Origin of the sequence: Jejubacter calystegiae, assembly GCF_005671395.1 — a bacterium.
GTDB lineage: Bacteria > Pseudomonadota > Gammaproteobacteria > Enterobacterales > Enterobacteriaceae > Jejubacter > Jejubacter calystegiae.
The window spans coordinates 2,347,124-2,577,809 of record NZ_CP040428.1; the positions used below are offsets into that span (position 1 = coordinate 2,347,124).

Consider the following 230,686-nt stretch of genomic DNA (forward strand, 5'->3'; position numbering starts at 1 on the left):
CGCCTGTTTGGCCGCAAGGCCAGCGGTGGGCGGATCGAGGTGCTGGTCGAACGGATGCTGGATGAGCACCGAGTGCTGGCCCATATCCGCGCCTCCAAAGCGCCGAAGCCGGGTGCCGAACTGCTGCTTGGCGAAGATGAGAGCATTCAGGCCACCATGGTGGCGCGCCATGACGCGCTATTCGAAGTTCAGTTTAACGACCCGTGCCCGGTACTGGAAATTTTAAACGCGATTGGTCATATGCCGCTGCCGCCCTATATCGACAGACCAGATGAAGAAGCGGATCGTGAACTCTATCAGACGGTCTACAGTGAGAAGCCCGGCGCCGTGGCCGCGCCGACGGCGGGTCTGCACTTCGATGAACCGCTGCTGGAGGCCCTGCGCCGTAAAGGGGTAGAGATGGCCTTTGTGACTCTGCACGTGGGGGCGGGCACCTTTCAGCCGGTGCGGGTGGAAAGCATTGAAGATCACGTGATGCACTCGGAATACGCGGAAGTGCCTCAGGAGGTCGTGGACGCGGTACTGGCCTGTAAGGCTCGAGGTAATCGGGTTATCGCGGTGGGCACCACCTCGGTGCGTTCGCTGGAAAGCGCAGCCCAGGCGGCGCAGCAGGATATCATCGAGCCGTTTTTCGACGATACGCAGATCTTTATCTATCCCGGTTACCAGTATCGGATTATCGATGCGCTGGTCACCAACTTCCATCTGCCGGAATCCACGCTGATTATGCTGGTTTCCGCTTTTGCGGGATATCAACACACCATGCACGCCTATCAGGAGGCGGTGAAAGCGGAATACCGATTTTTCAGCTATGGCGATGCGATGTTTATCACGTACAATCCGCAGGCCATTAATGACCCCCTCACCCTGACCCTCTCCCCGCAGGGGAGAGGGGATTAAAAAATCGGGTTTTGACGTTCCCCTCACCATAAGGGGGATGGGATTAACAACCCCTGGTCTTGACGTTCCCCTCTGGTGAGGGGGGATGGGATTAACAACCCCTGGTCTTGACGTTCCCTCTGGTGAGGGGGGATGGGATTAACAACCCCTGGTTTTGACGTTCCCTTCTGGTGAGGGGAGAGGGGATTAACAATCCCTGTTTTTGACGTTCCCCCTCTCCCTCAGGGAGAGGGCCGGGGTGAGGGTTGTGTTTTAACCGTCAGACTGTGTATCTGATTGGAGGATAAGTGAAATTTGAACTTCAGACCACCGAGGGTCGCGCACGCCGTGGCCGTCTGGTGTTTGAACGCGGCACGGTAGAAACCCCCGCGTTTATGCCGGTGGGTACCTACGGCACCGTAAAAGGGATGACGCCGGAAGAGGTGGAAGCCACCGGCGCGCAGATAATCCTGGGCAATACTTTCCATCTGTGGCTACGCCCCGGCCAGGAGATCATGAAGCTGCACGGCTCCCTGCACGACTTTATGCAGTGGAAAGGTCCGATTCTGACCGACTCTGGCGGCTTCCAGGTCTTCAGCCTGGGGGATATCCGCAAGATCACCGAAGAGGGGGTGCATTTTCGCAACCCGATCAACGGTGATTCCATCTTCCTGAGCCCGGAAAAGTCGATGGAGATTCAGTACGATCTCGGTTCCGATATCGTGATGATCTTCGACGAATGTACGCCGTACCCGGCGGACTGGGATTACGCTAAGCGTTCGATGGAGATGTCTCTGCGTTGGGCGAAACGCAGTCGCGACCGCTTCGACCAGTTGAATAACCCGAATGCGCTGTTTGGTATCATTCAGGGTAGCGTTTACGAAGATTTACGAGATATCTCGGTTAAAGGGCTGGTAGAGATAGGCTTTGATGGCTACGCTGTCGGCGGCCTGGCTGTTGGTGAGCCGAAAGCGGATATGCACCGCATTCTTGAGCATGTCTGCCCGCAGATTCCGGCAGACAAGCCGCGTTACCTTATGGGCGTGGGGAAACCGGAAGACCTGGTGGAAGGGGTGCGCCGCGGTATCGATATGTTCGACTGCGTGATGCCGACCCGTAATGCGCGCAACGGTCACCTGTTTGTGACCGATGGCGTGGTGAAAATTCGCAATGCGAAGCATAAGAGCGATACGTCGCCGCTGGATCCAGAGTGTGATTGCTACACGTGTCGCCATTACTCGCGCGCTTATCTGCATCATCTTGATCGCTGTAATGAAATTCTGGGCGCGCGGCTCAATACCATTCATAATCTGCGTTACTACCAGCGTTTGATGGCCGGTTTACGCCAGGCTATCGAAGAGGGTAAATTAGAGCACTTCGTCGCGGACTTTTACACACGTCAGGGTAAACCGGTCCCAGCGTTATCTGTTGATTAATTTAAAAATGAGGGAAATTTAATGAGTTTTTTCATTTCTGATGCTGTTGCCGCTACCGGCGCTCCGGCTCAGGGTAGCCCAATGTCGCTGATTCTGATGCTGGTGGTTTTCGGCCTGATTTTCTACTTTATGATCCTGCGTCCGCAGCAAAAGCGTACCAAAGAGCATAAAAAACTGATGGACTCCATCGCCAAGGGTGATGAAGTGCTGACCAACGGCGGTCTGGTTGGGCGCGTTTCTAAAGTGGCGGAAAATGGCTACATCGTTATGGCGCTGAACGACACCACCGAAGTGGTCATCAAACGTGACTTCGTCGCAGCTGTCCTGCCGAAAGGCACCATGAAGGCGCTGTAATTTTCCGTTTTCCCGAAGGGAACTGCCGTGTTAAACCGTTATCCTTTGTGGAAGTACATCATGCTGATCGTCGTCATTATCGTCGGTCTGCTGTATGCGCTCCCCAACCTGTATGGTGAGGATCCGGCCGTTCAGATCACTGGCGCGCGCGGCGTCGCCGCCAGTGAGCAAACGCTGAACCAGGTCCAGAACACCTTAAAAAAAGAACAAATTTCCGCGAAGTCGATAGCGCTGGAGGATGGTTCTATCCTCGCTCGCTTTGACTCGTCCGATACACAGCTGCGCGCCCGTGAATCCCTGATGGAGGTGCTGGGTGACCAGTACGTCGTGGCGCTCAACCTTGCCCCCGCTACCCCACGCTGGCTGTCGACCATTGCCGCCGAGCCGATGAAGCTGGGTCTTGATCTGCGCGGCGGCGTTCACTTCCTGATGGAAGTGGATATGGAAACCGCTCTGGGTAAACTCCAGGAGCAGAATATCGACAGTCTGCGTAGCGACCTGCGCGACAAGGGCATTGCCTGGACCAACGTACGCAAGACCAACAACTATGGCGTGGATATCTCTTTCCGCAACGGCTCCACGCGTGACGACGCCGTCTCTTATCTGCAGGGGCGCCACCGCGATCTGGTGATTAGCGGCCAGGGCAGCAATGGTCTGCGTGCCGTAATGTCTGACGATCGTCTGCGCGAAGCGCGTGAATATGCGGTGCAGCAGAACATCAACATCCTGCGTAACCGTGTTAACCAACTGGGCGTTGCCGAACCGCTGGTACAGCGCCAGGGTGCCGACCGTATTGTGGTTGAGCTGCCGGGGATTCAGGATACCGCTCGCGCCAAAGAAATTCTGGGCGCCACGGCGACCCTGGAGTTCCGTCTGGTGAACACCAGCGTCGATCAGTCCGCTGCCGCTTCTGGCCGCGTACCGGGCGATTCTGAAGTGAAGATGACCCGTGAAGGGCAGCCGGTGGTGCTGTACAAGCGCGTGATTCTGACCGGTGACCATATCACCGACTCTACCTCCAGCCAGGACGAATACAACCAGCCGCAGGTGAATATCTCTCTGGATAGCGCTGGCGGTAACATCATGTCCAACTTCACCAAGGACAACATTGGTAAGCCGATGGCGACCCTGTTTGTGGAGTATAAGGACAGCGGTAAGAAAGACGCCAATGGCCGTGCGATTCTGGCGAAGCAGGAAGAAGTGATCAACGTGGCGAACATTCAGTCGCGTCTGGGCAACAGCTTCCGCATTACCGGTATCAGCAACGCCAACGAAGCGCGCCAGCTCTCTCTGCTGCTGCGTGCCGGTGCGCTGATTGCGCCGATCCAGATCGTGGAAGAGCGTACCATTGGGCCGACTCTGGGGATGCAGAACATCAAACAGGGTCTGGAAGCCTGTCTGTGGGGGCTGGTGGCGTCCATCGTCTTTATGGTCTTCTTCTATAAGAAGTTTGGCATTATCGCCACTTCTGCGCTTATCGCTAACCTGGTGTTAATTGTTGGGGTAATGTCGCTGCTGCCGGGGGCCACGCTAACCATGCCGGGGATTGCCGGTATCGTGCTCACGCTGGCGGTGGCGGTGGATGCCAACGTACTGATTAACGAACGTATTAAGGAAGAACTTAAGAACGGGCGTTCGGTACAGCAGGCTATTCACGAAGGGTATAAAGGGGCGTTTAGTTCAATCATTGACGCCAACGTTACCACGCTGATTACCGCCATCATTCTTTACGCCGTCGGTACCGGCTCCATCAAGGGTTTTGCCATCACCACCGCTATCGGTGTGGCAACCTCGATGTTCACCGCCATCGTCGGCACGCGCGCCATCGTCAACCTGTTGTACGGCGGCAAGCGTATTAACAAGCTGTCTATCTGAGGAGTGAGTTGTGGCACAGGAATATAGCGTTGAACAACTCAACCACGGTCGTAAAGTCTATGACTTTATGCGCTGGGACAATGTCGCCTTTGCTATCTCCGGGCTGTTGTTGATCGCCTCGTTGGCTATTATCGGCGTGAAAGGCTTCAACTGGGGACTGGACTTTACCGGCGGTACGGTCATTGAGATCAACCTGGAACAACCGGCGCAGATGGATGTCATGCGTGATGCGCTGGAAAAAGCAGGCTTTGACGAACCGCAGCTGCAGAACTTTGGCAGCAGCCGCGACGTGATGGTCCGTATGCCGCCAGCGGAAGGTGAAGCTGGCGGTCAGGCGTTGGGTAACAAGGTCGTTAGCGTGATTAACGAAGCGACCAGCCAGAATGCGACCGTCAAGCGTATCGAGTTTGTCGGACCCAGCGTGGGGGCCGATCTGGCTCAGGCCGGGGCCATGGCACTGCTGGTGGCGCTGATCAGTATCCTTATCTACGTGGGCTTCCGCTTTGAGTGGCGCCTGGCGTTAGGGGCTGTTATCGCGCTGGCGCACGATGTGGTGATTACCTTAGGTATTCTGTCGCTGTTCCATATCGAGATCGACCTGACCATCATCGCTTCACTGATGTCGGTTATCGGCTACTCGCTGAACGACAGTATTGTGGTCTCCGACCGTATTCGTGAGAACTTCCGCAGAATTCGTCGCGGAACCTCTTACGAAATCTTTAACGTGTCGCTGACCCAGACTCTGAGCCGAACCCTGATGACCTCAGGGACCACTCTGGTGGTGGTTCTGATGCTCTATATCTTCGGTGGCGCGATGCTGGAAGGCTTCTCGCTGGCGATGCTGATCGGGGTTTCCATCGGGACCGTCTCTTCCATCTATGTAGCGTCTGCACTGGCGCTGAAGTTGGGGATGAAGCGCGAGCACATCCAGCAGCAGAAGGTGGAGAAAGAAGGGGCGGATCAGCCGTCAATTCTGCCGTAATCCCGGCGTTTGCCTGAACAAAAACCGCGACCCTTTGGCGTCGCGGTTTTTTTTCGCCTGTCGAGAGTCTCCTGACAGGACGCTGTCAGTAGGAGGGGGGCAAACTGTCTCCTGTTATCAGAAAACAACAGGAGAAGATGAGATGAACAACATTATGAGCTGGTTTGAAATTCCGGTACGGGACATGGCGCGGGCTACTGCATTCTATGAGGGCATGCTGGGTATTACGCTGCGCCCTGAAGAGAAGCCGGACGCCGGTCTGGCGGTTTTTCCCTACCAGGAACCGGCGCCTGGCGGTGCACTGACGCAGGGGCAGGATTTCACGCCCGGTACTGATGGCCCGGTGATCTATCTGGTTACCGACGATGTTGAAGGCGCTGTTGCGTGGGCGTGCAGGCAAGGAGGGCGCCGTTGCTTTGGCCCGTTGGCGCTGGAGGGTATCGGCACTATCGCCCGGATTATTGATAGCGAAGGTAACCGGATGATTTTCTGCGGCAACAGCGTCGGAAGTGGGAGGGAAGTCAGCCCCTCCCTGATGTGGAAGCAGAAGATTAGATGTTGTAACTCAGGGCCCTGGTGCTATTTATTCTGATTCTCATGGGCCAGAATCAGGTATCCTGCGGTCCATCGAATATCTGAGCCGTTGTAATTTTTTACGCCGGTAATCTTTTTATCACCCAGTTTCAGGTAGTCATATAGCAGATTATAAACAAAAGTCCCATTGGCGCATTTATTTTCTGGTTGATAACTGTCCTTGGTAGGATTGTTTTTTATCTGGTTGTTAATGTCGCTAAAACTGGTACAACTGGTGGTAATGTTTTCTTTCAGTTGCCCCTTTTCCGCTGTAGGCGTGTCGAAGAAGCCAAGAGTATAATTGAGAGCGCTTAACCCAACAAACTGAGTTGTTTTAAGAGCCGGGATCCCGGCGGTAGCTTTCAGTATGCTAAGTGCCTCTGGATTCTCTGCTAATGCGTTGTCATAACCTTGATCACACTGGTTAAAATCAAACCCTTTGGAATTTTGATATCCTTGCGGGTAACAGGCTTTCTTCCCCTCTTTTTTATCTACTTCATCGCGTATTGAGTTAGCGCCGAATCCCAGTAAACTTCGGCTCCATAAATAATATGTTTTTCCTTTCAGTTTTAGCGGGTGCGTGCCCGACAGTGAGGCATTTTTGCTGTCAAAAGTTATCTGGGTTGAGGCGCCGCCCACCTCAATAATTCCCTGAGTGTTATCTGTGCCTGTCAGCCCTGCCAACTGGTTAAGATGAACCCATGCGAAGGCGCCTTCCTCCCAGCCATCGATAGTTCCTATCCTACCCTGTCGATAGCCCTCATCTTTGACGGTTTGTTGAATACTACGATAGATCTTTTCTTGCATATCTGCCGTTAACTGACGCATTCCTGCTGTGCCTAATACGTTGATGTCGATCGTCTGTGGCTTATTATTATATGAGTTTAATACCTTTTTCAGCAGCGGAGCTATTAACTCTTTGCCTGCATTTTCAGGAGATTGAGAGAAACTGGCTAGCGGCGTTTTTTGGGTTTCTGATGCGACTTCCTTAACTGAATCACTGTCCGACACTTGATAAAGTATGGCTCTGGTCTTACTACTTCCTGCATCTACTACCACTGAATATTCAGGTGTGGCTGCATATACGTTATTTTTAACGGTAATGAATAACATTAACATCAGCAGGGGAACGTATTTTATACAGGATTTATGCATAGATTGTTATCCTCAGGTTCATGGGCGTGAGTTTACAGTCTGGTTATCATTTGTAATTGGTGGTTCGCTAATGCCAGTATAGACAGAAATATTGCTTTATTACTTCTTTGAGAAAATACGCATTATGGGGGCTGTCAGGGGGAACTTTGAGGAATAAGCTTTAAGACGCTGTTTTTTAATTCGGGGAGAGCGTTGCCCTCATCCCCGAATATTTTTCTGGAATTAGAAGTTGTAACCCGCTACCAGGTAGTAACCCCAGCCAGTGGAGCGAACCCGGAAATCGCCCTTGCCGAAGTTCATCTCCGGGCCGTCCTGCCACTGACCGCCGTTATGGAAGTAACGGGCGACAAACGAGTAGTGCCAGTGGTCATAGTTCAGCGCCAGAATGTGGCTGGAGGCGATAGAGTTGCTGGTGCGGTTCGGTTCATCGCCCAGATCGGAACCCCAGTCGAAGTTGGTAAAACCGATGTAGCTCAGCTTGCCGCCCCACAGATCGGTGATAGGCACAAAGTATTTAATTTTGAAGCGGTAGCCGTCCCAGCTGTCTTCGTTAGCCGCGCCGTAGTTTTCCCACTGATATTTGGCGTAGACGTTAAGCGACAGACTCATCGGCAGACCGGTTTCAACATCGGTCCCCAGGCCCATATACCAGGTATTCTGGCGATTGTCGCTGTTACGGCCCATATCATAGATATAGTTGTTGGCGAAGTACCACTCTTTAAACGGTCCTACGCTCAGATCCAGACCGCTCAGTTTGTCGATGGAAAAGCGCGGTTCGATCTCCATAAACAGCGGAGAGCCGTGGTTCCAGATGCCGGTAGAACTGCCGTCGCCGCCGAAGAAGCGCGGGGCGTCGATGTAGCCATAGAAATCGAACCAGTCTTTTTTCGCGAAAGCTTCGTATTCCAGGTAGGTGTCATTGCGCAGTTGAGGTCCAAAGCGGGTGTGATAGCTGCCCACCACGTTGACGCTCTGGTGCCACCAGTCCGAGAGGTATTCGCTATTGCTATCCGCTGCGCTTGCGGAAAAAGAGCAGGAGAGCGCCACTGCGGCGCCAGCCGCTAACATCATTTTTTTCATCATTTCGCCACTGTTTTTCGGTTGTCCGGGAAAGTTACCGGGAAGCCGGCGCATCTCAGCGCGCCGTAGCAAGGTGGGCTATTATAAATAAGCCTTTCTCACAAAAATGCGTCTTTTTTCACGTCGTTATCATTCAGGTAATCGATTGCCTTCACAATTAAACGATAAAGACGTCGGAATTCTACTCATTTCGTCAGATTTATCCAGTCCGGGGCGCGTTGGGATGAAAGGAATTTTGTATGGCGGGGAAGGCGCCCGTTCATCCGCCAGATGAACGGGCGAAAGCTTAGCTGGCGAAAGGGGATTTGGCCGGCGGCTGATAGCTGGGGTCCGACGGCACAATATCGTGTACCCGGATAAAGCCCAGTTGATCCGGCGTGATACCGGGCATATCGAGCGGGATATCGACATCACTCGGCACCAGCACGCTTTTCGGCACATTAATCGGATAGGTCTGCACGTTAACTTCCTGGTAGTTTTCCAGGGTGCCCTGTAACTGACCCCATTCTACCTTGCCGCTAAAGGCGGGCAGCGGTGCGCTGTTACCGCCGCGAATGGTGAGCGTGGCGCGGGTACCATTATTGGTAGCGACCACCTTGCTTAAGGTCATGGTCAGGGTGCCTATCTGGCTATCCAGTTGGGCGGCGGTTTTCGAGTCCGGCAGCAGATATGCGCCGCTGGTTGAGTTGGCGTTCAGGGCGTTCTGCTGGGTCAGCTTCACCGACTGCTGGCTCAGCTTGTTCATCTGTTGATTCATCGCCTGCACTTCATTACTGACCTGACGCACCTCTTTCTGGGCGGCACAGGCGGTAAGCGTGAAGAGACTTCCTGCCAGAATCAGCTTCAGGCAACGCGTTGTCATCATAAAAAGGTTCCTTTTGTTCAGCGAGTTACTGTAATGGTAGAAGCAGTGTGACAGAAAACATAGATCCTTTGTCTCAAAGCGTCGGTCTCTTTGTTGTCCCGGGCGTTACAGGGTAAACTGTAAAGCAGTCACCATTTCCGGATACAGGTAGCCCTATGCATTGCCCATTTTGTTTCGCTGTGGACACCAAAGTGATTGATTCCCGCCTGGTGGGAGAGGGATCGTCAGTGCGCCGCCGCCGTCAGTGTCTGGTGTGTCACGAGCGTTTTACCACTTTCGAAGTGGCGGAGCTGGTTATGCCGCGGGTGATAAAGAGTAACGATGTCCGCGAGCCCTTTAATGAAGATAAGCTGCGTAGCGGTATGCAGAAAGCGCTGGAAAAGCGCCCGGTCAGCTCCGACGACGTCGAAATGGCGTTAAATCACATTAAATCCCAGCTGCGCGCTACCGGCGAGCGCGAGATTCCCAGTAAAGAGATTGGCAATCTGGTGATGGAACAGCTTAAAAAACTGGATAAAGTGGCCTACATTCGTTTTGCCTCGGTTTACCGCAGTTTTGAAGATATTCGCGAATTTGGCGAAGAGATTGCCCGCTTACAGGACTGATGCTCATGCAGGACCAACTCTATATGGCGCGCGCGTTAGAGCTTGCGCGCCGTGGGCGTTTTACCACTCATCCTAATCCCCGGGTCGGCTGCGTTATCGCACGCGACGGCGCCATTGTCGGTGAAGGCTTTCACTACCGCGCCGGTGAACCACACGCCGAAGTTCATGCCCTGCGTATGGCGGGCGAGCAGGCGCGCGGCGCCACCGCTTACGTAACCCTGGAGCCTTGCAGTCATCACGGACGCACGCCACCGTGCTGCCAGGCGCTGATCGCCGCCGGGGTCGCCCGGGTGGTGGTGGCGATGCAGGATCCTAATCCGCAGGTGGCCGGGCGCGGCATGCATCGTCTGCGTGAAGCCGGTATCGAGGTCAGCCACGGCCTGATGATGAACGAGGCCGAAGTATTGAACCGCGGCTTTTTGAAGCGGATGCGCACCGGTTTCCCCTGGGTGCAGCTTAAGCTGGGGGCATCGCTGGATGGCGGTACTGCCATGGCCAGCGGCGAAAGCCAGTGGATAACCTCCCCCCAGGCGCGACGCGATGTGCAGCGTCTGCGAGCGCAGAGCGCCGCGATTCTGACCAGTAGCGCTACGGTGTTGGCGGACGATCCGTCGCTCACGGTGCGCTGGAATGAACTGGATGAAGCCACCCGGGCGCGCTACCCGAAGGCCAATGTGCGTCAACCCGTCAGGGTGGTGGTAGACAGCCGCAACCGGGTGACGCCGCAGCATCGCCTGGTGCAACAGCCCGGCGAAACCTGGCTGGCGCGCCTGGCGCGCGACGAGGTAGACTGGCCGGAGGCGGTTGATCACCTGCTGCTGCCTGAACGTCAGGGGCATATCGATCTGGTGGCGCTGATGATGCAGCTTGGCCGGCGCCAGATTAATTCGGTATGGGTTGAAGCTGGGGCGACTCTGGCCGGTGCGCTGTTGCAGGCCGGGGTGGTGGATGAGCTTATCGTCTATCTGGCGCCGAAACTGCTGGGCGACGGAGCCCGGGGTTTATGTCGCCTGCCAGGGCTCGACCGACTGGCCGATGCGCCGACCTTTGCATTCAGCGAAGTACGGGCGATAGGGCCCGATCTGCGCGTAACGCTGACCCCTGCTGGCGCATAATATACCCGTTATAATTCAGGGGCCGTGCTAAAGCACGTTCGCCTGGGGCAGAGATGTCCCGCAACTCGAATTATTTAGGGTATACAAAGCCTGAGCAGAGCGTTGAACTTTATGATAGAATCCGCCCCCCTATATCGGGGGATAACTGAACCCGTTAAGGACAAGTATGAACATTATTGAAGCTAATGTCGCAGCGCCGGACGCCCGCGTTGCTATCACCATCGCGCGTTTTAACAACTTCATCAACGATAACCTGCTGGAAGGCGCGATCGATGCCATGAAGCGCATTGGTCAGGTCAAAGATGAAAACATTACCGTGGTGTGGGTTCCGGGTGCTTATGAACTGCCGCTGACGGCGGGTGCGCTTGCCAAAACCGGCAAATATGACGCGGTTATCGCGCTGGGTACGGTTATTCGCGGCGGCACTGCACATTTCGAGTACGTTGCAGGGGGCGCCAGCAACGGTCTGGCCCACGTGGCGCAGGAAAGCGAAATCCCGGTCGCCTTTGGCGTACTCACCACCGAAAGTATCGAGCAGGCTATTGAGCGTGCTGGAACCAAAGCCGGTAATAAAGGCGCCGAAGCGGCGCTGACCGCGCTGGAAATGATTAATGTGTTAAAAGCCATTAAGGCTTGATTTTAGTAAGGGGAATTCCGTGAAACCTGCTGCTCGTCGTCGTGCCCGTGAGTGTGCCGTTCAGGCGCTGTACTCCTGGCAGTTGTCCCAGAACGACATCGCCGATGTTGAATACCAGTTCCTGGCGGAACAGGACGTCAAGGATGTTGACGTAACGTACTTCCGTGAACTGCTCTCCGGGGTGGCGACCAACAGCGCGTATCTCGATAATCTGATGGCGCCTTATCTTTCCCGTCAGCTCGATGAGCTGGGTCAGGTGGAAAAGGCGATACTGCGCCTTGCGCTGTATGAGCTGTCCAAACGTGATGATGTGCCGTACAAAGTGGCGATCAACGAAGCGATTGAACTGGCGAAAACCTTCGGCGCTGAAGACAGCCACAAATTCGTCAATGGCGTGCTGGATAAAGCCGCTCCTCATATTCGTCCCCGTAAGAAGTAGCCTTAAAGGCCGGCGTTGCCGGCCTTTGTTCTTTATCCCCTGAGTTGAGGCATTCCCTATGGCAAGCGGCGAATTCTCTCTGATTGCCCGTTATTTTGATCGCGCCCGCACTCTGCGACGCGATGTGGAAACCGGCATTGGCGACGACTGTGCGCTGCTGGCGGTGCCGGAAAAACAGTGGCTGGCTATCAGCACCGATACCCTGGTGGGGGGCACCCACTTTTTGTCGGATATCGATCCCGCCGATCTGGCCTGTAAGGCGCTGGCGGTGAATTTAAGCGATCTGGCCGCCATGGGGGCCGATCCTGCCTGGCTGACCCTGGCGTTGACGCTACCGTCGGTAGATGAAGCGTGGTTACAGGCTTTTAGCGACAGTCTGTTCGAACAGCTTAACTACTACGATATGCAACTGATTGGCGGCGATACCACGCGTGGTCCGCTGGCGATGACCCTGGGTATTCATGGTTACGTACCTGCCGGGCGGGCGCTGAAGCGCAGCGGTGCGAAGGCGGGCGACTGGATTTATGTGACCGGAACCCTGGGGGATAGCGCTGCCGGACTGGCGATTTTGCAGGGTGAGTTATCACCGGAGAAACCGCAGGATGCCCGCTATCTGGTACAGCGCCATCTGCGGCCGACGCCCCGTATTTTGCAGGGCAAGGCGCTACGAGACCTGGCTTCCAGCGCTATAGACATCTCTGATGGTCTGATTGCCGATCTCGGGCATATCCTTAAAGCGAGTGACTGCGGCGCCCGCCTGGAACTGGAAAAGTTGCCGCTGTCTCATGAACTGCAGCAGAGCGTGACGCCGGACCAGGCGCTGCGCTGGGCGCTTTCCGGCGGTGAAGACTATGAACTGTGCTTTACCGCGCCGGAGCGCAACCGCGGCGCGCTGGAAGTGGCTTTAGGCCAGACCGGCACGCCATGGGCCTGTATCGGACAGATGACTGCCGCAGCGGATGGGCTGCGCCTTATCCGGGAAGGGCAGGCCGTTACGCTGGAATGGAAGGGCTATGACCACTTTGCGAGAGAGTAATGCGGCCGCGAAGCGCCGTCTGAATTTACGTAACCCTTGTCACCTGCTGGCGACGGGTTTTGGCAGCGGGCTGAGTCCGGTGGTGCCGGGTACCATGGGCTCGCTGGCTGCGATCCCTTTCTGGTGGTTGTTTCACCGCCTGCCGCCGGATCTCTATGCGCTGTTGCTGCTGCTGGGGATCTGTATCGGCGTCTGGCTGTGCCATCGCACCGCCCGGGATATGGGGGTCCACGATCACGGCAGCATTGTCTGGGATGAATTTATTGGAATGTGGATCACCCTGATGGCGATTCCGGTAGCCGACTGGCGCTGGATTGCGGCGGGTTTTGTGCTGTTCCGGATTCTGGATATGTGGAAACCCTGGCCGATCCGCTGGTTTGATCGCAACGTGCACGGCGGAATGGGGATTATGGTGGACGATATCGTGGCCGGGGTGATCGCCGCAGCGATCCTCTGGTTTGCAGGCTACTACTGGCCGCTGCTGTAATTTATCGGCGGCGCCCCTGGCATTTGTCAGGGGCGCCTTCTGCTATTTAAATCCCACCACGTGATGCGGTTGGTAGAGCATCTCCAGTTCGGCAATCTCTTCTTCCGTCAGTTTTACCTCTACCGATTTCACCAGCTCATCCAGTTGATCGGGACGCGAAGCGCCGATGATCGGGGCGGCGACACCCGGTTTACTCATCAGCCAGGCCAGCGCCACCTGCGCCAGACTGGCGTTTTTATCCTGGGCGATGCGGGCCAGTCGTCTGGCTACCTGTTCATCGTTCTCTTCGCTGTTGTTATAGAGCGTCTTGCCAACTTCGTCTGAGGCCTGGCGGGCGGTGGTTTCGCCCCAGGGGCGCGCCAGACGGCCGCGAGCCAGTGGGCTCCAGGGGATGACCGCCACCTTTTCCGCCGTGCACAGCGGCAGCATTTCCCGCTCTTCTTCACGCTGAATCAGGTTGTACTGATCCTGCATGGTGACAAAGCGCGCCCAGCCCCGGTGCTGCTGGGTATAGAGCGCTTTGGCGAACTGCCAGGCATACATCGATGAAGCGCCGATATAGCGGGCTTTTCCCGCCTTCACCACCTCATCCAGCGCTTCCAGGGTCTCTTCCAGCGGGGTCCAGGGATCCCAGCGATGAATTTGATACAGGTCGACATAGTCCATACCCAGCCGTCGCAGGCTGTCATCAATGGCCCGACGAATTTGGGCGCGGGAGAGTCCGGCGCCCTGATCGCTCACCGGGAAGTAGACCTTGGTGGCAACCACTACCTCGTCACGGCGTGCGAAGTCCCGTAACGCCCGGCCGACAATCTCTTCGCTGCTGCCGTCGGAATAGCTGTTGGCGGTGTCGAAAAAATTGATGCCCTGCTCCAGGGCGGCTGCTCTCTTCCGGCAGCGTCCAGGGATGGTTGCCGCGATTAGGCTCGCCAAAGGTCATACAACCCAGGCAGAGTGAGGATACCTTAAGGTCGGTGGTTCCCAGGGTCTGGTAGTGCATGCTGTGCTCCCGCTGTTATCTCTGGTGAATTAAGGATAGCAGCGGGAGGGAACGGAGGGATTAAAGAGTCAGCCAGTCGCGGATACGTGCTTCCATACCTTCGGCATTTAGCCCGATATCTGCCCGAGCCTCGTCCTGGGTGCCCTGAGGAATAAAGTGGTCGGGCAGGCCCAGATTCAGTACCGGAATCGCTTTACGGTGGGCCATTAGTGTTTCGTTTACGCCGCTGCCGGCGCCGCCCATAATGGCATTCTCTTCCACGGTAATGAGCGCTTCATGGCGTTGCGCCATATCGAGAATCAGCGCTTCATCCAGCGGCTTTACAAAGCGCATATCCACAAGCGTAGCGTTCAGGCTTTCGGCGACCTTTTCCGCTTCCGGCAGCAGGGTGCCAAAGTTCAGGATCGCCAGTTTTTCCCCTTCGCGCTTCACGACGCCTTTACCGATGGGCAATGGCGCCAGAGGCGTCTGCTCCACGCCGCGTACGCTGCCGCGCGGGTAGCGCACCGCGCTGGGGCCGTCGCTGTAGTGGTAGCCGGTATGCAGCATCAGACGGCATTCGTTCTCGTCGCTGGGGGTCATAATCACCATGCCGGGAATACAGCGCAGGAAGCTGAGATCGAAGGCGCCCTGGTGCGTCTGACCGTCGGCACCGACAATACCGGCGCGATCGATGGCGAACAGTACCGGCAGCTGCTGAATCGCCACATCGTGGATCAACTGGTCATAGGCGCGTTGCAGGAAGGTGGAGTAAATAGCCACTACCGGCTTATAGCCGCCAATGGCCAGTCCGGCGGCGAAAGTTACCGCGTGCTGTTCGGCGATGGCGACGTCAAAATATTGATCCGGGAAGCGGCGGGAAAACTCCACCATGCCGGAACCTTCACGCATGGCCGGGGTAACCGCCATCAGCTTTTCGTCCTCTGCTGCGGTTTCACACAGCCAGTCGCCGAAAATCTGGGAGTAGCCCGGCAGGCCGCCGCCCGATTTGGGCAGTTTGCCGCTGCTTGGATCGAATTTCGGTACCGCGTGCCAGGCGATAGGGTCTTTTTCCGCCGGCTCGTAGCCGCGACCCTTTTTGGTCATGATATGCAGAAACTGTGGCCCCTTCAGGTCGCGCATATTCTTCAGGGTGCTGACCAGCCCCTGCACGTCGTGACCGTCTACCGGACCAATGTAGTTAAAGCCCAGCTCTTCAAACAGCGTGCCCGGCACTACCATGCCTTTAATGTGCTCTTCGGTGCGCTTGAGCAGCTCTTTGATGGGCGGTACGCCAGAGAAAACCCGCTTACCGCCTTCACGCAGCGAGGAGTACAGCTTGCCGGAAAGTAACTGAGCAAGGTGATTATTCAGGGCACCGACGTTTTCCGAAATCGACATTTCGTTGTCGTTCAGCACCACCAGCATATCGGGGCGAATGTCCCCTGCGTGGTTCATGGCTTCGAAGGCCATTCCGGCGGTAATAGCGCCATCGCCGATCACGCAGACCGTGCGACGATTTTTTTCCTCTTTGGCTGCCGCCACCGCGACGCCGATACCGGCGCTGATGGAGGTGGAAGAGTGGCCTACGCTCAGAACGTCATACTCACTTTCGCCGCGCCACGGGAAAGGATGTAGCCCACCTTTCTGGCGGATAGTGCCGATCCTGTCCCGACGCCCGGTCAGAATTTTGTGCGGATAGGCCTGGTGGCCCACGTCCCAGATCAGGCGATCAAACGGCGTGTTGTAGACGTAATGCAGGGCGACAGTCAGTTCAATCGTGCCAAGCCCGGAGGCGAAATGCCCGCTGGAGCGGCTTACGCTGTCGAGCAGGTAGCGACGCAGTTCGTCGCACAGCTGCGGCAGGGTCTCTTTCGGCAACAGGCGCAACTCCTGGGTGGATTCCACCAGCGCCAGTGTCGGGTATTTGGCTGTATCAAAACTCATCTGGGACTCATCATGATGTCGGTTATTTATCGCGCTGAATGACATAGCGCGCCAGCGCTTCCAGCGCAGAGGTGTCCAGCGATGCGGCTTTCAGTTCCGCCAGCGCGTCCAGCGCCCGATCGCAGAGATCCCGGGCTTTGGCCTGGGCCTGTTCCAGCCCCAACAGGGCGGGATAGGTGCTCTTTCCGAGCTGTGGATCGCGCCCCTGGCGCTTACCGATGGTGGCGGTATCGCCGATGATATCCAGAATATCATCCTGCACCTGGAAGGCGAGGCCAATGGCGGCGCTGTAGCGATCGAGAACTGGCAATGCCTGGCGACCTTCTTCACCGGCACAAAGTGCGCCAAGACGCACCGCAGCGCGAATCAGGGCGCCGGTCTTCAGCGCATGGATCTGTTCAAGGGTAGCCAGACTGACCTGATGGCCTTCGGCTTCCATATCCTTTGACTGCCCTGCGCACATGCCAGCGGCGCCGCTGGCCTGGGCCAGCTCTGACACCATCGCGATGCGTTGGCCGGGTTCGACTCCGCTCATCGGCGCATCACTTAGTATAGAAAATGCCAGCGTTTGCAGCGCGTCGCCGGCCAGAATGGCGCCTGCTTCGCCATATTTAATATGGCAGGTGGGCTGGCCGCGACGCAGGTCGTCGTCGTCCATCGCTGGCAGGTCGTCATGGATCAGCGAATAGGCGTGAATGCACTCAATGGCCGCCGCTGGCGCATCCAGGGTCTGCGGGGCGACGTTAAACATCTCGCCGGTGGCATAGACCAGGAACGGGCGCAGCCGCTTGCCGCCCAGCAGTGTGCCATAGCGCATGGCATCCACCAGAGGAGTGTTCTGAAAGGGCAGCGGCGTTAAAAAACGCAGCAGTGCCTGATTGGCCTGCTCGACGCGGGCCTGAATCTGTTGAGAGAAATCCATTATCCGGCATCCGGAGTGAAGGGGGCGAGCGGCGCCTCTTCGCTTTCGCTAAGTAAGATCTGTACTCGCTGTTCGGCCTGCTGCAGTTTGCTCTGGCCCTGGCGCGCCAGCTGTACGCCGCGCTCAAATTCGTTCAGCGCCTCTTCCAGCGGGAGATCGCCGCTCTCCAGACGAGTCACGATCTGCTCCAGCTCCGCCAGAGCGGTTTCAAAGCTGGCGGTTTCAGGTTTCTTTTTAGGCATGGTGCGTCTGGCCCTGTTTAGTCATTTTTCGCGAATCCGTTATGGTAACGGAGGCCTGCGGAGAATCAAATAAGTCATAAGGGTTGGTGAGCAGTTTCACAATCCTGGTGGTATACTTGCGCGTCCTGGTCGCAGGGGCTCTGGTCGCCTGCGGTACTGATTCTTTCTCAGCCCGCGGTATCACTCAGGCGGCGCTGACCAACTAACCTTTGTCGCCATGAAGTTTATCATTAAATTGTTTCCGGAAATCACCATTAAAAGCCAATCGGTTCGTTTGCGCTTTATCAAAATGTTAGCCGGAAACATTCGTAACGTCCTCAAAACCTATGATGAGAGCCTGGCGGTAGTCAGACACTGGGATCACATCATTGTACGCGCAAAGGATGAGAGCCAGCGTCCCGCCATTCGTGATGCGCTGACCCGGATTCCCGGCATTCACCATATTCTGGAGGTTGAAGAGTCTACCTTCACCTCAATGCACGACATTTTCGAGCGTGCGCTTGACCACTATCGCGTTGAGCTGGAAGGGAAGACCTTCTGCGTGCGCGTTAAGCGTCGTGGTAAGCACGAATTTACCTCTATTGAGGTGGAACGCTATGTGGGTGGCGGTCTGAACCAGAATATCGAAAGCGCGCGGGTGAAGCTGACCAACCCGGATGTCACCGTTAATCTGGAGATCGAAGACGACAGGCTGCTGCTGGTGACCGGTCGCTCCGAAGGGATCGGCGGTTTTCCGATCGGTACTCAGGAAGATGTGATGTCGCTGATTTCCGGCGGCTTCGATTCCGGGGTTTCCAGCTATATGTTGATCCGCCGCGGTTGCCGTGTGCACTACTGCTTCTTTAATCTTGGTGGCGCAGCTCATGAGATCGGCGTTCGTCAGGTGGCGCACTATCTGTGGAATCGCTTTGGCAGCTCGCACCGGGTGCGCTTTGTCGCCATTAACTTTGAACCCGTGGTAGGCGAGATCCTTGAAAAGGTAGACGATGGCCAGATGGGGGTGGTGCTGAAACGCATGATGATTCGCGCCGCTTCGAAAATTGCCGAACGCTATGGCGTACAGGCGCTGGTTACCGGTGAGGCGCTGGGGCAGGTTTCCAGCCAGACCCTGACCAACCTGCGGTTGATCGACAATGTTTCTGATACCCTGGTGCTGCGTCCGCTGATTGCTCACGATAAAGAGCACATCATTAATCTGGCGCGCCAGATTGGCACTGAAGACTTTGCCCGCACCATGCCAGAATACTGCGGCGTGATTTCGAAAAGCCCAACTGTGAAAGCGGTGAAAGCGAAAATCGAAGCCGAAGAGGCGAATTTCGACTTCGCTATCCTCGATCATGTTGTGGAAACAGCGACCAATATGGATATCCGCGATATCGCCGAGCAGGCTCAGCAGGAGGTGGTTGAAGTCGAGACCGTTACCAGCTTCGGCCCGAACGACGCGGTACTGGATATTCGCTCTATCGATGAGCAGGACGATAAGCCGCTGAGCCTGGAAGGGGTTGAGGTGGTTTCACTGCCGTTCTACAAGCTGAGCACCAAATTCGGCGACCTCGATCAGAGCAAAAATTACCTGCTGTGGTGCGAGCGCGGCGTAATGAGTCGCCTGCAGGCGCTGTATCTGCGCGAACAGGGCTTTAGTAATGTGAAGGTGTGGCGTCCCTGAGACCTTTTTACAGGCTCCCACGCTAAGTTTCGGTGGGAGCCTGTTTTTCATCCCTGAATAAATCACGAGCCTGTACACTTTGCCGGGCCTCTCTGGTGTGAGAAGTCTGCTTTTCTGAATCTCTCTTCCTGTTCTGTTTTCTCCTCTTCGCCACCCTCTATCGGCTTCTGTTATAAATCGATTTGTGCATTTTTTGATCGAGCGGGCTTTTTTTATAACCAAAAAAGTTTATATTGAGACGTCCGCATGGAGGCGCGATGAAGCAGAGGGAATTCCGGCGTTTCCTGGCCCGCCAGGGAGCCACCTTCGTTGAAGGGAGAAGCCATGTGAAGATCTATCTTAATGGCCGGCAGTGTGTGATGCCTCGCCATCCGGGCAGGGAGCTGAATGAGAGTCTGCGCAGGGCGATTTTGCGGCAGCTCGATATCATTTAACAGGAGGTCACAGGATGCGTTATAAGGTTAATCTTGAAGTGGCACAGGAGGGGGGATGGTTTGTCTCTTTCCCCGATATTCCTGAGGCTCTTACCCAGGGCGACAGTCGTGAGGAAGCACTGGCGATGGCTCAGGACGCCCTGGTGACTGCGTTTGATTTCTACTTCGAAGATGGTCGCCAGATTCCGGCTCCGGCGAGCATTCAACGCGATGATAACTGGGTCGATGTGCCCGCCAGCGTTGCAGCGAAGGTGATATTGCTTAATGCGCTGCTGGAAGCGGAGATCTCTCAGGCCGATTTGGCGCGCCGTTTACGTACCCGTCCCCAGGAGGTGTCCCGTATTGTAAACCTGGCGCATCCGACCAAAATCGATACTATTGAGCGGGCGCTGGCGGCATTGGGGCTGCGCCTGGAACTGTCCGCGACTCCGGGTTGATCACTCCTGGTAGTAGTTATAGATCCCCGCCGCCATCACCAGTTGGCCTGCGACTTCATGGGCCTTTTCGGTGCTGACCAGCAGATCGATAATCTTCAGCGCGAAATCGATGGCGGTGCCTGGCCCCTGGCTGGTTAACAGGTTAAAGCGGGGATCCCAGACTACACGGCGTTCCTTCCATTGCTCCGTTGGAATGGTCTCTTTCAGGCCGGGAAAGCCGGTCATATTGGCGCCGGGAAACAGATTGTGAGGGACCAGCACTGTGCCTGCGGCAGCGCAGATGGCGGCCACAATGCGCCCCGAAAGATGAAACTGGCGGACGGTTTCTACTAACAGCGGGCTATCGCGAAAGCATTGCGCGCCGCCAAGTCCGCCAGGCAGAATAATCACATCGAATTCGCCATCGGCGACTTTAACCAGCGGCGCATCGGTCAGTAGTCGAACACCGCGTGAGCAGGTGATGGTTAAATCGCCGTCGCTGGCTACGCTGGCGGTCGTGACTTTAATCCCCGCCCGTACCAGCAGATCGATAGTGGTGACGGCTTCCGTCTCTTCACTACCAGGCGCCAGGCAAACCAGTGCTGATGCGCTCATAGTCATTCTCCTTACGTTTTATCTGTTCGAACAGGCGGCTATTGTGCGGCGCTTCCAGTCCATGAGCTCGGGCGCGTTTCAGCAGATAGCCGGTGATGTAGTCGATTTCGGTGTGACGTCGGGCGCGCACGTCCTGTAGCATGGAGGAGGCATTCCCTGCGGTGGCGCCAATCACCTGCCATACGTAGTCGAGTAATCCTTCCCGTGAGGTGTGGTGCCCTTCGCGTGCCATCACCAGCGCCACTTCGTTGCAGATAAGCTCCACCTCACCAGGCCGGGCGCGCAGAGCGCCATTGTTACAGTCGTGCAGGGCCGTCAGGGGGTTAATAGCGCAGTTGACCGCCAGTTTTTTCCAGGCAATGGCGCTGATGTTATCGTGCCAGGCGACATCGGGCAGGGCGTGCTGTAGCGCTACCGCCAGTCCACTATGCCGTTGCCCAGCCTCGTTACCCGGCCCAATATGCGTCAGGCCACTGGCGACGTGGATGACCTTATTACCTTCGCGCTTTGCCGCCTGTGTAGTCACGCCCACCAGTAGCGGCTGGCGTACGCCCTTGAGCTCCTCCAGGGTCCCCATTCCATTGTGCAGCAACAGTATTGGACTGTTTTCCGGTAATTCTGCGACCAGGTGGCGCACCGCGTCGGAAACCTGCCAGGCTTTCAGTGTCACCAGTAGCAGGTCGCTGTGAGCCAGAAAATCGCGATTATTGGCGGTGAACGTTAGATTAATGTGAGTGCCGTCTGTCTCTGTGACATCGGCTGTGCACGAGGTCTGGGGGACGCGCAACCAGCCCTGCAATTGATGGTGCTGTTTGTACAGGGCTGTGAGCCACAACTGGCCCAGCGCGCCGCAACCCAGTACGGTAATCTTCATTATTCCTCCCCACCGGCCGTGGTCCGGTGTTATGCATTGATGACACGAAGCCGGGGGCGATCCCCGTCTGCGTGTTGTTTTGTGCAGCTTAGTGGGTATTATGCAATGCGACAAAACAGGAGGGAGATAAAAACATGCCATCTTTTGACATTGTATCCGAAGTCGATATGCAGGAAGTGCGTAACGCGGTGGATAACGCCAGCCGCGAACTGGAGACCCGCTTCGACTTCCGTAACGTAACCGCAAGCTTTGATCTTAATGATAAAAATCAGACGATTAAGGTCGTTAGCGAGTCTGATTTTCAGGTTAACCAACTGCTGGATATCCTGCGCAGCAAGCTCCTGAAGCGTAATATCGAAGGCAGCGCTATCGAAGTGCCGGACGAGTTTGAGCACAGCGGTAAGACCTGGAGCGTGGACGCCAAACTGAAGCAGGGGATCGAGACTGCGCAGGCGAAGAAGATTGTGAAACTGATTAAAGACAGTAAGCTGAAAGTGCAGGCTCAGATCCAGGGGGAGCAGGTGCGGGTAACCGGCAAGTCACGCGACGATCTGCAGTCAGTGATGGCGCTGGTGCGCGGTGGTAATCTGGGACAGCCTTTCCAGTTCACCAACTTCCGCGACTAATGCGGATGATGGGGGGAGGGACGCCTCCCCCCATGCTGTCAGGCAGCAGTGCCGTTGATGATTTGTTCGATATCGAAACGGTTGGTCACTTTGCTGTCAATTTTCACGTAGGCGCTGCCCTCGCCCGGGACGATAATCGCCTCGCTTACGCCGGGTGCAGCCAGCAGACGGCGCTGTAGATCGGGATCCCGGGCCGCTGCCTCATTCAGTTCCACGCGCAGGCTGCTTACATAGGGCGGCTCACTCATGGTCATGCTTACCAGCAGCCAGAGGGTTGCCAGCAGCGCGCCGCACAGAAAAACGGTCTGGGAATCGAGCAGACCGTCCAGCCAGCCTCCCAGTGAACCGCCGATGGCAACGCCGATAAACTGGCTGGTGGAATAAACGCCCATCGCCGTTCCTTTATAGCCAGCCGGGGACTCTTTACTGATAAGCGACGGTAGCAGCGCTTCCATCAGGTTAAAGGCCAGGAAGAACAGTTGAACGCCCAGCGCCAGGGTCCAGAAGCCGGTACCGGCGCCCCAGAGTACAATCTCCGCAATAATAATCAGTGCCACGCAGCCGACGAAGACGCGCTTCATCCGGCGTTTGACTTCGGCATAAATAATCAGCGGCAGCACCGATGCGAATGCGATTAGCATGGTGCACAGATAAACCTTCCAGTGCTGTTCGGCAGGGAGTCCTGCCCGCTCCAGCTCGCCAGGCAGCGCCACAAAGGTGGACATCAGCAGGATATGCAGACACATAATGCCGAAGTTCAGCTTCAGCAACTTCGGGTTGCTCATCACTTTACTAAAACAGCCACGTACCATGCCGGAGTCGCGATTCAGCACATGGTTTTCACTGGAGGGGACAACCAGCAGCGTAATGACGATGCCCAGGGTCGCCAGTAGAGCGATCATCCAGAACAGCCCGTGCAGTCCGGCGGCATGCGTTACTATGGGGCCCAGCACCATCGCGATAGCGAAGGTGACCCCGAAGCTGATGCCGATAAACGCCATGGCCTTGGTGCGGTTCTGTTCCCGGGTGAGGTCTGAAAGCAGCGCCATGACTGCGGCGGCAATCGCGCCTGAGCCCTGCAGGGCGCGGCCGAGGATGACGCCCCAGATGGAGTGGGAGAGGGCGGCAATAACGCTACCCAGCACGAATATCAACAGGCCGCCGATAATCAGCGGTTTACGGCCAATGCGATCGGAAAGCAGGCCGAAAGGAATCTGGAAGATAGCCTGAGCCAGGCCGTAGATGCCGATCGCCAGACCGATGAGCGCTTCGCTGGCGCCCTGTAGCGCCATGCCCCATGTGGTCAGAACCGGCAGCACCATAAACATGCCCAGCATGCGTAGTGAAAAGACCGTCCCTAACCCCCAGGTGGCGCGCCGCTCCAGGGGCGTCATTTTATAGTCGTTCATTAGTACCTCGGAATAAAAGCCGGACATAGTGTAGTGTGCGGCCAGGGAGGGGTAAATATTAGCTTGTTTAGCAAATATTACAGGAAGTTACCTGCAAGATGCCGATAAAAAAGGCCGCTTACGCGGCCTTTTCGTCATGCAGTGAGTTATCTGACCCAGGTCAACAGGTTACCGGATTCCGGCACCATAAAGTCGACCGACATCATCACGCTCAGCGAAGTGATAGCGACGATAGAGAAGACGAAAAGCTTACGGGCCCAGACGCGATCGTTCTCGGTCTTATAGCCAGAAAGCGCCATCCCCAGCCACCATACGCTAACCGCCGCGGCAACAATCAGATACTTGTAACCGGCGTAGCCGCTCAGCGACAGCATCAGCGTGGCCACTGCAAAAGCGATGATGTAGAGCGTAATGTGGTTCTTTGCCACAGGCACGCCTTTCACTACCGGCAGAACCGGAATGTTGGCGGCCTGATAATCCTTAAAGCGGAAGATGGCAATCGCATAGGAGTGCGGCATCTGCCACAGGCTAAAGATAGCCAGCAGGATCAGGGCACCAGCGTCGAACTCGTTGGTGACAGCACAGTAGCCGATCACCGGCGGCGCCGCGCCGGAGAGACTGCCGATCAACGTACCGTAGACGGACTTGCGCTTCATATACAGGCTGTAGACGCCTACATAAACCACGAAGCCCATCACCGCCAGCCACATGGCTAGCGGGTTGGCACCAAACCACAGCATCATGAAGCCAGCAATACCCAACAAGGTGGCGTACACCAGCGATACTTTCGGTGAGATCAGGCCTTTTACCAGCACCCGATTCTTCGTTCTCTCCATTTTCTGGTCGATGTCGCGGTCGATCACGTTGTTATAAACGCAACCAGACGCCACCACCAGCGATACGCCCATCAGGGTGTAAAGGAAGAGGGGATAGTCAATACTGCCCTGTGAGGCCAGTAAAAATCCCCCTATGACAGAAATTAAATTCCCGAAAATAATTCCTGGTTTCGTGACTTGCAGGTATTGCTTAATCATTTTGCCGCTCTTAGTGAAGCATCATGTTGTGGTTAAGATTCCACATAATCCAAATCGAGCCCACCACCACGATGGCGATGATTAGCACGGTAAAGACAAAGGCAATCATGTTCCAGCCGCCCTCCGAAGAGGTGTTCAGGTGCAGGAAGCACGACAGATGGACCAGAAGCTGAATCACTGCGGTCACCACAATCACCCAGAGCAGGGTAGAGGGGGACGCGCTGCCATTCATTACCATCCAGAAGGGGATCACCGTCAGGATGATAGAGAGAATGAACCCGGTCATGTAGGTCTTAACGCTGCCGTGATGTGCGCCGGCGTGTTCGTTGGAATGACTCATTACATCGCCCCCATCAGGTAGACTACAGAGAAGACACAGATCCAGACCACATCCAGGAAGTGCCAGAACATGCTCAGGCACATTACGCGGGTGCGGTTAGTGCTGGTCAGGCCACGACGGCTAATCTGAACCATCAGCACCAGCATCCAGATAAGACCCGAGGTCACGTGCAGACCGTGGGTACCGACCAGTGCAAAGAAGGCTGACAGGAAGCCGCTGCGATCCGGACCGAACCCTTCGGCAATCAGGTGATGGAATTCATAGATTTCCATCCCGATAAATCCGGCCCCGAACAGGAAGGTCAGGGCGAGCCAGGTCATGACCTGGCCCCGGTTCTGTTTGTTCATGGCGATAACCGCCATGCCGTAGGTGATGGAGCTGAACAGCAGCAGGAACGTCTCTACCAGCACGAAAGGCAGTTCGAAGATGTCCTTGCCGGTCGGGCCGCCAGCAGTGCCGTTCACCAGAACGGCATAGGTTGCGAACAGCGTTGCAAAGATAATGCAATCGCTCATCAGGTAGATCCAGAAGCCAAAGACCTTATTGGCGCCTGCATCGTGGTGCCCATGATCGTGGGCGTTCGCGTGAGACAGAGTATCAGTTGACATTTTTCAGCCCCGCCTTGCTAATTTCGTCAAAATGCTGGTTTTCCAGTTTTTCGATCTCTTTGACCGGCACGTAGTAATCCACGTCCTCGTCAAAGCTTTTCACAATCCAGGTGACGATCATGCCGGCGAAACCGACGATGGCCAGCCACCAGATGTGCCAGATCATGGCAAAACCGAAGACCGTAGCGAATGCAGCGATGACGATACCCGCGCCGCTGTTTTTCGGCATATGAATCTCTTCATACTGGGCAGGTTGCTTATACGCTTCGCCTTTCTCTTTCATTTCCCAGAACGCATCACGCTCGTGGATCTGAGGAACTTTTGCGAAGTTGTAGAACGGCGGCGGAGAAGAAGTCGCCCACTCCAGAGTACGGCCACCCCACGGGTCACCGGTCAGGTCACGGTTCTGATCGCGGTCACGAATAGAGACGTAGAACATGATCAGCTGGCACAGGATACCCAGAGCAATAAGTACAGCACCGCCAGCGGCAACCATCAGCATCGGATGGAACTGCGGGTCGATATCCTGGCTCAGACGACGGGTCATCCCCATGAAGCCCAGCACGTACAGCGGCATAAAGGCAACGAAGAAACCGATGATCCACAGCCAGAAGGCGCGCTTGCCCCATTTCTCGTTCAGAGTGAAGCCAAAGGCTTTTGGCCACCAGTAAGCCAGACCTGCAAAGCAGCCGAAGACCACGCCGCCGATGATGACGTTATGGAAGTGGGCAATCAGGAACAGACTGTTGTGCAGCACGAAGTTGGCGCCCGGTACGGCCAGCAGAACCCCGGTCATACCACCAATGGTGAAGGTAACGATAAAGCCCACGGTCCACAGCATGGAAGAGTGGAAGGTGATGCGACCCTGATACATGGTAAACAGCCAGTTGAAGATCTTCACCCCGGTCGGGATGGCGATAATCATGGTGGTGATACCGAAGAAGGCGTTAACGTTAGCTCCTGAACCCATCGTGAAGAAGTGGTGCAGCCACACGATGAAGGAGAGGATGGTGATACATACGGTCGCCCATACCAGCGAGGTGTAACCGAACAGACGTTTCTTAGAGAAGGTCGCGGTAATTTCAGAGAAGACCCCGAATACCGGCAGAACCAGGATGTACACTTCCGGATGGCCCCAGGCCCAGATCAGGTTGATGTACATCATCATGTTGCCGCCCATATCGTTGGTAAAGAAATGGGTACCCAGATAGCGGTCCAGGGTCAGCAACGCGATAGTCACCGTCAGAATCGGGAACGAAGCGATAATCAGGATGTTGGCGCACAGTGATGCCCAGGTAAATACCGGCATCTTGAACATGGTCATACCCGGTGCGCGCATCTTCATGATGGTCACGAAGAAGTTAATACCGGTCAGCGTGGTACCAATACCCGATAGCTGTAGACTCCATATCCAGTAATCGACCCCGACCGTTGGACTGTACTCTATGCCTGAAAGCGGCGGATAGGCCAGCCAACCGGTCTGGGCGAATTCACCCACCCCGAGAGAGAGGTTAACCAGAATAACGCCGACAACCGTGAACCAGAAGCTCAGGTTGTTCAGGAAGGGATATGCCACGTCGCGCGCGCCGATCTGCAGCGGAACCACCAGGTTCATCAGACCGATAACGAACGGCATCGCCACGAAGAAGATCATGATAACGCCGTGGGCGGTAAAGATCTGATCGTAGTGATGGGGGGGCAGATAGCCGGCTTCGCCGGCCGAGGCCAACGCCTGCTGGCTACGCATCATGATGGCATCGGAGAAACCACGAATCAGCATGACAATCGCCACGATGATATACATGATCCCTAAGCGTTTGTGGTCCACCGAAGTGAGCCACTCTTTCCACAGGTATGACCACTTACCGAAGTAAGTGATGGCCGCTAATAGCGCCAGCCCCCCGATAATAATTGCCGATATGGTAACCATGATAATAGGTTCATGGTACGGGACGGCATCCAGTGTCAATTTTCCAAACATCGTATTATTCCTCGGCGCCCTGATGAGAGGTTTCCGCATTGCTCATGGTCATGCCCTCAACGCCAGAAGCGTGGCTTGCGTGCCCGCCTTCAGCGTGGTCCATATCCATGTCCTGGCCGTGCGCCATGAATTTGTTAACGACTGCTCGGAACAATTCAGGCTTCACGCTGGAGAAGTACTCGACCTTGTTGTTTTCACTGGGGGCTGCGATTTTCTCGTAGGCCGCCATATCGTTGATCGCGTTAGGAGACTGTTTAACTTTGTCTACCCACTGATCGAAAGACGCACGGTCGGGTGTTGCAATGGCTTTGAATTTCATACCGGAGAAACCAGGGCCGCTGTAGCTGGAGGAGATACCGTTGTATGTCCCTGCTTCGTTGGCGATCAGGTGCAGTTTGGTCTGCATACCTGCCATGGCGTAGATCTGGCTACCCAGACGCGGAATAAAGAAGGAGTTCATCACCGAGTTGGAGGTAATCTTAAACTCTACCGGTGTATTGGCCGGGAAGGCGATCTCATTCACCGTAGCGATACCCTGCTCCGGATAGATGAAGAACCACTTCCAGTCCATAGAAACAACTTCAATGGTGACGGGTTTTTCGTCTTTCTGGGCTGCCAGCGGCTTATATGGATCCAGCGAGTGGCTGGTTTTCCAGGTTAGCACGGCAAGGAAGACGATGATAAGGATGGGGACAATCCAGACGACAGCTTCGACTTTGTTGGAGTGCGACCAGTTAGGCGTGTACTTCGCATCCTTGTTGCTCGCACGGTATTTCCAGGCAAAGGCGACTGCCATCAGAACGGCCGGAATCACGACAATCAACATCAGGCCAAATGCCGTCAGTATCAGTGAACGTTGCTCCAGGCCGACTTGCCCTTTGGGGTCTAACAATGCCGCATCACAGCCGCTGAGTAATACAGTGCCTGCGATTAACGACAGCAGTCCCAAACTTTTATTGTATTTCCTGAGTCTCATTTAACGACCTCAATTCCACGGGGATCTGGTGGCGTTTAAAGTGTGCGGGCATTTTACGGGATGGTTACATTACTGTAAACATGGGGGGTGATGTGTCAGAGAGCTGTTACCGGGTTCTGTTGGTAGTGTCACATGAGATGCAACAAAATGTAAAACAACAGAGGCGACGGGCACATGACGGGAATTATAACCAAATTAAATGTAAAGAAACGTCAATCAGGCACATTGGTATAACCATTCGGATAAAACCAACAAATAATTAACAAAACAACATCAAACAATAAACAAAAAAGGCGGGAAAATAATTCCGCACCGTGCTGAACCGTTTAATTCCATGCGCACGTAATGACAACCAGAATTATTTTTCACCGCCCTTTTTGTTAACCATAAATATTCAAATTGACGTTTGTTTGACCATAAATTAGCCACTTTGGTTTTATGTCGCGGCACGTTTCTCGTCGCGGCGTAGCGCCAGCCAGTCCAGCACGCTGCCAAACAGAATACCCATTGCCGCCAGTAGTGCTCCCCACTCCAGCAGGATGGTGCCAAAACTGAAGGCCGTGATATCCAGCGCATTCAGGATCAATACTAAAAGCCAGGCGCCCAGCAGCAGGCAGCCTGTGCCCAACAGGCGTAACGCAAAGCGATAACCGCCAGCGAAAGCACTACGGGTCATAAAGTCGCCGGTGCGTTGGGTGTACTCCAGAGTACTGCGGCATAACAGCAACAGCAGAATGCCGGGAACCGCGGCGGCGACGGAAAAGAGATAGAACTCGGACCAGCCATGGGTTTCAACAAACCAGCCTGCGATGGGGCCAACATAGACCCTCCCCACTGCCGACAGCGCTGAAAGCAGGGCGAACTGGGTGGCGGAAAAGGACTTATTACACAGCGTCATCAGTAGTGCGACAAAGGCTGAGGTCCCCATACCGCCGCACAGGTTTTCGAAGAAGACGGCGCCAGCCATGCTGAACATATGTTTATCGGTAATGGAAAGCAGCCAGTAACCTGCGTTGGAAACCCCCTGTAGAATGCCGAAGATCAGCAGGGCCCGGAACAGGCTCATCCGCTGCATCAGAGCGCCGCCATACAGTGCCCCAACGATGGTCGCGAGCAGCCCCAGGGTTTTATTCACCACGCCCACTTCACCGGCATCGAAGCCGACGCCGCGGATCAGAAAGGTCGTGGTCAGGCTCATGGCGAAGGCGTCGCCAAGCTTATACATCACGATCAATAACAGAATCAGCCAGGCGTTGTTGCGGCCGAAAAAGTCGCGTAGCGGCGCCACCACGGCCTCTTCCAGACTTTTAGGCACCGGAATGGCGTCTGTCGGCTCAGGGGCCAGCCAGGTCGCTATCAGGCAGGGAATCAGCAGTGCGGCCATCAGCCAGTAGGTGGCATTCCAGCCCAGATATTTATCCGCCAGCCATAGCGCCAGACCGCCAGATACCAGCATTGCCAGACGGTAGCCCAGCACGCTGATAGCAGCGCCGCCGCCGCGCTCTTCCGGCGGCAGCACGTCGGTCTTCCAGGCATCGAAGGCGATGTCCTGAGACGCAGAGCAGAAGGCGGTCAGTACTGCCAGTGCCGCCATCCAGCGCAGGTTGCTGGCGGGATCCAGAAAGCCCATTCCGGCAATGGCCACTAGCAGCAGAAGCTGGGTAATCAGCAGCCAGCCGCGACGTCGGCCAAACAGCGGCGGACAGTAGCGGTCCATTGCGGGCGACCACAGGAATTTAAAGACGTAAGCCTGACCCACCAGAGAGAAAAAGCCGATGGTCTTAAGATCGATATTTTCTACCGTCATCCAGGCCTGGAGCGTGCCGGAAGTCAGGGCGAGAGGGAGGCCGGATGCGAAGCCCAGAATCAGCAAAACCGCTGATTTAGGTTGCTGGAAGAGGCGAAGGTAGTGACTACTCATGAGAAACCCGGTGACGGGCCCGGCATGGCTGCCGGGCCGTAAGTGCGGCGATTAACGGGCGTTCTTTTTAATAAAGTCGTGAACGCTGGTGTCCTGCGCCATTTCGGCAATGGTGTCAGTCAGTACGGTGTTAACCGCGTTAGTGATATTTTTGTTGGTGGCCTGGAAGGCACCTTCCACGGTATAAGTGGAACGGTACTGTTTGGTCATGGTGTTGCCATTCTGAGCCGTGGCAACGATAGAGATATCGGCCTTAGTCGCGATGTTGTAACGCACGTTCCCCTGGGAAACGTCGGCGAACAGCTGGTTAACGATAATCTGCAGATCGACCGGCGCGCTCGGACCAACCATATATCCGCGGGCGGTCATCTGTTTTTCCAGCACTTCCTGAAGCAGGAAACGCAGATCGCGGGAAGGCGTCAGGGTCACCAGTTGGTTATTACGGTTGACCTTAGCCAGCGCCTGATCGGTACGTTTGTCTGCCCCGTTAATGCTGACAGTCACGCCCATCAGGCTGGGATCCTGCTGGGGCAGGGCTATTTTGGGGGAGACTTCAATCGTGTTGGACTGCGAAGCACAACCAGCCAGCATAGCCAGCGCCATCAGCGGTAAGAGTATTTTCTTGAACATGTTCACTTGTCTCGAATGTCACAAAGGCAGCAAAATTCCGGCCATCATATCATTGCTGCCGGTAAGGGGAAGTGCCAAACGCAGGTATTCCCCCCAGATTCCTCCTTTTTAAGAGTCGAAGTAAGGAAATGCCCATTTTTGCACAGGTGACTGATGTATCAGCTATGTTAGGATTCTTTCCCCTGAAGGGCCGGGTTTTTTATTGTTAAATGCATTGGAAGCGGTAAAAGCGGCTAACATTGAAAGGGATGGGTGACATCCCCTGCGTTGTCGAGGTAAGCATTATGATGGTACGCGAGCGAATAGAAGCAAAATTAAGAGCAGCCTTTGACCCCGTGTTCCTGGAAGTCGTTGATGAGAGCTATCGTCACAATGTCCCTGCGGGTTCTGAAAGCCATTTTAAAGTCGTTCTGGTAAGCGATCGCTTTGCCGGAGAACGTTTTTTAAACCGTCATCGTCTGATTTATGGGGTATTAACCGAAGAACTGGCCGGTAGCGTTCACGCACTGGCGCTGCATACCTACACCCACAAAGAGTGGGAAGGATTGCAGGATACCGTGGTGGCTTCGCCGCCCTGCCGGGGAGCCGGTAGCAGCATCGCCTGACGTTAAAGTCGGCGGCGACAGGAGCCGCCGCATTCTCACGTTGTAAAACAGCGCCAGCCACATCAGTGACTGGCGCTGTTTTATTGCCTGCCCGGGTATCGAAGCCAGAATCGGTATCGGGAACTGTGAAAGAGGTCCCGGCCGCAAACTTGCGCCGTCCTCGACTCACTACAGTGATGCCGCTATAATGCTGCGTCTTAATTTTCGGAACGTCTTCGGGATGATTCTGGCGACAGGGAGTGTGACTCTGGCTTCAGAGGGGCATCCCGGTATGGAGAAGCGTGTAGTAGAACGGGCTTCCAGAGTTGACCGAGTACTGTGATTTTTTGAGGTATAAAGATGCAAGTTTCAGTTGAAACCACTCAGGGCCTTGGGCGCCGTATCACGATTACTATCGCTGCTGACAGCATCGAGAACGCTGTGAAGAGCGAGCTGGTCAACGTGGCAAAGAAAGTCCGCATTGACGGCTTCCGCAAGGGTAAAGTACCGATGAACATCGTTGCTCAGCGTTATGGCGCCTCTGTTCGCCAGGACGTTCTGGGCGACCTGATGAGCCGCAACTTCATTGATGCTATCGTTCAGGAGAAGATCAATCCGGCTGGCGCACCGCAATACGTGCCGGGCGAATACAAGCTGGGCGAAGACTACACCTACTCCGTAGAGTTTGAAGTCTACCCGGAAGTAGAGCTGCAGGGCCTGGAAGAGATCGAAGTTGAGAAGCCGGTTGTTGATGTTACCGACGCCGATCTCGACACCATGCTGGACACTCTGCGTAAGCAGCAGGCCACCTGGAAAGATAAAGAAGGCGCTGCTGAAGCAGACGACCGCGCTACCATCGACTTCACCGGCACCGTTGACGGCGAAGAGTTTGAAGGCGGTAAAGCGACTGACTTCGTACTGGCCATGGGCCAGGGCCGTATGATTCCGGGCTTTGAAGAAGGCATCGTGGGTCACAAGGCTGGCGAAGAGTTCACCATCGACGTGACCTTCCCGGAAGAGTACCACGCGGAAAACCTGAAGGGTAAAGCGGCACAGTTCGCCATCACCCTGAAGAAAGTTGAAGAGAGTGAGCTGCCGGAACTGACCGAAGAATTCATCAAGCGCTTTGGCGTGGAAGATGGTTCCATCGACGGTCTGCGCGCAGAAGTGCGTAAAAACATGGAGCGCGAGCTGAAAGGCGCGGTACGTAACCGTATCAAGTCTCAGGCGATCGACGGTCTGGTGAAAGCCAATGATATCGATGTTCCGTCTGCGCTGATCGACAGCGAAATCGACGTTCTGCGTCAGCAGGCTGCACAGCGCTTCGGCGGTAATACGCAGCAGGCGATGGAACTGCCGCGCGAACTGTTCGAAGAGCAGGCTAAGCGCCGCGTTGTTGTTGGTCTGCTGCTGGGCGAAGTGATTCGCACCAACGAGCTGAAAGCTGACGACGAACGCGTTAAGGGCCTGATCGAAGAGATGGCTTCTGCTTACGAAGATCCACAGGAAGTGATCGAGTTCTACAGCAAAAACAAAGAGCTGATGGACAATATGCGCAATGTCGCGCTGGAAGAGCAGGCGGTTGAAGCCGTGCTGAACAAAGCGAAAGTGACTGAAAAAGCCACTTCCTTCAGCGACCTGATGAACCAGCAGGCGTAATTTCGTCTTACGCTGAAGGGCCCGTCACCTGTTGGGTGACGGGCTTTTTTTATCTTACGCAAATGGTTCAGAAACGGGCTAAAAAGCGTAACGGTGGGTTAGCGGACGGCCAAAAGGTTGTTATGCTTGAAACAGGGTACGATCGTCCCCACCTCTACGGGACGGTTGCCGGTAACGACCCTGGCTGATTATCCGTCGATGCGTGAGCCGGGCGCGCGCCGTAGTCAAGGCGCTGACGTCCTGGTAAAATCAGAACCAAAGGTCAGTAAGATCGAGAATTCAAGGAGACGGAAATGTCATACAGTGGCGAACAAGATCAATTTGCACCTCATATGGCGCTGGTGCCGATGGTGGTCGAACAGACCTCCCGCGGCGAGCGCTCTTACGATATTTTCTCCCGTCTGCTCAAAGAGCGCGTCATCTTCCTGACCGGTCAGGTGGAAGACCACATGGCCAATCTGATTGTGGCGCAGATGCTGTTTCTGGAAGCGGAAAACCCTGAGAAAGATATCTACCTGTACATTAACTCGCCGGGTGGGGTGATTACCGCAGGGATGTCTATTTATGACACCATGCAGTTTATTAAGCCGGACGTTAGCACTTTCTGTATGGGACAGGCGTGCTCTATGGGCGCATTTCTGCTGACCGCAGGCGCGAAAGGCAAGCGTTTCTGCATGCCGAACTCCCGCGTCATGATCCATCAGCCGCTGGGTGGTTTCCAGGGCCAGGCGACGGATATCGAGATCCACGCGCGTGAGATCCTGAAAGTGAAGTCGCGTATGAACGAACTGATGGCGCAACATTCGGGTCAGCCTCTTGAGAAAATAGAGCAGGACACCGAGCGCGATCGTTTCCTCTCCGCCGAGGAGGCGGTAGAGTACGGTCTGGTCGATTCTGTCCTGACCCACCGTAATTGATGTCCGCACGAGGGGGTGTCGCTATACTATAGGGAAAACGCGGCACACCAGCGTGTTTTGGTATCGGCTGCGCCAGCAATATTTGGGCACTTGCGTCGTCGCGTGCGGCACAAAGCAACAGAGAAGAGGTTTTGACTCATGACAGATAAGCGCAAAGACGGTTCAGGAAAACTGCTGTACTGCTCTTTTTGCGGCAAAAGCCAGCATGAAGTGCGCAAGCTGATCGCAGGGCCGTCAGTGTATATCTGCGACGAATGTGTCGATCTGTGTAACGACATCATTCGCGAAGAGATAAAAGAGGTGGCTCCGCATCGCGAACGTAGCGCATTGCCGACGCCCCACGAAATTCGTCACCACCTGGATGATTATGTCATCGGTCAGGAACAGGCTAAGAAAGTGCTGGCGGTGGCGGTGTACAACCACTACAAACGTCTGCGCAACGGCGATACCTCTAATGGGGTTGAACTGGGCAAAAGTAATATTCTGCTGATCGGTCCGACCGGTAGCGGTAAAACGCTGCTGGCAGAGACCCTGGCGCGCCTGCTGGATGTGCCCTTCACGATGGCGGATGCCACCACCCTGACCGAAGCCGGTTACGTGGGTGAGGATGTGGAGAACATCATCCAGAAGCTGCTGCAGAAATGCGATTACGACGTGCAGAAAGCGCAGCGCGGTATCGTCTATATCGATGAAATTGACAAGATCTCCCGTAAGTCGGATAACCCGTCGATCACTCGCGACGTTTCTGGCGAAGGGGTTCAGCAGGCACTGCTGAAACTCATCGAAGGCACCGTGGCTGCCGTACCGCCTCAGGGTGGTCGTAAGCATCCCCAGCAGGAGTTCCTGCAGGTTGATACTTCCAAGATCCTGTTTATCTGCGGCGGCGCATTCGCCGGGCTGGATAAGGTGATCGCTAACCGCGTTGAAACTGGCTCCGGCATTGGTTTTGGCGCGACGGTGAAAGGTAAATCCCAGAAGGCGACCGAAGGCGAGCTGTTAGGCCAGGTAGAGCCGGAAGATCTGATCAAATTTGGTCTGATTCCGGAATTTATCGGCCGTCTGCCGGTGGTTGCGACCCTGAGCGAGCTGAGCGAAGATGCGCTGATTCAGATCCTGAAAGAGCCAAAAAATGCGCTGACCAAGCAGTATCAGGCGCTGTTCAATCTGGAAGGGGTCGAGCTGGAATTCCGCGACGAAGCGTTGGAAGCTATTGCCAAAAAAGCGATGGCGCGCAAAACCGGCGCCCGTGGCCTGCGTTCCATCGTGGAAGGCGCGCTGCTGGAAACCATGTATGACCTTCCTTCCATGGAAGATGTGGACAAAGTGGTTATTGATGATTCGGTCATCGATGGTCAGTCTGAGCCGCTGCTGATCTACGGAAAATCTGAAGCTACCCAGCAGGCATCTGGTGAATAATTAACCAGAAGCGACAGTGAGTTAGCATCAAAATGGGGGATTTTATCCCCCATTTTTTTTTCCTGCATTCTCGCCGTTGAATGTCCGGGAAACATCCCCATATACTGACTTAACTAGCTTTGGAGATGCCGTGAAGAGCGTTCACGTGCGCCCCATTCCCTGGCGGAAACTAAACTAAGAGAGAGCTCTATGAATCCTGAGCGTTCTGAACGCATTGAAATCCCCGTATTGCCTCTGCGCGATGTGGTGGTTTATCCGCACATGGTCATTCCGTTATTTGTTGGGCGGGAGAAATCCATTCGCTGCCTGGAAGCGGCTATGGACCATGATAAAAAAATCATGCTGGTGGCGCAGAAAGAGGCTTCGACGGATGAGCCGGGTGTTAATGACCTTTTCTCCGTGGGGACCGTAGCCTCTATCCTGCAAATGCTCAAACTGCCGGATGGTACGGTAAAGGTACTGGTAGAAGGCCTGCAGCGTGCGAAGATCACCACGCTTGCCGACAATGGCGACTACTTTTCTGCCCAGGCGGAATATCTTGACTCTCCGGACATTGAAGAGCGAGAGCAGGAGGTGCTGGTACGCACCGCGGTCAGCCAGTTCGAAGGCTACATTAAGCTCAATAAAAAAATTCCCCCCGAGGTGCTGACGTCGCTCAATAGTATCGACGATCCGGCGCGCCTTGCGGATACCATCGCTGCTCATATGCCGCTCAAGCTGGCGGATAAGCAGTCGGTGCTCGAAATGTCCGACGTCAACGAACGCCTTGAATATCTGATGGCGATGATGGAGTCGGAAATCGATCTGCTGCAGGTTGAGAAACGCATTCGTAACCGCGTGAAAAAGCAGATGGAAAAGAGTCAGCGCGAGTACTACCTGAATGAGCAGATGAAGGCCATTCAGAAGGAACTCGGTGAAATGGACGATGCGCCGGACGAAAACGAAGCGCTGAAGCGCAAGATCGAAGCGGCCAAAATGCCGAAAGAGGCGCGCGAAAAGACCGAAGCTGAACTCCAGAAGCTGAAAATGATGTCGCCGATGTCGGCGGAAGCTACCGTGGTGCGCGGCTACATCGACTGGATGGTGCAGGTGCCGTGGAATACCCGCAGCAAGGTGAAGAAGAACCTGCGTCAGGCTCAGGAAGTGCTGGATACTGACCACTATGGTCTGGAGCGCGTGAAAGATCGCATTCTGGAATATCTGGCGGTGCAGAGCCGTGTGAATAAGCTGAAAGGCCCGATTCTGTGTCTGGTGGGGCCGCCGGGGGTGGGGAAAACCTCTCTGGGGCAGTCCATCGCTAAAGCCACTGGTCGTAAATATGTGCGCATGGCGCTGGGCGGGGTGCGCGACGAAGCGGAAATCCGCGGTCACCGCCGTACCTATATCGGCTCTATGCCAGGCAAACTGATCCAGAAAATGGCGAAAGTGGGCGTTAAAAACCCGCTCTTCCTGCTGGATGAGATCGATAAGATGTCTTCCGACATGCGCGGCGATCCCTCTTCCGCGCTGCTTGAGGTGCTGGATCCCGAACAGAACGTGGCCTTCAACGACCACTACCTGGAAGTGGATTACGACCTCAGCGATGTAATGTTCGTGGCGACCTCTAACTCCATGAACATTCCGGCGCCGCTGCTGGACCGTATGGAAGTGATTCGTCTGTCCGGCTACACCGAAGACGAAAAGCTGAACATTGCCAAACGTCACCTGCTGCCGAAGCAGATTGAGCGTAACGCCCTGAAAAAAGGCGAACTGGTGGTGGAAGACAGCGCTATTGTCGGCATTATCCGTTACTACACCCGCGAAGCCGGGGTACGTAGCCTGGAGCGTGAAATCTCGAAACTGTGTCGTAAGGCGGTAAAACAGCTGCTGCTGGATAAGAGCCTGAAGCATATCGAAATTAACGGCGACAATCTGAAAGAGTTCCTGGGCGTTCAGCGCTTCGACTATGGCCGTGCCGACAGCGAAAACCGCATCGGCCAGGTGACCGGTCTGGCCTGGACTGAGGTTGGCGGCGATCTGCTGACTATTGAGACGGCCTGCGTGCCTGGTAAGGGCAAACTGACCTATACCGGTTCGCTGGGCGAGGTCATGCAGGAATCGATTCAGGCGGCACTGACGGTAGTGCGCGCGCGTGCGGATAAACTGGGAATTAACCCAGATTTCCACGAAAAACGCGACATACACGTGCATGTTCCTGAAGGCGCCACGCCGAAGGACGGCCCGAGCGCGGGTATCGCCATGTGTACTGCGCTGGTCTCCTGCCTTACCGGTAACCCGGTACGCGCCGATGTGGCGATGACCGGTGAGATTACGCTGCGTGGTCAGGTACTGCCCATCGGCGGTCTGAAAGAGAAGCTGCTGGCGGCACACCGCGGCGGGATTAAAACCGTGCTGATTCCGGATGAAAATAAACGCGATCTGGAAGAGATTCCTGACAACGTGATTGCCGATCTGCAGATTCATCCGGTAAAAACCATTGAAGAAGTATTGTCTCTGGCGCTGCAGGATGCTCCTTCCGGAATGCGTGTGGTAACCGAAAAATAGTGACCTGACGCAAAGAGAAGCGATAAAAAGCGGGCTGGCGGGTGAATTGTCACTTGCCAGCTTTTTTTTGACTGGCTACTTTAGATACGGTCTGGCTTATTTTTCAGACAAAGGCATGCTACAACGGGTGTTGTAAGGGCATGACATGCCTGATATAACTGCTGCGCGGTCGTACCGTGAAGGACCAGGGTGCGATATAAAAAAGAAAGAGAGGAAGAAAATAGTGAATAAATCCCAACTGATCGACAAGATTGCCGCAGGTGCTGATATTTCCAAAGCCTCGGCTGGACGTGCGTTAGATGCGTTACTGGCATCGGTTACCGAGTCTCTGAAAAGTGGAGATGACGTAGCGCTGGTTGGCTTCGGCACCTTCGCTGTTAAAGAGCGTGCTGCCCGTACCGGTCGTAATCCGCAGACCGGTAAAGAGATCAAGATCGCAGCCGCTAAAGTACCGGGCTTCCGCGCCGGTAAAGCGTTAAAAGACGCTGTGAACTGATCGCAGTGCTCGTTCGGGCATCGCGATTTTAAATGTATACAGAGAGGCACATCGTCAGATGTGCCTTTTTTATTGGCTGAAAACGTCTTTAATGCGCGATTCGGGCTGACAATGACCCTGATTTCTTGTCAAAATAGCCCTTTGCGTGCGCCGCCTCTGGCTTTGGCTGCGCAGGGTAAACCAGAGTCCCTTAAACGGGATAGATTACAGCGGAGTGCTGCGACACCATGATGGAAAATTTACGCACGGCAGCCAACAGCGTCGTGCTCAAGATCGTACTGGGTCTGATTATTGTCTCATTCGTACTGACTGGCGTGGGTAACTACCTGATTGGCGGGAACGGTAACTACGCGGCGAAGGTCAACGATCAGGAGATTAGCCGGGGCCAGTTTGAGAACGCGGTGATGGGCGAGCGCAACAAGCTACAGCAGCAGCTGGGTGAGCGCTATTCCGAACTGGCGGGCAACGAAGGCTACATGAAGGCGATGCGCCATCAGGTACTGCAGCGCATGATTGATGAAGCCCTGCTGGACCAGTATGCGAAACACCTGGGACTCGGTATCAGCGACGATCAGGTGAAGCAGGCCATCTTCAATGAACAGGCTTTCCAGAGCGATGGCAAATTCGATAATGCACGCTATAACGCCCTGATCGCTAACATGGGCATGAGCGCAGATCAGTATGCTAACGCGCTGCGTCGTCAGCTGACCACCCAGCAGCTGATCAACGCCATCATCGGCAGCGACTTTATGCTGCCAGGCGAAACCGATTCGCTGGCCGCGCTGGCAGCACAGCAGCGCGTGGTGCGTGAAGCGACTATCGACACCCGCGCGCTGGTGGCGAAGCAGCAGGCGACTGATGCGGAAATCTCCAGCTACTACGAGCAGCATAAAAATAACTTTATGCTGCCGGAACAGTTCCGCGTCAGCTACATCAAGATGGATGCGGCGCAGATGCCATCTGAGGTGAACGATGCCGATATCCAGTCCTGGTACGATCAGAATCGCGACCAGTACACTCAACCGGCCCGCTATCGCTACAGCATCATTCAGACCAAAACCGAAGCCGATGCGCAGGCGGTGCTGGATGAGCTGAAAAAAGGCGCGGACTTCGCGACCCTGGCGAAAGAAAAATCCAGCGACATTATCTCTGCCCGTAAAGGCGGTGATATGGGCTGGCTGGAACCGGCCACCACGCCAGACGAGCTGAAAAACGCCGACCTGAAAGAAAAGGGCCAGCTTTCCGGCGTCATCAAGTCCAGCGTGGGCTTCCTGGTCGCGCGCCTGGACGACCTCCAGCCGGCTAAAGTGAAGCCGCTGGCCGAGGTGCACGATGCTATCGCACAGAAACTGAAGCAGGAGAAGGGCCTGGATGCCTTCTACGCCCAGCAGCAGAAAGTGGGCGATGCGGCGATGAACGATACCGAATCGCTGGTCGGTGCCGAGCAGGCCGCGGGTGTTAAAGCGGTAGAAAGCGGCTGGTTCGATCGCAACAACCTTCCGAAAGAGCTGGACTTTAAACCGGTGGCCGATGTTATCTTTGGCGGCTCCCTGCTGGGGGAAAACGGCACGCCGGGCAGCAACTCTGACATTATCACCGTCGATGGCGATCGCGCTTTTGTGCTGCGTATTGCTGAACATAAGCCGGAAACCGTGAAGCCGCTGGATGATGTGCGCGACCAGGTGGTAGCCGCTGTGAAACAGCAGAAGGCTGAACAGCAGGCGAAGCAGCAGGCAGACAAGCTGCTGGCAGCGCTGAAAAAGGGTGAAGGCGATGCCGCCCTGAAAGAGGCGGGCGTCAGTTTTGGCGCAGCGCAAACCCTGAGCCGTAGTCAGGATCCGCTTTCCATGAAAGCTTTCGATATGCCGCTGCCGGAGAAAGGCAAACCTTCTTACGGTGTCAGTAACGACGCGAAAGGCAATATGGTGCTGCTGGCGCTGGACGAAGTTCAGGCCGGTAAAATGCCGGAAGAGCAGAAGAAAGTGATGGTCAGCCGCATGACAGAAAACAATGCCGAGCTGGCTTTCGAAGCGCTGATGAGTAATCTGCGCAAAGAAGCGAAAATTAAATTGGGTGACGCGGCGGAACAACAGCAATAATTCGGGCTCTCTTCCGCTTTTTTTGCACCCAGATGCAACAAACAAAGGCCGCTTACGCGGCCTTTTCCATATCTGAAATCCGGGGTTTGTCCGTATGGCATGGAGCTGGGTAGGGTGTCTCTACTGTTAACCAAAAGGAGAAGGAAACAGCATGAAGACTTTACTATCCCCCCTGTGGCTTACCCTGGCGCTGCTCGTCAACGGTAGCGTCGCTCACGCGGCATCTGAGGAGGTAACCCCCCAGTCGCCGGTACCGGCCCTTATTACCGCCTCTGAATCCCAGATCAGTATCAATACGGCTTCGGCAGAGGAGCTGGCAGAGGCGCTTAACGGCATTGGTCTGAAGAAGGCACAATCCATCGTGCGTTATCGGGAAGAGAACGGCCAGTTCGCCAGCATTGACGATCTGCGTTCGGTGCCGGGCGTTGGCAATGCGCTGGTGGAGCGGAATTTGTCCCGCCTTAAGCTTTAACGCCCTGAAGGCGGTCTGGTAGTGAATTTCTGCTACGCTTGTAGAGGTCATACCAGTAGGTATGACCTTATTACAACCTGTGCCCTGGGCCGGAGGGGGAAACCGTGGAAAAGAGACAGGAAACCGTTCCCCACGCAAGCGGGGATATACCGCAAACGCGGATAAAAGTGCGGGGATACCATCTTGATGTCTACCAGCACGTGAATAACGCCCGCTATCTGGAATTTCTGGAAGAGGCACGCTGGGAAGTGTTGGAAACCCAGTCGGGATTCCGCTGGATGGTGGAGCAGGGGCTGGCCTTTGTGGTGGTCAACATCAATATCAACTACCGACGCCCGGCGCTGCTGGGTGACCGTCTGACGGTCACCAGCAGGATGCAGACGCTTAACGGTAAAAGCGGCGTACTGAGCCAGGTCATTACCCGCGACAGCGAGAGTGATGTGGTTGCCGATGCGTTAATCACCTTTGCTTGTGTCGATCTACAGAGCCAGAAGGCGCAACCGTTGGAAGGAGAATTGCGCCGCCATCTGGAAATGATGATGGACTGAAATGGCGTCAAATACCGAAAACGGCGCGAACTTTCAGGCCGTGATATGGGGGGAATACAGTACTTTTCCCTATTATTTATATTGTTTATCAATATGTTATTAGCCTGGCGACTTAGCGAAGCGGCATCTACACTTTGGAAACCTTAAGGCTGTGATGACCGGATAATTGTGCTTTTTCGTAAAGAGGTCAGTGACTACCAGCAGGCATTTCGCTCAGGGCAGGTTCTTCTGCTACGCGGCTGGCCTGTCTGGGCAACGGTGAGTGGCACCGTATTAATTGTGTTGAGTCTGTTGTTGCTGCTTATTTTTGGCAGCTATACCCGCCGTATTAATGTGAGTGGCGAAATTATCACGCTCCCGCATACGGTGAATTTATTTGCGCCGGAGCAGGGAATGATTGCCCGCCTGTTGGTCCACAACGGGCAGGAGGTCAATGCTGGTACGCCGCTGTATCAGTTGGATATCGGCCGGGTGACCCGTAACGGTAGCCTTAGCGCGACCACGCTTGCCGTGCTGGAAAAACAGCGCCAGCGTACGGAGTCCATCATTCGGGAGATCGAAAACAACAGGAAGGCCACTCTGGAAGGGCTACAGCTTCAGCTTGAACGCTATACCGAGGCCAGAGATAGCACTCGTCAGATGGTGGACTCAGCCTCTGTTGGCCTGCGCGCCATGCGGGAAAGCATGAAGGATTATGGCGAATATCGGCGCCGCGGGCTGGTGACCACAGACCAGCAGAATAACCAGCGTTATCTCTTCTACCAACAGCAGACCGGCTGGCAGAGCCTGAATGCTCAGCTTATCCAACAGGATCTGCAAATTTCGAGCCTGCGCAGCGAACTAATTGTTCGCAAGGCCGAATTCGACAGCCAGATCGATCAATACCATATCCATATCGATGACCTGCGACGCCAGATGGCGGAAGCCGATGCCAGCGGAATGCGGCTGGTGACCGCGCCGGTGGCGGGGCGTGTCTCTTCCCTGGGGGTCACCGAAGGGGAGATGGTTGGCGCAGGTGACAGCCTGGCACAGCTGGTGCCGGTCAACAAAGATGCCTGGCGGCTGGTGGTCTGGATCCCCGGTGAAAGCATTCCATGGGTGCATCCTGGCGATGGCATCAATCTGCGCTATACCGCCTTCCCGTTTCAGAAGTATGGCCAGTTCCCCGGGCGCATAGAGTCTATTTCTAAAGCGCCGGTTCCAGCCCGGGAGATTGAACGCTATGCCAGCGCGCCGAGAACGCCTGCGGGCAGCGTGAGCGATGGCTGGTTTAAGGCGGTGGTGAAGCCGGATCTTTCCGGCCTGACTCCGCAGGGCAAGTCACCGCCAGTAAGCAGCGGAATGCAGGCGGAAGCCACGCTATTCCTGGAAACGCGATCGCTCTGGCGCTGGATATTGTCGCCGTATTACTCATTAAAAAGCAGCATAACAGGGGAAGTACATGACCGCTGAAGGACTCAAGACGCTGGTGGGGCGTCTGGGATTAACGCTACGCCGTCGGATACCGGTCATCCTGCAGACTGAGGCCGCTGAATGCGGTCTGGCCTGCCTGGCGATGGTTTCGGCGGCACATGGGCAATCTACCGATCTGCTCAGCCTGAGAAGGCGGGTGGGGCTTTCTTCCCGGGGGAGTACCCTGCGTCAGATTATGGAGATAGCCAACGCCAGCGGCCTGAAAACGCGTGCGCTACGGCTCGATCTGGAAAATCTCAGCGCCCTGAAAACCCCCTGTATTCTGCACTGGGATCTGAACCATTTTGTGGTACTGGTTGCGGTTCGGCGTGGTCAGGCGATTATCCACGATCCTGCCGCAGGGCGGCGGGTGATGGCGATGAGCGAGGTCTCCCACCATTTTACCGGCGTGGCACTGGAGCTCTGGCCCACGGAGCGCTTTAACGAAGGCGAGGAAGCGCCGCGTAACGTGCTAAAGATTCGCACCCTGACCAAAACCATCAGTGGGCTATGGGGTGCGTTAACTAAGCTATTTTGCTTTTCCCTGCTGATTGAGTCAGTCAACCTGCTGCTGCCAGTAGGGATGCAATTGGTGATGGACCATGTGATACCCGCCAGCGACACCGGGCTGCTGACGCTGATTTGCCTTGGATTGCTGTTTTTTGTGCTGTTCCGAACCGCGGTCAGTATGACTCGCGGCTGGACATCGCTGGTCATTGGTACGCTCATTGATATTCAATGGAAATCCCGACTGTTTGATCACCTTCTGGCGCTGCCTCTGGACTACTTTGAGCGGCGTCGGCTCGGTGATATCCAGTCCCGCTTCGCCTCACTGGATACTCTGCGCACAACGCTCACTACCAACGTGGTAAACAGTATTATCGACGGCATCATGTTCGTTGGGCTGCTGGTGATGATGGCGCTCTACGGCGGCTGGCTGGTGTGGGTAGTACTGGCATTCACTATGGGCTGGGTTATCTTCCGCATGATGACCTACAGCGCCTGGCGTAGGGTATCTGAAGAGCAGATCGTCAGAACGGCCCGCTCGTCTTCTCATTTTATGGAAAGCCTGTACGGGATGGGAACGCTCAAGGCGCTTGGGCTGTCCGGGCAGCGTGCCCAGTCGTGGATGAACCTGAATGTCGAAAGCGCCAACGCCACGGTACGCAAGACCCGTTATGAAATGCTGTTTTCAGGCGGAAATGTACTGATCTCCACGCTGGAGCAGATAACTCTGCTGTGGCTGGCCGCAGAGCAGGTTATTCAGGGGCATATCACGCTGGGGATGTTTGTGGCGTTCAACACCTATCGCGGTCAGTTTTCCGAACGGGCGGCCAGCCTGCTGGATATGGCGTTACAGTTGCGTATGCTGTCGCTGCATACCGACAGGGTGGCGGATATTGCCATGACGAGTGTCGAATCCGGCAGTGAGCATGTTTCCGGTCAGGATTCGCCGCTGGTGCCTCTGGGGCAGCCCGCCTCGCTCACTATCCATAATATGAGTTTTCAGTTCGATGCCCTTTCGCCGCCGCTGTTTCAGGAGCTGGAACTGTCCGTGGCGCCTGGTGAGAGTCTGGCGATTACCGGCCCTTCCGGGCAGGGGAAAACCTCTCTGATGAAGATTATGGCGGGGCTGGTACAGCCAGCCGGAGGTGAAATCAGGATCAACGGCATTAATATCCATCAGGCGGGATTTGCGCGTTATCGGGCCTGTATCGCGACGGTATTACAGGACGACACGCTGTTTGCCGGTTCGGTACGTGAGAACATTACGGGATTCGACAACGAACCGGACGAACGGTGGGTACAGGAGTGCGCTATCCGTAGCAATCTCCATGAAGAGATACAGCGCATGCCGATGGGCTATGAAACCTTAATCAGCGAACTGGGTAGTAGCCTGTCGGGCGGTCAGAAACAGCGTTTGCTGATTGCCAGAGCGCTATACCGGCGACCGGCGATTCTGTTCCTGGATGAGGCGACCAGCCACCTGGATCAGGACAATGAGGCGCAAATCAACACGGCAATCAAAGAGATGAACATCACCCGCATCATGATTGCTCACCGTCCGTCCACCGTGGCATCGGCAGACCGGGTGGTGAATATTCTGGCATTGAAGCAAAAGCAGGAAGTTATCGGGCCAGAAAATTGAATCTGTCACAGTGATAACGGAGTGTGATAACCGTCAGCTTCTGCTTGCTCGTTTTTTAGTAAGCCTTTATAACAATGGCTGCCTGAATACTGTCGGATTTTTCGACAGGCAGGCAGAGGCGTTTGGCATTGACTATGAAACCCGCGCCAAAGCAGGGGATTCGGCGGCGCAGCACTATCTGCGGTGGGCGTCGGCCTTGTCGCGTACGGGCTATGCGGAATACTGGGCTGGAGTCCATTTTCTTAACGGTATCAAAGGCTTTATGGCGCCGGACAAAACCCGGGCGAGCGGATGGCTTAAGGAGAGCTGCGCCCAGGGATTTGATTCCGCCTGCGATGAGCTGGACAGCCCCGTGCTGGCAGGCGGAGGATAAGCCCGGCTCAGGCCAGACCGATTTTTTCCTTCATCGCGGCCAGGATTACCGCCTTATCGTTCAGGTAGCCGCTCAGACCGTTAGCACGAAGATGGCAGGCGGCGCATTCGCCGCAGCCGTCGCCGCGAATGCCGTTATAGCAGGTCAGGGTGTGCTCCCGTACCAAATCCAGTCGGCCCCAGTAGTCGGCCAGCGCCCAGGTTTCCGCTTTGTTGAGCCACATCAGCGGCGTTTCAAAGCGTACATCCCGGGCCATCCCCAGCGTAACGGCGTGGTTTAGCGCCTTCACGAACTCGTCGCGGCAGTCTGGGTAGCCGGAAAAATCGGTTTCGCATACTCCGGTAATCACCGCTTCGGCCTTGACCTGATAAGCGTAAATGGCCGCCAGGGTCAGAAACAGAATATTGCGTCCTGGCACGAAGGTATTGGGAATGCCGTCGGCTTCCGGTTCGTAATCCGGCACCGGGATGCTGTCGCGGGTCAGGCTGCTAATCGCCAGTTCATTCAGAAGCGTCACGTCCAGCACTTTGTGTGCGGCGGCGCCCAGTTCCAGCGCCAGTTCGCGGGCGACATCGATCTCCGCATGGTGACGTTGACCATAATCGAAAGTGACGCAGTGGACTTCGTCATACTGCGCCAGGGCCTGGATCAGGCAGGTGGTGGAGTCCTGGCCACCGCTGAAAACGACAACTGCGCGTTTCATGATTCACCTGGTAGTGGTTAGTTATGTCGGGGCGTCATGGTACGCCATCGGCCGTCCTGCGTCACGTACCCGGCGGCGGCAGCCAGGCCCGGGAAAAGTCAAACCAGCCCCAGGCGTTCAGTTGAATCCCCTGTACCCCCGGGGGAGCGCTGATCTGATAGCGATAGTTAAACAGCGGCGTGACTATGGCCTGCTCTACCAGACGACTGAACAGCCTGCGCAGGGCGTCGTTGCGATCCCGGGTTTCTGGTGAACGCTGTAGCGCATCCAGCGTCGCCTGGATATGGGCCTGTTGCGGCCCGCTCAGGATAAAGGACCACAGTGGATCGCAGCGTAGCCACTGCTCCAGGGTATATTCCGCCGCTTCACCGATCAGCCGGTCGCCCATAACCAGATCGGCTTCCTCGACCGCCAGGCCGTCGTCCCAGTTTTTCACATTGCGGAACACCAGTTCCAGCTCGCAGCCCAGCTCCGCCAGGCGGCGACGCAACTGCTGCGCCATGGCGTGGAGTTCGACCGGTAGTCGGTAAAGAAGCCGCAGCCGCGGCGGCAGCTGAACAGGGGCGACATCGGTAAAATTGGGCAACTGTTGGCCGGGCAGCAGGGTGTGGCTTGGCGTGATCAGTTCGGGATCCAGCGGTAGCGCATCGAGCATGCCTTGCTGGTGGATCAAAGCCATCAGATAACGGGCCTGGGGCGCTGACAGCCGCCCTTGCTGGCGGATCGCCAGCCAGCTGAATCCCAGACTCACGCTGCGACTGACCGGACGTAGATCGGGAAACTGTGCCTGCTGGCCGATGGCGATCTGCACCGGATGACGACAGCTGGTGCCGAGCTGTTCGTCAAACAGACCCGGCGTTATCCAGAACTCAATGGCCCGCAACAGCGGATGCGCCAGGTGATAACCGTCGTGGCTCTCAAGTCGCACCAGACTATTGTCGAAGTGGCTCAGGCGGAAGGGGCCGCAGCCCAGCCTGTCTTCATCGGGATGGGCAATTCGGCTGCCGAAGCTGGCGAGCCGCCAGGGGAGCCAGTAGTCGGGCTGATGAAGCCGGAAACGCAGGCACCAGGCGTGCGGCGCATCGATTTGCGCTACGCTTGCAAACAGGCGGCTGAACATGGGCTGAGTCATCAGCGTCTGCAGGCGCGCCAGAATCTGTTCGGCACTGACCGATTCGCCATCGTGCCAGCGCAGGGTGGGGCGCAGGAAAAAGTGCCAGCAGGTGCCGCTATTGTCCGTCTGCCAGCGGTGCGCCATATCGGGTTGCGGTTGGGAGCTGTCATCGCTGAAACGGGCCAGACCGGCGAAGATCTGGCTGGTCAGGTGCTGTTCGGCTCGACCGGGTAAAAAACCTGGCGTGAGCGATTCAAGGGGACGATAGTAAGGAATACGCAGAGTAGGAATATCGTTCTGCCACTGCCCGCCGAGCAGGGGTTGTAGCACATGGCGCAACTGTTCCGGCGCCAGCTGGGCCAGTGCCAGGGCGCTTTGCTGTTGCCCCTTATCCAGCGCCTGCTGCATCAGCAAGGCCCGGACTTCGTCGGGGCTTACCAGGAAACTGAGTTCACCGCGGCGTCCGCGACCGGCGCTGGCGCGCCAGCGCAGCCAGCCAGCGTTCTCCAGTTGGCCCAGCAGGGTGCGGATATGGCGTTCGCTACAGAAACAGTGGGCCGCCAGTTCGGCGACGGTCGCCTGTTGGGGAGCGCCTTCGGAAGGCTGCCACAGGCGCTGAAACTGATTGAGTCGGTTGAGTTGGCGCATGGCTAAATACGGAACAATTTTTTGGCAAGTATTCACTATTTGTTCCGGATAATCCAGGCAATACTGCCGGTTATCAGTAACAGACTGAATGAGGGCTTTATGGCGCGACTAGCGGCTTTTGATATGGACGGCACACTGCTGATGCCGGACCACCGAATGGGGGAAGTGACCCGGCGCACGCTTGAGCGTTTGCGCGAGCGGGATGTGATCCTGACCTTCGCCACCGGACGCCATCTGCTGGAGATGCGCCATATTGCCAGTGAACTGCTGAACGGCGCGTTTTTGATTACCGGCAACGGTACCCGGGTGCATGATATTCGCGGCGAACGCCTGTGGGGCAACGATCTTGCCCCGGATGTCGCAGAACGGGTGTTGCACGGCCACTGGGAAACCCGCGCCAGCATGCACGTGTTTAACGACAGCGGCTGGATGACCCAGAGTGATATCCCGGAGCTACTGAAGGCCCATGTTTACAGCGGTTTTCGCTATCGGCTGGTGGACCTGAAACGGCTTCCGGCCCATGAGGTGACCAAAATCTCCTTCTGTGGCGATCGCGACGATCTGGTGCAGTTGCGGATTCAGCTTAACGATGCGCTGGGAGAGCGGGCGCACCTCTGCTTCTCCTCCGTGGACTGTCTGGAAATTTTGCCCCATGGCTGTAACAAGGGCGCGGCGCTGGCGGTGCTTGGCGCGCATCTGGATGTGCCCCTTGCCGAATGTATGGCCTTTGGCGATGCGATGAACGATCGCGAGATGCTGGGTGCCGTAGGGCACGGCGTGATTATGGGCAATGCCATGCCCCAGCTCCGGCAGGCGCTGCCTCACCTGCCAGTGATCGGCCACTGCGCCAGAGAAGGGGTGGCCCACTATTTAACCCATTGGCTGGATACGCCCCATCTTTCATATTCCCCCGAAAGGTGAGTGGCACTACGGCAGGCCCGCTTCAGGCGGGCCTTTTTTATGGTTCATCGCGGATTAGCGTGAAACTGGAGTTATGGTGGTTAGCCCATTTGTCTTGATGAATATGCAATGGTGGAGAAGGTTCCGTTCACCTTAAGGTGATTTTGCCTATGCCAGTTCCGGAACCGGTGAACGGGTCAGGAGGCTCAAACGCCGCCTCCTGACAACCTGGCTTTCCGGCGTAAAAATCGCCCTTCGGGATTACTCGGCCCGTCCCTGGGCCTCGCCCCTCCGGGGCCAACGCCTGCGGCGTTGTTCAAAATTGCTCCCGGCAATTTTGTCCTCCGCTTTTCCCGTCCGCCGGACGGGTCGGGCATAACGGCACGTCCGTGTGCCGTATGCCCTCAGCCCGACGTCCTGTCGGGCTGACCCTGGCGCCCGTGAACGCTTCGGCGATTTTCAGGCCGGAGAGTGTCACCACCTTTAATCTTCAGCCTGATTTATCAGGAAAGGATATTGCTGGTGTCATTCCGGTAAACAGACTGAAGCGACGAGGGGGTTATGTCCCGGCTTAAAAAACGCCGGAGCGTTCACGGAGGGCCGGAGGAGCGACACGGATGTTGCGACAGGGCGAGGCCGCCAGGGATGGCGGCTCTCGCCCGGTCCGGTAAGCCCGGAGTGATAAGCGCAGGGGACCGCGCAAGCGGCGTTTTTTACCGCCGGGAAGCCCGGGTTGTCAGGGTGGTGGCGACTGAGCCACCCTGACCCGTTCACCGGCGGTGAATTAACAGAGCAGCAGTCACGAAAAGTGAACGGAACAGCCACCGCATCATCATATTCTGCCGGTTTTTAGCTTCCGCTTTCGAATACTCCACGCTAATTCGCGATGAACCTTTTTTATTTCATCATCTGCTCAATCTGCGCCCGCCACGGACGCGGATCGCCAATATGCTCCGCCACCCACTGCGGATTGTAGTATGTCTCCAGATAGCGATCGCCGCTGTCGCACAGCAGCGTGACGATGGCGCCCTGGCGACCTTCGTCACGCATTCTGGCCGCCAGCTGTAGCACACCCCACATATTGGTACCGGTAGAAGCGCCAGGCCGACGACCCAACTGGCTTTCCAGCCACTGCATGGCGGCGATGCTGGCGGCATCGGGTACTCGCATCATTTCGTCGATGGCGTCCGGAATAAACGACGGCTCAACTCTTGGGCGACCGATCCCTTCAATCCGGCTGCCGGTTGCGCTGGAGAGCGACGGGCAGCGCTGTTGCCAGTAGTCCAGGAACACCGAGTTATCGGGATCCACCACCGCCAGCCGGGTAGGGTAGCCTTTACAGCGAAGATAGCGGCCGATGGTGGCGGAAGTGCCGCCAGTACCGGCGCTCATCACGATATATTCCGGCACCGGAAAGGGTTCGCTTTCCATCTGGCGGAAGATGCTGTCGGCAATATTATTGTTGCCGCGCCAGTCGGTGGCCCGCTCGGCAAAAGTGAACTGATCCATATAGTGGCCGTTCAGTTCCCGGGCCAGCTCTTCGGCGGCGGCGTATATCTCGCAGGGGCTGTCGACGAAGTGGCAGCGACCGCCGTAAAAGGCGATTTGTTCTATCTTACGGCGGGCCGTATAGCCGGGCATCACGGCGATAAACGGCAGGCCGAGCAGCCGGGCGAAGTAAGCTTCGGAAACTGCGGTGGAGCCGGATGAAGCTTCAATAATCGGCATGCCTTCCCGGATCCAGCCATTGCACAGGCCATACAGAAACAGCGAACGCGCCAGGCGATGCTTCAGACTACCGGTTGGGTGGGTGCTCTCATCTTTCAGATAAAGATAAATCCCGGGAAAGGCGGGCAGCGTCAGCCGAATCAAATGGGTATCGGCAGAGCGTTGGTAGTCGGCGTTAATCTCATTAATGGCCTGAGTGGCCCATTGTCTGGTCATGGCAGCGTGTCCGTTTGTCTGTTTGTGCAGCGCTACTTTACCCCGGACTTCGGAAAAAGGGATTGCCATTTAGCCCCCCGAAGACCACCATGATAGAAAATATTTCTCTGTTATGGTGAAAATATGGATAAAACTGACCGCAGGCTGCTGGCGCTTCTTCAGCAGGACTGTTCGCTCTCTTTGCAGGAGCTGGCGGATGCCGTTAATCTGACTACAACTCCCTGCTGGAAACGCCTTAAGCGGCTGGAAGAGGCGGGAATTATTCAGGGCCGTGTAGCGTTGCTGGACCCGGAAAAACTGGGCCTGGGGCTAACGGCCTTTGTGCTGATTAAAACCCAGCAGCACAGCAGCCAGTGGTACAGCCAGTTCGTGGCAGCGGTGGACGCAATGCCGGAGGTGCTGGGTTTCTGGCGCATGGCGGGGGAGTATGACTATCTGATGCGGGTGCAGGTGGCGGATATGAAGCGCTATGACGATTTCTACAAACGCCTGGTTAACAGCGTGCCGGGCCTGAGCGATGTGACTTCGAGTTTCGCCATGGAACAGATAAAATATACTACTGCGTTGCCGCTGGAAAATTAGGGCAACCCTCTTTGTTCTGTTGCGCCCAGCCGCGGGCGGGCGATATCAGGAATTTTGTCGCGTGCGATTATTTGCTCAATTAAGCTGGTTTTTTCTCCGTGAATGGCGGCGCTATCTTAGCGCAGTATCTCTGCTGATATTGGTGTCCATTCTGCAACTTATCCCTCCCAGACTGGTGGGAGTCATTGTCGATGGCGTGACCGAAAGCCATTTCAGTACCGGGCAGATCCTTAAATGGGTTGGCCTGATGGCGCTGATTGCGGTCATGGTCTATCTGCTGCGCTATTTCTGGCGCGTTCTGCTATTTGGCGCGTCGTATCGCCTGGCGGTGGAGCTGCGTGAATCCTACTATCGCCAGTTGTGTCGCCAGAATCCTACCTTTTATTTGCGTCACCGCACTGGCGATCTGATGGCACGGGCCACTAACGATGTGGATCGGGTGGTGTTTGCCGCCGGGGAAGGGGTGCTGACCCTGGTGGATTCACTGGTGATGGGCTGTGCGGTGCTGATTGTGATGAGCACCCAAATTAGTTGGCAGTTAACGCTGCTGGCGCTACTCCCCATGCCGGTAATGGCGGTGGTGATTAAGCGCTATGGCGATATGCTGCACCAGCGCTTTAAGCGAGCTCAGGCGGCATTCTCCACCCTGAACGATCGCACCCAGGAGAGTATGACCAGTATCCGCATGATCAAAGCCTTTGGGCTGGAGGACAGACAGTCGGCGCTGTTTGCCGATGAAGCGCGTGATACCGGCGAGCGCAATCTGCAGGTGGCGCGCATTGACGCCCGCTTCGATCCTACTATTTATATCGCTATTGGCATGGCGAACCTGCTGGCGGTGGCTGGCGGAAGCTGGATGGTGGTTCAGGGCACGCTGACCCTGGGGCAACTGACGAGTTTCACCATGTATCTTGGTCTGATGATTTGGCCGATGCTGGCGCTGGCGTGGATGTTTAACATCGTCGAACGCGGCAGTGCCGCTTACAGCCGTATCCGGGCGCTACTGGCGGAAGCGCCGGCCATTGCCGATGGCGACCAGCCGCTGCCTGCCGGGCGTGGGACGCTACAGATGGATGTGAAAGCGTTTCACTATCCTGAAACCGCCGAACCCACGCTGGAAAATATCGCGTTCACCCTGGCTCCGGGCCGGATGCTGGGGCTGTGCGGCCCCACCGGCTCCGGTAAGAGCAGCATACTGGCGCTAATTCAGCGTCACTTCGACCCCGATAGCGGCGAGATCCGCTTCCACGATATGGCGCTGCCAACGCTGCGTATCGACGACTGGCGCGCCAGGCTGGCGGTGGTGAACCAGGGGCCGTTCCTGTTTTCCGACACGGTGGCCGCCAATATCGCGCTGGGTCGCCCGGGCGCCACGCAGCAGCAGATAGAAGAAGCGGCGCGGCTGGCCTGCGTACATGACGATATCCTGCGCCTTGCCAATGGTTATGAGACCGAAGTGGGGGAGCGCGGCGTGATGCTCTCCGGCGGCCAGAAGCAGCGTATCGCCATTGCCCGGGCTCTGTTGCTCGATGCCGAAATATTGATCCTCGACGATGCGCTGTCGGCGGTAGACGGGCGCACCGAGCACCAGATCCTCCATAACCTGAAAACCTGGGGTAAAGAGCGCACCCTGATAGTTAGCGCTCACCGTCTGTCGGCCCTGACGGCTGCCAGCGAGATACTGGTGCTGCAACGCGGTCAGGTGGCGCAGCGCGGTCGCCATGACCGGCTGGTGGAGCAGCCAGGCTGGTATCGCGATATGTACCGCTATCAGCAACTGGAAGCCGCGCTGGATGAAGCGCCGGTCGACGAGGAGGCAACGGATGCGTAATTTGCGTCAGTTGTGGCCGACGCTGAAGCGGTTGCTGGCTTATGGCTCGCCCTGGCGACGCCCGCTGATGATGGCGGTGGCAATGCTGTGGGTTGCGGCTGCGGCGGAAGTCAGCGGACCGGCGTTGATCAGTTACTTCATCGACAATATGGTGGCTCAGCACCGGCTGCCGGTGAAGCTGGTGGCGGGCCTGGCCGTACTCTATATTCTGCTGCAAATTCTGGCGGCGTCGCTGCACTACGCCCAGGCGCTGTTGTTTAACCGCGCTGCGGTAGGCGTGGTGCAACAGTTGCGTACCGATGTCATGGATGCGGCGCTACGCCAGCCAATTAGCGCTTTCGATACCCAGCCGGTAGGAGAATTGATCTCCCGGGTAACCAACGATACCGAAGTGATTCGCGATCTTTACGTCACCGTGGTAGCCACGGTGCTGCGTAGCGCGGCGCTGATTGGCGCTATGCTGGTGGCGATGTTCAGCCTGGACTGGAGAATGGCGCTGGTGGCGATTGCCATCTTCCCGGCGGTGCTGGTGGTGATGCTGATTTACCAGCGTTACAGCACCCCCATCGTGCGTCGGGTGCGCAGCTGGCTGGCGGATATTAACGACGGCTTTAATGAAGTGATTAACGGCATGAGCGTGATCCAGCAGTTCCGCCAGCAGGCGCGTTTCGGCGAGCGGATGGGGCGGGCCAGCCGTAATCACTATCTGGCGCGTATGCAGACCCTGCGCCTGGACGGCTTTTTACTGCGCCCGCTGCTGAGCCTGTTTTCGGCGTTGATCCTGTGTGGCCTGCTGATTCTGTTCGGCTTTAGCCCGCAGGGCACTATCGAAGTGGGGGTGCTGTATGCCTTTATCAGTTACCTCGGGCGTCTTAACGAGCCGCTGATTGAGCTGACCACCCAGCAGTCGATGTTACAGCAGGCGGTAGTCGCCGGGGAGCGAGTCTTCGAACTGATGGACCGCCCTCGCCAGCGCTATGGCGACGATACCCGACCGCTGGCTGGCGGTAGTATTACCATTCGCTCTCTCTCCTTTGCCTATCGCGAAGACAGGATGGTACTGAAAGATATCGATCTGGAGGTGCCGTCGCGTGGTTTTGTGGCGCTGGTGGGCCATACCGGTAGCGGTAAGAGCACCCTGGCCAATCTGCTGATGGGCTACTATCCTCTGACCCGCGGCGAGATTCTGCTGGATGGCCGCAATCTGGAAAGCCTGAGTCACGAAGCGCTGCGTCAGGGCGTGGCGATGGTGCAGCAGGATCCGGTAGTGCTGGCGGATACGTTTTTTGCTAACGTCACTCTGGGGCGCGATATCAGCGAACAGCGGGTCTGGCAGGCGCTGGAAACGGTACAACTGGATGCCCTGGCCCGCACAATGCGCGACGGGATCCAGACCCGGCTGGGCGAGCAGGGCAATAATCTGTCGGTGGGTCAGAAGCAGCTACTGGCCCTTGCTCGGGTACTGGTGGCGCCGCCGGAGATTTTAATCCTCGATGAAGCCACCGCCAGTATTGATTCCGGTACTGAACAGGCTATTCAACGGGCGCTGGCGGTGGTACGCCAACACACCACATTGGTGGTTATCGCCCACCGCCTTTCTACCATCGTCGAGGCGGATACCATAATGGTGCTGCATCGCGGCCGGGCGGTGGAGCGCGGCACCCATGAGCAGTTACTGGCGGCCCGTGGTCGTTACTGGCAGATGTATCAGTTGCAACTGGCAGGCGATGAACTTCAGGCCGCCGGGCGCGAGGAGACGCCGATCGTCTGATGCACCACGCCGGGGCGCGCTATTAACCGGGCGCCCCGTTCATCAATTTTCTGCACCATAATGGTGCGCCAGCGCGCACCAGCGAACCCGCAGGCTGCACGCCGGTAAAGCATTTCTTCTCTTCTCCTCCCCTCCGGGCGCGACTGGCGCCGGATAATGCGTTTTGGCATGCCCCTTGCTTTATCCCTTTGTATGCGGATTTCGCCTGGACGGAGGGGAATTATGAAGTTGGTTACGGTGGTCATTAAGCCATTCAAGCTGGAAGAGGTGCGTGAGGCGCTTTCCGCCATTGGCATTCAGGGGCTGACGGTGACGGAAGTTAAGGGCTTCGGGCGCCAGAAAGGCCATGCGGAGCTGTATCGCGGCGCGGAGTACAGCGTCAATTTCCTGCCTAAGGTCAAAATCGATATTGCCATTGCCGACGATCAGGTGGATGAGGTGGTGGAAGTCATCAAGAACGCCGCCTGGACCGGCAAGATCGGCGACGGCAAGATTTTCGTCGCCGAACTGCAGCGCGTTATTCGTATTCGTACCGGCGAAGCCGATGAAGCCGCACTGTAACAGGCCTTGAATGGGGATAATTAAGATGAAAAAACTGACCTCAAAAATCGGCTGTGGCGCGCTGGCACTGGCGCCAGGTCTGGCGCTGGCAGCGCCCGCCGCAGCCGATAAGGCGGATAACGCCTTTATGATGATTTGCACCGCGCTGGTGCTGTTTATGACTATACCAGGACTGGCTCTGTTTTACGGGGGGCTGCTGCGCGGGCGAAACGTACTTTCAATGTTGACTCAGGTGAGCGTCAGCTTCGCGATGGTCTGCGTGCTGTGGGTGCTTTATGGCTACACCCTGGCCTTTGGCGAAGGAGGCTCCTTCTTCGGTAATTTCGACCAGATTATGTTGAAGGGCATTGAGCTGACGGCGCTGACCGGCTCCTTCTATCAGTATATCCACGTGGCTTTCCAGGGCTCTTTCGCCTGCATTACCGTGGCGCTGATCGTCGGCGCTCTGGCGGAGCGTATCCGCTTTTCGGCGGTGCTGATCTTCGTGGTGGTGTGGCTGACTCTCTCCTATATTCCCATTGCCCATATGGTATGGGGCGGCGGTCTGCTCGGCACCCACGGGGCGCTGGACTTCGCGGGAGGCACGGTGGTGCATATTAACGCCGCGGTTGCCGGTCTGGTGGGGGCTTACCTGCTGGGTAAGCGCGTGGGCTATGGCAAAGAGGCTTTTAAGCCCCACAATCTGCCGATGGTCTTTATGGGTACCGCGATTCTCTACATCGGCTGGTTTGGCTTTAATGCCGGTTCAGCCAGCGCGGCGAATGAGGTTGCGGCTCTGGCCTTTGTGAATACCGTGGTGGCGACGGCGGCTGCGATTCTGGGCTGGATCTTTGGCGAATGGGCGCTGCGCGGCAAGCCATCGCTGCTCGGCGCCTGCTCTGGCGCCATTGCCGGACTGGTGGGGATTACCCCTGCCTGCGGAACCGTGGGCGTCGGCGGCGCGCTGATTATTGGTCTGGTTGCCGGTCTGGCCGGGCTGTGGGGCGTGACGGCCCTCAAGCGCTGGCTGCGGGTGGACGATCCCTGCGATGTCTTCGGGGTACACGGCGTATGCGGCATCATTGGTTGCGTGCTGACCGGCGTGTTCACTGCTACCTCTCTGGGCGGTACCGGCTTTGCCGATGGCGTGACGATGGGGCATCAGGTACTGGTACAGCTGGAAAGCATTGGCATTACCGTAGTCTGGTCCGGCGTGGTCGCCTTTATTGGCTATAAGCTGGCAGATATCGCGGTTGGGCTACGGGTCCCGGAAGATCAGGAGCGCGAAGGGCTGGACGTCAACAGCCACGGCGAAAATGCCTACAACCACTGATTTCTACCCCAAAGAATTAAAAGCCCGAACCCAGGTTCGGGCTTTTTGCATTATTCACCGTGGCGGCGAATGACCCCTTCCTGTACCGACGACGCGACCAGTTCGCCGTCGCGATTGTAGAATTCGCCGCGCACAAAGCCGCGGGCGCTGGAGGCGGAGGTACTCTCTACGTCATAGAGCAACCAGTCGTTGATGTCGAACGGGCGGTGGAACCACATCGAATGGTCGATGGTGGCGACCTGCATACCCGGCTCCAGGAAGCCCACGCCGTGGGGCTGAAGCGAAACCGGCAGGAAGTTAAAGTCTGAAGCGTAGCCCAGCAGGTACTGATGTATGTTCAGATTGTCGGGCACGGCGCCGTTAGCCCGTAACCACACCTGACGTTTGGGGCCGTCGACGTGGCCTTTGAGCGGGTTATGGAAGGTGACGGGGCGCATCTCCAGCGGCTTTTCGCCCAGGAACTTATTGCGGGCCTTTTCCGGCAGCAGGTGAGCCAGCGAGCGGGCGATATCGGTTTCCGATTTCAGCGATTCGGGCGGCGGCGCGTCCGGCATAGCTTTCTGATGCTCAAACCCCGGCTCCGGCGCCTGGAAGGAGGCGGTCATATAGAAGATGGGCTTACCGTTCTGAATGGCGGCCACCCGACGGGCGCTAAAGCTGTTGCCGTCACGCAGCACCTCGACATCGTAAACGATCGGTTTCTGGGTATCGCCGGGGCGGAGGAAGTAGCTGTGAAAGGAGTGCGCCAGTCTGGCCTCCGGCACCGTCTGTTTGGCGGCAGAGAGCGCCTGGCCTACCACCTGGCCGCCGAACACACGCTTTAGCCCAAGGTCTTCGCTCTGGCCGCGAAACAGCCCCTCTTCGATCTTTTCCAACCGTAGCAGCGTCAGCAAACTATCAAGCGCCTGACTCATCGTCTCTCCTGTTATTGGCAAATCACAATGTTTCTCAGTATACCGCACAACCCGCCGGGGGCAGGTAAGTACAATTGTCTGATTCCCCGCCCTTTAAGAGGAAAAAAATGGCATGATGTGCCACACTTAAGGGCATATCTGGTGTAGACCACCCGGTCTGGGATGCATTGATACTAAGGAGAAGTCAATGAAACTGGTGCATATGTTAAGTGGTTTAGCGGTTGCCGTAGCGCTGGCTGGCTGCGCACAGGACAAGTCTGAACAGGTTCCCGCGCCGACGACCCAGGGGGCGACGATAGCCGGAAGCACCGCGCAGAACGATCTGCGCCTGCCCAATGTATCGGGCTCTGTCTGGCTGAAACAGAATGTGGTGCTGCCGCCGCACGCCGTACTGACGGTTACCCTGTCTGACGCTTCGCTGGCGGATGCGCCATCGAAGGTATTGACCCAGAGAGCGGTACGGACCGAAGGGAAACAGGCGCCGTTTACCTTTATCCTGCCGTTTAACCCGTCGGACGTGAAACCGAACGCTCGAATTCTGCTGAGCGCGGCTGTTACGGTGGATGATAAGCTGATGTTTATTACCGATACTATCCAGCCGGTGGTGAACAACGGCGTAACCAAAGCGGACATTACGCTGGTTCCGGTGCAACAAACGGCGGTGCCGGTGAAGCCGGGCCCCAATCCCGTGAACCAGGGCGGAATGATGTCGGGTTCGCAGCAGCAGGGGGCGGCTTCATCAACGCCGGCCCTGTACTGATTGCCGTTCACTGCTCTGCTAAGGCGCCTTCCAGGCGTCTTTTTTATGACACACGATCGGTGAATGGCAGATGGCCTGTGGCGACGAGGTAATGAATCTTTAATAATCAATGGGTTATTTTTTCTGTGCCACCATGATTTATGATGAAAATGGTGGTAGATTTTATCTGCTATAAAAAGCTCTTTAATAACAGATGGATACGTTTAGAGTGTTCCCCGCGCCAGCGGGGATAAACCGCTCTTTGTCCCCCTGAATGCGCCGCAGCTTTTGTGTTCCCCGCGCCAGCGGGGATAAACCGCCACCAGGACTGTTCGCCCCCACCATGGTCAGGTGTTCCCCGCGCCAGCGGGGATAAACCGGCCGCTGGTGTTAACTCGCTGGCTGGTAATATGTGTTCCCCGCGCCAGCGGGGATAAACCGGAATGCGCTTTCATGTTGTGTGCCGGTTACGGGTGTTCCCCGCGCCAGCGGGGATAAACCGGTTGCGACCAACATACCCCGCAGCGGAGCCAGGTGTTCCCCGCGCCAGCGGGGATAAACCGCGCAGCCCACATAAAATCCCATTCGTTACTTCGTGTTCCCCGCGCCAGCGGGGATAAACCGCAACCACTCTTAACAGATTAAACGGCCTTTTGGTGTTCCCCGCGCCAGCGGGGATAAACCGCAAGTTGGCGTACCTGGTGCCTCGCGATGGCTGTGTTCCCCGCGCCAGCGGGGATAAACCGGCTAGTGCTTCTTTTTCGTTATCCTTGTAGTTGTGTTCCCCGCGCCAGCGGGGATAAACCGCACTCACCGATTTCCTTTAACGGGGTCATGATGTGTTCCCCGCGCCAGCGGGGATAAACCGATTCTGACCTTTTTTTCACGTAAGTTGTTGTTGTGTTCCCCGCGCCAGCGGGGATAAACCGAACGCGTCCTCATCCTGCGTAAATAACCTGCTGTGTTCCCCGCGCCAGCGGGGATAAACCGCGGGGCTCCCAACGCGAATGGGTCGCTATCTAGTGTTCCCCGCGCCAGCGGGGATAAACCGAGATCGACGAAATATGCGCTGTTGATAACCTGGTGTTCCCCGCGCCAGCGGGGATAAACCGTAGTGCTCGATGCCCAGGAACTGGAAATGCTGGTGTTCCCCGCGCCAGCGGGGATAAACCGCGAAATTTTTAAAACGCTGCAGATGGTCCGCCGTGTTCCCCGCGCCAGCGGGGATAAACCGCTTCAGCCCACGAAGGGAGCCAGCCTGTTTGAGTGTTCCCCGCGCCAGCGGGGATAAACCGCTACAGCAAAACATACAGGCCGTTTACGCTGAGTGTTCCCCGCGCCAGCGGGGATAAACCGGGAGGCCCTGATTAGTTCAATTTTCCGTTTGGGTGTTCCCCGCGCCAGCGGGGATAAACCGCGTCTACGTGCTCAGGAATTCCAAAAACGTAGGTGTTCCCCGCGCCAGCGGGGATAAACCCGAATAGCGCCGCGACTGCGCCATCCTGCGCCAGGTGTTCCCCGCGCCAGCGGGGATAAACCGTTGAAAATGGAACTCGGCGCTCATCGCCAGGAGTGTTCCCCGCGCCAGCGGGGATAAACCGCGTCCACTGGCGGAGAATACGCTGAAACGAATGTGTTCCCCGCGCCAGCGGGGATAAACCGGGCATTAGGCTGATAACTCGTTATGGTTCATGGTGTTCCCCGCGCCAGCGGGGATAAACCGGAAACTGGCGATGGCGAATAACACTGCAATGAGTGTTCCCCGCGCCAGCGGGGATAAACCGATCGCTATAACCCGCTTTCTTGGCCTGTTCAGGTGTTCCCCGCGCCAGCGGGGATAAACCGTTGCTGCAGCCATCAAGGCAGATTCCAGCTTAGTGTTCCCCGCGCCAGCGGGGATAAACCGGGTGGGTGGGAGATCACCCCGGGGAAACGGCGGTGTTCCCCGCGCCAGCGGGGATAAAGAAGTTCAATAGCGCCAGCGGTAACGCTGAAGATCGATCTCGCCGCGTCCGGAAACTTGCACCCCTTCGGCCAGCAGCGCCTGACGCTGACGCTGGAGATCGGGACCGGTCAGTGAAATCACGCCATGGCGATTCACCACCCGGTGCCAGGGCAGGCGGCTACCTTCGGGTAGTCTTTTTAGCACGCCACCCACCTGGCGTGCCGCTCGTGGGGAACCGGCCAGCTGCGCGACCTCGCCATAGGTGGTGACGCAACCTTCGGGAATAGCGGCGATAATCTGGTAGACCCGGCTGGCGAAGGTATCCTGAATCTCTTCCATTGCGTTGCTCCTGTCGTGGGGCCACCAGAATAAACAGCCAATGGGGGAGTGTGAAGAGCGGGTTGTGCAAGAATCAGGCATCCGGGCTGAGTCGGCTTGCAATTGCTCCAGCGTATGGGGATAATGCCCCGGCGCTTGTGGGGCTGGCCCCGCAAGTCCTCAATGGGGGCCCTGTTGGTTCTCCCGCAATACTAACCTGTGAACCCGGTCAGGTCCGGAAGGAAGCAGCCGCAGCAGGTGACGTGTGTGCCGGGATGTCGCTGGCAGGGCCCCCACCCAATTCAGGGCCCTTACGATACTCATCTGTTTTACCCCCGAACCGCCACTGGGGCACCGCTTTCCATACCGCACAGGTAACTGTAAACCCGGGCATCTTTATCGCAGATAACGTATCTGTCTTTCATAAAGCGCACATCATTAACGGACTTATACTCAGAGAGCAATCCCAGCTCACACAGCACGCGGATCCACCCCAGCGGGCCATAGGATTTTTGTTCGTAGATTTTACGTCTGACCTTTTTCACATCTGCACGCAGCAGAGTGGTCTGCAGTTCCTGATAATCCAGATTAATTTTGGGGGCGCTAACTTTTTCAAACAGAAAGTTTTTGACGTAAAAATCAGCGGCTTTTTCCTTAACCTGAATAAAGACGTCATCGACCTTTTCAACGAAAATAGCGTAGATCAGCACCTTCATATAGAGTTTGAAGACTATACCGTCTGAGATAGCGGATTTTTTTACTGATAGCGTGCCGACTTCTACACAGGAACGTCCATAAAACTCAGGGGAATTGATTTCGTCATTAAACAGTTTCATACAGGGCAGAGTATGATGTTTAATGATGCTGATGGTGCCAACGACTTCTCCCAGGTATCTGGCCAGGAACAGTTTACTCTCCGGATTTAATAAACCCTCATTATATAAGAATGATTTGTTTTTGTTGCTAATGATTCCGTTACTGACATATTCGTTATAAACCACCTCCATGCCTTTCAGAAAGTCAACGAATTCCCTTGCAGGTTCAATGGTAATTTCTGGTGGTAATTTATTGATAATGCTGCATATTCTTATTGTTCTTGTATTTAATATACCATCATTTATTGCCTTCCTGGATACATTTGTTTTAGCCATCCCACTCCACCTGACTGAAAAGTTGTGAATTAAACACATTAAATATAATTAACTATTTCAGCTGTGCGCATGAGGATTATCTGATCTCTGAACTGGTCGGTCCGCCAGCGCTAAAACAAAAAAGGCCGGAGCGATGGGCTCCGGCCTGAATTAACAACGGAACATGCCGTTATGGGGTGACGATATTGAACCAGAATTCGAATTTATCCATATAGCTCAGTAGCTCATCCAGTTTCGCTGCATCACCGTCGATCTTCATATCGCCATTGTCGCGAGCCTGCTTAATGCTCTCCTGTTTAAGGATAATCTTGTTCAGGGTGTCGCGGGACAGCGTAATGGTGGCGTCTGCGTTTTTATCCTGGGCATTGGCGGTATGGTTTAGCACGCCATTTTCCAGTTCCAGTTTATATTTACCGCCGTCGTTACCCAGATCGATATTGAGAACCGATTTCGCACCAGCCGCTTTCTGGCCGTTAAGGTGTACCGCCAGGTAGTCGAAGAACATCTCCGGCGTCATGGCGCGTACGGTATCCGGACTGGCGGTGTTCGGCGTTGGCAGTTTCTGTACCCCGTTACGCAGCTCCTGGGCGCCGGTCAGGTAGAAGTTACGCCACGGGCCCGATTCCGCCTGGTAGCCCAGTTGCTCCAGGGCATCCGCTTCCAGATTACGCGCTGCCTGGTTTGACGGATCGGCAAAGACGACTTTGCTGACCACCTGCGCCACCCAACGATAGTTGCCCTTATCGTAATCCTGCTTCGCTTTGTTAAGGATGCTGTCGGCACCGCCCATATACTCGACGAATTTCTTCGCGGCCTGTTCCGGTGGCAGCTCGTCCAGGGTAGCCGGGTTGCCATCGAACCAGCCAAGATAGAGCACATAGGTGGCTTTCACGTCATGGCTCACCGAGCCGTAGTAGCCACGGCTGGACCAGGCTTTCTCCAGGGTTGGCGGCAGGGTAAAGTTATTGGCGATCTCGTCGCGGGTCAGGCCCTTATTGGCCAGGCGCAGCGTCTGGTCGTTGATATAACGATACATATCACGCTGGTTTTTCATCAGTTTAACGACGTTGTCATTACCCCAGGTTGGCCAGTGGTGCTGGGCCATAATGATTTCGGCTTCGCCGCCCCAGCGGTCGATGGCGTCGTTAATGTATTTCGACCAGGCCAGCGGATCGCGGATTTTAGCACCGCGCAGTGAATAGGTGTTATGCAGGGTATGAGTCACATCTTCTGCGGCCTCGATCATTTTCTTCTCTTTGACATACCACAGCATTTCGGACGGCGCTTCTGAGCCTGGCGCCATCATAAAATCGTAGGTCAGGCCGTCGATCTTCTCTTCCTGGCCGGTTTTGGTAATGTAGTTGGTTGGGGCGATCAGCGTCACGGTACCGGCAGAGGTGGTGGTACCCAGACCGGCGCCCACCTGGCCTTTGGCATCCGGCTTCAACAGGTTACCGTACATGTAACTGGCGCGGCGGCTCATGACGTTACCGGCCATCATGTTTTCAGAGACCGCTTCTTCCATAAAGCCTGCCGGGGCATAGACTTTCACCTTACCGGACTTCACATCGGCTTCATCGATCACGCCGCGTACGCCGCCGTAGTGGTCCACGTGGCTGTGGGTGTAGATCACCGCCACTACCGGTTTTTTGCCGCGGTTTTTATAGTAGAGGTCCATACCGACTTTCGCCGTTTCTGCCGAAACCAGCGGATCGACCACGGTAATACCTTTTTCCCCTTCGATAATCGTCATATTCGACAGGTCGAGGTTGCGGATCTGATAAACACCCTCGGTGACTTCGAACAGGCCGCTGATATTAATTAACTGAGACTGTCGCCACAGGCTGGGGTTAACGCTATCCGGCGCTTTTTCACCTTCTTTAATAAAGGCGTATTTCTGCGGATCCCAGACCACATTCCCCTTTTCACCCTTTATGACTTCCTGGGGAATGGCAGCGATAAATCCTTTATGAGCGTTGGTAAAGTCGGTGTTATCAGAGAACGGCAGCTTGTTGTAGAGCGCGTTGTTGGCCTGCTTCGTGGCTTCAGTCGCCTCCTGGGGGGCAGCCTGTGCGAAAACGGGGACGGTAATGGTGGTCAGCAGACCGGCGAGCGCCAGATTCCTGATAATAGGCTTCAGTTGCATTGAAAAAACCTCGTGTGGTTATCATCGCGATAAATCCATTTTCACGACAGGTTGTAAATAATATGGGTAACGTGGCATCACCCTTCTGGAATAAGACAAAGCATAGCCAGGATAAGTAAACCTGTAGACTTAATAGCGCCTTTAGCCTGGCTTAATAAAGGGAAAATCCCCGCCGCAGCGGGGAATGAGAGGGATATTTTATTTTTTACGATGAGTCAGTAAATAGAACGCCGGGATCACCAACATCGAGAGCAGTGGGGCGCTGATCATTCCGCCAATCATCGGTGCGGCGATACGCTGCATCACCTCTGAACCGGTACCGCTGCCCCACATAATCGGCAGCAGACCCGCCATAATGGTGGCGACGGTCATCGCTTTCGGGCGCACGCGCAGTACCGCGCCTTCGTGGATCGCCGCATTCAGCGCCTGGGATGTTTCACCGCCGTGTTTATCCAGGGCGTGATTCAGATAGAGCACCATAATCACGCCGAATTCTGCGGCCACCCCGGCAAGAGCGATAAAGCCCACCGCCGCCGCCACCGACAGGTTGTAGTCCAGCAGCCACAGCAGCCAGACTCCGCCAATCAGCGCAAAGGGCAGGGTGCCCATAATCAGCAGAGCGTCCCGCACCCGATTAAAGGTAAGGTAGAGCAGAACAAAGATAATCGCCAGGGTAAGGGGCAGCACCAGCGTAAGTTTTGCGGTAGCCCGTTCCAGATATTCGTACTGCCCGGACCAGCTCAGGGAGACTCCCTCAGGCAGTTTGACCTCACGGCCGACGACCTGCCGCATCTCCCGTACCGCCGAGGCCAGATCGCGATCGCGGATGTCCACATAGATCCAGTTAGTCAGGCGGGCATTTTCGCTTTTCAGCATCGGCGGACCGCTGGTGACGCTGATATCCGCCAGTTCGGCCAGGGCTATCTGTTCTCCTCCGGCGGTCACTACCGGCAGCTCGCGCAGTTTCTGCAACGAATCGCGCATTTCGCGCGGATAGCGCACGTTTATCGGGTAACGTTCGCGCCCTTCAAGGGTGGTGCCGATATTATCGCCGCCCACCAGGCTTGCCACCAGCGACTGTAGTTCCTTCACTGATACGCCATAGCGCGCCGCCTTGCGCCGGTCGATATCGATATTGATATAACGCCCGCCGTCCAGGCGCTCCGCCAGCGCGGAGGTGACGCCCGGCACCCTACGCACCACCCGCTCGATCTGCTCAGCGGTCTGTTCGATCTGCGCGATGTTATTGCCGTTTACCTTGATTCCCACCGGGCTTTTGATGCCAGTAGCCAGCATATCCAGGCGGTTACGGATCGGCGGCACCCAGACGTTGGCGATGCCCGGAACCTGCACCCGGCTGTCCAGTTCCTCGATCAGTTTGTCCATGGTCATCCCCGGGCGCCACCGATCTTTTGGTTTAAAGCGGATCGTGGTTTCCAGCATGGTCAGCGGCGCCGGATCGGTAGCGGTATCGGCTCGTCCTGCCTTACCAAAAACGGTATCCACCTCCGGTACCGTTTTGATCAAACGGTCGGTCAGTTGCAGCAGGCGCGCCGCCTCGCGGCTGGAGATCCCCGGCAGGGTAGAGGGCATATACAGCAGATCCCCTTCGTCGATCTGCGGCAGAAATTCGCTGCCCAGCTGTGACAGCGGCCAGAGCGTGGCGATAAGCAATGCCGTTGCCACGCCCAGCGTCGCCTTCGGCCAGCGCAGAACTCTATCCAGCAGCGGTTCATACAGGCGGATCAGGGCGCGGTTCAGCGGATTGCTGTGCTCGTCCGGGATCTTCCCGCGAATGAAAAAGCCCATCAGAATCGGCACCAGGGTAATGCCCAGACCGGCCGCCACGGCCATCGACCAGGTTTTGGTAAAGGCCAGGGGGGAAAACATTTTCCCTTCCTGGGCTTCCAGGGTGAAGACCGGAATAAAAGAGAGAGTAATGATCAGCAGGCTACAGAACAGAGCGGGGCCGACTTCGGAAGAGGCCTGCTGGGTTATCCGCCAGTAGTCCGCCGAACGCGGCGTTTGTTGGGGATTGTCGTGGCGCCACTGTTCCAGCACCTTGTGCATGTTTTCGATCATCACGATGGCGGCATCCACCATGGCGCCAATGGCGATGGCGATCCCCCCCAGCGACATCATATTGGCGCTGATGCCCTGATAGTGCATTACGATAAAGGCGCCGAGGATCCCCAGCGGCAGACTGATCATCGCCACCAGGGCGCTGCGAAAATGGAACAGAAACAGGGTGCAGACCACCGCCACCACAATAAACTCTTCAATCAGTTTTTGGGTCAGGGTTTTGACTGAATTTTCAATCAGCTGTGATCGATCGTAGACCGGTACTATCTCCACCCCCTGGGGCAAACTCCTTTTGATCTCCTCCAGCCTGGCCTTTACCGCGTTGATGGTGGTCATGGCGTTTTTACCGGAGCGCATGATGATGATACCGCCCGCCACTTCGCCTTCGCCGTTAAGTTCCGCCACGCCGCGGCGTATCTCCGGACCGCGTCTGACGGTGGCGATATCGCCCAGCAGCACCGGCACGCCGCCACGGCTGGCGATGACCACATTGCGAAACGCCTCCAGATTTTGCAGGTAGCCGGAGGTACGTACCATATACTCCGCTTCACCCATCTCCAGTACCGAGCCGCCTCCTTCCTGGTTGGCGCTCTTAATGGCGTCGATGGCCTGGGTGTGGCTGACGTTAAGGGCCCGCATCCGGTCCGGGTTGAGCACCACCTGGTACTGCTTCACCATGCCGCCGACGCTGGCGACTTCCGAGACGTTGGGCACGGTTTTCAGCTCGTATTTCAGAATCCAGTCCTGGATCGCCCGAAGATCCCCCAGACTGTGGTTGCCGCTGCGGTCGACCAGCGCATACTCGTACACCCAGCCGACGCCGGTGGCATCCGGCCCCAGCGAGGCCTTTGCTTCCGGAGGCAGGCTGTTTTGTACCTGGCTTAAATACTCCAGTACCCGGGAACGCGCCCAGTACAGATCGGTGCCGTCATCAAACAAAATGTAGATATAAGCATCACCGAACATGGAAAAGCCGCGCACCGTTCTGGCTCCGGGCACCGACAGCATGGTGGTGGTGAGCGGATACGTCACTTGATCTTCCACGATCTGCGGGGCCTTACCCGGATAGTTCACCCGGACGATCACCTGGGTATCGGAGAGATCCGGCAGGGCATCAAGGGGCGCCTGCTGCACAGACCAGACTCCCCAGGCTGCCATGATTAGCGTCGCGAGCAGCACCAACAGCCGGTTGCGCAACGAGGCGCGAATAATGGCGGCGATCATGGCTGCTCCTTGTGGTCGTGCCCGGCTTCGTCGCTCATGGGCATTATCGAGGCGATATGTACGCCGTCATCGTCCATCGTAAAGCTGAACATCACCCGCTCACCGGTTTTAAGTCCGGCTTTTTGCTGCGATGTAATGGTGAAGTCCATGGTCATGGCTGACCATTTCAGTGCCGGTACCGGGTCGTGTGCGATGGTGACGGAGTCCGGATTGAGGGCCATGATAACGCCATGGGTACTCCAGCTTTGCGGCGTGGATTCCGCTGGCGAATCACCCATCTGCGGCAGGGCGCTGCGCAGACTGGCTTCAGAATCGATCAGGAACTGGCCGGAGGTGACGACCTGCTGACCTTCTTGCAGGCCGCTGCGGACCTCCAGCATACCGTCACCGCTCTGGCCAGTGGTGACCGCCACCGGTCGGAACAGACCGTCGCCTTCTTTGATCAGTACCCGTCCGCCGTCGCGGGTGGCAATTAGCGCCTCTTCGGGGATGGTCAGTACCGGCGCGTTTTGGGAAGTGTCAGCCAGTTGGACGTTGAGGATCATGCCCGGTTTTAGTCGCCGGCACGGATTATCCAGCACTACGCGGGCCTTCAGGGTACGAGTGGTGGCTTCCAGGTCCGGCAGCAGTTCGGCTATGGCGCCGTGAAAGGTGTCGCCGGGCCAGGAAGCGGTGGTGGCCTTGACTTTCATGCCCTGGCGAAGCTGGCTGGCCTGGCTTTCCGGGTAGTCGATCACCATCCATACCGGATCCAGCGCCGCCACTTCAAACAGTCCCTGATTCGCTGCGACCTGGCTACCGGTTCTGACATCCAGCTTGCTGATATAGCCATCGCGCGGGGCGTATAGCGTGATGCGCGGCTGAGGAGCGCCGCTGCGTTCGACGGCGCGAATGACCGATTCCGGCATAAACTGCAGTCGCAGACGTGCGCGGGCGGCGCGGGTTAGCGCGCTATCGCCCATCTGACGTACCGCCAGATACTCCTGCTGGGCCGCAGTCCATTGGGGGATCCACAGTCGGGCCAGCGGTGCATTGCGTTTCACCAACTGCTGGGGGGCGCTAACCAACAACTTTTCTACCTGACCCGCAGCGGGGGCGGAAACAGTGGTGATACTGCGTTGGTCGGTGGCGACGGTGCCGAAAGCGGCAAGCTGGCTTCCGAACGTGCGAAGCGTGACTGGTGCGGTACGCACGCCCAGATTCTGTTGCTGGCGTGCGCTAATCTGTACGCCGTTATCGTCCCGGGTTTCATCCGCATAGCGCGGAACCAGCTCCATATCCATAAAAGGGGACTTCCCCGGCTTATCGAAGCGGGTGCCGGGAACCATAGGATCGTACCAGTAGAGGACTTTGCGATCCTGCTGCGGGTTTTGCGGTTCGGCGCCGGCAGGCGCACGGTGGCTGAGACTGCCCAGCCAGTAGCCGCCAGCCAGCAGCGCGATGGCGGCGGTGACCAGCGGCAGAGCGGTTTTCAGTTTCATGATTGGGACTCCTGCGGCGTCAGGTAGCGGATGGCGGCCCAGGCATCGGCAAGCGCTTTTTCGGCATTATTGCGGGCGACTTCACCATTCAGCAGATCGCGGCGGGCGGAAAGAAGTTCTGACAGCCCCGATCCGCCCGACTGATACTGGGCTTTGACCAGGCGGACTTTTGAACGCAGTAGCGGCAGGACTTCATTAACCTGGCGGTCGTAAATGGCTTTCGCCGCGTTGTACTGAGAAATCAGCTGATTTAGCACGGCCTGATGTTCGCGCATTAACAGCGTTAACTGATCGGTGGCCTGGTAAGTGCGGGAGACATCCGCCGCGTGGTCTTTATCCTGGCGTTTGCCCTGGAACAGGGGAAGATCGACAGTGAACATCACTCCGGCCATATCGTCCATGCCGTCGGCGCGTTTGGCGTAATAGACCTCTACCCCGACATCCGGGATGGCAGCGACCTCCGACTGACGGGATTTAGCTCTGGCGGTTGCCGCCTCCCGGCTGGCCTGAACGATCTCCGGATGCAGCTTAATGGCGGCGATAAGCGTGGCTTCATCGGCGGGCAGGCGTTCAATACGCGGCAGTGGGCCGGATACGGCGGTGATGTTTTGCCCCGTGAGCTGCATCAGCCTTGCCTGGGCAATCTGCAGGTCCCGGCGGGCGTTATCCGCCTCATTTTCCATCGTGCTCAGGGCCAGGCGCAGATCCAGTACGCTACTGGCGCTGGCGGTTCCGCTGGCAACACCGGCGGTCTGAACGCTGCCCTGGCGTCGGGTTTCCGCAATCAGGGTTTCGATCGCCTTCAGCGTTTTTTGCGAAGCCGCCAGATTCAACCATGCCTGGGCGGTGTCGCGCTGTAGTCGGGCGCGAATAACACCGGCATTGGCCGCCGCCTTGCTGGCCTCGGATCGAATAGCCTCGGATCGACGCTCGCGTTTGGTGCTGCTAACGTACTGCTGCATCACGCCAACCCGCTGCATGGTCATCCCTTCACGGGTCAGACGATGGCCGTTTCCCCCCTGTACCGGAACGTTTTCGATACCAAATTTCAGTTTGGGATCCGGTAACTGCATGGCGGAGTCCGCCATATTATTCAGGGCGTTGACCTGATGATCGTTGGCGGAAAGCTCCGCCGAGTAGTCTTCCGCTGCGCTAAGTGCCTGTGCCAGGCTGGTGGCACCTGCAGCGGTAGAAAACAGGCACAGCGTAAGGGGCAGCCCGCAGGCCACCCTGTTGATATTGTGGAACATGTTCGCCTCCGGCAATTATTGCGCGCTGGCGGAGACCAGGGCGTAACCGGATTCCGTCTGACGGAAGGTGAAGCGAACCTGCTGGCCTGGGGCGAACGGTTCTCCCTGATAGCCGTCGAGCTCAAAGCTCATGATCATGGCGGGCCAGTTCAGCTGTGCGACGGGGCGGTGAGCGATAGAAACCGAGGTTGGGGACCAGGATTTGATCACGCCGGTGGTATTCCAGGTTTGTGCATTTTGGGATGAGCTTTCCATTCCCGCCATTGAGCTGTGATCCATCGCGCTAAATACGTTACCGGAAAGGCTAAGTAAGGCGGTAGTCAGAATAAAGTAAACAATACGCATTATAGAAATCTCCATATTCCCGAGATATTTCAGACGGTGCAGATAAACCGCCTGAATGATTCAGGAGTTAAAAACAGTGACTGGGAGCCATAAAGGCCGCGATCTGTGTTTCTAACGGAGTTCTATTCTCTGAAGCGGCAAAAACGTATTTCGGCAGGTGGGCCAGTAACGGGCGGCTGATGCCACAGGGCCTGCTCAATGCAGGGCGTCTGGTGGCTGGCGACAGGCAGCAGGGTGGCATCCACGGGCAGGGCGGTCAGCTGCAACGAAGGCGAACTGGTCTGGGCGCTGTCCGGGTTGCAGTGCTTCTCGCACAGCGCCTTTTGGGGCGCAGCGTGCTGCATGCCTGGCATCTGCGTATGTGTGACGCTTTGCGGTTCGTTGATTTCAGATGGTGGTGTTGGCGTATGGTGGGCGGCCAGCGCCAGTTGCATATTCAGCAGTAGCCAGCAGGCAACCACGAACCCCGCGCGGATACGAAACCGGCGCCGGATTAATGGCTGAAAGAGCGACTGAATATGCTGTAGCATGGCTACCTTGCCGATAATAGAAGTGAATAAATTAAACCATATTTTTTAGAACGATGGCCACAGAAAAAGAAGAATAATGCAAAGTGAGCCGTAATTAAAAAAATCGCCTATATTTATTCACAAATAAATAACGAATAAAGCGGCCATGATTTATTGCCCACGGCTGTAAGGGATTATCCCCCCGTTTCGCTATCAACCACGCGCCGCATATGTTCAACCAGAATCTGGGCGGTCATTTCCGGCAGTTCGAGGGCGATAAGACCATCCATGCCGCACAGCAGGGCGATAAGCCGCCAGGCGATGGCTTCCGGACGATCTTTCAACTGAAATGCGTTCTGCTCGGCGCCATGGCGCAGAATTTTGGCGGTCTCTTCATGCCACAGGGTTGTGGCGGTGGCCAGCGCCTGGCGAAGGATTGGATCCTGTTCCGCCAGCACCTGCGCTTCGCGCCACAGGCGCAGGTAAGGATCATTAAGGGCGGTATCGGCTCCCAGCATAATCCATAGCCGCTCGCGCCATGTGCCATCAATAGTTGCATCGTCCAGGGAGTTGCGTACCAGAGTCAGAAAGGCCTCGGCTTTTAACGCTGAGGAGGAGGAAAAGTGATGGTGTACCTGGCCGGCGGCAATGCCCGCTTCGCCAGCGATACGCCTTACCGTCATTGCCCCAAAGCCTTCGACCAGGGCCAGATTCATCGCTGCCGTCAGAATAGTTTCACGCCGCGCTTCGCGTTTCAGGTAGGACATTATGCTGCTCTTTTATCACGAACCAGAGGGCAGTTTAACAAAAAACTGGACAAGTGTTCAGTTTTCAGTGAGGATCGAAAATGGACGCGTGTCCAGTTTTTGAAAGTGCTTTAAAGTGAGTGAGTTATGCAACGTCAGTGGTTAGTGCTGGGCATTATTATTCTGGCTTATGTGCCGGTGGCGATCGACGCCACCGTGCTGCACGTAGCGGCGCCGTCGCTCAGCGTGGCGCTACAGGCGACGGGCAGCGAGCTGTTATGGATTATCGATATCTATTCACTGGTGATGGCGGGTATGGTGCTGCCGATGGGGGCGCTGGGGGATCGCATCGGTTTCCGGCGTTTGATGCTGTCAGGTGCTGTTATCTTCGGACTGGGGTCGCTGGCGGCCGCTTATGCGCCGGATGCCGGGCTGTTGATCGCTGCCCGGGCGCTGCTGGCGGTCGGCGCGGCGATGATTCTGCCGGCGACCCTGGCCGGTATTCGCACCACCTTTAATGATGCCGGGCAGCGAAACGTCGCGCTGGGTATCTGGGCGGCGATCGGCTCCGGCGGCGCCGCGTTTGGGCCGCTGGTGGGCGGCGTGGTTATGACGCATTTCTCCTGGGGCGCGGTCTTTTTGATTAACATCCCCATTGTGGCCCTGGTGCTTCTGCTGACCTGGCGCTGGGTGCCACGCCAGGCCTTTCGTTCCCAACAGAAGTTGAATCTGCCCCAGGCTATTATGCTGGTGGTGGCGATCCTGGGGCTGGTCTGGGCAGTGAAGAGCGCGATGAAGCCCGATATCAAAGCGATGCAAACGCTGGCCGCGCTTGTGCCTGCGCTATTGCTGCTGGTTTGGTTTGTTCGCATCCAACTGCGTTCGCCATCGCCGATGATCGATATCGCGCTGTTTCGCCATCGGGTGATCCTCACCGGCGTGGTGATGGCGGTGACCTCAATGGTGGCGCTGGTGGGATTTGAGCTGCTGATGGCGCAGGAGTTGCAGTTCGTCCATGGCCGGACACCGCTTCAGGCTGCGCTGTTTATGCTGCCGGTCATGCTTGCCAGCAGCTGTAGCGGTCCGCTGGCGGGGATGCTGGTTTCCCGTCTGGGGCTGCGCCGGGTCGCCACGGCTGGCATGGCGCTGAGTGGACTGAGTTTCCTGGGGCTGGCTAATGCCGATTTTCAGCATCAGCAGTGGCTGGTATGGAGCTGGATGGTGCTGTTGGGCATCAGTGCGACCGTGGCGTTGCTTTCTGCGACTTCGGCCATTATGTCGGCCACGCCGAAAGAGAAAGCGGCAGCGGCAGGGGCGATTGAAACTATGGCCTATGAACTGGGGGCCGGGTTGGGGATAGCGCTGTTTGGTCTGGTGCTGGCCCGTAGCTACAGCGCCGTTATCGCGCTGCCATTGGGGCTGACGGCAGACGAACAGCTCCGTGCCGCGTCCTCTATTGGCGAGGCGGTACAGGTGGCTGCCGGGCTGGAATCCGGACGCGGTCTGGCGGTGATGGAAGCCGCTTCGCAGGCCTTTACCCATTCCCACAGCGTGGTGCTGTTTTCCGCCTGCGTGATTTTACTGGCGCTGGCGGCAGTCGTCTGGTTTGCGCTAAGCGCCCAGCGATGCGAAAGCAACTAGTCAGGAAACTTTAGTAAACCAGCGGCTCAGATCGTGCAGGGGGCCGTCGCCGCGAAACTGTCCGCCGCCCGCGTAGTGCAGGGTGGCAGGCCAGGAAGGTTCCCGACATACCCGGGCCTCAACCACTTCAAAGATAAAAAAGTTGTAGTCACTCACCAGGCTGTCGTCATAAAGACGGCATTCGAAGCTGGCATAGCATTCGGCAATGGTCGGGGCTCTGACCTTCACGCCCGGCTCTGGGGTTAAGCCGAAATAATCAAATTTATCCACCTGCGCGCCGCTGCAATTGCCGATTTGGGCAACGGTATCGGCTAACGCTTCGGTCGGCAGATTCAGTACGCACTCTTCACTGTGCAGCACCATATCGAAGCTGTGATTACCGGCGGAAAGCATACAGCCTACCAGCGATGGCGAGAATTCCATTATGGTGTGCCAGCCCAGGGCCATAATGTTATTTTTCCCCTGCCAGTGGGAGCTGACCAGTAATACCGGGCCGGGCTCCAGCCAGCGTCGCACGTCGCTGACTGGCCAGGTTGCTTTGTTCATCATCCGCCTCTCTGTGTCAGAAAACCTGTCAGAGGAAGCGTAGAAGAAAAATGGCCTTAGCGCCCGGTGGGTGAGCGCTGGCGTAGCGCTTCCAGCGTCTGGCGCTGTCCGCCCTGCCCGTCGAAATTGGCGGGCGACAACCAGCGCTGAAACGCGGTATTAAGATGCGGCCATTCACTGTCGATAATGGAATACCATGCGGTGTCCCGGTTGCGTCCTTTGTAGACCAGCGCCTGACGGAAAACACCTTCGTACTGAAAGCCCAGGCGCTGTGCGGCGCGGCGCGAAGGCGCATTCAGGCTGTCACACTTCCACTCATAGCGACGATAGCCCAGTTCGTTGAAGGCATATTGCATCAACAGCCAGTGGGCTTCGGTAGAGAGCGGGCTGCGTTGCATGAGCGCAGAGAAGTGAACGTGGCCAACTTCCATAACGCCGTGCTGCGGCACAATACGCATCAGGGCCAGCGTACCGACCGGGCGCTGGCTGGCGTTATCCATCACCGTAAAATGGAGCGGGTCATCGGTGGCAGCGGCTTGCGCCAACTGGCGGGTGAAGGCATCGACATCGCGCGGTGGCTCCATAGGGAGCCATGTCCAGTGGCTGTCATCGCTGGCCTGTGAAAAGGCATGGTAGAGGCCGGGGGCCTGTTCCTGCTGTAGGGGGATCAGTCGGCACCAGTTTCCTTCCAGCGTCCGGCGCTGTGGTGTGGGGCGGGGTTGCCAGTCAGGCAGGCTATCGCCCACCGGCTGGCCCCAGATATTTAGCGGCATGGCTCTCTCCTGGAGTCGCATGCCGCAAGGCGTTATGCAGGCGCGACAGCGACGTTTTTGATTGCGCTGGCGTGTTCCAGCGACCAGATATCATAAAAAGAGATTTCACCCTTGGTGGCAACCATTTTGCGCAATTGCGCTTTTTGTTGTGCAGTGATCCGGGGGGAGTTCAGGATGCTATCGATTAACGAAGTCGGGGCGAAACGGGTGTTGTACCACTCGCCGTTATAGCAGACACGCAGATCCAGCACGTCAATGTCGCTGTAATGGTAGCGGGGATTCACATCAAAAAAGAAAAAACCATTCAGCAGAATAAAAAGGACGACCAGCAGCCAGACGGAATCGGCCAGGGTAGGGGAGAGCATCATCACCGCCAGCGTGGCGAACCAGCCGAGGTACATGGTGATAAACAGCCAGGGGTGATTGCGGATAAAACTAATACTGAGCCGCGGACGATTGTCACGCTTCTCCTGGTGATTGAGCTGTTCAATGGTGGCAGTTAGCAGGCGCTGTATTTCACTCATAGAGGACCTTTTGATAATAAGCGACGCGCCCAGAAGGCGATGTGCTTATGGTAGAAGGTCCTGCTGTTGATAAAAAGTAACAGTTGTGCTGCGAAAAGTAATAACAGTAGATAACTGTTATCTGACCTTCCTTACGGATCCATCCGGTGCCAACATCAGGAATATTGATGAGAATTCTTAAATTAGTCTTTAGCCTTATTGTTATCAGGTATAACTCTTATTTTTGATTGTTACCTGAGGCTTGTTTGTTTTCTCCTGTGAAAGCACATAGCAAAACATCGACAGGCCGCCGTGCAGCACTGGCGCTAAGGCATTCACTTATTAGTTTAGATTGGGGAGTCTTAGGTTATCGGACAAATTTCCACACAGACGTCGGGATTTTATCGTAAAGCTTGTTCATCGTGAGTTCAGCCAGGCGGTGGTCAGCAGCTGAATAAAATACCGCCAGTTCATGGTCTGATAATTCGTATTTATTTTTTTCGATAACACGCTCCAGCGTATCGATAGTCTGGCAGCGGCGCAGACGCATCAGATAGTCTGTCTTGGTTAACGGCTTGGTTGTCATGAAATCACCTCAAGTGCTTCTAAAATTATTAAAATGAAAGGCTTACCGGGTTGGCTCTGCTTTCATTGACGAAACACTGGAACAAGCGACGGCTGGATTTGTACCATTGTTGCAAATCCTGTGCATTAATGCCGTAGTTGCTAAACAACATGAAGGTGTCGTCCAGATATTCGTCTATTTGTTGGGTTAACCTACTCTCATCTTCGTACTTAATCTTGTAATTAAGTGCGAAGGTCGCTATATGCTCAATCAAATCATTCAACTGCAGATTGACGGTGGCGGTCGGGTCATTAACCCAGCCGGGGGTGCCATCGTCGAGCCTTGCCAGGCAGTCGTGATACAGGTTCTCGCAGAGATATTTTAGCTGCGCTATATCATGCCGCTTCGGTGAGTATTCGTCCATATGCTATCCCCTTTTATCGTATAAATCTGATAAAGCATCAGGTAAAGGGCACCGTCATAATGTGGAGATTTAACGCACATTTTCAACTACTGATAAATTATAAATCAGTATTTGAGAATTTTCCCTACGGTATTACGAAAAATTACAATTAAGCAACTGGAATGGCTTATTAATGATTTTACCCTGAACCTCTCGTTCTGTGAATAGCTGTTTTTTGCCTGAAAAAAATTCCCAATCTTTTCAGAAGGTTGGTTTGGTCGTTGATTAGGCTCAATTTTGACGTAAGCGGCGCGCCATAGAGAAATGGCAATAAGATAACTGTGATTAATCTGTAAAATTAAATTAGTTTAACAATCACGGTTGTAGATGATTGAAATGGCAAAATAATCTTTGATCTGGTTGGGGGCGGGAAGATATAAAAAAGGCCGCTAACGCGGCCTTTTTCACTATCTGAAGACAGCTTATACGTTGTGTTCTGACGGCTTCTGCTCGCTCTCTTCGACCTTTTTGCCGAAGCGACGGCGTACCACCACGAAGAACAGCGGAACGAAGAAGATGGCCAGTATGGTGGCGGTAATCATACCGCCCATTACGCCGGTACCTACCGCGTTCTGGGAGCCGGAGCCTGCACCGGTACTGATGGCCAGCGGCATTACCCCAAGGATAAAGGCCAGAGAGGTCATCAGAATGGGGCGCAGACGCATACGTACCGCCTCCAGCGTCGATTCAATAAGCCCTTTGCCCTCTTTTTCCATCAGGTCCTTGGCGAATTCTACGATAAGTATCGCGTTCTTCGCCGACAGGCCTATGGTGGTCAACAGACCTACCTGGAAGTAGACGTCGTTAGTCAGGCCGCGTAGCGTTGCGGCCAGCAGCGCCCCGACAACCCCCAGCGGCACCACCAGCATAACCGAGAACGGAATCGACCAGCTCTCGTACAGCGCCGCCAGACACAGGAACACCACAATCAGCGAGATGGCGTACAGTGCCGGAGCCTGGTTACCGGAGAGTCGCTCCTGATAAGAGAGGCCGGTCCAGTCATAACCCACGCCGGTCGGTAGCTTACTGGCCAACTGCTCCATCAGCGCCATGGCTTCACCGGTACTCTTACCCTGAACCGCTTCACCCAGGATCTCCATGGAGGGCAGACCGTTGTAACGTTCCAGACGCGGTGAACCGTACTGCCAGTGGCCGGTCGCGAAGGCGCTGAACGGCACCATCTGACCATCGGAACCACGCACGTACCATTTACTGATATCGCTCGGCAGCATACGGGAAGAGGCTTCACCCATGATGTAAACCTTCTTCACACGACCGCGGTCGATGAAGTCGTTAACGTAGCTACTCCCCCAGCCGGCGCCCAGCGTGGTGTTGATATCGCTGATGGAGACGCCCAGTGATTCGGCTTTCTCCTGATCGATCTCAATCTTGTACTGCGGCGTATCTTCCAGACCGTTAGGACGTACCGTAGACAGAACGTCAGGATGCTGTGCCGCCATGCCCAGGAGCTGGTTACGGGCCTGCATTAGCGCGTCGTGTCCCAGACCGCCCTGGTCTATCAGCTCGAAGTCGAAGCCGGTTGCGTTACCCAGTTCCACAATGGCTGGCAGGTTAAAGGCGAACACCATCGCATCTTTAATCTGCGAGAAGGCGCCCATGGCCCGACCGGTAATGGCGGTAACCTTGTTTTCCGCTCCCTGACGTTCGTCCCAGTCCTTCAGGCTGACGAAGGCCAGACCGGTGTTCTGACCACGACCCGCAAAGCCAAAGCCGTTAACCGTAAAGACGGAGTTAACGTTATCTTTCTCTTTAGTCAGGAAGTAGTCGTTGACCCGATCCAGGATCTTCTGGGTACGCTCCTGAGAAGCCCCAGCAGGCAACTGGGCCTGTACCAGGAATACCCCCTGATCCTCTTCCGGCAGGAAGGAGCTCGGCAGACGCAGGAACAGCCAGGCCATCCCCACCACAATCAGCACATACAGCAGCAGATAGCGGCCGGTGCTGCGCAGAATGTTGCCCACGCTGTCGGTGTAGTGATGCGTGCTCTTATCGAACATGCGGTTGAACCAGCCGAAGAAGCCTTTCTTACCTTCGCCGTGGTCACCTTTCTTCACCGGTTTCAGCATGGTGGCGCAGAGCGCTGGCGTCAGGATCATCGCCACCAGTACCGACAGCACCATCGCGGAAACAATCGTGATGGAGAACTGGCGATAGATAGCGCCGGTTGCGCCGCCGAAGAAGGCCATCGGGATAAATACTGCCGACAGCACCATCGCAATACCGACCAGAGCCCCCTGGATCTGGCCCATCGACTTACGGGTGGCCTCCTTGGGAGGGAGCCCATCCTCCACCATGACACGCTCAACGTTTTCGACCACCACGATGGCGTCATCCACCAACAGACCTATCGCAAGGACCATGGCGAACATCGTTAGCGTGTTTATCGAGTAGCCAAAGGCGGCAAGCACCGCAAAGGTCCCCAGGAGTACGACCGGCACCGCGATGGTAGGAATCAGCGTGGCGCGGAAGTTTTGCAGGAACAGGTACATGACCAGGAAGACCAGCACGATGGCTTCCACCAGGGTTTTCACCACTTCGAAGATCGAGATCTTAACGAATGGCGTGGTGTCGTACGGGTAAACCACTTCCATACCTTCCGGGAAGAAGGGCTTCAGTTTTTCTACCTGTTCGCGCACCGCAGCGGCGGTATCCAGTGCGTTAGCACCGGTCGCCAGCTTGATCCCCAGACCAGACGCCGGGTGTCCGTTAAAGCGGGCGATAACGTCGTAGCTTTCACCGCCCAGTTCAATCTTCGCGACATCGCGCAGACGAACCTGGGAACCATCCTGGTTCACTTTCAGCAGGATTTTGCCAAACTCCTCGGTAGAGGTCAGACGGGTCTGCGCGATGATAGAGGCGTTAAGCTGCTGCCCCTTAACCGGTGGCGTACCGCCTAACTGACCTGCGGCAACCTGGGCGTTCTGGGCCTTAATGGCCGTGGTCACGTCGCCTGGCGTCAGGGCGTAGTTGGTCAGCTTGTCCGGATCGAGCCAGATACGCATCGCGTACTGGGAGCCAAACAGCTGGACGTCACCCACACCTGCGGTACGACTGACCGGGTCTTTGATATTTGAGCCAACGTAGTCCGAGATATCTTCCTGCGTCATGCTGCCGTTGGTGTTGATAAAGCCAAGCACCATCAGGAAGCTACTGGAAGATTTTTTCACGTTGATACCCTGCTGCTGCACTTCCTGCGGCAGCAGCGGCATTGCCAGCTGCAGTTTGTTCTGCACCTGCACCTGGGCGATATCCGCGTCGGTGCCGGTATCAAAGGTCAGCGTAATCTCAACGGTACCCGACGAGTCACTGGTGGAAGACATGTACATCAGGTTATCGATACCGTTCATGTTCTGTTCGATAACCTGAGTCACAGTGTCCTGCACCGTTTTCGCGTCAGCACCCGGATAGGTGGCCGTAACGGTCACAGCCGGTGGCGCAATCGTCGGATATTGCGCGATGGGAAGCTTCAATATTGAAAGCAACCCTGCCAGCATGATGATGATCGCGATAACCCACGCAAAGATGGGGCGATCGATAAAAAACTTAGCCATGCCTTAACGGCTCCTGTTTTTGTTAAGACTGTTTCTGTTCGGACTGAGCTGCTGCGCCCTGTGACTGCGCGTCGGCATCGCCGGATTTGGCTTCTTCAGGCTTAACCGTGGCGCCGGGTTTAATCTTCTGCAGCCCGGAGACAATCACCTGGTCCCCGTCCTTCAGCCCGTCAGTGACCAGCCACTTATCGCCAATGGCCTGACTGGTAGTGACCTGGCGCACTTCAACTTTGTTGTCCTTTCCCACCACCATAGCGGTGGCTTCGCCGCGAGGCGTACGGGTGATCCCCTGCTGAGGCACCAGCAGCGCGTTGGGGTGAGTCCCTTCTTCCAGCGTCGCACGCACATACATGCCAGGCAGCAGCGTATGGTCGGGGTTCGGGAAGATAGCGCGCAGCGTGATGGATCCCGTGGTCTGATCAACGGTGACGTCCGAGAATTCCAGAGTACCGGTCTGGTTGTACTGAACCCCGTTAGAAGTGCTCAGGGTCACTTTTGCCTTACCGTTTTCCTGCTTCAGGGTGCCGTTAGCCAGCTCCTGTTTCAGACGCAGGAAATCGTTGCTGGACTGGGTGACATCCACATAGATCGGATCCAACTGAGTGACGGTCGCCATGGCGGTTGACTGACCCGTTTGCACCAGCGCCCCTTCGGTGACGGCAGATTTGCTGATACGTCCACTAATCGGCGAGGTTACCTTGGTATAGGCGAGGTTAATACGAGCGGTTTCCACCGCGGCTTTAGCAGCCACGACCGCGGCGTCAGCCTGTTTGGCTTCGGCAGCGGCGTTATCGTAGTCCTGTTGACTTACATAGTTAGTGCCAAGCAGTTTCCGGTAACGGTTTACCGTCAGACGTGCCATATGGGCGCTGGCTTCAGCTTTAGCCAGATCGCCTTTAGCGCTGTCCCACGAAGCCTGATAGGTCGCAGGGTCGATCTGATAAAGCGAAACTCCGGCCTTAATGTCACTTCCTTCGACAAAATTACGTTTCAGGATAATGCCACCGACCTGAGGACGCACTTCCGCAACGCGGTAAGGGCTGGTGCGTCCGGGAAGTTCAGTTTTCATCTGAAGAGGTTCGCTTTGCAGCGTTACAACGTCCACAGGTATCGCCTGAGCCGACTGCTGCTGGGACTGATCGTCATTACATCCTGTAAGCGCTAAACCGCCTGAGAGCATCAGAACGACCGCCAGAGGCGACAACCCTCTGTTTTTGTTCATAGGTAAACCTCGAGTGTCCGATTTCAAAATTTGATCAATGGTCAAAAGTCCATAAACCCATTGCTGCGTTTATATTATCGTCGTGCTATGGTACATACATTCACAAATGTATGTAAATCTGACTCCTGCAAATCCCTTAACCGATGGCACGAAAAACCAAACAGCAGGCGCAAGAGACGCGCCAGCACATTCTTGACGTGGCGCTGCGCCTTTTTTCCGAACAGGGCGTTTCGGCCACTTCGCTTGCTGATATCGCGAAGGCGGCAGGCGTGACGCGCGGCGCCATCTACTGGCATTTTCGCAATAAATCCGATCTGTTCAATGAAATATGGGAGCTATCGGAATCCAGTATTGGGGATTTAGAGATTGAGTATCGGGCAAAATTTCCCGAGGATCCACTCTCAGCGCTCAGAGAGCTTTTGATTTACATTCTGGAAACCACGGTAACGGAAGAACGCCGACGTCTAATGATGGAGATTATTTTCCATAAATGCGAGTTTGTTGGCGAAATGATGACGGTACAGCAGGCTCAGCGCGGCCTTTATATGGAAGGCTACGATCGCATTGAAGCCAGCCTGAAACGCTGTAGTGATGCCGGCATGTTGCCTGCCTCCCTGCAAACCCGCCGTGCCGCGATCCTGATGCGCTGCTATATTACCGGTATTATGGAAAGCTGGCTGTTTGCGCCAGATACTTTTGATCTGCAGCGTGAGGCCCGGGAGTATGTGGCGATTCTGATTGAGATGTTCCAGCACTGTCCAACCCTGCGTCAGCCCGAAGGCGAATAACCACTCAGGGCAACCCGGCGGGGATTCAGAGCATGTCGCTATTTCCGGATGAAAAGGCGTGCTATTCTTCGCCACATTAAGCTATCGCTTTAGTACATTCTCATCCGGATGATTATGCAGCACGCGACCCGTCAGCGGAAATTCGCTTCCGCGTTTATGATTACCCTGTTTTTTATTCTGTTCAGCGGTCTGCTGCCGCTGAGCCTGGCGTACGCGCAGTCAAATGGCGATCTGCCATCCCGCGGCGAGGTACAGAATCAGCTTGATGCGCTGGAAAAGCAGAAGAACCTGTCGTCACGGGACAAACTGGCTCAGCAGGATCTGACTCAGACCCTGGAGATGTTGGAAAAGCTTAAGCGCGTCAAAGAAGAGAGCAGCGATCTCGACAAGCAGATCGAGCAGGCGCCGGTCAAAATGCGCGAAGCGACCCGCAAGCTCGAAGCGCTACGCAAACCGCAGGACGATGCCGACACCAGCAAGCAGCTGGCGCGCCTGTCCCTGAGCCAACTGGAGGAGCGGCTGGGTAGTGCCCTTGAAGACCTCCAGAATGCCCAAAGCTCCCTCTCCACCTTTAACAGCCAGCTGGTCTCGCTACAGACCCAGCCGGAGCGGGTGCAGAACGCGATGTCCAGCGCTACCCGCCAGCTTCAACAGGTACGTAACCGTCTGAGCGGCACCGCAGCGGGAGACACCGCCCTGCGCGCTACTCAACAGGCGCTGTTACTGACTCAGCAGGCGGTGCTGAATGCCCAGATAGAGCAGCAGCGCAAGAGCCTGGAGGGCAATACTGCGCTACAGGATTCGCTACAAAAGCAGAAGGATTACACCACCGCCTGGATAAGCCAGCTGGAGCATCAGCTGAAGCTGTTGCAGTCGTCGGTGAATAACAAGCGCCTGACCCTGACGGAGCGTACCGCCCGGGAGGCGGTCACCCCGGAAGAGGCCAGCAACATCCAGAAAAACCCGCTGGTGAAGCAGGAGCTGGACCTTAACCATCAGATCAGTCAGCGTCTGATCGATGCCACCCAGAATGGCAACGATCTGGTGCAGCGTAATATTCAGGTCAAAACCTGGCTCGACCGGGCATTACAGTCCGAACGTAATCTGAAAGAGCAGATCGCGGTGCTGAAAGGGAGCCTGCTGCTGTCGCGTATCCTCTATCAGCAGCAGCAGACGCTGCCGTCGGCGGATCAGCTGGAAGATATGACCAACCGCATCGCCGACCTGCGTCTGGAACAGTTTGATATCAACCAGCAGCGGGATGAGCTATTCCAGCGCGACGCCTTTGTGGAGCGCCTGATTCAACTGGGGAAGGATAAAGAAAAAGCCCAGGTGAATGATGAAGTACGCGACGCGCTGCTGGAAGTGGCGGATATGCGGCGCGAACTGCTGGACCAGTTGAATAAGCAACTGGGCAATCAGTTGATGCTGGCGATTAATTTGCAGATGAATCAGCAGCAGCTCATGAACGCCAGCGGTAACCTGCAAAAAATTCTGACTCAGCAGATCTTTTGGGTGACCTCCAACAAGCCGATGGACTGGGAGTGGTTCAAGGCCTTCCCTCAGGCGCTGAAGGACCAGATCGCGGGGCTAAAGGATCTCTTCAACCGCGGCAAGGCGCCGCATGCGCTGGGTCTGGGGCTGGGGCTGGCATTGCCGCTGCTGCTGGTGGCAGGTCTGGTGCGCTGGCGTTTCCGCTGGCTGAAAGAGCGTCTGAAGACGCTGTCGGACGATGTGGGACAGTTGCGTAAAGACAGCCAGCTCCATACGCCGATGGCGATGCTGATTAACCTGGTGCGCACGCTGCCGGTCTCCCTGCTGATTCTGGGCGTCGGGGTACTGCTGCTGTGTATGCGCTTTATCTCCAGCGACCTGATGTGGGATATCGCCAAAGAGCTGGCGCTGTTCTGGACCATTTTCGGCCTGAGCTGGCGGGTGCTGGAAAAAGAGGGTGTTGCGGTACGCCACTTTATGATTTCGCCGATGAACAGCCGCCACTATCGACGCCAGATGGTGCGCGTCAGCCTGGCGTTACTACCGCTACTGGTCTGGGCGGTGATTGGCGGCCATTCGCCGCTACACCTGATGAATGATGTGCTGGGTCAGTTTGTTATTTTCCTGAACCTGCTGCTGTTGGCCGGTCTGATGCTGCCGATGTGGCGCGACGCCTGGCGTGATAAAGAGTCCCACACTATTCGCCTGGTGGTGATCAGCATCCTGCTGCTGGTGCCCATTGGTTTACTGGTGCTGACGGCGACCGGCTACTTCTATACCACGCTGCGTCTGGCGCACCGTTGGATCGATACCGTCTACCTGGTGATTATCTGGAACCTGCTGTATCAGACGGTGCTACGCGGCCTGAGCGTGGCGGCGCGGCGTATCGCCTGGCGCCGGGCTCTGGCGCGCCGCGAGGCGATGACCAAAGAGGGCGAAGAGGGGGGAGAAACGGTCATAGAGGAAGAGCCGCCGCTGGGGTTGGATCAGGTGAACCAGCAAACGCTGCGCCTGACCACGCTTGCGATGTTCGCCCTGTTTGGCCTGGTGTTCTGGGCCATCTGGTCTGATTTGATCACCGTCTTTACCTACCTTGATAGCATAGTTCTGTGGGAGTACAGCTCCGGCAGCGGCGGCTCTGCGGTGACCAAAAGCGTCACCATGGGCAGTATGCTGATAGCGCTGATCTCGTTTATGCTCGCCTGGGTGCTGATCCGCAACCTGCCCGGGCTGCTGGAGGTGTTGATCCTCTCCAGGCTGAAGATGCGTCAGGGCTCTTCTTACGCCATTACCACCATCCTCAATTATGTGATTATCGCCACCGGCGCCATTGCGGTGCTGGGTTCGCTGGGGATCTCCTGGGATAAACTCCAGTGGATGGCCGCGGGTCTGTCGGTTGGTCTGGGTTTCGGGCTGCAGGAGGTGTTCGGTAACTTTATCGCTGGTCTGATGATTCTGTTCGAACGTCCGGTACGTATTGGCGATACCATCACCATTGGCACCTATTCGGGCACGGTCAGTAAGATTCGCATTCGCGCCACCACGCTGACCGACTTCGACCACAAAGAGATCATCGTGCCTAATAAGGCCTTCGTCACCGAGCGTCTGATCAACTGGTCGCTGAGCGACACCGTAACCCGAGTGGTGGTGAAGCTGGGCGTGGCCTATGGTTCCGATCTCGAAAAAGTGAAGAAGATCCTCTATCAGTCGGCCACCGATCATCCGAAAGTGATGCACGATCCGGCGCCGGAGGTCTTCTTCCTGGCCTTTGGGCAGAGCTCGCTGGATCACGAACTGCGTTTCTATGTGCGCACTCTGCTGGATCGCAATACCACCCTGGATGAGGTGAATCGCACTATCGAACAGCTGTGCCGCGAGCATGAGATTGACGTGGCCTTTAACCGCCTCGAAGTGCATATGCTCAACGACAAGGGCGATGAGCAGACCGTGGTGAAACGTGGTGAGGCGGATGACGGAGAAGGGGAGGCGCCGTCAGTCTGAGGATGACGGCACCTGGGCCTGCTTGCGTAAGAAATCCTGACGCACAATCTCCAGCGCGGCCAGCGCGGTGTGGGTCGGGATTTCGTGCTGCTCCAGCAGCATAATCAGATCGACGGCCAGTTTGACCTCGTCGGGGGCCTGCTCCAGTGACATATGGGTTCCTCCTGATTCTCGGTTAAAGCTCAGCGCAGCTTTCTTTGTGCGCAGCCTGAAATTTGCGCCAGGGCTGCCCGACAGCGATCGATACGACCTTCCAGCGCTTCCAGCTCGCGCACCAGTCGCTGCTGACCGGCCAGGGTCTGCTCTCTGGCCAATTGCGCTTCCCGTTCGGCCTTCATCGCCAGCAGGCGACGCTCATAATCCTGATGGCGATGCATGCGGGCGCTCAGCCTGCTGGTAGCGCGGCGGGCATCGTCATAGCGGCGAAGCGTCCAGGTGGCGGATTCACGGGTCAGCGCTGCCATCTGATTCGCCAGCCGCTCCGCCAGCCAGGCGCTGCGCGCTTCATTCTGACGGGATACCGCCTGAGCCAGATGACGGTAGTTGTTCTCCAGCTCTGCCAGGTAGTCCCCCAGCAGGGTGCCGCGGCAGCTGAACAACTTCACATCGAAACGCGGCATCAGGCTCATATGACCGGCCAGCGGCGCCAGCTCTACCCTTAACTGCGCGATGCGTGCTTCCAGCGATTGCAGTAATTGGCTGGTGTTCATCTTCTCTCCGCGAATAATCCACTGATACACTTAAGATCATGACCCGTGGGAAGCGATATGCCAAAAATCATTCTAACCTTCATTGGCTGGCTGGCGGTAGTGCTGGCAACCTTGGGTGTGGTGCTGCCGCTGTTGCCAACCACGCCGTTCTTATTGCTGGCGGCCTGGTGCTTCGCCCGCTCGTCGCCGCGCTTTCACCACTGGCTGCTCTACCGCTCGTGGTTCGGCGGCTATCTGCGCTTCTGGCAACAGCACCGGGCGATGCCGCGGGGGGCTAAACCCCGTGCGGTATTGCTTATCGTCATCACCTTTGCGATTTCACTGTGGCTGGTCAAACTTATCTGGGTGCGGCTGTTTCTGCTGGCGGGGCTGGTGGGGTTACTGGTTATGCTGTGGCGGGTGCCGGTTGTCGATTCGCCAGTTGATAAGGAACAACAAAAGCCGTAAACGACGGTCCTTGCGGTTGCAATTATGGTCCGCAGCCAGTAAATTCTGGCGTCTTCGAGCGCGGCGCGCGGTTAACAAACAGACAATGGAGCAGCGATACGCTCCTGGCGCGCCGTGAGTAACACCGTATTTATCAGGCATTTCATTATGACCGCGACTGCGCAGCAGCTTGACTATCTGAAAAACAGTATTAAAAGCGTTCAGGACTACCCGAAGCCGGGGATCCTGTTCCGTGACGTGACCAGCCTGCTGGAAGACCCTCAAGCGTATGCCCTGAGCATCGATCTGCTGGTGGCGCGTTACAAAGCGGCCGGCATCACCAAAGTGGTGGGAACCGAAGCCCGCGGCTTTCTGTTTGGCGCGCCGGTCGCTCTGGGTCTGGGCGTAGGCTTTGTGCCGGTACGTAAGCCGGGCAAGCTGCCGCGCGAAACCCTTAGCGAAAGCTACGAGCTGGAGTACGGCACCGACAAGCTGGAGATTCACGTCGACGCCATCACCCCGCAGGACAAAGTGCTGGTGGTGGACGATCTGCTGGCCACCGGCGGCACCATTGAAGCGACCGTAAAACTGATCCGTCGACTGGGCGGTGAAGTGACGGACGCCGCCTTTGTTATCAATCTGTTCGACCTGGGCGGCGAGCAGCGCCTTTCGAACATGGGCGTCGCCAGCTATAGTTTGGTGCCTTTCCCGGGCCACTAATTCCGGCGCCCTGGAGGCATCTGAGATTGTGGTATCGCGCATTAAGGCAGCCTCGCCCAAATGGGTGGGGCTGTGTTAGCATTACCCTCCTGAATTTCCCCGAGAGCCTATATTCTGATGAGCTACCAGGTGCTGGCCCGTAAATGGCGTCCACAAACCTTTGCCGATGTCGTCGGTCAGGAGCATGTCCTGACCGCGCTTGCCAACGGCCTCAACCTGGGCCGTATTCACCACGCTTATCTGTTTTCCGGCACCCGCGGCGTCGGTAAAACCTCTATCGCCCGTCTGCTGGCGAAAGGGCTGAACTGCGAAACCGGCATTACCGCCACCCCCTGCGGCCAGTGCGAAAACTGCCAGGCCATCGAGCAGGGGCGTTTTGTCGATCTTATTGAGATCGATGCCGCATCGCGCACCAAAGTGGAAGACACCCGCGATCTGCTGGATAACGTGCAGTACGCCCCGGCGCGTGGCCGCTTCAAGGTCTATCTGATCGACGAAGTGCATATGCTGTCGCGCCACAGCTTCAACGCCCTGTTGAAGACCCTGGAGGAGCCGCCGTCGCATGTGAAATTCCTGCTGGCGACCACCGATCCCCAGAAGCTGCCGGTCACCATTCTGTCACGCTGTCTGCAGTTCCACCTGCGGGCGCTGGATGCCGGTCTGATTCGCGATCGGCTGGACTATATTCTTAATCAGGAAAATATCGAGAGTGAATCCCGGGCGTTGCAACTGCTGGCGCGTGCCGCGGAGGGCAGCCTGCGTGATGCTCTGAGTCTGACCGATCAGGCCATTGCCAGCGGCGACGGTCGCGTGACCACCGAGGCGGTCACCGGCATGCTGGGTACCCTGGATGACGATCAGGCGATGAGCCTGGTGGAAGCTATCGTTCAGGCCGACGGCCAGCGCGCCATGAATCTGGTACAGGAAGCTGCCGCCCGCGGCGTGGAATGGGAAGCGCTGCTGATCGAGATGCTGGGACTGTTGCACAAAGTGGCGATGATTCAACTGTCGCCTCAGGCGTCGGTTGGCGATATGGCGCAGCTTGAGCCGCGCCTGCGGGAACTGGCGCGCACCGTACCGCCCGGCGATGTGCAGCTTTATTACCAGACGCTGCTGATTGGGCGTAAAGAGCTTCCCTGGGCGCCGGATCCGCGTATGGGCGTAGAGATGACGCTGCTGCGCGCGCTGGCGTTCCACCCGAGTGCGCCGTTGCCGGAGCCGGAATCGGAACCGGCCGTGCGGGCGCAGCCCGCCGCCGCGCCGATGGCGACACCGCCGCCGTCTGCGGATTCGCCGCCCGTACCGCGCAGCGAGACGCCGCTATCGGACACCACCAGTCAGGTATTGCAGGCCCGCAGTCAGCTCCAGCGTCAGGGAGCTGAACGAGCAAAAAAGGGTGAACCGGCGGCGCAACAGCGTTCAGCGCGGCCGGTAAGCTCCTCTGCGCTGGAACGTCTGGCCTCGGTCACTGAGCGGGTACAGGCGCGCGCTTCCACCGCTGTTGCAGAGCAGGAGACGCCTGCGAAGAAAGAGGCCTACCGTTGGAAGGCCCAGAACAAAGTCGCGGTGGTGAAAGAGAAGGTCGCCACCCCGAAGGCGCTCAGAAAGGCGCTGGAACATGAAAAGACGCCGGAACTGGCGCTCAAACTGACTGAAGAGGCCATCGCACGGGATCCGTGGGCGGCGGAGGTCAGCCAGTTGAAGGTTCCCAAACTGGTAGAACAGGTGGCGCTTAATGCCTGGAAAGAGCAGGTCGGTGAACATCAGGTGTGTCTGCATCTGCGCTCCAGCCAGCGCCATCTGAATTCGGCCGGTGCCCGCCAGGCGCTGAGTGACGCCATGTCAGCCCTGGCCGGGGCGCCGGTAGAACTGACTATCATTGAAGATGACGATTCCGCACAGCGCACGCCGCTGGAGTGGCGCCAGGCTATCTACGAAGAGAAGCTGGCCCAGGCGCGGGATTCGATTACCGCGGATGGTAACATCCAGACGCTGCGTCGATTCTTCGATGCGGATCTGGATGAAGAGAGCATCCGCCCCGTTTGATACCGTTTTCCGGTGTCGAATTATTTTTAACGCCGCCGTTACGCGGCCCGAGCAAGAAGAGAGACTGATATGTTTGGTAAAGGCGGTCTGGGCAATCTGATGAAGCAGGCCCAGCAGATGCAGGAAAAAATGCAGCAGATGCAAGAGGAAGTCGCCGCCATGGAAGTGACCGGCGAATCCGGCGCGGGCATGGTGAAAGTGACCATTAATGGTGCGCACAACTGCCGCCGGGTGGAGATCGACCCGAGCCTGCTGGAAGACGACAAAGAGATGCTGGAAGATCTGGTTGCCGCCGCGTTTAACGACGCCGCGCGCCGTATCGAAGAGACTCAGAAAGAGAAGATGGCTTCCGTCTCCTCCGGCATGCAGCTGCCGCCGGGCTTTAAGATGCCGTTCTGATGCAAACCAGCCCGCTGTTAACGCAGCTGATGGAAGCGCTGCGCTGTCTGCCCGGGGTCGGGCCGAAGTCGGCGCAGCGCATGGCGTTTACCCTGCTGCAGCGCGATCGCAGCGGCGGTATGCGTCTGGCGCAGGCGCTGTCCCGCGCTATGTCGGAGATTGGGCACTGCGCCGACTGCCGGACCTTTACCGAGCAGGAAATTTGCAACATCTGCTCGAACTCCCGGCGTCAGGAAAATGGCCAGATCTGCGTGGTGGAAACGCCGGCGGATATTCATGCCATTGAGCAGACCGGGCAGTTTTCCGGCCGTTACTTTGTGCTGATGGGCCATCTGTCGCCGCTGGACGGTATCGGTCCGGACGATATCGGTCTGGATCGACTGGAGCAGCGCCTGGCCAGCGAGTCGCTGAAAGAGGTGATCCTCGCCACCAATCCCACGGTGGAAGGCGAGGCGACCGCGAATTATATCGCCGAGCTCTGCGCCCAGTACGGGGTTGACGCCAGCCGCATCGCCCACGGCGTGCCGGTAGGCGGCGAGCTGGAAATGGTCGATGGCACCACGCTGTCTCACTCCCTGGTTGGCCGTCACAAGATCTCTTTTTAACCAAACGGGGAGCGGCTTTTCGCTTCCCGCGAGACGATTGACCAACCCGGGCTGAACAGCGTTCGGCCCGAATCCCCGGAAAAATAAACATGGAAAATCAATTTATTGAGTTTCGTCTGATAACCACAAAGAGGGGAAAAACTCCGTTTTTCCCCTCTTTGTCATCAACCAAACGGGGAGTTGCTTTTCGCTCCCCGCTTGAATTTATTCCCCTTTGTCCCCATCTCTCCCTCAACCTGTTTTTTCACCCCTGTTTTCATTTTTGTTGAGGAATCACCACATATGAAAGGACAAGAGACTCGCGGTTTTCAGTCAGAGGTTAAACAGCTTCTGCACCTGATGATCCACTCACTCTATTCGAATAAAGAAATTTTCCTGCGTGAGCTGATCTCCAACGCTTCGGACGCGGCGGATAAACTTCGTTTCCGTGCCCTTTCCCAGCCGGATCTGTATGAAGGCGATGGCGATCTGCGGGTACGTATCTCTTTTGATAAAGAAGATCGCACGCTGACTATCTCCGATAACGGTATCGGGATGACCCGCGACGACGCCGTTGAGCATCTGGGGACCATCGCCAAGTCCGGCACCAAAGCTTTTCTGGAGTCCATGGGCTCAGACCAGGCCAAAGACAGCCAGCTGATTGGTCAGTTCGGCGTGGGCTTCTACTCAGCCTTTATCGTGGCGGACAAAGTGACCGTTCGCAGCCGTGCTGCGGGTACCAGCGCTGAAAGCGGCGTATTCTGGGAATCCGCAGGCGAAGGGGAGTACACCGTCGCCGATATCGCCAAAGATACCCGCGGTACTGAAATCACCCTGCATTTGCGCGAAGGGGAAGAGGAGTTCCTCGATGCCTGGCGCGTGCGCTCAATTATCGGTAAATACTCCGACCATATTGCGCTGCCGGTCGAGATCGAGAATCGCGAAGAGAAAGACGGCGAAACCGTTGTCTCCTGGGAGAAAATCAACAAGGCCCAGGCGCTGTGGACCCGTAACAAGTCGGAAATCAGCGAAGACGAATACAAAGAGTTCTATAAGCACATCGCCCATGACTTCAGCGATCCGCTGGCCTGGAGCCACAACCGGGTTGAAGGTAAGCAGGAGTACACCAGCCTGCTGTACATTCCTTCTCAGGCGCCCTTTGATATGTGGAACCGCGACCATAAGCACGGGCTGAAGCTCTATGTGCAGCGGGTTTTCATTATGGACGACGCCGAGCAGTTTATGCCGAACTACCTGCGCTTCGTGCGCGGGCTGATCGACTCCAACGATCTGCCGCTCAACGTATCGCGTGAAATCCTGCAGGATAGCAGCGTCACCCGTAGCCTGCGTAATGCCCTGACCAAACGCGCCCTGCAGATGCTGGAAAAACTGGCGAAGGACGATGCTGAAAAATATCAGACCTTCTGGCAGCAGTTCGGCCTGGCGCTGAAAGAAGGGCCGGCGGAAGATAACAGCAACCAGCAGACTATCGCGAAGCTGCTGCGCTTTGCCTCCACCCATACCGACTCTGCGGCGCAGACCGTTTCGCTGGAAGAGTATATCGGTCGTATGAAGGAAGGTCAGGAGAAGATTTACTACATCACCGCCGACAGCTATGCGGCCGCCAAGAGCAGCCCGCACCTCGAGCTGCTGCGTAAGAAGGGCATCGAGGTTCTGCTGCTCTCTGATCGCATCGACGAGTGGATGATGAGCTACCTGACCGAATTCGACGGCAAAGCCTTCCAGTCGGTGTCGAAGGCCGATGAGTCGCTGGAAAAACTGGCGGACGACGTGGATGAGAGCGCCAAAGAGGCCGATAAAGCCCTTGAGCCTTTTGTCGATCGCGTGAAGACGTGGCTTGGCGAGCGGGTGAAAGAGGTACGCCTGACCCACCGTCTGACCGACACGCCGGCTATCGTCACCACCGACAACGACGAGATGAGCACCCAGATGGCGAAACTGTTCGCGGCGGCTGGCCAGGCCGTACCGGACGTGAAGTACATCTTCGAGCTGAATCCGGAGCACCCGCTGGTAAAACGCACTGCGGATACCCAGGATGAGGCGCAGTTTGGCGAGTGGGTCGAGCTGCTGCTGGATCAGGCGCTGCTGGCCGAACGCGGCACCCTGGAAGATCCCAACCTGTTTATTCGCCGGGTTAATCAGCTGCTGACGGCATAATTGCGATACAGACCTGAACGGCGCCGTAAGGCGCCGTTTTTTTATGCTCATCGCAGATTATGTTTTAGTCCGCTGCTTCCCACAGCCAGGTGGGTAGATTCACGCAGCGTCGTGTCGCGTCCATTCCCGTTGGGCAATCCGGTAATTCACAGGGGTGTGGATGCATAGGGGTGGTAAACCAGACGCCGGCTTCGACGTTCAGCCGCGTTTCCAGTGTCGATTTTGCCAGCGCCTGTGGCTCATTGGCTAATAGCGGATAGCGTAGCCAGCCGTTTTGCGCATCCGTACGGGGTTTGGGTCCCTGTAATCCCATCTTCTGCGCCCATTTTTGCCAGTACCGGGCGCCGCGCTGTCGTCGGGCCAGGATTTCCGGCAACCTGGCCAGCTGCAGGCTTAACAGCTCAGCCACCGGCTCTGCCATACGCCACTGGTATTGCGGGCTGAACAAACCATTTAGTTCGTCCGCTTGCATCTGCGGTAGCAGCGGGACATCGGGCGTTGGCAAGCTCCCTGAATGCAGGCTGGCGTAAGCGTGGCGCAGGGTGTGCAACAGGCGGGTAATAAATTCGGGAGCGGGGCAGGGGGCGTCATCCTGAATCTGCATCAGTCGTTTGCCCAGGGCCGGATGCCGGGTCACTATCCAGCCGCCATGGATGGTATTCACGATTTTTGAACGCTCGCTGCTGAAAAATGCGATATCGCCCAGGGTTCCTAACAGATGACCCTGCCAGCTCGCTCCGGTGGCGTGAGCGCAGTCTTCAATAATCCAAAGCTGTCGATGGCGCGCCACATCCAGCAGCTGTTCCAGATCGCGGCAGACCAGGCCAAAGGTATACTGGATAAGCACGGCACGGGTTCGGGGGCCGATAGCGGCCAACATCCGTTCGGCGTTCATGCCCAGCGTCTCCTGTTCAATATCTACAAATCGGGCGATGACGCCGTTAAAGGTGATGGCGTTGGTCACACACTGGCAGGTAAATGCCGGAATCAGCACTTCGTCGCCGGGCTGTAGCGCCAGTGCGCGAATAACCGCATAAAGCGCGGCTCTTCCTCCCATAAAGCTGGCTACCCATTCACTTTGCCAGCGCTCGGCAATGTGCTGGTGAAGCGATGCCACGGCCTGACCCGGCGCATAATCCTGCTCATCGCGACTCAGCCACCGGGCGGCGCAGCTATCTTCCCGAAAAGTCAGACTCATATTCAGCAGCGGTACCCGCCTGGCGAAGGGCAATTGATCCATTTTATCGCTCACTTATCTGTTTTGGTGGTTGTCGTTATTTTGAACATCTGTTATAAGCGTTAATAACAGATGAATGCAATCTGTACCAACTAAAAATGACGCACAACAATGCAATAACTGATAGCAGAGATAAATATGGATATTTTAACTAATTGTTTTGAAAGGCGATGGTTCTATGTCTTTATGGGGATGTACCTTCTGATAATGCTGCCGCTACCGTGTTTTTTTAGCACGGAATATCGGCCGGCCTGGCTGGGCGTTCCTCTTTTTGTCTATGGCTGGTTAGTACATGGTATAACAGTTTTTTTACTTATTTTACTGTTTGCTCGCCAGTGTCTGAAACGCCCTGAATACCAGGATGAAGCACTGGAGGATCGGGTATGAGCGATCTTTCACAAATGCTGCGTCCGGAGCCTCTGCCTTTTTATACCGTTCTGGTGCTTTTCCTGGTTCTGCTGGGAGTCATCGGCTGGCGCGCCGCCCGGGCAACCCATTCACTGAGCGACTTCCTGGTTATGGGGGGAAAGGCGGGTGCGCTGGTTGGGGGATTCGCCTGGTTCGCCAGCCAGTACAGCATGAGCACCTTTATGGGGGTGCCAGCGATGACCTATGGCACTGGATTCGCCGGTATGAGCATCTCGGTGCCGGGGCTGGCCTTTTCTATGATCGTGCCTATGCTGTTAGTCGGCCGTAAACTGATGCTTATGGGTAAACGCTATAACCTGATGACGATGAGCGATTATCTGGCCGATCGCTATGAGTCCGACGCGATTCGCGGCATTCATGCCGTCATGATGGTGATATTTCTGCTGGCGATGATGGGGGCGCAAACCGTTGGCGCTGGCGTGATTCTCAACACCTTTACCGGTTTGCCTGAGTGGATCGGCGTGGTTGTCATGGGCGTGGTGGTTATTCTGTATTGTATGACTGGCGGTATGACTGGCGCCATGATGACGGATGTTCTGCAGGGCATGCTGATGGTCGCGACGGCCATTGTCACTTTCTGGGTTTCGGTTCATGCTGGAGGCGGCATGGAGGCTATAACAGCAAAGCTTGCTGACACAATGCCCTCGCATCTGAGCCATCCGGGAACGAAAGGCGATTTCCCGTGGCAGACCTATGTTTCGATGATCGTCATGTGGAGTTTTTTTACTATCGGTCAGCCGACGCTGTTTACCAAATTCTTTACCATGAATAGCTACCGGACGATGTTCCGGGCGGTTATTCTGGGCACCATGGGCATGTTATTTTCCGCGACGCTGATTGAATGGTCTGGTGTTAACGCTGCGACGTTCATCCACGGGCTAACCGGTAAAGATGCCGACTTCATCGTTCCGCTGATATTGCAACAGAATGTCTCTCCCTGGATTTCCGCACTGTTGATTACCGGTATCGTTTCGGCGGGTATGTCGACGATTTCCGCGCTGTTAGTGGTGTCGACCGGGGGCATTACCCGCGACATTTACCAGAATTTGTTTAACCCCGGGGCGACTCAGCGCCAGATTCTGGCCCTGTCGCGCTGGTTCACTATTCTGGTCGGTATCGCCGCCGTGGTCATTGGCATTATGAAGCCTGCCGGTATCTTCTCACTGATACGCTTCGCTTTTGGCGGGCTGGGGATCTGGGTGGCACCGGTTATTCTGGGTATGTACTGGCGTCGCGCCAGCCGTACCGGCGCTATCTGCGCAGTGATCGTGGGAGAGCTGCTGTTTGTGGCGATGAAACTGTGGTTCCCCGGAGTGGCGATGGGATTCGATCCGTTGATTATCTGCTGGGCCATTACCATGCTGGTGATGATCGCAGTCAGCCTGTGTACGCGTTCGGCAACGCCTGAAACGCTATGGCGGCACTTCGACGCGCTGAAAGCGTGCGTGACGCGTCGCCAACAACAAGAACGTTAGAGGAATTCATGCCGCTCTCAATCGATAAAAGCCTGCCCGTCGCGTTACAGACCCAGATCGTGGGGGCTATTGAATACGGCATTATGGCCGGGGAATTTTTTGACAATGGCGCGCTGCCGTCGGTGAGAGCGTTAAGCAAACAGTTAGGCGTTGCGCAACTTACAGTCAGTCAGGCTTACAATACATTAAAACGTATGGGGCTGATCGAGACGATACCGGGTAAAGGAACCTATGTGGTTCGTGACCGGCGGGAGGTTTCCTTGAGTCATCAGGTGGAGGCGCTGCATGAGCGTTTCCGCCAGTTGGTTGAGGAAGCCTCAACACTCGGACTGTCGCCGTCGTTTTTTGTCGGCGCGCTGAACCATCCTGATGCCGAATCGTCGTTTTCTCTGAATTTTCCCATTGGGTTCGTGGGAAATTCGCGACGTATTAACCGGCGTTATCTGGAGGCGATAGGCGAAACGCTGGGAGTGACATTGAGCGCTGATGTCTGGACCTTTCAGGAGTTTGCCGGGCTGTCGCAATGTCAGATCGATCGCTACGATTTTTGGCTGACTATTCCGCACTGCATTCCGCGGTTGCGCCAGCGCCTGACAGAGGAGGTGCCGGTTTACGCGCCCTGGCTTATCCCTTCAGAAACCACCCGTACTCGCCTGGCGGCGCTGCCTGCCGACACGCCGGTACTGCTGGTTTCCCGTTATCAGACCTTTATTCCCGCTATGGTGGAAGGGGTCAAAAATTTTGCGCCACACTTGGGAAAAATCAGCGTGATTACGCTGGACGATAAAAGATTACCGGAGACGATGGCTCGCTTTCAGGCGGTGATTTACAGCACCGGTTGTCACAGCGTTATACAGCGTCTACCGGCGACGAATATTTTGTTTGAATATCAACATACGCCAGAGCCTCGCTATCTTCGTGAGGTCCTGCTGCCTGCACTGCATCGACAGGCCAGGGAACTAACAGAAGGACATTGACCATGCAATTCCAGAATATGAACTGGTTCCAGGTGGAAGAGTATCTGAAACGCCATGACCGGGTAATTCTACCTTTGGGGAGTACCGAACAGCATGCGTATCTGAGCCTGTGTACTGACCATCTGCTGGCCTCAAGGCTGGCGACAGAGGTGGGAGAACGTTTGAATATTCCCGTCTGTCCCGGGCTGCCATTCGGTATGGCGCCCTACTTTACGGCATTTCCCGGCACGATAAATCTACAGCCGGCGACCTACAACGCATTAATCAACGATATTCTGGATAGCCTGTACGCCAGCGGCTTTCGGCGTATTTTTCTGATCAACGGCCATGGCGGCAATAGCCCGGTTCAGGCGCAGATTCATAACTGGTTGAATCATCACCCGGATGCGCGGGTACAGCTACATAACTGGTGGGCCGCTCCGGCGACGATGGGCATGGTTAAGCAATTCTCCAGCAATGCCAGCCATGCTTCATGGATGGAGAACTTTCCCTGGACGCGACTGGAGGGGGTCGTCATGCCCGGGGAGGAGAAAACGGCGCTGGCCGTTTCCCGCCTGGCGCAGTTACCGGCCCAGGCCGTGCGGGACTATATCGGCGATGGTAACTACGGAGGGCAGTATCAGCGCTCCGATGACGAAATGCGTCAGATTTGGCAGACCGCGTTGGAGGAAACCTGCCAGCTGCTGGAAGAGGGATGGGTATCATGACCAACTCGCTCGACTTTACGCTGATACAGAATGCCCGACTGTTAACCCCTGAAGGCTCCCGGCAGAGTTCACTATTAATGGGCGCCGGAAAAATTCTGGCGATCGCGCCGGATCTTCTTCCACCGCGGCAATTGCAGTGCAGGATGGTGGATGCCAGGGGACACTGGGTTGTGCCGGGCATTATCGATCAGCATGTGCATCTGACTGGCGGTGGCGGAGAGGCGGGATTTCATACCAGAACGCCGGAAGTCATGCTCAGTCAACTGCTGAAGGCCGGGATTACCGGCGTGATGGGGCTGCTGGGCACGGATGGCATGACGCGTCATGTCGCTTCGCTGTTTGCTAAAACAATGGGATTACGTAACGAAGGCATTTCGGCCTGGATGCTGACCGGCTCCTACGAAGTACCGACGATCACCATAACCGGCTCGGTGCGCGATGATATCGCCTTTATCGAGCCAGTCCTGGGCGTTAAAACGGCGATATCCGATCATCGCGCTTCTCAGCCAACGATCGAGGAACTGATTCGGATAGCGACCCAGGCACGCTCTGCGGCGCTGCTAACCCAAAAGCCAGGGCTGGTGGTGATGCATATGGGCAACGCCAGTAGCGCGCTGGCGCCGCTGGAAGAGGTACTGGCACGCAGTGACGTTCCCGCCGGACACTTTTTGCCCACTCATGTTAATCGTCAACGCCATTTACTGGAATACGGAATACGGCTGGCGCGCACGCAAGGGGTCAACCTCGATATCACCTCAGGAATCAGCCCGGTCAGCGGCGCCAGGGGGGCGGTGAAACCTTCGGATGCGGTACTGGAAGCGCAGGAACAGGGCGTGTCGCTGTCGCAGTTGACCTTGAGCTCCGACGGTAATGGCAGTATTCCGGCTTTCGATAAACAGGGCAATGTCTGTGGTTTGACCGTGGCTGGATTTAGTAGCCTGCTGGATGAAGCGCGGGATCTCAGTCAGCGTCTGACGCTGGAGCAGGCCTGGCCGCTGCTCTCTTCAAATGTGGCTCATCGCCTGAAATTATCGCATAAGGGACATATCGCACTGGGTTATGATGCTGATTTACTGATGCTGGATGATGCGTTTGATGTGGAGCGACTGTGGGCTGGGGGACGATTGATGGTCGATAATGGTCAGCCTTGTGTGCGGGGAACTTTTGAATAACGGCCAGGGGAATGTGAATATTTTGCCGCCTTCCTTGAGCCATCCGGGGTCTGGTGGTAATGTTTGACCCCTTATTCAAAGACGATATCTAAGAGGAATTACGCAATGCGTATTATTCTGCTCGGCGCGCCCGGCGCGGGTAAAGGTACTCAGGCACAGTTCATCATGGAGAAGTACGGGATCCCGCAGATCTCCACCGGTGACATGCTGCGCGCCGCGGTAAAATCGGGCTCCGAACTCGGCAACCAGGCTAAGGAAATCATGGATGCCGGGAAACTGGTCACCGACGAGCTGGTGATTGCGCTGGTGAAAGAGCGTATCGCTCAGGAAGACTGCCGTAACGGCTTCCTGCTGGACGGCTTCCCGCGCACCATTCCGCAGGCAGACGCCATGAAAGAAGCCGGTATCAAGGTGGATTTCGTGCTGGAGTTCGCGGTACCGGACGAGCTGATCGTCGATCGCATTGTGGGCCGCCGCGTGCATGCCGCTTCCGGCCGCGTTTATCACGTAAAATTCAATCCGCCTAAGGTGGAAGGTAAAGACGACGTGACCGGCGAAGAGCTGACCACCCGTAAAGATGACCAGGAAGAGACCGTGCGTAAGCGCCTGGTGGAATACCATCAGATGACGGCGCCGCTGATCGGCTACTACCAGAAAGAGGCCGAGGCCGGTAACACCCAGTACGCCAAAGTTGACGGCACTCAGGCCGTTGCCGACGTTCGCGCTGACCTGGAAAAAATCCTCGGTTAATGCCGCATTTGCTCCATCCCGAACGGGGTGGGGCACATCCGCTAAACATCCTCCGCTTTTCGTGCTGTTCCCTCCTCCTTTTACTGCGATTGGTTTCGCCCTCCGGCTTTTCAGATACAATTAGCCCCCTGTTACAGCGATTAAGAGGTGGAGCTTTGCGTCAGGAAAAAATGGGAGTGTTACTGGCTAACCTGGGAACGCCGGATGCGCCGACGGCGAGCGCGGTAAAACGTTATCTGCGTCAGTTCCTGAGCGACAGACGGGTGGTGGATACATCCCGCCTGCTGTGGTGGCCGCTGCTGCGAGGGGTGATCCTGCCGCTGCGCTCCCCCAGAGTGGCGAAGCTCTATCATTCGGTCTGGATGGCGGAAGGCTCCCCGCTGATGGTCTACAGCCGCCGTCAGCAGCAGGCGCTGGCCCGGCAGCTAAAGGATATGCCGGTGGCGCTGGGTATGAGCTACGGCCAGCCGTCGCTGGCATCGGCGCTGGACGAGTTGCTGGACGCCGGTGTGGATCACATCGTGGTGTTGCCGCTCTATCCGCAATATTCCTGCTCCACGGTAGCGGCGGTCTGGGATGAGCTGGCGCGCCTTCTGGCTACGCGCCGTCGCCTGCCGTCCGTCTCCTTTATTCGCGACTATGCGGATCATCCGGCCTACATTCAGGCGCTGGCCGCTTCAGCGCGTCGAGCCTTTGAACAGCACGGCGAGCCGGATATGCTGCTGCTCTCTTACCACGGTATTCCCCAGCGCTACGTTGATGAAGGGGATGACTACGCCCAGCGTTGCCGTACCACCACCCGGGAACTGGTCTCGGCACTGGGCATCTCGCCGGATAAGGTCATGATGACCTTCCAGTCGCGCTTTGGCCGCGAGCCCTGGTTGACGCCCTACACCGATGAGACCATGAAAATGCTGGGCGAAAAAGGGGTGAAGCACGTTCAGGTCATGTGCCCGGGCTTTGCCGCCGACTGTCTGGAAACCCTGGAAGAGATTGCGGTACAGAATCGGGAGTTCTTCCTGGAAGCCGGGGGCGAGAAGTATGAGTATATTCCTGCCCTTAATGATGAAGAAGCGCATATCGACATGATGGAAGCGCTGGTGGGGCGCTATCGGTAATCGCGGTCAGGCGGAGACTGTGCTAACATCGCCGCCTTTCGAAGCACCTGAACGGCTTTCATGAAATTTCCCGGTAAACGTAAATCCAAACACTATTTTCCCGTCAGTAACCGCGATCCGCTGCTGCAACAGTCGCCGCCGGAAAGCGAACAGAGCGCCAGTTGGGTGGTGGGTATCGACCAGACGCTGGTTGATATCGAAGCCCGGGTCGATGACGACTTTGTTCGCCGCTACGGACTGAGCCTGGGCCATTCGCTGGTGATTGAAGACGATGTGGCGGAAGCGCTCTACCAGGAGCTGGTGCGCGAGAACCTTATTACCCATCAGTTCGCCGGCGGCACCATCGGCAATACCATGCACAACTATTCGGTGCTGGCGGATGACCGTTCGGTGCTGCTGGGCGTGATGTGTAATAACATCGAAATCGGCGGTTACGCTTACCGCTATCTGTGCAATACCTCCAGCCGTACCGATCTCAACTACCTGCAAGGCGTGGATGGCGCCATTGGCCGCTGTTTCACGCTGATTAACGAGCACGGCGAGCGAACCTTCGCCATCAGTCCGGGGCAGATGAACCAGTTGCATGCCGAAAGTATTCCCGAATCGACCATTGCCGGGGCTTCGGCGCTGGTATTAAGCGCCTATCTGGTGCGCTGCAAAGAGGGCGAGCCGATGCCGGAAGCCTCCATGCAGGCCATCGACTACGCAAAGCGCTACGATGTGCCGGTCGTGCTGACCATGGGCACAAAGTTCGTGGTGGCCGACGATCCGCAGCGCTGGCAGACATTTCTGCGCGATCACGTCTCGATCCTGGCGATGAACGAAGAAGAGGCCGCGGCGCTGACCGGTATTGAGGATCCGTTACTGGCGGCAGATCGGGCGCTGGAGTGGGTGGATCTGGTGTTGTGTACCGCCGGGCCGCAGGGGCTCTATATGGCGGCGTATACCGAAGATGAAGCGAAGCGTCAGACCCGTCAGCCGCTGCTGCCCGGGGCCATCGCCGAATTTAATCAGTATGAGTTCAGCCGGGCGATTCGCCGCCACGAATGCCAGCAGCCGCTGCGGATCTACTCCCATATCGCGCCTTACATGGGGGGGCCGGAGAAGATAATGAACACCAACGGCGCAGGCGACGGCGCGCTGGCGGCGCTGCTGCACGACATTACCGCCAACCGCTATCACCGGGCGAAGGTGCCCAATTCCAGCAAGCACGGCTATCACTGGCTGACCTATTCGTCGCTGTCTCAGGTGTGTAAGTACGCCAACCGGGTAAGCTATCAGGTGCTGAATCAGCATTCGCCGCGCCTGAGTCGCGGGCTGCCTGAGCGGGAAGACAGCCTGGAAGAGGCTTACTGGGACCGTTGACAATCTGGGCCGAACACGTTCGGCCAGAATCTTCAGAAGAATAAACAAAGGAAATCAATTCATTGATTTAACGGGCGACAAATGTCGCCCGTTTTGCTGTCAGTTAACGACCGCGTTATCCGGCACCACCGGCTGTTGGGTGGCGTCCTTCAGCAGCGCCAGCATGGTACTGGCGATCTCCCGCTCGCCCATCACCACCTGGTTAGCGCCGCGCTCGGCGATGTAGTCCACTTCGTCGTCATAGTGGGCGCGGGCGATAATCTCGATATCCGCATTTTTCTCCCGGGCGGTAGCTACAATCTCACCGGCTTCGTAGCCGTTCGGGATGGTCAGCAGCAGCCAGCTTGCGCAGTCCAGATGCGCCAGCGCCATAATCTCTTCATTGGCGGCATTGCCCAGCACGGCGCGGATACCGCGCTCGCGCAGCGCATCCACCCGGGAGCGCGACGTCTCTATCACCACCAGCGGAACCCCTTTCGACAGCAGCTTCTCGCCGATCAGGCTACCGACGCGGCCATAGCCCACCAGCAGCACGTGGTTGCAGATATCCACCGGAATCTGTTTCTCGTCTTCCAGCGCCTCTTCCAGGGTCTGCTCTTCCAGGGTTTCGTGCTTACGCAGATAGCGCTCGAGCAGGGTAAACAGAATCGGGTTGAGCATAATCGACAGGATGGCGCCCGCCAGCACCAGATTCTGGCCGGTTTTGGGCAGCAGGCCCATCGCCATACCCAGACCCGCCAGGATAAAGGCAAACTCGCCAATCTGCGCCAGGCTGGCGGCAATGGTCAGAGCGGTACGCTGGGAATGGCCGAACATCCTGACTAACAGGAAGGCGGCCAGCGATTTACCGAAGATGATAATGGCCACCACGGCCACTACCGCCAGCGGCTCTTCCAGCAGGATCTGCGGATCGAACAGCATTCCCACCGAAACAAAGAACAGCACTGCAAAAGCGTCGCGCAGCGGTAGGGTGTCGTGAGCGGCGCGCTGGCTCAGTTCTGATTCATTCAGCACCATACCGGCGAAGAAGGCGCCCAGCGCAAAGGAGACGTCGAACAGCTCCACCGCGCCCATGGCGATACCGAGCGCCATGGCCAGCACCGCCAGGGTAAACAGTTCCCGGGAACCGGTAGCGGCGCTACGGGCCAGAATCCATGGCACCAGTCGGCGGCCCACCACCAGCATCAGGGCGATAAAGGCCGCCACTTTGCCGATGGTCATCAGCATATCCAGACTCAGGGAAACGAAACCAACGTTGCCTTTTTCCAGCATGCCCGCTACCGCTGGCAGCAGCACCAGGGTCAGCACCATCACCAGGTCTTCGACAATCAGCCAGCCGATGGCGATCTGCCCGCGGTGGCTGTCGAGCAACTGCCGCTCTTCCAGGGCACGCAGCAGCACCACGGTACTGGCGGTGGAAAGACAGAGACCGAAGACGATGCCGGTCATCAGCGACCAGCCGAGCCACCAGGAGAGCCCCATTCCCAGCAGCGTCGCCACCGCGATTTGCAGCACGGCGCCGGGAATGGCGATGGATTTAACCGCCATCAGATCTTTCAGGGAGAAGTGCAGACCTACCCCAAACATCAGCAGAATCACGCCCAGTTCGGCCAGCTCCGGCGCCAGTTGCGTATCGGCAACAAACCCGGGCGTAAACGGCCCAACCAGAACCCCCGCAAGCAGATAACCTACCAGTGGTGATATACGCAGCCTGTTGGCGAGCATACCGAGTAAAAAGGCCAGCACGAGGCCGCCGACAATGGTGGTAATAAGCGGGGTGGCATGATGCATTCCGTCTCCTTTGGTCTGTTATAAATCCCGGATCCGCCCGCGAACGGACGGGGCGCTACGTAATAGTTTATGACAATTTTTTCATTCGCGTTTGTTTTCAGGTGTTGAATTTTTACGAAAACACGATTTTTTTCGCAAAAAGAGATCGAAGGGAGTAATTATGGGCCTAAGCTGACCAGGGGCATTGGGAGGTATGGGGTTAAATACCGGCCAGATCAAGTATCTGGCCGGAAAAATCAATCTTTTACGCGGTTATCTGGAAGGAATACCGTCAGAATGCCAAGAAGTGGCAGGAAAGCGCAGATTTTATAAACCAGCTCGATACTGGTCTGGTCGGCAATCAGCCCCAGCACAGCGGCGCCAAGGCCTCCCATCCCGAAGGCAAACCCAAAGAACAGCCCCGAAACCATACCGATACGTCCGGGCATTAGCTCCTGGGCATAAACCAGAATGGCGGAAAAGGCCGATGCCAGAATAAAGCCGATAATCACCGTCAACACCCCGGTCCACCACAGGCTGGCCCACGGCAGAATCAGAGTAAAAGGAGCGACGCCGAGAATAGAGCACCAAATCACCGCCTTACGACCCACTTTGTCGCCCACCGGCCCGCCAATCAGGGTACCGGCCGCCACGGCAAACAGAAAGGCGAACAGATGGAGCTGGGCGTTTTGTATCGACAGACCGAATTTATGCATCAGATAAAAGGTGTAATAGCTGCTGATACTGGACAGGTAGAAGTATTTGGAGAAGATCAGCGCCAGCAGCACGCAGACGGCCAGCACCACTTTTTTGCGTGGCAGAGGGGATACCGCCTTCTGTACCGGGCGACCGCGGGTCATACGATGCTGGGCTGCATACCAACGGCTTACCTGAAGCAGCACGATAATTGCCAGCATGGCCGCCAGCACAAACCAGGCCACGTTGCCTTTGCCGTAAGGCGCGATAATCACCGCCGCCAGTAACGGCCCCAGAGAGCTGCCGAAGTTACCGCCTACCTGAAACAGCGACTGGGCCAGACCGTGGCGACCGCCGGAGGCCATACGCGCCACCCGGGAAGATTCCGGATGAAACACCGACGAACCGGTACCCACCAGCGCTGCTGCGATCAGCACCTGCGGAAAGCTGCCCGCCATCGCCAGCATCACCAGGCCGCTCAGGGTAAAGCACATGCCGACTGGCAGCGACCAGGGCATAGGGTATTTGTCGGTGTAGTAACCCACCAGCGGTTGTAGCAGCGAGGAAGAGACCTGGTAGGTCAGGGTAATAAGCCCGACCTGCACGAAGCTCAGAGAGAAGTCGGCCTGTAGCAGCGGGTAGATCGCCAGCAGCAGCGACTGAATCATATCGTTCAGCAGATGGGAGAGGCTGATAGCCCCCAGAATACCGAACGCGGTGCGGGACCTGAGGGGCGCAACAGGGGCGCCGCCCAGAGAGGGGTTTTGTTCACTCATGCCATAGTTACCTGAAAATTATGTTTATTTTATATACTCTGAATTATTCGATCGCTCCGTGGGTACTCGAAAGCGCCGGAATAGATGCAGGTGACTCTCCCGTGCGGGATGCCTCTGCTACCATACCTGTACCCGGGCGTGGAGAAAAGTCGTAGCGGGGCTATGCTTTGCAGAGTGTTTATATAATGAATACGGAGATACTGAGATGCACTCAGGGGTGAAGGGCACGCTGATTGTCGCGCTGGCGGCGGTTTGTCTGGCATTGGGGTCGCCAGCGTTCGGCTGGGAAAAAGATAAAACCTATAAAATTACCATTCTGCATACCAACGATCACCACGGCCATTTCTGGCGCAACGACCAGGGTGAGTATGGCCTGGCGGCGCAGAAGACGCTGGTGGACAGGATTCGCAAAGAGGTTTCCCTACAGGGCGGCAGCGTGCTGCTGCTCTCCGGCGGCGATATTAATACCGGGGTGCCGGAATCCGATCTCCAGGACGCTGAACCCGATTTTCGCGGCATGAATCTGATTGGTTACGACGCCATGGCGGTGGGCAATCATGAATTCGATAACCCGCTTACGGTGCTGCGCCAGCAGGAGAAGCTGGCGAAGTTCCCCTTCCTTTCCGCCAATATCTACCAGAAAAGCAGCGGCGAGCGACTGTTTAAGCCCTGGACGCTGTTTACCCCTCAGGGACTGAAGGTCGCGGTCATCGGCCTGACCACCGACGACACCGCGCGAATTGGCAATCCGGAATATTTGCAGGATATCGAGTTTCGTTCTCCCGCCGGCGAGGCGAAGCTGGTGATTCAGGAGCTTCAGCAGAACGAAAAGCCGGATGCCATTATCGCCGTCACCCATATGGGCCATTACGATAACGGCAATCATGGATCCAACGCGCCTGGCGATGTGGAGCTGGCCCGCGCCATGGAGCCCGGCGCGCTGGCGCTGATCGTCGGCGGTCACTCGCAGGATCCGGTCTGTATGGCGGCGGAGAATAAAAAGCAGCGCGACTATATCCCGGGCACCGCCTGCAAGCCGGATCGCCAGAACGGCACCTGGATAGTCCAGGCCCACGAATGGGGCAAATATGTCGGGCGTGCCGATTTTGAATTTCGTAACGGCGAGATGACGCTGGTGAACTATCAGCTACTGCCGGTCAATCTGAAACGCACTATCGACTGGGGCGACGGCAAGCGCGAACGGGTACTGTATGCGCCGCAGATCCCGGAAAATCAGCGCATGATTAGCCTGCTGGCCCCTTTTCAGCGTAAAGGGCAGGCCCAGCTTAAGGTGAAGATTGGTAGCGTCAACGCGCGGCTGGAAGGCGATCGTGACAAAGTGCGTTTCGAACAGACCAATCTGGCGAGGCTTATTCTTAACGGGTTGATGGCGCGCAGCGGGGCTGACTTTGCTGTGATGAGCGGCGGTGGTATTCGTGACTCCATTACGGCGGGGGATATCACCTATGCCGACGTGCTGCGGGTTCAGCCGTTTGGTAATACCCTGGCGTACGTTGATATGAAGGGGAGCGACGTGGTTCGCTATCTGACGGCGGTCGCGCAGAAGACGCCCAATTCCGGGGCTTACCCGCAGTTCGCGAATGTGGGAATGCAGATTGAAGGTTCGGGGATCAAGGCGTTGACCATTAAAGGGCAGCCTGTCGACGCCAATAAAACCTACCGGATGGCGACCCTGAGTTTTAACGCCGCCGGGGGCGATGGTTATCCCAAACTCGATGACCATTCGGGCTATGTGAATAGCGGTTTTATCGATGCTGAAGTGCTCAAGCAGTATATCGAACAGAATTCGCCCATCGATGCCGACGCCCTGGCGCCGAAGGGCGAAGTGAGCTGGCGCTAATCCGGCTTAGCCGTGGCGTGCGATATCGGCGAACTGCGCATTCAGCAGTTTCGCCAGATCCGCCGCCGCCAGTTCAATATCCAGCCCGCGTTTGCCGCCAGAAATAAAGATGGTGGCAAATTCAGCGGCTGGCGCATCTATCACCGTCGGCAGGCGCTTTTTCTGCCCCAGCGGGCTAATGCCGCCCACCAGATAGCCGGTGGAACGCTGCGCCACCTGGGGATCGGCCATCGCCACTTTCTTTACGCCAAAGGCCTTAGCCACTTTTTTAAGATCGAGCTGGCTCGCAACCGGTGTTACTGCCACCGCAAGGTGCTTCATATCTTCATTCAGCGCTACCAGCAGCGTCTTATAAACCTGTTCCGGATTGAGTCCCAGTTTGCGTACCACCTCATCACCGAAGTTGGTCTCAGTGGGATCGTGATCGTAAGTATGAACCTTAAAGCCGATCTTATTCTTTTCCAGGAGTTTAACTGCGGGAGTCATGATTTCCTTCTTGTTGATCCGAATGGCGCGATCTGCGCGGATCAGCGCTGCCGGAGCAGGCTGGGGAGATTGCTCTCGCCATAAAGGTGCAGTGCGCCTACGGCCACCACATAGCGGCCGGGTGGAAGCTTGTGCAGGAAATCGTACCACTGCCGGTTGCGCTGTACCATCAGCACATCGTAGAGCTCATTGCTGAAGGTGCTGGGCAGCGAGGGATCGGGTGCCGCAGGCGGCGATTTCAGCCACCAGCTAATCATGGTTTGCAGCAGACGGGCGTTGGTATGCCAGTGAATCAACGTATCCTGCAACAGTCCCAGCCCGGCATCCGGCAGCGTTTGCAGCAGCGTCAGCTGATTCCCGGTGCCTTCCAGCTCCCGCACCGGCAACTGAAACTGGCTCGCCGCCTGAATCAACTGATAGTCGATGCCGTAGTCCGGGCGCAGTCCCAGTTTCTGGGCCTGATGAGCCTGGAGCAGCAGCGCTATCTGCCACAGCGGCAGGTTATCGACGTTCTCCAGCGGGATATTCAGCTCCCGTAGCAGCTTCAGGGCGTGTTCCAGCGTTTTCTGGTTCAGGCGTGTTTCCAGCGGCGGTTCTTCACCGTGGCTGGAGAACGGCGAATCGCTGCCGCTGATATCGGCTTCGACCACCAGCGCATCGGCTTCGCGCAGTTTGCGCACCAGACGCGTCGGTAACGGCGCCATATCGGGCGTGCCCATATGAATACTGCCCACCAGATGCAGGTGGCGCTGACCGGGAAGGGTAATATCAAGGGCGGGCCAGGGGTAACTGTGACTCCCGAAGCGGGAAAAGAGAGTATGGAGACGGCTGAACAAACCCATGGCGCATTCCCTGACTGAAAAGGCCATGCTAACGCCCCGCATGGCGGGGCGCAATTGTCGGGAGAGCTATCGGACCATTCCGTTCGAATTACTGCTTAGGCTTAAACCGCAGTAGCCGGTTGGCGTTGCTTACCACCGTAATGGAAGAAAGCGCCATGGCGGCGCCTGCCACCACCGGGTTCAGCAGGGTGCCGGTCAGCGGCCAGAGAATACCGGCGGCGATCGGGATGCCCAGCGAGTTGTAAATAAAAGCTCCCAGCAGGTTCTGTTTCATATTGCGAAGCGTAGCGAGCGAGATAGCCAGCGCGTCCGCCACGCCGGTCAGGCTGTGGCGCATCAGAGTAATAGCAGCGGTTTCGATAGCCACATCGCTGCCGCCGCCCATAGCGATACCCACATCGGCCTGCGCCAGCGCCGGGGCGTCGTTAATACCGTCGCCCACCATCGCCACCTTACGACCCTGCTGCTGTAGCTGGATAATGGCCTGTGCCTTGCCGTCTGGCAGAACACCGGCAATGACTTCGTCGATACCCGCTTCCCGGGCGATAGCCCCGGCGGTAGTCGGGTTATCGCCGGTCAGCATCACCAGCCGGTAGCCTTCGCGGTGCAGTCGCGCCAGTGCGGCAGCACTGTCTTCGCGCAGCGGATCGCGGATGGCGAATAGCGCCGCGACTGCGCCATCCTGCGCCAGCAGCACTGGCGTGGTGCCTTCGGCGGAATGGGCTTCGATGCGGGCTTCCAGCGGGCCGCAGTCGATACCCTGTTCGCTCAGCAGGGCGCGATTGCCGAGCAGCAGGGTATGGCCTTCCGCGCTACCGCTGACTCCCAGACCGCGCAGGGTACGGAAGCCGTCAACCTGCGGCAGCGTCTGTCCGCCAGCCTTTTCCAGAATAGCGCGCGCCAGCGGGTGGCTGGAGCCCTGTTCCAGCGCGGCTGCCAGCAGTAAGGCCTGGTCGGCATTAATATGCGGCGCGGTTTCTATAGCCACCACCTGCGGTTTGCCTTCGGTCAGGGTGCCGGTTTTATCAAACACCAGAGTATCCAGCTCGCTTGCGCGCTGCAGGGCGTCGGCGTCCCGAACCAGCACGCCGAATTCCGCTGCCCGACCCACGCCGGAGATAATCGACATCGGCGTTGCCAGCCCAAGAGCGCAGGGACAGGCGATAATCAGTACCGTAGTGGCGATCACCAGGGTGTAGACGATCTGCGGCGCCGGACCGAAGAAATACCAGATGGCGGCGCTAACCAGGGCAATGGCGACCACTACCGGCACAAAGATGGCCGAGATGCGATCCGCCAGTTGGCCAATTTCCGGTTTGCTGCTCTGGGCCTGGCGGACCATACGAATAATGCGCGCCAGGGTGGTATGGCCGCCGACGGCGCTTGCCTGAAACAGCACGCTGCCGTCCTGTACCAGGGTACCGGCGTGAATCTCTTCGCCGCTGGCTTTCTGTTGCGGCACTGGCTCGCCGGTTAACATGGCTTCATCAAACCAGGCCTCGCCCTGGGTGATTGCGCCATCCACCGGCACCCGATCGCCGGTGGTCAGGCGCAGGACCATCCCAGGCTGCACTTCTGACAGGGGAAGCGTACGCTCGCCCTGTTCATCTACCACCCGGGCGGTGGGGGGCGTCAGATCCAGCAGGCGTTCCAGCGCTTTCGACGAGCGCTGGCGGGCCCGGGCTTCCAGCATATGGCCAAGGTTAATCAGACCGATAATCATGGCGCTGGCCTCGTAATAGAGGTGGCGCGCCGCTTCCGGGAAGAAATTCGGCCAGAGGTTCACGCTAATCGAGTAGAGCCAGGCGGCACCGGTCCCCAGGGCCACCAGGGTGTCCATGGTCGCGCTGCGGTTGAGCAGGCTTTTCCATGCGCTGCGATAGAAGTGGCCGCCAGCTACTACCATGACCAACAGGGTGAGCAGACCGATACCCAGCCAGATGCTGTGGTTCTCCTCGGTCAGCATCATATTGTCACCGAGCATGCCCCAGACCATGACGGGTATCCCAACCGCCAGAGCCAGGATCGCCTGCCAGCGGAAGCGTTTTACCGCTGCCTGGGCGGTCTGCTGCTGGCGTTCGCGGCGTATAGCGTCATCTTCGATGGCTTCAGCGCCGTAGCCTGCTCCTTCTACCGCTTTCACTAAATCGGCGGCGGAGGCACTGCCCATCACCAGCGCGGTGCGCTCCGCCAGATTTACCCGCGCCTGGCTGACACCCGCAACGCCCTGCAGCGCGTTTTGCACCCGGGTGACGCAGCTGGCGCAGCTCATACCATTGATGAGCAGCTGCAGGCTGTCGTCATCGTCGTTACTGTTGGCAGAGGCAGCCGGAAGCTGTGAGGGAACCGCTGTCGGCGCTTCCGACGGGATTGATGACTCCGTCAGCGGTTTAGCCTTTGGGTGGCTGAGCTCTGCGCCGTATCCGGCCTGTTGCACGGTGGCGATCAGGGCGTCGGCGCTGGCGCTACCGGTTACGGTGGCGTGGTCGATAGTGACCTCTGCCTGTTCGACATCCGGACGCTGTTCCAGACTCTCTTTAACGCGTTTTACGCAGTGGCCACAGGAGAGGCCATCCAACGTAAGATCAATGACGTGAGACATATCAGACTCCTCGATTCAGGGCCATAGCGCGACCCGGTTTATTCACTGTGATTAAGCTTAAACCTTCCAGCAAGGGGAAGGTCAAGGGCTTTACTTCTTTATCCGAAACGAGCCATCAGCCAGAAGTACACAGCAAGACAGAGTATAAATATCGCTGGAAACAGAGAAGTGGACTTAACCCGTAGTTCAACGTCGTTAAGGAACACACCGAACAAACTCTCAGAAAAACGAACGCCGGTCATGGCATTTCTATAATTCTGCGGTGAAAGGTAGTGACTAATATACTTTTGCCATAAGTCTTCTGTTTAAGAATATTCATGTAATGATTGCGACAAATCTTATAAAACTCCGTTCTGTGAGCAGTGAATCCTCATACACTGCATCCATCGGCAATATATTTTCAGGTTGTATGGTGTTTTCATTCGCTGGACGATGTTTCTCGCATCGGTGTTATTTTTGTGTAATCTGGTTTTCATTGATTTAAATCATTTTAATGAATTAAATATGTAATTTATCTTGTTTTTATTCTCTCGCATTGTCGATTGTCCTGGTTTTTATTTTATAACTGGAATTATAGGTTGTTTTTTGTTCTTTGTATGGGATTTTGTTTTGATTTTTAACAGGCGAAAATTCTTAAGAATCTTCTAATTGAAGATCTATGATCTGCAATGTTGAACGTATGTAGATGAATGCTCTAATATGGCAAGTAAGGAAACGCAATTTCAGAAACTATTCACACAGCGATCAAAGAGGGATTTATGAGCGACAGCTTCCAGAAAGAGATACCCAAAGCCCGCATTAACCTGAAACTTGACCTGCATACCGGAGGGGCGAGTAAGAAAACTGAGCTGCCGCTCAAACTACTGGTGACCGGCGATTTCAGTAACGGTCAGGAAACGGCGCCCCTGTCAGAAAGAGAGAAGGTTAACGTCAATAAAAATAACTTTAACAGTGTCCTCTCGGAATTTTCCCCTTCAGTAAACCTCACCGTTGAAAACACCCTGGCCGGTGACGGCAGCGAAGAAAATATCAACCTGACCTTCCGTGATATGAAAGATTTCACGCCGGAGCAGGTAGCTCGCCAGATCCCGCAACTGAAAGCCATGCTGGCGATGCGTAATTTGTTGCGCGATCTCAAAGCGAACCTGCTGGATAACGTCACTTTCCGTAAGGAGCTGGAAAAAATCCTGCGGGATCCGGCGCTCAGCGATGAGCTGCGTAATGAACTGTCCGCCCTGGCGCCGCAACAGGCGTAACAAAGGCCCTGTGTTTAACGGATTAACGAGAGAAAATGCTGATGTCTGTAAAAAATGAATCGGTCGCCGGCGGCGAAAGCGTGGTAGTGGAACGTTCTGAAGCCGGTGGCGTGTATGCCTCCCTGTTTGAAAAAATTCATCTGAGTCCGGTGGATAAACTGAGCGCCCTGGAGTCCTGGCAGGATAACCAGGCTATGTCGGACGCCACGGCAGACGAGCGCGTAACCGCCGCCATGCAGATCTTCCTGGAGCGCCTGAAACAGTCCGGCTCGAAGGTAGAGAAGCTCGACAAGACCCTGCTGGATCACCACATCGCCGAGCTGGACAGCCAGATCAGCCGCCAGTTGGACGCGGTAATGCACCATCCCGAATTCCAGAAAGTGGAATCACTGTGGCGCGGCCTGAAACATACCGTGGATAAGACCGATTTCCGCCAGAATGTGAAGCTGGAAATCCTCGATCTGTCGAAAGAAGACCTGCGTCAGGATTTCGAAGACTCCCCGGAAATCATCCAGAGCGGCCTGTACAAACAGACCTATATCGATGAATACGACACCCCCGGCGGAGAGCCGATTGCCGCGCTGATTTCGTCTTACGAGTTCGACGCTTCGGCCCAGGATGTGGCGCTGCTGCGCAACATTTCCAAAGTGTCTGCCGCCGCCCATATGCCGTTTATCGGCTCGGTGGGACCGAAGTTCTTCCTGAAAGAGAGTATGGAAGACGTCGCTGCTATCAAGGATATCGGCAACTACTTCGACCGCGCCGAATACATCAAGTGGAAGTCGTTCCGTGACACCGACGATTCCCGCTACATTGGCCTGACTATGCCGCGGGTGCTGGGGCGTCTGCCCTACGGGCCGGATACCGTACCGGTGCGCAGCTTTAACTATGTGGAAGAGGTTAAGGGGCCGGATCACGAGAAATACCTGTGGACCAACGCCTCGTTCGCCTTTGCCGCCAATATGGTGCGCAGCTTTATCAATAACGGCTGGTGTGTCCAGATCCGCGGGCCCCAGGCCGGTGGTGCGGTACAGGATCTACCGATCCACCTGTACGATCTGGGCACCGGCAACCAGGTGAAGATCCCGTCGGAAGTGATGATCCCGGAAACCCGCGAGTTCGAGTTTTCGAATCTGGGCTTTATTCCGCTCTCCTACTACAAGAACCGCGACTACGCCTGCTTCTTCTCGGCCAACTCGACCCAGAAACCGGCGCTGTACGACACCGCGGACGCCACCGCCAACAGCCGCATTAACGCGCGCCTGCCGTACATCTTCCTGCTGTCGCGTATCGCTCACTACCTGAAACTGATTCAGCGCGAAAATATCGGCACCACCAAGGACCGCCGCCTGCTGGAGCTGGAACTGAACACCTGGGTACGCACCCTGGTGACCGAGATGACCGATCCGGGTGACGAACTGCAGGCCTCGCACCCGCTGCGCGACGCCAGAGTGGTGGTGGAAGACATCGAGGACAACCCGGGATTCTTCCGCGTGAAGCTCTACGCCATCCCGCACTTCCAGGTGGAAGGGATGGACGTCAACCTGTCTCTGGTCAGCCAGATGCCGAAGGCGAAAGCGTAAGGCGGAGGTGCCGTGAAGACAGTCCAACCCTTGTGGGGGCGAGGGATTATGGTCTCGCCCCAGCACTTTCAGCAGCAGGCCGCATTTGCGGCCTGGTCTGACGAATGTATTGCCCGGATGGGGTTGAATCATCCCTGGGGCGTTTTGCAGGCGACCTTTGAGCCAGATGCCCTGAAGCTGGGGCGTCTTCAGCCCCGTCACCTGAATGTCCGTTTTCAGGATGGGACGCTGATTGATACCGATAATGGCGATGCTTTACCGTCGGCGCTGGTACTTGATGACGTACAGGGCGAGGCGGTGGTGGTGCTGGCATTACCGCTGCTGCGTGCCAATGGTGGCAACTGTCTGAAGCCGGATGAAATTGCAGAACGTCCTGTGCGTTTTCGCCAGCGCTGGCGGGATGTCCGCAACCAGTTTGGCGATGATGACCGTCAGATAGCCATTCTGCAGCCGGAACTGACGCTACGCCTGGCGCACCAGGATAACAGCGATTATCTGACCTGCCCGGTAGCGCGTCTGTTGCAGGATCCGCAGGGTAACTGGATGCTCGATGATGCCTTTCTGCCGCCGCTGTTGACACTGAAGGCCAGCCGCTGGTTGATGGCGCAGTTGGAACTGCTGATGACCCGTTTACGGGCCAGGCTTATCCGCCTGATGTCCATGCGCCGTGAAAGCAATGAACGGATGGCGGATTTCGCGGTGGCGGATGTGTCGCTGTTCTGGCTGCTGAATGCCCTGAACAGCGCCGAGCCGGTGCTGGGGCAGTTTCAGCGTTTTCCACAGAGTGCGCCGGAGCGCCTCTGGACAGAGCTGGCCCGTCTGGCCGGAGGATTGCTGACCTTTTCACTGGAGCATCAGGTAAGCGACATCCCTGCCTGGCAGCATGAGCAACTGAATGAGGTTTTCCCCCCGTTGTTCGATCTGCTCAGTGAGTTGCTGGAAGCCAGCCTGCCCTCGCGGGTGGTGGCCGTTGAACTGGAGCACGATAAGCGCCTGCATCAGTGGCTGGCCCGGCTGCACGATCCCCGGCTGCGTGAAGGGGCTGACTATTATCTGTCCGTTCGCTCGCCCATGTCGGTGGCACAACTGCAGGAGCAATTCCCGCGTCAGTGTAAGGCTGGTAGCCCGGACTATGTCACCAGTCTGGTCAATGCTTCCCGTCAGGGGATCCCCCTGAAGCCCCTGCGTCATGTGCCGGCCGCCATTCCTCTGCGTCTGGAAAACCAGTATTTCTCCCTCGATCTGGCCCATCCGGCCGCGCAGGAGATGCTCCAGAGCGGCAACTGTATGTTTTACGTCCCGGGCACCCTGGGGGAGCCCGAGCTTGAACTGTTTGCGGTGCTGAGAACATGAGTGAAAAAAACATGGATATTGATGCGCTGCTGCAGAACACCTGGTTGCAGGTCATCAGCCTGCGCCATGGTCCCGTTTTTCAGGGCGAGGAAGGGCGGCTGTTGTGGGAGCGTTGTGTGGCCGATGCAGAGCGGGTGCAGCTGGCTCTGAAACAGGCTGGCTACGATGAACAGAGCTGCCGGGATATTCTTTATGCGCAGTGTGCGCTGATTGATGAAGTGGTTAAAGGGCGTGGTGTGCAGGATGATGCCTGCGTGCAGTGGTATGACGTCCCCCTGCAGGGCCATTTTCTGGGCACCATTGATGCCGGTGATGAACTGTGCGATCGCATGCGGGAGGTCCTGCGTGAGCCGGCGCCTGAACAGATCGTACTGACCTGTTTTCACCGGGTCATGATACTGGGTTTTCTGGGGGAGTATCGTTCGATTAGCGATCCGGCCCGGGAAAAACTGGTGCAGGCGCTGACGGCGCAGGTTCCGCCCTTTAGCTATCCGCAGACGGCGCCGGTGGTGGCCGGAAGAAAAGGAGGGTGTGGTGTTGCAGGCTGGCTGGCCAGCTGGCCTGTTCGTATCGCGTTTTCCCTGTTGATTCTGGCGGCACTGTGGTGGGGACTGAATCACTGGCTGGATAGCCTGCTGGCCACACTGCTGCCAGGAGCCGTGACATGAGTGCTGCGGTACGTCGCTGGCTGGCGCTGTGGACGGCCTTGCTGACGGCGGTCGTTTGTCTGGTCTTTCTGCCGGTTTCCCAGTCAGTTGCTCTCCTGTTGACGCTGCTGGTCTGGGGTGGGCTGGCGGCGCTGCTCTGGCTAAGACGGCGCGCGCCGACGCCGGAAATGGCAGCCAGCTTGGATAATCTGCCCGATGCCCGCTGGCGCAGACCCATCGTACTGGTCTGTGGCGATTTGCCAGCGCCCTGGCCGGATGGCTCGCCGGTACTGACGGTGGATGACGGCTGCTGGATCCGGGTTAAGCAGGAGCAGGAGCTGGACCATGTCGCCCGTCAGCTGTTACGGGATCGTCCGGACTGGGGGCGCCAGCTGTCGGTGATGATTTCTGTCTGCCCGCAGCAGCACCAGGATCAGGCGGCGCTGGAGCGCCATTTGCTCGCTCTGCGCTGGCAGGTCAGTCAACTGCGTCGTGAGACAGGGCATGCCGTTCCGCTGATTCTGAGTGCGCATGTCGGCAGTATGATGAAGCGAAGCGATATCTGGCAGGCCGCTGTTGCGGGAGAACCAGTTAGCGTCTGGCGTGAGTCGGCGGCGCCGATTTCTGTCGCCAGCCAGGTCACGACCGGTGGGGCAATGGCCATACGCCAGCAGATCCTGATGAACAGCCTGATGACCTGGTTTGGGAGTCATGTGACTGCCGCTTTTGTCCGTGAAAATCCGGATATGCCTGTTATCAGTCCGACCGCGGTGCTGTGGCGGCTGGGTCCGGCACTGAATGGCGCCCTGCCGTCATCGCTCTGGCATGACTGGCTGCGCCAGCACACGGCACTAAACCAGGTGGAGGGCTGGCAGCCTTCTGAAAGCGCGGCCCCGGCAGGCACGCTGTTACCGGATTTTATTCTGCCCCTGCTGCCTGAAGGCCGCGGACTGACACCACGCCAGCGGGCGTGGCGCTGCGGGCTGACGATTTTCACGCTGGCGGCGATCGTGGCCTTATGCAGTAGCGCCTGGAATAACCGGCAACTGATAAAACGTGTGACGTTCGATATCAGCCACTACCAGCGCATTGCCATGAAGGATTACGGGCCGAAAGCGGAAGCCGTGAAAACGCTGCGTCTGGACGCCGCTGAACTGGATAACCATGCCCGAAACGGTGAGCCCTCTCGTCTGGGACTGGGGTTATATCAGGGTGAACGCCTGCGAATGCCGCTACTGGAGGCGATAAGCTCATATGTCCCGCCTCCACCTCCGCCCAAACCCAAACCGAAGCCGGTGCCGAAAATCGTACGCCTCGACAGCATGTCGCTGTTCGATTCCGGCAAATCTGATCTGAAAACCGGTTCCACCAAAATGCTGGTTAACTCGCTGGTCGGCATCAAAGCGAAGCCCGGCTGGCTGATTGTTGTGTCCGGCCATACCGATAACACCGGCAATCCGCAACTGAATCAGACGCTCTCCCTGAAGCGCGCCGAAGCGGTGCGTGACTGGATGCGCGATACCGGCGACGTGCCGGAAAGCTGTTTCGCGGTGCAGGGCTATGGTGAAAGCCGCCCTGTTGCCAACAATGACACGCCGGAAGGCCGCGCGCAGAACCGCCGTGTCGAGATCAGCCTGGTACCGCAGGCGAATGCCTGTCAGGTACCGGGCGTTACCACCACGTCATCGCAGGATGATGGCGCATCACAACATGAAATGGAGTAATTACGATGGCAATCCCAGTTTATCTGTGGCTGAAAGACGACGGCGGCGCGGACATTAAAGGGTCTGTGGACGTTCAGGATCGTGAAGGCAGCATCGAGGTCGTTGCTCAGGAGCATAACCTGTACATCCCGACCGACAACAACACCGGCAAGCTGACCGGCACCCGTATCCACACGCCGTTCCTGTTCACCAAGGAAATCGACTCCTCCAGCCCGTACCTGTACAAGGCGGTGACCACCGGTCAGACCCTGAAATCCGCGGAATTCAAGTGGTACAAAATCAACGACGCGGGCCAGGAAGTGGAGTACTTCAACACCAAACTGGAAAACGTGAAGGTGGTGAAGGTGAATCCGGTGATGCACGACATCAAAGACCCGAGCTTCGAGAAGCATAACCACCTGGAGCAGATCGAACTGCGCTACGAAAAAATCACCTGGACCTACAAGGACGGCAACATCATTCATTCCGATTCCTGGAACGAACGCGCCACCGCGTAAGCCCTTGTTCCCCTCTCCCCTCCGGGGAGAGGGTCAGGGTGAGGGGGAAATTTGCTGAGCGCCTGCGGGTAGCGGGCTTTCAGCAAAGAACACCACCACATGACTGCTTTCCGTACCTGATGCGCCTGGGGCAACGGCGACGGGCGGTAGCATGCCTGCCTGCAACCGATAAAGAGAGAAACTCATGGAAAATCCCGCCATCCTGTTACGCCGTCTTAACCCTTACTGCGCCCGTGCGATGGAAGGCGCTGCCACGCTGTGCCAGACCCGCGCCCATGCGGAGATTCTGCCGGAGCACTGGCTGCTGAAGCTGCTGGAGCAGGGTGAAGGAGATCTGACGGTACTGGCGCGCCGTTACGAATGGGATATGGACAACCTGTGGCAGGATCTGCTGGGCTGGCTGGATCAGCGACCGCGTTCGGTTCGCGGTCGCCCGCAGCTTTCGGACAATATCCAGACCCTGATGCAGCAGGCCTGGCTGCGGGCCTCGCTGGCGGGGGAAGAGCAAATCCGCAGCCTCCATCTGCTGATGGCGCTGACGGAAAACCCGAAGCTGGCGCAGTGCGACGGCCTGTGGCCTCTGCTGACCCTGGGGCAGAGCCAGCTGGAACGACTGCGCGGTCTGCTGGACGCTCAGTCAGACGAGCGCCCGGAAGTGCAGCAGGAGGCGGAACTGGCGCAGGGCGGCGAGGTGGAAATGGTCGGCCGCCCGGCAGACGCGGAGATAAAAGAGGGGGGGCTTTCCCCTGCGCTGCAAAACGCGCTGGATAAGTTCACCCTGGATGTGACGGCCAAAGCGAAAGAGGGGAAGATCGACCCGGTGTTTGGCCGTGATAACGAGATCCGCCAGATGGTGGACATCCTCTCCAGGCGCCGCAAGAACAACCCGATTCTGGTGGGCGAGCCTGGCGTGGGTAAAACCGCGCTGGTGGAAGGACTGGCGCTGCGTATTGCCGAAGGTAACGTGCCGGAAAGCCTGAAGCCCGTGACCCTGCGAACCCTGGACTTGGGTCTGCTTCAGGCAGGCGCGGGCGTGAAAGGCGAATTCGAGCAGCGGCTGAAAAATATTATTGAGGCGGTGCAGCAGTCGCCCACGCCGGTGCTGCTGTTTATCGACGAGGCCCACACCATTATCGGCGCCGGTAATCAGGCCGGGGGCGCCGATGCCGCCAACCTGCTGAAACCGGCGCTGGCCCGCGGCGAGCTGCGCACCATTGCCGCCACCACCTGGAGCGAATACAAACAGTATTTTGAGCGCGATGCCGCGCTGGAGCGCCGCTTCCAGCGGGTTTTAGTGGACGAGCCGGACGACGACACCGCCTGCCTGATGCTGCGGGGCCTGAAACCGCGCTACGCGCAGCACCACGGGGTGCATATCACCGATGAAGCGGTCAGAGCCGCGGTCACGCTCTCGCGTCGCTACCTGACCGGCCGCCAGCTGCCGGATAAAGCCGTGGATCTGCTGGATACCGCCGCAGCCCGGGTGCGCATGAGCCTGGACACCGTGCCGGAAGAGATAGTACGTCTGGGTGCCGCCATCACCGCCCTGGAAATGGAAAAGCAGGCGTTGCTGGAAGATATCGCCGTCGGTAATCACGGCGATGGTGAACGGCTGGCGGCCATCGATACCCGGATGGAAAGCCTGCGCGAACAGCAGGATGTGCTGGAGCAGCAGTACCGTCAGGAAAAAGAACTCACTGCCCGGCTGCTGGACTGTCGCGCCGATATCTCCCGCCAGGCGGAAATTGCCGAACTCCAGCAGGCGCTGGCAGAGCTGCAACAGTCGCAGGCGCTGCTGATGCCGGATGTCGATGCCCGCACCGTGGCCAATGTGATTGCCGACTGGACCGGCGTGCCGCTCTCCTCATTAATGAAGGACGAGCAGACTGAACTGCTGACCCTGGAAGCGGAAATCGGCAAACGGGTGGTCGGGCAGGATGTGGCGCTTGCCGCCATTGCCCAACGCCTGCGCGCGGCCAAAACCGGGCTGACGGCCGAAAACGGTCCCCAGGGTGTGTTTCTGCTGGTCGGCCCCAGCGGCACCGGCAAAACCGAGACCGCGCTGACCCTGGCGGACTGCCTGTACGGCGGCGAGAAGTCGCTGATCACCATCAACCTCTCTGAATATCAGGAGCCGCACACCGTGAGCCAGCTGAAAGGCTCGCCGCCGGGCTACGTCGGCTACGGCCAGGGTGGCATTCTGACCGAGGCGGTGCGCAAGCGGCCTTACAGCGTGGTGCTGCTCGACGAAGTGGAAAAGGCGCACCGCGACGTGATGAACCTGTTCTACCAGGTATTTGACCGCGGCTTTATGCGCGACGGTGAAGGGCGGGAAATTGACTTCCGTAACACGGTGATCCTGATGACCTCCAACCTGGGCAGCGACGCGCTGATGCAACTGCTGGATGACCAGCCGGACGCCACAGAAGCTGACCTGCACGAACTGCTGCGCCCGATGCTGCGCGACCACTTCCAGCCGGCGCTGCTGGCCCGCTTCCAGACGGTTATCTACCGCCCGCTGGGCAGGGAGGCGATGCGCGCCATTGTGGGCATGAAGCTGGACCAGGTGCGCCAGCGTCTGGCGCGTCACTACGGCATCGCCACCCACACCCGCGATGCGCTGTTCGACGCTTTAACCGACGCCTGCCTGCTGCCGGACACCGGCGCCCGCAATATCGACAGCCTGCTGAATCAGCAGATCCTGCCGGTACTCAGCCAGCAGCTGTTAAGCCATATGGCGGCGAAGCAGAAGCCGCAGACCCTGACCCTCGACTGGGATGAGGAAGAAGGGATTGTGATGGCGTTTGATGATGAGAAAGGCGATGCATAATGGGCAGTCTACTGAAGCTGATATTCAGCCATAATCACCACCTGCTTGATGTTAAGGACTGTAATGCCGGGCTGGACGTGCTGGCTTTTGAAGGACAGGAGGCGCTGAGCCGCCCCTTCAGCTACCGTATTGAGTTTACCAGCGACGACCATGCCATTCCCCGGGAAGCGATGCTGATGAAGCCGGCCTCGCTGACGCTGCGGGCGCCGGTCAATCAGGGCATGGGCATTAACATCCAGCAGACCGTGCGGGTGATTCAGGGCGTGGTGGCAGGCTTTGAGCGGCTGTCTACCTCAAAAGACGAAACCCGCTATGCCCTGACCCTGGAGCCGCGTCTGGCGCTGCTGAGTCGGTCACATCAGAATGCCATCTACCAGGATATGTCGGTGCCGCAGATTGTGGAGAAGATCCTGCGTGAGCGCCACGGCATGCGCGGCCAGGATTTCCTGTTCTCACTGACAAACGAGTACCCCCGCCGCGAGCAGGTGATGCAGTACGGCGAGGACGATCTGCGCTTCATTACCCGGCTGCTGGGTGAGGTGGGGATCTGGTTCCGGTTCACCACCGACACCCGCCTCAACATCGACGTGGTGGAATTCTGCGACAGTCAGCAGGGTTATGAAGCGGGCCCCCTGCTGCCGTCGCTGCCGCCTTCCGGGCAGCTGGATAACGGCGTGGAGTCGGTCTGGGATATGGAGAGCCGCTACCAGGTGGTGGAAAAGCAGGTCAGTACCCGCGACTACAACTACCGCCATGCGCTGGAAGAGATGGATCAGCAGGCGGACATTACCCGGGGTGACGAAACCACCTGGGGGGAGGCCTACCACTACGCGGACAATTACCTGACGCCCGGCAACCGCTATGACCGACAGCCAGAGTCGGAATCCGGCGCCTTCTACGCCCGCCTGCGCCATGAACGTTACCTGAACCGCCAGACGGTGCTTTCCGGGGTGACCAGCAGTGCTTCCCTGGCGCCGGGCCAGGTGCTGAAGGTGAGCGGCGGTCCGGAGGTCACGGAGATCTTCAGTAAAGGCGTGGCGATCACAAAGCTGGTCTGCCATGCCCGGCGCGATAAAAGCTTTGAGATCGGGTTTGAAGGGATCCCGGACAACGCGGATTACGGCTACCGCCCGGCGCCCCCGGCTCGCCCCACCATGGCCGGTACCCTGCCGGCGCGGGTGACCAGCACCACCGAAAACGACAGCTACGGCCATATCGATAAAGACGGCCGCTACCGGGTCAACATGCTGTTCGACCGGGATAACTGGGAAACCGGATTCGAGAGCCTGTGGGTGCGCCAGTCGCGCCCCTACGCGGGGGACACCTACGGCCTGCACCTGCCGCTGCTGGCGGGCACCGAAGTGGCCATCGGCTTTGAAGACGGCAACCCGGACCGGCCTTATATCGCCGGTGTACTGCACGATTCGGCCCACCCGGACCACGTCACCATCCAGAACTACAAGCGCAACGTGCTGCGCACCCCTGCCAACAACAAAATCCGCCTGGATGACAGCCGCGGCCAGGAGCATATCAAGGTCTCGACCGAGTACGGCGGCAAGAGTCAGCTAAATCTCGGCCACCTGGTGGACAGCGAAAAACAGAAGCGGGGCGAAGGCTTTGAGCTGCGCACCGACAGCTGGGGCGCGATACGGGCGCAGAAAGGGCTGTTCATCACGGCGGACGGCCAGGCGAAGGCGCAGGGTGATGTGCTGGAGATGCAGGCGGCTATCAGCCATCTGGGCAATGCCCGGGAGCAGATGAACGATATCTCCGGGGATGCGCAGACGGCGACGGCGAACCCGGCCGATGTGCAGGCGCAGATAGCGCTGCTGGAGCAGAAACTGTCTGACCTGAAAAAATCGGTGGTGCTGATGAGCGCGCCGGACGGCATGGCGCTGACCAGCGGAGAGCATCTGCAGGTGTCGGCAGGCCGTAATCTGATAGCCACCGCCGGCAGGAATGCGGACGTCAGCGTGGTGAAAAATCTGTTTATCGGGGTGGGTAATGCCCTGAGCCTGTTTGTGCGCAAACTGGGGATCAAACTGATAGCCAACCAGGGGCCGGTGGAGATGCAGGCGCAGAACGACCTGATGGCGCTGCTGGCGCGTAAGGAAATCAGCATTGTCAGTACCGAGGATGAGATAAAGATCATTGCGAACAAAAAGCTGACGCTGAACGGGGGCGGAAGCTATATCCGGCTTGATACCAATGCCATCGAGCAGGCGACCCTGGGGGATTACCGGACCCGGGCGGGGCACTACGACAGGCAGACAAAAGCGCAGAATAAACCAGAAATGGTACCGCTCCCGGGGGCGATAATGAATGCCGTTAATATTGCGCTTAACTTTTTTGACCAAAATAACCAGCCGATAGCCGGAGCCGCTTATCAGATCGCTTTTGAGGGGGGGCAGGTATTGCAGGGGGTACTGGATGATAATGGTCATACCCTGCATAAAAATGTTCCGGACGAGGATGCCAGAGTGACTTATCAGTTACCGGAGCCACTGCCCGATGAACCCTGGCCTCCATACTCAGAACTGATTCGGGCCGCCAACACTTCTTTTACCGATTAACAGGAAAAAATAATGGATAAGGATCTTCAGAATGCGCTGGCCTTTTATCAGCCTGCGCCGGAAGACTGGTTTTCAGGATTTACCCGGAAAATGGAGGCTGCCGGTGAATGGGTGTGGGAAACCATTCAGGGCGACTTTAACGAGAATCAGACCACCGGGCAGGTTGTAACGGGTACGCTGATCTCAATGATCCCGCTGGTCGATCAGATCTGTGATATCCGGGATCTGGTGGCGAACTGTAAAAAGATTAAAGAAGATGACAGTAATACGTGGTCGTGGGTCGCGCTGGTACTGACTCTGATTGGGCTTTTCCCGACCCTGGGCTCCCTGGTTAAAGGAAGTATGAAGGTTCTGCTGCTTTCGGGGCGTAAAACCTTTATGAGCGCTACCCAAAACGGCAGCGCGATTGCGAAGTCTCTTGATACCAGTATTGCGCTATTGAATAAGTTCCTTGATATGCCCGCCACGCGTTATGTGTTGAAATCCAAAAAAATTCATAATGCCTACGCTTTTCTGGAAAAGCGGGTCAGGGAGCTGAACAAAGCGCTTTCCGTTAAGGCATTGCTGAAAGCCTTTGATGAACTGCTGAGCGTGACCCGCAGCCTGCTGGATAAAGCGGTTTCATGGGGCCCGGAATCGCTGCGTCGCCCGGTGGCAGAACTGTGGGAGACGCTGATGGACGTTCGCCGTAAGGCGGATGAGATGCTGGCAAAAGCCCTGAAGCCGGTGAACGATTACCTGGACAGACTGGCCAACCGCCTGAGGGTGGAAGGCGATAACCTGTACCGGGGAAAAGTGGGTAACAATAACCATGTGCTGGGCGGCGAACGGGCAGCGAAAGAGCTGGAAGCGTTTAAAAAAGAGCAGCCGGACTGGGTGGATAAGGGGATAAAGCGGCACCAGTATCCTGCATTGAGGGGATTAACGCCAACGCATACTAAAAAAATAGAACAGGGCTGGCCGGATATTCGTGATATTGAGGGAAGAAAAACGCCGCTTAACGGAAAGTTCGATACCTTCGATAACTCCATGAAGGCCGTGGAAATCCCGCCGGGTGAAAAACTTTACCGGGTGGTGGATCCCGGCTCCGGGGATAACAGTATCTGCTGGATGCGGGAGGCCGAATTTAAGGCGCTGAAATCCAAAAGCGACTGGCGGCGCCGTTTTGCCGTCTGGAAAAGCTGGAATGAAAACGGCGAATATGTGGTGTATACCGTGCCGCCAGGCAAGCCGCTGAAGGTATGGGAAGGGAGAGCTGGAACTCAATATAAAAGGGAGGCACCGGAGTATACGCTGGAAGGCGGTGCCGTTCAGATTGTACTGGACCCCGCTGATTTAAAAAAAGAGTTTACCGGGCCGCGCATGAAGACCGGCTGGGGCTATCAGGATACCGACAGCGACCCCGCATCTCCCTATCTCGGGTTGCCGAAGCTGGAAAATAAACATAACTGGTATGAAAAAAAGGATTAATAAGATGGCGATACTTCACCCCCAGGAGTGTTTTTTACTGGAGCAGTACAGCTCGGCGGAGCATATTGCCGCCACCCGGGATGCGATCATTGAATTTATCGACGCCCACGAGGCGGCCTATGCCCGCTACCAGCAGGAATTGCCGGTACGGGGTCGCAGTGAGCCGCTGTGGAAGCAGGCGGATGTGGTATGGGGAAATCGGGTATTACCGAATATCAGGACAGCCCGTGAGCAATATATTAATGCCTATATATACAGAACGCATAACGATCCGCAGGCTTTTCGGATTGGGCATACCATGAAGGATTTTCGCCGGGGCATCAGCGAGTTCTGGGATGGCTGGATGACCGATGAAGAGCAGATGCGCATCGCCAGGGCAGAAAGTAAGGCGAATAAGCTCGATAAGCGGCTTTCCCTGACCGTCAGCGATCTGTGGGTTGAAGGTGATTTAACCTATCTTGGGCAGAGCAGCTTATACAGCCTGGCGGATCTGCCAGGGCGTATTCCGCGCTATCAGCTGGACAACAGCGTCAGAATTGAGCCGGGCGAGGCTCCGGTCGTTACAGGGATTTATCTGCCGGACGTGGAGTTTGCCGCAGCTCAGTTTTTGTATCCCTGTGACTGGAATCCGGGAGATGTGCCTGTCCGGCAGGGGGTAAGGCGCAGTGACTGGGTGGATGAAGATACGGGAAAACGGGATTACAGCTGGGAGGAATCCCGCTGGGCGGAAACCGGCTGGACGCTGATCCGCCGGGTCGAGGGCGAATACCTCGATGTTCCTCCGGAAGGTTTTTTCCCCAACGGCACGCCGGAAGAGCTGTACAGCTGGCCGGAGCGCGAGGCGGGTTATCTCAGCCGGAAAGGTGAGCCGGTAAGCGCCTGGTCGGGAGAGCCAGCCCTTCACTCCGGCGACTGGTCGGCCTTTACCGGCAATGAGATGAAGCACGTCACGCTCAGTAAGGGGGCTGCGCTGCCTTACCTGCCGGGGGAGAATAACTCTCAGCAGCGGGCCTGCTGGACGCTGGTAAAACGCGAAGATGGCGGGCCGCTGACCAGGGAAAGCTAGAATGGCGATACTTCACCCCCAGGAGTGTTTTTTACTGGAGCAGTACAGCTCGGCGGAGCATATTGCCGCCACCCGGGATGCGATAATTGAGGTTATCGACGCCCATGAGACCGCCCTGGCCCGTTACCAGCAGGAGCTGCCGGTTCGGGGCCGCGGGGATCCGCTCTGGAAGCAGGCGGATGTAATATGGGGAAACCGGGTGCTACCCAATATCAGGCCAGCCCGCGAATTCTATATCAGAGCCCATATCCTGCGGACGCACAATGACCCGCTGGCGTTTAATATTGGCTCTATGATGAGCTATTACAATAAGGGAATCAGCGAATTCTGGGATGGCTGGATGACCGATGAAGAGCAGATGCGCATCGCCAGGGCAGAAAGTAAGGCGAATAAGCTTGATAAGCGGCTTTCCTTAACTGTCAGCGGACTGTGGGTTGAAGGTGATTTAACCTATCTTGGGCTGAACAGCTTATACAGTCTGGCTGATTTGCCGGGGCGTATTCCGCGCTATCAGCTGGACAGCAGCGTCAGGATTGAGCCGGGAGAGCAGCCGATAATCACCGGGATCTATCTGCCGGACGTGGAGTTTGCCGCGGCTCAGTTACTTTATCCCAGCGAGCAAATTAAAAGAAAACGTAATGTTCGTCAGGGGGTAAGACGCAGTGAATGGGTGGATGAAGATACGGGAAAACGGGATTACAGCTGGGCGGAATCCCGCTGGGCGGAAACCGGCTGGACGCTAATCCGTCGGGTCGAAGGCGAATATATCGATGTCCCACCGGAAGGTTTTTTCCCCAACGGCACGCCGGAAGAGCTGTACAGCTGGCCGGAGCGCGAGGCGGGTTATCTCAGCCGGAAAGGTGAGCCGGTAAGCGCCTGGTCGGGAGAGCCAGCCCTTCACTCCGGCGACTGGTCGGCCTTTACCGGCAATGAGATGAAGCACGTCACGCTCAGTAAGGGGGCTGCGCTGCCTTATCTGCCGGGGGAGAATAACTCTCAGCAGCGGGCCTGCTGGACGCTGGTAAAACGGGAAGATGGCGGGCCGCTGACCCTGTAATCGTAAAAAACACGACATATCACATTAGTCAGAGCGTTATTCAAAGCACGCCGTGATAGTTCAGGGAATGTTTTAAATAACGGCATAATCCGCAGATCTCTGTTGTCATTCAGGATAATTGAGAAGGGAATTTCATAATGGCCAACCCACTAAATCTGATATTCAGTCACAGCCACCACCTGCTTGAGGTGAAGGAGTGCAGCGCTGCGCTGGACGTGCTGGCTTTTGAAGGACAGGAGGCGCTGAGCCGCCCCTTCAGCTACCGTATTGAGTTTACCAGCGACGACCATGCCATTCCCCGGGAAGCGATGCTGATGAAGCCGGCCTCGCTGACGCTGCGGGCGCCGGTCAATCAGGGCATGGGCATTAACATCCAGCAGACCGTGCGGGTGATTCAGGGCGTGGTGGCAGGGTTTGAGCGGCTGTCTACCTCAAAAGACGAAACCCGCTATGCCCTGACCCTGGAGCCGCGTCTGGCGCTGCTGAGTCGGTCACATCAGAATGCCATCTACCAGGATATGTCGGTGCCGCAGATTGTGGAGAAGATCCTGCGTGAGCGCCACGGCATGCGCGGCCAGGATTTCCTGTTCTCACTGACAAACGAGTACCCCCGCCGCGAGCAGGTGATGCAGTACGGCGAGGACGATCTGCGCTTCATTACCCGGCTGCTGGGTGAGGTGGGGATCTGGTTCCGGTTCACCACCGACACCCGCCTCAACATCGACGTGGTGGAATTCTGCGACAGTCAGCAGGGTTATGAAGCGGGCCCCCTGCTGCCGTCGCTGCCGCCTTCCGGGCAGCTGGATAACGGCGTGGAGTCGGTCTGGGATATGGAGAGCCGCTACCAGGTGGTGGAAAAGCAGGTCAGTATTCGCGACTACAACTACCGCCAGGCGCTGGAAGAGATGGATCAGCAGGCGGACATTACCCGGGGTGACGAAACCACTTACGGGGAGGCCTACCACTACGCGGACAATTACCTGACGCCCGGCAACCGCTACGACCGGCAGCCACAGTCGGAATCCGGCGCCTTCTACGCTCGCCTGCGCCATGAACGTTACCTGAACCGCCAGACGGTGCTTTCCGGGGTGACCAGCAGTGCTTCCCTGGCGCCGGGCCAGGTGCTGAAGGTGAGCGGCGGTCCGGAGGTCACGGAGATTTTCCGTCAGGGCGTGGCGATCACAAAGCTGGTCTGCCATGCCCGGCGCGATAAAAGCTTTGAGATCGGGTTCGAAGGGATCCCGGACAACGCGGATTACGGCTACCGCCCGGCGCCCCCGGCCCGCCCCACCATGGCCGGCACCCTGCCGGCGCGGGTGACCAGCACCACCGAAAACGACAGCTACGGCCATATCGACCGCGACGGCCGCTACCGGGTCAACATGCTGTTCGACCGGGATAACTGGGAAACCGGGTTCGAGAGCCTGTGGGTGCGCCAGTCGCGCCCCTACGCGGGGGACACCTACGGCCTGCACCTGCCGCTGCTGGCGGGCACCGAAGTGGCCATCGGCTTTGAAGACGGCAACCCGGACCGGCCTTATATCGCCGGTGTACTGCACGATTCGGCCCACCCGGACCACGTCACCATCCAGAACTACAAGCGCAACGTGCTGCGCACCCCTGCCAACAACAAAATCCGCCTGGATGACAGCCGCGGCCAGGAGCATATCAAGGTCTCCACCGAGTACGGCGGCAAGAGTCAGCTAAATCTCGGCCACCTGGTGGACAGCGAAAAACAGAAGCGGGGCGAAGGCTTTGAGCTGCGCACCGACAGCTGGGGCGCGATACGGGCGCAGAAAGGGCTGTTTATTACGGCGGACGGCCAGGCGAAGGCGCAGGGTGATGTGCTGGAGATGCAGGCGGCTATCAGCAATCTGGGCAATGCCCGGGAGCAGATGAACGATATCTCCGGGGATGCGCAGACGGCGACGGCGAACCCGGCCGATGTGCAGGCGCAGATAGCGCTGCTGGAGCAGAAACTGTCTGACCTGAAAAAATCGGTGGTGCTGATGAGCGCGCCGGACGGCATGGCGCTGACCAGCGGAGAGCATCTGCAGGTGTCGGCAGGCCGTAACCTGATAGCCACCGCTGGCAGGAATGCGGACGTCAGCGTGGTGAAAAATCTGTTTATCGGGGTGGGCAACGCCCTGAGCCTGTTTGTGCGCAAACTGGGGATCAAACTGATAGCCAACCAGGGGCCGGTGAATGTGCAGGCGCAGAATGACCTGATGGCGCTGCTGGCGCGTAAGGAAATCAGTATTGTCAGCACCGAGGATGAGATAAGAATCATTGCGAAGAAGAAAATCACGCTGAATGGGGGGGGAAGCTATATCACACTGGATGCAAACGCTATTGAGCAGGCGACCCTGGGGGATTACCGGACCCGGGCGGGGCACTATGACAGGCAACTGCAGGCCAGCAAGCCTGAAGACTTCCCGAATGTGGCTCCTGAAACCACAGAGCCTTCCAGTAAATTCAGCTTTTCCTGACAAGGAGTCAAAACATGATTATCAGTCCTCCGTTTCTGAGAGACAAAGATGCTACCCAGTCTGACGCAGGCTGGGTTGAAGCGATGATGCCTGTCAATGCTCGCCGGGGATATCCCCTCAATGCATCAGAGTCCTGGCATGGGGGGATCCATATATTGCATACGGATGCAGGCACAACGCCGGAGAAAGTGAGGGCAATCGCTGACGGGACGATCGTATCGTTCCGCAAGCCCTCCCCACCAGAGAAAAGAGACCAGTTTCCACTGAAGTATGCCCCTGTCAGGGGAACGGATGATGGCTATGTTTTATTGAAGCATGAGACGGAAATTGGTTCCGGAGAGGACAGTAAGGTCGTTTTTTACTCTCTGTATATGCATCTGAAGTTTCTGGAAGCAGAGATAAAAGCTGACGCCAAAATTTACCGGAAAGACCCGCTTGGCTCTTCCGGAATGACTGACGGCGGGAATGAATTTCACTTCCAGGTTTTCTGCGATGATAACAACATCAGTAAACTGACAGGGCGAAAAACGAAGGAGCTGGATATTTCGAAAGATGGTCGCACTGATGCGGTTTACGGTGATATCCATTTTTATCTGCCAGCAGGAACAACGTTTTACGATAAAGCACCCGCAAAAAACAGTACTTCCCTGACCGGGCTTTCTGAGCTGTATACCAGCAGTACGCCTCTGTATGTCAGCATGACCCTGGCACAAGGCAACTGTACGATGGTGACCCGGCAAAAAAATACGCAAATTGACGGGAAGTATGATCTGCTGGGCGAGCCGCTGGTTAACGTTGATGGTAAAGATTACGAATACAATCTTTATAAAACCGCGATGCGGAATTATAAGGAAAGCCCCAGTGCTGGATTTGAGTTGCTTCGTTTTGGGCGGGTAATCAATACCGGGCATGAAACGCTGGTGCCGGCAGATGCGCCATTATGGATGACGGTCAGTTACCCGGGTGGAAAAGGGGTGGTCAATCTTGCTGATTCCAGTATTAAAAAGTTTAGTGACGCTGACTTTCCGCACTGGACGGGATGGCTTCTGGTTGATGATGACAATGATACTCACAGCCAGTGTAATTCGGCGATCATCAGAAAGTTGCAGGAAGAAGGCAGTTTTGAGGCTCAAAGCAACAGGCTTATCTGCTGTTTACCATTCGAGTGGGAAAAAAGCACAATAGATGCCAGGTATAAATGGCTGGTGACTGGTCTGCCCTGGGAGCAGTGTACGCCGGAAAAAACGGCCATATGGCAGGTTCCCGGGTCGCAGGAATCCAAAGAACGAACGCTAATGAGTGAGGAAGACTATGACAAATTTAAGCAACACGCAGAAGCGCTGTGTTTTGATTCAGGAGCGCTGGGAAAAGGAAGGCTGTGGCATTTTAATCCGGCGGAGTTTATCCGGCATTTCAGGAAATGTGGGTGGCTAAGTGAACAAGACTTTATTAGAACGATCAGAAAAACTGTAAAGAATGAATCTACATTAAGGGAAGAAGGGCGGTTGACGGAAAAAATAGTTATTAAATACTTAAATCAAGAGAAAGAAAAATCGTCAGGAGCAATAATTCGACCATCGGAAATGAGAAAACACCTTGCATTGATAATGAGGCGTTGCGGGGTAAATAGCACAATGAGACTTACTCATTTCTTATCGCAAATCTATTGCGAAACGGGCCGTGTGAGAGAATGTGAAGAGAAAGGAAAAAATTCGTACTTTGATAAATACGAACCTGAGTTCGATTTAAAGCATAAAAACAAAAATGAACTTGCGAGGAAACTTGGTAACAATCAAGTTGGAGACGGTATTAAATTTAAAGGTCGTGGGATTATACAGCTTACAGGCAGAACTAACTATACGTTGTATGGTGAGTATAAGGGCGATAGTACGAAGTTCATAAGCGCAGAGGGTGCGGAAAATTTAATCACCTCATCTTACTATTGCTGTGATGTAGGCGGGTTCTATTGGATCCAGAAACAAAGAATGAAAATGAAAAATAATAAATTAGTTAACTGGGGGGCATTGAGTATAAATTATTGGGCAGATCAGGGGGTTACCTATGGGGAAGTCAAGGCGGTAACTAAGTGCGTTAATGGTGGGAGTAATGGATTGGATAGTATTCGATGGCCTTGTTTTGAACACGCATTTTACGCTTTAAATGATAGTGTTTCCCCAAATAAAAACGTTAAATTTTTAAGCTGAGAATATAAACGTGAAAATTAAATTTTTGGTTTCCATTTTTGCAATGGGGGCTGCTATTAGTGTCTATGCAAAAAATATTGATTTTTGTAAGACCATAGAGTTCGATACTGGAGAGTTTAATTATCAGGTTATTGAAAAGGCATCTTCTAATTCCGAATGCCGTGATAAACCAGTTCCAATTCAGTACAAAGGAATAAATGATACATTCAACCTTACTTCAGAGGCAAGCCCAACTGGTGGAGCAAGCTATCTGACATGGGATGAATCAAGAAAGGCATATGGATATGATAAAAATGAATTAAAAAGTACAATACATGATATTGTGAGTCAGAGTAAGGAAAATAAATACATTGAAGCGTTAAATCCAGTCGTGAAAATAAAGTTCATCCCGAAAGGTAATGGTGGTGTTGTTGTTTCTGATATTGTCTTTGAGGATAAAGATAGCAAGCCAATAAGCGTCGTTAGAGATATATACTTTTACTCGCAAGATAATTATGCGGCGGTATATGGCTCCAGTCCAATAAAGTGCTCGCAGGAAGACAGGATTTTATTTATCGAAAAGGTTGAATTGCTTTTTGAATCAATGAATGTAAATTGGTGATTATGTGAAGAGATTTAGAAAAGTGATTGGTAAATTTGATTTCTAGTTTCACACTGAATGCCAGTGTCATCGAACACGTCAATTCATTTTTAGCGGACAGGGAGTTTGTTTATGATCATCAGTCCTCCGTTTCTGAGAGACAAAGATGCTACCCAGTCTGACGCAGGCTGGGTTGAAGCGATGATGCCTGTCAATGCTCGCCGGGGATATCCCCTCAATGCATCAGAGTCCTGGCATGGGGGGATCCATATATTGCATACGGATGCAGGCACAACGCCGGAGAAAGTGAGGGCAATCGCTGACGGGACGATCGTATCGTTTCGCAAGCCCTCCCCACCAGAGAAAAGAGACCAGTTTCCACTGAAGTATGCCCCTGTCAGGGGAACGGATGATGGCTATGTTTTATTGAAGCATGAGACGGAAATTGGTTCCGGAGAGGACAGTAAGGTCGTTTTTTACTCTCTGTATATGCATCTGAAGTTTCTGGAAGCAGAGATAAAAGCTGACGCCAAAATTTACCGGAAAGACCCGCTTGGCTCTTCCGGAATGACTGACGGCGGGAATGAATTTCACTTCCAGGTTTTCTGCGATGATAACAACATCAGTAAACTGACAGGGCGAAAAACGAAGGAGCTGGATATTTCGAAAGATGGTCGCACTGATGCGGTTTACGGTGATATCCATTTTTATCTGCCAGCAGGAACAACGTTTTACGATAAAGCACCCGCAAAAAACAGTACTTCCCTGACCGGGCTTTCTGAGCTGTATACCAGCAGTACGCCTCTGTATGTCAGCATGACCCTGGCACAAGGCAACTGTACGATGGTGACCCGGCAAAAAAATACGCAAATTGACGGGAAGTATGATCTGCTGGGCGAGCCGCTGGTTAACGTTGATGGTAAAGATTACGAATACAATCTTTATAAAACCGCGATGCGGAATTATAAGGAAAGCCCCAGTGCTGGATTTGAGTTGCTTCGTTTTGGGCGGGTAATCAATACCGGGCATGAAACGCTGGTGCCGGCAGATGCGCCATTATGGATGACGGTCAGTTACCCGGGTGGAAAAGGGGTGGTCAATCTTGCTGATTCCAGTATTAAAAAGTTTAGTGACGCTGACTTTCCGCACTGGACGGGATGGCTTCTGGTTGATGATGACAATGATACTCACAGCCAGTGTAATTCGGCGATCATCAGAAAGTTGCAGGAAGAAGGCAGTTTTGAGGCTCAAAGCAACAGGCTTATCTGCTGTTTACCATTCGAGTGGGAAAAAAGCACAATAGATGCCAGGTATAAATGGCTGGTGACTGGTCTGCCCTGGGAGCAGTGTACGCCGGAAAAAACGGCCATATGGCAGGTTCCCGGGTCGCAGGAATCCAAAGAACGAACGCTAATGAGTGAGGAAGACTATGACAAATTTAAGCAACACGCAGAAGCGCTGTGTTTTGATTCAGGAGCGCTGGGAAAAGGAAGGCTGTGGCATTTTAATCCGGTTGAATTTGTCGAGCACTTTAGAAAATGTATATGGTTAGATAAGACAGATTTAAGTAGAGTTTATGCCACAACATCTGAAACCATTAGAGAGAAATATCGTACTTCTTTGAATTCTATATTAGTTAAATATGGTATGAATAAACCAGTGCGATCGGCTCATTTTCTGGGGCAGGGTGCAATTGAATCACAGAATTTGAACCTTATGGTTGAGGGAACAGTTTCATTTAGTCGTCATCCTGAACATCCTTCATTTGCAGATGAGTCCAGTGGTTATTATGCAGATCCAAAAGATACGTATGGCTATTTTTTCAATTATGAGCGTGATGGTAATGATCTGGGTAATGTGACTAAAAGTGACTTACGAGATTCAAGAAATCGTCACTTGACCGTCGTTATTGGTAGAGATTCAAGAAGCAGGCCGGTGTTAACCTCTCCTCAAAAAGCAAGTATTGATTCAAACTTATCACGTGTTGGCGATGGGATGAAGTTTCGCGGGCGAGGTTTTAAACAGCTAACCGGCCTGGCTAATTATACAGATTATTGGGTCTATAGAGGATGGTTGCTTCGTACGGATTATGATAATAATTGGTGGCGAAATCCTACCCGGCTGAGAGTTCCTGTAATTGATAACCCTCAGGAAATATCGACAATACCTTATAATTGTATTGATTCTGGGGGGTTGTTCGTAGCAAAGAAAGGCGTTCTACGAAAAGCAGATGTGGGGATTGGTCGTGATAGTTCAAGAGCTGTTAGTAGGATAATCAACAGATGGGATGAACCCTCGTTTGGGCGCCGATTTCAGTCAACGAAACATGCATACTCTATTCTGGGAGATGATTGAATGAGAACTATTCTACTGTTTTTTTTGTTGTTATTTTCTGGTTTAAGTTATAGTAGCGGAGCTTATAACCTTATTTCCTTTGATGAAGTTATTTTCAATATCCCGGCTGATTGGACTGTCAGTAAAAAAAATGGCTGTCTTTTTGTTATGAAGCAGCGCGTAAATGAATCTGATTACCTTAAGGTATGTAAAGACACTTCATCAGATGAAAGTGATTATTTTACAGTGAATGATGACGGGGAATGGGAGGCAGTTACTGATGGTGTTCCTGTTGTTGCAGATGTAAATATTACATCTGAATTTACTGCTATGAGTGCAATAGTTTCATGTAAGTACAAAGATGATGCTGGATATCATACTGATCAGTGTTTTCAGGCAGAGGTGAACTTACCGAAGAAAATATCTTATTTTTTCATTGGTAGAGGTGACTCATCTCTGTTTAATGATTACAAAAAAGTCTATCTTTCTCTCAAAATCAAATGATAGAAGGCATAAATGCCAACAACTGTTCGACGGTAATGCCTCGCTTGAACAATTAGGCGGTAAGTTATCCCTGGTCATTAAACCGAAAAGAATCACTCACGGGTATGACGTTAAAATAAGTAAACGAATGGCGTATTGATTTCAGACCTATAGAGAAAAAATTAAGAAGTTGTTATGTTAATTCGTGTTATTATTACTTTGTTGTTTTTTATTTCACACTCTGTGTTTGCTGGTGAATACGGCTTTTACTTTTGTGCAAAAGCAACATACTCTGTTAATCCGAACGATGGCGGAGAGTTATTTCAATGGTATCCAAGATATGACCCTGATATAGTGGCAGAAGATAAGTACACTTCTTGTGATTCTGGCGGTTTTTACTGGGTTTCGAAAGTGCACAGGCGTAAAATTTCCATAAATAGAATAGCGGATGGTGATTTTACAGCAGATAATGTAGGATTGGTCAATCGATTGGTTAATGGAGGAACTAATGGGTATTATGAAAGGCAAGCGTATTCAAAATTCATTGAGCTATATCTGCTGGATGGTTTAAATGTTAGCGCATCTGTTAGAGTAAGTCCTACCAGAAAATCTCGTGTTATTGTTGATCTGACAAAGTCCTAGAGGTTTTTATGAGATCGTTGTTCTTTTTTTTGTTTTTTTTTACTACGTTAGTTTTTGCTTGTGATGATTTAGATTTTACTGTCGATGCATCTAAAAATATCTCTGCCCGGATTCATTTGAAGGATAATGATTCTTTGCAAGTTTCTGTTTTTAATAATGATACGTTGCTTAATGTTAAAGAGGTTGATGTTTACTCAGAGAAAAAAATCATGTCGTACTTGAAGACTATAATCTTGACGGGAAAAAGGATTTTAGTGTGTGGCATCTTGATGAAGGAATGGGAAGTTATAAAATATTCAGGGTGTTTTTATTTTCTTCAAAAATCAATGGGTTTTACGAGATAAAATCAACATGTGGAGATGATTTTGTGAATGTTCAGGTTGATGGCTCTAACCTTATTAATACATTTTTTGATGACAACACTCCCAAAACATGTCTTATGCCTCGTCGAATACTAAAGTAAATTACCCTGGGTAGTTGCTCGAAATAGTGTCTGATTTCGTTCAGTCCTTGCAGGGGAAATATTATGACCAGTATGTCAACGAATTTGTTGTTTTTTAGTTTCGTTTTCTCTGTTTGCGCATGTTCAACCATTGGTGCTATTTCTTTAAAAGGGAATGATGGTATAGATCTCTCTGATGAGAAAGGGATTGAGCATGTTAACTTCGACTTTGTCATTAACGGATATAAAGTTAATTGTCGGGGGGATAAGTTCATTGTATGGGGTAAACCGAAAGAATTTAATGAAGGGAATCCCCAGGATACGAAGGTTGCTTTAGTCGATATTAATGATGGTTATAAGATTTATGAGAAAGGGTTGAGTTCTGGAGTTTTTGATGCTGATTATCTGAATAATGGTCTGGGGATTTACATTGGTAGCGGTGGTGGTTTTATTATGGATGTTGTCAATGGAGATTTGGAAAGTATCGGTGGGGAATTTGATGCAAGTAATGATGATAACTTTGAATCTTGCGATAAAAATAGCTCATGGGAATTTAATCGATATCCATAAAATTTAATTGCAGTCATTACTCCCTGAATGGGTAAACACATGGTGTATTCACTTAAAAATCTCCCTCCTGTTCATCCCCGGCCTTTACCCCTCAAAGCATCGCGCTGGTTTGTTGCGCTGGCGCTGATGCTGGCTGTCAGCGTGATCCTGATGCGGGTGTTTGGCCGCTACGTTGAAGGGAATCATTTCTGGTATATCGCGCTGGGCGCCCCGGCCATTATCTGGGGAATCGCTGCCGGCGGGCGTCTGCTTGTCTGGATGCTCCGGGATATCGCGGCGAATGGTTTTGACCGGCGGCGCGAGGCGTGGATTTTACATGAAACCCGCAGGGCGCGGCGCGCCATGCAGGTACTGGGCGTGTCGTTCGTCACCGGGCACCCTGAAAACACCCGTGAGGAGATTGTGGCCGCGATGCTTGCCCATCAGACCATCATGGCTGCACAGACCGACTGGCAGGGCAATAAAGGGCAGCGTCTGAGCCGTATTGAGGCGGAGCCGGATGAAAAGCCGGATGCCACTGTCCAGCGTGTGCTGACGCAGCTGATCGAGGATTTATCCCTGGCGGATCTCCCTGATACCACATCCCTGGTGGTGGCCCTTGACGCTTCCACTTCCTGCGAGCCGGACGTGGTTAATCAGGCCTGGGAAAATGCCCGCCAGGCCTGTGAGCTGGCATGTGCGGTGGAATTTATCCCCTGTCGCGGCCCCGCGTTTCTGGACGCATGGCTGGATCACCGTATCCGGGAAGAGTCTCTGTTACTGATTATCGGGCTACAGGTGGCACCAGAACAGACGGATCACAGCGCAGAGGCCGCGGTGGCGTTACTGCTGGGCAATCGCCTGACACAGAAAACGCTGCCTGCCATCGCGTTACTTCATCGCCCCGATCCGGCGTTACCCGGCCAGCTTGAGGCCGGTATGCGGATGGCTGCCTACAACGTCCCGGTCGATGGCGACAGCGTCACGCACCTCTGGCTGGCAGGCCTGAACCAGAAGCAGCAGGCGGAGGTGGCGTCTCATCAGGGCGCGTATCCGACGCAGGCGGTTGGAGATGAACAGATTATTACGCCCGACAGCACCGTAGGGCAGGCTGGCGCGGCGGCTCCCTGGCTGGCTATGGCCGCTGCCGTACAGGCAGCTCAGGATATTCAACGGCCGCAGATGATTATCTGTGGCGATATTCACCGGGATGAGTTGTGGAGCACGCTTGTTACCCCGGAAGCGTACCGAAAGGAGAAGGATTCGTGAGGCTTACAGCGCTTTTTCCCCGGACAACGGAAGGTCGTTACCTTGCTGTTACCGTTGCTTTTCTGGCGTTGCTATGCGCCATGACCCTTGTGATATGGCGGCGGCCTGATATGGCCGGTCTGACTGAAGGCAGTTCGCGGCAGATCTACTGGCTGATTGCGGGCTGCTGTGTCACCGCCTGTACCTTTATAGCCGCGATTTTTTTGCTGCTGGCTGTGCGTGGCGCCGGCCGCAAGCATTTTGACGCCATGGTGGATAGCGTCAGAGGGGATGATGAGCCTCCCCGGAAAAAGGACGCCGAAAAACAGCCGTCTGCCGCACTCTCGCTGAGTGGCGGGATAGGAAAACACCTCCGCTCACGCTACACCCTCTTCTGGCGCCGCAAAGTCCGCCTGCTGTTGGTCACCGGCGATGACGCGGCGATTGAACAACTGGTGCCCGGACTACAGCAAAATCAGTGGCTCGAAGGCCACCGCACGGTACTGATTTACGGCGGCCCCCTCTCAGCCGAACCTGACGCTGAGAAATACACCGCCCTGCGCAGGCTGCGCCGCACCCGCCCGCTGGATGGCATTATCCGGGTGCTGGATGCGCAGCAGAGCCTGACGCCGCAACTGAGCGACAGCGACCTGCGCAGCCTGGAAAAAATTGGCGATCTGTTGCGCTACCAACCGCCGGTCTGGCTGTGGCAACTGGGTGAAAGTGACTGGTCGCAGGAAGGGCGTGCATCTCAGGCCGTGGGAATTACGCTTGCGGCGCGGGCGGTGGCGGATGATGTGGCCACGGCCCTCGATGGACTGCGACCGCAGCTGCGCGAGCAGGGGCTGGCCCAGGTGGCGGAAAACCGCGCCTTTGATTTCCTGCTGCGTCTGGCGCAGCAGCTGGAGCAGGGCGGTAGCGAGCGCTGGAAAAAGGCGCTGACGCCCTGGCTGCATGGCGCGCAGCAGCGCGTTGTGCTGCGCGGCCTGATGTTCAGCCTGCCGGAAAACAACAGCGGTGAAGAGACAAAGGAAAACGCCTTTCCGGCGTTGCATCAGCATGCCCTGACGCTCTCAGACGCCTGGCAGGGTGTTCTGAACGATCTTCCCCGCGCCCGCGGTCGCCGGGTCGGCATGCCCTGGGAGCATACCCTGGCTGTGACCCTGATGGCGCTTATTGGTCTGTGGGGCGTGGGTATGCTGCTCTCTTTTGTGGCCAACCGTCAGCAGATTGTGACGGTGGCCGATAAAGCCCACGCGCTGGTCGCAGGACCGGCAGTATCGGATGCACAGCTGACCGCACTGCATGAGCTGCGTAACGACGCCGGTCGCCTTCAGCATCAGATCCGGGAAGGGGCGCCCTGGTATCTGCGCTTTGGCCTGAATCATAATCATCCGCTGCTCGCCGCCATGCTGCCCTGGTACGGGGTAGCGAATAACCGCCTGATCCGCGATCCGGCCAGTGAAGCCCTGGTCAGGCATCTGACGCAACTGGTGAACTCGGCGCCCAACAGCTCCGGGCGGGCAGCGCTGGCGAAGCCGGGATACGATCAACTGAAGGCCTGGCTGATGATGGCGCGTCCGGATAAAGCGGATGCCGCCTTCTATGCACAGACCCTGAAAACGACGCAGCCTGAGCGTCCGGGGATCTCCACCGGACTGTGGCAGAGCCTGGCGCCGGATCTGTGGGCCTTCTATATCGCTGAACTGCCCCATCAGCCGCAGTGGAAAATTAAACCGGATACGGCCCTGGTCAGCCAGAGCCGTCAGGTGTTGCTGCAGCAGATTGGGCGCCGCAATGCCGAAAGTACCCTGTATGAGAATATGCTGAAGTCGGTGCGCCGCAACTTTGCGGATGTCTCGCTTGAAGATATGACCAGCGGTACCGATGCCCGTCGCCTGTTTGAAAGCCAGGAGGTGGTGCCCGGCATGTTCACCCGCCAGGCATGGGAAGGGGGGATTCAGAAGGCTATCGAAAAAGCGGCCAGCGCCCGGCGCGATGAGATCGACTGGGTACTGAGCGACAGTCGGCAGAGCGTATCAGCTGATATCTCGCCGGAAGCCCTTAAGGCCCGTCTGACGCAGCGCTATTTCGCTGATTTTGCCGGCAGCTGGCTGGGTTTTCTGAACAGCCTGCACTGGGTGCCGGCGCAAAATATTGCTGACGTGACCGACCAGTTAACCCTGATGAGTGACGTACGCCAGTCGCCGCTGATCGCCCTGATGAATACCCTGGCGTGGCAGGGGCAAACCGGCCAGCAGGGTGCGGGTTTGTCTGACTCCATCATAAAATCGGCTAAAGAGCTTATTGGCACCCGGGATAAACCGGCCATCGACCAGCATGCTACGGGGCCTGTTGGTCCGCTGGATGGCACTTTCGGCCCGCTGTTGAGCCTGATGGGCAAAAATCCGGCCGGCAATGTGATGGCGGCCGACAGCAGTCTCAGCCTGCAGACGTATCTGACGCGGATTACCCGGGTTCGTCTGCGGTTGCAGCAGGTGGCTAACGCCTCCGATCCGCAGGAGATGATGCAGACCCTGGCGCAGACGGTGTTTCAGGGCAAAAGCGTCGACCTGACCGATACCCAACAGTATGGCAGTCTTATTGCCGCCAGCCTGGGCGAGGAGTGGAGCGGGTTCGGGCAGACGATGTTTGTTCAGCCCCTGAGCCAGGCCTGGGAAACCGTGCTGCAACCTTCAGCCGCCAGTCTGAACGATAAGTGGAGCAGGGCCGTCGTCAGTAACTGGAATACCGCCTTTAACGGCCGTTACCCGTTCGCGGCAAGTCACAGCGAAGCGTCGCTGGCGATGCTGGCGGAGTTCATCCGCAAGGATACCGGACGTATCGAACGTTTTCTGATCCTTGAACTGGGCGGGGTATTGCATAAAGAGGGCAGCCAGTGGGTGGTGGATAAAACCCACAGCCAGGGACTGACCTTTAATCCGGCCTTCCTCAAGGCCGTTAACCAACTGAGCCAGCTGTCAGATATTCTGTTTACCGACGGCAGTCAGGGCATCAGTTTTGAACTGCAGGCAAGGCCCACGCCTGACGTGGTGGAAACCAATCTCACTATTGATGGCCAGAAGCTGCGCTACTTTAACCAGATGGCGGAATGGCAGGCTCTTCGCTGGCCGGGTGAGACCTATAAACCCGGCACCATGCTGACCTGGAGCACCACCCGTGCCGGTACCCGGCTGTTTGGTGACTACAGCGGCACCTGGGGCTTTATCCGCTGGCTGGAGCAGGGGAAACGCCAGCGTCTGGACAACAGTCAGTGGATGATGAGTTTTACCACGCCGGATGGAAGGATGCTGCAGTGGGTGCTGCGTACTCAACTGGGCAACGGGCCGCTGGCGCTGTTACAGCTGCGCCATTTTACACTGCCGGCGCAGATTTTCAGCGTGGATGCCGGGGTTGCCGCTCAGGCCCTTGCCCGGGAAACGGACGATATTGATATGGATGGAGTGGAATAATGGCCGGGTTACAGAGCCTGATTGCCGCCTGTCAGGCTGATGAAGAGACGCTGTTACAGCTTGCGCAATCCGATGTAAACGCGTGGCAACGCTGGCTGATGCCGCTCGGCGACGCGGCGCCCGCCGGGGAAGATCCCGGCTACGATGACGATTTTCAACGTATCAGGGAAGAGGTTAATCAGCTCTCCGGCATTGATACCGGACTGATTTGTACGCTTGCTGAGAAGCTGCTGACGCAGACCAGTAAAGATATTCGGGTGGTCACCTTCTATATCTGGGCGCGTCTGCATCAGGACGGCGAAGAGGGGCTGGCTCAGGGGCTGACGCTGCTGGCAGGGATGATGCAGCGCTTTGGCGCTCAGCTACATCCACAGCGCGAACGCAGTCGCAAAAGTGCGCTGGAGTGGCTGGGCAGCAGTCGGGTACTCGACAGTCTCTCGCTGTACCCGGAAGTCGATCCGGCCATGATGCGCCGCATTACCGGGGCATTACTGCTGGCAGAACAGGCGCAGGCGTCATCGGATGAGGCAAATCGCCCCCAGCTTTCGGCGCTTTACCAGGCGCTGGAAACACGCCTGGCGCAGAGCGGTGGTACCGACAGTCTGGTGCCCCAGACCAGTCGCGAGGAGAAGGCGGGAACCCTTTCCGCCAGCGATAACGTCCCCGTTGCCAGTACGGTGAAATCGGGGCGCGATCTGCTCGATCAGTCCAGAATGCTGGCCAAATATCTGCGCGACCAGCCCGGAGGCTGGCTGGCCGGGCATCATCTGATAAAAAGCGTGCGCTGGGATACCTTAACGGAGCTCCCGCCGCTGGACGCCAGCGGGCGTACCCGCCTGGTTCCCCCCAAGCCCGACCACCGGGCCCATCTGAAACGCCTGTACCTTCAGCAAAGCTGGCTGGAGCTGCTGGAGCAGGCAGACAGCCTGTTCGCTCAGGGTGTTAACCATCTGTGGCTGGATGTGCAGTGGTACATCTGGCAGGCGCTGCAGAAAACCGATGGTGATGCGGTCAGGGCGGAAATTATCAGCCATGACCTGCGGGGGCTGCTGACGCGTCTGCCGGGGCTGGAGGCGCTGGCGTTTAATGACGGCACGCCCTTTGCCGATGAAGTGACGCTGGGCTGGATAAGCCAGCAGGTGCTGGACTCTCCTGGCGCCTGGCATGATGAACCGGTTAACGCGGTTTCGCCTGCGGACGACGATATTCTGAGTCTGGAGCCGGAAGTGCTGGCCCGGGCCGACAGCGATGGATTCGAAGCGGCGCTGGGCTGGCTGCAGGCCAGACCGGGCCTGGCTTCTCCCCGGGAGCGCTGGCTGCTGCGGCTGCTGATGGCCAGGGTGGCGGAGCAGTATGGGCGTAATGAGATGGCCTTACATCTGTTGGGCGAGCTGGACGGCAGCGCCCGTGATCTGACTCTCAGCCAGTGGTCACCGGAGATCATCTTCGAAGTCAAAGCCCGACGCCTGAAGCTGCTGCGCACCAGAGCGGCCCGCAGTGAGGCAGACAAAAACCGGCTACAGCCAGAAATGGAGCGGCTACTTTCCGGACTTATCGCCATCGACCCGGCCCGCGCCGCGGTGCTGTGCGGTTAACCTTTTCTGAATTCACTTTTACTCCAGGTACTTATGGATGACTTAACCCTGCGTTATTACGACGCTGAAATGCGCTACCTGCTTGAAGCCGGTGAAGAGTTCGCCCGGGCGCATCCTGAACGCGCCGCCATGTTGGGGCTGGACAGATCCGGAGCGCGCGACCCTTACGTTGAACGCCTGTTTGAAGGTTTTGCCTTTCTGATGGGGCGGCTGCGGGAAAAGCTGGACGATGACCTGCCTGAACTGACCGAAGGGCTGGTCAGTCTGCTGTGGCCGCATTACCTGCGTACCATTCCGTCGATGTCGGTGGTGGAGTTCACGCCGGACTGGCGCGAAATGAAAGAGAAGATGCGCATCGCCAAAGGCTTTGAGGTGCTGTCGCAGCCCATTGGCGAAAAGCAGACCCGCTGCCGCTACACCACCACCCGCGAGATGGCGCTCCAGCCGCTGTCGCTGGAGCAGGTGCGTTTAACCACCGATCCGGACGGTCGCTCCGTGGTGAAGCTGCGCTTCGCCTGCAGCGGGCTTGCCGACTGGAGTCGCATCGACTTAAGCCAGATTTCGCTCTATCTGAACGCCGATGCGCCGCTGGCCTGCGCCATGCATGAAGTCTTTACCATGAATGTCGCCCGTATGTGGTTGCGACTGCCGGGCGATGCCGACAGACGGCCACTGGAAGGCTACTTTACCGCGCAGGGGTTTGGTGACGACGACAGTCTGTGGCCGAAAGGCAGTAGCAGCTTCAGCGGCTATCAGCTGCTGCTTGAGTACTTCACCTTCCGCGAGAAGTTTATGTTCGTTGGCCTGAAAGGGCTGGATGGGGTGAACTTCCCGGAGCAACTGCCCTGGTTTGAGGTAGAGGTGGTGCTGGAAACGCGCTGGGAGCATGACTTCACCTTCAGTGAAAAGCATTTGCGCCTGAACTGCGTGCCGGTGATTAACCTGTTCCCGCTGGAATCCGATCCGCTGACGCTTAGCGCGCTGCAGACCGAATATCTTCTGCGTCCGATGCGCCTTCAGGACGGACATACCGAAATTTATTCGGTGGATTCGGTGCTCTCTTCCAGTGGCCAGACTTACGTGCCGTTTTCCAGCTTCCGCCATAAGGGCGGCATGCTGCGCCACGATGCGCCCGAATACTACTACCACACCCGGGTGCGGCGCGGGCCGTCCGGGCTGCATAACACCTGGCTGATTCTTGGCGGCGAAGCCTTTGATAACCATACCGTGCCGGATAATGAAAGCCTGTCGCTCACCCTGACCGGCACCAACGGCCAGCTACCGCGCCGGGCGCTGCAAAGCACCGTGCTGGATACGGTGATGAAAACAACCTCTGCCAGTATTCGGGTCCGTAACCTGTGCGCCCCCACGCTGCCCTGTTATCCGCCGGATCGGGACCGTTTCCACTGGCGGGTACTCAGCCATCTGGGCAGTAATTTCCTGTCGATGATGGATAACGCGGAAGTCCTGCGTGGCACCCTGGCGCTGTATGAATGGACCCACAGCGAGATGAACCGCCGTCGACTGGAGGCCATTATCGACGTTTGCCACAGTGAAACGGAACGTTTTGAACAGGGGCATCTGTTGCGTGGCGTACAGATTGAGGTCACGCTCGACAGCCACGGTTTCGCCGGGCATGGGGATATCTGCCTGTTTGGCGAAATGCTGAGCCGTTTCTTTGCCCTGTATACCGATATTTATCTGTTTAACCGCCTGATTATTATTCTGCAACCGACCGGAGAACGTCTGGAATGGGAAGAGAAGCACAACCGCCGCATTCCCGGCTGAATCCCCGGCTGGAAGCGGACCTGACGCGGATAAATTTTTACCGCTTCTGCCAGTTACTGGAAAAGAGCCAGCCGCAGTGCCCACCTCTGGGGACAACCAGCCGTCCGCAGGACGACCCGGTACGACTGGTTCCCCATCCGGGCATGGGCTTCCCGGCCAGCGAGTTGAAAGCCGTTGACTATGACGACGAGGATGAGACAGCTGCGCCACGGGTGCGTACCACCTTTATGGGGCTGTATGGCGTCGATTCGCCATTGCCGACCGCGTATCTGGATGATATTGCGCAGGGACGGGAAGGGCATGAGGCGCTGCAGGGGTTCCTCGATATCTTTAACCACCGCATCCTGACCCAGTTTTACCGGATCTGGCGTAAGTACTCCTACCCGGCCACTTTCGAGCCAGGGGGGCGGGACGCCATATCGCAGTCGCTGTTGGGGCTGGTGGGGCTGGGTATTCCGGGCACGGCCAACCATATCGCCACGCCGGTTTCGCGTTTTCTGGCGTTGCTGGGGGTACTGAGCCAGCCGGGAAAAACTCAGGAAGGGCTGCAGGCGCTGGTTCATCTGCTGGCGCCGCAAACCCGGGTGTGCGTCAGACCCTACTGTCTGCGTCCGGTCTCCGTTGGTCAGCCGCTGGGATTCCAGAGCGGAGACGATTTTTTACTGGACGGGAACGGGGTTCTGGGCGACGAGGTGATGGATACCAGCAGCCAGTTGCTCATTGATCTGACCACCGACTGCGATCGGGAAGCAGGAAGCTGGATGTCGGGTAGCCAGCTGTATCAGGACTTTATGGTGATGCTGCGGGTTTATCTGGGCTGGCGTTTTAAGGCCCGTATCAGGCTGACCGTCAGTACCCGTTTGCTGCCTGTGCCCGCGCTGGGTGAAGCCCCGTTCTGGCTGGGAATGAGCGGCGTACTGGGTGTGGAAGAGGGAAGCCCGCCTGATAATGACATCCCGCAAACCTTTACCACGGAACTGGGTTGCTACAGCGGCCTTCAGCCCGCAACCAGTACAAAAGGAGCACGACGTGTTACGTATCAGTTTGACTAAATTCGTATTGCCGCTGATGGCGCTGGGGCTGTCAGGTTGTGGTCTGACCCAGAGTGTGACTGATGGCGCAAAATCGGCCGTTAGCGCGGTTTTCTATAAACAAATCAAAGTACTGCACCTCGATTTTGTGGGGCGTGAGGCCCTGAATACCGATGCCCGGGAGAGCAATTCCAGCGCCCAGCCGCTGGTTCTCCGGGTTTATCAACTGCGGGATCGTGCCGACTTTGACAAATTGGTCTACCAGCAACTGCTGAAAGAGGACGAGACGTTACTGACCGGTGACCTGCTGGCCAGTCGCGATGTGATCCTGAAACCGGGCAACGCCGCCATTCTGGATATGCCTATGGATGAGAAGGCGGCGTATGTGGCCGTGGTGGGACTTTTTCGCCAGCCGGATATGGGCAGGGATAACTGGAAGCTGGTACTGGAGCGTAATGAGCTGGAGCCGGATAAAGCGCGGGTGCTGGAAGCCGGGAGCAATGGCCTGACGCTATTGCCGGAGAAAAAATAATGTCCCACGATCATAACGCCCCCTCCCTCTACGAAACCCTCTTCGGCAACTTTAGCGGCGGTCTGGATCTGCATCAGGTCAGCGAGGAAAACCAGGTGATCCTGTCGGTGCTGGACAATATGCAGCGCATCCTCAACTGTCGCGCCGGTACTCTGGCGCATCTGCCGGACTACGGCCTGCCGGATATGACCAAAATTTTACAGGGCATGCCCGGTACGGCGCATCAGCTGATGACCACGTTCTCTGACGTGCTGCTGAAATATGAGCCGCGCCTGAAACGCATTGAGGTGGTGATGCTGGAACAATCGATGCCCGGCGAGCTGCGTTACGCCATCGACGCCGAGCTGAAAGGCGTGGGTCTGGTGCGCTACGGCACTGAATTTATGCCGGAAGGGCGGGTGCTTATCCGCCATCTGAAGCAGCAGCAGTTTCTTGATAACCGCATGGTGTGAATCACCGTGTTCCCCTGATTCTCCAGTCTGATGGATAATACCCCGTGAATAATCGTAAGCCTCTGAAGACCGGCGGCGATCCGCGTCAGCTTCCGGATTATGGCGCGCTGCGTGATGAGATTGCCAAACTGAGTCACCCGGCTCGTCCGGATGTGGACTGGTCGTTTGCTGAAAAGTGCTGCCTGATACTGTTTGAACACAACGGCGTGGAGCTGCAGACCGCAGCGTGGTACACCCTGGCGCGTACCCATATCGTTGGGCTGCCGGGATTAAATGAAGGACTGGCGATACTGGAAGCGCTTATCGCCCGCCAGTGGTCGCTGGCGTGGCCGCGGGACCCCCACGCCCGGACCACCATTATCAGCGGTCTGTTTCAGCGACTTCAAAAGGTGATGCGGACGCTGGCGTTGGACAGCCGCGACGATCTACCTGAACTGTATCAGTGCGAGAAACTGCTGGCCGCGCTGCGTGAGGCGCTGGCCCGTCATCAGCTACAGCAGAGTAGTGCCAGTGAAGGCCTTCGCCATCAGGTGCAGCAGGCGATTTTCCGGCTGGAGAATCAGCCGCATCAGGAGCAAGACTGCCCGGATATCGTACTGCCGCCCCAGGCGCTGGTTGAGCCGTCTCCAGCCCAGCCAGTGCAGAATGATCGGATGGTCTGGGTGATTCCAGCAGAGCAGGCCCCGGTGGAAGCGCTGACGTCTAAGCATGGCACGCTGAAGCCATTTATCGTCGGTGTGGCCTGTGCGTTGTCGGTCGTCCTGGCGTCATTCTCCGGCTGGCATTACTGGCAGATGCCGGATAGCGCCAGCCGGCAACTGGCGGAGGGGCTGGTGTCATTGCCTGATCCGAAGTCGCCGCAGCAGCTTTCAATGCTGAAAGCGTCATCGTCGGTGATGGGGCAGGAACAGCGCTGGGTTGAAAAAACAGAGCAGCAACTGGCGTGGCTGGGAGCTCTGGCGCCGGACTGGTCATTACGGCAGGCGCAGGCGCTGGTTGTTCAGGCGGAATCCCTGTGGCCGGACAATCAGAAGGTGATGCAGATGAGCAATGCGTGGCGGCAGCAAACGGAAGCCGGTGCGCTGCCGGAAACGGCCCTGAATGGCTGGCATGAAGGTATGAGTAAACTACAGCGCCTGACCGACCGACTGAACGGGCTGGATGAGAAACGGGGCGGATATATGACCGTCAGCGAGTTGAAATCAGCCGTATTTTCGATAGTTCAGGATTTTAACCAGAATCCTCCGGCAGAGGAGATGCTGCGTCAGCTGAAGGACAGCCATGACAATAGCGCACTTTCCGCCGCCCGCCAGCGCCAGGCTGAATTACGGCTTCAGCAGCTTCAGGCCAGCTATTTTCTGCTGACGAAGGCAAAAGAGGAGGCGCCTTTGTCTACGCCATAATGGCCGAATAACACATTCATCATGGTGTTGCAGAAATAATAATATCCATGGGGGTATACCTTCTTATAGTGTGGTTAAAGTTTAATGATTGCGACACTTCTTTGTGATAAATAATAATTAAAGCCTGTTTGTTATGAAAAGAAAAAATGCTTCATCTGATGCCTGGCCTGTTAAACGCAGGATTACAGGAGTTGTTGCCATTTTAGTGATGGTTGTAATTGACGTTGGAAGTGTTTTTATGGCCTGTGATATTTTATCTGAATGGATGACCTGGCCACCTGTCATTACCTTTCAACATGGTATTGTTTTTGTTTTACTGATGCCTGTTTTTATATTGTTTTTTATTATAATGTTGGTGCCGCCCGTTTTTTTTAAAAAAGAAGCTTCCAGTAGACTTAACGAAGTGTGCATTAAAGGCATGTTTGCCATCATGGTGGGGTGGATCCCCGTTGAGATTTGTGTCTATTTAATCTACAGTCATGAAATGGAACGTCGTGGATATGTCCGCTGTTCTGGTATTCCGTCCGGGTATACACCCGGACGTGGTGGAGCTACCCGGTATGCTCTTGATTTAACTTTGTGTAGAAAGAAGTAATTAGTGATCGGCAGGATTGTATTGTGGGTTAAATACATCAGCTACAGTGTCTGTATTGTTATTTATGGCATAGTGACTCGTTGATTGCATATTTTTTTGCCATGCCGGGCATCCATCCAACAGGAATGCCTTTGCAGGCGACATATCCTTTTGCTGATATGCGATTTAAGTAAAATGCATTAAATATGATGGTGGTTGTTGTTATTAATATCGCTGCGACAAGCATTGTTACCCCCACCTTTTTTTGGAAATTATTAGAGGATTTTTTTCCTCTGAATACGGGATGGATGGATAAGGATGTAATTGGTAAAAATATAATAAAGCTTAATAAGCTGAAAATCGTAAAATAAGAGAAAGTGAGTGTTTTAGGGTAGGAGAAATAAACTGCGATGTCATTCAAGGAAAAGTATGTACAGATGCCGGGTATGAGCAGGGTGGACAGTAAAACGAACGCCGCTGATAATCTCTCGCGTAATGTTAATTTATTCATTAAAGGACCCCGGGAGTTATATCTTGTATTCTTTCACGAATGTATTTTCTTATCTCGCTTACTAAGACCTCTCTTCCTTTATCCAGCATTTTATCGGTAAACATTGCCCCCAAATCCAACAATCCACTTTCGATTTCGCGAGATTTTTCCACAAACTCCTGTTGTGAGTGTTCCAGATATATGACGAGTTTGTCAGTGATACCAAATTTTTCATCCAGAGACTGTAACGCCAGAGCAGCCCCAAAGCTAACAATGACTACCGCGCCTAAATTAATGGCAACAATTCCGGTAATAGCTGCCATCCCTATACCTATTCCCCAACTAATGGAGGCTACAATACCTATTTTAATAGCATCTGTCGCCAGCGAACCCAAAAACTTTGCCAGTGAGGTCTCATCGTTAAGTATGTAATCCACCGTCCGGTATGCAGCAGCTACATAGAACGTCAAACGGGCACCGCTGATAATGGCATTTTTTAAACCATATTTCCCGATACCCAAATCGACTATTTTGGGATTCTTTGCAGCAAACACAGGGGCGTTGAGTATCTTTCTGATCCCCGGATAGCCGCTAATCTTAATCAGCTCTGTGCCCTTGTGGTTGACGTAGGTTGTGGCTTTGATACCAAAACTTCCCAGCTGGCTGATAACCATGGATGTGGTGACTACATCCTTGATATTCACGCCGTAGTTAACCACGAACTGGCCAGCCTCCGTTTCAGTGATGCTGACCCAGCCTGATTTCCACATTCCCCATGAGGAGAGAACTTCAAACGCTTCAGGAAGCGTCAGCAGCATCACATCCTGATTATTTTGCCGCAGAAGAGCTCGGAGGGCTTCATCCGGAAAATCATGGGTATTACGTAACACAGGATAATCAGGAACAAATCCGGAGGGCGCTTTTTCCCCGGTCAGGTAAGCAGGCAGAAGGGCTGCCTGTTGTTTTTTTTCCGCGCTCTTTTCCCGTTGAACCGCCAGCCCTTTATTGCAGTTATAGTCATAGGTGTCGGTGAGCATTGACGGAATAAAACGGGCCCGGCAGGGACAGGAGCTGAAACTCTCTATAGAGCCAGCCCACTGCAGGGGGGCGCCGCCGACGGACCAGGTATCACCCATTCCGCCACATACCCGGAAGGTTCCCTTATACTTCCCGCATGACACTGGATCACCTTCCCGGACTCGCTGTCTGCCCATATAGGTATCATCAGGAGCCCCGCCGAGAATACGGCCACCGCAGGTTGTTTCATCTCTGTCGTAAAGAAAATATCCCTTTCCCATAATCCCTCAGTCATGGAGTGGCTATAAATCCATCATATCATACTGAACCCGTTGATAAAGAGCGGAATAGCAAGTCATCCCCAAAGTGCAGTGGTCAAGTAATATTGGTCACTACAGTGTCCGCTCTGGAGACTGACACCTCCGCTAAACCTCAGGTCTATATGCACATTAATCAGTTACTGAATCGCTATATGCTGATAAAACAGCAGGCAACTGCGCCGTAAAATAATTCATCCTGGTGCGGACTGATACAATCGGTACAGATATGCAGTGTCAGGATGTTGTCTGATGGCAAAATCCTGGCCTTTCTGGACGAAGCGAGCGCGCGGTCTGGATGATGGCGAACAAGTTGAACCTGGTCCGGGGGCGCGATCTGTGGGATTAAGCCGTGTGATGTTGATTTTTTCAGAACCTCCTGGCAGACGAATAACATCGATACACCCTTAGAGTGTCCGGTATTTCCGTGGCGATATAAAAAACACCCCTGATAATCCTCCTGAGCAGGAGCATGGCGTTATCAGGGGTGTTTTTTTATGGGCAGGAGCGTAATAACCAGCGATCGCCCTGCTCACTCTCTCAAATGGGTTTGCATCAGGAACTCCAGCAGCTCCGTCTTACGGGTGGGCGTCATGCAGCGGAACAGACGCGTGCTATAGCGAGCCGTGGCGGTGAAATAACGCTGGTAGAAGTGGCGTACGGTGCGGCCGTTCATACTGAGTCTCCCTGGTCGTTTTCTGTAGCCTCAGTATGGCGATAAAAGGGGAGTTTATATATTGATGACTTTAACCGATTGACTTCCTCTTTTATAAAATGCGAATAATCATATCTTATTGAAAATAATTAATTTTATATCGTCCCTATGCCAGCGCTTCTCCATGATAAGCGGGTGTGATAACTATCTTACTGATTTTATTATGCTATCTGGAAACATTTCTGTTCCTCAATTATTTACTCATCATTTCCTCTTTAACAGTGGCGCAAAACCGTGAACCTGCTCTAAAACGGCGGTGGAAGACTTTGCTATTTTTAGGGTTAATTTATTGTGAATGAAATGTGTCATGCTTTCATTTGAAGGTTTTATGGGCGTTACCCCGGAGGTGTTTATGGATTATTCATTCGCGTCATCGGTATTACCTGTTGATTATAAAAAGAATATTGTCGAGATGAAGCGGGCGCTGCGCACCCAAATAGGAGATGTGGAGGCCCTGTTTGAACAGGTATGCGCTGTCGTTGAAAGGGAGATTGCCGATGCCCGGGCTCAGGAAGCGGAAACCGGCAGCGCCTGGCCTGAGATCGAGCAACAGCAGCTTATGGAAGGCGGTATCACTGAACAGCAGAAAGCGTTAATCCAGCGGCGCGGCTGTGTGGTGGTTCGCCAGACATTTCCCCGGGAGCAGGCGCGGGCGTTAGACAAGGCCATGATGGACTATCTGGACGATAACCATTTCGATCGGCAGTACCGGGGGCCGGGGGATGATTTTTTTGGCTCACTGGCGGCATCCAGACCGGAGATCTTCCCCATTTACTGGTCCCCCTCGCAGATGCTGGCGCGTCAGAGCCCGGCCATTGCCCGGGTACAGTCTTCCCTTAACCGTCTCTGGACTTTCGAATCACCGCAGGGGCGCTGGTTTGACCCGGATAATAATATTATTTATCCGGATCGGATTCGCAGGCGACCGCCGGGTACCTGTTCGCAGGGGCTGGGAGCGCATACCGATTCCGGAGCGCTGGAGCGCTGGCTGTCGCCCGCATATCAGAAGGTGTTTGCCCGTATCTTTGACGGTCGGCTGGCGGAGTACGATCCCTGGAATGCCGCATGGCGACCGCAGGCGGATGAATATCAGATGGAGAATACCACCACCTGTTCGGCGTTTCGTACCTTCCAGGGCTGGACGGCGCTGTCGGATATGGAAACAGGGCAGGGGTTGCTGCACGTGGTTCCCACACCGCTGGCGATGGCGTATATCCTGCTGCGTCCGCTATTGAGCGATGTACCGGAAGATGAACTGTGCGGCGTGGCGCCGGGCAAAGTGCTGCCGGTGTCGGCACAGTGGCATCCGCACCTGATTAACGGGCTGTGTTCGATCCCTTCCCTGCAGGCCGGGGATTCGGTGTGGTGGCACTGCGATCTGATACACGCGGTAGCGCCAGTGGAAAATCAGCGGGGGTGGGGTAATGTGATGTATATTCCCGTGGCGCCCATGTGCGAGAAAAACGGGCAATATGCGCAACGGGTACGGGAAGCTTTTGAACGCGGCGCTTCACCTGCGGATTTTCCATCTGAGGATTATGAAATAACGTGGGAAGGGCGCTTTACCGCCGGGAAAATTAATGAAATCGGGAGTCGGGGATTAGGCATGTAATGAACCCCGGTATGGCGGATGCCTGTTATTCATACAGGCGTCTGCTGTGGTGAAAAAGGACCAGGATTTTTCTGTATAATCTTTTTGTTTATAACATGGTCTCTGATAAGTGTTTATGGAAGAGGTCAGGAGAGATGTGTGAGTTAAATCCTGTAACTTATTTATAGTTTAGGTTTTTTCTGGTTTTGGTGTTTGGTTGAGTGTGAGTTTTTTATGTAACTTAATCTAATAACTTTTTAGTGGAAACTATTTGATATGAAAAAGACGCAATGATGTTCACATCAATTTGATGTGGAGAAAAATCTTATTTTTATCGTTGTTCTTAAGTAACGAACGGCAGCATAGTGACCTGGTGTTATTTTCATTTTTTTAGACTTATGGCAGTCCATGCAATAAATTATCGGTGTAATACTTGACCGCTCCTTCCGGGAGAGTTAAAACGTTTCCTGTAAAAATGACACTACATCTTTTTTCATCAAATTTTTCTACAAGGAAGCAGAAAAATGGGGCAGCCCTGCACACTTGTGCGAAAATATAGCGCCGCTATTTATATCCTGATGGCATTTCAGGTAGCGGCCGCGCCGGACGAGCGTATATTTAACCAACAGCAGCAACATCAACGCACTCAGCGCGACGTTGTGGAAGAACAACTCGCGCCCCGGGCGCCGGATATTCATTTGCAGCAGACATTGCCGGATGTCGATGGCCCTTTCCCCGAAGAATCTCCCTGTTTTACGTTAAAGCGCATTAGCCTGACAGGCGGCGAGGCTTTTCCCCACTGGCTACCGCTCCAGCGCATTGCCGATGGCGGCGTAGGACGCTGCCTGGGGGTTAACGGCATCAACCAGCTAATGGGCCGTATTCAGAACCGTCTGATCGAGCACGGTTGGGTAACTTCGCGAGTGCTGGCGCCGCAGCAGGATCTGCGTAGCGGCGAGTTGAAACTGACTCTGGTGCCCGGGCGAATTCGCCATGTCCGCTATGCCGATGGTTCCGACGCCCGCGCCCTGTTGTACAGCGCGATGCCGGCTCGGGAGGGGAAATTACTGGATCTGCGCGACATTGAGCAGGGGCTGGAAAATATGCAGCGCCTGCCGGTGGTAGAGGCCAGTATGGAGATTGTGCCGGGCGATAAACCAGGCGAAAGCGATGTCGTTATCTCCCGTCGTCAGCAACGGCTCTGGCACGTCAATGCCTGGCTTGATGATTCCGGAACCGAAAGCACCGGGCGCTATCAGGGCGGAATGATGCTGGCGCTGGATAATCCTCTGGCGCTTAGCGATCTGCTGTATGTATCCGCGACCCATGATTTGGGCTTTAAGGGCGAAAAACAGACCAAAAGCCTGAGCGGCCACTATTCGGTGCCTTTTGGATACTGGCTGTTTGATATTAACGCCGGTAAATCGGACTACGTTCAGACCGTGGCCGGGCAGGCCGGTGATATTCGCTATTCTGGTAAAAGCGAAAACCTGAACGCCGGGTTGAGCCGGGTGATTCAGCGTGGGAGCGCCAGTAAAACCACCCTGCGCTATGGCGTGCTGTGGCGTGAAACCCGCAACTTTATCAATGATACCGAAGTGGAAGTGCAACGTCGGCGCACCAGCGCCTGGCAACTGGGGCTTAATCACCGTCACTACATCGGCAACGCCACATTGGATGGCGGCGTCACTTTTCAGCGCGGCGTGCGCTGGTTTGGCGCCATGCCTGCTTATGAAGAGCTGAGAGAAGGCGATGGCTACGCGACTGACCGGGCCAAAATTTTGACCTGGAGTGCGGCGCTTAACTGGCCGTTTGCCATTGGCGAACAGCGTTTTCGTTGGCAGCTCAACTGGCTACGTCAGACCTCTACCACGCCGCTTACGCCTCAGGATCAGATATCTATTGGTAACCGCTGGACGGTACGCGGATTTGACGGAGAGCGCACCCTGAGCGCCAGCCATGGCTGGTATCTGCAAAATACTCTAATCTTTCAGACGCCAGTGCCGCAGCAGGAGTTCTATCTGGGCGCCGACTACGGAGAAGTGGGCGGCAGCAGCGATGGTTATGGCCTGATTGGCCGCCATCTGGCCGGCGCTGTCGCTGGGGTGCGCGGCAATATCGCGCCGCTAAGCGCCGGCTATGACCTGTTTGCCGGAATACCGCTGTCCAAACCTTCCGGTTTTGAAACCGATCCGGTGACGCTCGGCTTTAGCCTGAGCTGGCAATACTAGTTTCTTGCTCCTTTCAGGGAGAGACAGGGAGTCTGTATGAATAAGTTATGTTATCGCATCGTCTTTAACCGGGCGCGCCGGATGCTGGTGGTGGTTTCTGAACTGGCCAGAGCTCACGGCGGTGCCTGTGGTGGCGGGTCAGGCCGTCGGGGGGGCAGTCTGTGCGCCAGAATTACGCCGCTTAGTTTCGCATTGTGGCTGGCTTCCGGGCTGGTAGGCGGCGCGCAGGCGGCAGGTATCGTTGCCGATAAAGGCGCGGCAGGGCATCAGCAACCGACCGTCGTTAACGCCGCCAACGGATTGCCGCAGGTTAATATTCAGACACCGAACGACAAAGGTCTCTCCCATAACAAGTTCAGCCAGTTTGATGTCGACAAACGCGGGGCCATTCTGAATAACAGCAGCGTCAACACAAAGACCCAGCTTGCAGGCATAGTGGCGGCTAACCCCTGGTTAGCCAAAGGCGAGGCGAAAGTCATTCTGAATGAAGTCAACAGCCGCAACCCCAGCCAGTTAAATGGTTTTGTGGAAGTCGCCGGAAAAAAGGCCGATGTGATTATCGCGAACCCGGCGGGTATTACCTGTAGCGGGTGCGGTTTTATCAACGCGAATCGTTCCACTCTGACCACCGGCGCCAGCCGCATTGAAAACGGCCAGCTAAAGGGCTTTGACGTTGACGGCGGACAGATTCGCGTAGAAGGCGGCGGTATGAACGATCAGAGTGACTACACGCAGCTGATCGCCCGTTCTGTGACCGTGAACGCCCGGTTGCAGGCCAATAATTTACAGGTGACTACCGGGCGGAATCAGACCGATGTTCAGGGCAATGTTACCCGGGTGAAAGCGGATGACGGCCGGGATAAACCCGCTTTTGCGCTGGATGTGGCGGCGCTTGGCGGTATGTACGCCGGAAAAATCGCGCTGGTAGGCACCGAGCGAGGCGTCGGTGTGCGTAACGCCGGTGAAATTGGGGCTGGGGTTGGCGAATTCAGCCTGAGCGCCGATGGCCAGTTAACCAATAGCGGTCGCATCAACGGTCAGGGAACAATGGCGCTTGCCGCCACCGATATCAATAACAGCGGACAATTGCGAAGCCGGGGCGCCATGAAGCTGGACGCCAGCGGCGCGTTAACCCACAGCGGCGGCCTGCTTGCAGGCGGGGATGCGCAAATCAACGCATCACGAATAACGGCGACCCGGGAAAGCGTCACGGCGGCTGGCGTGGATGAACAGGGTAAAGCGAGTCAGGCGGGACGGCTTGCCCTGAATGCCAGCGGCCAGGTGAGCGCCAGGGGCAAACTGCTGGCCAGGGATCGCATCGACGTCGATGGCGCTCAGCTTGATTTACAGGGGGCTCAGGCTCAGGCGGGCGATATCGCCCTGAGCGCGAAACAGGGCGATATCGATACCCGAAGCGCGCAGCTGGCGGCGAGCCAGCGGCTTTCTGCCGCCAGTCGCGGAAAGCTAAATAACGACGGCGGTTCGCTTCAGGGGGAACGCCTTACGCTTTCGTCATCGGACATCAGTAACCGCCAGGGAAGCATAGCCCAGACTGGTACCACAACGCTTGCGATCGATACCGGACGTCTGGATAACGATGGCGGCTCTCTGACATCGGCCGGGGGAATGAGCCTTCGGGCCAATTCGCTCAGCAACCTTCAGGGGCAGCTTGGCGCTTTCGCCGGGGATATGCATATTGCCGCCGGGGCGCTGAATAACCGTCAGGGCAAAGTCATTTTGCAGGGCGATGGCGCGCTGGATATTAGTGCGACGACGCTTTCCGGCGATAGCGGCACCGTGGTGAGTGATGGCGCCCTGCGGATAGCGGCGCTGACGCTGACGCTTAATAATGCCTGGACTCAGGGCAAACAGGTTGAGATAACCGGGGACTCCCTGGCGCACCGGGGCGCAACGCTGCTTCAGAGTGGCAACGGCCAGGCCCGGCTGATTCTGCGCGGCGGATTGGATAATACTGACGGTAAGCTGATCTCTCAGGGAGGATTCACGCTGTCGGGAACCACGCTGAACAACCAGCAGGGCACGGTGAACAGCGCCGCCGGGCCGCTTTCACTGACCTTCAGCGATAAGGTGGATAACGCTGGCGGAGAGATCGTGGCGCGCCAGGCAACCATCCGCAGCGCGGCCTTTAACAATCGGCAGGGCCTGTTGCAGGCCCGGGATTCGCTTACGCTAACCACCGACTCACAAGGGGTGGATAACAGCGATACTCTTGAGAACGGCGGTATCCGCAGCGCGGGAGCCATCGTAATTCGCGGCGGCGCGGTGAATAACAACGCGGGCCTGATTGCGGCGGGAATCCTGGATGCCAGCGTCACCGCCTGGGATAACCAAAACGGTCAGACGGGAACCGATCGCTGGCTGCGGCTGACAAGCGCCTCGCTGGATAATCGACTGGGGTTATTCAGCGCCGGAAGCGAACGGCTGGAACTGACGATCGCAGACGCGTTGAATAATCAGCAGGGCGTACTGCAAAGCGCCAGCGCGCTGGCGGTGGACGGCGGCTCGCTGAACAACGCCGGTGGTACGCTTCTGGCTGCCGATGGCGCGGCGACGCTGCGGCTTACGGGAATGCTCGATAACCAGTCGGGCCGTATCGCCGCCCGCCAGGGTATCAGTCTGCAAAGTCGCGCTCTGGATAACCGCCAGGGTACGCTCACCACGCCCGGCGGTTCGCTAACCGTCAGCGCTACGGACGTCGTCAACAATCAGGACGGCGTGATGGAGAGCAGTCTTAACCTGGCGCTTACGGCGGAAAGCCTGGATAACAGCCGGGGACGCCTGCTGGCGGCGGGCGGCGACGCGACGCTCCAGCTCACGGGCGCGTTGAGCAACGCTTCCGGGCGGCTTACCGCCGCGAACCTCCTGACCGTTGACAGCGGTGCATTAAATAACCGGGCAGGGCTTATCAGTGGCGAGAACCTGGTCTTCAGAACGGCGGCGGTGGATAACAGCACCGGTCTGATTCAGGCGAACCGGGCGCTCGATCTGGACACCGGCGGCGGCGCGTTAGTCAACGCAGAGACCAGCAGTAGCAGCACCGGGCTGCGGGCCGGAGAAACGTTGCGGCTTCGCAGCGGCGAGGTGGATAACCACAAGGGACTTATCGCTGCCGGAAGCCTGGATGCGCGCGCTGACGGCTGGAACAATCGCCAGGGGCAGATCAACGCCCTGGATAACCTTAGTCTGGAAGGTCAGTCGCTGGATAATACCGGCGGTCAGCTTCAGGCCGCAGGCAGCATGGATGTGGAGCTTAATGGCGGTCAGTTGATTAACCAGCAGGGACTGATGCTGGCGAATAAAACCCTCAATCTGGCGAGCGGGCTGCTGAACAACCAGAGCGGCACGCTTCAGGGCAATCAGATGCTGGCGCTACGTGCGACCCAGGTCGATAACCGCAGCGGCAACCTGCTTTCCGGCGGCAGCCTGACGCTTAATGCGGCCAGTCTGGATAACCGGCTGGGGCGCCTGTTCGCACTGACCCGTGGCGAGGCGATTCTTTCCGGCAACCTCAATAATCAGCAGGGATTTATTAAGGCGAATGACGCCCTGACGCTTAACGCTGCGGCTATCGATAACCAGCAGACCCGAAGCCAGAGCAAGGGCATTGAGGCAGGCAGCCTGACCCTGAAGGCGGGGACGCTCAATAACCAGAACGGGGCGCTACGCGCCGCCATGCGGCTGGCCGCGGATATTCGGGCCGCCCTGGATAACCGAAGCGGCCTGATCTCTTCACAGCAGGGGCTGGAGGTAAAAGGGGCGCAGCTCGCGTTGCAGAACCAGGGCGGCGATCTGGTTTCTCAGGATAGCGCCGCGGTTCAGGCGGACAGCGTAACGGGCGTTGGCCATATCGCGGCGGAGCGCGCTCTGACGTTAACCACAAACCAGAGCCTGGTTCAGGATGGCAGCCTGGCGAGCAATGGCGATATCACCCTGAACGCTAAAGGCGGGCTGACCAACCGGGGGGAAATTACGGCGCTGGGGCTGCTGGCTCTGACCGCGCCGCGTCTGGAAAACACCGTCGACGGCGAAATTAACGGTAATCAGACCCGTATTCGGGTTGATGAACTGCTGAATACCGGCCTGCTGGACGGCGGCGAGAACTGGATCACCGCAGGTCAATTGCACAACACCGGCACCGGCCGTATTTATGGCGATCGCCTGCTGATTGATGCGCGTACCCTGGTGAATGATAAAGACGCAGCCAGCGGCAAAGCGGCGGTTATCGCGGGTCGCCAGCAGGTCACCCTTGCCGTGGGCACTCTGGAAAACCGTGACCGGGCGATGATATACAGCGACGGCGATATGGCGATTGGCGGCGCGCTGTCACAGGATGGCGCGCTTTCCGGGCTGGCGGCAAAAGTCCAGAACCTGAGCGCCGATATTGAAGCCATGGGGGCGCTGAGTCTGAGCGCCACGCAGATCGAAAACCGGGATATTCATCTGCTGTTAAGCGATGAACCCGTCCTTGTCTGGGTTTCCGATGAAGTGGATGAGTTCCAGTATTGCGAAGGCGACGGCGACGGCGCCTGCTTCGGCGGTGACGGTAAGCGTTACAAGCTGGGACCCTGGGAAGGGGACGTTCGCTACGCCATTAATGAGGACGGCAGTAAGAACCTGGGGGTTTTCCTGGGGAAAGAGACCAGCAAACGTATTCGCTTTTTCCTTAATGGACTGGTCAGTAAACACTACTACGAATACAAATATAAAACTTACGTCTATGAGACGCAGGTAGTCAGTCACGACGCGGCGGTACTGCGCAGCGGTAAGGGGATGACCCTTACGGGAGATACCCTGACCAATCAGGACAGTAAAATCGTGGCGGGCGGTACCCTTGCGGTTCAGGTGGCGAATCCGGACAACCAGGAAACCCAGGGCGTACGCCGCATCGAAGAGATCGGTGATGCCATCTCTTACTATAAGGGGGGCGGTGACTGGAAAACGCGCGAACGCTGGGATGTGTACGACGGTAATAACCGCCAGGAGGCGTTGGGGATGGGGCTGATGACCATCCAGCAGCAGGCCGGGCAGGGAGCGGGCCAGAGCGTGGCGGGGCGTGACCAGAACGGCGCACGGGTAGACGCCGACGCCGTAGAGAACGGCGTAGCGCCTGGCGGTCAGGCTGCCGGTAGCGGCACGGTATCGATTAATGGATCTTCCGTTAGCGGCGCCGGCGAACTTCAGGAATCGCGGCCGGGCGGCATTACCGATATTCCGATCAACCTTCCAGGTACCGACAGCGAGCTGGTGGCGCGTAGCGTGGCGCCTGATACTGAACTTCCCGACAACAGCCTGTTTGCGGTGCATCCCGGCAGCGACAGCCGCTGGCTGGTAGAGACCGACAGCCGTTTTACCGACGGCAAAAAATGGCTCAGCAGCCAGGATATCTGGGGCGATCAACTGCATAAACGACTGGGTGATGGTTACTATGAGCAGCGCCTGGTGCGCGACCAGCTGATGCAGGCGACCGGTTCGCGTTTCCTGCCGGGCATGAATGATGACAATGAACAGTACAAATGGCTGCTGAATAACGGCAAGGCCTTTGCTGAAAAGTATGGGCTGGCGCCCGGCGTGGCGCTGAGTCAGGAGCAGATGGCGCTACTGACCAGCGATATGGTTTGGATGGTGAATCAGACCGTCACCCTGCCGGATGGAAGCCAGGAGGTGGTGAGCGTCCCTCAGCTCTATGTGCGGGTTAAGGCGGGAGACTTAAGCGGCGGCGGCGCGCTGCTTTCCGGTAATCAGGTGCAGCTGGTCAGCCGCGGCGATGTCACTAACAGCGGTACCATCAGCGGACGTGAAATGACGCAGATCAGTGCCGATAACCTGACCAATCAGGGTTTTGTGCAGGGCAAGTCGGTCACGGTGCTTACCGATAACGACATTATCAACAGCGGCGGTACGCTGCTGGCCCGGGACAGCCTGACGTTGCAGGCGGGGCACGATATTATCAGCCGCACTGAAGGCGGCAGCGCCGGAACCGAAGCCTGGCTGGACCGCAGCGCCGGTATTTACGTTCAGAACGATAAAGGCGAGCTGACGCTGAAGGCGATGAATGATATCACCCTGACGGCAAGCGAGCTGATTAACCGGGGCCAGGAGAGTACGACGCAGATTATCGCCGGGCGCGATTTGAACCTGGATACCCAGCGCCTGAGCCATGCCACCGACTATACCCGCGACAGCAAGCGATACGATCGTACGCTGTCCACTCAGGAAGCGGGAAGCCGCATTGATGCGGGCGGGGTGCTTGCGATTGCCGCAGGCCGGGATATCAACGCCCGGGCGGCGGAGATAAGCGCGGGCGATGCGTTAACGGCGCAGGCCGGGCGTGATATTAATCTGACCAGCGGCGAAGCCACTTACGATCACGAGGGGCGCAGTAAATGGACCAGCTCCGGTTTCCTGTCGAAGACGAAGCATGAGCTGTACGGCAACACCTCGCAGCGCGAAGCGCAGAGCACGACGGTGAGCGGTGACAGCGTCCAGATGCAGGCCGGTCGGGATCTGACGGTGCAGGGCAGCAATGTGGTGGGCACCGGCGATGTGAGTCTGGCGGCGGGGAATAACCTGACCCTGACCACGGTGGAAGAGGCGCAGCACGACACGCTGGTGAAGCAGAAGAAAAAGTCGGGGCTGATGAGCACCGGCGGTATCGGGTTTACGGTGGGAAGCCTGAGTCAGAAGGTGAGTACCGAAAGCGACAGTAATATTCAGAAGGGCAGCACCGTTGGCAGCAGCGCCGGGAATGTGTCGCTGAGCGCCGGGAATCTGGCCTCGGTTCACGGCAGCGATGTGGTGGCGGGTCAGGATATCAGCATTACCGGTCGCGATGTGGCGATAACGGCGGCGCAGAACAGCCATACTGAGCTGACGAAGACCGAGACGAAGAGTAGCGGGTTGACGCTGGGACTTTCGGGGTCGGTGGGCAGCGCGCTGAACACGGCGACGCAGCAGGCGCGGGCGGCAGGTAAAGAGGATGATGATGGCCGGCTGGCGGCGCTGAAGGGGACTCAGGCGGCGCTGACCGGCTATCAGGCGGCACAGGCTGGCAGGCTGGCGGCGGTGTCGGACGATAAAAAGGACGGTAATACCGTCGGGGTAATGCTGAGTTACGGCAGCCAGAAATCGACGTCGGAAAGCCGGCTGGAGCAGCGTACGTCCTCCGGAAGCACCTTAACGGCGGGCCGGGATATGACCATCCGGGCTACGGGAGACGCCAGCGGTCAGGGAGGCGATCTGGTGGTGCAGGGCAGCCAGCTGACGGCGGGGCGCGATATGGCGCTTGCGGCGAACCGGGATATCAGCCTGAGTTCGGGGCAGAACAGCGACCAACTGAGCGGCAGCAATAAGAGCAGCGGCGGCAGCGTGGGTGTGGGTATCGCGGTGGGCTCGGGCAGCGCCGGTTTTACGGTGTCGGCGAGCGTAAACCAGAGTCAGGGTCGCGAGAAGGGTAACGGTCTGACGCATACGGAGACCACGGTGGACGCGGGGCGTCAGGTGAATATCAGCAGCGGGCGGGATACGCTGTTGCAGGGCGCCCAGGTGAGCGGGGAGTCGATAAAGGCGGAGGTGGGGCGCAATCTGACGATGCGTAGCGAGCAGGACAGCGACCGCTATGATATGAAGCAGAGCAGCAGCAGCGCCGGCGCGAGCGTCACCTGGGGAGAGGGGGCCAGCGGTTCGGCGAGCGTGAGCGCCAGCCGGGACAAGATGCACAGCAATTTTGATTCGGTGCAGGAGCAGACGGGACTGTTTGCGGGTAAGGGCGGCTTCGATGTGACGGTGGGCGAGCATACCCAGCTGGATGGGGCAGTGATAGCCTCGACGGCATCGCCTGAGAATAACCGTCTGGATACGGGAACGCTGGGCTGGAGCGATATCCACAATCAGGCGGACTATAAGGTGGAGCACCAGAGCGCGGGGCTTTCCACGGGCGGTAGCGTGGGAGACCAGTTTCTGGGCAATGCGGCGAGCAGCCTGCTGGTAGGGATGAACGGCGAGGGGCATGACAGCAGTACCACGCATGCCGCCGTTAGCGACGGGGCCATCACCATCCGGGATAAGGATAAGCAGGCTCAGGATGTGGCAGGGCTTTCCCGGGACACCGACCATGCGGCGAATGGTCTGAGCCCGATATTTGACAAGGAGAAGGAGCAGCAGCGGCTTCAGGAAGCGCAGCTTATCGGGGAGATAGGCCGTCAGGTGGGGGATATCGCGACAACGGAAGGGACTATCGCCGGGATGAAGGCGAAGAAAGACCCGGCAGCGCTGGCAGAGGCGAAGGCACAGCTGGAGCGTGAAGGAAAACCGTTCAGTGATAAGGATGTGGCGGAGCGGGCCTACAACAACGCCATGCAGCAGTTCGGTACCGGCAGTGCGTTGCAGCAGGGAATCCAGGCAGCGACGGCGGCGGTGCAGGGTCTGGCGGGAGGAGATTTGTCGAAGGCGCTGGCGGGGGCTTCGGCACCGTATATCGCCAATGTGATAGCGAAAACAATCCCGGAGGAAAATGGTGCCGGACGTCTGATGGCACATGCGGTGGTGGGTGCGGCGCTGGCGCTGGCGAAGGGGGATAATGCGCTGTCGGGCGCGGCAGGTGCGGCCACGGGTGAAGCGGCAGGTATGCTGGCGCTGAATATTTATGGCCGGGATGTGAAGGATCTGAGCGAAAGCGAGAAGCAGACGATCAGTACGTTAGCCACACTGGCGGCGGGTCTTGCGGGTGGGCTGGCGGGAGGCAGTACGGCAGACGCGGTGGCGGGAGCGCAGGCGGGTAAAAACTCGGCGGAGAATAACGCGATGAGCCTGCCATCAGGGATGATGAATTACGGACAGGCGGTTGCTTCCTGGAATCAGTATGCTGAAGAAAATAACTTAACCCCGGAACAGAAACAGGCAGGCCTGAATAAGCTGGCGAAGGGGGATTTGCCAGAAGGGGCAAATATCACGAAAGTTATAGTGAATGGATATAAGGATGGAGTTCTGATATCGGGAGCGGCTTATTTAGGGCCGGCAGCTTCAGTAAGTAAAGTTGTTGGTGGTGCAGTAATCGCGGAAATTGCCAATGGTACTTATCAGTGGTACGACTTGAGCAAACCAGGCAATGAAAATAAAACTTGGGATTACTGGGGAAGTGTCTCGGCGGGTATTACCGGGGCTCTGGCTCCGGGGCGTGATATCTGGCAGAACGCAGGCATTGCAGCAGGAGGGACGTTGTTTACCGATGGCCCTGATAAAGGAGCCCTGGCTGGTACTGGTGCTGGTTGGGCATTTGGTACAGTAGTTGGAGTAGTTGCACCACCTGTATTTAGCCCTGTTTTAGGTTCTGGGTCGGTTCCCGCTGGTGATATTATTGGTACCATAGGTGGTGAATTTATCAGCAATGCAGTTAAGGATGAAATAAATGGAACGAAAAAATAAAGCTACTGTAGGCTTACTGTTTCTAAGCATTGCGTATATGGTTTTCTGCTGCTTAATATTTTTCTCCTTGGCTCTGATAACTGTAAAGTTTGTTATTAGCCATGAAGTTAATATCAAACAATCAGATATTGAACATGTTTTAGTTGCCAGTGTTATTGCAGGAACAGCGGCTGCATTTAGATCGTGGCTTTTTGCCAAAATAGATGAACGCAAAGCCCGAAAAAAACCTCCCACAGATGCTAAGTGATCTTCATAAAAATCCCGCCCTTTACCGGCGGGATTTTACTTTATATACCCGTCAGTTACCGTTCTGCTTCTGTGGCCTACTGATCACCTCGATCAAATCAGTGACCTGTTGCTGCTTGCGGGCGGAGAGCTTACAGATCTTGCGCAGCGCCTGCATCAGTTCCGGTCCCTGCACAGGCTCCTGGGCGGTAAGTACTAGGCAGCCCGGTTTAAGCGCTGTGCCGGTCACAAACCCCGAGTCATCGAGCCAGCCGCCCTTCAGGGTGATGATTTGTTTGCAGTGCCAGTTTCACTGGCGGAAAATGCTTTTCGCTGAGGAGTCAGGGAGTCATATGTTCATACGGTGGAATATTCCGTTCACTTTAAGATTATTTTTTCTCTGTCAGTTCCGGCATCGGTGAACGGGTAAGGAGGCTCAAGCGCCGCCTCCTTACAACCTGGCTTTCCGGCGTGAAAATCGCCCTTCGGGTCCCCTCCGCTCATTCCCGGCAGCCGGACGGGTCGGGCGTGACGGCACGTCCGTGTGCCGCACGCCCTCAGCCCGACATCCCTGTCGGGCTGACCCTGGCAGCCAGGAACGCTCCGGCGATTTTCAGGCCGGGATGGGTGCCCGCTGTAACCTTCTGCTAGCGGCGGCGCGCTGCTTTCCGGTAATCAGGTGCAGCTGGTCAGCCGCGGCGATGTCACTAACAGCGGTACCATCAGCGGACGTGAAATGACGCAGATCAGTGCCGATAACCTGACCAATCAGGGTTTTGTGCAGGGCAAGTCGGTCACGGTGCTTACCGATAACGACATTATCAACAGCGGCGGTACGCTGCTGGCTCAGGACAGCCTGACGTTGCAGGCGGGGCACGATATTATCAGCCGCACTGAAGGCGGCAGCGCCGGAACCGAAGCCTGGCTGGACCGCAGCGCCGGTATTTACGTTCAGAACGATAAAGGCGAGCTGACGCTGAAGGCGATGAATGATATCACCCTGACGGCAAGCGAGCTGATTAACCGGGGCCAGGAGAGTACGACGCAGATTATCGCCGGGCGCGATCTGAACCTGGATACCCAGCGCCTGAGCCATGCCACCGACTATACCCGCGACAGCAAGCGATACGATCGTACGCTGTCCACTCAGGAAGCGGGAAGCCGCATTGATGCGGGCGGGGTGCTTGCGATTGCCGCAGGCCGGGATATCAACGCCCGGGCGGCGGAGATAAGCGCGGGCGATGCGTTAACGGCGCAGGCCGGGCGTGATATTAATCTGACCAGCGGCGAAGCCACTTACGATCACGAGGGGCGCAGTAAATGGACCAGCTCCGGTTTCCTGTCGAAGACGAAGCATGAGCTGTACGGCAACACCTCGCAGCGCGAAGCGCAGAGCACGACGGTGAGCGGCGACAGCGTACAGATGCAGGCCGGTCGGGATCTGACGGTGCAGGGCAGCAATGTGGTGGGCACCGGCGATGTGAGTCTGGCGGCGGGGAATAACCTGACCCTGACCACGGTGGAAGAGGCGCAGCACGACACGCTGGTGAAACAGAAGAAAAAGTCGGGGCTGATGAGCACCGGCGGTATCGGGTTTACGGTGGGAAGCCTGAGCCAGAAGGTGAGTACCGAAAGCGACAGTAATATACAGAAGGGCAGCACCGTTGGCAGCAGCGGCGGGAATGTCTCGCTGAGCGCCGGGAATCTGGCCTCAATTCACGGCAGCGATGTGGTGGCGGGTCAGGATATCAGCATTACCGGTCGCGATGTGGCGATAACGGCGGCGCAGAACAGCCATACTGAGCTGACGAAGACCGAGACGAAGAGCAGCGGGCTTCGGCTTGCGCTTTCGGGGTCGGTGGGCAGCGCGCTGAACACGGCGACGGAACAGGCCCGTTCAGCGAAGAAAGAGGACGATGGCCGGCTGGCGGCGCTGAAGGGGACTCAGGCGGCGCTGACCGGCTATCAGGCGGCACAGGCCGGCAGGCTGGCGGCGGTGTCGGACGATAAAAAGGACGGTAATACCGTCGGGGTGATGCTGAGCTACGGCAGCCAGAAATCGACGTCGGAAAGCCGGCTGGAGCAGCGTACGTCCTCCGGAAGCACCTTAACGGCGGGCCGGGATATGACCATCCGTGCCACGGGCGACGGTAACGGCCAGGGCGGCGACCTGGTGGTGCAGGGCAGCCAGCTGACGGCGGGGCGTGATATGGCGCTTGCGGCGAACCGGGATATCAGCCTGAGTTCGGGGCAGAACAGCGAACAACTGAGCGGCAGCAATAAGAGCAGCGGCGGCAGCGTGGGAGTGGGTATCGCGGTGGGCTCGGGCAGCGCCGGTTTTACGGTGTCGGCGAGCGTTAACCAGAGCAGGGGAAGCGAGAAGGGTAACGGTCTGACGCATACGGAGACCACGGTGGACGCGGGGCGTCAGGTGAGTCTCAGCAGCGGGCGGGATACGCTGTTGCAGGGCGCCCAGGTGAGCGGCGAGTCGATAAAGGCGGAGGTGGGCCGTAACCTGACGATGCGTAGCGAGCAGGACAGCGACCGCTATGATATGAAGCAGAGCAGCAGCAGCGCCGGGGCGAGCGTGACCTGGGGTGCGGGGGCCAGTGGTTCGGCGAGCGTCAGCGCCAGCCGGGACAAGATGCACAGCAATTTTGATTCGGTGCAGGAGCAGACGGGACTGTTTGCGGGTAAGGGCGGTTTCGATGTAACGGTGGGCGAACATACGCAACTGGATGGGGCTGTGATAGCCTCGACGGCAGCGCCTGAGAATAACCGTCTGGATACGGGAACGCTGGGCTGGAGCGATATCCACAATCAGGCGGACTATAAGGTGGAGCACCAGAGCGCGGGGCTTTCCACGGGCGGTAGCGTGGGAGACCAGTTTCTGGGCAATGCGGCGAGCAGTCTGCTGGTGGGGATGAACGGAGAGGGGCATGACAGTTCAACGACCCATGCGGCGGTGGAAGCGGGCACTATCACCATCCGGGATAAGGATAAGCAGGCTCAGGATGTGGCAGGGCTTTCCCGGGATACCGAACATGCGGCGAACGGTCTGAGCCCGATATTTGACAAGGAGAAGGAGCAGCAGCGGCTTCAGGAAGCGCAGCTTATCGGGGAGATAGGCCGTCAGGTGGGGGATATCGCGACAACGGAAGGGACTATCGCCGGGATGAAGGCGAAGAAAGACCCGGCAGCGCTGGCAGAGGCGAAAGCGCAACTGGAGCGTGAAGGAAAACCGTTCAGTGATAAGGATGTGGCGGAGCGGGCCTACAACAACGCCATGCAGCAGTTCGGTACCGGCAGTGCGTTGCAGCAGGGAATCCAGGCGGCGACGGCGGCGGTGCAGGGACTGGCGGGAGGCAATCTTGCTCAGGCGATAAGCGGCGCGTCGGCGCCGTACCTGGCGGAGCAGATACACAAGCTGGCACCGGATGAAGCCAGCCGGGCGATGGCGCATGCGGTGGTGGGTGCGGTGACTTCCTGGGCTGCGGGTAACAACGCGGCGGCGGGAGCCGCCGGAGCGGTGACCGGTGAAGCGATGGCGCAACTGGTGATGGCGCAGCTGTATCCGGGCAAGAAGGTCAGCGAGCTGACGGAAACGGAGAAGCAGACCATCAGTACGCTGGGTACGCTGGCGGCGGGTCTTGCCGGTGGGCTTGCCGGAAACAGTACGGCGGATGCGGTGAGTGGTGCGCAGGCCGGGAAGAATTCGGCGGATAATAACTTCCTGCATGCTGAACAGATTGACGATTTTGCGGCGAAGGCCAAAGGCTGTGAAGCGCGTGGTGATTGCAAGCAGATCGTGAAAGAAATGGAAGATCTGAGTCTGAAGCAACGTAATGAGTTAATTGCTACTTGTGCTTCAGATGCGGCGGCCTGTAAAGAGAAATACGGTGATATCCCGGCTAACAGTATGCTGGTTCATGAAGCGATCGACAGAGCGCTGGGTGAAGATATTCCGTGGGAAATGAAGAATGATTTATCCGTTCTGTTGATGCAGCAGATGGATGAATCAGGAATCGTGACCAGTACTGACTTTGCCCAACGGCTGGAAAAACAGTATGGTCTTGACAGCCAGAGAGCAGAAATTCTGGCGGGAGCGGCAATGGCCGCCGTGACCGGAGGGTTGGGTAAAGGTGGGAAACCTGCGGCTGGAACTGCGGGAAAAAATATCGTTATTGTTGATTCGGGCAAGAAAGGAGCCTGGAATAAAGCGCTGAATAAGCCGGAACCGAACACAGTTTATAAGGTTGATGGGAATAAGACTTATAACATTGATGCAGAAGGTCGGACTGGATCGGCTGAGGCTACTTTAGCCTGGACTAAGAATGACCGGAATACTTATCAGCAGTGTAAAGCGGGTAAATGTGGTAACTCCGGTGATGAAGGTGGCCATTTAATCGCTAGCATCTTTAATGGGCCTGGTGAAAAAATAAACCTTTTGCCTATGGATGGTAACCTCAATAAAAGTGCTTGGAAACAGATGGAAAATACATGGGCCAATGCTTTGAAAGATGGTAAACTGGTCAATGTGAAGATAGAGCCTTCTTATACTGGAAGTAATAAAAGACCAGACAGTTTTACTGTTACTTATCAAATAGGTAATGATAGGCCAGTGAGAGAGGTGTTCAATAATGCACCTGGAGGTAAGTAAATGACTTCCCGTGATGATGAATTGTACTCAGATATTGGGCGAATTTTATTCGAATCGGCGCCTGAAGATGCTCAAATGATATTTTTAGATGCTGAACTGTCGCCAGAAGATGATCATGCAAAGCTGTTATATGATTACATTAATAAAAAAAACGAGAAAACTTGGTTTTTACCGGGTTCTCCAGAAACGGATAGCTTACTTCTCAAAAAGTTAGTAGAGCTAAGGTGTTTTTATATAGAGCAGGGGCTTACAGGCGGGCGACCTGTATGGCATGGTTGTCTTGTTACCGTTGATCTTGAAAACATGAAGATTAATTTAGACTATCGTTATGACTGATAAAACCCCAGCCCTTGTGGCTGGGGTTTTACTTTATAAACCAGTTAGTTACTGTTCTGTCGCTGCGGCTTACTGATCACCTCGATCAAATCAGCGATCTGCTGCTGTTTGCGGGTAGAAAGTTTACAGACCTTACGCAGAGCCTGCATGATCTCCGGCTCGGATGGAGTGGTTTCCTGTGCCAGGATAATCAGGCAACCCGGAAGCACTTTGACGTTAACTGGTGTCCCGGTTTCAAATCCGACTTCCCCCAGCCAGTTGCCTTTTAGATGCAGACTGGGGCTTCGACTGTAACGCGTAGTTATGTCGGTGGTGGAATTTTCGTGACGTATGCTGGTATATCCGACTTTCAGGTTACGTTGCGTTTTGGAAATAACCGCCTGTGGCTTATGATGTGCATCAGCCATAATCAACTCCTGTTCAGTTGGTTGTGGTCAGCGGCCTGTCAGTGTTTGCGGCACTGGCGGGTCGCGCCTGTATTAATAACGTATTTTCGCAGCTGTGTTCCTTTGTTAATAAATTAAGGGTTGTCGTTATTTTAATCTGTAATAACTTACAGTAGTGCACTGTGTTTCTGATTTCTGAATCCGGTTCGCAAGATTTAAATTAAATTTCAGCGCTGTTACATTGGCTGAACTATTTTTCGCTTTGCGGCTGTGTTTGGGAGAAATATGTTCTCACGGTGAATGTTCCGTTCACTTTGCGTTTCTTTTCCATATGCCAGTCCCGGCACCGGTGAACGGGTAAGGAGGCTCAAGCGCCGCCTCCTTACAACCTGGCTTTCCGGCGTGAAAATCGCCCTTCGGGTCCCCTCCGCTCATTCCCGGCAGCCGGACGGGTCGGGCGTGACGGCACGTCCGTGTGCCGCACGCCCTCAGCCCGACATCCCTGTCGGGCTGACCCTGGCAGCCAGGAACGCTCCGGCGATTTTCAGGCCGGGATGGGTGCCCGCTGTAACCTTCTGCTAGCGGCGGCGCGCTGCTTTCCGGCGACCAGGTCCAGTTGGTCAGCCGTGGCGATGTCACTAACAGCGGTACCATCAGCGGACGTGAAATGACGCAGATCAGTGCCGATAACCTGACCAATCAGGGTTTTGTGCAGGGCAAGTCGGTCACGGTGCTTACCGATAACGACATTATCAACAGCGGCGGTACGCTGCTGGCTCAGGACAGCCTGACGTTGCAGGCGGGGCACGATATTATCAGCCGCACTGAAGGCGGCAGCGCCGGAACCGAAGCCTGGCTGGACCGCAGCGCCGGTATTTACGTTCAGAACGATAAAGGCGAGCTGACGCTGAAGGCGATGAATGATATCACCCTGACGGCAAGCGAGCTGATTAACCGGGGCCAGGAGAGTACGACGCAGATTATCGCCGGGCGCGATTTGAACCTGGATACCCAGCGCCTGAGCCATGCCACCGACTATACCCGCGACAGCAAGCGATACGATCGTACGCTGTCCACTCAGGAAGCGGGAAGCCGCATTGATGCGGGCGGGGTGCTTGCGATTGCCGCAGGCCGGGATATCAACGCCCGGGCGGCGGAGATAAGCGCGGGCGATGCGTTAACGGCGCAGGCCGGGCGTGATATTAATCTGACCAGCGGCGAAGCCACTTACGATCACGAGGGGCGCAGTAAATGGACCAGCTCCGGTTTCCTGTCGAAGACGAAGCATGAGCTGTACGGCAACACCTCGCAGCGCGAAGCGCAGAGCACGACGGTGAGCGGCGACAGCGTCCAGATGCAGGCCGGTCGGGATCTGACGGTGCAGGGCAGCAATGTGGTGGGCACCGGCGATGTGAGTCTGGCGGCGGGGAATAACCTGACCCTGACCACGGTGGAAGAGGTACTGCACGACACGCTGGTGAAGCAGAAGAAAAAGTCGGGGCTGATGAGCACCGGCGGTATCGGGTTTACGGTGGGAAGCCTGAGCCAGAAGGTGAGTACCGAAAGCGACAGTAATATACAGAAGGGCAGCACCGTTGGCAGCAGCGGCGGGAATGTCTCGCTGAGCGCCGGGAATCTGGCCTCAATTCACGGCAGCGATGTGGTGGCGGGTCAGGATATCAGCATTACCGGTCGCGATGTGGCGATAACGGCGGCGCAGAACAGCCATACTGAGCTGACGAAGACCGAGACGAAGAGCAGCGGGCTGACGCTGGGGCTTTCGGGGTCGGTGGGCAGCGCGCTGAACACGGCGACGCAGCAGGCGCGGGCGGCAGGTAAAGAGGACGATGGCCGGCTGGCGGCGCTGAAGGGGACTCAGGCGGCGCTGACCGGCTATCAGGCGGCACAGGCCGGCAGGCTGGCGGCGGTGTCGGACGATAAAAAGGACGGTAATACCGTCGGGGTGATGCTGAGCTACGGCAGCCAGAAATCGACGTCGGAAAGCCGGCTGGAGCAGCGTACGTCCTCCGGAAGCACCTTAACGGCGGGCCGGGATATGACCATCCGTGCCACGGGCGACGGTAACGGCCAGGGCGGCGACCTGGTGGTGCAGGGCAGCCAGCTGACGGCGGGGCGTGATATGGCGCTTGCGGCGAACCAGGATATCAGCCTGAGTTCGGGGCAGAACAGCGACCAACTGAGCGGCAGCAATAAGAGCAGCGGCGGCAGCGTGGGTGTGGGTATCGGCGTGGGCTCGGGTAGCGCCGGTTTTACGGTATCGGCGAGCGTAAACCAGAGTCAGGGTCGCGAGAAGGGTAACGGTCTGACCCATACGGAGACCACGGTGGACGCGGGGCGTCAGGTGAGTCTCAGCAGCGGACGGGATACGCTGTTGCAGGGCGCCCAGGTGAGCGGGGAGTCGATAAAGGCGGAGGTGGGGCGCAATCTGACGATGCGTAGCGAGCAGGACAGCGACCGCTATGATATGAAGCAGAGCAGCAGCAGCGCCGGCGCGAGCGTCACCTGGGGAGCGGGGGCCAGCGGTTCGGCGAGCGTGAGCGCCAGCCGGGACAAGATGCACAGCAATTTTGATTCGGTGCAGGAGCAGACGGGACTGTTTGCGGGTAAGGGCGGCTTCGATGTGACGGTGGGCGAGCATACCCAGCTGGATGGGGCAGTGATAGCCTCGACGGCATCGCCTGAGAATAACCGTCTGGATACGGGAACGCTGGGCTGGAGCGATATCCACAATCAGGCGGACTATAAGGTGGAGCACCAGAGCGCGGGGCTTTCCACGGGCGGTAGCGTGGGAGACCAGTTTCTGGGCAATGCGGCGAGCAGTCTGCTGGTGGGGATGAACGGCGAGGGGCATGACAGCAGTACCACGCATGCCGCCGTGAGTGACGGGGCCATCACCATCCGGGATAAGGATAAGCAGGCTCAGGATGTGGCAGGGCTTTCCCGGGACACCGAACATGCGGCGAACGGTCTGAGCCCGATATTTGACAAGGAGAAGGAGCAGCAGCGGCTTCAGGAAGCGCAGCTGATAGGAGAGATAGGCCGTCAGGTGGGGGATATCGCGACAACGGAAGGGACTATCGCCGGGATGAAGGCGAAGAAAGACCCGGCAGCGCTGGCAGAGGCGAAGGCACAGCTGGAGCGTGAAGGAAAACCGTTCAGTGATAAGGATGTGGCGGAGCGGGCCTACAACAATGTGATGCAGCAGTTCGGTACCGGCAGTGCGTTGCAGCAGGGAATCCAGGCGGCAACGGCGGCGGTGCAGGGGCTGGCGGGAGGTGACCTGGCTCAGGCCATCAGCGGCGCGTCGGCGCCGTATCTGGCGGAGCAGATACATAAGCTGACGGAAGGTAATCCGGAAGCGAAAGCGATGGCGCACGCGGTGGTGGGTGCGGTGACTTCCTGGGCTGCGGGTAACAACGCGGCGGCGGGAGCTGCCGGTGCGGTGACCGGTGAAGTGATGGCGCAACTGGTGATGGGGCAGCTTTATCCGGGCAAGAAGGTCAGCGAGCTGACAGAAACGGAGAAGCAGACCATCAGCACGCTGGGCACGCTGGCGGCGGGTCTGGCGGGGGGGCTTGCCGGAAACAGTACGGCGGATGCGGTGGGTGGAGCGCAGGCCGGGAAGAATTCGGTTGAGAATAACTATCTGAGTAATACCCAGAAGGCTCAGAAGAAGGAAGAACTGGCGGAATGTAAGACAGTTGCCTGTAAAGCTCAGACAGAAGCGAAATGGACGGCGATTGATTTGGGGCAGGACGGCAGCTTTGCGGCGGGTATGGTGGCCGGGGTTCCGGCAGGTCTGTATGATGCTGTGGACAGTATCGTGAAAACTGCCAGCAGTCCGCTTGAAACCTATGAAGCGCTGAAATCGCTGTTTAACAGTGGTGATGTGCTGGGCAATGTCTCGGATGCAGTGAAGCAATCCTATATTGATCGCATTGATCGAATGGAAGCGGAGTACCAGAGAGCCGGGGCCAGCGGATCGTTTAATGCCGGTGTTGAAGGCGGTAAGCTGGTCACGGATATAGCCGGATTGTTGGCTGGCGGTGCTGGCGTGGTGAAAGGTGGTGCGGTACTGACGGAGAAGGTTGTTGCGAAGGTCGCAGGTAAGGCTGAATCAGCGGTTGCGAATGCAGGGAAAGCAACCAGCGGAGCTGAGAATGTAGCACTCTATCCGAAGCTGAAAGACGACCTGTTGCAGCAGAATCTGAATAATATTGCGAAGCAGGATCCGAGGCTGGCGATCGCTGTTAAAGGAGATGGCACTAAAAATCCTAATTTCTCTATAGGAATGGGAACAGCAGCCGATGCTGACAGGTTGGGTAAGATATGGGTTGGTGATGGTGGGAAATTGGTTGATAATCAAAAAAAATGTCCAGGTTGTTGGACTAGTGCTGATGGTACCCGTTTGTATCGTCCGCCAACTAATAAGAAAAGCCAATTTGCTACTACAGGTGTTCAGGCAAATTTCCAGCAGTTCGATAAGTCAGGAGCGATGATCAGTAATGGTCATCTAAATGTGACCAAATGAAAGCCGATTTAAAATCTCTGTGGTCTGATCATTTTTTACTAGAAGAGTATCAGCCTTCGGAACCTGATAATTTTTCTTTGTGGGTAGAATTATCGATAGGTGCTGATAATGGGGAAGAGGCCGATTACTTTCGAATAAAAATATGTACCCCCGAATGGCTCTGTAAGCACCAGTGGCTGCCGGAGCTGATACGGCATACGCTGCTGGTACGTAAATACGATCTGGATGAGATCAAAAAGACCATCACCGATTATATCGACCAGTGCGAAGGTGAAGACTGGATGGAGATAGCCCAAAAACTCGCGCGCGTCTTTGCCTGGGAGTATGAAGACTATCAGCCTTAAATAACTAATCCCGCCCTTTACCGGCGGGATTTTACTTTACAGACCAGTCAGTTACCGTTCTGCTTCTGCGGCCTGCTGATCGCCTCGATCAGATCCGTGATCTGCCGCTGCTTACGGGCAGAAAGCTTACCGGCTTTGCGTAATGCCTGCATGATTTCCGGCTCGGGTGGGGAAGTTTCCTGTGCCAGGATAATCAGGCAACCCGGAAGCACTTTGACGTTAACTGGTGTCCCGGTTTCAAATCCGACTTCCCCCAGCCAGTTGCCTTTCAGGTGCAGGCTGGGGCTTCGGCTGTAGCGCGTGGTTATACCGGTCGTGGAATTTTCGTGACGCATGCTGGTATATCCGACTTTCAGGTTGCGTTGTGTTTTGGAAATAACCGCCTGTGGCTTATGATGTGCATCAGCCATAATCAACTCTCCCGTAGTTGGTTGTGGTCAGCGGCCTGTCAGTGTTAGCGCACTGGCGGGCCGCGCCTGTATTAATAGCGTATCTTCGCTACTGTATTCCTGCATTAATAAATTAAGGGCTGCCGTTATCTTAGCCTGTAATTAATCACAGTGGTGCGCCTGTTTTTTGTTTTCTGAAGCTGTTTCGCAATATTTAAACTGATTTACAGTGTTGTTTCATTGACGGGTAAATAGTGCCATGTTCAGGAGATATATGTGCGCATTGTGGAGTATTCCGTTCACTTTGAGTTTCTTTTTCCTCTGTCAGTTCCGGTGCCGGTGAACGGGTAAGGAGGCTCAAGCGCCGCCTCCTTACAACCTGGCTTTCCGGCGTGAAAATCGCCCTTCGGGTATAACCCGGCCCATCCCTGGGCCGGTCCCTTCGGGCAACGCCTGCGGCGTTGTTCAAAATTGCTCCCGGCAATTTTGTCCTCCGCTCATTCCCGGCAGCCGGACGGGTCGGGCGTGACGGTACATATATGGACGCTCCCGGATCGCAAATGTTTTTTCAGTAAAAATGACAAAGTGGTAGCTGCAGCCATATATTCGGTCTTTATTCCAGGGATTTTCCCCTGACCATGATGAGTAACCGCCAGGTGAGTACCAGACATCCACTACGGGCTTTTCCGCCCCTGTGCCGTCACGGCTTCTCTCACCTGCGGTCTTACCTGTTTTGCCATCTTACTGATTACACCCGCACTTCCGGTAACGTGTGACTCTGTTTACTGTAACCCGTAGCGTCAGCCTGAGCCTGTATCAGGCTGGCGTTGCGGGGTGGTATTCTGTTCCGCGCCTCAGCATCGCCCACAGTATCCGGGTGGTTTTATTGGCCTGTGCGGTGACTGCCACGTTGTGAGGTTTGCGCTGCATCAGCGCCAGCAGCCATGGGGTTCCCTGACCGGTTCGCTGAATCCAGGCTGCCACCGCTCTCGCCCCGTGAACCAGAAGGAAGCGAAAATAGCTGTCCCCCCGTTTGCTGATGTGCCCCAGTTTCTGGTGACCTCCGCTGGAATGCTCCCGGGGAGTCAGCCCCACCCAGGCGGCAAACTGTTTTGCCGAGCCGAACTGCTGTGCGTTTCCGACAGAGGCCACAACATAAGTGGCTGTCAGCAGACCCACGCCCGGCACCTGCGCCACACGCTGACAATCCGGGCGGCTTCTGAACCATGCCGTGAGCTCTTTTTCCACCTGCGACAGCTGGTTGTCCAGCTCCCGGATATGCGCCAGCTGGCGGGCGGCGCTGGACCGGACCAGAGGTGAAAGCCCGTTTTCATCATCACCCAGGATATCGGACGCGCACTGATGAACCTGCCGACGCCCCCCCGGAATGACAAACCCAAATTCAGCCAGCATCGCCCGCAGGCTGTTAATCACGGCGGTTCGCTCCCGGATAAGCAGACTCCGTTCGATATGCAGTGTCAGTACCGCCTGCTGCTCTACCGTTTTTATTTCAACGAAACGCATGTTTGGCCGGGTGACAGCCTCGCAGATGGCTTCTGCATCTGCCGCATCTGTCTTGTTCGTTTTGACGTAGGGTTTTACATACTGAGGCGGAATCAGTTTCACCTGATGACCGTGCTCCCTGAACAGCCGCCCGAAGTGATGGCTGGATGAACACGCCTCCATCCCGATAAGGCAGGGCGGCAGGTTGATAACAAACTGAACAAACCGGGCACGTGACAGACGCTTACGCAAAACGGTATTCCCGTTGTGATCAACGCCGTGAAGCTGGAAAACACTTTTTGCCAGGTCAATACCGAGAGTTGATACTTGCATGATGGACGCTCCTCATTTGTCAGGACGTTATACAACGATCCAGTCTGGTACACTGATACCGTAAAATCTGGAGCGTCCATCTCATTATCCCTGTGCCGTATGCCCTCAGCCCGGCATCCCTGCCGGGCTGACCCTGGCAGCCGTGAACGCTCCGGCGATTTTCAGGCCGGGATGGGTGCCTTCTGCCAGCGGTTCGGCGAGCGTGAGCGCCAGCCGGGACAAGATGCACAGCAATTTTGATTCGGTGCAGGAGCAGACGGGACTGTTTGCGGGTAAGGGCGGTTTCGATGTAACGGTGGGCGAACATACGCAACTGGATGGGGCTGTGATAGCCTCGACGGCATCGCCTGAGAATAACCGTCTGGATACGGGGACGCTGGGCTGGAGCGATATCCACAATCAGGCGGACTATACGATAAAGTACATGATATTGCCGAAGTGACTAGTATACGGTTGTTTAGCGCAGGGAAAAATGGTGGCTTGTTGTATGGCCCCCGCTCACCAAAATATGGACAGACGGCGCAATAGCGACCATTGATAAAATAAAAAACGACCATTATCTGGCCGTCTTTTCCATTGTTATCCCTAAACCACCTCCAGAGGAGGTGGTGATTGATTTCTCAGAGCACCTCTCGCTACCCTTGCTGTGTGGTGCTCGCCAGCTCCGATCCACTTTCTACCTCGGCGGGCGTATCGAATATTTTGCGGCACACCTTGCTGTTGCCCCAGCACTCTTCATAGCGATAGCCGATTAACTCTTCCATTACCGCGCGTACGTCTGGCGCCACCTGGGCTATTTCGCCGCCCGCTTTGATTCTTGCCACTTCGGCAAGCACTATCAGGTGCGTTTTGCGGTTCAGCTTCATCTGATGACTGAAAAGCATCCCCATGACTGCAAGGGAGATAACGCCAATGCAAAATACCGCGGCAATCGCCATTACGGCGCTTTCTGGTTGCGTATGGGACTTAGACTGGAAGCCGTAGAAACTGAGAATCGCGCCCATCACGAAGACGATAACCGAGCGCATCAGCTTGCCAGAGAAGGTCATCGCCCCCGCGTAGATCCCTTCCCGGCGGCGGCCCGTAAAGGCTTCATCAATATCCGCCAGAAAGGTGTAAACCGTCCAGGGGATATAATAAACGCCGCCGGTACCGATACCGAACACGACGGTGATTGCCAGTATCGCCGCCGTTGCATACTGCTGCGGTACCTTAAGAATATAGAGCAGGCTATAGCAAATAACAGAGAATATGACGATGGACAGCGCCAGAATATAGGGTTTACTGAAGCTGTGTTTTACACAGATGGCAATAAAAATCGCCGTAGAGAAAAGCTGTAGCACGGAGTTCAGGCTGCTTAATCCAGCCACCATGGCCGGGTCGTATTGCAGTACAAAAATGATGAAATAGGTGAAAACTGAAGCGAACAGCCATTCTGCGCCGAAACCGCACAGGTACATACCCAGATGCTTACGAAATACGCGCAGATGGAAGGTCGATTTCATGTCGCGCACTAGGGTTAACATTGTTCTCGCCAGCGTCATTTTTTTCTCTTCGGCCGGCGCGCTATCCGGCTCCTGACGCTCCCAGGAAAATAAATACAGCATGCTGATGGCACAGCATAAAATAACGCCATAGGTTAACGCGGTAAAAAAGAAAGGCTCCGCAGAATCTTTACCATAGATCAGAATGAACTGTCCTGGAATGAATGCCGCCAGGAAGTTGGCAATCTTACCAAAAATGGCTTTGTAGCCAGTCAGTTTAGAGCGCGCCGCGAAGTCGGTGGTCATTTCTGTGGCGAGCGTTTCATAGGGAACCATGACCGAGGTGTAGATCAGTTCAAACAACACATAGGTGGAAAGGTAATACCAGAAACCGAAGCCTTCTACCCATAAAAACGGATAGAACAGCATCAGCGGAATGCCCAGTAGAATAAAGAAGCGGCGGCGGCCAAATCGTTTTCCAGGCCTGGTTTTACCAAAATTGTCAGAGAGATAGCCCATCAGTGGGTTACTGATAGCATCGATGACGCTGGCGACAGAGAAAATCGCTGTCGCTTCTATCAGCGTCAGGCCGCAGAAAGTGGTGTAGAAATAGAGTAACCAGATGCCGGCAATGGCCAGTGCGCCGCTACCTAATAAATTTCCCCCGCCATAGGCTAGTTGATGCCGGAATAAAATGGGTTTTTCTACGTTCATAAACGCCTCGCCATTAAGTAAAACAATGTTTTGTTTTTATTGGTTATGTGTTTTGTATTATTGGCTGGGATGTTTTTTTGTGATTTTCATCCCATTTACCGTAATCAGACGGGGTTATCGGGTAAATTTGGGATGCAGTTAACAGTATTAACTTCAAACAATGATTGCTGAATGAAACTATTTCCCTGTGTGATTTTGAGCGTAATGAAGAATGTCAGGAGAGGGGATTTTCCCCTCAGTCGGCTACCTCTTGCCCCCAGGGTTATTGCGCGTAAACTAGCCGGTAGCAAGCAAGATACAGGAGGCAGCATGAACATTAGCGATGTGGCGAAACGCACCGGGCTGACCAGTAAGGCGATCCGCTTTTATGAAGAGAAGGGACTGGTGACGGCACCGGCTCGCAGCGAAAACGGCTACCGCAGCTATGATCAGAAGCATCTGGAGGAGCTAACGCTGCTGCGTCAGGCGCGTCAGGTGGGTTTTAATCTGGAAGAGTGTCGGGAACTAATTGGCCTGTTCAATAACCCTCAGCGTCACAGCGCGGACGTAAAAGCGCGTACCTTGCAAAAAGTCGCGGATATCGAACGCCATATTGAAGAGTTGAAGGATATGCGCCAGCAGTTGCTGGCGCTTGCGGAAAGCTGCCCGGGGGATGATGGCGCAGACTGTCCGATTATCGATAACCTGTCTGGCTGCTGCCGTCGCTCACAGGCCTGAAGGGCAGGCCTCTATCCGTAGCGTGATCCCCTCTATCGCCACCACCTTTACTCGCGTTCCGGCAGGCAGATCGCTGCTGGCGACAACGGGCCAGCGACCATCACCGACCCGGATCTGGCCACGTCCGTTGATTAAGGGCTCGTCCAGCAGCAGCACCTGACCAATCATCGACTGACCGCGCTGATTGATGCCGGTTGCGGGCTGTTCGCGGTTGCGGGTGGCCATCCAGCGCCACCAGCAGAGGGCGCACAGCACCGTCAGCAGGGCGAAGCTGACGCCCTGCCATTCCCAGCTCAGGGGCAGCAGCCAGCTTAAGGCGCCGACAATTACGGCGGCAATGCCGCTCCACAGCAGATAACCGCCGGTACCCAGCATTTCGGCGGCCAGCAATAATCCCCCCAGCGTCAGCCAGAAAACGTGCGGATGTTCGACCAGCATGGCGGCAATCATGATGATTTACGCTCTTTCGCGCTCTCCTTGAGCAGTTCGCCGATCCCGGCGATGGAGCCCATCAGGCTGCTGGCTTCCAGCGGCATCAGCACCACTTTGCTGTTGTCGGCGCCGCCAATCTGCTGTAGCGCTTCAGTGTATTTCTGGGCGACAAAGTAGTTGATGGCCTGGATATCTCCGGCGGCGATGGCCTCGGAAACCATTTGGGTTGCCCGGCCTTCCGCTTCGGCCTGGCGTTCGCGGGCTTCGGCTTCAAGGAATGCCGACTGGCGGTCGCCTTCGGCCCGCAGAATACGCGACTGTTTGTCGCCTTCCGCTTTCAGGATTTCGGCCTGACGTATGCCTTCCGCCTCCAGAATATAGGCGCGTTTGGTACGCTCCGCTTTCATCTGGGCGTTCATCGAAGAGATGAGCTCTTCGGGGGGGCGCACATCGCGAATCTCTATACGGGTGATCTTCACGCCCCAGGGGTTGGTGGCGTCATCGACGATGTGTAACAGGCGGCTGTTAATGCTGTCGCGCTGAGAGAGCATTTCATCCAGCTCCATTGAGCCAAGCACGGTACGGATATTAGTCATCGTCAGGTTGATGATAGCCAGCTCAAGATTACTGACCTCATAGGCCGCTTTGGCGGGGTCAATCACCTGAATAAAACAGACGGCATCGATGGAGACATTGGCGTTATCGCGAGAGATAACCTCCTGAGAGGGGATATCAAGGACCTGCTCCATCATATTGATCTTGCGGCCGATGCGATCCATAAACGGCACCACCAGCCCCAGTCCGGGCTGCAGCGTGCGGGTATAGCGGCCAAAGCGCTCTACGGTCCACTGGAAACCCTGAGGCACAATTTTTACTCCGGCGGCCACCACTACCAGCGCCACAATAATCAGAACCAGAATCACCATCATCATCGAAAACCCTCCTGTTTCCGCTCAGGCCATTGAAATATTCAATATCGCAATAATAAAACCGTAGGGATTATATGTGTTCAAGTGTGGCTAATACTAATAGATTGCGCCATTTTTCATGGATTCAGAACATTGTTCGCAGAATAGAACGCGCGGTAACGGGGAGGGGAAATCGGGGCCGTAAACGGCCCCGGGGAAATCAGTAGAGCAGGGAGTAAAGCTGGCGGCGGAAACGGGAAGCCAGCGGATCGCCAGTACCCAGCGCGGCCAGAATTTCCTGGAACAGCTTGCGGACTTCGCCATTACCGGCGCCCAGATCCTGTTTCAGATGACCGAACAGCAATTCCAGCGCCTCTTCATTGCGCCCCACCTGCTGAAGCTGAAGCGCTAGCTGAGCCGCGAGCTGGGGATCGTTCGGGTTCTGTTCAACCTGCTGCTGAAGCTGCTGAATTTCCGGGGTATCCGCAGCCTGGCGTAGCAGATCGATCTGCGCCAGCAGCCCCTGATAGCGGGTATCCTGATCCTGAAGCGGGATGGTTTTCAGTACCGCTTCGGCATCGTCAGGGCGGTTCAGGGTTAACTGAACTTCCGCCAGCTGCAGGCCGTATTCACTCGCCTGACCGGAAAGCTGCCAGGCCTCTTTCAGCAGCGGTAGCGCTTCGTCGAATTTGCCTTCCTGCATCAGTTGAGCCGCTTCCTGGGCCTTCAGCTCCTCTTCACGCGGCAGCACTTTATCCAGCAGAGCGCGAATCGCCTCTTCCGGCTGAGGACCTTCAAAACCATCTACCGGCTGGCCATTCTGGAACAGGTAGACGGTCGGGATGGCGCGCAGGCCAAACTGCGAGGCCAGCATCTGTTCCGCGTCACAGTCCACCTTCGCCAGCACAAACTGCCCGTGATACTGGTTGGCGAGGCTTTCGAGCACCGGGGTAAGCTGCTGACAGTGCTGGCTACGCTCCGACCAGAAGTAGAACAGCACGGGGACCGTCATGGATTGTTCCAGCGTCTGGCGCAGGTTCGCTTCGCTGATGTCGATAATCGTCTGTGTGGACATGGGTCACTCTCTGTTTAGCGTTTCATCTCTACATGGGGGCACGATGTCGTGCTTCAACTCACCCCTGCAATATTTTATCCAGCGCCCGATCGGGAAGCAGGCGTTTTAGCACCCTTATCGCGTGAGTCACCAGAGTAACCGGATAGCGCAGTTTGGGGCGCGAACTTTCCAGGGCATGGCACACCTTCGCCACCACCGCTTCAGGGCCCAGTGAGAGGCGTGCGGCGATCCCCGGGTTTTCGACGGGGGCGTCGTGGCGGGTCTGGTTGACGTTGACGGTAAACCGGGTACGAATTGGGCCGGGTTCGATCAGGCTGACCTTAATGCCGCTATGGCGTAACTCCATCCTTAGCGTATCGCTCCAGGCTTCCAGCGCATATTTGCTGGCCGCGTAGGCGCCGCGCCCGGGAGTGGCGACCAGTCCCATCACGGAGCTGGTCATCACAATACGTCCTTCGCCGTGGGGAGCCATTGCCGGTAACAGCAGCATAGTGAGCTGGTGGACGCCAAAAAAGTTAGCGCCGAACTGCTGCTCCATCTGCTGGCGATCGATGGTAGTCAGCGGGCCATAGAGCCCGTAGCCGGCGTTGTTAAACAGTCCATACAGGCGACCATTGGTCAGTTCAATCACCTGTTGCGCGGCCCGGGATACGCTTTGCGGCGAATCCAGATCGAGTTCAATACCGGTGTAGCCCAACTGGGTCATGCGCTCGACATCATCCGGTTTACGGCAGGCGGCCAGTACGCGCCAGCCCCGGCGCTGTAATTCGGCGGCGCAGGCCAGGCCAATACCGCTGGAACAGCCTGTTATTAACACGTTTTTTTGCATAACTTTACGTCGTTTCTTCCCTGGTGATTCAGGAGCCGTGATTAACTATGGGGGCCAGCTTGTCGGCCATCCAGTCAGCAATAAACGACTGGGCTTCCGGGCTGGGATGGATACCATCCTCCTGCATCCACCCGGGTTTGAGATAAACCTCTTTCATAAAGAAGGGCAGCAGGGGAACGGAAAATTCTTTCGCGAGCCGGGGGTAAATGGCGCTGAAGGCTTCATTGTAGCGTCGGCCATAGTTGGCCGGGAGCTGAATTTGCATGAGTAACGGTTGGGCCTGAGTGGTCTTTACTTCGTTAATCGCCTGACGCAGCGTTTTTTCGATGTCGGCGGGGGGGAAGCCACGTAAACCATCGTTGCCCCCCAGTTCGATAAGCACCCAGCGCGGCTGGTGCTGTTTTAGCAGTCCGGGCAGGCGAGACAGCGCCTGAGGTGCGGTATCGCCGCTAATGCTGGCGTTCACCACCCGGATATCAGGCTGCCATTTTTTATTGAGTAGTGCAGGCCAGGCGGCGCCGGCAGACATACGGTAACCGGCGCTCAGGCTATCCCCCAGAACCAGTAAGGTCTCTGCGCTGGCCGCGCGGGCGACCATCAGAGCCAGTAACAGGAAGGGCAGATGCCAGCGGAAAACATTCTTGAAGTTCATCATCTTAAGAAATCCGTCGGAGAGGGGGAGCACGAGCTCACCATCCTTACCGGAGTTGAGCTTGTTGTCAAACCAGCCGAAACCATCGCCCTGATTGGCGAATCGGGATCGGGAAAATCGACGCTGCTGTCGATTCTGGCGGGGCTGGATGATGGTTCCAGCGGTCAGGTCATGCTGTTGAGTAAACCGCTCCATACCATGGATGAAGAGGCGCGCGCCGCGCTGCGCGCAAGCAGCGTCGGCTTTGTTTTTCAGTCGTTTATGCTGGTACCGACGCTGAACGCCCTGGAAAATGTTCAGTTGCCCGCGCTGCTGCGTGGTGAGAACGACGCAGCCAGCCGCGAGCAGGCCAGAGCGTTGCTGGAACAACTGGGGCTCGGTAAGCGTCTTCATCATCTTCCTGCCCAGCTTTCTGGCGGGGAGCAGCAGCGGGTAGCGCTGGCGAGAGCCTTTATTGGCCGCCCGGCGCTGCTGTTTGCCGATGAGCCCACGGGTAACCTGGACCGACAGACCGGTGAGCGGATCGCCGATCTGCTCTTCTCCCTGAATCGGGATCACGCCACCACGCTGATTCTGGTGACTCACGATCTCCAGCTCGCGGCACGCTGCGACCGGCGTCTGCGCCTGAGCGACGGCCAGTTGAAGGAGGAGTGATGGTTATACGCTGGTTCTGGCGCGAATGGCGCTCACCCTCTTTGCTGATTGTCTGGATGGCCCTGAGTCTTGCGGTGGCTTGCGTACTGGCGTTGGGCAATATCAGCGATCGTATGGAACGCGGGCTCAGTCAGCAAAGTCGGGAGTTTCTGGCGGGGGATAGGGCGTTACGCGCGCCGCGCGCCGTACCGGATGGCTGGCTGAATCAGGCGCGTAGCGACGGCCTGAGCGTGGGGCAGCAGCTTACCTTCAGCACTATGACCTTCGCCGGGGATCGTCCGCAACTGGCGAGCGTCAAGGCGGTGGATGATATCTATCCAATGTATGGCGAACTGCTGACGCGTCCACAGGGGCTGAAACCGGCGCCCGGCAAGGCGTTGCTTGAACCGAGGTTGATGGCGCTGTTGGGGCTAAAGCCCGGCGATACCCTGGAAGTTGGCGATACCGAACTGAAGATCGTCGGCGAGGTGTTGCAGGAGCCGGACGCCGGATTTAACCCGTTTCGTATGGCGCCGCGCCTGATGATGAATCTGGCGGACGTTCCCGCCACCGGCGCGGTACAGCCCGGTAGCCGCCTGACCTGGCGCTATAAGTTCGGCGGTTCAGAGTCGTCGCTGGCCCGGTTTGAATCCTGGCTGACGCCGCAACTGTCGGCGGAGCAGCGCTGGTATGGCCTGGATCAGGATGAAGGGGCGCTGGGCAAATCGATGGAGCGCTCGCGCCAGTTCCTGCTGCTTTCGGCGCTGTTGACGCTGCTGCTGGCGGTGGCGGCCGTGGCGGTAGCGATGAGCCATTACTGCCGCAGTCGTTACGATCTGGTGGCGATTCTGAAAACCCTGGGGGCCGGGCGTGCCGCGCTGAGCCGGTTAATTGTCGGTCAGTGGTTGATGTTACTGGCGCTGTCGGCGCTGGCCGGTGGTGCGGTGGGGCTGCTGTTTGAACGTCTGTTGCTGCATGCGCTGGCGCCGGTGCTGCCGGTGTCATTGCCCGCTGCCAGCCCCTGGCCATGGTTATGGGCCATCGGCGGTATGGTGGTGATTTCCCTGCTGGTGGGGCTGCGGCCGTACCGGCTGCTGCTGGCGACGCGGCCGGTACGGGTGCTGCGCCGCGATGCGATCGCCAACGTCTGGCCGCTGAAAATCTGGCTACCGCTAACGGCCTGCGTGGTGGTGGCGCTGCTGGCGCTGTTGATGGGCGGCAGTGCGCTACTGTGGGCGGTACTGGCTGGCGCCGTGGTGCTGGCCGCATTGTGTGGTGTGATCGGGTGGCTGTTACTGCGTCTGCTTGGCCGCCTGACTCTGGGCGCGTTGCCAATGCGTCTGGCGGTCAGTCGTCTGCTGCGCCAGCCCTGGGCAACCCTGAGCCAGCTGGCGGCCTTTTCGCTCTCCTTTATGCTGCTGGCGCTGTTGCTGGTGCTGCGCGGCGATATGCTGGATCGCTGGCGCCAGCAGCTGCCGCCGGACAGTCCGAATTATTTCCTGGTCAATATCAGTCCGTCGCAGATTCAGCCACTGAAGGAGTTCCTGGCGGATCACCAACTGATCCCCGATGCCTGGTACCCCATTGTGCGGGCCCGTCTGACGGAAATCGACGGAAAGGGGACGGAGGGAAATCGCGATGAAGCGCTGAACCGCGAGCTGAATCTGACCTGGCAGAGTGCGCTACCGCCCCGTAATCCCATCGTGGCAGGAAGCTGGCCGCCCAAAACGGGGGAAGTGTCCATTGAAGAGGGGCTGGCTAAGCGCCTGAATATTCGACTGGGCCAACAGCTTACCTTTAGCGGTGATACCCAGAGTTTTAGCGCGAAGGTAACCAGCCTGCGGCGGGTGGAGTGGGAAAGCCTGCGCCCCAACTTCTTCTTTATCTTTCCGCCTGGCGCGCTGGACGGTCAGCCGCAAAGCTGGCTGACCAGCATGCGCTGGGATGGGGATTCACGCATGCTGACCGAGCTGAATCGCCATTTCCCCACCGTCAGCCTGTTGGATATCGGCGCGATCCTGAAACAGGTGGGGCAGGTGCTGGAGCAGGTCAGCCGCGCGCTGGAGGTGATGGTGATTCTGGTTACCGCCTGCGGTGTGCTGCTGTTGCTGGCTCAGGTTCAGGTGGGGATGCGTCAGCGTCATCAGGAACTGGTGGTGTGCCGTACTCTGGGCGCCAGCAAGCGCCTGCTCAGAACGACATTGTGGTGCGAGTTTGCCGTACTGGGCGTGGTATCTGGCCTGGTGGCGGCAATAGGGGCCGAAACGGCGCTGGCGATGCTCCAGACCCGGGTATTCGATTTCCCCTGGGAGCCGGAATGGCGCTTGTGGATTGTGTTACCGCTGTGCGGCGGCGTGCTGCTGTCGCTGTGCGGCGGTTGGCTGGGCACCCGACTGTTGAAAGGTCGCGCTCTTTATCGTCGATTTAGCAGTTAGTTTCCATATTCTGTGCGCCACATCACGTTATGTGGCGTTTTTTTATTTTTGTAACATTTGTTCATAAATAAGATACCCCTTAACAGCACGAAACGTTAAAGACCTATCCGAAATTGCAACAAATAAGCGATAACATGCCTGTGCTTTTGGCAAGCAATGGCAATAAGGGATAAAAAATGAAAACAAAAATAACTGCGCTGGCAAAACTGGTCGGCGTCGCGGTGGTGCTGGGCGCGACTTCGTTCGCGGCTCAGGCAGAAATCACGTTAATCAAGCAGGATCCACAACCAGGGAATCCGCTGAGTCGTCTGAACTTTACTGTCGGCGGTAGTATTCGTCCGCAGATAAACAATATGACAGGCGGATATGATAATGGTTCATATAAACGTAACGTCTTCGATGGTGGCACACGTTTCCGCTTCGCAGCCGATTACTATCTGTTCGATGACATCAGCTGGGTAGGCTACTACGAGCTGGGCGTGAACATTCCGGCGGTGCTTAAGTGGCATAACCACTATGCCGACGGCGCTAACGATACCACCCGTCGTATGCTCTACACCGGTTTCAAGAGCGACACCTGGGGTACCCTGACCTTCGGTCAGCAGAACAGCGTCTACTATGACGTTGTCGGCGTGAAAACCGATATCTGGGACTACGATATGCTGGCCCAGGCGCCGGGTAACGGTATCAATGGTGACTACGATGGTTCCTATCGTTCACGTAACATGCTGAAATACAAAAACACCTACGGCGATTTCGATGTTTACGCCGCATGGCTGTTCGACGATACGCTGAATCTGAACGACGGCAAGGGTCAGTACAAGCGTAAAGGCGGCGGCTCGCTGGGTGTGGATTACCACATCAGCGACGATCTGACCTGGGGTCTGGCGTGGAACTATACCCGTGCCAAAGTTCGTAACTATGACGGTACTGACAGCACGACCTATAACCAGAATATCTACGGTACGGCCCTGAGCTGGACCCCGGATAACTGGACACTGGCGGCCGGTCTGGGCTGGTACCAGAACTATCTGCCGATGAAGAGCGGATTTACCCGTTCGCTGGTCACCAAAGATAACTACTTTGCTGATGACGCCTGGGGTTATGAATACTTCATCGGTTATGAATTCCCGATCAACCAGTATCTGGTTAAGGGCATTCAGCCGTACATCATGGGCGACCGTCTGGAGTTCGTGAACGGCACTAACTGGAAGCGTATCGACAACGGTCTGGGTATCAACTTCAAGTTCGACTACGGGTTCTCCGTTCAGTACGAACACGTGTTTACCTCCAGCACCGACGATCAGGGCGATATGAACCTGGTGCGTCTGCGTTACGACTTCTGATGTCGTTATCCGCGGGCCATTGCGGCCCGCGGTCTTTCCGCTACCGGGCGCCGCGCTGCGCCAGCCACTCCCTGACCTGCTGTGAATCTCCTTCGAACACAATTCGCTGGGCCTTTTTAGCGAGCTGATAGCGATACATGGGATCGTAATAGTCGCGCAGTAGCGGCGTCAGCCAGTCGAGGTGGGCTGTGGCATGACCGCGCCGTTGATGTTCCTGCAATGACTGCTCAAGAATCCCATTTAGCTGAACAAAGCGTTCTTCCCCCAGACGGCGACGAATGGCGAACATGCCGTGACGCAGATATTCCGCAAAAGCCAGCCAGCCGGACTCTTCACCCTGCCGGGCGATAAAGGCTGCCGCCATGCTGACGAAGTACTCCTCTTCCAGGCGTTCAAGCCGCAGCGGGAGCGGATCGTCAATCACCACGATTTCCGCCTGTTCCATCTGTGCCCGAAAGGGTTTAGGAATATGGCGTGAGCCGATGGCCGGGCCTTCGTCTTCCACCAGCCAGAAGAAGTCGCTCCAGCCCTTCTGGGCCCGGGATTTCTGTACCATCATGGCCGCCAGGCGGTTTTCGAAGTTTGCCTGGCTGGGTTGCGGTTCTGTAGTGCGCCCGAAGGAGGAGCCGCGGTGACGGGCCAGCCCTTCCAGATCGACGCCGCAGGCGAAGTCGCGCACCATCAGCGTTTTTCCACAGCCGGTATTACCGGCGACCAGCACCATAGGGCGCAGGCTCAGGCGGCCAAGGGCGCTCATCATATAGCGGCGTACCGCTTTATAGCCGCCTTCGATCAGCGGAGCCTGAACCCCGCTTTCCTGCAGCCACTGCTGTACCAGATGGCTACGCAGGCCGCCGCGCGAGCAGTAAAGATAACCGTTGGGATGACGCTGGCACCAGTCACGCCAGGCGGCCATACGCGCTTCCCGTACCTCGCCGCGCACCAGCGAGTGGCCAAGCGCTATCGCGGCTTTCTGACCTTCTGCTTTGTAACAGGTGCCGACCCGGGCGCGTTCGTCGTCATTCATTAACGGCAGGTTGCGGGCGCCGGGCAGAGAACCCTGAGCGAATTCCACCGGGGCGCGCACATCCAGCAGCGGCACGCCGGAAAGAATGATATCACGGTAGTCCTGGCTATCAGGACGCACCGGGGAAGCGTTATCCATTGAACAGACCTTATGGCCGACGGAAAGAAACCGTGGCGAGTGAAATGCAAAATGCAGTAGCGCTATTTTACGTAGCCATAAGGCATGGGCGCAACGCTCAGGGGAGAATATCGTGCGTTTTAGTGGACATCAGGCGACCGGATGGCCGCCTGTGGGGGAGATTCAGCCGTTAAGATGAGCCTGAGCCCAGGCCAGCCCGCTGGCGTATTCTGGCGGCAGAAACGGCGTCAGGACCTTAAGGGTATCGCTTAACCGGCGCGGATCGCTGGCGCTCAGGTTGAGATGGCCCACCTTACGTCCCGGGCGCACCTCTTTGTCGTACCAGTGCAGGTGCACCAGCGGCAGCTTCAGCCAGTCATAATTCAGATGACTGCCGATCAGGTTCACCATGACCGACGGGCTGTCGACCGCCGGTTGCGGTAGAGGCAGGTCGAGGATGGCGCGCAGGTGCAGTTCAAACTGGCTGACAGAGGCGCCGTTCTGGGTCCAGTGGCCGCTGTTGTGCACCCGGGGGGCCAGCTCGTTAATCAGCAGACCGGCGGGAGTCACGAAGCACTCCATCGCCATCACGCCCACGTAATTCAGCTCCTGCATAATGGCGCCCAGCATGGATTCGGCCTGGCGCTGCTGGTCGGCATCCGCGTGGGGGAAGGCGACGCTGGTACGCAGGATACCGTCCTGATGCAGGTTATGGGTGAGGGGATAGAACACCGTAGCACCGTTATGGGCGCGGGCGCCGACCAGCGACACTTCGCCGGAAAAATGGATGCCCTGTTCGACGATGCACTCGCCGTAGCATTCATCGGGAAGCGTGTCGGCATCATTCGGGCCCAGCCGCCACTGGCCGCGGCCATCGTAACCGCCGGTGCGGCGTTTGACGATGGCAAGGTCGCCCAGCCTTTCGAATACCGCAGGCCATTGGTCCGGAGAGGCCAGCAACTGCCATGGGGCGGTGGCCAGGTTCAGCCTGTCGAACAGCTGCTTCTGGGTCAGGCGATCGGCGATGATGGGGAAAACATCCCGGTTGACAAAGGCCGGGTGGCGGGCCAGTTCGCGGGTCAGCGCGGTTTCCGGCCAGCGTTCGATTTCGGCGGTGATGACGCTCTGCTGAACCGGAACGGCTTCCGGTTCAGCATCCAGCCCTACCGGCCAGACGGTGATACCCAGCGGCTCACCGGCCTGACGCAGCATCCGGCCCAGCTGGCCGTTACCCAGTACGCAGACCTGCTTCATGCTTCCTCCCGGGGATCGGGATTTTCCAGCACATCTTCGGTTTGCTGGCGACGGAACGCTTCCAGGCGCTGCCAGAGTTCGGCGTCGTGCTGCGCCAGAATCTGTGCCGCCAGTAGCGCGGCGTTAGCCGCTCCCGCTTTGCCAATGGCCAGGGTGCCTACCGGAATGCCGCGCGGCATCTGCACAATGGAGTAGAGGCTGTCTACGCCGCTCAGGGCCGCGCTCTGTACCGGGACGCCCAGCACCGGCACCAGGGTTTTGGCGGCCAGCATACCGGGCAGATGGGCGGCGCCGCCGGCGCCTGCGATGATGACCTGATAGCCGTTGTCATGGGCTGTTTCGGCGAAGCTGAACAGTTTGTCCGGCGTGCGGTGCGCAGAAACGACTTCGACATGAAACGGAACATTAAGGTCGGTAAGGACATCGGCGGCATACTGCATGGTGGCCCAGTCGCTGCGGGAACCCATAACAATAGCGATGCGGGTAGCCTGGTTTGAAGACATGCGTCCTGAAACTCCTGTGGATAGGGATAAAACGACGGCGTTCATCACAAATGAAGGACTCAGAGAATAGCACGTAAAACCGGGAAGGAAAACGGTTGCGTAGCGAAGTTACCCGGCAACCTTGCCGGGCTCAGACGGCAAACCAGCGCCGCCAGATAAAACGGATCGCCAGATACTCAATAGCGCCCAGAAACAGAAACCACAGGCAGAAAATAATGGTGTAGAGCTGATTCATATCCACAAAGTGAAACAGGCTCATCAGCTTTTGCGCCAGTTCCTGACCCAGCAGCGGCGCGGGCAGCAGCAGACAGGAAAGAAAGGCCAGCAGCAGGATACCGCCTGCGGTCAGCACAGGCTCGGAAGTGGGTTTCATCACGATTAATCCTGTGAATTAAAAAATTGCTTAAACGGTGGTCACCCTCAGAACGGGAAGGCGACCAGTTCCACATCATCGGCGGTTACGCGGATCATCGACCCTTCCCGATGCCAGGCGCCCAGCACGCAGCGCCATGCCGGTTCACCGTCAACTTCAAGGGGGTGGATAGCCGGACGATGGGTATGACCGTGTATCAGCCAGCGCACCTGCTGGCGCGACATTGCTTCGCGCACGGCCTGCTGATTCACATCCATGATCTCCATGGATTTACTGCCGTTGGCGGCTTTGCTCCCGGCACGCATACGTGCGGCGATGCGCTTACGTATGAACAGCGGCAGGGCCAGGAACAGCGTTTGCAGCCAGCCCTGATGCACCCGGGCCCGGAAGGCCTGATAGCCATGGTCGTCGGTGCACAGGGTGTCGCCGTGCATAATCAGCACCCGGCGCCCGTCTATCGAAAGCACCTGTTCTTCAGGCAGTAGCTGCATACCGCTCTCCCTGGCGAAGCGCTGGCCCACCAGAAAGTCGCGATTGCCGTGAATAAAGAAGCAGGGCACGCCGCTGTCGACGAGATCGCGCAACGCTTGCGCCACCTGACGGTGCAGTGGTTCGGGGGAGTCGTCGCCGATCCAGGCTTCGAACAGATCGCCCAGAATATAGAGCGCATCGGCCTTTCTGGCATCGCCCGCCAGAAAACGCAGAAAACCGGCGGTAATCGCCGGTTCTTCCGCGCAGAGATGGAGATCTGCGATAAACAGGGTGGCCACGAATTACTCGCTAATGGTCACGCTTTTGATAATCACGTCTTCTTTCGGTACATCCTGATGCATGCCGCTGCGGCCGGTAGCGACGGCTTTGATCTGGTCGACCACGTCCATCCCTTCTTCCACTTCAGCGAAGACGCAGTAACCCCAGCCTTGCAGGCTTTCGCCGCTGAAGTTCAGGAAGTCGTTATCGACGACGTTAATAAAGAACTGGGCGGTGGCGGAATGCGGTGCCTGAGTGCGCGCCATGGCCAGGGTGCCACGGGTGTTTTTCAGGCCGTTGCTGGCTTCGTTCTGAATCGGATCGCGGGTGGTTTTCTGCTTCATACCCGGCTCAAAGCCGCCGCCCTGCACCATAAAGCCATTGATCACACGGTGAAAAATGGTGTTGTCGTAGAAACCTTCACGGCAGTAATCCAGAAAGTTCTTCACGGTAGCCGGCGCTTTATCGTCGAAGGTTTTGATAACGATATCGCCAAAGTTGGTGTGAAAAGTAACCATGTTATGCATCCTATAATTGTTCATGCGTATTGCGGCAGACGTGGGGCCTTTATAGCATAAGTCAGCGGACGGAAACACCTGACAAAGCGTGCTGCGTCCCCGGGGAATTCCGGGTAAGATATAGCGCTTTTCCCCCTGACACACGTTTACATGGAATCTTCAGATGTTGAAAATCTTTAATACCCTGAGTCGCCAAAAAGAAGAGTTCAAACCTATTCACCCCGGTGAAGTAGGGATGTACGTGTGTGGGATAACCGTTTACGACCTCTGTCATATCGGGCATGGCCGTACCTTCGTCGCTTTCGATGTGGTGGCCCGCTATCTGCGTTTTCTGGGCTATAAGCTGAAATACGTGCGTAACGTTACCGATATCGACGATAAGATCATTCGCCGCGCCCAGGAGAACGGTGAGTCCTTCAACGCACTGGTGGATCGCATGATCGCTGAGATGTACCAGGACTTCGATGCGCTGAATATTCTGCGCCCGGACAGCGAGCCGCGCGCCACGCACCATATTCCGGAGATTATTGCGCTGACCGAGCGTCTGATCGAACGCGGCCATGCCTATGTTTCTGGCAATGGCGACGTGATGTTCTCGGTGCCGACGGATCCGCAATACGGTTTGCTGTCGCGCCAGGACCTGGAACAGCTGCAGGCCGGCGCCCGGGTAGAAGTGGCCGATGCCAAACGCAACCCGATGGACTTTGTGTTGTGGAAGATGTCCAAGCCTGGTGAGCCGAGCTGGCCTTCTCCGTGGGGCGAAGGGCGTCCTGGCTGGCATATCGAATGTTCCGCCATGAACTGCAAACAGCTGGGCAGCCACTTCGATATTCACGGCGGCGGTTCGGATCTGATGTTCCCGCACCACGAAAACGAAATCGCGCAGTCCACCTGTGCCCACGACGGCGAATACGTTAACACCTGGATGCACTCCGGTATGGTGATGGTGGATCGCGAAAAGATGTCCAAATCGCTGGGCAACTTCTTCACCGTGCGCGATGTACTGAAGCACTACGATGCTGAAACCATCCGTTACTTCCTGATGTCCGGCCACTATCGCAGCCAGCTTAACTACAGCGAAGAGAACCTTAAGCAGGCCCGCGCTTCGCTGGAGCGTCTGTACACCGCGCTGCGCGGTACCGACAGCAGGGTGGCAGCTGCGGGGGGCGACGAATTTGAAGCGCGCTTCCGGGAAGCGATGGATGATGACTTTAACACCCCTGAAGCCTACTCGGTGCTGTTCGATATGGCGCGCGAGGTTAACCGTCTGAAATCGGAAGATATGGCGGCGGCGAACGGGATGGCGGCCCATCTGCGCAAGCTGTCCGGGGTGCTGGGCCTGCTGGAACAGGAGCCGGAACAGTTCCTGCAGAGTGGCGCGCAGTCCGACGATAGCGAAGTGGCGGAAATTGAAGCGCTGATCAAACAGCGTAACGATGCCCGTAAAACAAAGGACTGGGCCACGGCGGATATGGCGCGCGATCGCCTGAACGAGATGGGGATTGTGCTGGAAGATGGCGCACAGGGAACCATCTGGCGTCGTAAATAACGCCTTTTTAGAAGCGCACGCTTTGTCAGCACGCCCACGGCTTATACCGCCGTGGGCGTTTTTGTTGTCAGAAACTGCACTGTACAAATTGTTGCGGTCCGGGGTATAAATTTCAATCGCCTGTCTGTTTGCCTGACATTATTGTTTTGATTGCGCTCTCTTTTTCACCAATTTTTCATTGTGTATTCTGCTCACTTGTTCATTGTTGAAAATATTAGGGGCAAAGCGTTCTTAATATTTCTATAAAAATAGCAAGGATGACAATAATGAAAATTCACTTTCTTGGTAGCGGGGCATCTGAAGGTATCCCCAATCCATTCTGTCGCTGTGATATATGCCAGCAAGCCCGAAAAGTAAAAGGTAAGGAGGTGCGCACCCATTCGTCGGCCATTATCGATGATGTTCTGTTAATCGATCTGGCGCCGACCTTCAGTCATCAGATATTACGTGACGGTCTTGATGGTTCGGCGATAACCGATCTGCTGTTTACTCATACCCACCCCGATCACTTTAATGCAGGGGAACTGTTCAGCCGGATGGAAGGTTTCGGTCACGGTCTGGATTATCCACTTAATATTTATGGCAACGACATGGCTATCACGGGTTGCCTGAATATCCTGAATGGCTATAGCGAACAGCGATTCCGGTTTCATCGTCTGGTGCCGTTTGTCACGGTGCGTTGCGGAAAATATCAGGTAACGCCATTACTGGCGAATCATGCCAGGTGGGAACAGTGCTACCTCTACTATATCGAAAAGGACGGCTGCGCGCTGTTTTACGGCCACGACTCCGGTTGGTTTCCTGAATCCACCTGGTGTTGGCTGTCGGGAAAAAGTATTGATATCGCGGTACTGGAGTGCACCTATGGCGATCGGCAGGGAAATCGGACCGATAATCATATGAGTTTGTCGACCGTTTGTGCCGCCGTTGAAAAGCTTCGAAATCAGAATAGCCTGGGTGAGCAGAGCCAGGTGGTGTTATCGCATATCTCACATAGCAGCGCGCAATGTCATGAGACGCTGGTGGCCTGGTGCCAGGCCAGAAATATGATTGCGGCGTGGGATGGTCTCATTGTTAACAGTCAGGGATGAATAATGAAATACAGTACAACCCCCCGATTATTAATCATGATGTTTGTTCAGTATTTCATGCAGGGGGCATGGAATATGACAATGGGACTGGTATTAAGCTCATACGGCATGGCCAGTATTATTGGTACCGCCTATGGGCTGCTCGGCGTGGCGACGATTATTTCTCCGCTATTTACCGGCATGATCGCCGACCGCTTTTTCGCCTCCCAGAAGGTGATGGGGATTCTTCATCTGATTAATGCCTGCGTGATCTTTTATACTCCTCAGTTTATTGAGGCTCAGAACGCCACCATGACGCTACTGATGATTTTTATCGTTGGTATTCTGTTCTATCCCACAACGGCACTGTCGAATAGCATTAGCTTTCACCATATTGACGGGGTGAAATATTTTCCGGTTATTCGCGTCTTCGGCACCTTCGGCTTTATGGTGATTGGTTTTATTATCGGCCAGATGGGCTATTCGGGGGATACCATGGCCTGGTATATCGCCGCCGCGTCCGGCGTGGCGCTGGGACTGTACTGCTTTACATTGCCGGATACGCCGCCGAAGGCCCGGGGGCGACCCTTCATGCTTCGCGATCTGCTGTGTCTGGATGCGCTGGCGCTGTTTAAGGAGCGCAACTTTACCATTCTGATGCTCAGTATCCTGGTGCTCATGATCCCCAAAACGGCCTATTCCGCCTATATACCGGTGTTTCTGAAGGCGCTGGGATTCGACAATGCCGCTACCATGATGCAGATTGGCATCGCCAGCGAAGTTATTTTTATGTTCCTGCTGTCGTTTATTCTGCTGAGAATCGGTTTTAAGGTGACGTTACTGATCGGTGCGGTATGTTGGGTGGTGCGCAGCTTGTTTTTTGCACATGCCGCAGTGGATGATGCGATGGTTTGGGTGGTGGTGGGACTACTGCTGCAGGGTTTTTGCTGGGATTTTTTCTTTACGGTGGCGGATATTTATGTCGATCGTAAAGCCGGAGAGGCCATTAAAGCCCAGGCGCAGAGCCTGCGCTTTATCGTTTCTAACGGAGCAGGGCTACTATTCGCCTCGACGGTTTGTGGCCAGATTTTCAACCATACGGTGAACGCTCCTGGTTCGGAAGGGCTGGCGCAGTGGCAGTATTTCTGGGTCTGGCCCGCGATCGTGGCAGCCATCGTCTCAGCTATCTTTTTCCTCCTGTTTCACGACGATCTGTCTGAGCGACGCAGCAGCAGGAGAGGCGAGGCGGAAACACAATCTGCGGGCCAGAGCCTGTAATACCCTGGAACAACGACCTGCCGTTGGCGCAGGTCGTTTATGGGTCAGGCCGTGACGGTAATACTCTGTCCATCGAAGGTGACTGTCTGCCCGGCGACGATTTTGCAGCGTTTGCGGGTTTCGGTGACGCCGTCGACCTGAACCAGCCCTTCGGCGATAAAGATCTTCGCTTGGGCGCCGCTTTCGCTCCAGCCTTCGAGCTTCAGTAAATCGCACAGTTCAACGTGTGGGTGTTTGCCCAGTGAAAAGGTGGCCATCTTATGCTTCCTCTTTATCGTGGTACTCTTCGCAGGCCTGCAGGGTGTTCTGAATCAGCGTGGCGACCGTCATAGGGCCCACACCGCCCGGCACTGGCGTAATCCAGGAAGCGCGTTTTGCTGCGTCGTCAAACACCACATCGCCCACCACTTTTCCGCTTTCCAGGCGGTTAATGCCGACATCGATGACGATGGCGCCTTCTTTAATCCAGTCGCCCGGAATAAAGCCCGGCTTACCGACGGCCACAATCAGCAGATCGGCGTTTTCCACGTGTTGACGCAGGTTTTTGGTGAAGCGATGGGTGACCGTTGTGGTGCAACCCGCCAGCAGCAGCTCCATGCTCATCGGGCGACCAACAATGTTCGAAGCGCCGATCACCACGGCATTCAGGCCGTAGGTGTCGATGTTATAACGCTCCAGCAGGGTCACGATACCGCGCGGGGTGCAGGGGCGCAGGCGCGGCGCGCGCTGGCACAGGCGGCCTACATTATAGGGGTGAAAGCCATCCACGTCTTTATCAGGCGAGATGCGTTCCAGCACCTTCACGTTATCGATGCCTGCCGGCAGGGGAAGCTGCACCAGAATACCGTCGATGGTGTTATCGGCGTTCAGTTCATCGATCAGCGTCAGAAGCTGCGCTTCGGTAGTGGTTTCCGGCAAATCGTAAGAGCGGGAGACGAAGCCCACCTCTTCACAGGCCCGGCGCTTGCTGGCGACGTAGATCTGTGATGCCGGGTTGGCGCCCACCAGGATCACCGCCAGCCCCGGAGCGCGTTTGCCTGCCGCAATCCGGACCTGTACTTTGTGCGCAACTTCCTGCCGCACCTGCTGCGCAATCGTTTTACCGTCAATAATCTTTGCTGCCATCAGAGAGAGGATTCCATCTGTTTCAAGGGTGAAGGGGGATGCGCGTATTCTGTCAGAAGCACGCCGCGCTGTCAGTCTCAGATTGTCGCTTTTCTTAGTCTGACGGTAGCCGTCGTGCAGAAGCCAGGACGGTTGCCGGAAACAGATCTTTACTTTTCTTAGTGTCTAATAAGGTGTTTCCTGAGTCTCATAAAGTATTAAGCGCTATTTTGTCAGAGAGTGCTGAACTAATTTAGCCGCGTGGCGAAATCCCTGTCAGGAAAATAATTGACGTATTGAGGTTTAACGTAAGTCAGAGAGTTTTATCATGGTTGTCGTTAATCGCCAACCGCTCAGGTTATGACGATTTATTTTCTGACGGCAACGCCTGACTCCAAAAGGATGCGGAGTGTTTTTCGGCCTATTTATGCCGGTAATGGCTAAAACGGAATTATGCAGGAAGCATTTTCCGGGTGCGTGTTAATTCAAGGAATACTAATGAAACTGAATAAAATTGCTCTGAGCGTAATATCTGCCGCTATGCTGGTCGCCGGGAGCGTGAATGCTGCCGATCCGGCACCGACTCCGACCCCGGTTATGGTTAACGGTGGAACCATCCATTTTAGAGGCGATTTGGTTAACGCGGCCTGCGCCGTAAGCACGGAATCCGCCGATAAAATCGTACGCCTTGGCCAGTACCGTACCGCAACTTTCACCAAAGTCGGCGATACCAGCGCAAAAGTGCCGTTCACCATCGTACTGAATGATTGCGACACCAGCGTTTCTTCTACGGCTTCCGTCGCCTTCACCGGCCAGACTGACGCCACTGACCCGACCTTGCTGGCGATTGCTTCCGGCGATAACACCACCACCGCGAGCGGCGTGGGTATCGAAATTATGGACCGCACCTCTAAAGTGCTGACGCCGAACGGTTCCAGCTTCTCTACCGCTCAGGCGCTGGTGGACGGCGCCAACACCCTGAACTTCAGCGCCCGTTATAAGGCAACTGCGGCCAGCGCTACTGCCGGTCAGGCTAATGCCGACGCGACCTTCGTAATGAAATACGAGTAACGGGTACGCGCAGGGATGAAGGTTCGCCCCAGGGAAGGGGCCGCTTTTCTGGCAGGGAGTTGAAGCAAGATGAAGATAAGGAAATGGCTGCTGCTGCTGCTGGTTATGGCTCCTGTCAGCCTGCCGCTGGCAAGGAGCATCACCATTATCGACGGCGGTCGGCTTCATTTGCAGGGGATGCTGGTCAATGGCGCCTGCGCTGTGGCGCCTCAAAGCCGCCATATGAGCGTGGAGATGGGGCATTATCGTAGTAACTTCTTTTCCGATGTCGGGAGCTATGCGCCGCTAAGCGTGCCCTTTAGCGTTCGGCTCACTGGCTGTCGCCCCGATGTCCTGCGCAGCGTGGGCATTATTTTTAATGGCGAAACGCCAGGTGAGGATCCTCAGGTCTTTCTGGCGGCCACCCGGGTTAACGGCCGCGATATCAGCAGCGGTATCGGTCTGGCGCTGTTTGACGCCGGGCGGCAACTCATTATTCCAGGCGTTCAGTCCCTGGTGACATCCAGAGATAACGTTCTGCATTTTATTGCGCGCTATCGCGCTGTCTCCCGGGAAATAACGCCGGGACAGGTTCATTCCACTCTGTGGTTCACGCTGGTTTATCCCTGACTTTTTATTTTGATGGTGGCGTTTAATGAACAATTATTTTAAAACAGGCGCATTTTTTATCTGGCTCCTGTTATTTCTTCCTTTTACCAGCCAGGCGGCTGGCGGCGTGGCATTGGGGGCGACCCGGGTTATTTATCCTGCCGGTGCCCAGCAGACCTCACTGGCGATTACCAATAGCGATTCTCGAGATCGCTATCTGATTAATGCCTGGATTGATAACGATGCGGGAAAGAAAGATAAGCGTTTTGTGGTGACGCCGCCGTTGTTTGTGAGCGAGCCGAAAAGCGAAAACACCCTGCGGATTATCTACGTTGGTGAGCCGCTGCCTGACGATCGCGAATCGCTATTCTGGATGAATGTGAAGGCGATTCCGGCGGTGGATAAGAATAGCGTCGAGGGTAAGAACGTTCTGCAACTGGCGATTCTGTCGCGTATCAAGCTGTTCGTCCGCCCGACGAAACTGAGTATGCAGCCGGAAGAGGCACGCGCGAAGCTGCGTTTTAGCCGCAGCGGTGGTGCTCTGGTGATCGACAACCCAACCCCTTATTACGTCACGCTGGTCAACCTGAAGATGGGGGGAGTGAAACTGCCTAACACCATGATCTCTCCCCGCCAGAATGCCCGGGTCAGCCTGGGAACGGCGCAGGGCAGTATCACTTTCCAGACCGTAAATGACTATGGTGCGCTGACGCCGGTGCAAAGCGGTGCTGTGCGCTAAAGCGGCATCAGAATGACGGAGAGAGCATGAAAAGGTCACAGAGATGCCGCGCCAGGACGGGCAGGGATGGACCGCGGCTGGCCGCTCTGGCAGCGTTAATGACGGTGTGGTATCCCGTCAGCGGCTATGGTGAAAGTTACTTTAACCCGGCGTTTTTATCCGAAGATACCGCAAGCGTGGCGGACCTGACTCGTTTTGCTAAAGGTCACGGCCAGGCGCCCGGTGTTTATCGGGTGGATGTCTGGCGCAATGATGAATTTATTGCCAGCCGGGATATCCGTTTTGACGAAGCGCCGCAGGTACCCGGCGCATCAACGAAGTCCAGCGGTTTGACCCCTTGCCTGGACAGCGACTGGCTGAAGCGACTGGGTGTCAATATGCGTGCCTTTCCGACGCTGGAAAAATACCGGAAAGGAGAGTGTGTGGCGCTGGAACAGACGATTCCGGGGGCCCTGGCCGATCTGGACTTTGCGGCGCTGCGGCTGAACATCAGTTTGCCTCAGGCGTCGCTGAGTAACAGCGCCCGCGGCTATATTCCGCCGGAAGAGTGGGATGAAGGTATTTCGGCTGCGCTGCTGAACTATAGCTTTACCGGCAACCGTGGCTCCGGGGATGACAGCTACTATCTGAGCCTGCAAAGTGGTCTTAACTATGGCCCGTGGCGGTTGCGTAATAACGGCAGCTGGAGCCACGCCAGCGGTAGCGGCGGGCGGGGCGGCAACTGGCGCAATATTGGGACCTGGGTACAGCGCACTGTGGTAGCGCTGAAATCCGATCTGGTGATGGGCGACAGCAATAGCGGTAATGAAGTCTACGACAGTCTGGGCTTTCGCGGCGTGCGGTTAAGCTCTTCAGATAGCATGTATCCTGACAGTCTACAGGGTTATGCGCCGACCGTGCGCGGTATCGCCCGCGGCAACGCCAAAGTGGTGGTGCGCCAGAATGGTTATGTGATTTACCAGAGCTATGTCTCGCCCGGGGCATTCGCCATCAGCGATCTTAACCCCACCTCGTCCAGCGGCGATCTGGAAGTGACCGTGGAAGAGAAAGACGGCAGCCGCCAGCAGTATACGGTGCCTTATTCCACGGTACCGATGCTGCAACGTGAAGGGCGTTTGAAGTATGAGCTGGTGGCTGGCGACTTCCGCAGCGGTAGCGCCCAGCAGTCCACCCCTTTTTTCGTACAGGGAACGGCCATTGCCGGGCTGCCCAGGGGCTATACCCTGTATGGCGGTAGCCAGATGGCATCGCGCTATAAGGCGGTCACCCTGGGAGCCGGTAAGAATATGGGGGAGTGGGGGGCCGTTTCACTGGATATGACCCACGCCAACAGCGAACTTTCCGATGGCAGCAGGCACCAGGGTCAGTCCCTACGCTTTCTCTATGCCAAATCACTCAGCCCCTATGGCACAAACTTTCAACTGCTGGGCTATCGCTATTCCACGCGCGGCTTTTATACCCTGGATGATGTCGCCTGGCAGTCGATAGAAGGCTACGAGTATGAAATGGATACCGACGGTAACGGCCACCGGGTACCGGTGGCGCGCAGCTACCATAACCTACGCTACAGCAAGAAGGGGCGCTTCCAGATCAACCTTTCTCAGTCGCTGGGGGGCTATGGCTCACTTTATGTCTCGGGCAGTCAGCAGACTTACTGGGGCACCAGCGAATCAAATACCTGGTATCAGCTGGGCTACTCCGGCGGCTGGCGCGGTATCAGTTATTCGCTCTCCTGGTCCTGGAATAAATCGATGGGGCTTTCCGACAGCGATCGCATCGTCGCATTAAATCTGTCAGTGCCGCTCAGCACCCTGACCGGGCGTCACTATCTGCGAGAAACCGCGCTGGACCGCGCTTATGCGACCTTTGGCGCCAGCCGTAACTCTGACGGTAACAGTAGCTGGCAAACCGGCGTTGGCGGCACGCTGCTGGAAGGGCATAACCTGAACTACAGCGTCAACCAGGGCCACAGTAATACCAGCGGCAGTAGCGGTAGTCTGAACGCCAACTGGCAGGGGACCTATGGCACCCTGGGAGCCGGATATAACTACGATCGCAACCAGCATCAATACAACTGGCAGCTTTCCGGCGGTGCGGTGGCGCACGCCAACGGCATCACGTTGGGTCAACCGCTGGGGGATACCAATGTGCTGATTAAAGCGCCTGGCGCTTCCGGCGTGCGGATAGAAAACCAAACCGGCGTACAGACGGACTGGCGCGGCTATGCGGTGGTGCCCTACGCCACGGTATATCGCTACAACCGTATTGCGCTGGATACCAACAGCATGAATAACCATACCGATATTGAGCGCAACGTCAGTAGCGTGGTACCGGCCCAGGGGGCGCTGGTCCGGGCGGATTTCGATGCCCGTATCGGGGTTCGGGCGCTGATCGCCCTGAATCATAACGGACGATTGGTCCCGTTCGGGGCGACGGTTCGCGAAGTGCATAGCGGCGCCGTCGGAATGGTGGGCGATGAAGGTCAGGCCTGGATTAGCGGGCTGCCGTTGAAGGGGCAGTTGCTGGCGCAGTGGGGAGAAGGCGCCGATATGCGCTGTCTGGCTCGTTATGCGCTGCCGCCATCGGTAATGAATAAACCGGTGGCAATAACCGCCGCCAACTGCCTGCCGGTATCGGGGATGACTCAGGAAGGATCGCAATGAAAACAGTGATGACTCTGGCGGCGCTCGTGCTGCTGGCGGCGGCGTTGCCCGCACAGGCTGGGGTTTGCTGGAACTCTGAAGGCGTAGCGACGGATATCTCCTACGATCTGTCGAAGGCCTTTAACAGCAGCAATAATAGCGTGGGGCAGGTTGTTGAGCTCACGGAAAAGTCTGGTTGGGTAGGTGTTCGGGCTATCTGCCCGGCGGGGACGACGGTGGATTACACCTGGCGTAGCTACGTCAGCGATTTGCCGGTACAGAGCACCCAGGACGGTTTCCGCTATCTGAAACTTAATGATTATCTGGATGGGGCGATGAGCATTACCGACGACTTCGCCGGTCGTTTTTTCCCGCCTCAGAACGATATCCGTATGGGGCGCCACTCTAATGTGCCAAAGCAGAAATCCTTTCCGGTGAAAGATTCTAAGCTGGTTTTCCGCCTGAAGGTTACCCGGCCCTTTATCAATATGGTGCTAATACCCCGCCAGACCATGTTCCGGGTCTATGTTACCACCGCTCAGGGCGACCCGCTGATAACGCCAGTTTATACCATCAGCTACAGCGGACGGGTAGAGGTGCCTCAGAGCTGTGAGATTAATGCCGGTCAGGTGGTTGAGTTCGACTTCAGCGATATCGGCGCCTCGCTGTTCAGCCAGGCCGGGGCCGGAAATCCCCCGAAAGGGGTGAACCCGCAGACCAAAACGGTGGCCATTAAATGCACCAACGTTGACGCCCAGGCCTGGCTCTCTTTGCGGCTGGAAGCGGAGCGATCGTCTGGAACCGCGATGGTTTCCGACAATAGCGATCTGGGCTTTGTGGTTTCCGATGGTAGCGGAAACCCACTGACGCCGAACAACCTCAGCAGTAAGATTGGTTTCCGTCTTGATAGCAGCGCTGCCGCCAGTGTGCCCATTCGTGCCTGGCCGGTCAGCATCACCGGTAATAAGCCTACCGAAGGCCCCTTCACGGCCAGGGGCTATTTACGTGTGGATTATGATTAAGGGGAAAGCGATGGGTAAAACAGAGAAGGCCGGGCTGCTGCTGGCATTGATGCTCCCCGGGCTGGCCAGCGCTGCTTCGCTTGGGGAAATCAATATCCAGCTACGAGGTAACGTGGTGGATTTGAGCTGCGTTGCCGCGCCGGGGGATGCCGATAAAACCGTCCAGTTGGGCCGTTGGGCGACAAAGCAGCTGGCCACGGCAGGCAGTACCAGTTCGCTGGTGCCTTTTAGTCTGCGGCTGATGGGATGCCCGCCGGGATCGGTTTCCATTACCTTTTCCGGACGTGCGGCTTCGGTGCCTTCGCTATTAGCGTTAGACGACGGCAGCAGCGCCGGTAATGTGGCGGTAGAGATACGTGGCGGCGACAGACAGCGACTGGCGCTTGCCAGCGAAAGTCAGGATGTGGTCGTGGATAACGATGGCAATGCCACATTGCGGTTTTTCGCTAATTATATTGCGATTAGCGATAATGTGACTGCCGGTAGCGCCGATGCCGATGCAACATTTATGATTAATTATTACTGAGCGAAATAGCCAGACACATCATCGAAATCATATTCAGTGATGTGTCTGGTCGTTACCGTCAGAGGCCGGTAATGCTATAACAGTTCATGTGACTTGGCATAATCGATCAACTCCACGATAGAATGAATCCCCAACTTAGCAAAGATATTTGCTTTATGGGCGCTAATGGTTTTATTGCTTAAAAGTAATTGCCCGGCGATCTCTTTATTGGATAAACCATGGGCGAGATAACGCAATACGGTGACTTCGCGATCGGATAGTGGCGTTTCATTTAATTCTCCACGGCGTGAGCGATGACTATTGATAAAATTAAGGGTATCGGAAGGGAAAAAAGAGTAGCCAGCCAGCAGCATCTCTACTGCATTGTAGATATCATGCTGATCCTTGCGCTTGCTGACAAATCCGTTGGCTCCAGCGCGCATCGCCCTGATAGCATAAAAACCCTCTGATTTAGAAGATAAAAATAAAACTTTTGTCTGCTTCTGCAGGCTACGAATTCTTTTCAGTAACGTAAACCCGTCGGTTCCCGGAAGCTCAATATCAAGGATAATAAGGTCGACAGCCTGGCGGCGCAGGCAGCTGAGTACTTCCCTGCTGTCATCAGATTTTAATGTGACGGTAATATCTTTATTTTGTTGTAGTAAAACCTCAATCGACATTCTTACAATAGGGTGTTCGTCCATGATTATTACGGATGCCGGTTTCATTATTCATGCCTCAAATTGTTTTAGTAATTGATATGCTTACGGATTGTGTTAATCATCCGGAGGATGAAAGTTATGGATGATCCCTGGTGCGGCATTAGATATCCATTGGCGTTCAGTGGTTTTATATCTTGCTGTATTCATAAGCAGAAATGAAATGATGATAGATCTTCGTCCTTGATAGTTAATGTTTTTATTATTGATGTTGAAAGTTGATTATACCCGGTAAGTTTTTATGGAAAAGCACGTTACCTGGAAGTATTGAGGTTTGTATCATGATGTTCTGATCTAAGAAATATCATATCTTGCGTTTGGTTTTTTATTCTATTTTTTTTTGGTGTGATGAACTTTAACATAATTATAAGTTTTAAAAACAGTGGTTAGTGTTGATTGTTTTTTTTATGTTATGTTTTTCAGAAGAGGAGGTATCACCATAAAGGCGTTTATTTTGTGTGACTAATGGCGTGTTACTGAGGTAACACGCCGTTTTGTTCGTCGATTATGGGGGAACAGGGTGTTTATGGTATGACCAGGAATAGTTTTAAATGTTGAGTTAATGTTAATGATTAACGGATGGGGTACAAATAAATGAGTGATTTCCTATGATTGAGTAAGCCTGGAAATATCAGATAATTCAAGGTAGGGGGTTTATAACATATTACCAGGTAATGAGAGATGATGTAGAAGAGTGAGAAAACGGCGACGTGGAGTAAGTTCAAGAAGGGATGACAGTCGATTGAGCTGATAGACCACGCGGTGGTAAGGAAGATTCTGTACAAGGGCGATAGATCTGAGCGACTGACCTTCACTCATGGCCTGCACTATTTGCCACAGGCGTGGCGACATCCGCCAGCGATGCGGAAAAGAGGGCTGGGGGGCTGCGGCAGCGAGCGCGCGGTATATCTCGCGGGTTCGAAGCTGACGCGCTACCACGGTAAAAGGGCCACTGGCCGCGATAAAGCGAAGTAAACCCTGGGGATGTTCTGGCGCGAGTATAAAGAGTCGTAAATGTGGGTGATTATGTGCTGTGGCGCGCAATATATTCAGCGACATAATCAGCGGAAGACTCAGACTAATGGGGTCCACAATCAGCCGCCGGATGTCGTGATGAAGCAGAGATTGGGGAAGTGCTTCCAGCCTGTGATCCACCTGCATAAAGTCCCCATGGGGGGAGTTGTGACTTAACGCATGCCCCAGAAAGCGATCGGCTGTAATCAGCAAGGTATCAGTCCGGATGTCGGGGATATGTGAAGAAATGAGTTGTTGATGTATCGATTCCAGACTGTCGAAAAATGCCGGTATCACCGGGGGATTGCCCGATACCCGGAGCCCGGAGCGAATCCGGCGGCTTCGTCTGGCGGTACGCGCCAGATCGCTCATCTGCGGCGTTCTCCGACCAGGCCAGACCCGGCATGCGCAATATTTTTTCCGTAACAGATGGTCTCGATGATCGGTATCTTCCGGCATTATTCTTAGATCGTCCCCAGGATAAGCCGAGATTCTGCGACCTTCAGACGAGATGATGAATCAGTTTTGACCTAATAAATGCCGGGAAAAAACTCAAAAAATGCGGAAGATGTGGGGAGCAGGACGGCTGCGGCGCTGCCTGATATGAATCTATTACAGGGACCTGATGTAATGACGAAGCTGTTCCCGGCTCCGGCTATTCAGTTTCTGCATGATTGACTGATATAACGCCCGGGCCCGGGTGTTATCCATTCGCAAAATAGTGGCGATGCGGATAAGCGAATAATTATTTATCAGCAGGCTGAGAAACTGTTTTTCAAACGGGCTAAGGTGACGCGTTGGGCAACGATAACAGCTCGTTGTGGGGATAAGGCGCTGGCCGAGATGGGTACAGAGTAACCAGTCGCCAATCTTACGGCTGACAGTTTCGACAGCCTCTTCCCGGTACAGGCGAGGCGGGGAGGATGTACAGGGGTGTGGATCCAGGCCGCTGGTTTCTCGTCGGCTGCTGATAATGACAAGCTGCTGATGTTGAGGTAGACAGGGAAGGAACCATTGTTTCTGATACTGTCGGAAATGGGTTATCGAGATAAATAATAGTCTGGCGATATCAGCATGTTCAGCAGGTAAAATAACGTAGGGAATGTTCATCTTCTGGCTGGCTCTGTCAATTAATATACGGATGCCGTGACAGAAATGGGTATTCCCATCCTGTATAGCAATAGCGATCATCGTTTATTTCTCCTTGTCAGGAACTATCTGGATATTTATCAGCAGAGGCAGCCGCACTGCGGGATCATAGAGAAAGGCATACGCTGTAAAAATATTACCCGGCTTAAACTGTGCGTCTGGAGGGATGAGTTTTTGCCTGGTTTCTTCCTGGTAGGGGGAAGAAAGCGTCTGATGTTCCATGGGGCGGGAAGCGTTGCCGGGCAGGGACTCGCGTAGTTCTTGCCAGAAGAGAGCGACTTCTCTACAATCCATAATTGTTATGTTATAACGTAATTAATTAAAAAGGAGCATCCATGAAGCCAGGCATTCACCCGAACTACCGAACGGTAGTGTTCCACGACACCAGCGCCGATCATTACATCAAAGTGGGGTCCACCATTCGTACCGAGCGCCAGATAGAGCTGGAAGGCGTAACTTATCCCTATGTCACCATCGATGTGTCGTCGGTGTCTCATCCGTTCTATACCGGTAAACAGAAGATGTTGACCAGCGAAGGCAGCGCCGCGCGCTTTAACCAGCGCTTTGGCCGTTTCTTTAAAGGAGGAAAGGATGCAGGTCGTTAACTCATTACGCAGCGCAAAACAGCGGCATCCTGACTGCCGCATTGTTCGACGCAAGGGAAGGCTGTATGTTGCCTGCAAAACCAATCCGCGGTTTAAAGCGGTACAGGGCAGAAAGAAAAAACGTTAATTGACATACAGACTTCCAGAGCGATGGAATGCTTCCGGGAGTCTCAATCACTTAAAAATGAATAAAGTCGCGCAAGGTAATTAATTTATCTTTGTCATTAATTGCTATTTAGTCCAAAAATTAACCTTTTTTTGTTTATTTACGCCCGGTAAATTTCTCCTTAGCAATCAGATAACTCCATTTTGCTTATTGATTACAGCGATAGGCAACACCAATCGGGGATTCATCTATATTTTGACTGAGATCAAAAAAAGGAGGCTGAGTTAATGACAGATGAAAAAAGAGCCGTAGCAGCATCTATTTTTGGTGAAGCTCTCCTCGAACTGGTAATTAAAAATCGCGAAGTCAGTCGTGAAACGCTGGCTATGTTGATTAAAGAAAAAGCCGAGCATGAGCAGGACGAGGATAAGGTCCTGCTTTACTGGAAAGCCTGTAGTGCCCTGTTAGGCTATGGAGAGAACCGGGCGGCACTCTACTTTGTTGAATAACCCCCACAGATCGCACCCGGCGCCCCTCCTGTGCCGGGAATCCTCTTAAAAGCGCTGGCCAGTGATGGGTCGGCACATTCCGCGTAGCGATACGCCATTATTCCTGACTACACTGCCGCCCACGCCCTGTCACCCGGGGCGTGGCGATCATTTCTGATTCCCTTTATATGTCGGAGAGACATTTTGGTTCGATTACTGATGGTGGTGATGACCTGCCTGTCGCTGTTTGGCTTCGTCGGTCACTCTTACGCCCGTGAGGCTCATGGGCTTCATCCTCCGGTTCAACCCATTCCGGCACCGGAATCGCTGCGCCCCTGCTGCGCTTTCGGACACAATCTGCACGTCAGCGCGCTGAATATTCCGGTGCCGCTCTATCAGCCAGGCAACGTATTGACGCTGGAAACGCTTGGGCACCATCAGTACAACGACAGTACCTTCGGAGCGCTGAAAAACCTGATGGGGATTAGCGAAGAGCGCAACGGGCTTATCTACACCCGGCGCGGCGGTTTTATCGATATCGCCCACGTGCGGGATACCGCCGACAACACCCTGTATCTGTTTTCGCAGATTTACCCACAGCTGGGGCAGGAGGGGCGGATTTTTTTCAGCAATGAACTGGGCCTGCGGCGTATTCAGCTAAACCGCTTTACGCCGCCGGCGGAGCCCGCCCGGCGTTACGAACTGGCGGCGTGGCTTGCCGCGCATCTGGCCTGGCAGATGGCGCAGTGGCATGAAATTGCCCAGTGGTACGGTTTTGAATCGGTTCCGGACTTCCCGGAAGAAATATCCGCCTTCTCGCCGGAAGATCTCTACTCGAATTTGCTGGGGGCCAGGCTGGCGGCCCGGGTGATATTGCAGGGTGAGGCGAATTCGCTGCAGGCGTATAACCAGGCAATGGACAAGGCGTTACATGCAGCCCTGCATAACCTTGAGGCGGTGGATAAGAAAGGCACGGAGCAGCGTTTCCGCGACGTTGACGGCGAGTGGTGGGACAGCCAGCGGCGGGTGCCGGAGAAGTTTCTGGTACTCAATCGTAATTATGATGTGGGCGATCGACGCTCCCCCACGCCGCTCGCCAGCGAAACGCGGGAACCCCGACCGCTGGCCCTGCCGCAGCGTATCGGCGAGCTGACGCTGGCACAACTCGGCGAACTGCGAATCTACCCCACCAACGATATGAAAGCGCTGCCAGCACCGGAAACCTTCTACGCACCGCATGACTTCCCGGCTCTGGCCCAACACGCCGCCGCCACCGACAGGGTACTGCTGCAAAAGCAGAAGCGTTAAAGCGGTCGTTGGTTATAACACCAGCACATGGCGCCAAAGCCATTGACTCACCTGTGGCTGAACGTATAATTCAGCCACTTTATTCTGTAAGATGAAGCCTCTCCGGGCGCCCTTAGCTCAGTTGGATAGAGCAACGGCCTTCTAAGCCGTGGGTCACAGGTTCGAATCCTGTAGGGCGTACCAACTTAGAGTCAGGAGACGTCAAATGACGTCTTTTTTGCTTAAAAATTAGCCTGTTAGCGATTTTTTCGCGATTCATTCTCTTCCCGATTCTAGCTGTATCAAGTCATCTTTGCTGGTATCTGTCCGTTCAATACGCTCATGAAAGCCTTCAATAAGAGCGAGGTATATAGCCTCACCGTTTATAGGAAGTAAGCTTTTATTTATAGATCTCTGCTACGCCGTGCAACAGGTTATTTCCCGTTGCGGACAGAATTTTGAATGATGACGCGCCTTTTTCATCAGCTTTGTGAGAAAGTTTATTAGATAAATCATCAAGTGTATAGGCATTACCAGCGGACACGACCCCGATCTTCTCTTTCCCATCGGCATGATTAATTTCCTGCGCTGCATATGCGACATTCACTGAAATTAATCCTATAAAAAATGTAGTAATGATTAGTAACTTCATAATGCGTACCTCTTTCAGGTGAATGTTTTAACCAGATGTTTCGCCAGAAAATATGTTCTCTGGCTTTAGCGATAAATATACCGGTCTAAGCTGTCGCAGGCGTGACCGTTATATGACAAAATTGTCAGGATTGAACGTATTTTGAAAACCGAGTGGGCTTATTAATAATGTCTTCCAGGGATAGATAAACAAAAAGAACGCCCATCTCCCAACTTTCCGGCCCCACTCTCCCTCCCGCCTGACAGGCTATGCCCCTTGCAGTCCAACCAGTTGTACAGCCGATAAAAAAATCCGTGCGCTATATCCCATTTACCCATAAATAAAAGGCTCAAAGCTCGGGCGTGGTGGGGACTTTGATGTTGTTCACACTTTGGGTGCGGCTCAGCGACAACACTGATTCCATTACACCGGATTGGAGTCCAGTATGTTGGAATCAACCAAAGTCCCGGCGCTGACCCGGGCCATTGAGATACTCGATCTGATTGGTCGTATTGGCCCCTGTAGCGCGGCGACGATCATCGACGAGCTGGCAATCCCGAAAAGCACCGCCTATCTGCTGCTGGGCGAGCTGAAGCGCCAGCGCTTTCTCAGTACCGATCACCGGGATAACTACTGCCTGTGGACCCGGCTGGTGGAACTTTCGGGCCTTGCCCTGGCCCGCATGGATCTGCGCGAACTGGCTCGTCCGCGGTTGACGCAATTAATGGACGACTGCGGCCTGCTTTGTCACCTTGGCATCATCGACCACGCAAACGCCTACTACATCCTCAAGATAGAGTCTTCCGCCACCATCAGCGTGCGCTCCCATGAAGGGAAAACCCTGTCGCTCTATCGTTCCGGCATTGGCAAATGTCTGCTGGCCTGGCAGACGGAAGATGTGCAAAACGCCATTATCGGCGGCCTTGACTGGCAACAGGCGACCCCTACCACCATCGCTCATCCCGGGCGCTTGCGTGAAGAGCTGGCTCGTATTCGCGCCAGGGGCTGGAGTTTCGATAACGGCGAAGATTACCCCGACGTGCGCTGCGTGGCGGCGCCGGTATTTAACGCCAGTAATCAACTGGTGGCGGCGATATCGGTGGTCGGCACTCGTCTGCAAATCAATGACGATAATCGCGACTACCTGGCCGGGAAGGCCATTGCCTGCGCCAAAGATATTTCACGTCTGCTGGGGTGGAAAAGCCCCTTTGAGCAACACGCATCCTGACATGGAGAACATCATGACCTTACCGAAAATTAAACACGTCCGGGCCTGGTTTCTTGGCGGCGCCACGGCGGAAAAAGGGGCCGGTGGCGGCGACTATCACGACCAGGGAGAAAAGCACTGGATCGACGACCATATCGCCACGCCGATGAGCAAATACTCAGAGTATGAACAGTCGCGTCAGTCGTTCGGAATCAACGTGCTGGGGACCCTGATTGTCGAAGTGGAGGCGGAAAACGGCCAGACCGGATTTGCGGTATCGACAGCCGGAGAAATGGGCTGCTTTATCGTCGAAAAACACCTTAACCGTTTTATTGAAGGTAAATGCGTCAGCGATATTAAATTGATTCACGATCAGATGCTCAACGCCACGCTGTTCTATTCCGGATCCGGCGGTCTGGTGATGAATACCATTTCCTGCGTCGATCTGGCGCTGTGGGATCTGTTCGGGAAGGTGGTTGATCTGCCGGTGTACCAACTGCTTGGCGGCGCGGTACGCGATGAAATCCAGTTTTACGCCACCGGCGCACGGCCGGATCTGGCCAAAGAGATGGGTTTTATCGGCGGGAAAATGCCGACCCACTTTGGTCCCCATGACGGCGATGCCGGGATCCGCCAGGATACGGCGATGGTCGCGGAATACCGGGAAAAATGCGGCCCGGACTTCTGGCTGATGCTCGACTGCTGGATGAGCCAGGATGTGAACTACGCCACCAAACTGGCCCATGCCTGCGCGCCCTATAACTTGAAGTGGATTGAAGAATGCCTGCCGCCCCAGCAGTACGAAGGTTATCGGGAACTGAAGCGCAGCGTGCCGCCCGGCATGCTGGTCACCAGCGGTGAACATCACGGCACGCTGGCGTCTTTCCGCACGCTATCGGAAACCGGCATCGACATTATGCAGCCGGATGTCGGCTGGTGCGGCGGACTCACCACCCTGGTGGAGATCGCCGCCATTGCCAAATCCCGCGGCCAACTGGTGGTGCCCCATGGCTCTTCAGTCTACTCGCACCATGCGGTGATCACCTTCACCAATACGCCGTTCAGTGAGTTCCTGATGACCAGCCCGGACTGCTCAACGCTGCGCCCGCAGTTTGACCCTGTATTGCTGGATGAACCGGTTCCGGTGAATGGTCGTATGCATAAAAGCGTACTGGATAAGCCCGGTTTTGGCGTAGAGCTTAACCGCGACTGCAATCTGAAGCGCCCTTACAGCCACTAAAATTCGTAGCGCCGCGCACGCCGTGGCGCAGCCCTTCAGAGGATAATACTCATGAATACCGCCCTGATTGATAGCGTGGTAAAGAAAAACCGGGCACGGCTGATCCCCTTCATGCTGGTGCTCTACATTCTGGCATTTCTGGATCGTTCCAATATTGGCTTTGCCAAAGAGAGCTATCAGATTGATACCGGACTCAGTAACGAGGCCTATGCGCTCGGCGCCGGGATCTTCTTTGTGGTCTACGCCTTTCTGGGGGTGCCCGCGAATCTGTTGATGCGTAAGTTTGGCGCCCGTTACTGGATTGGCGGCACCACGCTGCTGTGGGGATTTCTCTCTACCGCCATGGGCTGGGCCGATACCGAAGCCAAATTTCTGGTGATTCGAACGCTGCTTGGCGCGGCGGAAGCCGGCTTCTTCCCGGGCATGATCTACCTGACCTCTCAGTGGTTTCCCCAGCGCAACCGGGCCAGCATTATGGGACTATTTTATATGGGCGCCCCGCTGGCGCTGACTCTGGGCTCGCCGCTTTCCGGCGCGCTGTTGGAAATGCACGGCTTTATGGGCCACGCGGGCTGGTTCTGGATGTTTTTTATTGAGGGGCTGCTGGCCGTAGCGGCAGGGCTGTTTACCTTCTTCTGGCTGGATGATTCGCCGCAGCAGGCGCGTTTTCTGAACGCGGCGGAAAAACAGGCGCTGATTCAGCAACTGGCCAGCGAAGAGCAGACCAAAACCACCTCCCGGCTGAGTGATGCGCTACGTAACGGGCGTGTCTGGCTGCTGGCGACGATTTATCTCTGCATTCAGGTAGCCGTTTACGGCCTGATCTTCTTCCTTCCGGGTCAGGTCGCCGCCCTGCTGGGCACCAAAGTAGGATTTTACGCCTCGATAGTGACGGCGATCCCGTGGATCTTTGCGCTACTCGGCACCTGGCTGATTCCGCGCTATTCGGATCGTACCGGGGAGCGGCGCAATGTGGCTGCAGTAACGCTACTGGCGGCGGGGATCGGGATTGGCATCTCCGGTCTGGTTTCGCCACTGCTGGCGATTGTGGCGCTTTGCGTCGCCGCAGCGGGATTTATTGCCGTACAGCCGGTGTTCTGGACCATGCCGACGCAGCTACTTTCCGGTACCGCGCTGGCGGCGGGCATTGGCTTCGTCAATCTGTTTGGTGCGGTAGGGGGATTCATCGCTCCAATCCTGCGCGTTCAGGCGGAAACGCTGTTTGCCAGCGGCGCCGGTGGGCTGCTGACGTTAGCAGGCGTCGCCGTCCTTGGGGCGCTGCTGATTCTGACGCTGCATGGCTCGGGCCGCGCGAAACAACCCAACCCGGTTTCCCACTAATTGATGACTGAAAGGATGACTATGAACCCGATTTTATCGAATCCCTTTAAGGCGGCGTTACAGCGGGGAGAGACGCAGATTGGCCTGTGGCTAAGCTCCACCACGGCCTATATGGCTGAAATTGCCGCAACCTCAGGCTATGACTGGTTGCTGATCGATGGCGAACATGCGCCGAATACCATTCAGGATCTGCATCACCAGTTGCAGGCCGTTGCGGCTTACCCCGGCCAGCCGGTGATCCGCCCGGTGGACGACAGACGCAGTCTGATCAAGCAGGTGATGGATATTGGCGCGCGGACGCTGCTGATCCCGATGGTGGAAAGCGCTGATCAGGCCCGGGAGATTGTTTCCGCCACCCGTTATCCACCGCTGGGGAGCCGCGGCGTCGGCGCCGGGGTAGCACGCGCCGCGCGCTGGGGCCGGGTTGAAAACTATATGGCTCAGGCGAACGACGAATTCTGCCTGCTGATCCAGGTGGAAACCAAAACCGCGCTGGATAACCTGGACGCTATTCTGGAAGTTGAAGGCATCGACGGGGTGTTTATCGGCCCGGCGGATCTCAGTGCGTCGCTGGGCTACCCGGATAACGCCGGCCACCCGGAGGTGCAGCGAATTATCGGGCAGAGTATTGGCCGTATTCGCGCCGCCGGGAAGGCGGCGGGCTTCCTGGCGGTTGACCCTGCCATGGCGAAAAAAGCGCTGGGTTGGGGGGCGAACTTTGTGGCGGTGGGGGTCGATACCATGCTCTATACCGAAGCCCTGGACAGGCGGCTGGCTCTGTTTAAATCGCTGCCGGACGGGCGGGAGCCGGGGGGAAGCTACTGATTTATCACAGAGGGAGGGAAGCCTCTCCCTTGTTGTTCGTTTCAGTCAAACCCTGTCGTCAATGTCCTGAATCAATTCCCTTTCAGTCAAAAAGCGCAGTAGCGTTACCCGTATCACAGAAAGTAAAAAACGTAAAAGCCCTGGCAGATTCGACAATTGTTGGCGGACCTGCCACTGCCTATAACTCATTCCTGTCAGTATTTCCTTAGCGATAGCAAAGACAGGCGGAAATAACATGCAGCAGAGGTTATCGGTAAAAGAAAAAATCAGCTACGGCCTGGGGGATATGGCCAGCCATATCGGGCTGGAGAATGTCATTATCTTTCTGACCTTTTACTACACCGACGTGGTTGGGTTACCGGCGGTTTTTGTCGGCACCCTGTTTTTACTGGCGCGGGTGACTGATGCCATTATCGATCCGGTGATGGGGATGGTGGCCGATCGCACCAGAACGCGCTGGGGAAAATTTCGGCCGTGGCTGCTGTGGCTGTCAGTACCGTTTGGCGTGAGCTGCTTGCTGATTTATGCCGTACCGGAAACGCTCTCCCTGACCGGTAAGATGATTTATGCCAGCGTCACTTACTGCCTGATGATGCTGATGTATACGGCCATTAATATCCCCTACTGCTCGATGGGGGCGATTATTACCTCGGATGACACCCAACGTATTTCATTACAGTCCTGGCGTTTCTTTCTTGCCACCCTGGGCGGCGCAACTTCCACCTTCCTGATGATGCCGCTGGCGCAATGGCTGGGGGGCGGTAATAAGCTGGACGGTTATTTTGGCGCGATGTCGGTGATGGCCAGTCTGGCGGCGATTATGTTTTTAATCTGCTTCTTTAATACCCGCGAACGGGTTAGCGCTCCGGCCAGCCATGGCAATTTTATTGCCGATTTACGCGATTTACTGCGTAACGATCAGTGGCGGATTGTGGCGCTACTGGTGTTTTTCAATATCTCCTTCGGCGTCGTGCGCCTTGGCGCCATGATGTATTACGTCACCTATTTCCTGGGCGATGCCAGTCTGTTTATGTGGCTGCTGGCGGCCCATATCATCGGCAAATGTATTGGTAGCGCGATGTCGAAATGGATGACCCGGCGCCTGAGTAAGCTCACCATTTTTACCTTGAGCGCCGTTATTACCGGCCTGTTAAGCATCAGCATTGTATTCCTGCCCGCCACGCTTTCTCTGCTGGTGGCCATGACCGTCGTGGTTTCCTGCTTTTATCAGGTCACCACCACCCTAATGTGGGTGATGATGTCTGATGTGGTGGACTACGGCGAGTTTAAACAGGGCAAACGCATGGATGGCACCGTGTTCTCTACTCTGCTGGCGGTCCTGAAAATGGGCATGGCGGTGAGTGGCGCCATCGTCGGCTGGACTCTGGGGTTAAGCGGCTATGTGGCCCAGGCTTCGCAGCAGCAATCCTCGGCGATGATGGCCATCATCGCATTATTCTCGGTGGTGCCCGGCGTGCTTTCGCTTCTTAGCGCGCTGGCCATGCGCGGCTACAAACTGAATGACGCCACCATGCGCGGCATTAACCAGCATAAATTATCGGACTCGCATCCCGCGACGGAATCTAACGTATTGAAACCACAGGAGTTGTCATGAGTGAATTACGCGCTGAAGCACAGCGTATTCTCTGGCTGTTCGACCGCCAGACCCTGATTGTCGAACCGTGGGGTGAAAACAGTCTGCGGGTGCGGGCGACCTGCCAGCCGGAAATTCAGCAAACCGACTGGGCGCTGCTACCGGCACAGGCTTGCGACGTCGTCATCGAACAACAGCACGAACAACTCAGCCTGAGTAACGGCAACATTACCGTCACCCTGAACAGCCGCGGACAACTGGCGTTTTATAACCAGCGTGGCGAGCTGCTGCTGGAGGAGTTCTGGCGTCAGCGCAGTACGGTAGGCATTGGCGCCAGTGAAAAGAGTCAGGACAAGTACATCAGCGCACTAAAGCTGGATGGCCGCGAATTTCGCCCGATACCGGGGGGGAAACACCAGCTCAGCGTCCGCTTTGAAGCGCGAGCGGAAGAGAAAATTTACGGTATGGGGCAGTACCAGCAGGACTGCCTCGATCTCAAAGGTTGTACCCTGGAGCTGGCCCAGCGCAACTCTCAGGCCAGCGTGCCTTTTATGGTTTCCAGTCTTGGCTATGGTCTGCTGTGGCATAACCCGGCGGTGGGGGAGGTGACCTTTGGAAAAAACGGCACCCGCTGGCGGGCTGAGGTGACCGATCAGATGGACTACTGGATAACCGCCGCCAATACCCCGGCGCAGATTGTGCGTCAGTATGGTCAGGCGACCGGTACGGCGCCGATGATGCCCGGTTTCGCAACAGGATTCTGGCAGTGCAAACTGCGCTATCGCACCCAGCAGGAGGTGCTGGAGGTGGCGCGGGAGTACCGCCGTTTACAACTGCCGCTTTCGGTGATCGTTATCGATTTCTTCCACTGGCCAAATCAGGGGACCTGGTGTTTCGATGCCCGTGACTGGCCCGATCCTAAAGCCATGGTGGCGGAGCTGAAATCCATGGGGATAGAAACCATGGTGTCGGTCTGGCCAACGGTGGACAGCCGTAGCGAAAACTATCGACTGATGAAATCAAAAGGCTGGCTGGTGAACAGCGATCGCGGGGTTTCGGTGAATCTCGATTTCCTGGGGAATACCACCTTTTTCGATGCCACGCATCCCGGAGCGCGGGACTTTGTCTGGCAGGAGGTTAAGCGCCACTACTATGACCTGGGTATCCGCACCTTCTGGATGGATGAGGCCGAACCGGAATACCGCGCTTACGACTTCGACAATTATCGCTATCACCTGGGGCCGGTTCAGGAGGTGGGCAATATCTATCCTCAGCTATTTGCCCGCGGATTTTATGAAGGTCTTCAGGAACAGGGGGAGACGGAGATTGTGAACCTGGTGCGCTGCGCCTGGGCGGGCAGTCAGCGCTATGGCGTGCTGGCCTGGTCGGGGGATGTTCACTCCTCTTTTCATGCGCTGCGCAACCAGTTTACCGCCGGGCTAAATATGGCGATGGCCGGTATCCCGTGGTGGACCACCGATATTGGCGGTTTCCAGGGGGGCAATATTCACGATCCCGAATTTCATGAATTGCTGATTCGCTGGTTCCAGTGGGCGGTCTTTTGCCCGGTAATGCGTCTGCACGGTTATCGGGAACCGCAAATCGCGCCGGAAGAGGCGTGGCGCGACGGTATCGCTCAGTGTAATAGCGGCTCGCCGAACGAAGTCTGGAGCTATGGCGAACAGAACTATCAGTTGATGAAGGCCTGCCTGTTACTGCGTGAGCGGCTGCGTCCTTATATCGATGAACTGATGCGCGAAGCCCATGAACAGGGCGATCCGGTCATGCGTCCGCTGTTTTATCACTATCCGCAGCAGCCGGAAAGCTGGCAGGTGGAGGATCAGTATCTGCTGGGGCAGGATCTGCTGGTGGCGCCGGTCCTGCACGCCGGGCAACGCGAGCGGGAGGTCTGGCTACCCGCGGGGGATAACTGGATTGCCCGTAACTGCGAGCGTTTTAAGGGCGGTCAACGTATTCAGGTGGCGGCACCGCTCAGCGCTATTCCGGTCTTTCTGCGCGAAGGCGGTCATGCTGATGTGCTGGAGGAGGCGTGATGCGGGAAAAAATTCTGCTGCTCGACGCTATTGCGCAGGATCTGGCGCAGCGCTTACGGGAAGATTACCAACTTTACGATGCACGGGATCCCGGGGCACAGGCCTGTGCCGCGCAATTTCGTATTGCGCTCGCGAACGGAGAGAGTCGCATTAGCGCTGCCGATATCGCGCCGTTTCCCGCGCTTGGCCTGCTGTCAATTTACGGAGTGGGTTATGACGGCGTGGACTGCGCGGCGTTAAAGGCGCGCAATATCTGCCTGACTCACACGCCTGGCGTACTGAGCGCCGACGTGGCCGATCTGGCCGTGGGGCTGTTGCTGGCGCTGGCGCGCGATATTCCCGACGCTGCCCGTTTCGTTCGCGAAGGAGGCTGGTCTGATGGACGCTACCCGCTACAGCGCCGGGTTTCCGGCTCCCGGGTGGGAATTGCGGGTATGGGGCGAATCGGCCTTGCGATTGCCCGCCGTCTGGCGGCCTTCGACTGCCAGATCCACTACTTCAGCCGTCAGGATAAAGGGCTGGCCGGCTACCACTATCAGCCCTCTCTTTGCCAACTGGCGGATCAGGTCGATTTTCTGATAGTCGCGATGAGCGCTGGCCCGGAAAATCGTCATCTTATTGACGGGCAGGTCATGCGCAGTCTGGGGCCCCGGGGTTATCTGGTGAATGTGGCGCGTGGCAGCCTGGTGGATGAAACGGCGCTGATAGCCGCGCTGGAAAAGGGCGAGCTGGCCGGTGCTGCGCTGGATGTTCTGGAGGAAGAGCCTCTGGTGCCCCCGGCGCTGATGGGCTTATCCAGTGTGATTATCACGCCTCATATCGCCAGCGCCACGCGAGAAACCCGGGCCGCCATGACGCAACTGGTGCTGGATAATATCCACGGCTGGTTACAGCGGGGCGCGGTGCTGACGCCCGCGCCGGGGTTTGATACCTGAGCCGCACTGGCTGCATGATTGCCCTGGCCGTCAGCCAATCAGGGCAGCGCCAGCGGCAATCATTACGCAGGCCAGCATCTTACGAACGGTGAGCGTTTCACCCAGCAAGAAATAGCCAATAAGGACGGCAAACAGCACGCTGGTTTCACGCAGCGCTGAAACGGCGCCCATGGGGGCGTGGGTCATGGCGTAGATGACGATCCCATAGGCCAGCAGCGAAACCACGCCGCCGCCAGCGGAAGCGAGTAACCCTGGCCTTGCGCTAAATAGACTGCGCGGGCCGCGCAGGGCAATATAGACCGTAGGCATCATCAGGCCCCACAGTGCACTCATCCAGACTGTATAAGCCAGGGGATCGCCAGACAGACGTACGCCGATACCGTCCGTAACGCTATACGCGGCAATAAAACACCCGGTACCCAGCGCCCAGGGCAACCCCGGCACTGCCAGCCTGCGCCCCTGAAAGGCCAGGGAAATAATCCCGAATGACACCAGCCCAATACCTGCTATCGCGCTTGCTCCCGGCATTTCTCCGGCGAAAAGGGCTGCCCCAAGGGTAACCAGTAGCGGAGATGAGCCCCGGGCAATGGGGTAGGTTTTTCCCAGTTCACCCGACTGATAGCTTTTAACCAGAAACAGGTTATAGCCTACGTGCAGCACAGCCGAAAGCAGGGCATACATCCAGCTTGCTTTGTCGGGCGCGGTCAGAAATGGGGCTATACCGATACAGACGATCGACACAGCGATACACATGACTGTCATTGACCAGAGTCGATCGCTGCCGCCGCGCAGTAGGGCATTCCACCCTGCGTGAAGCAGCGCGGCGAAGAGCGTGAGTGAAACGATCGTGACAGACATCGCTTAACCCTAATTTAAATGAACGGATATTTATCATAGACCGCTCTAAACCTTTGCTGGAACAATAAATAATCCATTACCCGTCTATCCTATGGACTGGCAGTAAAAAGAGGGGACGTAACCGGTACTGAAGATATAGCCGCCTTTGGCGGATCTGTTTATTAATGATGTCGCAGAGCTTTCTGGGGCGCGGGTCAATGTTTATGGCGGCGTGGTTGCTCAGGTGCCGGTTTATTCAGTGCTTAAGGTTAACGGCACGCTGACCGGCGGTGAAATTACTATGGAAGTCCAGTAACCCTGATTGCAGGCAAAAAAAAACCGGCGTTTTTCAGCCGGTCAAACGAGCGGTTATTGTTGCCCGGAATTCTCTGTCATGAGAATTCAGATACCTCTGTGGATATCGGAATGGGGCCTGTACCCATTCCTGATAGCCGCAAAACCTTCGGCATAAAATATGGCCATCCATGGCGAGGGATTTTTAGCTATAACGGGGCGGGATAAAGCTGAAATAGCGTCTAAAAGCGCCTGACCGTCCGAAAATTATATTTCATCTGGATTATAAGGGAAGTGAATAAAACGACTGAACTTCATTCCTTAAGGGAATGATTCATCATGAAATTTTAGCTGTTCATCTAACAGTTGTTGCGCCAGTTGCCTTGCGTCGCGTTCATCCGCTACCACAAAGATCGGATAACCCCAGAACTTGCTGGCATAGTCAGCAAACTGGCGGGCGGTATTCTGGCGTACGCTATCCGGCTCGCGAATAATCATTCCCTTTACGTACTGCTTCAGCGGTTGCCGCCACTGGTTTTTCCAGCGGGCGATCTGAACCTTTTCATCGGGAGAATGGGGGGCTTCGTCGTCGCTATTGTTGTCGCTCAGTAATACAAAGGGTTCTCCCTTTTCCAGCAGGTCGCTGAGCGCCAGCAGGAAGCGATTCAGGTTGCGTTCCTCTTCCGGAACCGGGCGCATCCGGACAAGGGGAAAATGTGAGATATCCAGCGTCATGGTTCTTCTCCTGCCTGTTGAATGAGAGCTATTACTCTAGCCGCCGTCGGGCTGGATAGCATTGCGAAATCAGGTCATAATATTTTTCATTTACGCCATTTTGAGAAATGTTCTCATGTCAGTATCGCCTTCCGATCCCTGCTTTGAAATGGATAACCTGCCGCGCGCGGTTCTGGCTGTACAGAGCACCAGTAACGACGAGAACTGGGAAGTGGAACCCCATCGCCACCGCTGGGGGCAGCTAATCTATACCGTGCGTGGGCTCCTGCGTTGCGAAGTAGCGAACGGCCTGTGGCTGGTGCCGCCGCAGTGCGCGCTTTGGGTGCCCGGCGGCGAGCTGCACAGCACTCTGGGTTCGGCGTTCTGCGAATGCCTGTGTCTGTTTATCGAGCCCGATGCGGCGCAAAATCTGCCGACTCGCTGCTGCACGCTTTTCGTCGCGCCACTGCTGCGGGAACTGCTGCTACAGGCCAGTCGCCTGACGCTGATGTACGATCCTCTGGGGCCGGATGGTCGGCTGGTAGCGGTATTGCTGGATCAACTGGCCAGCGCGCCGGTAGAAAAACTGCATCTGCCAGTGGCGGATGACCGGCGGATTCGGCAGTTGATGGAACGGCTACTGGAAAACCCGGCGGATCGCTCTTCGCAGGCGGACTGGGCGCAGCGGGTGGGGATGAGCGAGCGAACCCTGAATCGGGTTGTGAAACAGCAGATGGGGATGAGCTTTGGCGAATGGCGCCGTCAGTTGCATATCGTTCTGGCGCTGCAGCGTATGGCGCAGGGGGAAAGCGTGCAGAGTATCGCGCTGGATCTGGGTTATGGGGGGGCCAGCGGCTTTATTACCATGTTCCGGAAGCTGATGGGCAGTCCGCCCGCTCGCTATCTGGCGAATAAAGCGAACGAAACGGATGACGCTGTCGGGCGGACGATAAAAATTCCGGCCCGCTACCGTCCGCTTATCAGGAACGCTGGCTCGATTTCCGATCGGAAATAATCACCAGCCCAATCCCCGATAGCGTGATGGCTATCGACAGCAGCATTCGCAGATTAAGGGCTTCGCCCATCAATATCAGACCGCCCAGCGCTGCCAGGCAGGGGACGCTAAGCTGAAGCGTGCTGGCGGTGGTGGGGCTAAGGTGGGGCAGCAGGGAATACCAGAGCAGATAGGCAGCGCCCGAGGCCAGCGCGCCGGAAACTACCGCCAGCGTGAATCCCATGGCATCGGCGTGCAGCGCCAGGGTACTGAACAGCAGTGCCGCAACGGCCAGCGGCACGGACAGGATAAAGTTTCCTGCGGTTGCAGCGGCAGCATCCTTCACTCTTTTACCGGTAATGCAGTAGATGGCCCAGGCGCTGCCCGCCACTATCATCATTAGCGCAGCAAACGGCGAAGGACGCCCGGCGCCGGGCAGCAGTAACAGGCCGATACCCGCGACTGCGGCAATCATGCCGATGGTTTTTAGCGCGCTCAGCCGTTCGCCACGCAGTAGCCCCCAGCCGGTCATCACACACTGAACGGTGCCGAACAGCAGCAGAGCGCCTGCGGCGGTATCCAGCGACAGATAAGCCACGGAAAACGCGAAAACATAAACGCACAGTAGCAGCGCATTAGCGACGTTAAATTCCGGCTTCTTTTTTATCCCGGGAAGCTGCAACAGCAGGAAAAGCGCCAGGGCGCCGCTGAGCAGACGCACGCTGCTGAATGACACGGCATCGATATGCCCTGCCTTAAGGGCCAGTCGGCACAGCAGGGAATTAGCGGCAAAGGCCATCATCGCCAGCACAATTTTGAGTATCATCAGTCCGTCCTTCCCGAAGCGTTTGCGGGCCATTTCCAGCAAACGCTACGCGATAATCAGATTCAGCTCAATTCGGATGCTACCGTCATTCTAATGGCGTCAGGAACAGATGTTCGCACCAGGTTTTTCGGGCGCCCAGTTTTACGGAGAGGTTAAATGCCGTCTGGCACAGATGCTGCGCCAGCCCTTCCTGACTGCGGGATTCCGTCAGCCGCGAAGCGGGGCCGGTCAGGGCGAGTGCGGCCACCAGACGATCGCCTTCGCCAAACACCGGAAGCGAAAACGCGGCAATGTGGGGATCCCGGACGCCAGCGGTGTAGAGGGGCAGTCGGGGTGTTTCGCTAAAGAGCGGTTCGTTTAATCCCCAGTGGCGTAACACCTGACCGATGGCGGAATTATCAAGGGGAAGGGACGTGCCCGGCAGACGGGTTTCCCGCAGCCCTTCAGAGGATTCAGCCCGAAACAGACACAGCCGCTGGTTATTCTCAATGACATACCAGGATGCGCTTTCGTGGGTTGCCGCCGCCAGCGCATGGAGTTCGGGCTGAACGATACTGGCCAGATGGAAGGATTGCTCGTACAGCTTTCCCAGGTACAGCAGGCGGGGGCCAAGCGTATAGATGCCGTTCTCATGTCGGATGACATAGTTCATACGCTCCAGCGAATTCATCAGGCGATATACCGTGGTTTTATGGTAGCCGGAAAGCTGTGACAGCTCGGTCAGTGACAGTGATTCCTCCCCCGGCTTAAAACAGTCCAGCAGCGCCAGCGCCTTTTCTACGGCATTTACACCTTCATTTCCCATTTCGCGTTCTCCAGATTTCTGCGGGATATAGTCTACCGTGCAAACTGTGATTTACATCGTGTTTACATCACAAATAGCGGTTTAACGCTGGCAAAGGTCAAATTATGCCTTATATAGTAGTTTCATAATGTACAACATGGTTTTACACAGTAAAACAATATGGAGGCTTTTATGGCAGAAAAAACGCAATCGCTGATCAATCGTACAATCACTCGTGTCTCTGCGGACGATGTCAGGCAGGCCGCTCGCTTTCAGGCGGCAATTCTGGCGGATGTGGCTGGCAGGCGCGGTACGCTGCATGGCCGGGTGAAACCGGTCGCTAATACCATGAAAGTGGCGGGCCCGGCGATTACCGTTGAGGTTCGGCCCGGGGATAACCTGGCTATTCATGCCGCGCTGGCTATTGCGCAGCCCGGAGATGTGATCGTGGTGGACGGTAAAGGCGATATCAGTTGCGCGCTGATCGGTGAAATTATGTCAACCCAGGCCGAGGCATCAGGAATCGCTGGCATCATTATTGATGGCGCAGTTCGGGACGCCGATGCCCTGGCTGCCCGGGGCTTCCCCGTTTTTGCCGCAGGGCTGAATCCTTGCGGACCGACCAAGGCCATCGCCGGGCGGGTCAATTACCCCGTTTCGGTGGCTGGTGCCGCGATTCAGCCGGGGGATTTAATCGTGGGGGATGTCGACGGCGTGGTGGTTCTGCCCCGGGAAGAGGTATCGCTCCTGCTGGAACTGGCGCAGCAAAAGCTCGATACCGAAAACCGTCGTATTGCTGCCATTCATGAAGGGGATATCCGCGCTCCCTGGCTTGAAAAGACGCTGCGTGCTGGCGGCATGCTTGCCGAAGGGGAGACTCTGTAATGAATCAGCGTAAAGTTATTTTAGTCACCGGAAGCGACCTGGCACCGCAGGCGCTGGCGCTTTTGCACGATTATCAGATTGTTTATGCAGGCAGACAGCCCACGGAAAAAGAGCTGGTCGCGCTGTGCTGCACCCATAATCCCGTCGCGATTATTGTACGCTACGGCAAAATTAACGCCCGTATCATGGATGCCGCACCGGCTCTGCGGGTGATCTCCAAACACGGTAGCGGTATCGATGTTATCGATCGGGCAGCGGCGGCGGAGCGCAATATCGAAGTGCGCGCCGCGATTGGCGCCAATGCCGCTGCCGTTGCGGAACATACCTGGGCGCTGATTCTGGCCTGCGCAAAGTCGGTTCCGACCCTGGACCGGCGTCTCAGACAGGGGCATTGGGATAAATCGACGCACAAATCAACGGAACTGGCGGGCCGCACCCTGGGGCTGGTAGGGCTGGGGGCGATTGGGCGTCGCGTGGCCGTGGTCGGACAGGCTTTTGGCATGAAAGTAATAGCCTATGATCCCTGGGCGGAAACCTTCCCGGAAGGCTGCACGTCGGTGACCTTTCCCCAACTGCTGGGCAGCGCCGATGTGATTTCGCTGCATTGCCCGCTGACCGAACAAAACAGCAAGATGATCAATGATGAAGCGCTGGCCCGGTGTCAGCCGGGAACCATTCTGGTCAACACGGCGCGCGGCGGGTTGATTGACGATGAGGCCCTGCTAAGGGCGCTGGATAACGGCACGCTCAGTTGGGCGGCGCTGGATAGTTTTACCAGCGAACCATTAACGGCCCCCCATATCTGGCAGCAGGTCGAGAATGTGATTATCTCGCCGCATATCGGCGGCGTGAGTCATGACTCCTATATCAATATGGGGTGTGCGGCAGCCAGCAACGTGCTTGAGGTGCTGGGCGAGGCGGAATGGGATGGTGTCGCATGATCTTTCTGACTCAGCCGGAAATTCGCCAGGCCACGATTTTTACCCGACTTCCTGACCGTTTTCGCCAGCCCGATGAGCGTAACCCCTGGTCCCAGGCCAATCGGGGCGGGCAGCCCGTTGACTCTTTTCTGGAGGGGCCGGTGTGGCACCCCTCTGGCTGCCTGTATGTCACGGATATTCCCTACGGTCGGATCTTTCGCGTTGATCCATCCGGTGACTGGGAGCTGATTGTTCAGTATCCGGGAGAGCCTAACGGTATGAAACTGGTAGGGGAGGATACGCTGCTTATCACCGATTACCGTCACGGGCTGATGAAGCTCTGTTTATCAGAACGTACGGTAACGCCCTGGCTTTCACGGCGTAACAGCGAAAGTTTTCGCGGCGTGAATGACCTGACGATTTTACCGACCAGGGGCAGACCGGGCTGCACGATCCCACCGGGCGCGTCTACCGGCTGTCCCGGGAAGGAAAGCTCGACCTGCTGCTGGATAACTGTCCCAGCCCGAACGGGCTGGTGCTCTCGCCGGATGAAAACATTTTGTATGTAGCCATGACGCGCGGCAACTGTATCTGGCGGGTGCCGCTACAGAAGGATGGTTCGGTCAGCAAGGTCGGTCAGTTTTTTACCTCGCATGGCCCCAGTGGCCCGGATGGTCTGGCGATGAATAGCCGGGGGGAGCTGCTCATCGCTAATCCCGGTCTTGGGCGCATCTGGCTGCTTAATGAGCTGGGTGAACCGCTGGAGATCATTACCAGCCCGGCGGGCCGTTCGACCACCAACCTCTGTTTCGGCGGTGAGGATATGCGTCAGCTATTGATTACCGAATCCGTTAGCGGCGCGATTTTGTCCTGCCCTGTGACCGTTCCCGGACAGCCCATCCCTGCCTCTCTCTGAATAAAAAATACGGCGTCATCTGAACGCATCGGAGCTTACCATGACCCTGCTATCATCAACCGAAAATATGTCGGAAAAACCGGCTATTACCCAAAATGCGCACAGCCAACTGGATAAAAATGAATTCCAGTTGAGTGAAGCCGCAGCAAAGAAAGCGTTCACACGCATTCTGCCTTTTATCTTTATCTGCTATGTCGTCAGTTATCTGGATCGCACCAATATCAGCTTTGCTGCGCTGGGCATGAACAGCGATCTGGGAATTACCGCCGCTCAGTTCGGTTTTGGCGCCGGTATGTTTTTTATTGGCTACTTTCTTTTTGAAATCCCCAGCAACCTTATTATGCAAAAGGTGGGCGCGCGGATTTGGATCGCCCGCATTATGATCTCATGGGGGCTAATCTCCATGGCGACCGCATTTGTCACCGGGCCGACCAGCTTTGCGATTGCCCGCTTTTTGCTGGGCGTGGCGGAAGCCGGTTTTACGCCGGGGATCTATCTGTTTTTCACTTACTGGTTCCCGGGATCCTGGCGGGCCAAAATAACGGCGGCGTTTCTGGTCGGGATTCCTGTCGCTAATATTATTGGCGCCCCCATTTCCGGGGCGCTGATGCAAATGACTCACCACGAATATATTCGTAACTGGCAGTGGCTGCTGTTGATTGAAGGCATACCGGCGGTTTTCCTGGGCGTGCTCTGTCTTTTTTTCCTGAGCGATAGCCCGGAAAAGGCGCGCTGGCTGGATACCAATGAAAAACGCCTGCTGGTTCGCCGCCTTGAATCGGAGCAGAGCCGCATCGCCCAAACCCATGGCGCCAGTCTGAGCGATGCATTACGCAATCCGTTGCTGTATCTGCTGGCCTTTATTAACTTCTGCGGGATTGTGGGATCGATTGGCATAGGACTCTGGATGCCGCAAATTATTGAACAACTGGGCGTCAGCCATTCCACCACGGGATTGCTGACCGCGTTGCCCTACGTTTGCGGCGCCGTTGCAATGCTGCTTTGGGCGCGTCTGGCCCATCATTCCCGCCACCGGATTGCGTGGATTAGCAGCGCGCTGGTGATGGCGGCGCTGGCGCTGGGCTGTAGCGCGATGATTGCGGCACCTGTCGCGAAAATGCTGGCGCTGTGCATTGCCGTGAGCGGTATTTTGTCGTTCCAGGCCTCTTTCTGGGCCCTGCCGTCGGGATTCCTCACCGGCAATGCGGCTGCGGCTGGGTTAGCGATAATTGTCTCGGTGGGGAATCTGGGGGGATTCTTTGGTCCTTCGCTGATTGGCTATATCAAACAGGCGACGGATGGATTTATCTGGCCGCTGCTGGCGGTTTCCGCTGTGCTCTTTATCGGCGCACTGGCTGTTGCCACCGTCAGAGATCCCTGGAGAAACCTTTGAACCTGTCTGTAGGAAAGTAAAAAGGCGCTGAAAACAGCGCCTTTTACATTTACTTGCCAGCGACAGAGGCGTGGTTTTCCACCTCTACCCGCAGCGTACTTTTGCGTCCCATTATCAGCACCGCTATTCCGCCTGTCAGGCAGAGCAGGGCCAGCGGCAGCATCGCCAGGGTATGGCTGCCGGTCGCATCGTTAATCACACCGTAGACATTAACCATGATTCCCCCGCCAATCAGATTCGCCATAGCGCCAATCGCCGCCAGGCCCGCGGCAGCGGTGGAAGAGGAAAGCCAGCCGGAAGCCAGCGCCCAGAAGGGGCCTTTCATGGAGTAAGCGCCAATCAGAACCAGTGACAAAATCACCACGCTGCCCGGCAGCGAGTTTGTCATAAAGGCCGAAAGCAGCCCGCCCGCAATCAGGAATAGCGTCAGCGCGGTATGCCAGCGGCGTTCACCGGTCCGGTCGGAGCTACGGCCCCAGACGATCATCAGAATCGATGCCAGACCATAGGGAATGCTGTTCACCAGGCCGGTCATAAAATTGTTCAGCCCAAACGAGTGTAATAACTGAGGAGACCAGACGCTAAGGGTGGATCCCGCGGCTGAGGCACCCGCGTAAATCAGCGCCATCGCCCAGATGTGTTTATGGCGTAACAGTTGCCACAGCGAAATATGGCCGATGGCCTTACGCTGTGCGTTTTCTACCGTCATGGTATCGCTCAGCCATTTTTTCTGGGCATCCGTCAACCAGCGGGCATTTTCAGGGCGGTTGCTCAACAGGAAAAAGGCCGCGATACCCAGCAAAATGGCCGGGAATCCTTCCAGAATAAACAGCCAGTGCCAGCCGCGCATACCCAACCAGCCGTCCATGCTCAGGATCGCTCCGGAAATCGGTGAACCAATGAAATTCGCGGCGGGAATGGCGACCATAAAGGTGGCAATCACCCGGGCACGGTATTTGCCGGGTATCCAGTAGGTTAAATAGAGAATGACGCCGGGGAAGAAACCGGCTTCCGCCGCGCCCAGCAGGAAACGCAGCACGTAGAGCGTTTCAGCTCTCTGAACGAAGGCGGTGCAGATAGAAACGATCCCCCAGGAAATCATGATGCGCGAGATCCATATCTTTGCGCCAATCTTCTGCATTGCCAGATTACTGGGGACTTCAAAAATAAAATAGCCGATGAAGAACAGACTGCTGGCCAGGCCAAATACCGCTTTTGATAATCCTAAATCTTCGTTCATCTGCAGCGAAGCCATGCCGATATTGCCGCGATCGATAATGGCTATCAGATAGCAGACGATCAGAAAAGGCAGGATACGCCAGATAACTCGTTTGACGGTTTGCTGCTCAAGATGCTCCGCAGAAGATGCGCTATGTAACTCCTCAGACATGATATACCCCTAACTGGTTGATAATCCTCATCCCTAACCCGATGCGTTTCTCTTGTTTTACTGTGTAAAACCATGATGTACACAGTAAAATTATTATCCTGGGAGCGGCATTTACGCACGGGGGGTTGTGACGATGTTGGGCCCTTTGTCACAAAAATGTATCAACGATGTTTCTTATATGAGATCTGACGAGCGTTATTGCCGGGAGAAATACACAGAGGTAAGGAGGGAATAGAGCCCTGCGCGATGAATGCGCAAGGCGGGTGAAACATTACGGGGAGTCGGCTGACAGTCGCTTATAAAATATCGTGGTGCCCGCCAGACTCCCGTCGGAATTGATGGCGAAATCGGGAATACGGCCCGCTTCCTGATAGCCCAGGCTGCGGTAGAGCATCGAGGCCGGATCGCCGGTGCGGGTATCCAGCACCAGCAGGGAACGCTGTCGGGCGCGGGCCTGACGCTCCACTTCCTGCATCAGCGCTTTACCGATACCGCGCTGGCGGTAGCGGGTATCCACCATCAGCTTTTCCACCTCGGCCCGGTGAATGCCATTCGCTTTACCGCATAGCGAAAGCTGCACGGCGCCTGTAACCTGATCTCCATCCAGCATCAGCAGCAGTTCACGATGACCGGTTTCCACATCTTCGGCCATCTGTTGCCAGTATATTTCGGCCTCTTGCGACGTCAGGGGAGCCAGAAACCCTACCGACGCGTCGCTGGCGACGCAGTCATCAAGCAGCGCGCAAAGCGCCTGCCGCCAGGGGGTCAGGTGGGTGATTCGTTCAATGTTCATGCGTTAACGTTTCCACATTAATTGGCGAGGGTTAAGATTAAATTTACC

The 230,686-nt window shown here is 56.2% G+C and carries 193 protein-coding genes, 1 tRNA gene, 1 other RNA gene, 3 pseudogenes, 1 CRISPR repeat array and 1 other annotated feature (1 of these 200 only partly in view); of the genes and pseudogenes, 121 read left to right on the top strand and 77 right to left on the bottom strand.

Annotated elements, in window-relative coordinates; translation table 11 throughout:
- The 6 genes from queA to FEM41_RS10845 form a co-directional block, all read left to right on the top strand.
- Positions 1-900 carry the 3' portion of a tRNA preQ1(34) S-adenosylmethionine ribosyltransferase-isomerase QueA gene (gene queA / locus FEM41_RS10820; protein WP_138095982.1) on the top strand. The gene continues 198 nt to the left of window position 1, outside the view, so only the last 900 of its 1,098 coding nucleotides appear in the window; its start codon lies off the left edge, out of view; the stop codon is at positions 898-900.
- 287 nt (positions 901-1,187) lie between these two features.
- A complete protein-coding gene (gene tgt / locus FEM41_RS10825; protein ID WP_138095983.1) occupies positions 1,188-2,315 on the top strand; it encodes a tRNA guanosine(34) transglycosylase Tgt in 1,128 nt (375 codons plus the stop codon).
- Between the two features lie 21 nt (positions 2,316-2,336).
- Positions 2,337-2,669: a preprotein translocase subunit YajC gene (gene yajC, locus FEM41_RS10830; protein WP_138095984.1), complete on the top strand. Its 333-nt coding sequence runs from the start codon at positions 2,337-2,339 to the stop codon at positions 2,667-2,669.
- A 27-nt stretch (positions 2,670-2,696) separates the two neighbouring features.
- A complete protein-coding gene (secD, locus tag FEM41_RS10835) occupies positions 2,697-4,544 on the top strand; it encodes a protein translocase subunit SecD (RefSeq protein ID WP_138095985.1) in 1,848 nt (615 codons plus the stop codon).
- A 10-nt stretch (positions 4,545-4,554) separates the two neighbouring features.
- Positions 4,555-5,526 carry a protein translocase subunit SecF gene (gene secF, locus FEM41_RS10840; protein ID WP_138095986.1) on the top strand — a complete coding sequence of 324 codons (972 nt, stop codon included), beginning with the start codon at positions 4,555-4,557 and terminating at the stop codon, positions 5,524-5,526.
- A 142-nt stretch (positions 5,527-5,668) separates the two neighbouring features.
- Positions 5,669-6,118: a VOC family protein gene (locus FEM41_RS10845; RefSeq protein WP_421805321.1), complete on the top strand. Its 450-nt coding sequence runs from the start codon at positions 5,669-5,671 to the stop codon at positions 6,116-6,118.
- Here FEM41_RS10845 and FEM41_RS10850 read toward each other — a convergent pair.
- The 3 genes from FEM41_RS10850 to FEM41_RS10860 all read right to left on the bottom strand — a co-directional run bounded on the left by FEM41_RS10850 (position 6,106) and on the right by FEM41_RS10860 (position 9,196).
- Positions 6,106-7,254 (bottom strand): acetate and sugar kinases/Hsc70/actin family protein, encoded by a 1,149-nt coding sequence (locus FEM41_RS10850; protein WP_138095987.1) that lies wholly within the window; start codon positions 7,252-7,254, stop codon positions 6,106-6,108. The two genes, FEM41_RS10845 and FEM41_RS10850, sit on opposite strands and share 13 nt — an antisense overlap.
- A gap of 222 nt (positions 7,255-7,476) precedes the next feature.
- Positions 7,477-8,334, bottom strand: a complete 858-nt coding sequence (locus FEM41_RS10855) for a nucleoside-specific channel-forming protein Tsx (protein WP_138099164.1) — start codon at positions 8,332-8,334, stop codon at positions 7,477-7,479.
- Positions 8,335-8,620: 286 nt separating this feature from the next.
- Positions 8,621-9,196: a SadB/YajI family lipoprotein gene (locus tag FEM41_RS10860; protein ID WP_138099165.1), complete on the bottom strand. Its 576-nt coding sequence runs from the start codon at positions 9,194-9,196 to the stop codon at positions 8,621-8,623.
- 158 nt (positions 9,197-9,354) lie between these two features.
- On the opposite strand from FEM41_RS10860, the gene nrdR reads away from it, so the two are divergent.
- The 6 genes from nrdR (at position 9,355) to pgpA (ending at position 13,518) form a co-directional block, all read left to right on the top strand.
- Positions 9,355-9,804 (top strand): transcriptional regulator NrdR, encoded by a 450-nt coding sequence (nrdR, locus tag FEM41_RS10865; RefSeq protein ID WP_138095988.1) that lies wholly within the window; start codon positions 9,355-9,357, stop codon positions 9,802-9,804.
- Between the two features lie 5 nt (positions 9,805-9,809).
- A complete protein-coding gene (ribD, locus tag FEM41_RS10870; protein WP_138095989.1) occupies positions 9,810-10,919 on the top strand; it encodes a bifunctional diaminohydroxyphosphoribosylaminopyrimidine deaminase/5-amino-6-(5-phosphoribosylamino)uracil reductase RibD in 1,110 nt (369 codons plus the stop codon).
- 166 nt (positions 10,920-11,085) lie between these two features.
- Positions 11,086-11,556 (top strand): 6,7-dimethyl-8-ribityllumazine synthase, encoded by a 471-nt coding sequence (gene ribH, locus FEM41_RS10875; RefSeq protein ID WP_138095990.1) that lies wholly within the window; start codon positions 11,086-11,088, stop codon positions 11,554-11,556.
- 19 nt (positions 11,557-11,575) lie between these two features.
- Positions 11,576-11,995 (top strand): transcription antitermination factor NusB, encoded by a 420-nt coding sequence (nusB, locus tag FEM41_RS10880; RefSeq protein ID WP_138095991.1) that lies wholly within the window; start codon positions 11,576-11,578, stop codon positions 11,993-11,995.
- 58 nt (positions 11,996-12,053) lie between these two features.
- Complete coding sequence (gene thiL / locus FEM41_RS10885) at positions 12,054-13,031, top strand: thiamine-phosphate kinase (protein WP_138095992.1); 978 nt, start codon at positions 12,054-12,056, stop codon at positions 13,029-13,031.
- Entirely contained in the window at positions 13,009-13,518 is a 510-nt protein-coding gene (gene pgpA, locus FEM41_RS10890) for a phosphatidylglycerophosphatase A (protein WP_138095993.1), read from the top strand. The genes thiL and pgpA overlap by 23 nt, the downstream gene beginning before the upstream one ends.
- Positions 13,519-13,560: 42 nt before the next feature.
- On the opposite strand, the pseudogene FEM41_RS10895 reads toward pgpA, so the two are convergent.
- From FEM41_RS10895 to xseB, 4 genes and pseudogenes are all read right to left on the bottom strand, one after another.
- Positions 13,561-14,518, bottom strand: a pseudogene (locus FEM41_RS10895) (aldo/keto reductase).
- A 60-nt stretch (positions 14,519-14,578) separates the two neighbouring features.
- Positions 14,579-16,444 (bottom strand): 1-deoxy-D-xylulose-5-phosphate synthase, encoded by a 1,866-nt coding sequence (gene dxs / locus FEM41_RS10900; RefSeq protein ID WP_138095994.1) that lies wholly within the window; start codon positions 16,442-16,444, stop codon positions 14,579-14,581.
- Positions 16,445-16,466: 22 nt separating this feature from the next.
- The gene (gene ispA / locus FEM41_RS10905) at positions 16,467-17,366 is read right to left on the bottom strand and encodes a (2E,6E)-farnesyl diphosphate synthase (RefSeq protein ID WP_138095995.1); all 900 of its coding nucleotides are present in this window, start codon (positions 17,364-17,366) and stop codon (positions 16,467-16,469) included.
- On the bottom strand, positions 17,366-17,608 hold the full coding sequence (gene xseB, locus FEM41_RS10910) for an exodeoxyribonuclease VII small subunit (RefSeq protein WP_138095996.1): 243 nt from the start codon (positions 17,606-17,608) through the stop codon (positions 17,366-17,368). The genes ispA and xseB overlap by 1 nt, the downstream gene beginning before the upstream one ends.
- 217 nt (positions 17,609-17,825) lie before the next feature.
- On the opposite strand from xseB, the gene thiI reads away from it, so the two are divergent.
- The 3 genes from thiI to FEM41_RS10925 all read left to right on the top strand — a co-directional run bounded on the left by thiI (position 17,826) and on the right by FEM41_RS10925 (position 20,145).
- Positions 17,826-19,274 carry a tRNA uracil 4-sulfurtransferase ThiI gene (gene thiI, locus FEM41_RS10915; protein WP_138095997.1) on the top strand — a complete coding sequence of 483 codons (1,449 nt, stop codon included), beginning with the start codon at positions 17,826-17,828 and terminating at the stop codon, positions 19,272-19,274.
- Positions 19,275-19,531: 257 nt separating this feature from the next.
- Positions 19,532-19,708, top strand: coding sequence for a type II toxin-antitoxin system HicA family toxin (locus FEM41_RS10920; protein ID WP_138095998.1), 177 nt, complete (start codon positions 19,532-19,534; stop codon positions 19,706-19,708).
- 14 nt (positions 19,709-19,722) lie between these two features.
- Positions 19,723-20,145 (top strand): type II toxin-antitoxin system HicB family antitoxin, encoded by a 423-nt coding sequence (locus tag FEM41_RS10925; RefSeq protein ID WP_138095999.1) that lies wholly within the window; start codon positions 19,723-19,725, stop codon positions 20,143-20,145.
- On the opposite strand, the gene yajL is transcribed toward FEM41_RS10925, so the two are convergent.
- Both yajL and panE read right to left on the bottom strand, forming a co-directional pair.
- Complete coding sequence (gene yajL, locus FEM41_RS10930; RefSeq protein ID WP_138096000.1) at positions 20,146-20,739, bottom strand: protein deglycase YajL; 594 nt, start codon at positions 20,737-20,739, stop codon at positions 20,146-20,148.
- Positions 20,702-21,613 carry a 2-dehydropantoate 2-reductase gene (panE, locus tag FEM41_RS10935; RefSeq protein ID WP_138096001.1) on the bottom strand — a complete coding sequence of 304 codons (912 nt, stop codon included), beginning with the start codon at positions 21,611-21,613 and terminating at the stop codon, positions 20,702-20,704. The genes yajL and panE overlap by 38 nt, the downstream gene beginning before the upstream one ends.
- A gap of 134 nt (positions 21,614-21,747) precedes the next feature.
- Between panE and FEM41_RS10940 the strand changes: the two genes are divergently transcribed.
- Positions 21,748-22,239 (top strand): YajQ family cyclic di-GMP-binding protein, encoded by a 492-nt coding sequence (locus tag FEM41_RS10940; RefSeq protein ID WP_138096002.1) that lies wholly within the window; start codon positions 21,748-21,750, stop codon positions 22,237-22,239.
- A gap of 38 nt (positions 22,240-22,277) precedes the next feature.
- Here FEM41_RS10940 and FEM41_RS10945 read toward each other — a convergent pair whose 3' ends face one another.
- The 8 genes from FEM41_RS10945 to FEM41_RS10980 form a co-directional block, all read right to left on the bottom strand.
- Complete coding sequence (locus FEM41_RS10945) at positions 22,278-23,648, bottom strand: MFS transporter (RefSeq protein ID WP_138096003.1); 1,371 nt, start codon at positions 23,646-23,648, stop codon at positions 22,278-22,280.
- Between the two features lie 146 nt (positions 23,649-23,794).
- Positions 23,795-24,682, bottom strand: coding sequence for a heme o synthase (gene cyoE, locus FEM41_RS10950; protein WP_138096004.1), 888 nt, complete (start codon positions 24,680-24,682; stop codon positions 23,795-23,797).
- Between the two features lie 10 nt (positions 24,683-24,692).
- Positions 24,693-25,022, bottom strand: a complete 330-nt coding sequence (locus tag FEM41_RS10955) for a cytochrome o ubiquinol oxidase subunit IV (RefSeq protein WP_138096005.1) — start codon at positions 25,020-25,022, stop codon at positions 24,693-24,695.
- Positions 25,022-25,630 (bottom strand): cytochrome o ubiquinol oxidase subunit III, encoded by a 609-nt coding sequence (locus FEM41_RS10960; RefSeq protein ID WP_138096006.1) that lies wholly within the window; start codon positions 25,628-25,630, stop codon positions 25,022-25,024. The genes FEM41_RS10955 and FEM41_RS10960 overlap by 1 nt, the downstream gene beginning before the upstream one ends.
- A complete protein-coding gene (gene cyoB / locus FEM41_RS10965) occupies positions 25,620-27,611 on the bottom strand; it encodes a cytochrome o ubiquinol oxidase subunit I (protein ID WP_138096007.1) in 1,992 nt (663 codons plus the stop codon). Before cyoB ends, FEM41_RS10960 begins: the two co-directional genes overlap by 11 nt.
- Positions 27,612-27,615: 4 nt before the next feature.
- Complete coding sequence (gene cyoA, locus FEM41_RS10970; protein ID WP_138096008.1) at positions 27,616-28,587, bottom strand: cytochrome o ubiquinol oxidase subunit II; 972 nt, start codon at positions 28,585-28,587, stop codon at positions 27,616-27,618.
- Positions 28,588-29,023: 436 nt separating this feature from the next.
- Positions 29,024-30,508: a muropeptide MFS transporter AmpG gene (gene ampG / locus FEM41_RS10975; protein ID WP_138096009.1), complete on the bottom strand. Its 1,485-nt coding sequence runs from the start codon at positions 30,506-30,508 to the stop codon at positions 29,024-29,026.
- Between the two features lie 51 nt (positions 30,509-30,559).
- Positions 30,560-31,138 carry a lipoprotein gene (locus FEM41_RS10980; RefSeq protein ID WP_138096010.1) on the bottom strand — a complete coding sequence of 193 codons (579 nt, stop codon included), beginning with the start codon at positions 31,136-31,138 and terminating at the stop codon, positions 30,560-30,562.
- A gap of 284 nt (positions 31,139-31,422) precedes the next feature.
- Here FEM41_RS10980 and bolA point away from each other — a divergent pair, with 284 nt between their 5' ends.
- From bolA to FEM41_RS11040, 12 genes are all read left to right on the top strand, one after another.
- Positions 31,423-31,743, top strand: a complete 321-nt coding sequence (bolA, locus tag FEM41_RS10985; protein WP_138096011.1) for a transcriptional regulator BolA — start codon at positions 31,423-31,425, stop codon at positions 31,741-31,743.
- 339 nt (positions 31,744-32,082) lie between these two features.
- Positions 32,083-33,381: a trigger factor gene (tig, locus tag FEM41_RS10990; protein WP_138096012.1), complete on the top strand. Its 1,299-nt coding sequence runs from the start codon at positions 32,083-32,085 to the stop codon at positions 33,379-33,381.
- A gap of 293 nt (positions 33,382-33,674) precedes the next feature.
- Positions 33,675-34,298: an ATP-dependent Clp endopeptidase proteolytic subunit ClpP gene (clpP, locus tag FEM41_RS10995; RefSeq protein WP_138096013.1), complete on the top strand. Its 624-nt coding sequence runs from the start codon at positions 33,675-33,677 to the stop codon at positions 34,296-34,298.
- A gap of 138 nt (positions 34,299-34,436) precedes the next feature.
- The gene (clpX, locus tag FEM41_RS11000) at positions 34,437-35,714 is read left to right on the top strand and encodes an ATP-dependent protease ATP-binding subunit ClpX (protein ID WP_138096014.1); all 1,278 of its coding nucleotides are present in this window, start codon (positions 34,437-34,439) and stop codon (positions 35,712-35,714) included.
- A gap of 189 nt (positions 35,715-35,903) precedes the next feature.
- Entirely contained in the window at positions 35,904-38,258 is a 2,355-nt protein-coding gene (gene lon / locus FEM41_RS11005) for an endopeptidase La (RefSeq protein ID WP_138096015.1), read from the top strand.
- 223 nt (positions 38,259-38,481) lie between these two features.
- Positions 38,482-38,754 carry a nucleoid-associated protein HU-beta gene (hupB, locus tag FEM41_RS11010; RefSeq protein ID WP_138096016.1) on the top strand — a complete coding sequence of 91 codons (273 nt, stop codon included), beginning with the start codon at positions 38,482-38,484 and terminating at the stop codon, positions 38,752-38,754.
- A gap of 227 nt (positions 38,755-38,981) precedes the next feature.
- Positions 38,982-40,853, top strand: coding sequence for a peptidylprolyl isomerase (gene ppiD, locus FEM41_RS11015; RefSeq protein WP_138096017.1), 1,872 nt, complete (start codon positions 38,982-38,984; stop codon positions 40,851-40,853).
- Positions 40,854-41,004: 151 nt separating this feature from the next.
- Entirely contained in the window at positions 41,005-41,325 is a 321-nt protein-coding gene (locus FEM41_RS11020) for a ComEA family DNA-binding protein (protein ID WP_138096018.1), read from the top strand.
- A 146-nt stretch (positions 41,326-41,471) separates the two neighbouring features.
- The gene (locus tag FEM41_RS11025) at positions 41,472-41,873 is read left to right on the top strand and encodes a YbgC/FadM family acyl-CoA thioesterase (protein ID WP_241666630.1); all 402 of its coding nucleotides are present in this window, start codon (positions 41,472-41,474) and stop codon (positions 41,871-41,873) included.
- A 168-nt stretch (positions 41,874-42,041) separates the two neighbouring features.
- On the top strand, positions 42,042-43,325 hold the full coding sequence (locus FEM41_RS11030; RefSeq protein ID WP_138096020.1) for an HlyD family secretion protein: 1,284 nt from the start codon (positions 42,042-42,044) through the stop codon (positions 43,323-43,325).
- The gene (locus FEM41_RS11035) at positions 43,315-45,474 is read left to right on the top strand and encodes a peptidase domain-containing ABC transporter (protein ID WP_138096021.1); all 2,160 of its coding nucleotides are present in this window, start codon (positions 43,315-43,317) and stop codon (positions 45,472-45,474) included. Before FEM41_RS11030 ends, FEM41_RS11035 begins: the two co-directional genes overlap by 11 nt.
- 10 nt (positions 45,475-45,484) lie before the next feature.
- A complete protein-coding gene (locus tag FEM41_RS11040; protein ID WP_168198781.1) occupies positions 45,485-45,847 on the top strand; it encodes a hypothetical protein in 363 nt (120 codons plus the stop codon).
- 7 nt (positions 45,848-45,854) lie between these two features.
- Here the strand turns inward: FEM41_RS11040 and queC are convergent, their stop codons facing one another.
- Both queC and FEM41_RS11050 read right to left on the bottom strand, forming a co-directional pair.
- Positions 45,855-46,550 carry a 7-cyano-7-deazaguanine synthase QueC gene (gene queC, locus FEM41_RS11045; RefSeq protein WP_138096022.1) on the bottom strand — a complete coding sequence of 232 codons (696 nt, stop codon included), beginning with the start codon at positions 46,548-46,550 and terminating at the stop codon, positions 45,855-45,857.
- Positions 46,551-46,611: 61 nt separating this feature from the next.
- Positions 46,612-48,312, bottom strand: coding sequence for an SgrR family transcriptional regulator (locus tag FEM41_RS11050; RefSeq protein ID WP_138096023.1), 1,701 nt, complete (start codon positions 48,310-48,312; stop codon positions 46,612-46,614).
- Positions 48,313-48,411: 99 nt separating this feature from the next.
- Between FEM41_RS11050 and cof the strand changes: the two genes are divergently transcribed.
- Positions 48,412-49,233 carry an HMP-PP phosphatase gene (cof, locus tag FEM41_RS11055; protein WP_138096024.1) on the top strand — a complete coding sequence of 274 codons (822 nt, stop codon included), beginning with the start codon at positions 48,412-48,414 and terminating at the stop codon, positions 49,231-49,233.
- Positions 49,234-50,109: 876 nt separating this feature from the next.
- Here cof and FEM41_RS11060 read toward each other — a convergent pair.
- On the bottom strand, positions 50,110-51,156 hold the full coding sequence (locus FEM41_RS11060; RefSeq protein WP_138096025.1) for a PLP-dependent cysteine synthase family protein: 1,047 nt from the start codon (positions 51,154-51,156) through the stop codon (positions 50,110-50,112).
- A gap of 123 nt (positions 51,157-51,279) precedes the next feature.
- Between FEM41_RS11060 and FEM41_RS11065 the strand changes: the two genes are divergently transcribed.
- The 3 genes from FEM41_RS11065 (at position 51,280) to FEM41_RS11075 (ending at position 55,340) form a co-directional block, all read left to right on the top strand.
- Positions 51,280-51,738, top strand: coding sequence for an Lrp/AsnC family transcriptional regulator (locus FEM41_RS11065; RefSeq protein WP_138096026.1), 459 nt, complete (start codon positions 51,280-51,282; stop codon positions 51,736-51,738).
- Between the two features lie 61 nt (positions 51,739-51,799).
- A complete protein-coding gene (locus tag FEM41_RS11070; RefSeq protein WP_138096027.1) occupies positions 51,800-53,569 on the top strand; it encodes a SmdA family multidrug ABC transporter permease/ATP-binding protein in 1,770 nt (589 codons plus the stop codon).
- Positions 53,562-55,340, top strand: a complete 1,779-nt coding sequence (locus FEM41_RS11075) for a SmdB family multidrug efflux ABC transporter permease/ATP-binding protein (protein ID WP_138096028.1) — start codon at positions 53,562-53,564, stop codon at positions 55,338-55,340. Before FEM41_RS11070 ends, FEM41_RS11075 begins: the two co-directional genes overlap by 8 nt.
- Here the strand turns inward: FEM41_RS11075 and FEM41_RS11080 are convergent.
- On the bottom strand, positions 55,304-55,510 hold the full coding sequence (locus FEM41_RS11080; RefSeq protein WP_138096029.1) for a hypothetical protein: 207 nt from the start codon (positions 55,508-55,510) through the stop codon (positions 55,304-55,306). The two genes, FEM41_RS11075 and FEM41_RS11080, sit on opposite strands and share 37 nt — an antisense overlap.
- Positions 55,511-55,562: 52 nt before the next feature.
- On the opposite strand from FEM41_RS11080, the gene glnK reads away from it, so the two are divergent.
- Both glnK and amtB read left to right on the top strand, forming a co-directional pair.
- On the top strand, positions 55,563-55,901 hold the full coding sequence (glnK, locus tag FEM41_RS11085; RefSeq protein WP_138096030.1) for a P-II family nitrogen regulator: 339 nt from the start codon (positions 55,563-55,565) through the stop codon (positions 55,899-55,901).
- Positions 55,902-55,926: 25 nt separating this feature from the next.
- Positions 55,927-57,213, top strand: coding sequence for an ammonium transporter AmtB (amtB, locus tag FEM41_RS11090; protein ID WP_138096031.1), 1,287 nt, complete (start codon positions 55,927-55,929; stop codon positions 57,211-57,213).
- A gap of 50 nt (positions 57,214-57,263) precedes the next feature.
- Here the strand turns inward: amtB and tesB are convergent, their stop codons facing one another.
- On the bottom strand, positions 57,264-58,127 hold the full coding sequence (gene tesB, locus FEM41_RS11095; protein ID WP_138096032.1) for an acyl-CoA thioesterase II: 864 nt from the start codon (positions 58,125-58,127) through the stop codon (positions 57,264-57,266).
- Positions 58,128-58,314: 187 nt separating this feature from the next.
- Between tesB and FEM41_RS11100 the strand changes: the two genes are divergently transcribed.
- On the top strand, positions 58,315-58,887 hold the full coding sequence (locus tag FEM41_RS11100) for a YbaY family lipoprotein (RefSeq protein WP_138096033.1): 573 nt from the start codon (positions 58,315-58,317) through the stop codon (positions 58,885-58,887).
- A gap of 208 nt (positions 58,888-59,095) precedes the next feature.
- A CRISPR array of direct repeats spans positions 59,096-60,833; the repeat unit is 29 nt; unit sequence GTGTTCCCCGCGCCAGCGGGGATAAACCG.
- Between the two features lie 2 nt (positions 60,834-60,835).
- Here the strand turns inward: FEM41_RS11100 and FEM41_RS11105 are convergent.
- The gene (locus FEM41_RS11105; RefSeq protein ID WP_138096034.1) at positions 60,836-61,150 is read right to left on the bottom strand and encodes an MGMT family protein; all 315 of its coding nucleotides are present in this window, start codon (positions 61,148-61,150) and stop codon (positions 60,836-60,838) included.
- 172 nt (positions 61,151-61,322) lie between these two features.
- On the opposite strand from FEM41_RS11105, the gene ffs reads away from it, so the two are divergent.
- Positions 61,323-61,419: signal recognition particle sRNA small type (gene ffs, locus FEM41_RS11110), an RNA gene on the top strand.
- A 39-nt stretch (positions 61,420-61,458) separates the two neighbouring features.
- On the opposite strand, the gene FEM41_RS11115 is transcribed toward ffs, so the two are convergent.
- From FEM41_RS11115 to FEM41_RS11150, 8 genes are all read right to left on the bottom strand, one after another.
- Positions 61,459-62,280 (bottom strand): N-acyl amino acid synthase FeeM domain-containing protein, encoded by an 822-nt coding sequence (locus FEM41_RS11115; protein ID WP_138096035.1) that lies wholly within the window; start codon positions 62,278-62,280, stop codon positions 61,459-61,461.
- A gap of 169 nt (positions 62,281-62,449) precedes the next feature.
- Complete coding sequence (locus FEM41_RS11120; protein ID WP_138096036.1) at positions 62,450-64,426, bottom strand: alkyl/aryl-sulfatase; 1,977 nt, start codon at positions 64,424-64,426, stop codon at positions 62,450-62,452.
- A 198-nt stretch (positions 64,427-64,624) separates the two neighbouring features.
- Complete coding sequence (locus tag FEM41_RS11125) at positions 64,625-67,732, bottom strand: efflux RND transporter permease subunit (RefSeq protein ID WP_138096037.1); 3,108 nt, start codon at positions 67,730-67,732, stop codon at positions 64,625-64,627.
- Positions 67,729-69,213, bottom strand: coding sequence for an efflux RND transporter periplasmic adaptor subunit (locus tag FEM41_RS11130; protein ID WP_138096038.1), 1,485 nt, complete (start codon positions 69,211-69,213; stop codon positions 67,729-67,731). Before FEM41_RS11130 ends, FEM41_RS11125 begins: the two co-directional genes overlap by 4 nt.
- Positions 69,210-70,463, bottom strand: a complete 1,254-nt coding sequence (locus tag FEM41_RS11135; protein WP_138096039.1) for a TolC family protein — start codon at positions 70,461-70,463, stop codon at positions 69,210-69,212. The genes FEM41_RS11130 and FEM41_RS11135 overlap by 4 nt, the downstream gene beginning before the upstream one ends.
- 15 nt (positions 70,464-70,478) lie before the next feature.
- Positions 70,479-70,808, bottom strand: coding sequence for a copper-binding protein (locus tag FEM41_RS11140; protein WP_138096040.1), 330 nt, complete (start codon positions 70,806-70,808; stop codon positions 70,479-70,481).
- A gap of 122 nt (positions 70,809-70,930) precedes the next feature.
- The gene (locus FEM41_RS11145) at positions 70,931-71,338 is read right to left on the bottom strand and encodes a hypothetical protein (protein ID WP_138096041.1); all 408 of its coding nucleotides are present in this window, start codon (positions 71,336-71,338) and stop codon (positions 70,931-70,933) included.
- Positions 71,339-71,511: 173 nt separating this feature from the next.
- The gene (locus tag FEM41_RS11150) at positions 71,512-72,084 is read right to left on the bottom strand and encodes a TetR family transcriptional regulator (protein ID WP_138096042.1); all 573 of its coding nucleotides are present in this window, start codon (positions 72,082-72,084) and stop codon (positions 71,512-71,514) included.
- A 126-nt stretch (positions 72,085-72,210) separates the two neighbouring features.
- Here FEM41_RS11150 and FEM41_RS11155 point away from each other — a divergent pair, with 126 nt between their 5' ends.
- Positions 72,211-73,704: a SmvA family efflux MFS transporter gene (locus FEM41_RS11155; protein ID WP_138096043.1), complete on the top strand. Its 1,494-nt coding sequence runs from the start codon at positions 72,211-72,213 to the stop codon at positions 73,702-73,704.
- On the opposite strand, the gene FEM41_RS11160 is transcribed toward FEM41_RS11155, so the two are convergent.
- From FEM41_RS11160 to FEM41_RS11190, 7 genes are all read right to left on the bottom strand, one after another.
- Entirely contained in the window at positions 73,705-74,250 is a 546-nt protein-coding gene (locus FEM41_RS11160; RefSeq protein ID WP_138099167.1) for a flavin reductase family protein, read from the bottom strand.
- Between the two features lie 56 nt (positions 74,251-74,306).
- On the bottom strand, positions 74,307-75,023 hold the full coding sequence (locus FEM41_RS11165) for a GNAT family N-acetyltransferase (RefSeq protein ID WP_138096044.1): 717 nt from the start codon (positions 75,021-75,023) through the stop codon (positions 74,307-74,309).
- 32 nt (positions 75,024-75,055) lie between these two features.
- On the bottom strand, positions 75,056-75,547 hold the full coding sequence (locus tag FEM41_RS11170; protein WP_138096045.1) for a YlaC family protein: 492 nt from the start codon (positions 75,545-75,547) through the stop codon (positions 75,056-75,058).
- A 346-nt stretch (positions 75,548-75,893) separates the two neighbouring features.
- Positions 75,894-76,112 (bottom strand): HHA domain-containing protein, encoded by a 219-nt coding sequence (locus tag FEM41_RS11175; protein WP_138096046.1) that lies wholly within the window; start codon positions 76,110-76,112, stop codon positions 75,894-75,896.
- Positions 76,113-76,140: 28 nt separating this feature from the next.
- On the bottom strand, positions 76,141-76,515 hold the full coding sequence (gene tomB, locus FEM41_RS11180) for an Hha toxicity modulator TomB (protein ID WP_138096047.1): 375 nt from the start codon (positions 76,513-76,515) through the stop codon (positions 76,141-76,143).
- Positions 76,516-76,976: 461 nt separating this feature from the next.
- The gene (acrB, locus tag FEM41_RS11185) at positions 76,977-80,126 is read right to left on the bottom strand and encodes a multidrug efflux RND transporter permease subunit AcrB (RefSeq protein ID WP_138096048.1); all 3,150 of its coding nucleotides are present in this window, start codon (positions 80,124-80,126) and stop codon (positions 76,977-76,979) included.
- Positions 80,127-80,148: 22 nt separating this feature from the next.
- Entirely contained in the window at positions 80,149-81,348 is a 1,200-nt protein-coding gene (locus tag FEM41_RS11190; protein WP_138096049.1) for an efflux RND transporter periplasmic adaptor subunit, read from the bottom strand.
- A 143-nt stretch (positions 81,349-81,491) separates the two neighbouring features.
- Here FEM41_RS11190 and acrR point away from each other — a divergent pair, with 143 nt between their 5' ends.
- A complete protein-coding gene (gene acrR, locus FEM41_RS11195) occupies positions 81,492-82,136 on the top strand; it encodes a multidrug efflux transporter transcriptional repressor AcrR (RefSeq protein WP_138096050.1) in 645 nt (214 codons plus the stop codon).
- A gap of 114 nt (positions 82,137-82,250) precedes the next feature.
- Positions 82,251-85,631 (top strand): mechanosensitive channel MscK, encoded by a 3,381-nt coding sequence (gene mscK / locus FEM41_RS11200; protein ID WP_421805343.1) that lies wholly within the window; start codon positions 82,251-82,253, stop codon positions 85,629-85,631.
- On the opposite strand, the gene rsmS is transcribed toward mscK, so the two are convergent.
- Both rsmS and priC read right to left on the bottom strand, forming a co-directional pair.
- Positions 85,623-85,784 carry a pleiotropic regulatory protein RsmS gene (rsmS, locus tag FEM41_RS11205; protein WP_138096052.1) on the bottom strand — a complete coding sequence of 54 codons (162 nt, stop codon included), beginning with the start codon at positions 85,782-85,784 and terminating at the stop codon, positions 85,623-85,625. The genes mscK and rsmS overlap by 9 nt on opposite strands.
- A gap of 29 nt (positions 85,785-85,813) precedes the next feature.
- Positions 85,814-86,341, bottom strand: coding sequence for a primosomal replication protein PriC (gene priC / locus FEM41_RS11210; protein ID WP_138096053.1), 528 nt, complete (start codon positions 86,339-86,341; stop codon positions 85,814-85,816).
- Between the two features lie 57 nt (positions 86,342-86,398).
- Here priC and FEM41_RS11215 point away from each other — a divergent pair, with 57 nt between their 5' ends.
- The 6 genes from FEM41_RS11215 (at position 86,399) to htpG (ending at position 92,694) form a co-directional block, all read left to right on the top strand.
- Complete coding sequence (locus tag FEM41_RS11215; protein ID WP_138096054.1) at positions 86,399-86,788, top strand: DUF454 family protein; 390 nt, start codon at positions 86,399-86,401, stop codon at positions 86,786-86,788.
- A gap of 147 nt (positions 86,789-86,935) precedes the next feature.
- A complete protein-coding gene (gene apt / locus FEM41_RS11220; RefSeq protein WP_138096055.1) occupies positions 86,936-87,487 on the top strand; it encodes an adenine phosphoribosyltransferase in 552 nt (183 codons plus the stop codon).
- Between the two features lie 117 nt (positions 87,488-87,604).
- On the top strand, positions 87,605-89,533 hold the full coding sequence (gene dnaX / locus FEM41_RS11225) for a DNA polymerase III subunit gamma/tau (RefSeq protein ID WP_138096056.1): 1,929 nt from the start codon (positions 87,605-87,607) through the stop codon (positions 89,531-89,533).
- Positions 88,857-88,924, top strand: a sequence feature (DnaX frameshifting element). It overlaps the preceding gene by 68 nt.
- A 69-nt stretch (positions 89,534-89,602) precedes the next feature.
- Positions 89,603-89,932: a YbaB/EbfC family nucleoid-associated protein gene (locus tag FEM41_RS11230; protein WP_138096057.1), complete on the top strand. Its 330-nt coding sequence runs from the start codon at positions 89,603-89,605 to the stop codon at positions 89,930-89,932.
- A complete protein-coding gene (recR, locus tag FEM41_RS11235; RefSeq protein ID WP_138096058.1) occupies positions 89,932-90,537 on the top strand; it encodes a recombination mediator RecR in 606 nt (201 codons plus the stop codon). Before FEM41_RS11230 ends, recR begins: the two co-directional genes overlap by 1 nt.
- Positions 90,538-90,819: 282 nt before the next feature.
- Positions 90,820-92,694, top strand: coding sequence for a molecular chaperone HtpG (htpG, locus tag FEM41_RS11240; protein ID WP_138096059.1), 1,875 nt, complete (start codon positions 90,820-90,822; stop codon positions 92,692-92,694).
- A gap of 64 nt (positions 92,695-92,758) precedes the next feature.
- Here the strand turns inward: htpG and FEM41_RS11245 are convergent, their stop codons facing one another.
- On the bottom strand, positions 92,759-93,934 hold the full coding sequence (locus tag FEM41_RS11245) for a DegT/DnrJ/EryC1/StrS family aminotransferase (RefSeq protein ID WP_138096060.1): 1,176 nt from the start codon (positions 93,932-93,934) through the stop codon (positions 92,759-92,761).
- 380 nt (positions 93,935-94,314) lie between these two features.
- Between FEM41_RS11245 and FEM41_RS11255 the strand changes: the two genes are divergently transcribed.
- The 7 genes from FEM41_RS11255 to FEM41_RS11285 all read left to right on the top strand — a co-directional run bounded on the left by FEM41_RS11255 (position 94,315) and on the right by FEM41_RS11285 (position 101,924).
- A complete protein-coding gene (locus FEM41_RS11255; protein ID WP_138096062.1) occupies positions 94,315-95,835 on the top strand; it encodes a sodium:solute symporter family protein in 1,521 nt (506 codons plus the stop codon).
- Positions 95,836-95,843: 8 nt separating this feature from the next.
- Complete coding sequence (locus FEM41_RS11260; RefSeq protein ID WP_138096063.1) at positions 95,844-96,812, top strand: GntR family transcriptional regulator; 969 nt, start codon at positions 95,844-95,846, stop codon at positions 96,810-96,812.
- A gap of 2 nt (positions 96,813-96,814) precedes the next feature.
- Positions 96,815-97,519, top strand: a complete 705-nt coding sequence (locus tag FEM41_RS11265; RefSeq protein ID WP_138096064.1) for a creatininase family protein — start codon at positions 96,815-96,817, stop codon at positions 97,517-97,519.
- Positions 97,516-98,691: a beta-aspartyl-peptidase gene (iadA, locus tag FEM41_RS11270; protein ID WP_138096065.1), complete on the top strand. Its 1,176-nt coding sequence runs from the start codon at positions 97,516-97,518 to the stop codon at positions 98,689-98,691. Before FEM41_RS11265 ends, iadA begins: the two co-directional genes overlap by 4 nt.
- A gap of 105 nt (positions 98,692-98,796) precedes the next feature.
- Positions 98,797-99,441 (top strand): adenylate kinase, encoded by a 645-nt coding sequence (gene adk, locus FEM41_RS11275; protein ID WP_138096066.1) that lies wholly within the window; start codon positions 98,797-98,799, stop codon positions 99,439-99,441.
- Between the two features lie 155 nt (positions 99,442-99,596).
- On the top strand, positions 99,597-100,559 hold the full coding sequence (hemH, locus tag FEM41_RS11280; RefSeq protein WP_138096067.1) for a ferrochelatase: 963 nt from the start codon (positions 99,597-99,599) through the stop codon (positions 100,557-100,559).
- A gap of 60 nt (positions 100,560-100,619) precedes the next feature.
- Positions 100,620-101,924, top strand: a complete 1,305-nt coding sequence (locus FEM41_RS11285) for an inosine/guanosine kinase (protein WP_138096068.1) — start codon at positions 100,620-100,622, stop codon at positions 101,922-101,924.
- A 99-nt stretch (positions 101,925-102,023) separates the two neighbouring features.
- Here the strand turns inward: FEM41_RS11285 and ybaL are convergent, their stop codons facing one another.
- Together ybaL and FEM41_RS11295 are read right to left on the bottom strand one after the other, a co-directional pair.
- On the bottom strand, positions 102,024-103,715 hold the full coding sequence (gene ybaL / locus FEM41_RS11290; protein ID WP_138096069.1) for a YbaL family putative K(+) efflux transporter: 1,692 nt from the start codon (positions 103,713-103,715) through the stop codon (positions 102,024-102,026).
- Positions 103,716-103,951: 236 nt separating this feature from the next.
- Positions 103,952-105,166: an MFS transporter gene (locus tag FEM41_RS11295; protein WP_138096070.1), complete on the bottom strand. Its 1,215-nt coding sequence runs from the start codon at positions 105,164-105,166 to the stop codon at positions 103,952-103,954.
- A gap of 205 nt (positions 105,167-105,371) precedes the next feature.
- Here FEM41_RS11295 and ushA point away from each other — a divergent pair, with 205 nt between their 5' ends.
- Positions 105,372-107,027, top strand: a complete 1,656-nt coding sequence (gene ushA / locus FEM41_RS11300) for a bifunctional UDP-sugar hydrolase/5'-nucleotidase UshA (protein ID WP_138096071.1) — start codon at positions 105,372-105,374, stop codon at positions 107,025-107,027.
- Between the two features lie 6 nt (positions 107,028-107,033).
- Here the strand turns inward: ushA and ybaK are convergent, their stop codons facing one another.
- The 3 genes from ybaK to copA form a co-directional block, all read right to left on the bottom strand.
- Complete coding sequence (gene ybaK, locus FEM41_RS11305) at positions 107,034-107,513, bottom strand: Cys-tRNA(Pro)/Cys-tRNA(Cys) deacylase YbaK (RefSeq protein WP_138096072.1); 480 nt, start codon at positions 107,511-107,513, stop codon at positions 107,034-107,036.
- Positions 107,514-107,554: 41 nt separating this feature from the next.
- Positions 107,555-108,355, bottom strand: a complete 801-nt coding sequence (locus tag FEM41_RS11310; protein ID WP_138096073.1) for a TraB/GumN family protein — start codon at positions 108,353-108,355, stop codon at positions 107,555-107,557.
- Positions 108,356-108,443: 88 nt separating this feature from the next.
- Complete coding sequence (copA, locus tag FEM41_RS11315; protein ID WP_138096074.1) at positions 108,444-110,957, bottom strand: copper-exporting P-type ATPase CopA; 2,514 nt, start codon at positions 110,955-110,957, stop codon at positions 108,444-108,446.
- Positions 110,958-111,715: 758 nt separating this feature from the next.
- Here copA and tssB point away from each other — a divergent pair.
- Genes tssB through hcp form a run of 6 tightly spaced genes read left to right on the top strand, consistent with a single transcriptional unit; the run spans position 111,716 to position 118,017 of the window.
- A complete protein-coding gene (tssB, locus tag FEM41_RS11320; RefSeq protein ID WP_138096075.1) occupies positions 111,716-112,213 on the top strand; it encodes a type VI secretion system contractile sheath small subunit in 498 nt (165 codons plus the stop codon).
- A gap of 35 nt (positions 112,214-112,248) precedes the next feature.
- Positions 112,249-113,796: a type VI secretion system contractile sheath large subunit gene (gene tssC, locus FEM41_RS11325; RefSeq protein WP_138096076.1), complete on the top strand. Its 1,548-nt coding sequence runs from the start codon at positions 112,249-112,251 to the stop codon at positions 113,794-113,796.
- 48 nt (positions 113,797-113,844) lie between these two features.
- The gene (gene tssK / locus FEM41_RS11330; protein WP_241666631.1) at positions 113,845-115,149 is read left to right on the top strand and encodes a type VI secretion system baseplate subunit TssK; all 1,305 of its coding nucleotides are present in this window, start codon (positions 113,845-113,847) and stop codon (positions 115,147-115,149) included.
- Positions 115,146-115,817, top strand: coding sequence for a type VI secretion system protein TssL, short form (tssL, locus tag FEM41_RS11335; protein WP_138096078.1), 672 nt, complete (start codon positions 115,146-115,148; stop codon positions 115,815-115,817). Before tssK ends, tssL begins: the two co-directional genes overlap by 4 nt.
- Positions 115,814-117,520 (top strand): OmpA family protein, encoded by a 1,707-nt coding sequence (locus FEM41_RS11340; protein WP_138096079.1) that lies wholly within the window; start codon positions 115,814-115,816, stop codon positions 117,518-117,520. Before tssL ends, FEM41_RS11340 begins: the two co-directional genes overlap by 4 nt.
- A 5-nt stretch (positions 117,521-117,525) precedes the next feature.
- On the top strand, positions 117,526-118,017 hold the full coding sequence (gene hcp / locus FEM41_RS11345; protein WP_001007319.1) for a type VI secretion system effector Hcp: 492 nt from the start codon (positions 117,526-117,528) through the stop codon (positions 118,015-118,017).
- Positions 118,018-118,050: 33 nt separating this feature from the next.
- Here the strand turns inward: hcp and FEM41_RS24510 are convergent, their stop codons facing one another.
- A complete protein-coding gene (locus FEM41_RS24510) occupies positions 118,051-118,203 on the bottom strand; it encodes a hypothetical protein (RefSeq protein ID WP_168198782.1) in 153 nt (50 codons plus the stop codon).
- Between FEM41_RS24510 and tssH the strand changes: the two genes are divergently transcribed.
- The 21 genes from tssH (at position 118,202) to FEM41_RS11455 (ending at position 148,853) form a co-directional block, all read left to right on the top strand.
- Positions 118,202-120,847, top strand: a complete 2,646-nt coding sequence (tssH, locus tag FEM41_RS11350; RefSeq protein ID WP_138096080.1) for a type VI secretion system ATPase TssH — start codon at positions 118,202-118,204, stop codon at positions 120,845-120,847. The two genes, FEM41_RS24510 and tssH, sit on opposite strands and share 2 nt — an antisense overlap.
- The gene (locus tag FEM41_RS11355; RefSeq protein WP_138096081.1) at positions 120,847-123,420 is read left to right on the top strand and encodes a type VI secretion system Vgr family protein; all 2,574 of its coding nucleotides are present in this window, start codon (positions 120,847-120,849) and stop codon (positions 123,418-123,420) included. The genes tssH and FEM41_RS11355 overlap by 1 nt, the downstream gene beginning before the upstream one ends.
- Before the next feature lie 12 nt (positions 123,421-123,432).
- The gene (locus FEM41_RS11360) at positions 123,433-124,890 is read left to right on the top strand and encodes a hypothetical protein (RefSeq protein WP_138096082.1); all 1,458 of its coding nucleotides are present in this window, start codon (positions 123,433-123,435) and stop codon (positions 124,888-124,890) included.
- Between the two features lie 4 nt (positions 124,891-124,894).
- Complete coding sequence (locus FEM41_RS11365) at positions 124,895-125,956, top strand: type VI secretion protein ImpA (RefSeq protein WP_138096083.1); 1,062 nt, start codon at positions 124,895-124,897, stop codon at positions 125,954-125,956.
- 1 nt (position 125,957) lies between these two features.
- Positions 125,958-127,013, top strand: a complete 1,056-nt coding sequence (locus FEM41_RS11370) for a type VI secretion protein ImpA (RefSeq protein WP_138096084.1) — start codon at positions 125,958-125,960, stop codon at positions 127,011-127,013.
- 137 nt (positions 127,014-127,150) lie between these two features.
- Positions 127,151-129,502, top strand: a complete 2,352-nt coding sequence (locus FEM41_RS11375) for a type VI secretion system Vgr family protein (protein ID WP_196240482.1) — start codon at positions 127,151-127,153, stop codon at positions 129,500-129,502.
- 14 nt (positions 129,503-129,516) lie between these two features.
- Positions 129,517-131,706, top strand: a complete 2,190-nt coding sequence (locus FEM41_RS11380) for a hydroxyethylthiazole kinase (RefSeq protein WP_338324511.1) — start codon at positions 129,517-129,519, stop codon at positions 131,704-131,706.
- Between the two features lie 10 nt (positions 131,707-131,716).
- A complete protein-coding gene (locus tag FEM41_RS11385) occupies positions 131,717-132,307 on the top strand; it encodes a hypothetical protein (RefSeq protein WP_138096085.1) in 591 nt (196 codons plus the stop codon).
- 111 nt (positions 132,308-132,418) lie between these two features.
- Positions 132,419-134,641, top strand: coding sequence for a M23 family metallopeptidase (locus FEM41_RS11390; RefSeq protein ID WP_138096086.1), 2,223 nt, complete (start codon positions 132,419-132,421; stop codon positions 134,639-134,641).
- Positions 134,642-135,124: a hypothetical protein gene (locus tag FEM41_RS11395; protein WP_241666594.1), complete on the top strand. Its 483-nt coding sequence runs from the start codon at positions 134,642-134,644 to the stop codon at positions 135,122-135,124.
- A 174-nt stretch (positions 135,125-135,298) separates the two neighbouring features.
- Positions 135,299-135,745, top strand: coding sequence for a hypothetical protein (locus FEM41_RS11400; protein WP_138096087.1), 447 nt, complete (start codon positions 135,299-135,301; stop codon positions 135,743-135,745).
- A gap of 526 nt (positions 135,746-136,271) precedes the next feature.
- A complete protein-coding gene (locus FEM41_RS11410) occupies positions 136,272-136,757 on the top strand; it encodes a hypothetical protein (RefSeq protein ID WP_138096088.1) in 486 nt (161 codons plus the stop codon).
- Positions 136,758-136,796: 39 nt separating this feature from the next.
- Positions 136,797-138,005 carry a hypothetical protein gene (locus tag FEM41_RS11415; RefSeq protein WP_138096089.1) on the top strand — a complete coding sequence of 403 codons (1,209 nt, stop codon included), beginning with the start codon at positions 136,797-136,799 and terminating at the stop codon, positions 138,003-138,005.
- Between the two features lie 110 nt (positions 138,006-138,115).
- Positions 138,116-141,457 (top strand): ImcF-related family protein, encoded by a 3,342-nt coding sequence (locus FEM41_RS11420; protein ID WP_241666595.1) that lies wholly within the window; start codon positions 138,116-138,118, stop codon positions 141,455-141,457.
- A complete protein-coding gene (tssA, locus tag FEM41_RS11425) occupies positions 141,457-143,052 on the top strand; it encodes a type VI secretion system protein TssA (protein ID WP_138096090.1) in 1,596 nt (531 codons plus the stop codon). Before FEM41_RS11420 ends, tssA begins: the two co-directional genes overlap by 1 nt.
- Before the next feature lie 33 nt (positions 143,053-143,085).
- Entirely contained in the window at positions 143,086-144,840 is a 1,755-nt protein-coding gene (gene tssF, locus FEM41_RS11430; RefSeq protein ID WP_138096091.1) for a type VI secretion system baseplate subunit TssF, read from the top strand.
- Complete coding sequence (gene tssG / locus FEM41_RS11435) at positions 144,804-145,892, top strand: type VI secretion system baseplate subunit TssG (protein WP_138096092.1); 1,089 nt, start codon at positions 144,804-144,806, stop codon at positions 145,890-145,892. The genes tssF and tssG overlap by 37 nt, the downstream gene beginning before the upstream one ends.
- Positions 145,870-146,403 (top strand): type VI secretion system lipoprotein TssJ, encoded by a 534-nt coding sequence (gene tssJ, locus FEM41_RS11440; protein WP_138096093.1) that lies wholly within the window; start codon positions 145,870-145,872, stop codon positions 146,401-146,403. The genes tssG and tssJ overlap by 23 nt, the downstream gene beginning before the upstream one ends.
- Complete coding sequence (gene tssE / locus FEM41_RS11445; protein WP_138096094.1) at positions 146,403-146,855, top strand: type VI secretion system baseplate subunit TssE; 453 nt, start codon at positions 146,403-146,405, stop codon at positions 146,853-146,855. Before tssJ ends, tssE begins: the two co-directional genes overlap by 1 nt.
- Before the next feature lie 44 nt (positions 146,856-146,899).
- Entirely contained in the window at positions 146,900-148,258 is a 1,359-nt protein-coding gene (locus FEM41_RS11450; RefSeq protein WP_138096095.1) for a VasL domain-containing protein, read from the top strand.
- Positions 148,259-148,391: 133 nt separating this feature from the next.
- A complete protein-coding gene (locus FEM41_RS11455; RefSeq protein WP_138096096.1) occupies positions 148,392-148,853 on the top strand; it encodes a hypothetical protein in 462 nt (153 codons plus the stop codon).
- Between the two features lie 58 nt (positions 148,854-148,911).
- On the opposite strand, the gene FEM41_RS11460 is transcribed toward FEM41_RS11455, so the two are convergent.
- The 3 genes from FEM41_RS11460 to FEM41_RS24515 form a co-directional block, all read right to left on the bottom strand.
- Positions 148,912-149,343: a hypothetical protein gene (locus FEM41_RS11460; RefSeq protein ID WP_138096097.1), complete on the bottom strand. Its 432-nt coding sequence runs from the start codon at positions 149,341-149,343 to the stop codon at positions 148,912-148,914.
- Positions 149,343-150,620: a PAAR domain-containing protein gene (locus tag FEM41_RS11465; protein WP_138096098.1), complete on the bottom strand. Its 1,278-nt coding sequence runs from the start codon at positions 150,618-150,620 to the stop codon at positions 149,343-149,345. Before FEM41_RS11465 ends, FEM41_RS11460 begins: the two co-directional genes overlap by 1 nt.
- A gap of 568 nt (positions 150,621-151,188) precedes the next feature.
- Positions 151,189-151,332, bottom strand: a complete 144-nt coding sequence (locus tag FEM41_RS24515) for a hypothetical protein (RefSeq protein ID WP_168198783.1) — start codon at positions 151,330-151,332, stop codon at positions 151,189-151,191.
- 391 nt (positions 151,333-151,723) lie between these two features.
- On the opposite strand from FEM41_RS24515, the gene FEM41_RS11470 reads away from it, so the two are divergent.
- The 4 genes from FEM41_RS11470 (at position 151,724) to FEM41_RS11485 (ending at position 164,881) form a co-directional block, all read left to right on the top strand.
- The gene (locus tag FEM41_RS11470) at positions 151,724-152,983 is read left to right on the top strand and encodes a DUF1479 domain-containing protein (protein WP_138096099.1); all 1,260 of its coding nucleotides are present in this window, start codon (positions 151,724-151,726) and stop codon (positions 152,981-152,983) included.
- A gap of 503 nt (positions 152,984-153,486) precedes the next feature.
- Positions 153,487-155,193, top strand: a complete 1,707-nt coding sequence (locus tag FEM41_RS11475; protein WP_138096100.1) for a ShlB/FhaC/HecB family hemolysin secretion/activation protein — start codon at positions 153,487-153,489, stop codon at positions 155,191-155,193.
- Positions 155,194-155,229: 36 nt separating this feature from the next.
- A complete protein-coding gene (locus FEM41_RS11480; protein ID WP_138096101.1) occupies positions 155,230-164,634 on the top strand; it encodes a hemagglutinin repeat-containing protein in 9,405 nt (3,134 codons plus the stop codon).
- A complete protein-coding gene (locus FEM41_RS11485; protein ID WP_138096102.1) occupies positions 164,618-164,881 on the top strand; it encodes a hypothetical protein in 264 nt (87 codons plus the stop codon). Before FEM41_RS11480 ends, FEM41_RS11485 begins: the two co-directional genes overlap by 17 nt.
- A gap of 51 nt (positions 164,882-164,932) precedes the next feature.
- Here FEM41_RS11485 and FEM41_RS25050 read toward each other — a convergent pair whose 3' ends face one another.
- Positions 164,933-165,055 carry a SymE family type I addiction module toxin gene (locus tag FEM41_RS25050; RefSeq protein WP_277753001.1) on the bottom strand — a complete coding sequence of 41 codons (123 nt, stop codon included), beginning with the start codon at positions 165,053-165,055 and terminating at the stop codon, positions 164,933-164,935.
- A 453-nt stretch (positions 165,056-165,508) separates the two neighbouring features.
- Here FEM41_RS25050 and FEM41_RS11495 point away from each other — a divergent pair.
- Positions 165,509-169,519, top strand: a pseudogene (locus FEM41_RS11495) (hemagglutinin repeat-containing protein); the annotation flags it as partial.
- Positions 169,520-169,855, top strand: a complete 336-nt coding sequence (locus FEM41_RS11500; protein WP_138096104.1) for a hypothetical protein — start codon at positions 169,520-169,522, stop codon at positions 169,853-169,855.
- A gap of 44 nt (positions 169,856-169,899) precedes the next feature.
- Here the strand turns inward: FEM41_RS11500 and FEM41_RS11505 are convergent, their stop codons facing one another.
- The gene (locus tag FEM41_RS11505) at positions 169,900-170,262 is read right to left on the bottom strand and encodes a SymE family type I addiction module toxin (protein ID WP_138096105.1); all 363 of its coding nucleotides are present in this window, start codon (positions 170,260-170,262) and stop codon (positions 169,900-169,902) included.
- Between the two features lie 895 nt (positions 170,263-171,157).
- On the opposite strand from FEM41_RS11505, the gene FEM41_RS11510 reads away from it, so the two are divergent.
- Positions 171,158-174,793, top strand: a complete 3,636-nt coding sequence (locus FEM41_RS11510) for a hemagglutinin repeat-containing protein (protein ID WP_421805430.1) — start codon at positions 171,158-171,160, stop codon at positions 174,791-174,793.
- On the top strand, positions 174,790-175,137 hold the full coding sequence (locus FEM41_RS11515; RefSeq protein WP_138096107.1) for an immunity 8 family protein: 348 nt from the start codon (positions 174,790-174,792) through the stop codon (positions 175,135-175,137). Before FEM41_RS11510 ends, FEM41_RS11515 begins: the two co-directional genes overlap by 4 nt.
- A gap of 47 nt (positions 175,138-175,184) precedes the next feature.
- Here FEM41_RS11515 and FEM41_RS11520 read toward each other — a convergent pair whose 3' ends face one another.
- Entirely contained in the window at positions 175,185-175,547 is a 363-nt protein-coding gene (locus tag FEM41_RS11520) for a SymE family type I addiction module toxin (RefSeq protein WP_138096108.1), read from the bottom strand.
- Positions 175,548-176,342: 795 nt separating this feature from the next.
- Positions 176,343-177,362: an IS110 family RNA-guided transposase gene (locus tag FEM41_RS11525; protein WP_138096109.1), complete on the bottom strand. Its 1,020-nt coding sequence runs from the start codon at positions 177,360-177,362 to the stop codon at positions 176,343-176,345.
- 181 nt (positions 177,363-177,543) lie between these two features.
- Here FEM41_RS11525 and FEM41_RS11530 point away from each other — a divergent pair.
- Positions 177,544-177,786, top strand: a pseudogene (locus FEM41_RS11530) (VENN motif pre-toxin domain-containing protein); the annotation flags it as partial.
- 211 nt (positions 177,787-177,997) lie between these two features.
- Here FEM41_RS11530 and FEM41_RS11540 read toward each other — a convergent pair.
- Entirely contained in the window at positions 177,998-179,560 is a 1,563-nt protein-coding gene (locus FEM41_RS11540) for an MFS transporter (RefSeq protein ID WP_138096110.1), read from the bottom strand.
- A gap of 309 nt (positions 179,561-179,869) precedes the next feature.
- On the opposite strand from FEM41_RS11540, the gene cueR reads away from it, so the two are divergent.
- A complete protein-coding gene (gene cueR, locus FEM41_RS11545) occupies positions 179,870-180,277 on the top strand; it encodes a Cu(I)-responsive transcriptional regulator (protein WP_138096111.1) in 408 nt (135 codons plus the stop codon).
- Here the strand turns inward: cueR and FEM41_RS11550 are convergent.
- The 5 genes from FEM41_RS11550 to tesA form a co-directional block, all read right to left on the bottom strand.
- Complete coding sequence (locus FEM41_RS11550) at positions 180,266-180,727, bottom strand: NfeD family protein (RefSeq protein WP_421805364.1); 462 nt, start codon at positions 180,725-180,727, stop codon at positions 180,266-180,268. The genes cueR and FEM41_RS11550 overlap by 12 nt on opposite strands.
- Positions 180,724-181,641 (bottom strand): SPFH domain-containing protein, encoded by a 918-nt coding sequence (locus tag FEM41_RS11555; protein ID WP_138096112.1) that lies wholly within the window; start codon positions 181,639-181,641, stop codon positions 180,724-180,726. The genes FEM41_RS11550 and FEM41_RS11555 overlap by 4 nt, the downstream gene beginning before the upstream one ends.
- 196 nt (positions 181,642-181,837) lie before the next feature.
- Positions 181,838-182,692 carry a co-chaperone YbbN gene (locus FEM41_RS11560; protein ID WP_138096113.1) on the bottom strand — a complete coding sequence of 285 codons (855 nt, stop codon included), beginning with the start codon at positions 182,690-182,692 and terminating at the stop codon, positions 181,838-181,840.
- 58 nt (positions 182,693-182,750) lie between these two features.
- Positions 182,751-183,521 (bottom strand): SDR family oxidoreductase, encoded by a 771-nt coding sequence (locus FEM41_RS11565; protein ID WP_138096114.1) that lies wholly within the window; start codon positions 183,519-183,521, stop codon positions 182,751-182,753.
- A gap of 28 nt (positions 183,522-183,549) precedes the next feature.
- Positions 183,550-184,176 carry a multifunctional acyl-CoA thioesterase I/protease I/lysophospholipase L1 gene (gene tesA / locus FEM41_RS11570; protein WP_138096115.1) on the bottom strand — a complete coding sequence of 209 codons (627 nt, stop codon included), beginning with the start codon at positions 184,174-184,176 and terminating at the stop codon, positions 183,550-183,552.
- Here tesA and ybbA point away from each other — a divergent pair.
- The 3 genes from ybbA to FEM41_RS11585 all read left to right on the top strand — a co-directional run bounded on the left by ybbA (position 184,144) and on the right by FEM41_RS11585 (position 188,587).
- Positions 184,144-184,827 carry a putative ABC transporter ATP-binding protein YbbA gene (ybbA, locus tag FEM41_RS11575; protein WP_138096116.1) on the top strand — a complete coding sequence of 228 codons (684 nt, stop codon included), beginning with the start codon at positions 184,144-184,146 and terminating at the stop codon, positions 184,825-184,827. The genes tesA and ybbA overlap by 33 nt on opposite strands.
- Positions 184,827-187,241 carry a putative ABC transporter permease subunit YbbP gene (ybbP, locus tag FEM41_RS11580; RefSeq protein WP_138096117.1) on the top strand — a complete coding sequence of 805 codons (2,415 nt, stop codon included), beginning with the start codon at positions 184,827-184,829 and terminating at the stop codon, positions 187,239-187,241. The genes ybbA and ybbP overlap by 1 nt, the downstream gene beginning before the upstream one ends.
- Before the next feature lie 176 nt (positions 187,242-187,417).
- The gene (locus tag FEM41_RS11585) at positions 187,418-188,587 is read left to right on the top strand and encodes a porin (RefSeq protein ID WP_138096118.1); all 1,170 of its coding nucleotides are present in this window, start codon (positions 187,418-187,420) and stop codon (positions 188,585-188,587) included.
- Positions 188,588-188,627: 40 nt separating this feature from the next.
- On the opposite strand, the gene mnmH is transcribed toward FEM41_RS11585, so the two are convergent.
- The 6 genes from mnmH to ppiB all read right to left on the bottom strand — a co-directional run bounded on the left by mnmH (position 188,628) and on the right by ppiB (position 193,129).
- The gene (gene mnmH, locus FEM41_RS11590) at positions 188,628-189,752 is read right to left on the bottom strand and encodes a tRNA 2-selenouridine(34) synthase MnmH (protein ID WP_138096119.1); all 1,125 of its coding nucleotides are present in this window, start codon (positions 189,750-189,752) and stop codon (positions 188,628-188,630) included.
- 162 nt (positions 189,753-189,914) lie between these two features.
- Positions 189,915-190,985 carry a 5-(carboxyamino)imidazole ribonucleotide synthase gene (gene purK, locus FEM41_RS11595; protein ID WP_138096120.1) on the bottom strand — a complete coding sequence of 357 codons (1,071 nt, stop codon included), beginning with the start codon at positions 190,983-190,985 and terminating at the stop codon, positions 189,915-189,917.
- Entirely contained in the window at positions 190,982-191,488 is a 507-nt protein-coding gene (gene purE, locus FEM41_RS11600) for a 5-(carboxyamino)imidazole ribonucleotide mutase (RefSeq protein WP_138096121.1), read from the bottom strand. Before purE ends, purK begins: the two co-directional genes overlap by 4 nt.
- 130 nt (positions 191,489-191,618) lie before the next feature.
- On the bottom strand, positions 191,619-191,861 hold the full coding sequence (locus tag FEM41_RS11605; protein WP_138099173.1) for a DUF1158 domain-containing protein: 243 nt from the start codon (positions 191,859-191,861) through the stop codon (positions 191,619-191,621).
- Positions 191,862-191,908: 47 nt separating this feature from the next.
- Positions 191,909-192,631 carry a UDP-2,3-diacylglucosamine diphosphatase gene (lpxH, locus tag FEM41_RS11610; protein WP_138096122.1) on the bottom strand — a complete coding sequence of 241 codons (723 nt, stop codon included), beginning with the start codon at positions 192,629-192,631 and terminating at the stop codon, positions 191,909-191,911.
- Between the two features lie 3 nt (positions 192,632-192,634).
- On the bottom strand, positions 192,635-193,129 hold the full coding sequence (gene ppiB / locus FEM41_RS11615) for a peptidylprolyl isomerase B (RefSeq protein ID WP_138096123.1): 495 nt from the start codon (positions 193,127-193,129) through the stop codon (positions 192,635-192,637).
- Between the two features lie 163 nt (positions 193,130-193,292).
- On the opposite strand from ppiB, the gene cysS reads away from it, so the two are divergent.
- From cysS to FEM41_RS11630, 3 genes are all read left to right on the top strand, one after another.
- Entirely contained in the window at positions 193,293-194,678 is a 1,386-nt protein-coding gene (gene cysS, locus FEM41_RS11620) for a cysteine--tRNA ligase (protein ID WP_138096124.1), read from the top strand.
- A 266-nt stretch (positions 194,679-194,944) separates the two neighbouring features.
- Positions 194,945-195,769 (top strand): MBL fold metallo-hydrolase, encoded by an 825-nt coding sequence (locus tag FEM41_RS11625; protein WP_138096125.1) that lies wholly within the window; start codon positions 194,945-194,947, stop codon positions 195,767-195,769.
- A gap of 3 nt (positions 195,770-195,772) precedes the next feature.
- Complete coding sequence (locus FEM41_RS11630) at positions 195,773-197,026, top strand: MFS transporter (RefSeq protein ID WP_138096126.1); 1,254 nt, start codon at positions 195,773-195,775, stop codon at positions 197,024-197,026.
- Positions 197,027-197,070: 44 nt separating this feature from the next.
- Here FEM41_RS11630 and ybcJ read toward each other — a convergent pair whose 3' ends face one another.
- The gene (gene ybcJ, locus FEM41_RS11635; RefSeq protein ID WP_138096127.1) at positions 197,071-197,283 is read right to left on the bottom strand and encodes a ribosome-associated protein YbcJ; all 213 of its coding nucleotides are present in this window, start codon (positions 197,281-197,283) and stop codon (positions 197,071-197,073) included.
- 1 nt (position 197,284) lies between these two features.
- Complete coding sequence (folD, locus tag FEM41_RS11640) at positions 197,285-198,151, bottom strand: bifunctional methylenetetrahydrofolate dehydrogenase/methenyltetrahydrofolate cyclohydrolase FolD (protein ID WP_138096128.1); 867 nt, start codon at positions 198,149-198,151, stop codon at positions 197,285-197,287.
- Between the two features lie 477 nt (positions 198,152-198,628).
- On the opposite strand from folD, the gene fimA reads away from it, so the two are divergent.
- The 6 genes from fimA (at position 198,629) to sfmF (ending at position 204,718) form a co-directional block, all read left to right on the top strand.
- Entirely contained in the window at positions 198,629-199,201 is a 573-nt protein-coding gene (fimA, locus tag FEM41_RS11645; RefSeq protein ID WP_138096129.1) for a type 1 fimbrial major subunit FimA, read from the top strand.
- 69 nt (positions 199,202-199,270) lie between these two features.
- A complete protein-coding gene (locus FEM41_RS11650) occupies positions 199,271-199,810 on the top strand; it encodes a fimbrial protein (RefSeq protein WP_138096130.1) in 540 nt (179 codons plus the stop codon).
- A 25-nt stretch (positions 199,811-199,835) separates the two neighbouring features.
- On the top strand, positions 199,836-200,528 hold the full coding sequence (fimC, locus tag FEM41_RS11655; RefSeq protein WP_138096131.1) for a type 1 fimbria chaperone FimC: 693 nt from the start codon (positions 199,836-199,838) through the stop codon (positions 200,526-200,528).
- Positions 200,529-200,554: 26 nt separating this feature from the next.
- A complete protein-coding gene (locus FEM41_RS11660; RefSeq protein WP_138096132.1) occupies positions 200,555-203,191 on the top strand; it encodes a fimbrial biogenesis usher protein in 2,637 nt (878 codons plus the stop codon).
- Complete coding sequence (fimH, locus tag FEM41_RS11665; protein WP_138096133.1) at positions 203,188-204,192, top strand: type 1 fimbria D-mannose specific adhesin FimH; 1,005 nt, start codon at positions 203,188-203,190, stop codon at positions 204,190-204,192. The genes FEM41_RS11660 and fimH overlap by 4 nt, the downstream gene beginning before the upstream one ends.
- A 49-nt stretch (positions 204,193-204,241) precedes the next feature.
- Positions 204,242-204,718 (top strand): fimbria assembly protein, encoded by a 477-nt coding sequence (gene sfmF / locus FEM41_RS11670; protein ID WP_421805432.1) that lies wholly within the window; start codon positions 204,242-204,244, stop codon positions 204,716-204,718.
- A 74-nt stretch (positions 204,719-204,792) separates the two neighbouring features.
- Here sfmF and fimZ read toward each other — a convergent pair whose 3' ends face one another.
- Positions 204,793-205,425 (bottom strand): fimbria biosynthesis transcriptional regulator FimZ, encoded by a 633-nt coding sequence (gene fimZ, locus FEM41_RS11675; protein WP_138096135.1) that lies wholly within the window; start codon positions 205,423-205,425, stop codon positions 204,793-204,795.
- 645 nt (positions 205,426-206,070) lie between these two features.
- Complete coding sequence (locus tag FEM41_RS11680; RefSeq protein WP_138096136.1) at positions 206,071-206,802, bottom strand: response regulator transcription factor; 732 nt, start codon at positions 206,800-206,802, stop codon at positions 206,071-206,073.
- Positions 206,803-207,914: 1,112 nt separating this feature from the next.
- Between FEM41_RS11680 and FEM41_RS11685 the strand changes: the two genes are divergently transcribed.
- From FEM41_RS11685 to FEM41_RS11705, 5 genes are all read left to right on the top strand, one after another.
- Positions 207,915-208,184, top strand: coding sequence for a type B 50S ribosomal protein L31 (locus tag FEM41_RS11685; protein WP_138096137.1), 270 nt, complete (start codon positions 207,915-207,917; stop codon positions 208,182-208,184).
- A complete protein-coding gene (gene ykgO, locus FEM41_RS11690; protein WP_138096138.1) occupies positions 208,171-208,311 on the top strand; it encodes a type B 50S ribosomal protein L36 in 141 nt (46 codons plus the stop codon). The genes FEM41_RS11685 and ykgO overlap by 14 nt, the downstream gene beginning before the upstream one ends.
- Before the next feature lie 266 nt (positions 208,312-208,577).
- A complete protein-coding gene (locus tag FEM41_RS11695; protein ID WP_138096139.1) occupies positions 208,578-208,799 on the top strand; it encodes a DUF2767 domain-containing protein in 222 nt (73 codons plus the stop codon).
- A 183-nt stretch (positions 208,800-208,982) separates the two neighbouring features.
- Entirely contained in the window at positions 208,983-210,086 is a 1,104-nt protein-coding gene (locus tag FEM41_RS11700; RefSeq protein ID WP_241666599.1) for a DUF4056 domain-containing protein, read from the top strand.
- Between the two features lie 106 nt (positions 210,087-210,192).
- Positions 210,193-210,269, top strand: a tRNA-Arg gene (locus tag FEM41_RS11705).
- Positions 210,270-210,465: 196 nt separating this feature from the next.
- On the opposite strand, the gene FEM41_RS11710 is transcribed toward FEM41_RS11705, so the two are convergent.
- On the bottom strand, positions 210,466-210,717 hold the full coding sequence (locus tag FEM41_RS11710; protein ID WP_138096140.1) for a YdgH/BhsA/McbA family protein: 252 nt from the start codon (positions 210,715-210,717) through the stop codon (positions 210,466-210,468).
- Between the two features lie 424 nt (positions 210,718-211,141).
- On the opposite strand from FEM41_RS11710, the gene FEM41_RS11715 reads away from it, so the two are divergent.
- From FEM41_RS11715 to FEM41_RS11745, 7 genes are all read left to right on the top strand, one after another.
- Entirely contained in the window at positions 211,142-211,924 is a 783-nt protein-coding gene (locus tag FEM41_RS11715) for an IclR family transcriptional regulator (RefSeq protein ID WP_138096141.1), read from the top strand.
- 13 nt (positions 211,925-211,937) lie between these two features.
- Positions 211,938-213,143 carry an L-rhamnonate dehydratase gene (gene rhmD, locus FEM41_RS11720; RefSeq protein ID WP_138096142.1) on the top strand — a complete coding sequence of 402 codons (1,206 nt, stop codon included), beginning with the start codon at positions 211,938-211,940 and terminating at the stop codon, positions 213,141-213,143.
- Positions 213,144-213,194: 51 nt separating this feature from the next.
- On the top strand, positions 213,195-214,484 hold the full coding sequence (locus FEM41_RS11725) for an MFS transporter (RefSeq protein WP_138096143.1): 1,290 nt from the start codon (positions 213,195-213,197) through the stop codon (positions 214,482-214,484).
- Between the two features lie 21 nt (positions 214,485-214,505).
- Positions 214,506-215,309: a 2-keto-3-deoxy-L-rhamnonate aldolase gene (gene yfaU, locus FEM41_RS11730; RefSeq protein WP_138096144.1), complete on the top strand. Its 804-nt coding sequence runs from the start codon at positions 214,506-214,508 to the stop codon at positions 215,307-215,309.
- 235 nt (positions 215,310-215,544) lie between these two features.
- Complete coding sequence (locus tag FEM41_RS11735; protein WP_138096145.1) at positions 215,545-216,924, top strand: glycoside-pentoside-hexuronide (GPH):cation symporter; 1,380 nt, start codon at positions 215,545-215,547, stop codon at positions 216,922-216,924.
- Complete coding sequence (locus FEM41_RS11740; RefSeq protein WP_138096146.1) at positions 216,921-218,957, top strand: glycoside hydrolase family 31 protein; 2,037 nt, start codon at positions 216,921-216,923, stop codon at positions 218,955-218,957. Before FEM41_RS11735 ends, FEM41_RS11740 begins: the two co-directional genes overlap by 4 nt.
- A complete protein-coding gene (locus tag FEM41_RS11745; RefSeq protein ID WP_138096147.1) occupies positions 218,957-219,892 on the top strand; it encodes a 2-hydroxyacid dehydrogenase in 936 nt (311 codons plus the stop codon). Before FEM41_RS11740 ends, FEM41_RS11745 begins: the two co-directional genes overlap by 1 nt.
- Positions 219,893-219,922: 30 nt before the next feature.
- Here FEM41_RS11745 and FEM41_RS11750 read toward each other — a convergent pair whose 3' ends face one another.
- The gene (locus tag FEM41_RS11750; protein ID WP_138096148.1) at positions 219,923-220,750 is read right to left on the bottom strand and encodes an EamA family transporter; all 828 of its coding nucleotides are present in this window, start codon (positions 220,748-220,750) and stop codon (positions 219,923-219,925) included.
- Positions 220,751-220,895: 145 nt separating this feature from the next.
- Here FEM41_RS11750 and FEM41_RS24520 point away from each other — a divergent pair, with 145 nt between their 5' ends.
- Positions 220,896-221,045, top strand: coding sequence for a hypothetical protein (locus FEM41_RS24520; protein WP_168198784.1), 150 nt, complete (start codon positions 220,896-220,898; stop codon positions 221,043-221,045).
- 299 nt (positions 221,046-221,344) lie between these two features.
- On the opposite strand, the gene FEM41_RS11755 is transcribed toward FEM41_RS24520, so the two are convergent.
- Entirely contained in the window at positions 221,345-221,758 is a 414-nt protein-coding gene (locus FEM41_RS11755; protein WP_138096149.1) for a hypothetical protein, read from the bottom strand.
- Positions 221,759-221,873: 115 nt separating this feature from the next.
- Here FEM41_RS11755 and FEM41_RS11760 point away from each other — a divergent pair, with 115 nt between their 5' ends.
- Positions 221,874-222,752, top strand: a complete 879-nt coding sequence (locus FEM41_RS11760) for an AraC family transcriptional regulator (protein ID WP_168198785.1) — start codon at positions 221,874-221,876, stop codon at positions 222,750-222,752.
- Here the strand turns inward: FEM41_RS11760 and FEM41_RS11765 are convergent.
- Entirely contained in the window at positions 222,718-223,557 is an 840-nt protein-coding gene (locus FEM41_RS11765) for a DMT family transporter (RefSeq protein ID WP_138096150.1), read from the bottom strand. The two genes, FEM41_RS11760 and FEM41_RS11765, sit on opposite strands and share 35 nt — an antisense overlap.
- An 85-nt stretch (positions 223,558-223,642) precedes the next feature.
- Positions 223,643-224,362, bottom strand: a complete 720-nt coding sequence (locus FEM41_RS11770; protein ID WP_138096151.1) for an IclR family transcriptional regulator — start codon at positions 224,360-224,362, stop codon at positions 223,643-223,645.
- Between the two features lie 171 nt (positions 224,363-224,533).
- Between FEM41_RS11770 and FEM41_RS11775 the strand changes: the two genes are divergently transcribed.
- The 5 genes from FEM41_RS11775 to FEM41_RS11790 all read left to right on the top strand — a co-directional run bounded on the left by FEM41_RS11775 (position 224,534) and on the right by FEM41_RS11790 (position 228,455).
- Positions 224,534-225,226: an RraA family protein gene (locus tag FEM41_RS11775; RefSeq protein ID WP_138096152.1), complete on the top strand. Its 693-nt coding sequence runs from the start codon at positions 224,534-224,536 to the stop codon at positions 225,224-225,226.
- A complete protein-coding gene (locus FEM41_RS11780; RefSeq protein WP_138096153.1) occupies positions 225,226-226,167 on the top strand; it encodes a hydroxyacid dehydrogenase in 942 nt (313 codons plus the stop codon). The genes FEM41_RS11775 and FEM41_RS11780 overlap by 1 nt, the downstream gene beginning before the upstream one ends.
- Positions 226,164-226,715, top strand: coding sequence for an SMP-30/gluconolactonase/LRE family protein (locus tag FEM41_RS25160; RefSeq protein WP_277753002.1), 552 nt, complete (start codon positions 226,164-226,166; stop codon positions 226,713-226,715). The genes FEM41_RS11780 and FEM41_RS25160 overlap by 4 nt, the downstream gene beginning before the upstream one ends.
- Complete coding sequence (locus FEM41_RS25165; RefSeq protein ID WP_421805434.1) at positions 226,652-227,062, top strand: SMP-30/gluconolactonase/LRE family protein; 411 nt, start codon at positions 226,652-226,654, stop codon at positions 227,060-227,062. The genes FEM41_RS25160 and FEM41_RS25165 overlap by 64 nt, the downstream gene beginning before the upstream one ends.
- 67 nt (positions 227,063-227,129) lie before the next feature.
- Positions 227,130-228,455 (top strand): MFS transporter, encoded by a 1,326-nt coding sequence (locus tag FEM41_RS11790; RefSeq protein WP_338324517.1) that lies wholly within the window; start codon positions 227,130-227,132, stop codon positions 228,453-228,455.
- 49 nt (positions 228,456-228,504) lie between these two features.
- Here the strand turns inward: FEM41_RS11790 and FEM41_RS11795 are convergent, their stop codons facing one another.
- The gene (locus FEM41_RS11795) at positions 228,505-229,845 is read right to left on the bottom strand and encodes an MFS transporter (protein ID WP_138096155.1); all 1,341 of its coding nucleotides are present in this window, start codon (positions 229,843-229,845) and stop codon (positions 228,505-228,507) included.
- A gap of 271 nt (positions 229,846-230,116) precedes the next feature.
- A complete protein-coding gene (locus tag FEM41_RS11800; protein ID WP_138096156.1) occupies positions 230,117-230,638 on the bottom strand; it encodes a GNAT family N-acetyltransferase in 522 nt (173 codons plus the stop codon).
- Positions 230,639-230,686: the final 48 nt, after the last annotated feature.

Bases quoted from the DNA above. Each gene is read 5' to 3' on its own strand.
- yajC (WP_138095984.1), top strand. From the start codon at position 2,337: ATGAGTTTTTTCATTTCTGATGCTGTTGCCGCTACCGGCGCTCCGGCT.
- FEM41_RS10845 (WP_421805321.1), top strand. From the start codon at position 5,669: ATGAACAACATTATGAGCTGGTTTGAAATTCCGGTACGGGACATGGCG.
- FEM41_RS10850 (WP_138095987.1), bottom strand. From the start codon at position 7,254: ATGCATAAATCCTGTATAAAATACGTTCCCCTGCTGATGTTAATGTTA.
- FEM41_RS10855 (WP_138099164.1), bottom strand. From the start codon at position 8,334: ATGAAAAAAATGATGTTAGCGGCTGGCGCCGCAGTGGCGCTCTCCTGC.
- FEM41_RS10860 (WP_138099165.1), bottom strand. From the start codon at position 9,196: ATGACAACGCGTTGCCTGAAGCTGATTCTGGCAGGAAGTCTCTTCACG.
- nrdR (WP_138095988.1), top strand. From the start codon at position 9,355: ATGCATTGCCCATTTTGTTTCGCTGTGGACACCAAAGTGATTGATTCC.
- ribD (WP_138095989.1), top strand. From the start codon at position 9,810: ATGCAGGACCAACTCTATATGGCGCGCGCGTTAGAGCTTGCGCGCCGT.
- ribH (WP_138095990.1), top strand. From the start codon at position 11,086: ATGAACATTATTGAAGCTAATGTCGCAGCGCCGGACGCCCGCGTTGCT.
- thiL (WP_138095992.1), top strand. From the start codon at position 12,054: ATGGCAAGCGGCGAATTCTCTCTGATTGCCCGTTATTTTGATCGCGCC.
- pgpA (WP_138095993.1), top strand. From the start codon at position 13,009: ATGACCACTTTGCGAGAGAGTAATGCGGCCGCGAAGCGCCGTCTGAAT.
- dxs (WP_138095994.1), bottom strand. From the start codon at position 16,444: ATGAGTTTTGATACAGCCAAATACCCGACACTGGCGCTGGTGGAATCC.
- ispA (WP_138095995.1), bottom strand. From the start codon at position 17,366: ATGGATTTCTCTCAACAGATTCAGGCCCGCGTCGAGCAGGCCAATCAG.
- xseB (WP_138095996.1), bottom strand. From the start codon at position 17,608: ATGCCTAAAAAGAAACCTGAAACCGCCAGCTTTGAAACCGCTCTGGCG.
- thiI (WP_138095997.1), top strand. From the start codon at position 17,826: ATGAAGTTTATCATTAAATTGTTTCCGGAAATCACCATTAAAAGCCAA.
- FEM41_RS10920 (WP_138095998.1), top strand. From the start codon at position 19,532: ATGAAGCAGAGGGAATTCCGGCGTTTCCTGGCCCGCCAGGGAGCCACC.
- FEM41_RS10925 (WP_138095999.1), top strand. From the start codon at position 19,723: ATGCGTTATAAGGTTAATCTTGAAGTGGCACAGGAGGGGGGATGGTTT.
- yajL (WP_138096000.1), bottom strand. From the start codon at position 20,739: ATGAGCGCATCAGCACTGGTTTGCCTGGCGCCTGGTAGTGAAGAGACG.
- panE (WP_138096001.1), bottom strand. From the start codon at position 21,613: ATGAAGATTACCGTACTGGGTTGCGGCGCGCTGGGCCAGTTGTGGCTC.
- FEM41_RS10940 (WP_138096002.1), top strand. From the start codon at position 21,748: ATGCCATCTTTTGACATTGTATCCGAAGTCGATATGCAGGAAGTGCGT.
- FEM41_RS10945 (WP_138096003.1), bottom strand. From the start codon at position 23,648: ATGAACGACTATAAAATGACGCCCCTGGAGCGGCGCGCCACCTGGGGG.
- cyoE (WP_138096004.1), bottom strand. From the start codon at position 24,682: ATGATTAAGCAATACCTGCAAGTCACGAAACCAGGAATTATTTTCGGG.
- FEM41_RS10955 (WP_138096005.1), bottom strand. From the start codon at position 25,022: ATGAGTCATTCCAACGAACACGCCGGCGCACATCACGGCAGCGTTAAG.
- FEM41_RS10960 (WP_138096006.1), bottom strand. From the start codon at position 25,630: ATGTCAACTGATACTCTGTCTCACGCGAACGCCCACGATCATGGGCAC.
- cyoB (WP_138096007.1), bottom strand. From the start codon at position 27,611: ATGTTTGGAAAATTGACACTGGATGCCGTCCCGTACCATGAACCTATT.
- cyoA (WP_138096008.1), bottom strand. From the start codon at position 28,587: ATGAGACTCAGGAAATACAATAAAAGTTTGGGACTGCTGTCGTTAATC.
- ampG (WP_138096009.1), bottom strand. From the start codon at position 30,508: ATGAGTAGTCACTACCTTCGCCTCTTCCAGCAACCTAAATCAGCGGTT.
- FEM41_RS10980 (WP_138096010.1), bottom strand. From the start codon at position 31,138: ATGTTCAAGAAAATACTCTTACCGCTGATGGCGCTGGCTATGCTGGCT.
- bolA (WP_138096011.1), top strand. From the start codon at position 31,423: ATGATGGTACGCGAGCGAATAGAAGCAAAATTAAGAGCAGCCTTTGAC.
- tig (WP_138096012.1), top strand. From the start codon at position 32,083: ATGCAAGTTTCAGTTGAAACCACTCAGGGCCTTGGGCGCCGTATCACG.
- clpP (WP_138096013.1), top strand. From the start codon at position 33,675: ATGTCATACAGTGGCGAACAAGATCAATTTGCACCTCATATGGCGCTG.
- clpX (WP_138096014.1), top strand. From the start codon at position 34,437: ATGACAGATAAGCGCAAAGACGGTTCAGGAAAACTGCTGTACTGCTCT.
- lon (WP_138096015.1), top strand. From the start codon at position 35,904: ATGAATCCTGAGCGTTCTGAACGCATTGAAATCCCCGTATTGCCTCTG.
- ppiD (WP_138096017.1), top strand. From the start codon at position 38,982: ATGATGGAAAATTTACGCACGGCAGCCAACAGCGTCGTGCTCAAGATC.
- FEM41_RS11020 (WP_138096018.1), top strand. From the start codon at position 41,005: ATGAAGACTTTACTATCCCCCCTGTGGCTTACCCTGGCGCTGCTCGTC.
- FEM41_RS11035 (WP_138096021.1), top strand. From the start codon at position 43,315: ATGACCGCTGAAGGACTCAAGACGCTGGTGGGGCGTCTGGGATTAACG.
- queC (WP_138096022.1), bottom strand. From the start codon at position 46,550: ATGAAACGCGCAGTTGTCGTTTTCAGCGGTGGCCAGGACTCCACCACC.
- FEM41_RS11050 (WP_138096023.1), bottom strand. From the start codon at position 48,312: ATGCGCCAACTCAACCGACTCAATCAGTTTCAGCGCCTGTGGCAGCCT.
- cof (WP_138096024.1), top strand. From the start codon at position 48,412: ATGGCGCGACTAGCGGCTTTTGATATGGACGGCACACTGCTGATGCCG.
- FEM41_RS11060 (WP_138096025.1), bottom strand. From the start codon at position 51,156: ATGACCAGACAATGGGCCACTCAGGCCATTAATGAGATTAACGCCGAC.
- FEM41_RS11065 (WP_138096026.1), top strand. From the start codon at position 51,280: ATGGATAAAACTGACCGCAGGCTGCTGGCGCTTCTTCAGCAGGACTGT.
- FEM41_RS11075 (WP_138096028.1), top strand. From the start codon at position 53,562: ATGCGTAATTTGCGTCAGTTGTGGCCGACGCTGAAGCGGTTGCTGGCT.
- FEM41_RS11080 (WP_138096029.1), bottom strand. From the start codon at position 55,510: ATGCCAAAACGCATTATCCGGCGCCAGTCGCGCCCGGAGGGGAGGAGA.
- glnK (WP_138096030.1), top strand. From the start codon at position 55,563: ATGAAGTTGGTTACGGTGGTCATTAAGCCATTCAAGCTGGAAGAGGTG.
- amtB (WP_138096031.1), top strand. From the start codon at position 55,927: ATGAAAAAACTGACCTCAAAAATCGGCTGTGGCGCGCTGGCACTGGCG.
- tesB (WP_138096032.1), bottom strand. From the start codon at position 58,127: ATGAGTCAGGCGCTTGATAGTTTGCTGACGCTGCTACGGTTGGAAAAG.
- FEM41_RS11100 (WP_138096033.1), top strand. From the start codon at position 58,315: ATGAAACTGGTGCATATGTTAAGTGGTTTAGCGGTTGCCGTAGCGCTG.
- FEM41_RS11105 (WP_138096034.1), bottom strand. From the start codon at position 61,150: ATGGAAGAGATTCAGGATACCTTCGCCAGCCGGGTCTACCAGATTATC.
- FEM41_RS11115 (WP_138096035.1), bottom strand. From the start codon at position 62,280: ATGGCTAAAACAAATGTATCCAGGAAGGCAATAAATGATGGTATATTA.
- FEM41_RS11120 (WP_138096036.1), bottom strand. From the start codon at position 64,426: ATGCAACTGAAGCCTATTATCAGGAATCTGGCGCTCGCCGGTCTGCTG.
- FEM41_RS11125 (WP_138096037.1), bottom strand. From the start codon at position 67,732: ATGATCGCCGCCATTATTCGCGCCTCGTTGCGCAACCGGCTGTTGGTG.
- FEM41_RS11130 (WP_138096038.1), bottom strand. From the start codon at position 69,213: ATGAAACTGAAAACCGCTCTGCCGCTGGTCACCGCCGCCATCGCGCTG.
- FEM41_RS11135 (WP_138096039.1), bottom strand. From the start codon at position 70,463: ATGTTCCACAATATCAACAGGGTGGCCTGCGGGCTGCCCCTTACGCTG.
- FEM41_RS11140 (WP_138096040.1), bottom strand. From the start codon at position 70,808: ATGCGTATTGTTTACTTTATTCTGACTACCGCCTTACTTAGCCTTTCC.
- FEM41_RS11145 (WP_138096041.1), bottom strand. From the start codon at position 71,338: ATGCTACAGCATATTCAGTCGCTCTTTCAGCCATTAATCCGGCGCCGG.
- FEM41_RS11150 (WP_138096042.1), bottom strand. From the start codon at position 72,084: ATGTCCTACCTGAAACGCGAAGCGCGGCGTGAAACTATTCTGACGGCA.
- FEM41_RS11155 (WP_138096043.1), top strand. From the start codon at position 72,211: ATGCAACGTCAGTGGTTAGTGCTGGGCATTATTATTCTGGCTTATGTG.
- FEM41_RS11160 (WP_138099167.1), bottom strand. From the start codon at position 74,250: ATGAACAAAGCAACCTGGCCAGTCAGCGACGTGCGACGCTGGCTGGAG.
- FEM41_RS11165 (WP_138096044.1), bottom strand. From the start codon at position 75,023: ATGCCGCTAAATATCTGGGGCCAGCCGGTGGGCGATAGCCTGCCTGAC.
- FEM41_RS11170 (WP_138096045.1), bottom strand. From the start codon at position 75,547: ATGAGTGAAATACAGCGCCTGCTAACTGCCACCATTGAACAGCTCAAT.
- FEM41_RS11175 (WP_138096046.1), bottom strand. From the start codon at position 76,112: ATGACAACCAAGCCGTTAACCAAGACAGACTATCTGATGCGTCTGCGC.
- tomB (WP_138096047.1), bottom strand. From the start codon at position 76,515: ATGGACGAATACTCACCGAAGCGGCATGATATAGCGCAGCTAAAATAT.
- acrB (WP_138096048.1), bottom strand. From the start codon at position 80,126: ATGGCTAAGTTTTTTATCGATCGCCCCATCTTTGCGTGGGTTATCGCG.
- FEM41_RS11190 (WP_138096049.1), bottom strand. From the start codon at position 81,348: ATGAACAAAAACAGAGGGTTGTCGCCTCTGGCGGTCGTTCTGATGCTC.
- acrR (WP_138096050.1), top strand. From the start codon at position 81,492: ATGGCACGAAAAACCAAACAGCAGGCGCAAGAGACGCGCCAGCACATT.
- mscK (WP_421805343.1), top strand. From the start codon at position 82,251: ATGCAGCACGCGACCCGTCAGCGGAAATTCGCTTCCGCGTTTATGATT.
- rsmS (WP_138096052.1), bottom strand. From the start codon at position 85,784: ATGTCACTGGAGCAGGCCCCCGACGAGGTCAAACTGGCCGTCGATCTG.
- priC (WP_138096053.1), bottom strand. From the start codon at position 86,341: ATGAACACCAGCCAATTACTGCAATCGCTGGAAGCACGCATCGCGCAG.
- FEM41_RS11215 (WP_138096054.1), top strand. From the start codon at position 86,399: ATGCCAAAAATCATTCTAACCTTCATTGGCTGGCTGGCGGTAGTGCTG.
- apt (WP_138096055.1), top strand. From the start codon at position 86,936: ATGACCGCGACTGCGCAGCAGCTTGACTATCTGAAAAACAGTATTAAA.
- dnaX (WP_138096056.1), top strand. From the start codon at position 87,605: ATGAGCTACCAGGTGCTGGCCCGTAAATGGCGTCCACAAACCTTTGCC.
- FEM41_RS11230 (WP_138096057.1), top strand. From the start codon at position 89,603: ATGTTTGGTAAAGGCGGTCTGGGCAATCTGATGAAGCAGGCCCAGCAG.
- recR (WP_138096058.1), top strand. From the start codon at position 89,932: ATGCAAACCAGCCCGCTGTTAACGCAGCTGATGGAAGCGCTGCGCTGT.
- htpG (WP_138096059.1), top strand. From the start codon at position 90,820: ATGAAAGGACAAGAGACTCGCGGTTTTCAGTCAGAGGTTAAACAGCTT.
- FEM41_RS11245 (WP_138096060.1), bottom strand. From the start codon at position 93,934: ATGGATCAATTGCCCTTCGCCAGGCGGGTACCGCTGCTGAATATGAGT.
- FEM41_RS11255 (WP_138096062.1), top strand. From the start codon at position 94,315: ATGAGCGATCTTTCACAAATGCTGCGTCCGGAGCCTCTGCCTTTTTAT.
- FEM41_RS11260 (WP_138096063.1), top strand. From the start codon at position 95,844: ATGCCGCTCTCAATCGATAAAAGCCTGCCCGTCGCGTTACAGACCCAG.
- FEM41_RS11265 (WP_138096064.1), top strand. From the start codon at position 96,815: ATGCAATTCCAGAATATGAACTGGTTCCAGGTGGAAGAGTATCTGAAA.
- iadA (WP_138096065.1), top strand. From the start codon at position 97,516: ATGACCAACTCGCTCGACTTTACGCTGATACAGAATGCCCGACTGTTA.
- adk (WP_138096066.1), top strand. From the start codon at position 98,797: ATGCGTATTATTCTGCTCGGCGCGCCCGGCGCGGGTAAAGGTACTCAG.
- FEM41_RS11285 (WP_138096068.1), top strand. From the start codon at position 100,620: ATGAAATTTCCCGGTAAACGTAAATCCAAACACTATTTTCCCGTCAGT.
- ybaL (WP_138096069.1), bottom strand. From the start codon at position 103,715: ATGCATCATGCCACCCCGCTTATTACCACCATTGTCGGCGGCCTCGTG.
- FEM41_RS11295 (WP_138096070.1), bottom strand. From the start codon at position 105,166: ATGAGTGAACAAAACCCCTCTCTGGGCGGCGCCCCTGTTGCGCCCCTC.
- ushA (WP_138096071.1), top strand. From the start codon at position 105,372: ATGCACTCAGGGGTGAAGGGCACGCTGATTGTCGCGCTGGCGGCGGTT.
- ybaK (WP_138096072.1), bottom strand. From the start codon at position 107,513: ATGACTCCCGCAGTTAAACTCCTGGAAAAGAATAAGATCGGCTTTAAG.
- FEM41_RS11310 (WP_138096073.1), bottom strand. From the start codon at position 108,355: ATGGGTTTGTTCAGCCGTCTCCATACTCTCTTTTCCCGCTTCGGGAGT.
- copA (WP_138096074.1), bottom strand. From the start codon at position 110,957: ATGTCTCACGTCATTGATCTTACGTTGGATGGCCTCTCCTGTGGCCAC.
- tssB (WP_138096075.1), top strand. From the start codon at position 111,716: ATGAGCGACAGCTTCCAGAAAGAGATACCCAAAGCCCGCATTAACCTG.
- tssC (WP_138096076.1), top strand. From the start codon at position 112,249: ATGCTGATGTCTGTAAAAAATGAATCGGTCGCCGGCGGCGAAAGCGTG.
- tssK (WP_241666631.1), top strand. From the start codon at position 113,845: ATGGTCTCGCCCCAGCACTTTCAGCAGCAGGCCGCATTTGCGGCCTGG.
- tssL (WP_138096078.1), top strand. From the start codon at position 115,146: ATGAGTGAAAAAAACATGGATATTGATGCGCTGCTGCAGAACACCTGG.
- FEM41_RS11340 (WP_138096079.1), top strand. From the start codon at position 115,814: ATGAGTGCTGCGGTACGTCGCTGGCTGGCGCTGTGGACGGCCTTGCTG.
- hcp (WP_001007319.1), top strand. From the start codon at position 117,526: ATGGCAATCCCAGTTTATCTGTGGCTGAAAGACGACGGCGGCGCGGAC.
- tssH (WP_138096080.1), top strand. From the start codon at position 118,202: ATGGAAAATCCCGCCATCCTGTTACGCCGTCTTAACCCTTACTGCGCC.
- FEM41_RS24510 (WP_168198782.1), bottom strand. From the start codon at position 118,203: ATGAGTTTCTCTCTTTATCGGTTGCAGGCAGGCATGCTACCGCCCGTC.
- FEM41_RS11355 (WP_138096081.1), top strand. From the start codon at position 120,847: ATGGGCAGTCTACTGAAGCTGATATTCAGCCATAATCACCACCTGCTT.
- FEM41_RS11360 (WP_138096082.1), top strand. From the start codon at position 123,433: ATGGATAAGGATCTTCAGAATGCGCTGGCCTTTTATCAGCCTGCGCCG.
- FEM41_RS11365 (WP_138096083.1), top strand. From the start codon at position 124,895: ATGGCGATACTTCACCCCCAGGAGTGTTTTTTACTGGAGCAGTACAGC.
- FEM41_RS11370 (WP_138096084.1), top strand. From the start codon at position 125,958: ATGGCGATACTTCACCCCCAGGAGTGTTTTTTACTGGAGCAGTACAGC.
- FEM41_RS11375 (WP_196240482.1), top strand. From the start codon at position 127,151: ATGGCCAACCCACTAAATCTGATATTCAGTCACAGCCACCACCTGCTT.
- FEM41_RS11380 (WP_338324511.1), top strand. From the start codon at position 129,517: ATGATTATCAGTCCTCCGTTTCTGAGAGACAAAGATGCTACCCAGTCT.
- FEM41_RS11390 (WP_138096086.1), top strand. From the start codon at position 132,419: ATGATCATCAGTCCTCCGTTTCTGAGAGACAAAGATGCTACCCAGTCT.
- FEM41_RS11395 (WP_241666594.1), top strand. From the start codon at position 134,642: ATGAGAACTATTCTACTGTTTTTTTTGTTGTTATTTTCTGGTTTAAGT.
- FEM41_RS11400 (WP_138096087.1), top strand. From the start codon at position 135,299: ATGTTAATTCGTGTTATTATTACTTTGTTGTTTTTTATTTCACACTCT.
- FEM41_RS11410 (WP_138096088.1), top strand. From the start codon at position 136,272: ATGACCAGTATGTCAACGAATTTGTTGTTTTTTAGTTTCGTTTTCTCT.
- FEM41_RS11415 (WP_138096089.1), top strand. From the start codon at position 136,797: ATGGTGTATTCACTTAAAAATCTCCCTCCTGTTCATCCCCGGCCTTTA.
- FEM41_RS11420 (WP_241666595.1), top strand. From the start codon at position 138,116: ATGGCCGGTCTGACTGAAGGCAGTTCGCGGCAGATCTACTGGCTGATT.
- tssA (WP_138096090.1), top strand. From the start codon at position 141,457: ATGGCCGGGTTACAGAGCCTGATTGCCGCCTGTCAGGCTGATGAAGAG.
- tssF (WP_138096091.1), top strand. From the start codon at position 143,086: ATGGATGACTTAACCCTGCGTTATTACGACGCTGAAATGCGCTACCTG.
- tssG (WP_138096092.1), top strand. From the start codon at position 144,804: ATGGGAAGAGAAGCACAACCGCCGCATTCCCGGCTGAATCCCCGGCTG.
- tssE (WP_138096094.1), top strand. From the start codon at position 146,403: ATGTCCCACGATCATAACGCCCCCTCCCTCTACGAAACCCTCTTCGGC.
- FEM41_RS11455 (WP_138096096.1), top strand. From the start codon at position 148,392: ATGAAAAGAAAAAATGCTTCATCTGATGCCTGGCCTGTTAAACGCAGG.
- FEM41_RS11460 (WP_138096097.1), bottom strand. From the start codon at position 149,343: ATGAATAAATTAACATTACGCGAGAGATTATCAGCGGCGTTCGTTTTA.
- FEM41_RS11465 (WP_138096098.1), bottom strand. From the start codon at position 150,620: ATGGGAAAGGGATATTTTCTTTACGACAGAGATGAAACAACCTGCGGT.
- FEM41_RS24515 (WP_168198783.1), bottom strand. From the start codon at position 151,332: ATGAACGGCCGCACCGTACGCCACTTCTACCAGCGTTATTTCACCGCC.
- FEM41_RS11470 (WP_138096099.1), top strand. From the start codon at position 151,724: ATGGATTATTCATTCGCGTCATCGGTATTACCTGTTGATTATAAAAAG.
- FEM41_RS11475 (WP_138096100.1), top strand. From the start codon at position 153,487: ATGGGGCAGCCCTGCACACTTGTGCGAAAATATAGCGCCGCTATTTAT.
- FEM41_RS11480 (WP_138096101.1), top strand. From the start codon at position 155,230: ATGAATAAGTTATGTTATCGCATCGTCTTTAACCGGGCGCGCCGGATG.
- FEM41_RS11485 (WP_138096102.1), top strand. From the start codon at position 164,618: ATGGAACGAAAAAATAAAGCTACTGTAGGCTTACTGTTTCTAAGCATT.
- FEM41_RS11500 (WP_138096104.1), top strand. From the start codon at position 169,520: ATGACTTCCCGTGATGATGAATTGTACTCAGATATTGGGCGAATTTTA.
- FEM41_RS11505 (WP_138096105.1), bottom strand. From the start codon at position 170,262: ATGGCTGATGCACATCATAAGCCACAGGCGGTTATTTCCAAAACGCAA.
- FEM41_RS11510 (WP_421805430.1), top strand. From the start codon at position 171,158: ATGAATGATATCACCCTGACGGCAAGCGAGCTGATTAACCGGGGCCAG.
- FEM41_RS11515 (WP_138096107.1), top strand. From the start codon at position 174,790: ATGAAAGCCGATTTAAAATCTCTGTGGTCTGATCATTTTTTACTAGAA.
- FEM41_RS11520 (WP_138096108.1), bottom strand. From the start codon at position 175,547: ATGGCTGATGCACATCATAAGCCACAGGCGGTTATTTCCAAAACACAA.
- FEM41_RS11525 (WP_138096109.1), bottom strand. From the start codon at position 177,362: ATGCAAGTATCAACTCTCGGTATTGACCTGGCAAAAAGTGTTTTCCAG.
- FEM41_RS11540 (WP_138096110.1), bottom strand. From the start codon at position 179,560: ATGAACGTAGAAAAACCCATTTTATTCCGGCATCAACTAGCCTATGGC.
- cueR (WP_138096111.1), top strand. From the start codon at position 179,870: ATGAACATTAGCGATGTGGCGAAACGCACCGGGCTGACCAGTAAGGCG.
- FEM41_RS11550 (WP_421805364.1), bottom strand. From the start codon at position 180,727: ATGATTGCCGCCATGCTGGTCGAACATCCGCACGTTTTCTGGCTGACG.
- FEM41_RS11555 (WP_138096112.1), bottom strand. From the start codon at position 181,641: ATGATGATGGTGATTCTGGTTCTGATTATTGTGGCGCTGGTAGTGGTG.
- FEM41_RS11560 (WP_138096113.1), bottom strand. From the start codon at position 182,692: ATGTCCACACAGACGATTATCGACATCAGCGAAGCGAACCTGCGCCAG.
- FEM41_RS11565 (WP_138096114.1), bottom strand. From the start codon at position 183,521: ATGCAAAAAAACGTGTTAATAACAGGCTGTTCCAGCGGTATTGGCCTG.
- ybbA (WP_138096116.1), top strand. From the start codon at position 184,144: ATGCCAGCGGAAAACATTCTTGAAGTTCATCATCTTAAGAAATCCGTC.
- tesA (WP_138096115.1), bottom strand. From the start codon at position 184,176: ATGATGAACTTCAAGAATGTTTTCCGCTGGCATCTGCCCTTCCTGTTA.
- ybbP (WP_138096117.1), top strand. From the start codon at position 184,827: ATGGTTATACGCTGGTTCTGGCGCGAATGGCGCTCACCCTCTTTGCTG.
- FEM41_RS11585 (WP_138096118.1), top strand. From the start codon at position 187,418: ATGAAAACAAAAATAACTGCGCTGGCAAAACTGGTCGGCGTCGCGGTG.
- mnmH (WP_138096119.1), bottom strand. From the start codon at position 189,752: ATGGATAACGCTTCCCCGGTGCGTCCTGATAGCCAGGACTACCGTGAT.
- purK (WP_138096120.1), bottom strand. From the start codon at position 190,985: ATGAAGCAGGTCTGCGTACTGGGTAACGGCCAGCTGGGCCGGATGCTG.
- purE (WP_138096121.1), bottom strand. From the start codon at position 191,488: ATGTCTTCAAACCAGGCTACCCGCATCGCTATTGTTATGGGTTCCCGC.
- FEM41_RS11605 (WP_138099173.1), bottom strand. From the start codon at position 191,861: ATGAAACCCACTTCCGAGCCTGTGCTGACCGCAGGCGGTATCCTGCTG.
- ppiB (WP_138096123.1), bottom strand. From the start codon at position 193,129: ATGGTTACTTTTCACACCAACTTTGGCGATATCGTTATCAAAACCTTC.
- cysS (WP_138096124.1), top strand. From the start codon at position 193,293: ATGTTGAAAATCTTTAATACCCTGAGTCGCCAAAAAGAAGAGTTCAAA.
- FEM41_RS11625 (WP_138096125.1), top strand. From the start codon at position 194,945: ATGAAAATTCACTTTCTTGGTAGCGGGGCATCTGAAGGTATCCCCAAT.
- FEM41_RS11630 (WP_138096126.1), top strand. From the start codon at position 195,773: ATGAAATACAGTACAACCCCCCGATTATTAATCATGATGTTTGTTCAG.
- ybcJ (WP_138096127.1), bottom strand. From the start codon at position 197,283: ATGGCCACCTTTTCACTGGGCAAACACCCACACGTTGAACTGTGCGAT.
- folD (WP_138096128.1), bottom strand. From the start codon at position 198,151: ATGGCAGCAAAGATTATTGACGGTAAAACGATTGCGCAGCAGGTGCGG.
- fimA (WP_138096129.1), top strand. From the start codon at position 198,629: ATGAAACTGAATAAAATTGCTCTGAGCGTAATATCTGCCGCTATGCTG.
- FEM41_RS11650 (WP_138096130.1), top strand. From the start codon at position 199,271: ATGAAGATAAGGAAATGGCTGCTGCTGCTGCTGGTTATGGCTCCTGTC.
- fimC (WP_138096131.1), top strand. From the start codon at position 199,836: ATGAACAATTATTTTAAAACAGGCGCATTTTTTATCTGGCTCCTGTTA.
- FEM41_RS11660 (WP_138096132.1), top strand. From the start codon at position 200,555: ATGAAAAGGTCACAGAGATGCCGCGCCAGGACGGGCAGGGATGGACCG.
- fimH (WP_138096133.1), top strand. From the start codon at position 203,188: ATGAAAACAGTGATGACTCTGGCGGCGCTCGTGCTGCTGGCGGCGGCG.
- sfmF (WP_421805432.1), top strand. From the start codon at position 204,242: ATGCTCCCCGGGCTGGCCAGCGCTGCTTCGCTTGGGGAAATCAATATC.
- fimZ (WP_138096135.1), bottom strand. From the start codon at position 205,425: ATGAAACCGGCATCCGTAATAATCATGGACGAACACCCTATTGTAAGA.
- FEM41_RS11680 (WP_138096136.1), bottom strand. From the start codon at position 206,802: ATGAGCGATCTGGCGCGTACCGCCAGACGAAGCCGCCGGATTCGCTCC.
- FEM41_RS11685 (WP_138096137.1), top strand. From the start codon at position 207,915: ATGAAGCCAGGCATTCACCCGAACTACCGAACGGTAGTGTTCCACGAC.
- ykgO (WP_138096138.1), top strand. From the start codon at position 208,171: ATGCAGGTCGTTAACTCATTACGCAGCGCAAAACAGCGGCATCCTGAC.
- FEM41_RS11695 (WP_138096139.1), top strand. From the start codon at position 208,578: ATGACAGATGAAAAAAGAGCCGTAGCAGCATCTATTTTTGGTGAAGCT.
- FEM41_RS11710 (WP_138096140.1), bottom strand. From the start codon at position 210,717: ATGAAGTTACTAATCATTACTACATTTTTTATAGGATTAATTTCAGTG.
- FEM41_RS11715 (WP_138096141.1), top strand. From the start codon at position 211,142: ATGTTGGAATCAACCAAAGTCCCGGCGCTGACCCGGGCCATTGAGATA.
- rhmD (WP_138096142.1), top strand. From the start codon at position 211,938: ATGACCTTACCGAAAATTAAACACGTCCGGGCCTGGTTTCTTGGCGGC.
- FEM41_RS11725 (WP_138096143.1), top strand. From the start codon at position 213,195: ATGAATACCGCCCTGATTGATAGCGTGGTAAAGAAAAACCGGGCACGG.
- yfaU (WP_138096144.1), top strand. From the start codon at position 214,506: ATGAACCCGATTTTATCGAATCCCTTTAAGGCGGCGTTACAGCGGGGA.
- FEM41_RS11735 (WP_138096145.1), top strand. From the start codon at position 215,545: ATGCAGCAGAGGTTATCGGTAAAAGAAAAAATCAGCTACGGCCTGGGG.
- FEM41_RS11740 (WP_138096146.1), top strand. From the start codon at position 216,921: ATGAGTGAATTACGCGCTGAAGCACAGCGTATTCTCTGGCTGTTCGAC.
- FEM41_RS11745 (WP_138096147.1), top strand. From the start codon at position 218,957: ATGCGGGAAAAAATTCTGCTGCTCGACGCTATTGCGCAGGATCTGGCG.
- FEM41_RS11750 (WP_138096148.1), bottom strand. From the start codon at position 220,750: ATGTCTGTCACGATCGTTTCACTCACGCTCTTCGCCGCGCTGCTTCAC.
- FEM41_RS11755 (WP_138096149.1), bottom strand. From the start codon at position 221,758: ATGACGCTGGATATCTCACATTTTCCCCTTGTCCGGATGCGCCCGGTT.
- FEM41_RS11760 (WP_168198785.1), top strand. From the start codon at position 221,874: ATGTCAGTATCGCCTTCCGATCCCTGCTTTGAAATGGATAACCTGCCG.
- FEM41_RS11765 (WP_138096150.1), bottom strand. From the start codon at position 223,557: ATGATACTCAAAATTGTGCTGGCGATGATGGCCTTTGCCGCTAATTCC.
- FEM41_RS11770 (WP_138096151.1), bottom strand. From the start codon at position 224,362: ATGGGAAATGAAGGTGTAAATGCCGTAGAAAAGGCGCTGGCGCTGCTG.
- FEM41_RS11775 (WP_138096152.1), top strand. From the start codon at position 224,534: ATGGCAGAAAAAACGCAATCGCTGATCAATCGTACAATCACTCGTGTC.
- FEM41_RS11780 (WP_138096153.1), top strand. From the start codon at position 225,226: ATGAATCAGCGTAAAGTTATTTTAGTCACCGGAAGCGACCTGGCACCG.
- FEM41_RS25160 (WP_277753002.1), top strand. From the start codon at position 226,164: ATGATCTTTCTGACTCAGCCGGAAATTCGCCAGGCCACGATTTTTACC.
- FEM41_RS11790 (WP_338324517.1), top strand. From the start codon at position 227,130: ATGTCGGAAAAACCGGCTATTACCCAAAATGCGCACAGCCAACTGGAT.
- FEM41_RS11795 (WP_138096155.1), bottom strand. From the start codon at position 229,845: ATGTCTGAGGAGTTACATAGCGCATCTTCTGCGGAGCATCTTGAGCAG.
- FEM41_RS11800 (WP_138096156.1), bottom strand. From the start codon at position 230,638: ATGAACATTGAACGAATCACCCACCTGACCCCCTGGCGGCAGGCGCTT.